We start from the raw sequence: 217,888 nt of genomic DNA, 5'->3' as shown, positions 1-217,888 counted from the left end.
CAAGAGGGCCGAACATCGTCCTGAACAAGCAATGTTCCACCTCTGGAGACCCTTATATCACAACTCCACAAGCTGTAAAGGCTTGTATTATAGGACCTTATGAGGGCGCGCCCGGCGAGTTACACCCTAATGACTTGGCCAAGAGGCCGGACTCCCTCGGAATCTGAAACCGAAGCCGGACAGGAGCAGCGAGTCATGACCAGGATCGACGTCCTTCAGCAGATCGAAAGTGCAGGCGTGGTGGCGATCATCCGGGCGTCGAGCAGCGAGCAGCTCATCGATGTGGTCGAGGCGCTCCGGGCCGGAGGGATCGCCTGCATCGAGGTGACCATGACCACACCGAACGCCCTCGAGGTCATCCGCAACGCCCGCCAGGCGTGCGGCGATTCGGCGGCGATCGGCGTCGGAACCGTGCTGGACGCGCCTACAGCCAACGCCGCTATTCTGGCGGGTGCCCAGTTCGTGGTCGCACCGATCACCGACCTCCCGACGATCGAGCTCTGCCGGCGAGAGGGAGTGCCGGTCTTCCCCGGGGCCATGACCCCAACCGAGATCGTCCGAGCTTGGCAAGCCGGAGCCGACATGGTCAAGGTCTTCCCCACCACATCGCTCGGGGCGACGTTCATCCGCGACCTGCGCGGGCCATTCCCCCAGATCAAGCTAATCCCCACTGGCGGCGTGACCCTGGAGACGGTAGCCGATTTCATCAAGGCCGGTTCGGCGGCCGTCGGCGTCGGATCCTCCCTGGTCACCAAGGCGGCGCTCAAGAACCGGGACTTCGCGGCCATCAAGGCAACGGCCGAGGAGTTCCTGAAACGCGTGCGAGCGGCCAGGGGTACGAGCTGAACGCCATGGCCGACAACCGCCATCGCGCGGCGGAGAACGGCGACTCGTGCCGCGGACGGCCTGGGACCACGGGCGTGCTTGGCGGGATGGACGTCTACGGGATGATGATTTCCTGAGAGAGACAGCGCGGGCCTTGGGTTTCGTCATCCCGCCAGAAGAGCTCGACGGTGTAGCTTCCGGGGGCCAGGTTGGCGATCGTCGAGCAGGATTCGTAGCAGCACAGGCACTTGCACGGCGCAGGAACGTACTCCGTCTCGGTCAGCCGCAGTGTTCGGCCGACCACGGTGAGCGTAGTGCGGATTTCGGTCAGACAGCAGTTGTACGCCGCGTTCTTGTGGACCACCCTCAGCGCGTTGCCTTCGATGGTGACGGCGATCTCATCATCGCCGCACAGGCTGTTGGTGGCCGCCGTACTTCTCTTGGCAGAGTTGCTCGCTAAGCACCCGCTGTTGCTGTACGCCTTGAGTACCGGCATCCGCGGAACGACCAGGTTGAGGTGGTTGCGGATGGTCAGCATGTCGAGGAGGTTAATGGTTCCATCAGCACTCACGTCGATGCGGACGTTGTTGGCCGAAGTCGGCTGATTGAGCCCGTTGCGAACGGCGAGCAGGTCGAGAATGCTGATCAGGCCGTCACCGTTCACATCGCCGACCAGTACGCCGAAGTTCAGAACGTCCTGCACGACGCGGTCGGCTTCATCCACGATGCCGGGGAAGGTGAGGCTCAAGCGGGCAGCTTCAGGGGCTTCGGCGATGTCGATGGTGAGCTCGGCGCCGTTTGCGGTCGCGGACGTGACTCGCCCATTGCTGGCCGCCGTGCCGGCCAGGCGAACCGCCCATTCCGGACTGACCGCGAGTTGAACGGCCCGGTCGAAGGTGACCACGATCTGGGTGGGACCACCGAGCCGACACTCGCCGGCCAGAATCGCTCCGGATAGCGGGTGAAGCAGGTCAATATCGGCTGTCGCGATGTAACCCTGGGACCGTCGAGACACCGCCCGGATGATGGACGGTGGTTGGTCGGCACAGATGCCCTTGGCGGCCACGCTCACGCCGGCCTGGGCGGCGCTGCAGGGGTTGGCGTAGGTTCGGCCATCGCAGCCGCAGACCGGATCGTCATCCGGGGGGCACGCCTCGGGACGGGCAACGCAGATGCCCTGGCCGCTGCAGTCACCGGTCTCATGCTGGCAGTAATCCTGGCCGGCACAGTCCTGGTCGGTCTGGCACCTGGTCGACTGCCCGCTCGTGGAAGCGACCGCCAGGGCCGTGCAGAAGACCGCGGACGCCAGTACCCCAAGCCGGGAGAACATCTTCACCCTCCTCGTCGCTCAAAGCCGAGGTCTTCAAGAATGATCGCGGGGAAATGGCCTTTACGACCCCGCGCCTGTAAATATACCTATTCAACGAACGAGAGGCAAAGAAGTTGTCTGGAGAAAGGCCGAAAAGCCGAGAGCTCAGGAGATCGAAACCAGGGAAATCGAACGTCTGGAGCAAGGCACGGGGTCATGCCTGTGAACCATGGGGATAGCGGCTCGAAGTGGTGGGTCCGGGCGGTGCTTTGGCTGAACGACCTGCACCGGCGGGTGCTCGGCGTCTGGTTCAGCATTCTCGGTCCGCGGGTGGCCTACACGGTCACGGGATTGCTGGCCCGGCTTCTGTACCGGCTGCTGACGCCGCTCCGGCAGCTGAGCGAGTCTCAGTGTGCGGCCGCCCTGGCCGGCCTGATCCCCGCAAACGCCGTAAGCCGTGTCGCCGAAAGGGCCTTCGTTCATCGGGTCTGGGATCTCACTGATCTCGTGTTGGCCGACCGGCTTCTGCACGCGGGAACGTACAAGCGGTATGGCGGCCAAGTGCCCGAGCCGCACCTGGGTCGGATGCTGGCCCTCCAGGGGCGTGGTCAGCCGGTCATCCTGCTCAGCAGCTATTATGGGCCCTTCGATCTGTTGCCCCTCTTCCTGGGCTTCAACGGCATTCGGGCTGCAGCCGTCTACCGCCGGCATGCCAATACGGCCTTCGATGCCTACCGGCGACGGATTCGGGCTCGCGGCGGGTGCGAGCTGGTTGAGGTTGAGCGTGGAGCCGATCGCCTGGCCGCTGCCCTTCAAGCAGGCGGTTCGATTGCCCTGGTAGCGGACCACTACGCCGAACGGCGGGGCATGGGGGCCACCTTCCTCGGTTTGCCCACCCGGGTCGTGAGGTCGGTTGGCCTGTTCGCTTGGCGGTACGAGGCGGACGTGGTTGTGGCCGGTATTCGTCGCCTGGGGACGTTCCAGTTCGAGGTCATCGTCGAGGACGTCATCGATCACACCGACTGGCGGGACGAGGAGGATTCGGTGGCGTACATTACCAACCGTTATCTGCGTGGCCTGGAACGTATCATTGTGCGTGATCCAACGCAGTACCTCTGGGCGCACACCCGCTGGGGACAGGAGGCGGCGCTGCAGGCCTTGCAGGCGGGCGGCCCCGTCCCCGGCGCTGCCGCGGGAAGCGCCGGCAAATGATACACCGCGGCTGGGGAGAAACGCCACTGCGGCCCGAACCCTGATAAACGGGACTCGATTCGCGCCTGTGGTTCGGCGTTGCCGCGGGCCGTGTCGCGAATGGCATCTGGAATCGGCGGGCGATCTGCGTGGGGAGTATTCGCGGGCGGATGCATGATCGGGCGGGGACGCAACCGCGCTGCGCCGCTCGGTGGTCGTATTTCGCCCCAAGCATCCGCTCCGCCGTCCTCGGCTACGGCGTCCTTCTCCGGTGTGGCAGCCTTACTCCGGAAGACATGGTCCGGCAGGGGCGACTGCAGCGCAAGACTGGAGGCGGCGGGAATCGAACCCGCGTCCCCCTGTCGAAACGCCCAATGAATCTGCAGATTTCAGGCGAGCGCGGCACAGAACGCGGCGCACTACCCACCATTCCAGCCGACCTACAGGCCCTGATCGACGGATGGGCGTCACTACCCGAGGGCACCCGAGCGGCCATCCTCGCCTTGCTCAATGCGGCAAGTCTGACGGAGGGCAGACGATGAGCAGCGAGGGTCCCAGCCCACTCGGACGCCGACAAGGGCCGGTCGGGTTCATTACCGGTCCCGGAGCGACAGGCTTCTTGCAGGAGATGTGCCGTGATGCGATGGAGGAACGGACGGCGGATCGTACTGGCCTGGGAGGATTTCCAGAGAGTTACCCTGCGGACTGGCCTGTGGCCGGAGGTCCACGACCGGATGTATGCCCTGCTTGCCGCTGGTATGCGAAGGAACACCGTCAAGCGCCGGGTGATGCGGGAGTTCCTCGCCCAGCTCATCCTGGAGCTGGCACCGGAACCGGGCATGCCGCCCTATTCTGTGCCCATGCCCCCGCTGCCTCCGCCGGCCAGACAGGCGCCGGTGTCAATGTGCCCTTCTCCCCCCGCGTCAGCTCTGCCACGGTCGACGCCGCCGAGCAGCCCGCCACCGCCTCGACCATGGCCGCCTCCGCCGCCCGCGCCGCTGCCCTCGCGATGAAAACGGGGCCCATCCAAGGGCTCGCCAGCAAGCGATCCGGACCCCCCGCCAGACGCGCTGACGGTACCAGATCCTATCTCGCCTGCCCGGCGAAGCGGTTTTGGGCTTGGGTCCCATGTAGCGCAGCCGCGGGCTGGAGGATGCCTCGCGATGTACTTGCCCGGCGTTCTTCACTTCGCACAATCCGGGTCTGCGGGCTTGCCTGTGCCGCTGTAGCAGCGCTGGAAGAGGCCGAAGTCGGATTGGTCCACGTCGCCATCCTGGTCGAGATCCTTGGCGGTGCATCCGGCCGGATGCGGTATCATCGGCCCCGACGCACAGGCTTGGAGGATCAGGAGGTCATCGGCGTCCACATCGCAATCGCGGTCGAAGTCGGCGGCGGGAGACGTCGTTAGAAAGGTCAGGACCGCAGTCGTGCTGGTTTCCGAGCCGCAAAGGTTGCTTACCAGGCAGTCGTAATTGCCCGCGTCGGCCACGCCGGCCGGATTGATCGTCAGCATGGCGGTGGTCGCACCGGAGACGTTGCCGCCATCGCTCAGCGCGGCGCCGTCCTTTCGCCACTGGTAGCTGGGCGGCGGCGTGCCCTCCGCTGTGACCGAGAAGCTGGCACTGCCGCCCGTGCAAGCCGACTGACTCGCCGGGTGCCGGATGATGCTGAGGGCGGGGAAGACCTCCAGGGCGGCCGCATTGCTGGTGGCCGATCCGCAATCGTTGCTCACCATGCAATCGTAGCTACCTGCATCGGCCGGCGCAACCGGGTTGAGGCTAAGCGTGGCCGTGGCCCCACCAGAGACGCTGCCGCCATCGCTCAGCGGCATACCATCCTTGCGCCACCGATAGTTCAGCGGCTCGGCGCCGGCGGCTACGGTGAAGGTAGTGCCGGTGCCCGTGCACACGATTTTGCCTGACGGGTGCTGCGTAATCACAGGACAGCTCAGTGCCTGGAATCTCCACACCGGGCCGGGCGTGTCGCCAGCGGCGTTCTTAGCAACCACCTTCCAGAAGTACCAGGTTTCCGGTACCAGCGTGGGAAGCGTCCAGCTGCTCGTCACCGTATTGCCGGCCGGCGCTGGCGGATCCGTGGTGCCGAAGTACACATCGTAAGTTGTGGCGCCGGAGACATCGGCCCAGTCCAGGTCGGCCTCAAGTGAGACGTTCGTCGCTTGATCGGCCGGAGCCGGCGACCACGGCGTTGCCGGAAGGGCGGCACAGATCCGAGTGACAACCTGAAGGCCGGCACGGTCGCACGCAACGTAGGCGTAGTCGCCTGAGAGGGCCACGTCATAAGCGTACACGCCGGTGGCGCCGCCGTAAGATCCAGCCCATGACGGCGCGGCCGGGTTGGAGATGTTGATGACCTGGAGGCCACCAGTACTATCTGCCACGTACGCGTAGTCACCGGAGACGGCCACACTGTAAGCGTGCCCGATCGTGTCGTACCCCCCGACCCGCGTCGGCGCGGCCGGGTCGGAAATACTGATGATCTGGAGTCCGGCACCGTAATCCGCCACATACGCGTAGTCGCCCGAGACGGCCACGCCGTAGGCGTTCCCGCTCGTGTCGTAACCCCCGATCCGGGTTGGCGCGGCCGGGTTGGAGATGTTGAGGACCTGAAGCCCCGCCGTGTCATCTGCCACGTACGCGTAACTGCCCGAGACGGCCACCCTGCGAGCGTACCCGCTCGTGTCGCAAGCCCCGACCCGGGTCAGTGAGGCCGGGTTGGAGATGTTGAGGACCAGAAGGCCTGCGTAAGCATACGCCACGTAGGCGTAGTTGCCGGAGACGGCCACATGCAAAGCGGAATCACTACCGGGCGGTTCGTAATTCGAGACCCAGCTTGGTGTGGCCGGGTTGGAGATGTTGATGACATCGACGCCTTGAGTTTCGACCGGCACATAGGCGTAGTTGCCGGAGACGGCTACGCCGACAGCGTCCCCATATAGGTTGTATACCCCTCCTACGTGCCTCGGCGCGGCCGGGTCGGAGATCTCGACGACCATAAGCTCCTCAAAGAGTGGGCCAGAGCCCGCCACGTAGGCGTAGTCGCCAGCGACGGCCACCTGTTTTGCAGAAAAGCCGTCGCAGGTCCCAACCCATTCAGGAGTCGGCCCGCATAGTGGCTTCACGGTAAAGCCGTCCGTCAATGAACCGGTCTGACCGTCGGGATTAGTCACCACCACGTCCCGCGCACCCAAGAACGCTCCGGTCAGATCGAACGTGCAGGTGATCTTCACAGGACTCACAACCGTGACGCCGGTCGCCGCGATGTCCGGCAGGCCCGCCTTGCTCAAGTTGACGCTCGCCCCGCTCAGGAAGCCCGTGCCCGCCAGGTTCGTGATACTCACGAGCCCCGTGTTTAGGCCCGAATTCGGCGTCATCTCGGCGGCGGTCGGCGGAGGCACCGTCAGCGTGATAGCGTCGCTGGCCGGAGCGGATTCACCACCGGCGTTCCGCACCTTGAGATACACGGTCTTGGTGCCGTTGCCGATGGACAGGGTAAACGAAGGCGCCGTCGAATAACTCTGCCAGCTTGCGCCGGCGAAGCTCGAAGATTCGCTAGCCATGTATTGGGTCGGGCTGTTCGCGAAGCTATTGTTCAGCGTCACCGTCCCCGAAGTGGTGGTGGCCGTGCCGTCGTTGATCGCGAAGGTGAGCACCACCGGCGGGGTCGTCAGCGTGATCGCGTTGATGCTGGGGACGGTTTCTCCAAGGGCGTTCCGTACCTTGAAGTACACGATCTTATAGCCGTCGCCGGCGTACAATTCGAACGACGGGGCGGTCGAATAGGGCAGCCATGCGGCGCCTGCGAAGTCGCTCCGCTCGCTGGCCATGTATTCGGTCGGCTCCGCGTTGGAGCAGGTGTTGTTCAGCGTCACCGTCCGCGAAGTCGTTATTTCCGCGCCGTTGTTGATGGCGAAGGTCTCCACCAACGGTATGCCCGATTCGACCAGCTTGATGCCGTCGGAAACGGCGGCGGACTCTCCCACCGCGTTCCTCACCTTGAAGAACACGGGTTTGCCGCCATTGCCAGGCGACAACGGGAACGACGGCGCGGTCGAATAAGGCAACCAGCCGGCGCTGCCTGAAAAGTCCGACCGCTCACTGGCGATGTATTCATACGGCGCGTTGGAACAGGTGTTGTTCAGCGTCACGGCGCGGGTCGTGGTTGTGGCCGCGCCGTTGTTGATCGCGAGGCCGGTCACCGCTGGCGCGCCCGGCTCGATCAGCAGGATGGTAACGCTGAGAGGATAGTCGCATTCGCCGGCGCCGTTGCGGACCTTGAAGTACACGGTCTTGGTGCCGCTGTAGGCCGACAGCAGGAACGACGGTGCGGTCGAATACGGCAACCAGGTGCCCCCTGAGAAGTCCGAGTTCTCGCCGGCCATGTATTCCGTTGGCGGCGGGCTTGACGCACAGGAGTTGTTCAACGTCACTGTCCGGGAAGCGGTCGTTTCCGACCCGTTGTTGATCGAGAAGACGTACAATATCGGCACACCCTCGGCCAGGAGTATGGTGTCGCTGAGGGAGGCCGATTCCCCGCAGGCATTACGAACCTTGAAGTAGACGGTCTTGGCGCCGTTGCCGCTCGACAGGACGAATGAAGGAGTAAGCGTCCCGTAGGGCCGCCAGACGGCGCCTGCGAAGCTGGATGACTCGCTGGCCATGTATTCCGTTGGATCATTCGAGCAGGTGTTGTACAGCTTCACCGTCCGCGAGGCGGTCTGGGCGGCGCCGTTGTTGATGGAGAACGACTTGACGACCGCACATTCGGCCAGCGTGATCGTGTCGCTGACAGGGGAGGAGCCCCCGCCGTTGTTGGCGACTTTGAAGTAAACGGTCTTGGTAGCGTTGCCGTCGGAGAGGGTAAACCAGGGCGCGTTCGAATAGGTCTGCCAGACGGCGCCTGAAAAACTGGCGTTTTCGCTGGCTATGTAATGAGTCGGCGAGTTGGAGCAGGTGTTGTTCAGGGTCACGGCGCGCGAGGCAGTCGTGTCCGCTCCGTTGTTCATGGCGAAGGTGTCCACCACCGGCGGCGGTTGCGGCTCGGCCAGCGTGATCGTATCACTGACCACGGCGGATTCTCCACAGACATCCCTGACCTTGAAGAACACGGTTTTGACCCCGTTGCCCGGAGAAAGTTCGAAATCCAAGTTTGGACCCCAGGGCTGCTGCCAGGTTGCACCCACGAAGGTTGGCGACTCGCTGGCCATGTAGTCGGTCGGCCTTCTCGGCGTGCAGTTATGGTTTAGCTTCACCGTTCGAAAGTCCGTCGTCTCCGCTCCCAGGTTAATCCTGAACTGCGTCACGACCAGGAGCGGCTCATCGAGCCTGATCGTTGCGGTGACGGGGAGTGATTCCGTAGACCCTTCCTTGACCTTGAAGTAGACGGTCTTGACGCCGCTGCAGGGCGACAGGACGAAGCTGCACACATGTTCCCAGAGTTGATCCCATTCCCAGGTGGCCCCCGCGAAATCAGGCGACTCACTGGCCATATAATGGTCTGCCCTATGCGGGCAGGTCCAGCGCAGCGTCACGGTCCGCGAGGTCGTGGTCTCGGCACCGCCATCAATCGTGAAGGTATACACCGTAGGACGCGGATCGGCATACCGCCATCCCAAGACTGAATCGCTGCAGGGCGCGTCAGCAGAGGCGTTGCGGGCCTTGACGGAGTAGTAATAGTGGACCCCGGGCTCCGCCGTGAAATCGTCCCAGGCTGTGGCGGGGGACCATACCCGGGCCAGCGGCGGCTCTGGGCAGCCAGGAGTCTGGGTCGCACTCCGGTAGATGAGGTAGTCTGCAGCCCCGTGCGAAGCATCCCAGGTCAGGCGGACTTTGTCCGTGTATTGACCGGTGCTGCCCCAGAGCCCGGTGGCGCCTGACGGCGCGCACGCGCCGCAACAGCACCAGACGTACATGGCATTTCCTACCGGCGTAAACGCGTTGATGCACACGCCGGTGTCGAAGCCGGAATAATTGCGGCTGCTGGGTGTCGAGTTCAACCCGAACCGCGTTTCGGGACCATAGAAATCACCAGCGTCAGCCCGCAAGGCTTGTTCGATCTCCTCGAGACCATCAGCCTCCATGAGCCTCATGTACTTGATTGGCGTATACGAGTTGTCATAGAGAAAGTCTGTGCCCTCGGTGTTCAGTGTGGAATTCACGTGCCAGATCAGGCAACCGTCGGCGGGCAGTCGGTCGTCATTCAGAGTGCGTGTGCGGTGCTGGATCATGAAGAATTCGTCAAACAAGGTGCTGCCGGTCGCGCCAGGCATGATCAGCACGGCCTTTGACACTGACGCGGTGGGGAGAAGACAGACCGTCTGATCTCCGGCCGAGACAACGATCGGGTCCAGCCATCCCAGCATCATCTTCGAGAAGCAGTTGTGATCACCCCAGTTGGCGTCCATCATGTCGAGGCCGCCAACACCACCCATGGGTCCCTCAATGTCTTTGTAGTCGTAAAGATCAGGCAGGCCGAGCAGGTGCCCTGTCTCATGGATATCAACATGCGGCTGATAGACTTGACCTTGTGGCCTCGAGATCCATGACCAAACGTAACGGCCGAGGACCTTGCCATCCACCCGGTAACTGGGATTGGCGTCCCAGGTTGGCTGACAGGCCCACCAGAAACTGCCCCAGCCGTTGTCCGGACCCGTCCACTTGATGAAGAAGGCGTCAATGACTCCATCGTGATCGTTGTCGTATTGGGCGAAATCGTGCGTAGCGTTGTACGCGTTGATTGCCTCCATGATGAGGGCTTCCCGGCCGGCGGTCCCATAGTGGGACCGGTTGTATTGGGCCGTGTACCAGCCCAGGACATTTCCCTGGATACTGAGATGCTGGTACGAGGACCGTCTGTAGAAAAGGGAGAGGCTTTCATAGGGATACTGACTGGTATCACCGGTGCCAAAGAACTTGCTCGACACGTCCGCCGGGGTCTGGTTGGCGGCATGGGGAAAGTCCGGGAAATCGATAAGGAGCACAAGCACGTTCGGCGTGCCGGTCGAGGGTAGACCGCCCTGCCAGTCAGCCGGGGGGGCAAGTAGGAGCGAATCGGAGTATTCAACAACCGTGTCCCCCGCGGCTTTGAGCAGCCTTTGCCGGGCATTGCGCACCAGGTGCGGCGCGGCCTTGTGGTTGCCCGTCAGCTTGGCTTTCTCGATCCGCTCCGCAAGCGTGCCGTCCTCGTTGTACTGCCGCCATTCCTCGGGTGTGGGCTTCTCCAGAGCCAGCCCCGCGCGCGGGGCGACTAAAAGGATGAGCCCCATCCCGGCAAGGTTCATCAGCCGCCTCAAAGAACGCGGACGATCGTCGGAGAATAGCCAATTCACGATGCTCTCCTTTCAATTGCGGGCCCGCTGCATCCCACCGAGACGCCGTCACGCTCGAATTGGGGCTCTCTATTCACTGACGGCGAAAACAGACACGCACGAAAGCTCATGGCCATGACGAGTGCTCCTTCCTGAAGACAGGTTCTGTGGGCACGCCCGCCGTGATGGCGAGAGCACACCACTCAATCCGCTTCCCCCGTTCGTGAAGGCGCAAACGGCCGTCGGCCGTTTCACGGGTCCCTGGACGGACGGACCAAAGTTGGTCACACCTGCACTGTCATTTGTTCCGTTGACTTGCCATCAGTACATGCGATAATGGCGCTTTCGATTGGACATCAACGCCAAGGCGCGTTCGTAAAAAGCACAAAGGCGGGATAAGTCATGCAGGATTTGACCGCCATTCTCAGAGCGGCTGCATCAGGGGACGGAGAAGCCTCATCTCAATTGCTGCCCTTGGTTTATGACGAGCTGCGCAGCTTGGCTGCGGCCAAAATGGGCAAAGAGCCGGCCGGACACACGCTTCAACCGACCGCACTGGTGCACGAGGCCTTCTTACGCTTGTGCCGAAATGGCCAGCAGAACTGGGAGAACCGAGCTCATTTTTTCTGCGCAGCCGCCGAGGCCATGAGGCGGATACTCGTCGAGCGGGCTCGGCGCTGCCATCAGCGCAAACGGGGCGGCGGGCGGGTCCGCGTACCACTCAACGAGAACTGGTGTGCCCCGAACAAGGTAGGAGCCCAGTTGGACACGCTGGATGTGGACGAAGCTCTCAGCAAGCTTGAGAGATTTGACGGCCGGCTGGCTGACATCGTCAAGTTGCGTTGCTTTGCTGCCATGAACATTGCCCAGACAGCCGAATCGCTTGGGCTTTCGGCGAGAACGGTGAGCCGGGAATGGCGGCTGGCCAAGGCGTGGCTGGCCAAAGAGCTCGAAGCCGGGCCGGGCGCGGCTCCGCGGTCGTAGCTCGGAGTGTCCTGCGCCGGCCCCTTTTCTCGCATGTACCGTCGGTCGGGCTGATGGGACTCCCACATGTTGCCGGAACGCTGGGAAAGGATCAAGGAGCTGTTCCACGCTGCCCTGGACCGGCCGGCAGAGCAGCGACAGGCTTTCCTTCTGGCCGAGTGTGGCACCGACGAGGAAGTCCGCCGCGAAGTAGAGGAATTGCTCGCCCACGACCAGGGAGTCGCCGAAGGTGAGGCCGAGGCTGCCGACGAGGACCCGGGTCACACCCAAGCCGCGGATCCGGCCGTCCAACCCGTCCCCGATGCTATCGGCCCCTATCGCATTGTCCGGCTCTTGGGCGAGGGCGGCATGGGCGTGGTCTACCTCGCCGAGCGGACCGAACCGATCCACCAGGCCGTTGCCCTCAAGGTGCTCAAGGCGGGCATGGATTCCCGCCGGATCATCGCCCGCTTCGAGGCCGAGCGAAACCTGCTCGCGATGATGGAGCACCCCAACATTGCCCGGATCTTCGATGCCGGATTAACGGACGACCATCGGCCTTTCTTCGCCATGGAATACGCCCCGGGCGAGCCGATCACCGGTTTCTGCGACCGGCGGAGTCTTTCGATCCAGCAGCGGCTGGAGCTGTTCACGCAGGTCTGTGAGGCTATCCAGCACGCTCACCACAAAGGCGTGATCCACCGAGACATTAAACCATCCAACCTCCTTGTGGTGGAGCAGGACGGCCAGCCTCAGGTGAAGGTGATTGATTTTGGCGTAGCCAAGGCTTTGGCCCATGAGCCGCTGGAGCAAACGCTGCTCACGGAGGAAGGCATCCTGGTGGGTACGCCGGAGTACATGAGCCCGGAGCAGGCGGCCGGCGCGCCAGACGCAGTGGACATCCGCTCGGACATTTACTCGCTGGGCGTGGTGCTGTATGAGTTGCTGGCCGGGGTACCACCGTTCGAGCCGGAGGAGCTTCGGCGGGCTGGGCTGGAAGCCATTCTGAGGACGATCCGCGAAGCCGATCCGCCGCACCCCAGCACGCGCTTGCGCTACCTGGGAGACAGGGCTACCGACGCAGCCCGGCACCGCGGAACGATCGTGCCCACGCTCGTTTCCACGCTGCGTTGCGAACTCGAGTGGATTCCGCTCAAAGCCCTGCGGAAGGACCCCGGCCAGCGATATCACTCGGTGGCCGAACTGGCCGGCGATATCGCGAACTACCTGGCGGGCCGCCCGTTGCTTGCCGGGCCGGAGTCGATTTGGTACCGCACGAGGAAGCTGCTCCGCCCCTACAGGGCACACCTCGCCATCACCGCAGGATTCGCCGTCATCCTGGCGATCATCGTGCCTGTCCTGGTGCACGTGGTTCGCGCCAACCGCCAACTCGCCGAGTCGGCATCCTTGCCGGAATACCTGACCTGCATCAAGGCCGCGCAAAAGGCCCTGAACAACGGCGCCTGGGACACGCTGCGCCAGCAGTTGGACAGGGCTCCGGCCCGCCACCGCAACTGGGAGTGGCATTACCTCAACTCCCAGCACGAGGACCAGAAGGCGCTCAGCGGACCCGGGAATGCCGCTTCCGACCGGGACGCGCTTGTTCTGCGGCAGCCCATGCTTCTCCGTGGGAACAGCGGGTGGACGCGGTCAGCCGTGTTCAGCCCCGACGGCGCGCGCATCCTCACGGCCTCCGGCGATCAGACCGCTCGAATCTGGGACGCGGTCACCGGCCGGAAACTGGTCGTGCTCTGGGGGCACACCAGCCTCGTCGAGCGGGCCACTTTCAGTCCGGATAATCGCCTCGTCCTCACCGGCTCTGCGGATCAGACAGCTCGACTGTGGGATGCAGCCACGGGCCGACCGATTCGGTTGCTTGCGGGCCACCAGGGAGAGGTCACCGCAGTCGCCTTCAGCCCGGACAGCCGACGGATCGTGACCGGCTCGAAGGACAACACCGCCCGGCTCTGGGATGCTGGCTCCGGAAAGGAAATCATGGTGCTCCGCGGGCACGAACGCGATGTGCGTTCGGTGAGCTTCAGTCCGGACGGCAAGCGAGTCCTGACCGGTTCTTACGACCGGACTACCCGTATCTGGGATGCGGCAACGGGCAGGCAACTTAACGTGATCCGAGGGCACCGCGATGAGGTCGTCTCCGCCGCATTCAGCCCGGACGGCACCCGCATCATAACGGGCTCCCAAGATGCTACTGTCCGACTCTGGGAGGCAGTTACGGGCGGGGAACTCAACACCCTTCACGGCCATGGCGGTCGGGTGTATTCGGTCGCATTCAGCCCGGATGGAAGCCGGATCGTCAGCGCTTCCGCAGATGGGACCATCCGGCTCTGGCATGCCCGAACGGGCGAGACTGTGCTTGTGCTGCCTGCCCCTAAGCATCCTTTTTGGGTTGCTTTCAGCCCCGACGGCAGGCGCATCGTGGCCGGATTGGCCACGTGGGACAACGCCTGCGTGTGGGACAGGCTGCCCATGCGCGTTCGGCACACCGAGCGACTGGCCGCCCTCGCCGCAAGGAGCCAGGCGGAATCCGTGGTCAGCGAGTCGTACGCCCGGCTGCGAGATTGGTCCAGAGTCGCGGCAGAAATCGAGAATCGCAGGGGCTTGTCCAACGAAGTGCGAACCCAGGCGCTTCATGGCGTCCTCCTCAAATGTGCCGCCGAAAGCTCGGAGAGCGAACAGGCGCTGTCGACGATATACGAACTCGAGTCGCTGGCTCAGTCTGTCCAAGGCGTTCAGGAAGGCGTGACGCTAGCCCTGTCCATCAGTCCCAGACCGGCAGACCTGGCGATGGCGGCGCCCCGCCAGCTCCTGTGGTACGGGGAGTTCCTCATTGTTGGCGGGCAAGCTGAAAAGGCGGCCACGGCGATCAAATCCGCAGCCGGCCAATACGGCGCTGAGGATTACTATTCAAAGTCCCTGGGCTGGGCACTATTGAGTTGCGGTCGCGAAATGGAAGCTATGGCAGCTCTCAGACAATCTCTGCGGGCTTGCTCAGATTGGTCGAACGGTCCACCGGCCAATGCCGATCCCGACCACTGGTGCTCTGCCTATTACTTGGGCTTGGTTACCGAGGAGGAATTCCTCAAACGCTGGTGCGAGGACGCAGTTGCGAAGCGAACTCTCGGCCCCGTGATCTGGTTTGCAGTGGGTCAGCTCAGAGAGGTCCGCGGCCAGCGGGAAGAGGCTATCCTCGCGTATCGCAACTCGGTTTCGCTCGGTAGCTCCGAAGGTGCTCATTGGTCGGCCAACTTCGCCGCTTACCGGCTGGGAGTCCTGACCGGCAGGATCGTTCCACCCGCCGGCACCACGGGCCCCGCCGAGTCTGCGCCCGAAGCCCTGGGAGGCATGCCCTCACCGCGGTAGCAGTGCTGGAACATAGCTGGTACTACAGTTGCGTTTTTCGTTTCCGGGTCCTGTAGTGACATCGTTGGGCCGTGGCCTGGTGTCTGCGACACCAAGCGGACCACACCATGGTCCGCTCGTCCTCGTTCAGTCGCGGCCAGATGATTCGAATCAGGAGTCATCGGACTTCCGGTTCCGTCAGCAGGACGAGGTCGCAGCGCTTTTTGAGTGCGCCCGCTTCGGCGATGCTCCGGCCGAGCGAACAACGATCAGGAACACCAAGGCAAACATCGACAGCATGATGTGGCGATGCCAACCGTCCCACGAGTGGACCTCGTGCTCATCCAGCCCCGTTTCCTGCTTCGCGGCTTCGAAGCAGACTTCAATGACCCAACGCTGCCCGGTCGCGATCACCAGGTCTTTTGCGGGGGTCCTCTTCGGGGCGGCACAGAGGTAGTACGCTCGCTCTCCGGTTCCGATGTTCCGCCGAATGAGCAGCCACCGAATAAGGCCCTCCTCCGTCGCCCGCACCGCTGCCCTCGCGATGAAAACGGGGCCCATCCAAGGGCTCGCCAGCAAGCGATCCGGACCCCCCGCCAGACGCTCACAATCACGATTGTCAAAGAGCGAGCCGTCATGAGCGGCCCTCCTCATTTTGTGTTTGCGAAGCCCGTGGGCCTGCGAGTCCACCTCGGCAACGGGTCCAAACGGGCGTCCTTCGACGAGCGAACTCCACTCGACGCGGTGAGGCGAGGATGGCCTGAAGACGATTCTCCATCGCCGTGCCCAGACCGTAGCGGTGGTGGCGGGGGAACTTCTCCGTGTGCCGGACCAGCCACAGCATGAAGTCGTAGAAATCGGCGATGAGGAGCGGCTGGTCACGATCACCGGCCAGGGCAACATGATGCGGTGGGTACGCAAGATCACGGCGGCGGCAGGGGTCGAGCTCTGGGAGAAGCTCTGGCAGACCCTCCGGTCGAGCTGCGAGCGGGAGTGGGCGATGAGCTTCCCGTAGTATGCCGTCAGCAAGTGGATCGGCCACGATATCACCGTGTCCGGCAAGCACTACACCAATGGCGTCCCCGATGAGCTCTTCGATAAGGCGGCCCGGGGCGCGGCGCAGAATGCGGCGCAGTACCCGACCGCTGGACCTCGCAGTATCCCGCAGTTCCCCGGGGTCACCCCCCAGGAAACCGCAGCAAACCGCATTCAACCGCAGGATCTCGCTAGAGGTAATTGGAGGCGGCGGGAATCGAACCCGCGTCCCGTGGCATTTCAGAAGAGGCTTCTACGTGTGTAGTCGTCTGATTTGTTCTCGGCCGCCCGGCGCCCAGCGACAGGCTCCGGCCAGCCCAGCGTCGTGGTGTTCTGACTCATGTGTCACGGCGCCTACCCTCATGAGCGAGCCTGCTGTCGTCGCCCTGCCGGATAGCAGACATCTCCGCCAGGACGGGCTGCTATTTAAGCAGCCATGCGCAACGGGTTAGCGTTGGCACTTGTGTTTGCGTCAGGAGTTTAACCAGGCCACCTGACAACCTGGACACGCCACCTCGACCTCATGCTGCCCGGTCGAGCCCAAATCGCCCCCTTAAGTCATCCAAGTATAGCATCTCCACAAGCCGGTCGCCATGTCCGGAACGGGCCATTTCCCGCCAGAGATGCACACGGCCACGGTATAGCACCTCTCTTTGTCTGCCCCCTTCACACCACGCCGGCCGTGCCGGTCGGGATCGACGCGCCAATGTAGTCGCGCGGGTCGGTTACCCGCCCAGTCAGGGCGCTGGCCGCCACGGTCAGCGGCGAAGCCAGGTAGACCCCCGCATCCCGGTGGCCCATGCGGCCAGGGAAGTTGCGGTTGGTCGTACTGATACAGGCGATCGGCTGGTTCAGGCGGCCGAAGGTGTCGGCCGGACCGCCTAGGCACGCGGCGCAGCCCGACGGACCGATCGTGCAGCCGGCATCCTTGAGGACGTCCATGACCGACTTCTCGCCGTTGGTCCTCGTCTCCCCTCGAACATTGAGTCGGAGCATGTCCGCGTGCACCTCGGTCGAGCCCGGTACGACGAAGGTCGGGATGCTCACCTGTCGCCCGCTGAGAATGGCCGCCGCAAAGATCATGTCCGTGATCTTGCCGCCGGTGCAGGAACCCAGGTACGCCCGGTCGATCCGGGTCCCCTGACAGTTGCGGGCCGTGTCGATGTTGTCCGGCGAATGCGGCTTGGCCACCAGCGGCTCGAGATTGGCCAGGTCCCACGCATGAACGGCGTCGAACTTCGCATCAGCGTCGTCGGTGAAGACCTCCCAGCGCGCCCGGTTGGAACGGGCTTTCACGTAGCGGAGGGTCTTTTCGTCCACGTCGCAGACCCCGTTCTTGCCGCCAGCCTCGATGGCCATGTTGGTCAGGGTCATGCGGTCCTCGAGTGTCAGGCTGGCGATGCCCTCGCCGGTGAAGTACATGGCCTTGTAGGTCGCCCCGCTGACCGAGATACGGCCGATCACTGCCAGAATCAGGTCCTTGGCGGTCAGATAGGGCGGGATCTGCCCGTGGAAAACGAACTTCATGGTTGGCGGGACCTTCAGCCACAGCTTGCCGGTACCCAGCACGAATCCGGCGTCGGTGTTTCCGATCCCGGTGGCGAACTGTCCGAACGCCCCGGCCGTGCAAGTGTGACTATCCGTGCCCAGCAGGATCTCGCCCGGTCGAACGTGGCCCTCCTCTGGCAGGGTTTTGTGGCAGACGCCCTTGTAGCTGGTCTGGGTCGGGTCCTTGTAGGGGCTGGGCATCCCCTCGCCCTGGATGAAGTCGGGATCGTAGTAGTACTTGATGCCCTGCTCGCGAACGAAGTCGCGGAGGATGTCTATATTGCGGTGGGCCATCCTATCGGCCGTGAAGATGTAGTGGTCGGGGATGATGATGACGCGCTCCGGATCCCAGACCCGGGCGGCCCGGCCGAAGTTCTCCTTGAACACCCCGATCGTGCCCGGTCCGCAGACGTCATGAGTCATGAGGATGTCCACGCTCACCCAGATGTTGTCGCCGGCCCGGACGGACGGTTTGCCTGCGTGCTTGGCGAGGATCTTCTCGGTCAGGGTCTGTCCCATCGATGGTCCTTTCAGGGAGCATCGTGAGTACCACGGGGCGCCGACGAGCATGCCTTGTCGGGTGCCCGCTTCGATTGCCGCTCGCCGTCCGGCGGTGGGTCCTCGAGGTCTCAGGATGCGTTCCCGCTGACTTATGGCCAAATACTGGATTGTAGCTCCGGCCGATGGGGGCCGCAAACTGAGATGCCCCTTGCAGAGAAGCCCGAGAAGGGTTAGAAAGAAGACAATCGCGAGGTCTTCCCGCCGCGAGGACCGCCGCCGCCAGGAAAGCTGGAGTCCATGGTGCGCTCGAACCGAACGCGACTGGCTCAACACCAGCCGCCGTCGTTCCCACGTCGGCGTCGCGCAGCAAGTGCATCTATTCTGCTGACGCTCATCTCGGCCGCGGCGACCCTGGCCGGCACCGACCGGTGCGCCGCGATCGACGTCACGGCTTCTGCCCCTGCCACCCGCCCCGTGCCCGTGACTTCTTCCGAGCTCGTTGCCACCGAGCTCGTGAGAGTCGCCGGGCAGAGCGACGCCAAGACCCGGCGAGAAGCGGCGACGACCATTCTTCGTACCAGGACGGCCGAGGGGGTCAAGTCGCTGGCCACCCTGCTCGCCACGGAGAACAACAGTGCCGCCAAGCTGGCGGTCTGCGAGGCGGTGGTCCTGGTCAAGCCCCAAGCTCCCGAGTTCGTGCCCGCCTTGCAGCAACTGCTCGGCAGTGAGGATGTCGATCTGCGCAAGGCGGCCGCGGCGGCCCTGGAGACCTACACGGACCCCAAGGTGATCGCCCACCTCGACGCGTATCGCCGCGAACAGCAGTGGAGTCTCACCCAAGCGCACCTCAAGAAGCTCATGGACGCCCTGTATGAAGAGACCACCGACGAGACCAAGCGCATCGCCTGGCTAGGCGAGTGGCTGAAGTCGGAGCTGGCCATCGAGCGCTTCAAAGCCCTCGACATCATTCACGAGGCCCTTCGCCGGAAGGGGACCAAGCCCACCGCCGAGGTTCTCGAGGTCATTCGGGGAATGGGCCGTGACTCGGACGAGGTCGTTCGGCAGAAGGTGGTCATGGTCCTGCGCGACCTCGGTTTGCTCGAAGATGTCCCCCTGATTCGAGCCATGCTCAGGCAGGAGGATGCCCCAGCCGTCCGCGAGGAGATCTACAAGGCCCTGGGCAAGCTGGCCGATCCGGACTCCATCGATGATTGCGTCGCCGGGCTGCACGACACATCGGAGTACGTGGCCGCGGCGGCGGCCGACGCCCTCGGCCGACTCTGCGAGAGAGGCAAAGGGAGAGCGTCGCTCAAGCTCTCCACCGTGGTCGAGGCCATTGGCGCTCGTATCCGGCAGCCAATCGCCGCTCCCCAGCTTCGCGTCGATTTGTTCGAGGCCATGTCCGATATCGCCGACCCCAAGTTCGGTTCGATTCTGGTTGACAGTCTTCAGCCCGCCGATCCGGAGGCGGCCATTCGGCAGGCGGCGGTCCGCGGCCTCGGGCGGATCGGCGATCGGGCCTATCTCCGGCTGATTATCGACACGCTGGGCACGGACACCAACGCCGGTGTTCGCGAGGTCGCAGCCGAAGCCCTGGGTGCACTCGGCGATCAGCCGAATCTCCTGGACATTCTGCGCAGCCGCATGGATCTGAAGAACGAGTCTTCGGCCGCCGTTCAGTCCCGGGCGTGGCAGGCCTATCAGCAGGTCTTCCAGCGACTCCAGCCGGCGGATCAGGAAGTGGCCCTGGCCTCCTGGTCGGGAACCGACGCCAAGGAGCTTGGCCGGAGAGTCGAACTGCTGACCAAGCTGGAGACGCAGACCGGCACCCGGGCTGCCGACGCCCGCCGTCTAGCCCAGGTGCGCGACCAGCTCGGTGATGCCCTGTTCGCCAGCAACCAGATTGAGGAGGCGGCTGCCGCCTGGACACGTGCCACGGTCGTGCTGCCGGCCGTGCAGTTGGCCGACCATTCCCGCATCGTCGCCAAGATGATCGACGGCTGCTTCAAGAACGCCGCCCCCGATCCGGTCATCACCCTGGCCGGCAAGGCCAGGATTCCCGAAATCCGCAGGCTGATCGCCGGCCGATTGCTCGAGTACCTGCAGCAACTGAGTCGCGAGGATCGCCAGGCGGCCGCTGCTCTGCTCGACAAACTCACCCAGGCGGTTCCCGATCGCTTCGGCTCGGAATGGTCCGCCCGGTTCGAGGCGCTCCGGCTTGCTCCCTCGGACGGAGCCTCTTCCGGGTCCCCGTCTGGCGGCACATCACCCCCTGCGACATCCGCCACGCCAGGAAGCCGCTGACGCCGTCGGGCCGTGCCCTGGCCTGAGGGCCTGCGGCGAGTTGATTCTCCCCGCAGGGCTGTTGGGGTGGACCTCGCCTCGACCGCCGGTCCCTCGCCGCCCGAACCGCTCTCTCCCCTGGCTTGCCAGGCGCAGGATCCGGGGGCACCGTGTGGCGATCACTGGCCGCGGGTCCGGTTGGACAAGGGATACCTCCTGCAACCCTTGGGCTTGCTTGGCCCCCCGGAGGTTCCCACATCGGGTCTTGACACCTGCGAAGGGCTCTGCTATCAGAAACCGCCTGCGATTCGGGGAAGATCCCTGCGGGCATCGGGGAACAGGCAGGGGAGCCCGAACGCCGTTGCGAACCTTGGCCGACCGGTCGACGTACCGATTCAAAACCGGCCGGCACGGACGGTTCACGCTATCGATCGGGCTTAATCACAATAAGTCTTTTGTAGGCAATGTTTTAGGTTGGCAGTTATGATCGAAGTCAAGAACCTCACCAAGTGTTACGGGTCGTTTCTGGCCGTCGACAACATCTCCTTCACCGTGCAGAAGGGTGAGATCGTCGGCTTTCTGGGGCCCAACGGCGCCGGCAAGAGCACAACTCTGCGGATCCTGACGTGCTACCAGCCTGCGACCAGCGGGACGGCCACCGTGGCGGGCTTCGATGTCTTCACCCAGTCGATCGACGTGCGACGCCGGATCGGCTACCTGCCGGAGAGCAATCCGCTGTACCCGGAGATGCGGGTCAACGAGTATCTGACCTTCCGGGGCAAGCTCCACGGCATGGACCGCAGTCAACGGGAAGCCGCCATTCACCGGGTGACCGAGCGCTGCTGGCTGGGCGACTTCGTCAACCGGCCGATTCGCCAGTTGTCCAAGGGCATGAAGCAGCGTGTCGGTCTGGCCGATGCCATGCTCCACGATCCGGAGGTGCTGGTTCTGGACGAGCCGACCATCGGTCTCGATCCCAACCAGATCCGGGAGACCCGTCGGCTGATTACCGACTTGGCCAAGCGGCACACGATCATCCTCAGCTCGCACATTTTGTCCGAGGTCGAGGTTGTCTGCGAACGGATGATTATTATCGCCGGGGGCAGGGTACGGGCCAGCGGCCAGATCAGTCAGTTGCACGATCAGATCGTGGGGGCCTCCCGTCTGATGGCCGAGATTCGCGGCCCGCTGCACGAGATCGAGAACGCAGTGCGGAAGATTGGTGGCGTTCGCAAGGTCGAGGCCACCGCTCACCAGGGCTGGAACCGGCTGCGGATCGAGAGTGGCGACGGCCAGGACGTCCGCGAGGAAATCGCCAGCTTGGCGATGCAGAACCGCTGGGGACTGCGCGAATTGCGGCTGGAGACGGGCAGTCTGGAAGAGTACTTCACCCGGATCACCGCCGAGACCGCCGGCCGCAAGGCGGCGGGTTGAGCCGGTCCGCTCCGGCGGGTCGGGTCTGGCGGCGGTTCGTCGGCCGCACGCTCTTGCGTATCAGATAACCGAGATGTCTTTCACGAAGCGGGTTTAGAGGGACGAGCAACAATGTCGGCAGAATCACAGTCACAAGGACAGGCTCCGGGCGGCGCTCCGGGCGCGGGTGTCCCGGGGCTATCGGGCGGCGGTGGCATGGCCGCGATCACCGCGATCACCCAGCGGGAGTTGGCTTCGCTGTTCTACCAGCCGATCGCCTATGTGGTGGGCGCGATATTCCTGGCCCTGGTCGGGCATTTCTTCGTGACCGAGACGTTGGTGCCCGGTCAGGAGGCGAGCCTGCGGACGCTGTTCGAGCGGATGGCCGGGGTGTTGGTGTTCGCCCTGCCTCTGTTGACCATGCGGTCGATCGCGGACGACTTTGCCAGCGGGACGATCGAAACGCTGATGACCGCACCGGTCTCGGAGACGTCGGTGGTGGTGGGCAAGTTCTTGGGTGCCCTGGCGTTCTACGTGGCCCTCTTGGCTACAACCGTGCTCCACGTCCTCCTGCTGGCCTCGCAGAAACCGGTGGGCACGGTCATCCTGGTCGGGTACCTGGGTATGATCCTGCTGGGTGGCCTGTTCATTGCCGTGGGCATCTTCGCCAGTAGCTGCACGCGACATCAACTCCTGGCGGCGATCCTTTCAGTGAGCATCCTGGCGGTCTTCACCTTTGTGGTCGACTATCTCGTGGAATACGCCCCCTGGGTCTGGCTGCGTCAAGCGTGTGCAGGAATGAACGTCCTCTGGCACTACGCCGATTTCGGCAAGGGCATCATTGACACCAAGAGCGTCCTGTTCTTCCTGTCGGGTATTGTCTTCTTCCTGTTCCTGGCGACGAAAGTGATGGAGTCTCGACGATGGCGGTAAAGAACGACAACAGAGCCGCGAGTGCGGCCGGTCGCCGGTTCCTTTTCGGCTTCAACGTGGCCCTGACGGTCGTGCTGGCCGCGGCCATCCTGGTTGGGATCAACTGGATCGCCCACCGGCACAATAAGCGGGCGGATCTGACCGGCGGCATTTCCGGCTACCGGGTTTCCGATCGCACCAAGATGATCCTGGACAAGGCCGGGGACGACCTGCGGATCACGTCGGTGTACGCGTCGAACAGTCCGGAATCCTCGCGCAAGGATTTTCTGCCCAAGCTCCAGGACTACTGTGAGGAGGTGCGGCAGTACAAGCGGTCGGTCTCGGTGGAGCACGTCATCAGCGGCGACGATCAGGCCAACCTTCGCAAGCGCGTGGAAACCAAGTTCGGTTCCGCGGCGACCGAGTATCAGGGCGTCATCACCAGCGCCCGCGAGCTGTGGGACAAGCTTGGCGGGATCCTCCGGCCTCAGCAGGCGGAGATCAAGGGCCTGCTGGAGAAGGAGGGGGCCTGGCTGACGCAGTTCTCGCCCGTGGCCAACATCGCCGCAATCCTGAGCAAGGACGTCGAGAGCGTGGTGGAGGTCCGCAAGGAAGTGGACAAGTCGGTCCAGGGCGAGGGCATGCCCCGTTACCAGGAGGCGAACGACAAGATCAAGAGCTTCAACGACACGCTCAAGAATCATCTGGATGAGATTCAGAACTGGTCCAAGGAGATGGACAAGCTGGCCAAGCTGCTGGCCAATCCCGAGGACCCGTTTGTCAAGCTGACCCGCGAGAAGCTCGCCCAGATGAACACCCAGGCCGCCGAACTGGTCAAGCTGGTCGGCAGCCCGAAGGACACGGAAGTGCCGGCCGACCCCAAGCCGGTGCTTCAGAGCTTCGCCAAGGCCGTCGGGGCCCTGGCCCAGTACATGGGCGACGAGCGGACCCGGGTTGCCGCCTTTGTTGAGCAGAACAAGGCGATCCGCTCCCACGAGAAGTGGCAAATCCAGGTGCAGCAGGGCCTCATGGTGATGGACCTGCCGGACCTCCTGGCGATTACTGCCAACCAGGCGAGCACCAGCGTCCAGCAATTCCGCCGGCTCCTGCAGCGGGAGGATGTGGCCGTGGACCAGCTCCAGGGAGCGGTTCGCAACGCCCGGAAGATCGCCGACGACATGGCCGCGAACGTGGCCTACTGGAACCAGGCGATCACCGAGATCCTCGACCAGGGAGCCAGGATTGACCAGCCCTCCAAGGATTTCCTGGCGAAGGCCGCCGGCGGCGAACTGTTCAAGGACGCCCTGACGAGGATCAACGAGCTGGCCACCAAGATCGCGGCCCTGCCCAAGCTCGAGCTCGACGAGATCGCCAAGCGGCTGCAGCAGGAGAACATCGTCGTGGTCGAGGACAAGGACTCGGTTCGGGTCGTGACCTTCGACGAGGTCTACCCGATCGCCGACCCGATGAGCGGCATGCGCCTTCGGGACAAGGACAGTCCGCCGGAGCGGGTTTTCGACGGCGACAGCGCAATCGGGAGTGCGATCTTCTCGATGCAGACCGCCAAGAAGTCGGTGGGCGAAGTGGTCCTGGTGACCTTCGAGCAGGAGGTTCCGCCGCAGATGCGGCAGTTCCAGCGGCCGATGACCGGGCCGCTGCCCCTGGAGGCAATCCGCAAGCTTCGCGAGCGACTGGAACGGATGCAGTTCAAGGTCACCGAGTGGAACCTGGCTACCGAGGGCGCGGTCGACAAGAAGCCCGAGGGCGAGAAGGATGTGCCCCAGGTCTTCGTATTCCTCCCCCCCCCGTCGGCCCCGCCACCGTTCATGCGGCAGCAACAGAACCAGCCGACCTTCGAGCCTAAGCATGCTGAGGCGGCCCGCAAGGTGCTCGCGGCCGACGGCCGGGCCATCTTCCTGGCCATGTGGATGCCCTCCCCGGCGAGCATGTTCGGGCCGGCGCCGAAGAGCGAGTACGGATGGGGTCCGATCCTGGAGAAGGACTGGGGCATCAACGTGGACACCGAGCACCGCGTGATTCGCGGCGAGGTCGATCGTCAGAAGCCCGGTTACTACGGGATTGACATCGTCCAGTGGTGGTACATGCAGTTGAGTGACTTCAACAAGGATCAGCCGATCGGCCGCCCGCTGCGGGCCCGGCGGATGCTCATGAATGATGTCTGCCCGGTCCTGGCAGCCGACAAGCTGCCGGACGGCGTCGCCGTGACGCCCATTCTAGAGGTGCCTAAGGGAACGACCAACATCTGGGCGGAGAAGGATGTCGATCGCATCGTGGCCGCCTTGCAGAGCGGATCGAGCGAGGGCGCGTTTACCCGTGGTGATGATGCCCTCGCGCCGCCATTCTCGGTCTCCGTCGCCGCCGAGAACAGCAAGACCAAGAGCAAGATCGTGGTGCTCGGCTCGGGCCTGGCGATCAGCGATCAGTACCTCGAGCGTCGGGTCGTCCGGTTCGGTGGCAAGGGAACGCGGTTGATGACCGATCCGCCGCCTACCGAGAATGTCGAGTTGCTGGCCAATGCCCTGTACTGGCTGGTGGACCGTCCGGAGCTGATCGCCGCGGGCCCCGCCGTCGTTCCTCGCGTCGAGCAGTTGTCCGATGCGAAGAGCGCGACGGTCAAGGTTGTCAGCTTCGGGTGGGCCGCCGTCGTATTGGCCGTGGGCGGGGTGGTCATGATGGTTCGGAGAAAGTGATCAGCCATGAATATCAAGACGACAGTTTTACTCCTGGTGGTATGCCTCGCGATCGGATTGTATGTCTTCCTCGTCGAGAGACCCGGGCAGGCCCCGGCGCCGGCAGCGAAGGAAACGGTCGAGAAAAGCCTCTTTGATCCCAAGCCGGAAGGCATTGATCGCGTCGAGCTGACCCGCAAGGGTGAGCCGACGATTGCCATGGTCAAAGAGGCCGCCGGCGAGGAATGGAATCTCGAGGCGCCGATCAAGGCCCCTGCCCGCAAGTATGACGTCGAAGGGGTGATCCGGGCCGTAGCCGAAATGAAGTACGTCAAAGAGTTCGGCCCCAAGGACCCGCAACGGCCCAGCGACAAGACCTCCGGCCTCAAGGAGCCCTCGACGGTGGTCAAGCTGATCAAGGCGGGAACGCCGATCGGCGAGGTGCTGGTCGGCGAGCGGCAGCCGACCGGTGTCGGCTTCTACGTCCAAATGGCCGGCTCGGACAAGATCGTGGTGTCCAAGGACGACCCGAGCTACAGCCTGAACAAGAAACTCGACGATCTGCGCGAGAAGCGCGTCCTCAACTTCCTGATGGACAAGGTCGAGCGGGTCCAGGTCGAAGGCTTGCAGAACTTTGAGCTGGTCAAGGGCGAAGGCGGCAAGTGGATGATGGAGAAACCCTACCGCGGACGGGCCGACAAGACCGCGGTGGAGAACTTCATTCGCCCGCTGTCAAGCCTTTCTGCCGACGCCTTCAAGGATGATGCTCCGACCTCCTACAAGCTATATGGACTGGAGAAGCCCCGGCTCAAGATCACCCTCGAGACCAAACGCGAGATTCCGGCCAAGGCCAAGCCCGGCGATGCCAACACCAAGCCGGCGGATACCCAGCCGTCCATCGAGGCCAAGACCTACGTGGTCATGATCGGCGGACCCACCGACACCAAGAACGAATCGTTCTTCGCTCGCCTGGATTCGGCCCCCTGGGTGTTCTCGCTGCGCAAAACGTCCATCGACACCATGGCTCCCGAGGCCGGCAACCTGCGCGACAAGACGATCGCCGTGGTGGACAGCACCAAGGTTACCCGGATCCAGTCCGAGACTCCGGGTGGCCCATTGGACCTGACCAAGGAGTCCGAGAAGTGGTTCTTCGCGGACAAGACCGAGGCCGACTTCACGCTGGTCGCAGATCTGATCAAGACCGTTCGTGATCTCAAGGCGACCTCGTTCGTCGACCCGGCTACGACCCCGATCGATGTTGACTGGGGCAAGCCACGGGCCAGGATCACGTTGACGCTGGCCGGCGAGCCCAACCCAGTGACCATGCTGGTCGGGCCGGCCAGCACCAGCGGGCGGATGGTCTACATTCGCAACGCCGCCGAGGACGGGGTGGCCGCGGTGCCCGAGGATACCATTGCCCAACTGTTGCAGGGCGGCGTGTCCTATCGCAATCGGTCGGTACTGACGTTCGACCGCGAGCGAGCTCGCAAGATCGAGCTGGCCCGAAAGGGCGGCAAGCCCATCGAGCTGACCCGCACCGACAGCGACCGAACTTGGCGGATGCGATCACCAGTCCCTGCCGAGGCCGACGCCGACGCGGTCCGGAACCTGTTGCAGGACGTCTCCAGTCTGTCTGCCAAGAAGGTGGTGGCCGTCGGCGACAAGGCCAAGTACGGACTCGACGAGCCCGCCGTCTCCCTCGCCGTGCATGTGCATCCGCTCCCGCCCGCGACCCAGGCGACGGCGCCGGCCGCTCCGCCTGCAGTTTCCACGCCACCGGCGACCAAGCCCGTCGTGGCGGCCGAAGAGGAATCCGTGGTGCTGGCTTCGGGCGGTGCCCCGGCCGCGCCGGCCGCCGCGGCAAGCAGTCGTCCGGCCAGCAATCCGGCGACGGGCGAGGACCGCGACACGAAGGTCCTGAAGGAGCTCCTCGAGTTCCAGAAGACCAATCCCCAAGAGAACCCGTTGGCCACGAAGATGCTCCAGGAAATGCTGGCCAAGAAGAGCGGGCAGGCCGCAAGCCAGCCCCAGGCAACCACCCCGCTGTCTCGGGATCAGCGTGACGCGGAGATCTACAAGCTATTGCTCGAGTATCAGAAGACAAATCCCGACGAGAACCCCGCCGTAACCCAGTTGTTGAAGGACCTGCTCGCGGCCAAGGTCGGCAGCCAACCGGCCGCCACTCAGCCTGTCGCTGGCAAGAAGTCCGACCTGGAACAGGAAATCAAGGTCATCAAGGATCTGCTCGAGTACCAGAAGACCAATCCAAAGGAGAACAAGCTTGCCACGGAGATGCTCAAGGATCTGCTGGCCGAGAAGCTGGTGGGCGAGCCCGCGGCGGCTTCTGCCCCCGCAGTCACCCTCCCTCCGCCCACATCGGCACCGATCGTGTATCGGCTGCAGTTCGCCCAGAAGGATGGCGTGACCTACGCCTGCGTGGCCGACCACGACACCGTCTACGAGCTCGAAGCCAAGGTCTTCGAGGACGTCACCGCGGAGATGCGGGACCGCCAGATCGTCAAGTTCATGGTCGATGAAGTCACCGAGCTGGCATTCAAGACCAAGGCCGCCCAGATCACGCTCCGCAAGGATGGCGAGAACTGGAAGTACGTTGAGGATCCCGTGCTGCCGATCGACAGCAAGAAGGTCACCGACGTTCTGAACGCCTTCCGCGAGATGCGGACGCACCGGTTCGTGGAATATGCGGCCGACGATCTCGGCACGTACGGCTTGGCCGCCGACGACGTCGATCGGGTGAATTTCGCGCTCAAGAGCGGCCAGAAGACCGAGCTGCTCCTCTCGGCAAACGGCCCGGCGGCTGATGCCGACAAGAGCCGCTACGCCACGCTCGGCGGCACGAAGCAGGTCTTCCTGCTGAAGGGCGATCAGGCGGTGAAGTTCGAGCAGAAGATCCGTGATTTCGAGAAGAGCGCGAACGCCCCTGTTGGCGGCGCGACGCCGCCCGGCGCTCCTGGGATGGGAAGCCCCGGCGGCTTCGGCGGCGAGGAGTAGGCCGCGGCCGACTCCGGAAGCCTGGTCAACCGACGGCAAGTCTGCCGGCAGGGCGTGGTGCCCGAGAGGATCCGCGGGGCCACGGGTTCCGGCTGCGCCACCTCGGGAGATGGCTTCATGGCTCTCGAACCGGCTCGATGCCGCAGAACCGTTCACTACTCGGGTCATGTCCAGGGCGTGGGCTTCCGGTACACGACCGAGCGGCTGGCCCGACGCTACGAGGTCGGTGGATTCGTTCGGAATTTATCGGACGGACGAGTCGAGGTCGTCGTGGAGGGTACGCCAGCCGAGGTGGGCGCCTTCTTGGCGGACCTGGATGAGACCATGGTCGAGTACATTCGCGGCCGGCAGTTGGCCGAGAGCCCGGGGACCGGGGAGTTCCGCGGTTTCGGGATCCGCCCCTGAGCTGGGCTGCCGGACTTGCTTTGCCTCCCCGGCTTGGTAGAATGTGCAGTTCTATGGATGCCCGGGCCGCTGAGGTCGGGGTCTTCCGTCGAATCCTACTCCCCGCGTGACCGCGGAGGAACTGAAGGACGTCCCAGGCGGGATCGCGGGGACGAAGTTGACCAGCAGCATAGCGAGATGATTCATGGCGAGATGTGCTCATAGACGCAAGACGCACAAGGGATTGCAGAAGAGAGTCAAGATCACCGCCAAGGGTAAGGTCAGGCGAAAGCAGTCATTCCGCGGGCATCTGCTGAGCGGTCGTTCGGCCAAGCGGTTGCGGAAGCTTCGCCAGAGCCGAGTCATGGCCCCCGGAGATGCGAAGAAGGTCATCGAGGCTCTGGGCGTTTAGGCGGCCCGGGCGAGCAGCTGACGAGTTGACGAATGCCCGGCCCGGCCGGGGAAGGACACGAGGAGAACAATATGCCACGCGGGACCTCTGGTGCTGTCAGGGCGAGAAAGGTTCGGCGGCTTCGGACCGCCACCAAGGGCTATCGCGCCGCCCACAGCAAGCTGACACGAATCATGATCTTTGCGGTGACCCGCGCGGGGATCAACTCCTATCGCGATCGCCGCCTGAAGAAGCGGGACTTCCGCTCCCTGTGGATCACCCGCATCACCGCGGCCTGCCGCGCCCGGGGAACGAGCTACTCCAGGTTCATGGCCGGCCTGCGCAAGCTGTCTGTCGGCCTGAACCGCAAGATGCTCAGCGAACTCGCGATTACCGACGCCGCAGCCTTCGACAAGCTGGTCGCCATGACCGCGAACGCGGCCAAAGCCTGATCCTCTCGACAAGGTCAGGCGACCACGACAAATGAAGACCCCAGAAACCCGGCACACGACCCTGCCGGGTTTCTTCTTGTGTGGAACGTGCGGCGCGTCACGCCGCGTCTGGGGAACCATGCGCGCCTACCGCCTTCGGGGAGCCGTATCATCGGTGGGCACGAAAGGCCGCTCGCCGGCCGGGGCCGCTTGAACACACTCCCAGCAGAGGCCGCTGATCTGGAACCGGTGACTCAAGGCATGGAAACGGAACCGCGAGGCCAGCACCGTGCGCAGCCTGACCACGTCCTCGCTGCTGAACTCGATGATCTTGTGGCAGTGTCCGCAGACCATGTGATCGTGAGCGTTCTGGCCAAAGGTGTGCTCGTAGCGGGTCAGCTTGTCGCCGAACTGGACCTGCTTGAGGATGCCGCAGTTGACCAGCAACGGCAGGGTACGGTAGATCGTGGCCTTGGCGACCCGCCGGCCGGCTTGGCGAAGATCGACCAGGAGTTGCTCGGCTTCGAAGTGGTCCGGGTTACCCAGCACCTCGCGGAGCACGGTCTTTCGCTCGTGCGTGTACTTCAAGCCCCGGTCACGCAGGTACTCGCGAAAGAGATTCTCGGCGGTCGCGATCGTCTCGTCAGTGAGCTGCTTGGCCATGTCGTCCTCGTTACGACTTATGGGCGACCACGACGATCCCCAGTTGGTCGGCGGCCTCAACCAGCCTCTCCCGATCGATGACCAGGGTATGTCCCGCCTCAAAGACCAAAGCTCGTCCGCCGTGGCGATGTAGATTGGCGACGGTGTCCGGCCCGATGGTCGGAACATCGAAACGCGGATCCTGGTCCGGCTTGGCCACCTTGATCAGCATCCATCCGCCGTGCCGGCAGAGCTGCCCGGCCCGCTCGATCATGCGATCGGTCCCCTCGATCGCCTCGACCGCGATGACTTCCTGTTCTTTCACCGCGATCGACTGCCCGATGTCGAGCCGGCCCATCTCCTTGGCGATCGTCCAACCGAACGCGATGTCCTTGTCCTGGGCGGGTGATGGCTGCCGCCTGGTCAGGACGCCCGGGGGCGGAAGGTGTTCGCGGCAGTATTGGACGGAATCGACCAAGGTCACACCCCTTCGCTGCATGCACTCCGCCGTGGCCCGAAGGATCGTGTCGTTTCGCCGGTCGGCCACCTCGAAGAACCACAGCTTGAAGCTGGTCCAATCCGGGAGAAACCGGATCAGCCGGAACCGCCCGTACATCTCCGACTTGCGAACCGAGCCCGCCATGATCGCTTCACGCACGCCGCAACGGCGGAACACCCGGATCCACCGGCCCAGTCGCACCACGCCCGACCAGTATAAGCGATCCACGGTCTGGGCCAATTGCGGATCCGCCAGACCTCGAAGACCGACGGCGATCACCGGGCGGCCCTTCCGCCGGGCACCCTCGGCCACCAGGAACGGGAAGCGGCCGGCCCCGGCAATGAGTCCGAGCGGGTTGGCGCTGGTCTGGTTCATGGCGAGTCTCAGGAGGGCGGCTCAACGTCGTTCTGGATCTGTGCGCGAAGACGGTCGACGTCCTGCCGAAGACGGCGAATCTCATTCTTGATTTCCGGCAGCCGCTGAACGATGGCTATCTGCCGGCGGCAGTCCTTGATGGGCACTGCCGGCTGGCCCAGCACGGTAACACCCGGCTCCACCGAGTTGGTTACCCCCGCCTTGGCACCGACCGTGGCGTGATCGCCAATCGTGATGTGCCCGACGATGCCTGCCTGGCCGGCCATGGTCACATGACGCCCGACCTGAACCGAGCCAGCCACGCCCACTTGGGCTACGAACATGCAGTCCTCGCCGATCCGCGTGCCGTGTCCGATCGCGACCAGATTGCTGAACTTGGTCCCGCTGCCAATGGCCGTATTGCCCAGCGTGGCCCGGTCGATGGTGCAGTTCGCCCCGATCTCCACGTCATCTCCGATGATGACACTGCCGATCTGCGGTATCTTGACCCACTTCTCGCCAACGGGTGCGTAGCCCAGCCCGTCTTCGCCGATCACCGAGCCGGCGTGAATGGTCACTCGGTCGCCCAGCACGCAGCCGTCGTAGATGACAACGTTGGGGTACAGGATCACATCGCGCCCAATCCGACATCCTTGGGCGATGTAAACTCCCGGGTAGACGGTTGCGTTGTCCCCGAGGATGACGTTCTCGGCGATGTAGACGCCAGGGCCGATGTTCGCCTCGGCCCCAACCCGGGCAGTCCTGGCAATCGCGGCTCGGTCGGAGAGACCCCACTGCGGATGCCGCCGATAACCGTGTAGACGCACAATGGCGGCCGTCACCGCCGCGTACGGGTCAGGCGTGCGAACCAGGGTCATCTTCTGCTGGGCTGCAACGTCGGGTTTGACAAAGACCGCCGCCGCCCGGGTGGTGGCCAGCTGCCCCTCGTATTTTGGGTTCGACAGGAAGCTGACCTGGCCTTCCCCCGCCTCCTCAAGCGTGGCTACGGCGCGGATGCAGACCGACGCATCGCCGTCCACCGTGCAGGGGATGCCCTGGGAAGTGATGAAGGCCGTCAGTTCCGCGAGCGTCAATGTCATCAAGACCGATGCCTGTTAAAGGACCCCCTCCTGCCTACGAGGGGGTATAATAGGGCCGCTGGCGTGGCAGTGTCAATGAAACCCCTGTGAGCGGTAAATCATGCTCAATGCGGAACTTGTCAAGCGATTCGAGCAGATAGCGGATCTCCTAGAGATCAAAGGGGAGGATCGCTTTCGGATCAACTCCTACCGCCGGGCGGCCAGGGCCATCGACGACCTAACCGAGGACATCGCGGCACTGGCCGAGCGAGATGACTTGGAGACCGTTCCAGGGATTGGCAAGAGCACCGCCGAACGCATTCGCCAGTTCCTGGCCGAGGGGCGGATCACGCTCCACGAAGAGCTGATGGCCTCGTTGCCCGCCGGGCTTCTGAAAGTGATGAGTATCCCCGGCCTCGGTCCCAAGAAGGTCGGGGCCCTTTACCACGAGTTGGGCGTTGGGAGTATCGAGGACCTGCAGGCGGCCATCGCCGCGGGCAAAGTCGAGCAGTTGTCCGGCTTCGGGACCAAGAGCATCGCCAAGATTCAGGAGGGCATCGAGTTCCTGGCCCGCTCGGCCGGGCGAACACCGCTGGGCGTCGGGTATGCGATCGCCGAATCGCTTCGGAGTCGGGTCGCCGCCTTGCCAGGCGTGAAAAGGGTCATACCGGCCGGCTCGCTGAGGCGAGGCAAGGAGACCCTGGGCGATATCGACCTGCTCTGCGAGGCGGCCGACCTCCAAGCGGTCATCGACGCGTTCACCAAGCTGCCGGAGGTGAGCGGCGTGCGCGCCTCAGGCGATACCAAGGCGTCGATCCTCGTAGCCAGTTCGGAAGGAGGAGAGATTCAGGTCGATCTGCGGGTTCTGCCGACCGAGTCCTTCGGCGCCGCCCTGCAGTACTTCACCGGCTCGAAGGAGCACAACGTCCGGCTTCGCGAGATCGCCATCAAGAAGGGCTTCAAGCTCAACGAGTATGGCCTGTTCAAGGGCGAGAAGCTGATCGCAGGCAAGGAGGAGGCGGAGATCTATGCCAAGCTCGGTCTGCCGTTCATTCCGCCCGAGCTTCGCGAAGATCGCGGCGAGCTTGACGCCGAGCTGCCCAAGCTGATCGAGCTGGCCGACATCCGCGGCGACCTGCACATGCACACCACCGCCAGCGACGGCCGGTGCAGCGTCGAGGAGATGGCCAAGGCGGCCAAGGAGCGCGGCTACAGCTACATTGCCGTCACCGAGCACTCGCGAAGCTCGGCCATCGCCGGCGGCCTGTCGATCGAGGATCTCAGGCGGCACATCAAGCGGATCCGTGCGGCCGACGGCAAGGTGGAAGGAATCACCGTTCTAGCGGGTATCGAGTGTGATATCCTCTCCGACGGCACACTGGACTACCCCGACGAGCTGCTTATCCAACTCGATTGGGTGATCGCCAGCATTCACGCTGCCCAGGGCCAGGATCGGGCCAGGGTCACCGCCCGCACCATCGCGGCCATGGAAAACCCCCACGTGAATGTGATCGGTCATCCCTCCGGCCGGCTGCTCGGTCGCCGCGATGCGATGGATCTGGAATGGGATGCAGTGTTCAAGGCCGCGGCCAAGACCGGCACGGCCCTGGAAGTCAGTGCCTCCTGGCAACGTTTGGATCTCAAGGATGTCCACATCCGTCAGGCGATCAAAGCCGGCTGCCGTGTGTGCATCGACACCGATGCCCACGATACCGATCAGCTCGACCAGCTCATGCTCGGCATTGTGACCGCCCGCCGAGGTTGGGCCACGGCCGAGGATGTGGTCAACACCTGGCCGCTGGCCAAGCTCAAGAAGTGGATTGCAGCCAAGCGTCAGTGACCGCGTCACCCCTCCGCCACCGCGGCTCTGCCCGGCAACAGAGAGGGACGACGACGCGCATGCTAAAGATCCTGCTCATGGCCGGTGACGCGGGCCATCTTGTGCGCCTGGGTTCACCGCCCTGGCCGCTCGTCATGTTCGGTGTCGTGGCCACCGCACTGGGCCTCTTCCTCTGGCACCGGCGGGAGAGTCGCGTCGGGACGGCAGGGCGCATTCCAGAAAAGAGAGAAGGGCCAGCTCCTTCCTGAAGCCGACACACCTCATTTTTGCTATCGAAAACGCGTTTTCCCAGATGATGCCCACCGGCGACATGTCGCAAAACAATGGGCATTTGTGATTGATGTTCCCTCCTCGCCGCTTTAAGATGGGGATGCTGGATCAGCGGATCAGCGTTCAATCTAGGGAGAGGGAATTCGTAGCAGGAGGGTGAAAGTGCGGTCCTCGGGCTTGGCCAGGTACTTGACAGCCGCGCGTTGGCCGGGTCTCCATGCCGCCCCGAACGATCGTCAGACCGCGATCATTCGCCCCTCCGGCGGCGTACCGGCCGCAAAACCTCAGGAAGCATGCAGGTGGGCTTGGCCTGCGCGGGACATCCTGCGTCTGAACGGGTCCCCTCCGCTAATTTTGCAGGAGAGTATCGGCTCGAGAAAGCATGATAGGGCCTTGAACCGGCTCTCCAGCGTATCGGTCTCGCCCTGCGAGAGGGCGAGTCGCGGTTCTTCTATCTGTTGAGCTCGGAGGAGTTCGGAGTCTCAAACTACTTGTTGAGGAGAAATGCAATGACTCGAAAGGAAAGCACGAATTCCCTGTTTGGCATCTTGGCAACCAGGCCGTCCGCCGCAGTCGCGGTGTTGGCCGTGCTTGCAGTGGTCATCTCACCGGCCTTGGCGGCGGTGATGATAACGCCGAATGCCTACGGGCCGTTCGACCCATCCACCACGGACGACGAAGTGTACTATGCGGCCGACGTCAGCAACAACGACCTTCTGCAACAGCCCGGTGTCATAGCCACGCACGGCCCATATATGCTAATAGACGGTTTCGGGATGCGTCCTGAGGGACTGAATGACGGCAACGCCGGCGGAGACTTCGACTTGGTCAGTTACTCTGCTCTCGACGGCACGGCGTGGCTCTGGAAGGACGGTCTCTCCTGGAGCGAGTTCGCTCTTGGCGAGGGCACGGGCCAGGGATACGACATCACCGAAATCCAGTCGATCGCCGCCTGGCAGGGTGCAGGGTTTTCCAACCAGAAGTACAACGTCCTGGTGAAGTACCTGGGCGAATCTGACTTCACCCAACTGGCAACGGTCGACTATCAGCCGTTTTCCGAGGCACAGACTGAAGGTGGTTCCACGAAGGTGAACGTGACCGATACCACCGGCGTCCTTGCCAGCGGCGTCGTGGCCATCAAGTTCGCCTTCCTGGAAACCACCGGCAACACCTGGGGGGCCGGCTCGGTGATACGTGAGGTCGATGTCTTCGGAACTCCGACTCCCGAGCCGACCACCATGGCGCTGCTGGGACTGGCGAGCCTGGTCGTCCTTCGTCGCCGGAGATGAGCGTCGTATTGCAGGCTGATCCAGGCGTGAGTCAGACACGCATTTGCGGAACTCACTCCCGGCAATGCAAGGAGTCCTTCTTGTGATGTGTTTTAGAAACATCTTCGCCTTTGGCGCGATCGTGGCGCTGTCCCTCGCCACGCCCGCCTCCGCCGCGGATCCGATCCGCATCATGCCGCTGGGCGATTCGATTACCGCGGGTTACACAGACAACCCCTCGTGGGCCAACCACCCGTTCGAGTTTGGTTATCGCAGCGGCCTGTACACGCGGCTGACGAACGCCGGCTACAACTTCAAGTTCGTCGGCGGTTCGGCGGAGCCGTGGAACAAGGCATTCGGTGACCCAACGCACGGCGGGACCTACAAGCCGTCGCTGGATCTCCGGGACTTGGGCCAGGACGGCCACCGCGGGTATGGCGGCGCCTCGGCCGGCACGTTGCAGGGCGGCATCGTCAATTGGCTGGCAGCCGACGATCCGGACATCGTCCTGCTCATGATCGGCACGAACGGCCAGGACACCACCGGGCTGAACACGCTGGTCAACACCATCGTGACCAACAAGCCCGATGCTCAACTGATCGTCGCCCAGATCATCCCCATGTACACGTACAATTCCTCGGTCATCAGCTACAACAACTACATCCGCAACACGCTGGTGCCGAGCTACCAGTCGCTGGGCAAGAACGTCACGATGGTCGATCAGTATGTCAATTTCCTGACCAACCCGGACTACCTGGGTACGATCGATCAGTCGCTGTTTTCCAACGGCATCAATCACCCCAACGAGGCCGGCTACGATCTGATGGCCCAGACGTGGTTCAATGGCATACAAACGGTGGTCCCGGAGCCGGCCTCGCTGGCGCTGCTGGGCCTGGGCGGCCTGGCGCTGCTGTGCCGTCGCCGCGGCCATCAAGCCCTGACCCCGTCAACGCTGCGCCCCCAAAACGCCCGTGGAAACACGGGCGTTTCTTCTACCTTCTGGGGTTTCAGCCCTAGCAGTCACGTGCTGGACAACCCGCGGCCCCCGATGCGGGGCGAGGCGGATGACCGGGCGCACACGGATCACTGCGGCGCGGGCAGGAGGAAGCGTCGGGTTATCGGCAGACGCAGGCTCGTTCGCATGACCGAGGGGTTAGACTGATTCACTTCATTTCGGAGGAACGATCGAATGCACTACCACAAACACCGCATGGGAGTGGCCCTGTTGGCGAGCGCGGCAATCGGGCTGGCGGCGTCGGCCGCGACGGCTCAGGATCTCGCCGCTTATCGGGCTTTGGTGACGGGCGAGCCGTCGCTCATCAGCTACTACACCTTCGATGCGGATTCGACGGTGGATGACGCGCCGGTGAATCCGCACGACGGCACGGCCCCCGGCAGCGGGGGGCATTTTGCCACCGGCGTGCACAACGAGGGGCGGGCGCTGCTCCTGGACGGGAGCAACTGGGTGACCTGCGGGCCGGTCGAGGACTTCGACTTCACCAGCGGCCAGGGCACCATCGAAGCGTGGGTCAAGATCGACCTGGGCACCTTCCCACCCTATTGGACTTATCCGACACTATTCGCCGTACGGACGAACGCTCCGTATGTCGTGGTCTACAACTTCCACCACTACGCCGAGTACAACATTCTGGCGCCTTCGCTGGTTTCCGGCTATCGGGAGGTGGGCGGATTCGACGTTGCGCAGGGCTGGACGCACCTGGCGATCGTGTTCAACGCGGGTCATGTGCTCGTGTATACGGGCGGCAATCTATTGGCCGACCTGCCGGACCTCCCCCTGCCGACGACGCCCAGCGGGCTGCCCTTCCAGATCGGCTCGACCGGTGCTGAGGGCGCGAATCTGTGGCAGGGCCAGATGGACGAAGTCGCTATGTACAGCACGGCCCTGGATGCCGCGACGATTCAGGCGCACGCGGGTTCCTTCGCTCCGCTGCCTTCGCTGTCCCCCACGAATCGGTTGTTCGTGCTGCCTGGAGACGCCGGTCCGCAGGACGTCGTGATCAGCGACTTGACGCCGGGCGCGGGCGGACAGCCCGTCAGAATCGACTACGACACGAACGTGCTGGCGGTGATGTTGGCCGACGATACGCCGGTGACGGCCGGCAGCACGATCACCGTGAACCAGCCGGATACCACGCTGACCCTCAAGGTGTCGGCGGTGGGCATGGGCGATACCGAGGGCGACTTCGTGGCGACGATCGACTATGCCGATCCCCGCCCCGATCTGCCCTTGCCGGCGACATTCAGGGTCGCGGGTGTGCCCAGCCCGGAGTTGGCGGCCTACAAGGCGGCCGCGCTGGCCGATCCTGCGCTGATCAGTTACTACAGTTTCGATGGGGCGAATGGCGCCGACAACGACCCGAACGCGCCGGTACATGACGCCACTGTGCTGGGCACCGGCACGGCTTTTTTGCCGCGCACGACGACCGGCGGCGCGGCGCTGAACGTCAGCAGCACCACCTGGATGAATTGCGGTCAGACGGAGGACTTCGCATTTACCGACGGCACCGGCACCATTGAAGCCTGGGTACGGCTGCCTGCGGTCGGCTATCCGCAGGGCACCTGGGCGACACTGTTCAACGTGCGCGATGACAGCGACGGTGCTACCGGGTTCTCGTGGGTCATGCACTGGCCGTACGCGTACGAAGTGTACTTTGGGTCGCCGGTCAGCGCCGGCTACCTGTCCGCGATCTACTTGCTGGATGATGCCTGGCATCACGTGGCGTTTGTGTTCGACGCCGGCACCTCCAGCGACGCCGGCGACGATACGGTGACCATGTACGTGGACGGCAAGCTGGCCCGGATCGGGCCGCTCAGCTTGCCGAGCGTATACAACAACGCGCCGTTGCTGGTCGGCTCGACGGCTTCGGCTTCCAGCGCCAACTACTGGCTGGGGCAGGTGGATGAACTGGCTGTCTACAGCAGTGCGTTGACGCCGGCGCAGATCGCCGCCCACTACGCGACCATGACCATGAACGTCACGCCGGTCAGGCACGAGTTCACCTGGCCGACGGCGACCGGTCCCCTGGCGGTGACGGTGGCGCTGCCCAACGGCGAACTGGCCCCGACCGGCGGCAAGGAGGTCACGCTGACGTTCGACTCTTCGTTGGCAGTCACGTTAGGCGGCAACCCGGTCACGTCGGGTACGCCGATCACCATTCTCGCCGGCGCAAACAGCGCGAGCCTGTCCGTCACGGCGGCCCGCGCGGGCGGCGGCACGCTGACGGCGGTGGCCGACGGCCTGCTGGCCGGCACGGCGTATTATCCGGTGCGTCTGTTGGATGGCACCGCGACCGTCTACGTGAACGACCATTTCAGCGACAATCCTCTGAGCGATCCCAACGATTATCTGAACGCGCTGCTGCGCAATGACGTCGGCCCCGGTTCGGGCTGGAACCTCGCGGGCGATTTCGTACAGATGCGCGAAGCCGGCCACGCCTGGACGACGCAAGGCACGATGGATTTTACCTGGGACCGCAACGAGTTGGTGGGCAGACTCACCGACGACTTCCCGGTGATGACGCCGGACGGCGTGGGCGTGGCCCTGGTGGTCTCCGACGCGCACGTCATCGTCGACAATCTGACGGCGGTCAATCGGCCGGGCGGGCAGTTTGCGGACTGCTCACAGGAACTGGGCCTGTTCTCGGCCAGTCGCGCCGGCCGTGACGCCGAGGCCAGCACCTACTTCGCCAGCAGCACGGGCGGTCTGGTGGTGAGCTTCTACTACGATCAGAACGGCGGTTCCGATCCCGACACGCTGGTCGTGACCGGCAGCATCATGGCCATGAACAAGACGAAAACCACCTACGCCTTCGGCGACGATACCGGCATCAAGGTCATCGGCACGTTCGCGTTGCCCGTGCCGGTAAACCTCTCGTCGTCCATTCCGTTGATCGCGACGCTGAAGGTCAAACAGAGCGGCTGGGAAGTGGCCGTCTTCTGCGGGACGGCGATGGCGGCGTTTACGCCCACATGGGACTTGCCGGGGCTGACGACGGCCATGCCGGGTACGCTGTCCGGCGGCTGGGACGCCAACTCGCTGGGTAATGCGGCCATCACCGACGAATTCGACGGCGGCGCGTTTGTCAACCTGTTCTACCAGGACATGGGCGATGGCCACGCGCAGGTGTCGATGGATCAGGTCAAGGTGTGCACCGGTTGCCAGTTACCGCGGCCGTGCGGGGCCATTTTCGCCGACGCGGACGGCGACGACGACGTGGACCAGGTGGACTTCGGCGCGTTTCAGGCTTGCTACGGGGTGCTAGAGTTCCTGTCCGGCCAGTGCGTGTGCTTCGATCGCGATCAAAACCAGCAGATCAACGCCACGGACTTGCAAGAGTTCGTGAATTGCTTCACCGGCCCGGCCGTGCACGTCGTGCCGGCGACTTGCAGCCCCTAAGCCGCAACGGCTCAGTTGCACAGTGAAGCACCCTCCAGTGGGCCGCAGGCGGACTCCGGACCGCCTGCGGCCCGGATAAGGGGGGGCCGGATAAGGGGTCGTAGGCCATTCTCTAAATAGTGGGAGTCGCAAGAATAGGGGGGCGGTGCCGGCGCCTCGTCCGGCCTGGCACTGATGGAGAATCAGAACCCCGACGGCAAGACAACGAATAGGATAGGTAGGATGGGCAGGATCTGGTGAGGAATCCTGTTCATCCTATCCCTCCAGTCAAACGGTCCACCGCGCGTTCTTCTTTGCTTTCTTCTGTTCACCTCGCCCAGCGCTCGCGTTCGGTTCTGCGGTATCTGAACACGGCCACCGACTTCATCAAGCTGGGCCGCCTTCGACACCGACTCATGCCTGCGGTTGAGCACGCTTGACGGCCGCCTGCGTCAGCCGGAAGATCCCTGCCCATGGGCGTGGAAGATGCATCCGAGGGTAGCGGTATCAGCAATCACAGTCGCCGGTTGCTGGTGAGCAGTCTGTTGCTTGGCTTGCCGATCGTGATTCTTGCCGGCGCGTGGCGGCTGGGTGGGGTATCCGCGATTGAAGACGACGTCCTCTTCTACCTTCCTACCAGACAGTACATTGGCGAGCAGATCCGGGCGGGTGAGTGGCCGCTATGGAATCCCTGGGTGGCCATGGGGACATCGATCGCCGCCGATCCACAGGCCGGCCTTTGGTATCCGCCGACTTGGCTGTTTGCGCTGTTGCCACCTCTCATCGCGTACCCTGCAACGTTGGTGCTGCACTTCGGTCTCGCCGGCGGCTGCATGTATCGCTTCCTCCGGGCGTGCCGGCATGACTGGCGAGCTGCTCTGCTGGCGGCGATCGCCGTCGAGTTCTCCGGCTTCAGGGTCGCGCATCGCGCCCATCTGACCATTCACCACGCGGCGGCCCGACTGCGTTTCGCGGTTCGCCCGCTCCGTGTTGCTTCGCTCTCTTCGCGGCCTTCGGTTCACTGGTCGCCGTCGTTTCCTCCGCGTCATGGCGTCTTGGCGGTTCGCTTCACATCCTCTGGCTGATAGCTGAAAGCTGACCGCCGAGAGCTAACGACGCTCATTCCTCACCCCTTCTTACTTCCAACTAACCACTAAACACTGACCGTGACTGATAGGGCTTAGAATAGGTCAAGGTAGACCTATAGGTATACGAAAGTACTGTAGTGACAAAGGCTTAAAGAGAGAAGGGCCAGCTCCTTCCTGAAGCCGGCCCTTTTGGATCAGAGAGATTCGCCAGAGACACTAGATCATTCGGGGGCAGCGACCGGAAGTCAAGAAACAACCGTCGGAAGCCCGGAACACCGGCAATCGCGTCTTCAGTAAGCCACAGAACGACTGTCGATCGCGAGTTTATGGGGCCTTGTCGGCGGAATCGCCGGGGTGTGACTCGCTCGCGCCGGTGGTCGTCGCCTCGTCGCCCTCGATCAGGTCGACACGGACCGACGTGTTCAGCTTCTGGGTCAGCGTTCCCAGCCCGGAAGCGCCGGTGATAGCCGTAGCCGGGCCCTGCTTGATCCGGGCCTCGATGGTCATCTTCTGCGTCTGGCGCAGTTGGACGAGCACGCCGGACTGATAGTCCCAATAGGCGATTCCCTCGCCCCCGCTGGTGGTCATGGTGTAGTCCATCTGCTCCATGAGGCTGCCCAGCAGGCCGGCGTTCCTGGGTTTCTTCGCCTTCTCGTTGTCGGTCACTTCCGGCTCAGTGGCTAGGCGGAGCGTTTCCTTGAGACGGATCTTGGCGCATGGGCGTCCGCGGAACGTCTCGACGCCCAACAGCTCGTACTCGCCATTCGCCTCGCACTTGGCATTGAGCGTGGGCATGTCCATGATCCATCGGTTCTGCCAGGTTTCCCCGACCTGGACCGGGCCCGGTTTCTCCGGGACCATCCGGTAATAGGACTGCATCTGGCGCCCAACGCTCTCATCGTCGAACATCGAGGCGACCTGCTCGAGGATCTGCGAAACGAAGAACCGGCCCTTCTCTTTCTCGAAGTCCTTTCTGACTTCATCGATGGCTTTCTGGATGATGTCGTGAAGACCGGACACCTTGGTGGGCTTTCCCTCCGGACTGGACTCCATGGTAAACTTCTTGCCGGCCAGGGTGGAGAAGAACCGCCCCAGGTAGCGCAGGTCCCTGTCGTGCTCCTTGGCCGGATCAAACGTTTTGGAGTTGAACTCCATGCGCCGCCCGTTGCCGGTGATACTCATGCTGACGTTGACCAACGTGACCTCGACTTCCGTCGAGCCGTCCAAGTTGACCTTCTTGGTCTCGCTCTTGAGTTCGTTGGTGGTCGATTGACCGGTCTTGATCTCGCTGGGGCCCATCCGGGCGGAACCCACCGTTTGCAGAACGATTCGCTGGCGGACGACTTCACCCGGCCTGGATTGATAGCGGAACACCACCCTCTGGGCCGAATCCCCGGCCAGCGCGACCACCGTCGAGACGAAGGCGATGATCCCGAAACCGGCAAGTCCCCACGGCTTACTCATGATGCTCTCCTTGGTTGGCGGACTTCCTGTTCGCGGCCTCCAGTAGAACGTGGTCGATGCGCTCCTGGTATCGGCGGATGAAATCCGCCTGGGCTTCGTTCAACTGGATGGGCTTCCCGTTGGCGGTGAAGCGTGGCCCACCGTCCGTCCGGTCCTGCGACCCGCGGAGGACAACCTGCCCGCCGCCGGCGGTCCTGAGCGTGCATTCATACTGCCGCCGCTGGGTGCTGGACTGCTGGATCGGCAGCTGTTCGCCGGGACCTTGCCGGCCCGAGAGATATCGCCGCAACTCGGCCCACCGTCTCTCGACCCTCTCGATCGCTCCGGTCATCTGATCATTCAAGTCGTCGAGGTCCACCAGATGGTCAGCCTGCCAGTCGGTCTTGGGGATGGGTGAATCGAGTTGGGCAGCCATCCGAAACGCGCTGGCCGCTTCGATGAGCAGGGCCTGAGCCCGCTTCTGAAGTGCCCGACCTAATTGCCACGCGGCCACGAAACGCTTCTCGCTCCGGCCTGTCGCTGCAAACCGCAGCCGGTCGAGTAGCGAGTCACCCACGTTGCCGGCCAACTCCAGTTCGATGAGCCGATCGTCCACTGCGCCGGCCAGGTCGGAGTGTGCGGCCTGCGCGGCCTCATAGGCTGCTTTGGCATCTTCCCGGCGATCCAGAACGGCCAGACAGTCGCCGATCGAGAGAGCTACGTAGCCGTCCTCGTCCAGGTCCGGGTTTGTTTCCAGGAGCTTCTTGAAAACGGCCAAAGCTTCTTTCACTTTCCCTTCGTTGAACAGGTCCGTTGCTTTCATCGACTGCTCGATGAATTGCATGGAACGCTCAACCGGATCGGTTGTGCTCTGCCCGTGTACGGACACGATGAATGACAACAGACATGCCGTCGATGCGACGACAGGCATCGTCCATCGCCGGACCGCACCGACGCGGCCAACGGCGAGGAACGCACCTGACCCGGCGAGCCGACCGCGGAACAACCGGGTAAACCCGCGTGATCGATGAATGCCAAACACCTGAGCTGTCATGTCGGGCCTCTCACGCTCATAGCCGCTGAATCGGGACGAACACTGGCAGTCGAGGTCCGTCCGTGGGCTCGGAGGACCGATCCTGGGAACGGCTGGCACCTCGCAGCCGTCGAGGCGTCTGTCGAACGGGAACGACGGCCGAGTCCTCGGCGGTCTCCAGCGAAGCAGCCGCAATGACTTCCATAGCTGCCCCCTGCATGACAAAGGCCGCCGGATTGGCCGGCCCGCTCGCCGTCAGGCTCTGGGCTAGACTGTTCAGCAGCAGAGGGCTGGCTACCACGCTCACCTGGGGAACCAGACTCGGTTTCGGGTCCTCCCGCTGCGTCGATGAGCGGCTGGTCAGTTGTGAGCCATACCAGCCGGCCATGAACAGGAGAAACGAAGCCGCGAGAGCCGGTGCCCAGGGCAGCCAGACGCGGTAGCCCCGAAGGGTGGGCCGCCCCGGGCAGACCGGCATAGCCTTCTCCCTGAGTATATGCCCCTGAATCGAGCTCAGCACTCGCTCTGTCAAATCATCCGGCATGGTGACCGGTTCCGGCGAACGGAGCAGCTGGATCACCGGGCCATACTGGCGGCGCAGTTCCGCGTTGCCACGCACCAGATTCTCAACCTCCGCAGCCTGTTCCACGGACAGTTCGCCGTCCAGGTAGGCTTCGATCAACTGCTCGGTGTCGCGATATCCCATGTCCCGTTCTCCGGCATCTGACCATGCGCCATCAGATCACGCAGTCGCCTTCGGCCCCGGTGCAGATGTGTGCGGACCGTGTTGACCGGCACGTCCAGCACCTCTGCGATCTCCGTGTAGGGCATGCCATGAAAATGAAACAACACCATGGCCGCCCGCTGAGGTTCATCAAGCTGCGCCAGCCAGTATCGCCACTGCCCGGGGTTCGGCACATCCAAGTCGACCGCCCCGCCCTCGTTACGACGGTTTTCCGCCGCCTTGAGGTGCAGGATGCGCTCCCGCTTGTGGGCTCGGAGCCTGTTCAAAGCCAGGTTCGTGGCGATCTTGAACAGCCAATTACGGAACGGTTGCTCAAGGTCGTACAAATACAACCGCTCCAACGCCCGGAGAAACGTTTCCTGGGCCACGTCCTCGGCCTCGGCCAAGTTGCCCAGGATCCGGGCCGCAACCGCGAAGACACTCCGAAGATGCCGTTCGACCAGCGTGCCATAGGCTTCTCGGTTGCCCTCGAATACGGTCCGCACCAAGTCGGCGTCGCTCGGGTTGTCCTGGCTCGCTCCCACTTGGTGTCTCGCCCACAAGTGCCATAAGGACTACAGCCCCCAACGGTTAGAGTTTCAACTCCGCCGCAACGCGACCGCCAGCAGGGCGTGCAAATCCGTCCCGAAGGGGATCCTATCCGGGCGGCGGTCGATAACCAAGCGGCGAAGGAGCCTCGCCTCGGCCGTTTCCACCGGCGTGCCCCGCCCCTTCAAGTCACACTGACCAATGGTTGGGAGTGACTTGACCCACATCCCAACAGTCCATTCGCACCGTCCGAACAGCAGGGTGCTCACCATCAGTCAGGACGGCATCAACACGTTCCTGATCCGCATCCATGGGCACCCCAAACGCCCAGTTCCACCGGCTTATCCCATCCCACCCCGGCGATGCTCTCCAGGTTTCCGCGCCGCTGCGTCGCGGTGCGGGAATAGACTGTAATGCTCGCTTTGGCAATGCTTTATGTACGTCAGATGCCGCTGCCCTGATCGTGCAAATGGAGGCCGCACTCCGTCTTGTCGAAGCTGACCCAGCGCCCGGAGCGGGGATTCTCGCCCGGGCGAACCTGGCTGGTGCAGAAGCCTTGCTCCGGGCGGCAGCCGATGCTCAGGTAACCGTGCTCGCGAAGTGGGTGGTAGGGCAGGTCGTTCTCCAGGAGGTAGTAGTGCATGTCTCGGCCGGTCCAACTCGCGATGGGGCAGAGCTTGACCAGGCCGGTGTGATCACGCTGAATGATCGGCGTTTTTCTACGACTCAGCGATTGATCTCGTCGAATACCGGTGATCCAGGCCCCGAGTTTCAGTTCACGCTTGGCACGGTCGAAAGGCTCGCGTTTGTTGAACGCGCAGCAGGCGTCGGGGTTTGATCGCCACATCCGTCCGTGCTCGATCAGGAAGTCGGTCGCGGTCAGCGCCGGCCGGTAGATGTGAAGATTGAGGTTCAGCCGTCGGGCAAGCTCATCGCGAAACAGGACCGTCTCAGGGAAAAGAAAGCCCGTGTCGACGGTGATAATCTTGACGTCGGGTTTCACGCGCGTGGCCAAGTGGAGCATAACCGCGCTGTCCGCGCCAAAGGACGAGGACACCGCCAGGCTGTCTCCGTATTGCCCCACGGCCCAGTCGATGATCTCCAGTGCCGTGCGTGTCTCCAACTGTCGGTTCAGTAAGTCTAGATCGACGGGATGATTGGGATTCATACGCGTTCGGTCCCTTCTCGGTTCCGGGGATTGTAGGGGGTGTCTGTCTGGCCAGCTTGGTCGAGGGGCATTGCACCATGGCTGATTCGCACGCAGAATGGTCCCTGTCGGACGGCGTCCCGATTCCTTCAGGGTACAAGCATGGGCGACAGCCAACACTCGAGGCCTCGCAATATCCACGGCCGGCGATGGGGGCGAGGATTCCGTCCCTATCTGATCGTGGCCAAACTCTTGTGCGTGGCCGCATACGTCGGCGGGCTCATGGCGCTTCTGGTGGTCGCCTTCCAGGCTGGCCTCCCCGGAGACGCCGAGGGTTGGCGGCAGGTCGGGAGGACAGTTCACCGGGTGTACGCCTGGCTGGTTGTTCCGGGCTTCCTTGGCGCGACCGTCGTGGGTATCTTGCTGACGGCATCCATGGTCGGGCCAATGGCCCGGATGCGCTGGTTCCGGTTGAAGCTCCTTCTTCTGGCCGTGGGTGCTCCTTCGCTCCATGTCTACTTGCGAGGCCGGTCGATCGCGTTTCAGAGCTTGTTGGCTGCGGCTCAAGATGTCTCGGCCATGGTCGCCGTGTTCAGGCAGCTCCTGGCCGGCACTTTGGTCGGTCTGCTTCTCGGTGTGGCTCTCGTGGTTCTCGGCCGGGTGAAGCCTCGTCTCGGGCAGGCTTACGGGAACAGCGGCCAGAGGACGCCAGGTCACTGAGGCTGGCTGGCTGCCCAACTCCAGACGCTTGCGGAGCCGCTCGGCCAGCTGCGTCGCCCTTAGAATGGCTTCAGCGGGCTGTGAGAATAGGCAATTCTCTGCCTCCCGAGGAGGTGATTGGCGGCCATTTTGACGACCAAGGAAGTCGTTATAGACTCACGGACCTCGTTGAAACGGTTCATTCCGGCGTGATCAACCTCGTCCTGACCTGGGTGAGGGGATTGGCCGGGTCGCCGCCGGCCGACACCGGACTCGGTTCTGCTGGGGAATCCCCCGACGGGGCCTTTTGGGGTAACGAAGTCGTCTCACTCGTTCTTGACCTAAGCCTCATCAAGGGTTAATATCGAGTGATGTGCCATCGTCTCGCGGGGCGAGGGATCCTCTTGTCATTCCGACGCTGGGAGGCCGATATTGTGACCACATGTTGTCTCGTGGGTTCGGCTATCCGTTCCCTTGAAGCCAGTCGTGTATCCCCTCGGCGGGCACAGTCGGTTCTCAGCTCGCGCCGTCCCGGAGGACGGGCCTTCACCCTGATCGAGCTCATGGTCGTGGTCGCCATCATTACGCTCTTGGTCAGCATTATCATCCCCAGCCTAGCCACCAGTCGTGAGAACGTCCGCTCCGTCCTCTGTCGGACCAATTTCACCGAGCTTTCGAAGGCCATGCTGATGTATGCCAGTGCTCACGGCGGTTTCCTGCCGTTCGAGGACCGCGTGAAAGAGAACCTCCTCCCTTCAGAGATATACAAGGAACGAAAAGACTATCTCTGCTGGTATGATGCGGTGGACAAGTACCTCAAGACCGACAAGAAAAATGTGGGAGTCAAGCTGTGCCCTACGGTTGCCCGCGATGCCCCGAACAGCTCCGAGGGCTATCGCATGAACAGCAAGCTCGCTGAGACGAACTGGTTGAGTCCCTATTACCTGAGGCCGCCGTTCCGGAAACTCGATACGCTCAAGAGTCCGTTGACCACGGTGCTGCTTTTTGACGGCGATGTAGGCGGAGATGTCCTGTCGTTCAAGGGGCGATGGAGACAGACGATGGACGATGTGGACTACCGCCACAACACCAAGACGAACATCGTTTTTGCCGGTGGCAACATTGAAAACATGCACAAGAAGGTATTGGCCAAGAAGTCCTTTGGCAATTCGCCGGTCGTCTGGCAGCCCGCCGATGTGGGACCATGGGATCCTGACCCCATCAATGAATGATGCAGACTGCACCTGTCGGCACCGCCGGGACCTTTGCCAAGCGCAGCGAGCACAAGTATTGGCTGCCACGGTCTGAACTGGGGCCCGTTATCAACGCGCTCCGCGTGCATGTCCCCATCTTCTCATATACTCCGACCGGCTGGTCCAGCGTCCGGTCCCTCTATCTCGATACGCCGGATCTCAGATGCTATCAGGACTACTTGGTCGGCCTGATGGTTCGCTGGAAAATCCGTATTCGCGAGTACGGTCACCAGGGCCGTTTTGGCGAGAACTGCTGGGTCGAAGTCAAGATGAAGAACCGGGGGATTGGCTCGAAGCGCCGGTTCGGCAGTCGCGTCAGCGACGTGGCCCGTCTGGTGGACGAGGGCGCCGACATCTGGCCCACCCTCAAGAGCAACGGTGATCCCAAGTTGCTCAACACGTATCAGCACATCACCCGCTTGATTGAGTCCAAGGCTCTACGACCGGTGGTGTGCATCCAGTATGAGCGGCTCGCGTTTCAGCGGACGGCAACCGACGAACTGCGGATTACGCTGGATCGCGACGTGCGGGCGCGAGGGCCGGCCAGCCGACCGGAGGGTCACTTCACCGGCCTGATCCTCGAGATCAAGTCCACCGGCGAACGCCCGGAGTGGTTCTACCAGTTGAGAGACAAGGTGACGATGCACCGCGCCCATCGCATGTCGAAATATGCTTGGGCGATCGGAAATGTGCTGGGTATTCGTAAACCAGGAGCTCAGGAATGGGCATGACCACAATGGATCAAGTACTGAACGCCAACCCTTGGTTGGATCGCCTCTTCGGGGAGATCAGTGGCACTGGCGACACCACTCTCGGTATCCAGAGCGTGCTCATCCGACTGGTCTCCGCCGCCTTCCTCGGCTGGATTATCGGCCAGGTCTATCGACGGACGTTCACCGGTGTACGGCTGAACGCGGCGCTGCCCGACACCCACACGCTGCTGGCGCTCGGTGGTGCGATCATCTGGCTGGTCGTCGGCGATAACCTCGCTCGGGCCTTCGGTCTGGGCGGCATGGTCGGCCTCATTCGCTATCGGACCATCGTGCCTGATCCCAAGGACACGACCCTGCTCCTGTTCAGCCTGCTGATGGGCATGGCCTGTGGACTCGGACAGCCGCTGGTGGCTTGGTGTGGGACCATTGTCCTGATCATGGTGATGGCCTTCCTGCACTACGGCCAGCGCGGCAAGCGGGTCGCCGAGGAAGAGAACCTCACCGTGCTGCAGGCGTTCGAGAGCGCCCCCCAGCCGTCCAAGGAGCCCGAGAAGAAGGAACTGCCTCCAGGCAAGTAGGCGGCTCCGTTTGAAAGGTCTCCATCCACAGGATCGCACGCACCAGTTGGTTGTCACTCCGGGTACCGGGGATTCCCTATCGGGCCCTCGTCGCTTAGCAGTGCGCTCGAGCCTAAAGTGTCGAGCACGTCGGCCATCGCCTTGGTTTTGCCGTCCACGGTGACGTATCCCCGCACCAATCGGATGCACTGGCTGTAATCAACCCAGCGGTGGGAGTGTCCCAAGAAGAGTGGTTGGATCGGTTGCCCGTCGAGTTGGTGCCAACCATAGATGGCCACCTTGCCAGGGCGGGCGGCCAGTTGAGGCGTCATGACCACGTCCTTCTTGACGCCTCCGACCAGCAAGCCCGGCGGCTGGCCGGCGCGCCGTCCCTCGACCACTAGATGGTGAAGGTAGAACGTGGCGATGTGGGTGATGTCAATGGTCCTTGGACTGATCGGGGATGGAGCCAGCTTGGCCGCCGCCTGGGCGTAGATGTCGTTGACCATCTTGCGCGTGGGCAGAACACACTCGAAGCGGTCGGCAATGGCCTGGGCGGTCTGGGGTGTCATCGGCATGCGGACGAAATCAGTGTCTGAACCGATGGCCAGGTAGTCAGGTGCAACTTCGTAGCTGATCCTGTGTGGCCGGCCGTCAATGGTCGCCGTGGCCGTCACTGGAACGAACACGCGCAGGAAGTCGGGAATGTTGCCGGAGGTGATTTCCTCGCGTATGCGAGCCTCCCGTCGATCGAGCGGAGCATCCAGAAGCTCGGCCACGAAGGCGCTCCCGGTGATGGCCCCGGCGGGTCTTGGCGGAATCAGGCCGGTGGTCAGGTGTGATCCGGTGCCATGGACGGGGCCCGGCCGCGTCTGGCCCCTCAGGCTCTTCACGAACGCATCGATATCCCGGATGTCCACATCCCGGTCCGCGTCAAGGTCGGCTGCGATGCAGTCCTGGTCGAGGATGGCCCCCCCCGCGCCGGCCAGGCATTCCTGAAACCGCCCGAAGTCGTCGTTGTCCACGGTTCCATCGGCGTCCATGTCGCCTGCGACGCAGGCGGACCGAGTTGTGAATTGCCAGACGTCGCCCCTGGCCGGTCCATCGCCGTTGACTTCATCGACTCGCCAGTAGTAGGTTCTCCCGGGTAGCAGGTGGTTCGCCCGGAAGACGGCGCCCGTCTGTATGCCGCGGTGCAGTCCCGGAGAGGTGGTGCCGAGGTACACACGATAAGGTCTCTGGCCGTCGCCGGCTTTCCATCGGAGCGTGACGTCGGCGGCGACGCCGCGAGCGCCGTTCGCCGGGGTGGGATCCGTGGCCGCGGAGGGCATACCGGCCAGGATTGCGAGCCGGGCCAGGCCGATCACTGCGGCCCAGATCTGGAGTGTCAGGCTTGCCACGGAGCCCAATATACAACGACGACCCAGCCGTGCCAGCGGTTGCGGCGCTCCGGCCCCGTCGCGGCACAGGAATTCAGTTGCCCAGGCAGTCGCGATCCGAGGGGATGCCGGCACCACTGACGCACTTGATGAACCGGGTGATGTCACTGCGGTCCACGTCACCCTCTCCCGTGAGATCGGCACCCTTGCAGGTGACGTCGGTCACTGGATGACCGGCGCCGGCCAGGCAGAGCTGTAGCCGGGCAAAGTCGTCGCCGTCCACATCGTCATCGGCGTCGAGGTCACCCGGTTTTGGCTGGGCGTCGATGAACGCGTGCTTCGTCTTCGTGCTCGATCCGCCCGGTCCGGTCACGGTGAGCGAGATGGTGTAGGTCCGCGCGGTCGAATACACGTGGCTCGGGTTTCGCAAGTTGCTGGTGGTCTGGTCGCCGAAATCCCATAGCCATGTGTCGATCATGCCGCCGGAGGAAGAATCGGTGAACTGCACACGGAGAGGAACAACTCCCGCTGCCGGACTGGCGGTGAACTCAGCCGCGGGCGGGAGCGGACCGGTATTGTCGGTGGCCGTGAAGTTGTCCACCCGCGTGCCGTGCATGTTCGAGTTAGTGGCGAAGGATTCCTGGTAGCCGATGCCGAAGCACCCGTGGGCGAAGTCGGTGTCGGCCGCGCTGGTGATCAGTTGGCCGTCCACTAGGTACCTGATGGCCGCTCCCCGACACTCGATTCGGAAGGTTCGCCATGCGGTCGAAGGCTCGTAGACGGGTGTGGCCAAGAAGTCGATGGGCGTGCCGTTGACCAGCTTTCCCGCCCGAATTCGCCCGTCGTTGGAGTCGTAGAGCAGGGCGTAGCCATTGCCGCCGCCGTAGTGGGACAGCGTGAAGGCCCCGGTTCCCGAGTCACGGGCAAACAAGCCGTAACGCTCGTAACCGTCATCAGTAACGTCCGGTCGATACTCGCAGTAGACCTCCGCCTGCACACTGTAGTCCGTGTCCCCGAAGTCACCTCGCCGGCAGGTATCCACGCCACCCTCGCTGTTCATCACCCTGAGCACGTAGCCGTCCCCGCCCGGGGCGGCCGGTGAGAAGGCCACCACGTCGGCGTATCGGAACTTGTCGTCCCAGCCGCTCAGACGCCCGGTGCTTGCGAACGGGTCGGAGAGCGGGAACCCGGTCGTGGTATCCCGATTGACCAGCAGAAGGGCGTTGGCGACCGGTCGGGGGGAGCCGTCGGAAGGGCGGTTCCTGACTTGACCGTTGACGACCAGGGTGGCCGAGCCGCCGCCGTCGAAATTGACCGCTTCGGTCGCTGCGAGCGTGCCGGTGAGGAAATCGGCCATCTCCTGGAAGGTCATACCCACGCTCCCGCCGACACCGCGGCCGTCGCAGACGACCTGGAACCAGAAGTGGTCATTCCAGGCCATGACACTGCGGGGATTGCGGCTGTACGGAGCGGCTCCCGATTCGAGGTTCTGCCAGCCAGCAGTGTACGCGGCTCCCTGGTGAATGATCCAGCCGATACCGGTGACCGCGTTGTCCGAGTTGTTGTACTCCTCGGCCTGGCTGGCGAATCGCATCTTGAGCCGGTCACCAATGCGGGCGTGGTCGAGGATGCCTTTCCTCGTCTCTTCGTTTCCCCAGGCGGACAGGACCATCCCCCCGGCCGGGATCGCCGCATTGCCTGTCGTCGGATGGTTGATCGCGGTAACGATGCCGGCCACCTCTTTGTCGCCGCGCATGGGATAGCTCACCTCACTCAAGACGACTTCGACGGCGATCGAAGGGGAGATGAAACTGCTGCGCGTCGAACTGTCAAATCCGGGGGTGAACGCGACGATTCCGTTGACCGGGTACAGCGGGCCGCCCATGGAGTAGTTGTATTGAGTCAGCGGCATGGTGTGGCCATCAGGGAGAGTCAGCGTGCCGAGGCTGTGACCGAAGTTGGTGCGGATGGTTGGCTGCCGAGCGGGTCCGACCATGAGCGTGTGGTAGGTGTAGCCGGCGTTGAAGCTGGGTGTATCCAGCATCTGGCCGTCGCTCTGACCGATGCCGATCAGCCTTGGGGCCGTGACCCCGTCGAAATAGGACGCATTGACCGCTGAGATCACGTCCTCGCCAGCTGGTTGATCATAGCGATTGGCGATGATATCGACCGTTTCTCTCGCCGTATAGTTGCGTTTTCCTTGCGACCAGCCGAGTTGCAGCTTGTATTCGGCCCGGAGCCGGTCGATCTTGACCACATAGACCGTGGTTGGCCCGGGAGCCGCGTGGACGGTGTACGTGACTCCCGGGGCTAGCTCCTCCGCCGGCAGACTCGACGCCACAAGCAACCACGAGACGAGTGCGATCCCCCCGTCGATACTCCGCATGTCCATTCCCCTCGTCAGGAACTCGTGTCCTCAGTCGAACGAGGCTTCGCCGCCTCGCCGGCCGCCGAACCAGACCTGTCCGTTCGGAATAGGCGCCGTGAGCGGGTTGGCGTCCTTGATCATCCACAGGATGGGGACAACGCGGTTGCCACTACCGGGCACGGCGTTCTGCCACAGGAGCTCCCCCTTGTAGCTGAGCACATCGAAATGCCAGCCCGCTTCTTTCTCGGCTACATAGCCGTCGCTGAATCGTTGCTTGGCGGTGGTGGCGTTGTAGCCGATCATCAGATCGATGATGGCCACGACGACCAGGACTTCGATTAGCGTGAAGCCCAGTCCCCTGAAGCCGGATGGGTGGCGGGGAGGTCGACGCATGGATCGAACGAGAGGCTCACCCATAGGGCTCTCCTTTCGGTCGTGGCTGGATCGCCTCCGCCAATCCGCGGCTGCGACGTCGCCACGCGGTTACACACGATGATGCGATGGTGTCAGAACCACTCAGGCCATCGTGAAACCGCCTGGAGAACACCGTGGAGAGCTTCCCCGCCCGTTGAGAGCACCTTCCCCCTCCATCGGCAAGGGCGTGCTCTCCATCCAGGGCAGAACCGCTCTCGGCTATTCAATTATAGTCAGTCCCTTACCCCCCACTCAATCGGTCAGGGATGCCTGTCCCCTCCTGCTATGCTGCAACGGACTTCTGGCTTAGTTTTCGGACGTCGGTTGCTGCCCCCGGTGGGGTCGGTCAGTCAAAGAACCCCTCGTCCGACCTCTGTCCGGGGTACCAAACCGGTCCCCTGGCGGGATACCCGGCCTTCGACTTGTCCATCAGCTGATCGTCGGTCATTCGCTGGACATGACCGTCCAGGAAACCAACGTTCATCTTGGTGGCGGGCTCGTACTTCATGTCCAGAGGAGGCGATGAGCCGCGTTTGGTGAAGTCCTTACCGGACATGAGCGGGTCCTTGTTCTTGCCCCCGTGGCGGAACCGGAGTGCGGCCGGCAGACTCTCCGGCGTCCCACTGACGGGAGTGGTCTTCTTCCACAGACGCTGCGGGAAGATACCCGGCTTGCCGCCTTCAACGATCAGCGCCGGGATGCCCCGGACGTTCCTGAGGCCCGAACTGGCATTGGCCGAATGGCTCATCCACATGATCGGGATGGTGCGGTTTCCGCTGCCGCCCCCGGCCATCTTCCACAGGGGTTCGCCCTTGTAGCTCATCACGTCAAAATTGTCGGCCGATTCCTTCTCGGCCACATAGCCGGCGGCGAACCTCTGCTTTGCAGTACTCACGTTGTAGCCGATAAGCAGGTCAATGTCCGTAAAGCTGAAGGCGTCGCCGCCGAACTCATCTCCCACCACCGAGTCCTGGACATCTGTCTGCCATACGCCACCGCCTGCGTTGTAGACGTGGTTGAAGATGGCATCGCCGGAAGTGATCCCGCGATCGATGGAACCCGCCCAGACGCGGGCGAGGACCGCGGCGGTCGGTCGAGGATTGGCGTCCGCCGGGCAGACAAACAGATCCGACTGCCCGCCATTCGCCCTCATCGAGTAGGTGGCCCAACCATAGTTGGTGCTCCACCGCTCCTTACGCATGTTGGTCTCGGTCAGATGCAGGATCGCTCCCTTGACCGCCTGACCCATGTTACTGCCGCACACCGCCGCCTGGGCCTGGTCCCGGGCCATCTTGAGGGACGGGAGCAGGATCGCGATCAGGAGGGCGATGATCGCGACGACCACCAGTACCTCTATAAGGGTAAATCCGAGGGGCGGAGACTTCCGAGCACGACAACGTTGCAGCAGTAACCAGATCACTGGTCGGCGGGCCATGTGATACTCCTTGTAAGGGCTTCCTCGACGGGCTAATCCTGACTACTAGACTCTAGCCGATTCCATCGCGTCTTTCAAGAGGTTACCGGTCACATTCGACGCCTTGGCATCCTCAGTCAACGAGCCAGGAAGGTCTGGCTCTCCCCTGCCCCCGGGGGAACATCACAACTATCACACTTGCCTGGCTTACCTCACTTCGCACAGTCCGCGGGCACCGGGGCTGCCGGAGCCGGTCCCGTCCAGCACTTCAAAAACCGGTCCAAGTCGGAACCGTCGATGACCCCGTCCCCCACCACGTCGAAACAGGCACATACCCCGGAATCGAACGGCGATGTGCCGTAAAGACAGGTCTGGAGGACGCCAAAGTCCCGCTGATCGACCGCCCCGTCCGGCTCGGTACCATCCGTCCCCGAACCGGCTGCGTCAAAGACCGGCGCGTGGCAGGAACTCTTGTCCAGCGACACCCCCACCACGGCGATCCGACCGCCCAAACCCCGCTCGTCCGCCTGAATCCGCAATCGGATCCGGCTCAGGGTTTTCCGGGCATCGATCTGGGCCGCGTGGTAAAGGAGAAACGCTCCGTCATGGTTGCCGCCGCTTTGGTTCGTCCCGTTGTGCCGAACCCGCTGAAAGCCGACCACGTCCGGTCCACTACTCCTTAATCGGCCACCCACGCCTACAGCCTGAGAATTATCGTCCCCGTCCGTCCCGAACCAGTTGTACAGCTTGAAAGCCCGGGAATCGACGGTCTGATCGTTGTAGATCGCCTCGACGACTAGTTCTCCGTTGTTGTCTCCGTTGCCCACAGTCAGAAGGTGAATCTGAGCGTAGGGGCCGGGCAGGAACTCGCGCGGACCATCCGGGTTGAGCACGAAGACGTTCTCGGGGCGGAAAGGACCTGCCAAGGTGTCCCCACCATCCCATTTGATGGAATTCCATCCATCATAGCGGAGCTGAAACCGGGGTGAGCCCGGGATCTGGACGGTGAATACCCCATTCGGGGGCAAGCCGGGCGTCAGCGGCGTGGGCAGGAGACTTGGGTCGAGGTGATCCTGGCATGGCCGGACGTAGCCCTCGGCCCCCAGGGTGTGATCGTCCTTGGCGATCATGCTCCGCTCGCCGTTGGCAAAACGATCGTTGTCGTCGGAGGAGGTGGTGTCCGAGCCGACGCCGAGTAGGGCATCGGCGTTGCCGACGCAGCCCAAGTCGAGCGGACCCCCGGCCGCGGGCGGACCACAGACCCCGGTCTGGATAGGGTTCATCTCCGTGATCCGCAGGGCAGAAACGCCCACCTCGCTGGCGTCATCGTACCAGGCGTGGTTGAACATGACGTACATCACCGACCCGCGTTTGAGCCAAACGAAGCCACCGTTACCGCTGGCGCCGCAGCGGGGATAGGGCAGGCCCGCATCCCAGTTGGGACACTGTGGTCCCGGGCCGGTGTCCATCCACCGCCCCTGGTTGTTCTCGTTGGTCTGGATCCACTGGCGGTTGGTGCCGTACTGGCCGTTCCACGGGACATTGGGATCCCAATACTTCCACTGGTCGTAGCCGTCCATGATGACTTCCAGCGGAGAGTAGGCCGTGGCATGGGCGGAAGGCACGAAGTACTCGATCTTGTAGATGTTTGGCTCGTCGGGGATCTCCGGCCCCAGGCAATTGTCGTTGTTGTCGAACTTCCAGTAGGCCCGGCGGACGCCATCGAACCCCTGGCCCCACCAGTAGCGGCCGTCGAACATCGGCGTGCCATCGTCATAGCCGCCGGCGGCTTCACTGTGCCAGTTGCCGTCGAATCGGTCTGGCTTCAGGTACCAGACCCGCTGGGCGCTGGCGGAATCGGCGGCTGCCAGGGTGGCAAGCAGACAGACAATCAAGTGAGATCTCATCACAAACCTCCTTCGGGCAGGGTGGCGGTCTTCCGGGGCGTCGTCACAGGCCTACGCGGGTACGGCGGGAGCAACCGACGGATTCACAAGCCTCCATGAGCCGATGGTGACACGCTCTGCGATTCCTGATCTTCATTCTAACACCACGGCGGAGACGAAGCAACGTCATCGGTTAGCAAGTGTTTATGAATACTGAAGTTGCGTTGCTCCCCATTAACACGATTAACTGCTCGAGTTGTGGCTGGAGCTGTAGTGGTATCGGGTGGTGAGGGGCGACAGAAGCCGTGGTATCACGGCGCCGGGTTGTCGCAGCCTCGGAGGGCGGGAATGGCCGGGCCGGAGTAGCAGCGGGTGAAGACCGCCAGATCGTCGGCGTCTGCGTCCCGGTCGCCGTCGGCATCGAGGCATTGGCAGGCGCTGCCGTTGAAGGGCGGGTTGGCCACGAATGCATTGGCCGGGCCGGAAAGGCAGGCCTGCAAGATGCCGAAGTCGGCGTGGTCGACGTCGCCATCGCGATCGGCATCGAACCGGGGTTCGTTTCGGCAGAAGGTCAGAGCGACCTCGTCGTACCAAAACTCCTCGAAGGTGTTGGTCAGGTACCCCTCGGTGAGCAGCCGGGGATCGCCCCCGAGACGCAGCCAAGTGACGTCGATGCCGTCGCCCTGGCCGGGCATCCGCCGGCCCTGACTGATGACCATGCCGTCGATCAGGAACTCGACATCGCCGACCGCGCCCGAGTACGGATGGACGACGATCTCCAGCCGGTGCCAGCCCTGGGTCCGCGGAACCGGCGTGAGGTGCCAGCCGTCGGCCATCGTCGCCCAGGAGTAGTACTCCCAACTGATCTTGGAGTCCACGGCAAGCACGAAGTACTCGGTGCGATTGGGTTCGGTCAGGATGAGCCAGCCGTGGTCGTCGAAATTCGGTCGGGAGGGTGGTCCCCAAGGATCGCAGTCGCACAGGATGTCGGCCGGGTCGTAGAACTGGGTCTTGGCCCGCAGATGGCCGGGTTCGAGCGGCGGATCGAATACGTGGAGGATCGCGGCCCACATGGGGTCCCAGATCGGCTGGCGGCCGGAACGTTGGCCGGAGAAGACCCGACCGCCGGTGTCCTTGTCCGGCCAGGTCTCAAACTTGTAAGGTCCCCAGGTCTGGGCATCGTTTGGGGCGGGGTTGGGCCAACCCTTGGGGAGCATCGGATCCACCGGACAAGTGGTCTTTCGATTTGCCGGCGAATCGCACGCGAGCCACTCGGTCAGGAAGCTCCAGCTCGTGCCGTCCAGCTTCACTGGCTCGAAGTTCTCGTAGAACGGAAGCTGGGTCGTGGCCGAAGGCAGCGCCGCGGCCGCGATCGTGGTCAGGAGTGTGGCACAGAGCATGGTCGCCTCCGTCGGGCATCGCGAGGCTAGGGCAGCGGCGTTCCCGCATCGCAGCTGGCGTCAGCCCCCAGGGTTGGGCCGGAGTAGCAGGACGAGAACGAGTCCAGGTCGGTCGCGCCGATGGTCCAATCGGCATCGATATCCAGGCATCCGCAGGCGGTCAGATCGTAGGGAGTGATGGGACTGGGTCCTGTGTAGCATCGCTGAAACAGACCGAAATCGACCTGGTCGACATCGGTATCTCCGTCGACGTCGGCCCGGGGCTCGTGGCAGGGCGAGGCGGTGCTCAGTTCGACATCGTCGAACCAGAAGAACTCATAGCTGTAGGGCGGGCGAACGTTGGTTGCGTCCTCCTCTTCGGGAAACCGGGAGCCGAGCTGGATGCGACGGAGCGGGACTCCGGTGCCGTCCGGGCCGGGGGCTCGACGGCCTTGGCCGACCAACTGGCCATCGATGAAGAACTCGATGTCGCCGACCTGGCCCGAGTAAGGGTGGACCACGATCTCGACGTGCCGCCAGGTCTGAGTGCCGTGGCAGACGAAGTCCACCTTGCGGGGTACGGTGGTCAGGTTCCATCCGTCGGTCTTGGTTCGCCAGCGATAGAACTTCTGGATTGGATCCTCGGGGTTGTTGGAGACCGGCATTTCCACGCCGATGAAGGCGAAATCGTCATAAGGATAGACCACGTTGGGGCCCATCGGTCCCGGCGGGAGAGCGAGGGCCTCGCCGGGCAGCGAGGTGAGACCGACCATACCCCGTACCGGCCAGGCTTCCGCGGTACACAGCGGCCGTTCGACGTCCTGCCAGATCCAGGCGCCGACTTTGAGGATGTCGAGTTGCGGCAGGACCTCGAACTCGTGATAGGCGGCATAGGGGAAAGGGTTGTTGGGGATCTCGGTAGCCGCTTGGCCGCCGTTTCCGGTATGGTCCTTGTGGCCCGAGGTGGAGCTGCCTTCCAGATACTGCATGGGGAAGACATTGATCTTGCCTTCGACTTTGGGCCACGTTGAGCGCGAGACACCCCCGTCAAAGGTGTCGCTGAAGACCGTGGTGAACGTCTGAGCTTGAGTCGACGGTGCAAGGAACGTCGCGGCGCCGAGAGTTAAGGCGATTAGTCGTCGGGTCATCGTCTCTGCTCCTCTCCGGGCTCGCCAGGGTGAACCGCCGAAAGCCCGCCAGGCCAATAGGGGATCCAGTGAACGCCTCCGCCCCTTGGCATTGGGCACCCTGAGGTGCGGGCGGGGCCGATCCGTTCATCATTGTCTGCAGCGAAGGAGGCAGAGCAGGGCCATCACATCATGCCCCGCTCTGCCGCCGATCGTCGTGAAGCTGCCGAATGCGTGGGAAGAGCGTCAGTTGGCCTTGCGTCGCAGGAACAGAACGCCCAGGGCGAGCAGCAGCAGGCTGCTGGGCTCGGGAACTACCCCATAGGCCTCGATGGTGTACAAGGCGGTGTTCGTGGGCACGTCTGCTGCGTTGAAATTCCACCAGACCCGACGTGTGCCATTGATCCCACTGCCTTCATAGGCGGTGGTGAAGCTGTAGCCGGCGCCCGGGAGGGCTGTGAAGTCGCCGTCCAGACGATCGATGGGCAGGATCCAGGAGGTGCCGGTGTCCACGCTGGTCAGGCGAATGGCGCTCCACGCCCGGGTGATATCCCAGCCAAAATCCCATTTGGCGTACAGCGTGCTTCCCTGCTTCAACCACATGTAGGTGCCGTTGGCGCCGGCATTCTGGGCCGCGCTCTCAGGGGTGTGCGGGCCGGGGCCGGTCGCCAGCCAAGCCCGTGTGTTCGCGCCGTCGCTGCCCACATACTGGTGGTTGGTGCCCCACATGCCGTCCCACGGAATCCCTGGTTCCATCGGGTAGGTTTCACCAGCATAGCCGTTGAACGAACTCTCGATCGGCTGCCAGGCCGTTCCGGGCAAGCCGATGGCCGACGCTCCCGCGATAGCCACGACTGCCGCTGCAAAGACGATGGTCCTCATCTCGCTCCTCCGTTTCATGTCGAGGTCTGTGGTCTCCATCCCCCGCCACGCGACGGGGCGGAGACCGCTGTTCGCTTATTGGTTCTTTCTGGACGGCGCGGACAAAACTGGGCGGAAGACCGCCGAACCGGTACAACCCACCTCCGACTGGGGTATTGGGTGACCGGGTGTGGCATACGCCGGAACCCTTGCCTCGCCGTTCGTCGACTGCGGTCGCCGTCATCTTCTGCGGCCAAGAAGCTGTCAGATACGTCCCAGCTACTTTGGCCCGCGTACTTAAAGCTAATCAGGCATAGGCCTTATGTCAATCCCAACCTTGACGCGAGCGGAGATAGACAGAAGTGAAATAAAAACAAATCAATTTTCAGGCCAATGACCGGCCTTGGTCACGCTCGAAGTGATTGTGTAGATAATGTATTCATAAGCTAGCATTGAACGGTCATGAACTGGCGCGATCGACCCGTAAAACGCGTTAATGGCGGAGGGCCGTCAGTCGCCGAAGCCTGATCGCCGTTGCATCCTGGATGCTGTTTTGGCGGTGGTGCTGTTCGGTACGCGGTTGCCCGACTCAGCTGCAAATTTGCCTCCGGGTGTGGGTTCGCATATGCAAGTCGCCTTCGGATGTGCGGGGTCTCCTCGTCGCTGAGAGGTACTAAGCATGATCAGACGTATTCTACTGGTTTCGGTTCTCATCGGGGTTGCCGAAGTTGAGGCTCAATGGCGGGTGGGGCCGCCGAGTGATGAGCGGGAGAGCCGGCCCGGCGATGGTAGGGGGGATCTGAAACCGATCAGGCCGGGTGACAAGCTGCCGCACCCGGACAGGTTCTGCTGGCTGTTCGCGGATCTGGGGATTCCCGAGACGATCGAGGGCCGGCCCGCTGCCGGTCAGCCGGTCGGTTTGCGGATCGCCGCGGGTGACGGGGGCGAGGTCTGGCTCGACGGCACGCTGCGGTGCCGGTTCGACAACGACCATCCTGCCCTGGTGATGGTGAGTGAGAAGGCCGTGCCCGGGCAGAGCGTCAGCCTTGCCGTGCAGGTCTACAAGAAGGTCCAAGGGGGGGACAACTTCGATGAAGCCAACTGGGCATTGATCGATCCCAAGCGGGCGACGGGACGGGTGGGACTGCGGATCGACGCTGCTCACCTGGCGGGCGTGGTCCCCGATGGCATCGTCGGACTCAGCCAGGGGGGGGGGCTCGCTGACTACGAGGACAGCACCGCCGCGCGGCTGAAGGACGGCGGGTTCAAGTGGTTCCGCATGGATAACGTGCTCACCCATGCGTTGAAGAAGGATCCTGATGGCAAGCTCGTTCATGAGTGGACGGACCTGGATCGGCGGGTGGACTTCATGGCCAAGGCCGGCACGGTCCCCATCCTGGCGGTGTCGTATATGCCCGAAGTGCTCGACGCCGTGCCCAATCCCGATCGACAGAGCGCCCCGCGAGACTATGTGTTGTGGGAGGAACTGTGCTACTTGGCGGCCAAACGATGCCTGGACCGTGGTCGGCGTGTGCCTTACTGGGAGGTGTGGAACGAGGTGAACACCGGCTGGTTGAAGCCCGGGCCGCAGGACACCGGCAGCGAGGCTTTCCAGAAGCTCTACGACGAGGCTCTGGGCACACACCAGAGCGACCGCGAGGTGGTCCGCCGGTTCGAGGCCTACTGCAAGCTCTACCAGGCCTCCGCTCGCGGCGTTCTCCGGGCCGACGCCGAGGCCAAGATCGGTGGTCCGGCCTTGGCCAGCGGGCCGATGGAGAGCAGCCCGGAGCACGGCCATTGTGTTCACGGCAAGGGTTTCGCCCGCGGCCTGATGCTCTGGTGCCGGCAGCAGAAGCTCCCCCTCGATTTCGTCAGTTGGCATGAGTACTTCCAGTCCGCCGAAGTCATGGCCAAGGAAGCCGAGGTCTTCCGCGGGTATCTCAGCGACTTTCCCGAGTTCCAGAAGAGCGTCACGCACTTCATGGTGACGGAGTGGAACGAAGCCTGGTGGGCGGATCGTCCGCAGGATCACGAAATCGGTGCGGCCTACTGCGCCGACGGGGTCATCCGGGCGTTTCTACCGCACGGCATCGATCGCCCCTGCTTCTTCTACGTCAAGCAGAACGACATGGGTTTCCGCGGCGACTACAGCATGCTGATGAAGGATAACGTGACCAAGCCGACCTATCATATGGCCCGGATCTTCAATCAACTGAGCGGGCGGTGGCTGGCCGTGGCCGGCGGCGACGAGGACATCTGCGCGGTAGCGGCCTGGGACGAGAAGAAGCCACGCCTGGCCGTGGTCATGGTCAACTTCCGGTTCCGCCATGCCCTGCGACGCACGGTTCGATTGAGCATCGACAGCTTGCCCGCTTCGATCAAGTCCTCGCGTTGGCAGGAGTGGACCGTGGACGCGACCCACAGCAACGTCTGGCACGATCGCGACCAGGCCGATCTGACCATGACCCGGAGCGGCCACGTTGACGGCTCGTTCACCTGGGACGGCATTCTCCAGGCCAACTCGATCACCCTGCTCGAGCTGGTGTCGGCTGAGGGCGGGGCCGCCGCCAGGCCGTGAGGCGGCCTACTTCGGCCAAAGAACGGCGACGTAGCCGCAGTACATTAGCAGCAGCAAGGCACCCTCCCAGCGTCTCAGGCGGAAGCCGGTCCAGAGGATCGGAAGCAGGATCGCCGAGGTCCCCAGCATCACACCCAGGTCGAAGGCGCTGATGCCGGCAGCGTCGATCGGAGCCAGGAGGCCGGAGGCGCCAAGAATGCAGAGCAGGTTGTAGATGTTCGATCCGACAATGTTGCCCAGGGCGATGTCCGCCTGTTTCTTCCAGGCGGCGACGATTGAGGTGGCGAGCTCCGGCATGCTGGTGCCCGCGGCCACGATCGTCAGGCCGATGGCAGCTTCGCTGACGCCCCAGGCCCGGGCGAGGTTGACCGAACCGGTGACGAGCAGACGCGAGCCGACGACCAGGACGAGGAGTCCGATCAGGATGAAGAACAGATCTAACGCCCAGTGTCGGCTCAGGCCCGGGATGGATGCGTCGAACGCATTCCGGATCTCGGCGGCGGCGTGCTGGCGGCCGAGGTGGATGTTCGCGATGGTGTAGACCACAATGCCCAGGAACAACACCGCGGCCTCCGGACGGCTGACGTGAGCGTCGCGGAACATGGCCAGGAACAGCACAGATGCTCCAATCATGACGGGCGTATCCACTCTGACGAGTTGGAACTGGACCCGTAGCGGGCAGATGAGGGCGGTCATCCCCAGGATGACGCCTATGTTGAGGATGTTCGAGCCGACGGCATTGCCAACGGCAATGTCTCCCTGATGGGCCAGCGCCGCCTTGCTGCTGACCACGAGCTCCGGCATGCTCGTGCCGTAGGCGACCACGGTGAGCCCTACGACCAGCGGTGTCAGGCCAAGCCGCAGGGCAAGGGAAGCCGAGCCGCGCACCAGCCCCGCGGCTCCAAGGTAGAGCAAGACCAGCGAACCGAGAACCATCAGTGCGTCGCAGGGCATGGGTACTCCCGGTTGTCGCGGCCGGGGACCGCTGGGCCTCGGTGTCCGCTCTGCCGCGCCAATTCAATCGACCTGTCACAGCGCCGCGAAGTTCTTGAGCATGAGCAGGCCCTTCTCCTGGCTCTTCTCCGGGTGGAACTGGGTGGCGAAGAGGTTGTCCCGCCAGATCATCGCGGTGAACGGCCGACCATACTCGCAGGTGCCGAACGACACCGCGCCCTCGTCGGGAAGGACGTAGTAGGAGTGGACAAAGTAGAACCAGGTGCCGCTGTCGAGGCCGGTCATCAGCGGGCAGGGTCGCTCCCAGCTGAGGCGGTTCCAGCCCATGTGAGGGATCTTGAGCTCGCGGCCGCCGGGCAGATCGGAGAAGTCAAAGCGCAACACCCGGCCCGGGATAATCCCCAGGCCCCGGTACTCGCCGTCCTCGTGGCTGACGTCGAAGAGCATTTGCAGGCCGAGGCAGATGCCCAGGAATGGCCGGCCGGATCTGGCGGCCTCGACGACGGCCTCGGTCAACCCTTGGTTGTGGAGATGGGCGATGGCGTCGCGGAACGCGCCGACGCCCGGGAGGACGACCTTGTCGGCCTTGCGGATCTGCTCCGCCGCGGTGACGATTTCGGCGTGAGCCCCCACGTGTTCGAAGGCCTTCTGGACGCTTCGCAGATTGCCCATGCCGTAGTCGATGATCGAGATCATGGCGTAGCTTTCGGCGGTCAACCTTCAGCGATCGGTGGGAGGGCCGAACCTGCCGCGGCTTTCGTGGAAGTCGGGACAGGGGGGCCGCCGTGCCGATGGCTGGGGTCCGGTTCCGTTCAATCCCCTGCTCCGACCATGGCCTTCTTGTTGAGGGCTCGATCCAGCTGGCGCATGGCCTGGCGAAGACGCTGCTCGTTCTCGACCAGGGCGATGCGGACGTAGCCTTCACCGTTCTCGCCGAACGCTCGCCCGGGTGCCAGGGCCACCTCGGCCTCCTCCAGCATCCGCATCACGAAATCGATGCTCGATTGGCTGGCGAGATGCTCGTCCTTGACCCGGGCCCAGACAAACATGCTGGCTCGAGGGACCTCGGCCTCCCAACCGAGCTTGCGGCAGCCGGACACAACCACGTCCCGGCGCTCCTGGTAGATCGCCTGCTGCCTGGCCACGTCTTCCTGGCAGTGCCGCATGGCGATGATCGAGGCGATCTGCACCGGCTGGAAGATGCCGTAGTCGTAGTAGCCCTTGATCGTGCCCAGCGCGTTGACCATGGTGGCATTGCCGGCGCAGAAGCCGATGCGCCACCCGGCCATGTTGTACGGCTTGCTCATCGTGGTGAACTCGACGCCGATCTCCTTGGCTCCCCGGGCGGCGAGAAAACTCGGGGCCTTGTAGCCGTCGAAGCAGGTCTGCCCGTAGGCGAAGTCGTGGATGACGGCTACGCCATGCTCGTTGGCCAGGCCGACGACCTTCTCGAAGAAGTCGAGGTTCACGGTCATGGCCGTCGGGTTGTGCGGGTAGTTCAGGATGATGACCTTGGGCTTGGGGAACAAATGGGCGACCACGTACCGAATCCGCTCCAGAAAGGCGTCATCGTTGCCCAGCTGGACGGAAATGACGTTGGCCCCGGCCAAAGCCACGCCGTAGACATGGATGGGAAAGGCCGGATCGCCGACAACCGCGGTGTCACCCGGTCCGAGCATGGCCAGCAGCAGGTGGCTGATGCCTTCCTTGCTGCCGATGCAGGCAATGACCTCCTGCTCGGGATCGAGCTCGACGCCGTAGTGCTCGCGATAGTGGCGGGCGACGTCGCGGCGCAGATTGAGGACCCCGCGGGACACGCTGTAGCGATGGTTCCGCGGGTCGCGCACGGCCTCGCAAAGCTTGTCCACGATGGGCTGGGGTGTCGGGTCGGTCGGATTGCCCATGCCCAGGTCGATAATGTCGATGCCGTCCTGCCGCTTGCGGTGCTTGAGGGCATTGATCCGCGCGAACAGGTAGGGCGGCAACCGCTTGATGCGTTCGGAAGTGCTGATCTTCGATTCGGACATGGGAAGGCATTATATGCTCGCTTCCGGCGGCCCGAAAGGCCGTGTGCCGGGGAGCGGACGGGCATGTCTCTCCTTCGACTCAGGAGCCCGGACGGGTCGCCACCGGCAGGTCGGCGGCGCCGGCTTGGCCTTCCTGAAGAGTCTTCTCGATTTCGTCTCGCAGGGCTTTCACGGCGGGATCGTTCCGGGCCTGGTCGCTGGCCAGGGCGTCGGTTTGCCCCAGAAGGCGGCGGAGGCTCGCCTCGCGCTCGACGTCGACGTGTCGGCGGGCCACCTGCATCAGGCGGCCGAGTGCCAGGGCGTCCTCTTTGTTGGTCCGAATCTTTGCCATCAAGGTGGAGCCGAACGAGTCGTAGCATCGGCTCAGCTGGGCCAGGAGGATGCTGTTGCCGGGGCTCTGCTCCAGAGCCTCGGCGGTGAGACGGGCGGCCAGGCTGGCAGCGCCCACGGCCTCGTCGAGATCCTTGTTCTGGTCGTCGTTCAGATTACGGGCACCCAAGATGCCGACCTTGGCCAGGAGGTACTCGTGGTTCCGCGGTTCCTTCCGCAGGGCTTCATTGATGGCATTGACCGCTTCGGTGAGGAGTCGCCTTCGTTCCACTTCCGATTTCCGGTAGTCCGGCCGGTTGGAGACAACTTCCTCGCCCGCCGCCGCGGCACCGCTCTGGTAGGCCCAGGCGAGGCAGGCATCGATCTCGGCGCTGACCGGATCGTCCTTCCGGGCGTCATTCAGGGCCTCCACCGCCAGCCGCCAGCGGTCCGTTCTGGGCGGGAGAGGGGGAGGAGCGGGAGGGGCCAGATAAAGCTGGGCGAGTTCGAGACGTGCGTGCGTGTCCACGTGGACCGGCGTGGCATTCCTGCAGTTCTTGAAATAGGCCAAGTAGTGGTCGATCGCCTGTGATCGCCGCAGCGTCCTGGCGTACAGTCTCGCCAGGTCAAGATGGACGGGCCATCGATCGGGCCCTCCGCGAAGGATTCCCAGACAGATGCTCTCGGCCATCTGGCAATCGGCCGGCGTCTTTGCGGTCCTGGAGACGACGGTTGCGACCTTGAGCCAGACCTGCTTGGCGAGCGGTGCGAAATCCTCGGAGGTCATACCGTTTTGGGCGTCGGCGGGGGCGGGAGAGAGCTCGTATGCCGTGGCCAGCAACTGCAGCCCATCCGGGTTGTCCGGATATCGGGCAACGAAGTCCAGGAGAAACTGGCGTGTCGCGGGCAGGTCGTCCTTGCGGCCTCGCCTGGCATTCTCGAGCACCTCCTTGACCTTCGCGAGTTCCTTGTCTTGGTCGGCGGGCGAGGTTGGCGGGCTGCCTGCCGGAGCGGAGGATGCGGTCGGAAACAGAGGCTGAGGCTGGGCCTGAACCAGGGTGGCCGCTGCGCCGAGGGCGACGCAGGCGAGGCAGACACCGTGTCGGAGGCATACGCGGATGGGAACCGTCTGACGGATCTTGCACGAAACGCGGAGCGTGGGCATGGACGACCTCCTCGGTTGATCGTAGGCCGGAGCATATGCCGGGGGAACGACGGGGTCGGGCCGAAGGCTAACCCTGGACGCTGAGCGAACCATAGAGCGCGCCGTCCTCGGAAGAGAAACCCTCGGGTGCCCGTGGCGGCGGCGTGTGGACCGCTTGCCCGGGAGTAGCCGCCGGGGTCTCGCCTGACCGTTCCTGCCGGAGCCTGTCGATGAGCATGACCCAGGTCTCCCGCTGGTATTCCAGCAGATGGAGAACCTCCTCGGCGATGGCAGCATCGCGCTGGACGCTGGATTCGACCAGCTTCCGGTAGATGAAATTGTACAGGCCGGCGGTCCGCTTGCACAGATCCGCGTCAATGTTGTAGTTCAGGGCCGCATTCATCTCCAGGATGATCCTTTGCGTCCGGGTGAATGCGGTGAAGGCCTTCTCCCAATCCTTGGCTCGGGTGGCCTCAATCGCCTGACGCGTGAAGCGAATCGCCCCGTCGTAGAGCATGAGGTGAAGCTGCTCCGGCGAGGCGGTCATCACGGCGTTCTGAAGGTACTCGTTGGACACGTTTTCCATGGACGCTGTTGTTATCGGTTACCCGAGGGGTCGGGTTGACCACATTCCCGTCTCGGCCTTCCGCCAGGACCCCGTGCGGCACAGGCCGGGGCTGCGATCGGCCCGGGGCCGACAGCCGCTCCCGGAAAGCCCTGAAACGGTGTCCTGTCGCCATTGTCATGATGGATCAGGAACTGGAGGATGAACGGCTGCTCGACGACGACAGGAGATTGACCATGGAAGACAAGGCCGTCTGCTGGGCTTGGAGGTCGGAGAGGGCCTTCTCCATCGCCTCGAACTGGGCGTAGAGACGGGCTTCCTTCCTGTCCAGCAGCGTCTGCATGTCCTCCGCCCGGTCGCTGTAGAGCTCCAGACGATCCTCGATGCGATTGTACTGCACCGTGGTCAGGCCGTCCGAGCTGTTGGTCATGTCGTCAAGCACCTGATTCAGTCTGGCCGCGATGCCGACGTACTCCAGCTTGTTGTTGGCGTCGGTCTTGACCAGGGTGAACAGCCTCCTTACCTCTTCCGGCTTATCCGCGAGCACTTCGCGGAACTTGTCCTCGTCGAATTGAAGTCGTGGCGCCGGATTCTCGAGGTCGTCGCTGGCCACGGTTAGGCCGACATCGGCCAGCGACCTCAGGCTCAGGCCGGCCTCGGCGAGTTGGGTGCGCAGCTCGCGATAGAGGGTGTTCTGGATCTGAAGAACTGCGGATTCGCCGAACAACACCCCTCTCGTGCTCTCGTCGGCGTCGCTCTCGTTCAGGACGAACTTGGTGTGCGCGTCGATCAGGTCTAGAGTGCTGTTGAACGACTCCACGAAGCTCTTGACATGGTCAACAATGGAGTCGGCGTCAGATGTGACCGCGACCTGAACCGCCGTCTCGCTGGTGCCGGTGAGGTTCAAGGTTAGGCCGGACACCACGTTGGCCACGGTGTTGGTGGCGCTGGAGACGACCACGGAACTGGAAGAGTCGAGGCTGCCGACGACGACCAAGGCATTCCGCCCCTCGGTCATGGTCTGCAGGCCCAAGTCGGTCAGGGTTCCTCCAAACAGCATGCGTCCGGCTTCACCGCTGGCGTTCGAGGTGAGCACCAGCCGGCAGGGCTTCTCGTTCGTGCCGTCATTGATCACGCTGGCCGTCACCCCGACTCCGGCCGCGTTGATCTTGGCGACCAGATTGTCGAGGGTGTCCGCCGCTCCCACCTTGATGGTCTGGGAGAATGAACCGGTCAGCACGCCGGACGAATCGCCGGTGCCCAGGATGCCCAGGTTGGCGGCGGTGGTGCCCGTACCCTCCTGGGCGACGGTCAGCACCTTGGTGCCCCCATTGGTGTCCACGAGTTCGATGCCGTCGCCGTTCGCGTTGATCCTGGCTTCGATGCCGAGATTGAGGGCGTTGATCCCCTTGAGCAGGTCACCCACGGTCTTGTGGGTCGCCGAGTTGACCGCCAACGTGGCGGTCCGGCCGTCAGTCGCGGTAATCCGGATCGTTCCGGCCGCCACCCCTTTGCCTGCGTTCAGTTCGGCAAGGACGGTGTTTTCCGAGATGTACTGGAGCTGCAGGTCCTCGCTCAGCAGAGTGCTGGAACCGTTGTGGGTGAGTCCCAGGTCCTCGGCCATCTCGCCGGCGGCGCTGAACGAAGCCGATCCCTCGGTGGAATCGGTGAGTTGCAGACGGGTACCTCCATCGTCGACACGGGCCGATAGCCGCCCGTCATCGTTGATGACCTTCATCACGTCGGCCAGTGTCTGGGCCTCCGAGAAGTCCAGACTGAAAGTGGAACCGTCGCGCCGGGTGAAGGCGATGACGCCGGGCGTGATGCCCCTGCCACCGTGAAGGGAGGACAGCAGGACGGTGTTAAGTCCGGCGATCAAATCTCGCGACTGGCGTGTACCCGTGCCATCGAAGTCCCCGAGGAGGCCGAGATCGCGGGCGGCCAGTGAGCCGTTCAAGGCCTCGACCCTTGCGGTCTCCAGACCGGTGGTGTGGTCGGTGAGCACCATGGCATTGCCGCTGATCGAAACGCTCAGCTTGCCGTTGTTGCCATCGGCATTCTCAATGGCCCGGATCACGGCCCCCATGGTATCCATACGGTAGATGGTGGAGCCGATGAAAGTGGAGTCCGAGGCATCCCTGGTAATGCCCAGGTCGGCAGCGGCGTGGCCGGAGATGTCCTTGATGATCAGGTTTGAGCTCGTGCTGGAAGTCGAGTCGCTGACGACCAGCTTGGCACCGGAGATGGTGACCGCGACGTCGATGTCGGCGGCGGCGATGGCGTCCTTGACGTCACCCACGGTCTGAGCGTCGGTTAGGTCAACCTCCGCCGATTCACCCCTGCGATTCGTGATCCTGATCGCGCCCAGACGCACGCCTTCGCCGTCGTTCAGGTGAGCGAGCTGTGTGTCTTCGCTGATCGAGTCGGCCAGATCGACGTCGAAGGTACTCCCGTCCGCCAAAGTGAAACGCATGTCGGACACGAGGTTTGAGCTGTAGCGGACGCCGGTGCCGTCGTTGAGCCGCGCCAGGCGCGTGGATTCCGCCAGGTTGACCACGTCTTGGCCGACGATCTGACCCGTCGATGACGAAGTGGCGATGCCCAGATCCGCCGCCGTGTGACCGTTGCTCAGGTCCGCGACGCGCAGATCGGAAGTCGTTCCCCCGCTCAGATCGGTGAGCACGAAATGATCGCCTTCCACCGTGACACGCACATTGGCGTCGCTCTGGGAATTGATCGCATCGAGCACGTCCTCGACCGTCGTGGCAGTCCTCAGGTCGACGTCCGTGGTGTGGCCCGAGCGGTCGGTGATGCGGATCTTCCCACGACTCACGCCGTCGCCGCCGTTGAGCATTGCCAGGGTTGTGTTCGGAGAGACGCGTGCGTTGCTGCTCTCGAGAATCAGGGTTCCGGCCCCGACCGCTGTTGTGTCACGATCGTGAAACCCGGTGGATACGAGCTGGTTGGTGGCCGCCAGGGCCCGCACGGTAAAGGAGTAGTTGGCCAGGGAGGTGCCGTTGGTCGCGCTGGCGGTCAGCACATCCTCGTTGCTGCTCGTCGCTTTCCGCACCGTGAACGTGGACACGCGAGACAGATTCTGAATCGGGCTCTTGGCCGCCTTGAGCGTGCTGCCGAGCGTTTGGTAGGCGGCTTGCTGCGTCTGGGCGGTGGCAATCCTCGCTTTCAGCAGCGTCAGGGGGCGAGACTCGATCGCCATCAGGCTCTCGACCAGACTCTGAATGTCAAGACCGGACACCAGTCCGGTGCTTGATGAGATGGTTCCCATAGGCAGCTACTCCTCGCTGGACCCCCGGGCGCGCAGGGTCCGCATCCCCTATTCATCGGCCCTTCGTCATATCGGGCTCCATGTATCCTCCTGCCGGCGTCACGAACGCACCTCGGTTTCGTGGTTGCATTGAGGTCGCGATATTATCGGACGCTTGCCCTGCCCCCCCCTCGGCATCGTCCCAACACGCCCTCCTGGTGATCCTGGCCAACCGGCCAAGACGAAATGACGTCGGGCTTGGATTACGCTCAGGCCAAGCCGACCGGGCTCCAGGGTCTCCCCTCGTTGTTGGATGACGTTCATCCGGCGGCAACGATGTTATAATCGTTTATATCTCGATTTGTTGATTTCCGCGGCCAAAGCGTACAATCTAGTTTGTCGCAGTGGAAGGAGGCTGAACCATGTATCGCATACTCGCGTGTGGAATCGTTGTGAGCGTCAGCGTGTCCGCGCTGGCTCAGAATCTCCTGGTCAATCCCGGGTTCGAGGATCCCCCCATCGCGGTTTGGGCCAGCATCGCGATCACCGGTGGCGTGGCCGACGGCGACACCGTCGAGATCGACACCACCGGGGCGAACCGGGTCTACGAGTTCGACACCGGCGACGGGGTCCTGCTCGGGAATGTCCAGGTGGCCGTGGCCGCCGGCGCGGGCAAGGCCGCAGCCAAGGCTGCCCTGACCAGCGCGATTAACGCCGATGTGGCCGCGCCCTGTACCGCCTCTGACGGCGGAACCGACACGATCCGTCTGATCTGGATCGGTGTCGGGGGCAACGGGGCGACCAACACCAACCTTCAAGATGCCAACGGCGTGATCTCGGTGACCGACTTCGGCAATAACTGCCATCGTGATACCCAGCCGATCACTGGTTGGTATACGCTCACCGGTGATCTGTACAGCGACCGCAACGACGATCTCTACATTCCCACCTGCCCGGGCGGCGACAACGTGGCCCACTTATCCATGCAGGGCTGGGGGGCATCCGGGAACACCGTCTACCAGACCGTCGCCGGTGTCACCCCGGGCCAGTGGTATACGTTCTCGGCCGTGTTCTGGGCCGGTCACATGGACGTGGGCGGACTGACCATCAAACTGCAACTCATCGACGGGGCCAGTCCGACCGGTTCGGTCCTGGCCGAGAAGTCGTATGTGCAGACGAATGGGGCCACCAACGCATGGCTGCCCCTGTTCGTGAACGGACTGGCGGTGAGTTCCGTCGTGACCGTGAAGGTCTCTGCCCTCAATGGTGGTACCCAAGGCTGGGCTCTGCACCTCGATGACTGCTCTCTTGCCCAGACGACCTGCGTAGATCCACCCACCATCGATGAGATCACACCGGCCTATGCGGCTCGCGGAAACGCCGCCGCCGCCGTCACCATCACCGGGACCGGATTCGCGACCGGCGCCGGCAATACGACTGTCTATCTGAGGATGGCCGACCAGCCGGACATCAAGGCGACTACCGTCGTGGTGGCCGGTGACGGCAAGAGTCTGACCTGCAAATTCAAGCTGACCACGGCGGCCATCGGCCGGTGGCACGTGGTCGCCACGATCGCGGGCGCCACCTGTCCGACGACGGTTTTGCCGTCCGGCTTCAACGTGGTTCTGCCGGCCTTCAGCAACGGCAGTTTTGAGTCGCCCACCGCCACGGGGGCCTGCCCGGTTCCGGCCGGCGGGGTGCCCGGCTTTCCCAGCGATTGGCTCGCTCACGAACAGGCCAGCTATGGCTACGGGTCCGTACTCTTCCGCGATTCCAGTCTTTTCGCCCCGACCTGCAACCCGTTACCCGAGGGCAGCCACTACGCCAGCACGGTGTCCGACGACAACGGGCTTGCCGGCGCCGAGGCCAGCATTTACCAGACATTCATCGCAACCGCCGGAGCCAGCTACACCCTGAGCGGGTACTTCGCCGGCGGCGGAAACAACACCGTCAAAATCGCCCTGCTCGACGGCGACGAGAACGCCGCGGTCTTGGGCAGTGAGACGACCATCCACTCGTCCGGTTCCCAATACGACTGGACCTTCGCGTCGACCACCGGCACGCCCACCTCCGGCCTGATGACGGTGAAATGGACAGTCGCTCTCGACGGCAATGCACCGCACGCGGCTCACGCCGACAATCTCCAGGTGTCCGTCTGCCAGAACCCTATCGCCCTGACCGGCATTACTCCGGATCGCGGCATCAATAACGGCAGCCTGAATATCACCAATCTCGCCGGCACCGGCTTCTCCGGTTCGCCGCAGGTGGTGTTCAAGCACGCCCTCAGCGGAGCCATGGTCAACGCCACTGCAGAAGCCGTCCTCAGCGACAGCCGGATCACCTGCGAAGTCGATCTGCGTGATCAGACATCGGGCTACTATGACGTGATCGTGGTTCAAGAGGGCTGCGTCGGCACTCTGGCGGGCAAGTTCCTGCTTCTGGCCGACGGCCTGATGAACGGTGAGTTTGAACTACCGGAAGCGACTCTCCAGTGCGGGCCGCCCTCGGCCCTGGCCGGCCCCCCGTCCGGATGGAACTTCAGCGACGACAAATGGCGTGATCACAACCTGTGGGCGCCGACCTGCCCGAGGAACGTACCGTTGCCGGACCCGGCCGATGAACACGGCCATTACCAGAGTATGACCACGGGGGTCGACAGGAACATGCGCGACCAGCAGGCCTGGCAGAGCCTCTTGGTCCGTCCCGGCGGACGGTACCGGTTCGCGGGTTACTTCGCTGGCGGTGGTGAGAACACCGTCCTTATCCGGCTTCTGGAAGGCGGAATCGGCGGCAGCGAGATCGCGGCCACTCCGGTTTATGCCTGCACGACCGGTTGCGGGGGGTACGATTGGACCTATGCCGAAGTGTCCGGTGTGGCCCTCGGTGATGTCATGACTGTGGTTTGGGAACTCACCGGTGCGACCAGCGACGGTTCGGCCGCCCATGCGGACGGTTTGGTCTTCCAGAGCGCCTGCAACCTCCCCTTCGCCGACGCCAACGGTGACAGCACGGTGGACATGGTTGACTTCGGCCTGTTCCAGCTCTGCATCGGGGCTGGTTTCGGAGGGGAGGCCTTGCCCGAAACATGCCTGTGCTTCGAGCGATCCGGCGACGGGCGTGTCACCGACACCGACGTGAGCGAGTTCGTCAAGTGCTACTCCGGCCCGGCGATCCCGTGGTCGATGGCGGCGACTCCCGACTGCCGGCCATGACGACCGGTGAAGTCCGCTGACCCGAGGCAAGGCGTGATGCTCGGTGGTCAACATCGCTGAGAACGGTTGGGGCGGGGTGTGCCGGGTACGCTTCCCGGCGCCAATCATCCACGCCAGTTGCTCCCCGGTCTCGCTCGGATCGCGACGTTTGTGGCACTTCCCCAGGGCTCGAAATCGAGGGTTCGACCCCGCATGTCGCAGCCCAACCTCCCCCGGGAGACCGGGATCCCTCTGCCCAAATGGCACGGGCCGAGTTGTGCCAATCGAGGGATTCCAGCTTGGGAATCGCCCCCCCGTCTTCCTTCAGGGTCGATGCACTCCATGTAACCGCCCTGGCGGGAATGGTTTACATGTCGATGAGCGGCGTGGATGCAAGTTCTCGCGGCATTGGCACACCATCTGCAGGGTGAAACCACGGATGATCCGCGGGAGGGGATCCGTCAAGGTCTCCTCTGCGCGGTCAGGAGAAGCCCATGACGGATGCAGCTTTGGATGTCGCCAGGCGTACGATGGGAAAGACGCCCAGCGCCACGGCCCCTGCGGTCTCGCCGCTGGATGCCTACCATGCCGTTCTTAAGGCGTTCTCTTTTGAGGGGGATCTCCAAGTCCGGCATCTGTGGTCACAGGGCAAGGCAAGCAGATACCGCGCGAATTGGAGCCGCCCGGTGGCGGGCGAAGTGAGGATCGTCCTGTCTCGCTTCCTTCGCATCGAGAGCACCAACGACGGCTTGATCGTTCAGGATGAGACGGCCGGCTCATGATCGGGGCGATCGGCTCCAGGATCACCCCGGTTGATGCGTGAAACCAGCCCATTGGATTCGCCAATAGTCGAGCCCCGCGTCTTCCGACGCCAAAGGCGGGAAGCGCTGTGTGTGATCATCTTGGTGCACGGATGCCATCCCCCGGGGCCTGTCCAGGCCAAGAGGTGGGGCTAGACCTTCTCGCCCTTCTTCTTGGCGGTTCGCTTGGCCGCCTTCTCGGCTTTTAGTCTCGCCCGATCTGCGGTGATCTGCTGCCAGATCTGGTTCGCCTCATTCGGCTTCCCTTGGGCAGCGGCCTTGGCCGCCTCTCTGCGCCTGCTCTTGAAGGCTTTCGTTTTTCTTGGCATCTCAACTCCTTGTGGACTCCGTGGCGGCGAGGAAACGGCCCTTCGACCACGAGTTTCTCGTCCTCGAGTCGCGCGGACGACGCGGGCTGACAAGCTCCATTCGCCCAACTCGACTGCGCTTGGCGTCAAGCCGGCAGCGCGACGACTTCCAGATCGCTTGGAATGCTCCGCAATCCGGTTCGGGGTGCCTATTGTACCGTGCTCGCGAGGTCCTGCCCACCCTCGGTGCGAGCTTTTCTGGGAAGACCGTCCAGGTCCCGCCCCCTGATGAAAGCGGGTGGTGCTCGAGTGATCCGGAGGCTCCGGCCTCGGCCGAGGGCGCGAGTCGATCCTGTCGAACGAGCCCCGTTGGCGGCTCGTCGTCGGGTCTGACCAAGTCGGCTCGGCGCTGGTGGGCAAGCTCGAAAACGGGTATCATCCCACTCTCTGTACGCCCAGGAGGGGGCTTCGGCCGGTGGGCCGAGCCTGCCCTGTTGACGAGGAGCCTCGATGGCCCACGATTCCGAGCAAGCTGTTCCGCCCAGTGATTTCCACATCACGGATCTGCCGATCGTGGAGGAACTCCAGGACTCGTACCTCACCTACGCGATGAGTGTGATCATCTCGCGTGCCCTGCCCGACGCTCGCGATGGACTCAAGCCCTCCCAGCGGCGAATCCTGGTGGCCATGAACGACCTGAATCTGGGGCCGCGATCCAAGCATCTCAAGTGTGCCAAGATCGCCGGCGACACCAGTGGCAACTATCACCCCCACGGCGAAAGCGTGATCTACCCCACCCTGGTCCGCCTGGGCCAGGAATGGAACATGCGTTACACCCTGGTCGACGGGCAGGGCAACTTCGGCTCGATGGACGGTGACCCGCCGGCAGCCATGCGCTACACCGAGGCCCGCATGACCGCGGCCGCCGCCGAGATGCTCACCGATATCAAGATGGAGACGGTCGACTTCGAGCCGAACTACGACGAACGGCTCGAGGAGCCCGTGGTCCTGCCCGCCAAGTTCCCCAACCTGCTGGTCAACGGCACTACCGGCATCGCAGTCGGCATGGCCACCAATATGCCTCCGCACAACATCCGCGAAATGGCCGAGGCGATCGTCAAGGTGATCGACAACCCCAAGGTGGCCATCGATGAACTCCTGGAGGTTCTGCCCGGACCGGATTTCCCGACCGGGGGGTATATCTGCGGCCGTCGCGGGATTGCCGACGCCTACAGGACCGGCCGCGGCTCGATTGTCCTCCGCGGGAAGACCCACACCGAGGAACTCCGCAACAAGACCCTGATTGTCATCGACGAGATTCCCTATCAGGTGCTGCGTTCGACGATCCGCGACAAGATTGTGGCCTGTATCAAGAGCGGGCAGCTCTCCGACGTGTCCGACGTCCGCGACGAGTCCGACCGGAAGCATGCGACCCGGCTGGTGGTCGAGCTGAAGCGGGACGGCAACGCCGACGTGGTCCTCAACCAGCTCTACCAGTTCACGCCGCTGCAGACCAACTACACGATCATGAACATCGCGATCGTGGGCCGCCAGCCGCGGACTTTGAACATTCGCCAGCTGATCGACATCTACATCGACCACCGCAAAGAGGTGATCCGCCGCCGGACACAATTCCTGCTGCGTAAGGCCCGCCAGCGAGCTCATATCGTCGAGGGCCTGCTGCTGGCCGTGGGCGACATCGACGAGATCATCGAGCTGATCAAGACTTCGCCGGACCCGCCTGCCGCCAAGGAGCGGCTCATGGCCCGTGGGTTGCGCCTGCCGGAGCAGGCGGCGTTCATGAAAATGCTGCCCGAGCGCTTCGTCCGGCTGGCGACAACATCCGACCAGCGACTGACCGGCGCCCAGGCGGACGCGATTCTCTCCATGCAGCTCCAACGCCTCACCGGTTTGGAGATGGAGAAGCTGGCCGAGGAGTATGTGCGGCTCTCGGAGGAGATCGAGGGCTACGAGGCCATCCTCCGCGACGAAACGCTGGTGCTGGACATCATCCGCGAGGATATCTATGAGATGCGCGACAAGTTCGGCGACAAGCGCCGCTGTGAAATCACCGGCGAGGTCACCGAGTTTCAGATGGAGGAGCTGATCCCCGACGAGCCGGTCATTGTCACCATCTCGCGCGACGGATACATCAAGCGGGTCGAGGTCGACGCCTACCGCAAGCAGGGACGCGGCGGCAAGGGTGTCAAAGGCAGCGACACCAAGGAAGGCGATTTCCTCGAGCATCTGTTCTCTGCCAGTACCCACGACTACCTGCTGGTCTTCACCAACCGCGGGCGGGTCTACTGGCTGAAAGTCTACGACATCCCCCCGGGCCAGCGAGCCAGTCGCGGGCGGGCCATCGCCAACCTGCTCCGCATGCAGGCCAACGAGACCCACAAGGCCGTTTTGGCCATCCGCACCTTCGAGGAACGGTTCGTCTTCTTCGCCACCGCCAAAGGCGTGGTCAAGAAGACGCCGCTCAGCGCGTTCAGCCATCCGCGGGCCGATGGCATCATCGCCATGGGCCTGGATCCCGACGACGAGCTCATCGGTGTGGCCGAAACCAGCGGCGCGGACGAAATCGTGCTCGGCTCCAGGGGCGGGCAGGCGGTGCGATTCACCGAGCAGGATGTGCGGGCCATGGGTCGTACGGCCCACGGTGTGCGCGGCATGAAGCTCCGCCGTGATGACCGAGTCGTCGATCTGGTGGTCACCAACGAGGCCGCCTCGTTGCTCAGCATCTGCCAGTTCGGGTTCGGCAAACGAACTCCGGTCACCGAGTATCGCAAGACCAAACGCGGCGGTCAGGGCGTCATCAATATCAAGACCACTGAACGCAACGGCAACGTTGTCGCCATGATGAGCGTGGTCGACACCGACGAGCTCATGGTCGTGACCGCCCAGGGAATCGCCCTCCGAACCGATCTGTCCGAGCTGCGCGATATCGGGCGGGCCACGCAGGGGGTCCGGCTCATCCGGATCAGTGAAGGCGACGAGGTGGTCGCCGTGGCCAAGATCGTGCCGGACGACGCCGAGAATGCCAAGGAGGCCAGCGGTTCGGGCGCTCCGCGACCGGGAGTGGCGGCCGAGGAGGAAGACGGCGAGGTGGATCTGGACGCGGAGGACGAAGCTCGGTCGGAGGAGGGGGCGACCGAGACCGAGACCGTTGATGATGACGTGGACGCCGGCGAGGAGGCTCCCGGGGATGAAGCCGGAGAGCAGGAACCCCCGCCGGCTTGACCGGTAACCTCAAGTTTCGTCTTGAGTTACACCCCGTTTCGTGCCGAAGGAAGAACCAGCGGTCCGCATCCCAGGACGCGGACCGGTCGTACAAGCAGGTGACGACTTGGTCAGACCCCGCACCGGGCTTGAGGCGGGGTCTCAAGCGGAGATACGCCCCATGACCACGAAGACGCGGAAGATCACGGCGGGTGTCGCCATGGCGGTTCTGCTGTCCGCGACCTCACTGTGCAGCTACGGCGACGACACCACGACGGGCACTGGCCCCTCCGCCCGGGTCGGCAAGGCCCAGGTGAATCACACCACCTGGCAGACCACCGCCCTGAAGCAGGGCGGCGGCATCACCCCGGCTACGGAGAAGCCCGAGACCCAAGTCATTCGCCACCAGGTCCTGATCGCGGCTTTCGAAGAGCTGTTCGCCCAGCTCACCGATCTGATGGACATGCTGAAACTGGCGATCCAGGCCTCTCGTCTGACCTCAATGACCTCTTGATCGAGGCCGCTTTCCACCGCGTCTGCCTCGGAGTGAAACCGGGCTCCGGCTTCGATCGAGATTCGACACGCAAGCGAACTTCGCCGCGGAATCGCCCCCGGCGGCCGTGATGCCGGCCGGGACAGAGCTCCGCCGCCCAGCCCCTCAATCGTTCCGGTCGGAATCGGGGTTACTCGAGTCGCCATGGATCGCGAGGATGGAACTCCAGGAGCTTGTTCGCTTCCGGATCGTCGAGAATGGTCTCCGTCTTGGCGTCCCAGCGAACCCGTCGTCCGACCCGGTAGGAGATGTTGGCCAAGTGGCCGAGAACCGCACCGAGATGGCCTGTCTCGGCGTCAGCGTTGGTGCGGCGGCGCGTCCTCATGCAGTCGAAGAAGTTCCGCTCGTGCTCGACAAGAACGGTATCGCCCTTCTCGCTGTAGTAGGGTTTGCGGGTTGCCCGGTCGCCGTCGTGGAACATCTGGAAGCCGTTCCGGTTGATCTGGAGCGTGGCCTCGGTGCCGAAGAACTCGATGCCGTGGTCCATCTGGCCGTGGGGCTGCCAGCCATTCCCGTGGCGCATCGAGTAAACCATCGTGTAGCCGGGGCATTCAAAGACCGCGCTGGCCGTGTCCGGGGTTTCGCGGGCGTCTTTGAAGACGTGCTTGCCTCCGACGGCCGCCACGCTCCTCATCTCGGGCCCCATGGTCCAGGTCACGACGTCGAACAGGTGGATGCCCCATTCGCTCATCATGCCCCCGCCGTAATCCCAGAAGAAATAATGAGATCCATGCCAGCGCAGGGGGTTGAACGGCCGCTTGGGGGCCGGGCCGAGCCACATGTCGTAATCTACGCCCGGCGGCGGATCGCTGTCCGGCGGATTGCCGAGATCGCCGAACATCTCCCGCGGATTCCACACGTTCCAGACGTGGATCATGTTGACTTTGCCGAGTTCGCCATCCTTGATCCGCTGGACAGCGTTGATCCACAGGGGCGTGGACCGCTGCTGGGTGCCGTTCTGGGTGACGCGGTTGTACTTCTTCGCCGCCCTGGCCAGCGCCCGCCCCTCGGCCACGGTGCGACCAATCGGCTTCTCGACAAAGACATCCTTGCCCGCAGCGCACGCCTGGATCGCCGGAATGACGTGCCAGTGACCGGGGGTGACGACGAAGACCGCGTCGACCTCCTTCATCTCCAGCAGCTTGCGGAAGTCCTTGAACGTCTGAGGCGAGGATCCGGCCACCTTGACGGCGTTGTTCAGACGGCCCGGGTCAACGTCGCAGACCGCACCGACGCGAATGTCCTTCATTCGCGCCAGCCCGTGCAGGTGGGCGGTGCCCTGCCCGCCGACTCCGATGTGGCCGGTGACAATACGCTCGTTGGCCCCCAGAGTGCCCAGGGCCGGGCTCAGGCTCCTGATCATAGACAGACTCGCCGCGCCGGCCGCGGCACCTTTCACGAGACGTCGCCGGGAGAAGGCTCGCCGGGCCATCGGTTTCTCCTTTCAGTGTGAAATGGATGTGAGCGGAACGATGAATCGCCCAACAGTGGCAAGTTATACCCGTTCGTCACCGCGCGATCCAGCGGAGAGCTCGCCTCGGGGAAGCAGACCTTGGCACAGACGCAGGTCCTGGTGGATTTCAGCCGCGCCGGGCAACAGAGCCGCCTCGGGTTCACCGGGCAGATATGGCCTTCATTTCAGGACGAGGTCGCGTTCCAGGGCCTCACGCAACTTGGCCAGGGCCACGTTCTGAATCTGCCGAATCCGCTCCTTGCTCAGGCCGATGGAGCGGCCGATATCGCGGTAGGTCCGGCTGGTCGGCAGATTCTGGGGAAACCGCTGGGTGATGATGCTACGTTCCAGATCGCTGAGCGACCCGAGGTTGTGGTCGAGGACTCGTTCGAGTCGTTCAACGTAGAGCTCGGTGTCGACATCCGACGGCGGTCCGGGCCGCTCGAGAGCGGCGTCGTGCTGGAATGGGAACAGGCGATGGTAGCGATTCTCGCGCCGCGACGCCCGAACCAGGGCCCGCATGATGACGTTACACGCGTACGTGCTGAAGCGGTATCCCTTCCAGGGATTGAACCGATCTACGGCTCGCGAGAGGGCGCAGAGGGCCTCGCTGAGCAGATCGTCATCGTCCACCAGGTGTTCGGCTTGGCGAACGCTGAACCGGCCGGACATGGCGTGAGCCAATCCGAGGTTTCGCTCAAGAAGATGACTGCGGATCAACTGCCACCGAGCCACCCAAACTTTGCTCCGGGCGGAGTTGCTGCCTCGCTGCTTGGCAATGGAAATGGCCCGATACGCACAGGTGTGCAAGGCGATGAACAGCTGGGTCTCCTGTTCGTGGAGTGATTGCGCGGAAAGAGGCTCCACGCCGGCGGCGACGCAGCCGGCAATCCGAGACGCCTCCCTTCGGGCAGCGACGGTCCTCAACTGCCGATGCGGGACGTACCAAACTGACCGCTGCATCTGCTATCTCCTTTCAGAGCAGAGACTTGCATATGCAATGCGCACAGCCCGCAAATGGGATGATCCCCGACCTCTCAGCCCTATAGGGCCGAGTTCCCATCTCAAAGATACACCACGAATTGAACCGGGGCGCAGCTACGTGCCGTTTTTGACACAAAAAAGCCCGGCTTCGCAGTCAGTCGACCAGACGCTGGTGGGTGCTCGGCGCGCCCCACACCCTCATCAACTTTCGTGGCGAGAGGCCACGCATCCGAGGAAGCTGGATTCGAAGGCGGTCAGACGCCGGCCGTCAGTGAACCTTCAGCACAACCAGCGTCAGGTCGTCGGTTCGGTCGGCGAGTCCGCGAAACCGCCGGATGTCCCAGAGGATGTTCTGAGCGATACGCTGGGCAGGATGGTCGGCATAGCGGCGGAGTGAATCGGTGAGCCGGTCGGTGCCGAACTGCTCGTCGGCAAAGTTGAGGGCTTCGACCGCGCCATCGGTGTAGAGGAGCAGGACGTCGTCCATCTGCAGATCGATAAGGCCGCGCTCGAAGGTCGCCTCGGTTTCGATACCAAGGACGATGCCTCCGGTCTCCAGGTATTGGATCTCACCCTGACGCAGCAGCATGGGGGGATTGTGGCCCGCATTGCAGTAGGTGAACCGCCCGCTGGCCGCGTTGATCACGCCGTAGAAGAGACTGGCGAACTCCCCGGTTGTCGTGTCCCGGCACATGTGGCGGTTGACCTCGGCTAGGATGCGGTCAATGTGGTACATGTGGTGGGCGTTCACTCTCAGGGCTGCGCGAAGCGAGGCCATCTGCAACGAGGCGGGAACACCCTTGCCGGAGACATCCGCGATGGCCACCCCCAGGTTGTTCCTGGCCAGGACGATGAAGTCGTAGAAATCACCGCCGACGTCGAACGTCGGCCTGTAAACTGCACCGATCTCGACCCGCTCGCAGCAGGGCGGGTTGGCCGGGATCATCCGCCGTTGGACCTCACCCGCATAGGCCAGCTGGCGGGAGACTCGCTCCGCCTCAAGGGTCTCGGCGAACAGCCGGGCATTGATGATGCCCGCCGCGACCTGGGAGGCGACTGCCTGAAGCAGAGACTCCTCAAACGGGGTGAACACATGGGACTCACCGGTGTAGACGCGGAGCACGCCGACCGGCTTGCCGCGGTAGATCATGCCGCAGACCAGCAGGCTGACCAGGCCTTCGTGGCGAGCTTCCTGGGGGTAGCGAATCCTCGGATCATCGGGGACGTCGAAGATTCGTATCATCTGACCCTGCAGAGCTTTGGCGTCGATCGGGTTCTCGTCGATCGTCACCGGACCTTTGTTCAGATACACGTCGGAGAGATTGTGGACGGCCATGATCGCCAGCTGGCCGGTGGCCTCGTCCAGAAGTCGGATACTGCACGCCTTGACTTTCATGACGTCGCAGACCACCGCCGCCACCTTGTGCAACACCTGCTTCAAATCCTGCGACGCGGCCATGAGGCCGGCGATGTTGTAGACCGCGTTGAGTTCCTCCACCCGGCGATCGAGCTCACTTTCCTTGGCACACAGCTCACCGAACAAATCGCCCAGAAGCTGGCCAAGACTCCGGGCGGCCGAAGCCTGGGCAGGCGTCCACGGCTGAAGCTGGCTGGCGGCCTCCTGGAGAACGCCCTCGTCCACGCCCGCTTGGGCCGCGATCGCCGATACCATCTGCCCCGGGACAGGACCATTCCCCTGGTCAGCAATGGTCAGTGACCCCGCTCGCCGATCCGCAATGGTGAGTGGGATGGCGAAGCACCCCAGGAGGCTGGCCAGACGGCCAGAGGGTGACGCTGGATCGTCAGGGCAGGTATTGTTGAGGCACGCTTTATGGGTGGCCAGGACCAGGGAGCGGCCTTGATCTGTAGTCAGCAGAGCCCGGATGAGAGAATTGCCGGGCACTGGGCCGGCGAGCACGTCGCCAACTGCGTCAAAAAGCACGAGGGTGGCGGATGTGGCCTCGGCCAGCACCTCAAGGGCGTGCTGGAACGATCGCGATGAAATCGCGTGACGCAGTCGTCGAGGGCAGAAGGTCTCATACTCCATCCCAGTTACCTGTCAGCGGCGTTCCGACCACCACCACGGCCCGAAGGAGGAGGCATTATAGCGAAGATACCGCCGGTTGCGAAAAGCCGTATAATCGCGGGCCATGCATGGCTCAACGAAAACCGTCAGATTGGGCGTGGTCAAGTTCCTGAACTCCAAGCCGCTCATCGAGGGCCTTGAGGGGCGCCCGGACGTGGAACTTCACTTCGCGGTGCCATCAGCCTTGGCGGGTATGCTGAAGGCCGGTCAAGTGGACGCGGCATTGGTGCCGGTCATTGACTGGGCCCGGGCGGGGGGAGCCTGGGAGCAGGTCTCCGACGCCGGAATTGCGTCTGACGGACAGACCCTGACCGTGCGGGTCTACTCCCGTGTTCCCCCCGAGTCGATGACTGTCCTGCACGTGGACGGGGATTCGCACACTTCCGTACGCTTGGCACGGCTCATCTGGGAGCATGTGTATCACCGGCGTCTGAAGCAGATCCCGCTTCCACCCGCCTCGTCCATCAGGGACTGTGAATCGGTGTTGCTTATCGGAGACAAAGTGGTCACCACGGCCATGGTCGGCTTCGAGTACAACATCGACCTGGGTGAGGCCTGGAAACAATGGACCGGCTTGCCGTTTGTCTTCGCGGTCTGGGTCGCCCCCGCTGGTCTGGCCATGAATCAGGAGCTGGGCACGATGCTGAACGAGGCCCGGGATCGAGGCGTCGCCAAGGCCGGTGAACTGGCCGCTCGCCATGCTCCCGATCGTGGCTGGCCGGTGGATCTGGCCGTCCGCTACCTCACTCAGTACCTCACCTATCGGATCACCCCCGCCGCCCGACAGGGGATCGAACGGTTTGTGACCATGGCGATGATGGAAGAGGAGGTCGCGGCGTACTCAACGCCCAGCGCTCTGGCTACAGGGAGAGCGAGCCCTCATGCGCATTAGTCCCGCCGAGGCTCTGGCCCTGTACTCCGAGAGCTCGATCCACGAGCTGGGTCGCCGGGGGCATGAGATCACCTCTCGTCTTCACCCGGAGTCATATCGCACCTACGTCGTCGACCGCAACATCAACTACGCCAACTGGTGTACGGCCAAGTGCACCTTCTGCAATTTCAAGGCCGCTCCCCCCGGCTCGACCCGTGGTCGCACCGGTTCGTCGGGCGGATACGTGCTCAGCTTCGAGGAAATCGGCCGCAAGATCCAGGAGCTCGTTGACATCGGCGGCACGCAGATTCTCATGCAGGGCGGCTTGGTGCCACCTGAAATCCTGCCGTTCCAGTGGTACATCGACCTGCTGAGGTTCATCAAGAAGAGCTTCCCCAGAGTTCACGTTCACTCCTTCAGCCCACCAGAGATCTTCGCGTTCCACCAGGTCTTTGGCATGCCCATCCGCGACGTTCTGCTTCGCCTGCAGGAGGCGGGCCTGGACACTATCCCCGGCGGCGGGGCCGAGATCCTGGTCGACCGGGTGCGCGACAAGATCAGCCGCGGCAAGACCCGAACCAGCGAGTACCTCGAGGTCATGCGTCAGGCTCACCTGGTCGGCATGAAGACCAGCATCACCATGATGTTTGGGCACATCGAGACGGTTGCGGAGCGGATCGAACACCTGGCCCGGGTCCGCGAGCTCCAGGACGAGACCGGCGGGTTCACCGCATTCATCTGCTGGACCTTCCAGCCGGAAAAGACGCCCCTGGGCCGGCTCCGCCAGCGCCCCGCGGACTGCACCGATCCTCCTGACGGCAAGCACCTGGTTCTGGCGGGTGCCCACGAGTACCTTAAGACGCTGGCTATCGCCCGGATCATGCTCGACAACCTACCCAATCTGCAGGCAAGCTGGGTGACGCAGGGCCCCAAGATCGGCCAGCTGGCCTTGTTCTTCGGAGCCAACGACATGGGCTCGGTGATGATGGAGGAAAACGTCGTCTCCGCGGCCGGCACAACCTATCGGCTAAACGAGAAGGAGATCCGTTACCTCATTGCCGACGCAGGCTGGCAACCGAGAAAACGGAACTGCTACTATGAACTGCTGGATGAGCCGGAGAGCGAGAACAAGGGTCACGCCTCCTGATTCCTCCTCGGGCGTCCGGTCGCATGCGGATCGTCAGAAGATCCGGGAGGAGAAGCCACAAATCGTCACATGGCTCGGAGAGAGGTGCTGAAAGCCTGTGCGGCGGTGCCGGCAAGCCTGGTCGCCGCGGGCATGATCCGGGGACCGACGGCCGGGGAGGCCGTTTCTTCCGGTGTGGCCAGGAAGACGCGCATCGCGATCATCGGTGTCGACGCGGCCGCATCTTCCTCGATGCGTTACTGCATCACTTCGTGGCTCTGAACGATTGCCGGTTTCCCCGAAGCAGGAATAGGCCGGCCATCATCATGCCCAGCTCCGTTGCCCCGAGCGTGCCGCAGGGCAGCAGGGGCAATAGACTCGTTGTTGTTTCAGCGGCACGAGTCACGGTCAGTGTGTAACTCTTCTGCGTCGTCCCATCCGGTGCGGTCACCACGATCGAGAACGAGTTCGATCCGACGGCCACGGGCAACACCGTGATCGTACCACTCACCTGGGCGGTCCCGTTGACGGTGATGGTCGCGTTGGCCTCTGCGGCGGTCGGTGTGATACCGATCACGGGGATGGCGTACTCCATCGCCACCGTGTAGGAGGTCACGTTGGTGTCGAAGGTCGGTGAGAGTTCGCCCGGCGTGACCGCGAGTGTTGCCAGGGTCGCATCGGTGGACGCCGCCCGGCTGATGGTGACCTGATAGTCGCGTCGGAAGGACCGATTCTCTGAGATCGTCTCGATGGTCAGTACGTTGGCGCCGACGGCGAGATCGAGAACAAAGGGTGCGGTGCTCTGTTGCTGGATGCCGTTGAGCTTGAGGATGCCCCTGACGTCTCGGAGGGTGGGGACGACCTGGATCGTGGACGTGTCGCTGTCCACGTCCACCAAGTAGGTGGGCGTGTCCGCGTCGAACGCCGGCACCAGGGTACCCGGCGTCAGCGTCAGGTTAGTCAGTCCCGTGATCGATGAGCCAGCGGACGGGGCCCGGTTCACGGTGATGGTGTATTCTTCGGTGGTGGTCGTGTCCTGGGCGGTCACGACGACGTGGATGACATTGGCTCCCGGGTTGAGGCTCACGCTGGTCGCTGCGCCGGGCGTCACTGTGTTCCCGTTGAGCGTGATCACCGCGTTCTGTTGAGCCGGCGCGATCGTGACCGCGATGCTTGTGGTTTGACTGGCCACGGCCACGGCGTAGGACGTCGTCAGGGCGTCAAACGCGGGCGTCAGGGTGCCAGGGCTCACCGAGAGCGAGCCGAGCGTGGCGGTTGCCCAGGGGACCAGAAGGACCACGTCATTGCCGTCGCCGCCGGTGTAGTCGATGAGGAACAACACTCCGTTCATGGTGATGCTCTGGGCCTGGGCGAACCGGCCGACGACGGCATCATTTCCGTCGTTGCTGATGATCGTGAATGTGTCTCCAGCCGACGGTGTGAACACGCCCAGATCGATCCCCAGGGTCGCGCCACTCAGGTCGACCGAACCGGTCACATTGAGCTGATCATACTGAGCACCGGCCGCGGTGCCGTTGATCTCCAGGTTCAGGGTGTTGGCCGCGCTGAGGGTCAGAGTGCCGCACGCCAGAGCCCCGGGACTGACCCCGGGGGCGAGGCTGCCGCCGGTCGCGGTGATCGTTCCGGCCGCACCCGTTCCGCCGAATGTGCCGGCCGTCAGGGTCGTCGCGCTGTTGGCGATGCTGCCGGTGACCTGGAGGACACCGGCGTTGACGGTGGTTGCCCCGGCGTAGGTATTCGCGCCGGTGAGCTGCAAGGTGCCTGGCCCGGCCTTGGTCACGCCGCCGTTGGAGGTCACCGCACCGATCTGGCAGTCCACATCGGCGCCACCGTTGGCAATGGTGAAGGTCCGCGTGGCGCCGCCCAGGTTCAGGTTGCCGCTCACCGTCGCGGTCGCGTTGGTCGTGCCGGCCACGGTGACATTGCCACCCAGGGTGAGTGTGCCCGCTCCGCTGGCGACGGTGCCGCCGTCCATGGTCAGGGTGCCGATGCTCTCGCTCTGGCCATTTAGGTCCAGCTTGCCGTCCGATGCGACGCTGACGTTGGGCAAACCCGAGATCTGATCCGCTCCCGCGAGTCGAAGGATGGCGCTGTCGGCCGCCCCGCTGCCGTCGCCGAGAACGAGATTGTCGGCGGTGACGCTCATGGTGGCGCAAGTCACCGTGCTGTTGGCAATGGTGACTGTCGGGGCTTCGAGCCAGATCCCTCCCGTCCCAAGCGTCAGGCCATTGCCCGCGATGGTGATCGACGTCATCGCGAGCAGGGAAATGTCCCCTGTGCCCCCGACGCTATTTCGGATCCACCCACTGGCGTTCATGGTGATGGTCGCGAGCGAGTTGAGCCCACCCACGTCGGTGGTTGTGAATGATCCGCCCCCCCAGGTCATCACCGTGTAATCGATGGTCAGGGTGTCGTTTCCACCCAAGGTGGTTGAGGTGTCGATGACAATCCCGGATACGTTACCCAGGTTGCTCGTGTTGAAGAGGGTTGTAGTGGCCGCATTGCCCAGCGTGATCAGGTCATCCTGGCCATTGCCCACGTAATGGAAGCCGGTGGCCCCGACGAAAGCGCCGTCGTTGATTGTGACGAGCACCGAGGTAGTGCCCGAGCCGACCACAGCTACGCCCGAAATCGCATTGACGGTGATGTTCTTGGCCGAGGTGAGGCGGACGCTCGGCCCACCGCCTGGCGTCACGATCGTCAGGGGAGTGGCTTCATCGGACTGGTTGGTCACAATCAGGGTGCCGAATGCCCCGCCGGTGTATTCGGCGTCGAGGGTCACCGCCGCGTGCGCCCCCGCACTCATGACCAGAACGCTGATACCCACCGTTACGCTCCGCATCATTTTGAAGCTCATGTTAACCTCGGTTGATAAGAGGCAGAGACTCTCTGCCGTCCACCTTTGAAAACGACACCATTCATCGTAGCAGCGACGCGGAACGTGCCGCCGGGATCGCGAATCCGCGAGTCCTGAATCCGTGAGCTCGACCGCGCCAGCCTGATGTAAGTGCCTCGTCCAAAAGAGGATATCGGCAGAAGGCACTCTTGAACCTGAAACGAAACCCATGCATCGCATGGAGGATCTTCCCTGGGCACGCGGCCAGGACGGTTGCCCGTCCGTGGCCCGAGAACGCTTGGCGAATAGACCTAGCGTTGCGGCTGGTGAGTCCGGGCCAGTTCCTCCAGCCGAGCGACCCGCCCGCGGAGGGCATTGGCCTGCGGACTGAAGGGGTACTCGGTGACGATCCGCCGGGCCAGGGCCAGGGCATCCCAGTACTGCTGCTGCTTGAGGCAGTCCTTGAACTGATTCTCGAGCTGCTGGCGGATCTGGATCTCGGCATTGGCCTCGAGCGTATCGATCTGGGTACGGAGGTTGTCGGCGTCGGGGCCGACAGGGAACCTGACCAGGAACTGGCGAGTACCCTCCGCGGCTTCTTTCCACCGCCGCTGATGAACGTACCCCTGGATCTCCTCGAGGATCCGGACTCGCTGCCGCTGTTCGTAAACCTGGCGTTCGCGGCACACGTGTTCGATGAGGGCGACAGGGTCGGGAGCGCTCGGGTACTTGTCGGTCAGCTCGCGGGCCAGCTTCTCGGCCTCGTCCCACCGGTTCAGACCCATGAAGTCCTGGATCTGGCGGCGGACACTGACGATATCCTGCTCCTCGGCGGCCTTGGCCACTCGCTCCAGCGTGCCTCGGGCCTCACGGATGCGATCATCCTCGCCGAATCGGGCGGCCAGGATATTGAGCTCCTCGCGGGCGTGGTGAAAGTCGCGTGACGCCGTGCACTGCCGGGCCCGGGCCAGACGCTGGGTGAACTCGGATTCAATGATCTGCTCGAACCGTCGCTGGCGATGCTCTTCCGGCAGAAGCAGGATGTCGCGGATCTCGGTCATGAGCCGGGGCAGCTCGGTCAGATCCAGCTGGCCGATCGCCGACTTCTCTTCCGCTTGCCGGGCGACACTCCGCTCGGCCAGAACCGAGGTACCGTGTTCGATCGAGGCCGCCTGTTCCGACAGCTGGCTCAGCTTGCGCAGCACGCAGATCCCGACAATCATGAGCCCGCAGGCACTCAGACCGAAGGCGAGCAGCACGACGACAGCCAGCAGGGGGCCTCCGCGGCCGGCGGCAGATGGCGCCCCCATGATGACGCCCGCGGTGACGATGCCAATGACCATGAGGGCGGCGATACCCGCGGTCATGGCAATCAGGGCCTGGATGAGACGCGGTTGCCGCGGCCGCGCCTGATCGATGCCCTCATCCATCACCGGAGTACTGCCCAGTGCCTCATCCAGTAGAAGCTCACTGCTCACAATCTGCCTCCCAGAGGTCACTCCCGTGTACCCGGCGGCGGCTCTTCGGGCGGCGATTCCTGACTCTCCTCCTCGGGCAAACGGTGCATCGCCCAGACATCCCCGTTCGGCGTGGCCGCCGGGGGTTTGTGCAGCAGCCACTGCCGGAATCGCCTGCTCCAACGCAGAAAGGCCAAGGTACCGACGGAAAACACGCCGAGAATGACAAGCATCAAGAAAAGAAACTGCCGGATCGCCTGGGCCCACGAAGATCGTTGCTCGGCGCTCATCGTCGTCACCGGCTTGGTGACGGTCTCCATTTCCTCCTGTTGACGAAGGCTGAGGATGAAGCCGAGAATGATCAGGCCCGCTCCGAACAGGACGAGGATCAGAGCAGTGCGTTGACGGCGGTTTTCCTCGACGCCGGCCATCCGAAGACTTCCTTTCACCAGCCCAGCCCCTGACGGGGCAAATCCTCACCCACCATGCGCAGTTGCTCATACAGCTCTCGCTGCCGCGGGGTGAGCGATTTCGGGGGAACGATCCGAACCACGGCGAACAAGTCGCCCGGCGGCTTGTCGCCCGGCGGTTTGACCCCTTGGCCTTTGAGCCGAAGCTTCGAGCCGCTCGGCGTGCCCGGGGGTACGGTCAGGACGCTCTTACCCTCCAGCGTGGGGATCTCGACCTTGGTGCCCAGCACCGCTTCGCTAATCGTGAGGGGCAATTCGAGGTAGATGTCATGGCCCATGCGTCGGAAGAACGCGTGCGGCCGGATGTGGCAGACAATGTAAAGGTCGCCAGACGGACGGCCCGGAACACTGGGCCCGCCCTTGCCGCGGACGCGAACCCGCTGGCCCTCGGCCACACCCGGGGGAATCTTCACTCGGACGGCTTCCGCCACACCCCCGCCCGCCGGGGTCAGCTGCAGATCCAGGGCCGTGCCGTGGACCGCCTGTTCGAACGTCAAGCTGACCGGGTGTTCGATGTCCTGGCCCGCGTTCTGGTAGCCCTCGGCCGCCTCTGAGGTCCGATCACGCCCCCCACGACCGCTGCGACCACCGCGTCCCCGTCTTCCGCCGAAGAACTGCTCGAAGATGCCATCGGCGGCGCCCCCGCCGCGCCCGCCGCCGCCCAATCCGCCGAAGCCGCCCTGGCCGGCAAAAACCTGGAACAGGTCCTCCAGATTCTCCACCGGGATGTCCGGGCCACCGCCGTTCCGCCAGGTATAGACGTGCTCGTGGGCCGGACCCGAACGCCAGCCTTGCGGACCTTCACCCGAACGCGGCCCGGTGTAACCGAACGTGTCGTACCGCTGACGCTGCTGCGCATCGCTGAGCACTTCGTAGGCCGCCTGAACCTCCTTGAACCTGGATTCAGCCGTCTTGTCGTCGGGATTGCGGTCGGGGTGGAATTTCTTGGCTAGTTTGCGGTAGGCGCTCTTGATCTGGTCAGGAGTTGCACTCCGTGAGACACCCAGCACTTCGTAGTAGTCGCGCTCAGCCATAATCGTGCTTCATGCCTCCAGCAGTACGAATTATAGGATTACCCAAGAGCGTTGCAAAGCGAGGGCGCGCATCCTACGATCGGGGCCGCCATGGAACCGCAACCAGGTAGGATCCGACTTGCCGCCGGCCAGATCACCGCTCGGCTGATGAACGAGGCCGGCGCCACGCTCGCGTCCATCGAGCAGGCCATGACCCAGGCGGCCGCCCGGCATGCTGAACTGCTCATCCTGCCGGAATGTGCTTACCCCGCCTATCTCCTCGGCTCGATACGCTCCTACCGTGAAGGCGACCATCTGAGCAGTGAAGCGTTCGTGGCCTGGCTGGCCCGGCGGACCGCAAAACACCGCATGACCCTGGTCTGCGGGTTCGTAGAGGACACCGGGGCGGCCCTGCACAACACGGCCGTGGTCATCGACCACCGCGGGTGTGAGGTCGGCCGGGCGCGCAAGCGGTTTCTGTGGAATGCGGACCGCGACTGGTACACTCCAGGTGACCAGATCCGGGCGTTCGACACGCCGGTCGGGCGGATCGGCGTGGCCATCTGTGCTGAAGCCCGGGTGCCGGAGATCATCGCCACCCTGGCGGCCGACGGAGCGGAGCTGATTGCCCTGCCGACCTGCTGGATCAATGCCGCCCGTAATCCGGGGGAATACGAGAATCCGCAGACCGGCTTCATGATCGAGGCTCGGGCTCGGGAGTTCGGGCTGCCGTTCATCTGCGCCGACAAGGCCGGCATGGAGATGCCGGGTACCAACTACGTGGGCATGAGCCGCATCGTCCGAGCGGACGGGTCGGTCGCCGTCGAGGCCCCGCCGGAAGGTGATGCCGTGATCGTCGCGGAGCTGCCGCGCGGGGCCTCCCGACGCGTGTGGGTAGCGGATGCGTGGCGCGAACGGCTGCTTGACGATCGGCCGCCGGTGCGGCCCGCGAGCGGCCAGGTGCGTGAGGTCACCGTGGCCGCCGTGCCTACCCAGGTGATTGAGGGCCGATTCACCGGCGGCATGGGCGAGAACCTCCTCCAACCGCTGCAGCGCCAAGGGGTCGAGGTCCTGCTCGCGAACATGACCCGGGAGGAATCGGCCGAGCGGTTGGCGATGCTGGCCAACGCCTTTGGCATTCGAGCAGCGACGTTTCCCGTGCGGACCGACTTGTTCACGTTGGGGCCAGCCCGGGTGGGGTGCGTCTCCGGGCAGGCGGTCCGATCGTTCACCGGGCCAAGATGCCTTGCCCTGGAAGGTTTGGAGATCCTGCTGGTCTTCGATGCGCCCGAGGATCTGGCCCTGCTCCGAACCCGGGCCCTCGAAAACCGCGTCTTCGTCGCCGGCGCAAACCGGCAGACCGGCGTCGTCGTCGGTCCGGACGGCGCGGTGCTGGCCCATGCCTCCGCGAACGATCCCAGAGAAGCCGTCGTTCGAATCGACCTTTCCGCGGCCGGCGACAAGAACGTGGCCCCCCGGACCGACATCTTTGATGAACGCCGCGTGGCGCTGTATCGTTTTTGAAAGGAGGAACTCGCACATGCGACAGGATACGTACCCGATCGTGTTTCCCGCGCTGATCGCCGGTGCTCTCATGCTGATCATCGGTATCTGGTTCGAGCGGGTGGGCGCGAGCGACTCCGACTTCTACAACAACTCGGTCGAGGTATTCAACTGGATTATGCGGATCGGTGGCGTGGCCATGCTGATCGTCGCCGCCCTGGCGTGGACCGGCTGGCGGGGGGCGTTCCTGGTGGACGCGGTCGCTTCGGGCCTGGTCGGACTGGCCCTGGGCATCGAGGCATTGATCTGGCTGTCGCAGGGTGATATCCCGAACGGCGTCCTGGTGCTCATCTTCGCCCTGATGTTCCTCAACTCCGCCCGGCACAGTTGGCTGGCGAGCCAAACCTCCGCCGGGGAGGACACATCGACGTCGGGCACGCCTACCGAACCGGCTCGTGAACCCGAAGACGAGGATCGCTGATCCTGGTTTGACCCGCCCGGCTGCGTGCTCTACAACATCGGCATGAGTTCTCTGAGCTACGAGCAGACCGGCGTCAACTACGGCACGCTGGACGCCTTCAAGCGGGCCTGCCAGAAGCAGGCGGCTACGACGGCCGGCGCGCTGGGTGGCCACGGACTGTCCGAGCCGACCGGCATTCGCGGGGAGAGCGCCTACCTGGTCGAGACCCCAACCGAGTACTTGGCCCATGTCGAAGAAGGTCTCGGCACCAAGAATCTCGTGGCCGACGCCATGCTCAGACTCACCGGGCGGAGTCTGTATCGCCACGTGGGCATCGATACGGTAGCCACAATCGTCAATGACCTGATTACCATCGGGGCTCTGCCAATCTCCGTGGCCATGCACGCCGCCGTCGGCGACGCCGCCTGGTTCGAGAATGCCGCCCGTGCGGAGGACCTGGCGGCCGGGTTCGCCGAGGGATGCTTGCAGGCTAACGCCGTCTGGGGCGGCGGGGAGACGCCGGCGCTCAAGGGCATCGTCCGCCCCGATACCATCGTGCTGGCGGGGTCAGCCATCGGACGAATCACCCCCAAGTCCCACCGAATCGTCGGCGACGTGCGCGACGGTGACGCCATCATCCTGCTGGCCAGTTCCGGCGTACAGACCAACGGGCTGACCCTGTGCCGTGCACTGGCGGATCGGCTGCCGGAGGGTTACCTGGCTCGCATCGACGATGGCCGGACCTACGGCGAGGCCCTGCTTGACCCGTCGGTGATCTACGTGCGATTCGTGGCCGCCTGTCAGCAAGCGGGGATCCGCCTGCACTACGCCGCCCACGTGACCGGGCACGGCTGGCGCAAGCTGATGCGCTTGGAAGAGCCGTTCGTTTATCGCATCACCGAAACCCGCGAGCCGCCCCCGGTTTTCAGATTCATCATGAAGGTCGGGCCGGTGGATGTGCGCGAAGCCTTTGCCACGTTCAATATGGGCGTCGGGTTCGCGGTCTATGTCGCCCCGGAGCAGGCCGCCCCGTGCGTCGAGATCGCCGGGCGAACCGGCTACCACGCCTGGCAAGCGGGCGAAGTGCGGCAACAGGGCTCGCGCAAGGCAGTGGAGATCGTGCCCCTCGGCCTGACCTTTGAGGGAGACACGCTCCAGGTCCGGTGAGTGCGGCGAGCCTTCCACGGAGGATCCGCCTCATGATCCGATTCACCCCAATGCTCGCCGTCGCTTTGTCGGTTTGCATACCCCTTTCAACCTCTTTCGGGCAAGATGAGTCGAAAGGACCTCAGAGCCGGCCGGAGGCGGTGAGTCTCGTCCGCAATGGCGCGTTCTCGATCGTCAAGGATAACAGGCCGGAGGGATGGCAGATCGCCGGCGACGAGCATGTCACCCAGCGGCTCGACGTGGAGACGGTGGAGGGCAATCCCTGCGCGAAGCTGACCTGTACCCGCTGCGAGGGCAAATCCGGGGCGAGCCACGCGATGCTGGCTCAAGTCGGGCTCATCAGCCTGGAGAAAGGCAAAGTCTATGAGTTCTCCTGCCGGGCTCGGGCCGAGGGACTTGCCGGCGGAAACGTGAACGTCGCCATCAACGACACGCGTTCATGGGAGTCATGTGGCTTGCAGGCCGGGCTGCCCGTCACGCCCACGTGGCAGGAATTCCGCCGCGTCTTCCGGGCCACCGCATCCGTCGGCCGGACCAGTCGGCTGCAGTTCTGGTTCAACGAGCCGGGCACATTCTATCTCGACGAGGTGAGACTCCTCGAGACGGCGGGTCAGCCGATCGAGTTCACCGACAGGATCGTCCCCGCGGGCGGCCGCAATCTGGTCCCCAATGGCTCCTTCGAGCTTGGTGCGGCCGGATGGTCCTCGCTGGGCAGGAAAGTCGGTTGGGGATCTCTGGCCGGCCTCCACGGGAATATCGAGACCTCGGGTGGCACTTCGGGACCGTCGTTTCTGCGCGTCTCCCTCGGCGGCGAACGGACACCGGTTCTCTACTTCGATTACTTCAAGCCGACCGTCCATCACGAACGGCAGCCGCTGGCCGCTCACGTCGGGTGGATTCCGGTGGAGAAGGGCGCGGCCTATACGATCTCCTGCGACATGCGGGCGAGCGCGAACGGTGTCCAGGCGATTCTCGGCGTGCGTTCGCAGAATCCCGAGGGCAGCCCGAAGGACCTGAGACAACAGGTCACGCTTTCCAATGCCTGGAAGCGATATGCCTTCACATTCCGTCCCCCACACCGATTCGTTTTCGCGACCGTCGGGCCGGACGTGACCGAGGAACGAGACGTCAGCGTCGATGTCGACGCGATCCAACTGGAGCAAGGCGAGCGGGCCACGCCCTTCCAGCCGAGAGCGGCGGTCGAGGCGGCGTTGGATCCGCCAGGCAACTCGGGCGTTTTCGAACAGGGTGAACGCATCGCACTGCGCCTGCGGGGATACAACGATTCCCCATCACCCGCCAACGTGAAGGTCAACTTCGAGGTCCGCGATTTCTTCGATCGGCCGATCACGCTTCCCGCGGAATCACTGGCCGTGCCGGCCAGATCGGCGGCCGAGCGCGAGATCCGCCTTCCGGCTGAATGGCGGGGATACTGCCGGATCCTGGCCCGGTTCGACCTGGGAAGCCGGATCGAGTCCCGGATCCTGTCGCTCGCGATGGTTCCCAGGCGAACCGCGAGCGACACCGTGCTGGGCATCAACCATGCCTTCGCCAGCGCCGATCTCATCCGGCTGGCCGGCATGGCCGGGGTCTCGTGGTATCGCGACTGGTCCCTCAAGTGGCAGGACATCGAGCCGTCTCCAGGCGACTTCCATTGGCAGGCAGCGGACGCTCAACTGAACCGCGTGCTGCGCGCGGGGGCAGAAGTCCTGCCGTTGCTTCCTCCTTTCCCTTCGACAAGCTGGTCATCAGAGGCACCGGCGGACCTGCCGGTTGAGGGATACCCCGGTGTTCGGCTGCGACAGTCCTGGGGGCCGAAGGAACCCAGGTACTTGGCCGACTTCGCCGAGAAGACCGTGGGCCGATACCGGGATCGGATCCATGTCTGGGAGTTCCTCAACGAGCCGATCTACACCGACTACGCCCTCCCCGGCCAACGCGTCCAGGGCTATCCCGGCAAGCGCTACACGCCGGTCGACTATGTCCGGCTGTTGAAGACCACCGCGGCCGCCATGCGCCGGGGTGATCCCGGCTGCAGGGTCATCGGCGGCATCGCCGGCCCGCCTGGTCTGATGACCCGTGAGGTCATCGAGGCCGGCTGCCTGAACTACGTCGACATCTTCAATCTGCATGCCTACCCGGGTCGTGGCCGCCCCGAGGGCTTCATCGCGGAAATGGACGCGCTGGCCACGCTTATGGACCAGCATGGTGGGCGCAAGCCGATCTGGATCACCGAGGTATCCTACTACGCGGTGGACGATCTTCCGTGGCGACCGTTCTTCGAGAATGGATGGTCGTGGGTCAGCCCACTGGCGAACGAACGACAATGCGCCGAGTACACCATCCGGCTGTTCACCATCATGCTCGGCCGAGGTGTCCAAAAGCTCTTTCTCCATTCAGGAGCCAACGAGGCGGTGAACGAGTGGGGATTCGAGTGCTGCCTGTTCTCCCGCGGCGGCGCTCCCCGCAAGGTGTTTCCGGCCTTGGCCGTCTTCACCGACCTGCTGGGTCCCGAACCGGTTTTCGTGGGGGAGAAGAGTTTGCCCGGGTCCGGTCACTGCTATGCCTTCGAGTCGCCAGGGCGATCGGTGCTTGTCCTCTGGCGGGAAGACGAGTCGCCGAATGGGACCATCACCATTCCGGTTGAGGCGCGGTGTTTGGACCTGATGGGTAGCCCGGCAGCGACGATATCGGTCCTGCCCACACCGTCGGTGGTCTATCTGGTGGGTTCGCCGGGCAGGGCGAAGCAGTTGCTCGATTCCCTCGCTAGGGGAAACCTGCCCGGATGACCCTGGCGCACAACCCGCCACCTGCCCTTGCAGGGTCCGACGGACAAGCCGACCCTCCAACAAGCCGCGAACAGCGCCAGGGCAATCAGGCGGCTGGAACTTCGCTGACCCCATGAATTGGCCGATATATATGCCGCCGGCGCGTGAGTCGGCGAAATTCCCCCCCGCCTTCGGAGAGGAGTGTACGGAATGAAAAGAGTATCCCTGCTGTTGTCGGCGATCTGGGTTCTCACCAGCCTGCCGGTCTCGGCCGCAACGCTGCATTGGGATGGCCTGGGCTCAGGCCTCGGCGGCGCCCACAACACCCCGCCCACCAGCGGCGTTGGCTACGGCTTGCCATACTTCTATCGCTGGTCCGCCGAGATCGTGTTCGACCAGGTGACCGGTGTTCCGGGCTACGCCGGCGATCGACTGGTGACCTTCTGCCTCGAGTACGACGAGCCGCTCTACGGCGAGAACCACTTCAATGCCGCAATCGGCAGCGGTGCGGTCAAGGGCGGATTGAGCGGCCAGACGCTGCCCAACTATGACCCGCTGAGTGAAGAGTCCGCGTGGATCTACGATCAGTATACTGCAGGCAACACGTTCGGCATCAGCGACGTCAATCAGCGCGCCGCCGCCGCTCAGGAGGCCATCTGGTCCTTCGAGGGCGAGCTGGTCAACCCCTCCCAGTACGCCGGTACCTCGAGTATCAAGGCGGCGGCCGGCGCCGCCGTCCTCGGGGGCTGGCACAACACCACCGTCAGCGTCCTGAACCTGACCTGGGCCAGCACCGGCCAGGACGGACAGGACGTCCTCATCCAGATCCCCGAGCCCATGAGTCTGACCCTCTTGGCTCTGGGCGCGGTCATCGCGTGCCGCCGTCGCAGGGCTTGATCGCTCGCCGAGAAAAACACACCCCAGACTTGGTCAAACCGGCCGGATGCCAGACGGGCTGTCCGGCCGGTTCTGCCTTGTCGGCACGGTTGCTGGTGCCCACTCGCCGTGCTGGCTACCATGATCAGCCGGCGGCGTTGTCTTGCGCGACGGGGGGCGACATGCGGAACGGCGATGGTTCGATGCGGCCGCCGGGGCGGGAGATGTGACGCCACCGCGGGTTAGCCGCAACTCCCCCGTCCGCGTCTTCACCAGCCCGGGAAACGGAGTCGGCAGCATGAGCACGTCCCCTGCAACAGCGGCCCCGAAACGCGTTGTCATGACCGGTGCGAGCGGCTTGGTCGGATCGGCCTTGTCGGCCTTCCTGGCGGCCAAGGGCCAGCAGGTTGTCCCTCTGGTTCGACGTCCGCCCCGACCCGGGTCCAGCGAAATCGAGTGGGATCCGGTCCAGGGTCGCATCGACCTCGGCGCCCTTCAAGGTGTCGATGCCATCGTCAACTTGGCGGGTGAGAGCATCGCGGCTGGCCGCTGGACCGCAGGCCGGAAGAAGACCATTCTGGAGAGCCGCCTCCAGGGCACGCGACTGCTGGCCGAGGCCATGGCTCGACTCGAGCCGCGTCCGCAAGCGTTCATCTCGGCCTCGGCCGTGGGGTACTATGGACACCGGGGCGAGGAACAGGTGAGCGAGGACAGTCCCGCTGGATGCGGTTTCCTGGCCGAGGTCTGCCGCCGGTGGGAGCAAGCGACCACGGCCGCTCGCGACGCTGGCGTACGAGTGGTTCTCCTGCGCCTCGGTGTCGTCCTGTCTGCTCGCGGGGGAGCCCTGGCCCGCATGCTGACGCCCGCCAAGCTCGGTCTGGGGGGACCGATCGGCAGCGGTTGCCAGTGGATGAGCTGGATCGGACTGACGGATCTGGTTCGCTGCGTGGAGCACCTGCTCGCCAACGATGTCTTGAGCGGCCCGGTCAACGCCGTTTCGCCCCATCCGGTCACCAACGCCGAGTTCACCGTCACCCTGGGTAAGGTGCTTGGCCGCCCCGCCATCCTGCGAATGCCGGCCATGGCGATAAACCTGCTGTTCGGTGAAATGGGCCGTGAACTGCTCCTGTCAAGCACTCGCGCCGAGCCGTCGCGACTGCTGAGCACCGGCTTCTGCTTCACACATCCCGATCTGACATCCGCACTTCGAGCCGAGTTGTCCATCTGAAGACGATCGTCCTGTTGACAAGGCCGCCACCAACATGTCAACATGAATTACCGTGGGATGAATCTGCACCCGCCTCCGGGGTGTCAGGATGGAGCCGAGGTGACGATGTTGAAACGAAGCCAACCAGTGCTCGGATGGTGGGTGGTGCAATCGGCTTTCGTCGCGGCGCTGGTCACGTCGACGGCGATGGCGGTCGACGTAAGCGAGAAGCCATTTCAGATCGGCTCGCGGTTGATGTTGTTTCTCGATCGCGAGCTCATTGCCGGGATGAAGCACGCCACGTTGAGGCTGCACAGTCCGATCCCGCGCGGGGTAGTGTTTGCATTCGATCAAACCTGGGAGGGGGGGCAGAGCGCGTATGTCACGATTCTGAAGGACGGCCGGCGGTTCCGGATGTACTACCGGGGCGGAGGTGACCTGGGTCGCGAGTGCACCTGCATGGCCGAGAGCGATGATGGTATTCGTTGGGTCCGCCCCAAGCTCGGCCTCTTTGAGCAGGGTGGCTCCAAGGACAACAACATTATCTGGATGGGCAGAGGGAAGGCCTACGACGAGTGCCACAACTTCTCGCCGTTCATAGACTCGAATCCCGCGGCCGGGCCGGAAGAGCGATACAAGGCGGTGACGCTGGCTCGGCCGGGGGAAGGTGAGCAGAAGCGGAACGTGCTGGTGGCGTTCGTGTCCGCCGACGGCATTCACTGGAGGCGTCTCCAGGACGCCCCCATCATCACCGATGGCGCGTTCGACTCGCACAACACCGCTTTCTGGGACGCGGCGAGAAGGCAGTACGTGTGCTTTCTCCGGGCCAGTCAGCAGGGCAAGAAGAGTATCGCCCGGACGACGTCGCCGGACTTCGTTCATTGGGGCAAGTCGGAGTTGCTGGACTTCGGCGACACGCCGATCGAACACTTCTACACCAACGGTATCGTGACCTACTTCCGAGCGCCGGAGGTCTATCTGGGTTTCCCCATGCGGTTCATTCACCCCAGGGACCGGGATACCATCGGCTTCAAGCCGCGAAAGACAGACGGTTTCTCGGATGCAGTCTTCATGTCCAGCCGGGACGGGCTGCATTGGGACCGGACGTTCATGGAGGCGATGATCCGGCCGGGCCTCGACCCCAAAAACTGGGGCGGGGCCCACGGCAACAGCACGCCGTCGTGGGGGATCGTGCAGACCAGCGACACCGAGCTGTCGATCTACTGGGCGGAACACTACGACAACTACCCGGCCGACGAGGTCATGCCTCGGCTACAGCGTGGGACGTTCCGACTGGACGGCTTCATCTCCGTCAACGCTCCTTACGCCGGTGGCGAAATGGTGACCAGGCCGCTCGTGTTCTCGGGCAGCAGCCTGGTCATCAACTACTCAACCAGTGCTCCCGGCAGTGTCAAGGTCGAGGTTCAGGATGCCGAGGGCCTGCCGGTGCCGGGCTTCGCGCTCGATGACTGCCTTGCGATCTGGGGTGACGAGATTGAGCGTACCGTCGCCTGGAAGAAGGGCTTTGACGTGAGTGCGCTGGCCGGCACACCGGTGCGGTTGCGGTTTGTGATGGTGGATGCGGATCTGTATTCCATCCAATTCCGGCCGTAGGTCCGCTGGTCGTTCGGAGTTCGCCCGCGCACCTACCGGTGAAGGCCCCACGGCTGCTGTGGGTCCGCTCGCTGCTGGTCGGCGACGAAGCCCTTGTGGTGCTGGTGGTCAACGACAACATGGCTTCCGATCGATTGGGCACGATCATCCGACCGGTACAGAAGGCGGTGCTGGGTATCCAGGTGCCCGGCTGGATCACGCCCGCAGACGTGTTCGACATCGCCGCCAACGGCATGCGATGTCCGGTGGAGCCAGGATAAGGGCACGGTCTCGGCCGATCTTGAGACCGTGCAAGTGACGCGGATGCTGGTCGTGGCCAAGGACACCGATCTTCGTGGGCAATTGAAGGCCCTCTACGAACGCGACTTCGCGGAACACGCCCGAAAGCTCTTGGCTCAGACGCTCCCAAAGCCCAAGGAGAAGTGAATCTCGGTCCGCCCGGGCGGAGGATGAGACGCCTTCCTGCCCCGGTTCCGTGCTCGCCGCAGCGGGTCCTCCCGACGGCGTTCTGCCCGTTCCCGGCGGCGATAAGGCGTAAAACGCCCAACGGCGAACGCTGCGGACTTGATCTCCGGGCGTTCGCCGTTGACGCAGTAGATTTTGGCTCTCGGCGCCGTCAGCTTCGCGGGCCGATGCCTAGGCCCGATGAGGGCCTCTCTTAAAAGAAACGCACTCGGCCGCCAACAAGGCGACCTGTCGTTAAGGTCCGTTCAAGGAGGCAGAAACCTCCTTCACACGAGCACATAGAACGACACTCGGCCGCTCCCTCGCAGTAACCCCCACTCCCCCCTCCGGGATATGCGGGCCTCGCGGGCCGGCCGATGCACGCTTTTCGCTCTCCGCTTCTTCTCTCCTTGCCCCCAGCCGTCATGCTCACGGAGGAGCGCGCTCTCCCTCGCCGGAGAAATCGACCAGACGCATAGTTAACGGGGATACGGATACCCCCGATTGGCTGTGCCGCAACCACGGGTGATCCTTGCTCGGGCGGTCGTCGAACTCCGGTCCGCGCCCCCGGGGGGTACGCGTGCCACCAGCCACCCCGGGTGGCCCCAGGTCCTGATCCTGGCCCATGATTTCCGGCATCTGAGGCATCGTTCAGACCCTCATCAAGCCATTAGGAATATACGTCACGTTTCGGCCCCGGGCAAAAAAGGATCGTGACTTTCGGCTCTTGGCCCTCCTGCAGCCCGGCGTGTCCCAGATCGTCATGCTGCCCGTCGTTTGGTCCGGCGGCTGATCAAGCGTAAGATGGGTAGGCCGGTAGTGGTGCCGGCGCGTCTTGTAGGGAGAACGTGGTTTGACTTCCTTGCCCGTCCTGCCGCCAGAGCATCATCCTCGGCCGCAACGCCGCTTACCGCCTTGGCTCAGGCGCCCGTTGCCCAGCGGCGGCCAGATGGCCGGTACCGGACGCATCGTCGCGGAAAGCGGTGTTGCCACGGTGTGCCAGGAAGCCCGGTGCCCCAACCTCACCGAATGCTGGTCGCATCGGACCGCCACGTTCATGATTCTCGGCAACCGCTGTACACGGCATTGCCGCTTCTGCGCGGTGACGACCGCCCGTCCCGAGCCGCCGGCAACCGACGAGCCCGATCGCTTGGCCGAGGCGGTGGCCCGGCTTGGGCTGCGGCACGTCGTCGTGACCGCCGTCGCTCGCGATGACTTGGAGGATGAGGGCGCGGGCCAATTCGCGGCCTGTATTCGCGCGATTCGAGGGCGCGTTCCGGAGGCTTCGATCGAGGTTCTTCCGGCCGATCTCCACGCCCGGCCGGAGTGCATCGCCCTCATTTGCGACGCGCGCCCGGATGTCTTCAACCACAATCTGGAAACCGTCCAACGATTGACACCGATCGTGCGCCCGCAGGCAAAGTACCACCGTTCTCTCGCCGTGCTCCGCCAAGTCCGGGAGCGATGTCCGGAGATGACCACCAAGAGCGGCTTGATGGTCGGGCTGGGTGAGAGCCAAGACGAACTCCGCCAGACGCTGGCCGATCTCCGGACTGTCGGCTGCGACCTGGTCACCATCGGGCAGTATCTGCAGCCGACGCCCAAGCACGCGCCGATCGCACGCTTCTACGAGCCCGCCGAGTTCGACGAACTCGCACGAGTCGCCGAGGCTCTCGGATTCTCCGGCGTGGCCTCGGGCCCGTTCGTGCGGAGCAGCTACAACGCAGCCGAGGTCTTTGACCGGGCGAAGCGATAGCGTACCATGCGGTCATGAATCAACCCTGTTACGACCTTGTTGTGCTCGGGGCGGGGGTCGCGGGCGCGACCTGCGCCGGCCTGGCCCAACAGCGCGGACTCCACGTGACCTTGGTCGATCCCGTTGATCCCGGCCGGCCGACGCCCGCTCGACCCGAGTGGATTACGCGGCCGGTACTCTCGATCCTCGACGAAATGGGTGTTGCCCCCGCGGCCTTTGCCGGCAAGCCGATCTCCGGCGCCGTGTTCCACAATGCGGATCTGGAACGAACGGCCGAGGCAAGCGAGACGGAACCGCCTGCGTTCCGAGTCGACTACGGTGAATTGAATCGGTCGCTGGTCGAACAGGCCGTCAGCTCAGGCGCTCGGGCGGTGTTCGGAGTGGCGCCCGGCAAGGTGCAGGTGCGCGAGCGCGCGACGCTCGTCCAGTTCGGGAATGGCGAGACGATCCAGGGGCGTTTCCTGGTCGTGGCCAGTGGTTGTGGCACGCCGCCGGACGCCGGCGATCGTTCCGAGGGCCGCTGGCTCGCCGCGCATCAGGGGCGGACCTCGAAGGACGGGGGCGATGACCGGCTTCACTGGGCTCTCGGGCGTCACGGCATCGTGTGGTGGCAGACATCGGAGCAGCTGGTGGTCACCCTGTGTGCGTCCGGCAGCCGCGAGAATGTCGCAGCCCTGTTACGGGACTTCCTCGTCGAAGGGCGTGAGGCCCGGGTGTTGCCGGCGACGGTCGGCGATGCCCAGATCATCACGCGTCCCGCACCCGCGGTTTCAGCACTGGAAATGGACTCGCTGGTCGATAAGGGTACCTTGCGGATCGGGGATGCGGGGGGGTTCGTGTGCTTCGCCAGCCTGGAGGGCATCTACCCCGCGATGTGGTCCGCGAAGCTCGCGGTGAGTGTGCTTGCGGAGGCCGTTCGCAGCGCCCAGCCTCAAGATACGCTTCAGGATTTCGACCGGCTTTGGCGGACCGCGATGGCCGAGTATCTTCGCCCCCCGGACATCGAGACGCCGTTCCTCCTTCCGCTGGTGTTCTCAAATCGGCAGATGGCTGCGCGGCTCGCCGCAGCTTTCTGGCGAGGTCAGCGAACCGAGTAACGCGTTCTCTTGGACACCGGCCCGGCCCGTGCCTAGAATCGGGTGTGGAGCTGGTGGAAGACGAACATCAGAACCACGGGGTGCACCTCTGAGCTGCCCGGCGATCGGGGACCCATCCCCTGCTCCGGTCGGGTCGAAGGCCTGATGAGGGATCTCGCTTGGGCCTGCAGGGTGGCCTTGCAGCATTTGCAGGTGATGCATGGATCAAGCCGATCACAGAAGTGCGGATTTCGTGAGTCAGCTCACGCCGCTGATCGAACAGCACGACCCGGAATCTCTCCTCGCCTGCCTGGATCGGTACTGGCCACGTGAGTCACTGCTCGACCTGCTCTCGAGCGACAACGGTGACGCGGTGAAGATCGCCCTGGTCTGCCTTGCGTTTGTCGGCAGGATGGCGGACAGTCCCCGTGTCGCCCGCCTGCTGCACAGCCCGGATCCCGCCACCATCGCCTATGCCGAGCACGCCCTGTGGTCGATCTGGTTCTGCTCCGGGAATGAGGCCCAGAACGCCGGGCTGATGCAGGCCGTGGGACTGATCGGCCATGACCGGTTCGAGGACGCCATCGAGGCACTGGACGTGCTGATCGCCAAGGCTCCGTGCTTCGCGGAGGCGTACAACCAGCGGGCCATCGCCTGTTTTCTGGCCGGCGAATACGATCGGGCGACCGAGGACTGCAAGCAAGCCCTGCGGCTCAATCCGCTCCACTTCGGGGCCATGGCCGGGCTCGGGCACTGCTATGCTACTTGCAAGAGGCTTGGGGATGCCATGGGAGCTTACCGCGCCGCCTTGGCCATCCATCCCCGCCTCGAGGGCCTTCGTCAGTCGATCCAGTGCGTCCGCGATTGCCTGAGGCGGGATGCCGACCAGGGCGATCCGCTGATCACCTCCGACAGCCTCTTCGATGCGCATACGCCGGGCGAGTCATGAGCGAGGCGAGCCGCACACCGATAACGGCGAGGCCGCAGTAGCCATGAGCGAAACGCTCCCCCCGCCAACCTCCCGCTCCACGCCTCCCCGGCTTTCTCCTTCAGCTACGGTTCGACCGGCTTCGTCGCAGGCAGCGTCCTCAGATACTCCCGGTAAGCCGCGTAACTGGCCCGGCTGTCGCCCACCGCAGTCTGCGGCAGGGCTGGGTTCCAGAACTCCCATCCCCAGCTCACGATATCCGTGCAGTATCGCGACGCCAAATCGAGCTTCAGGGCATTCCGCTTCATCTCGAACGACCAGGGATACGCTGTTCCACTGGCCCGGTGCTGCCTGAGCCGCCGACCGTATTCCCCCCAGTCCTTCGCCCGGTATTCGACCATCTCAACGTTGCCCCAGAGCTCGGCCCCGCGAGCCACAGCCGCCCTCCGCATCGCGTCGAAGAAAGCCACCCGGGTCGATGTCTCGACGCATTCGCAGTGCTCGGCCCCGGAATCCTGGAGCATGACCACGTCGATGCCCGCCTGGCGGATGGTCTCGGACCACCAGCGACCGTACTCGTCCGGGGTCGCGTACCGGAAGTCGCCGCGGACGTGGTTCTTGTCCGCCAGGAAGAACGGCGAGATGGTCAGCTTAGCTGTCGGCGTCGCCTGCCGCGTGAGCTCGCCGATGCGATTGTATAAACGTCGGATCATTCGCGACTTCTCGTCCCATTCCATGTAGATCTCGTAGTTGATGTACCAGCCGAAGAAAGACGAATAGCGCCCGTAACGCCGGGCCAGATCGGGGATGACGGCCTCTTCCGTCTTGATCAGTGCCGGGATGTCCCATCGGTGGTACCAGTCGCCAATTCCTGATGTGGCCAAGATCACGCGCCACCGGCGCCGGTCGGCCTCGGCATAGATGCGATCAAGCAAGGGGGCCGTGGGATCCATCAGCCAAGTCTGCGGCCCGAGGATCCAGAGCGTGTTCATGCCGACCCGGTCCATGGCATCGAGGATCTCGAGGAGCTTGGGGCCATGGGCCGCGGGATCCACCCACCAGAGAACGCCGTGAATCACCGGTTCACATCGCGGCGCCGGGAGCGCGGTTCCCTCCTCGCCGACAGCGGATGAGCACGGGTGGAGCCCCGCCCACAGCAGCGAACATAGGCCGGCCAAACCGAACCGCACGGTGCGTCCTCCCGCACCCGATGGTGGAAAGGCAGTCCTCATGAACACAGCGTAGGTGGGCCGCGGCCCGGCCGCAAATGCAGGAGGCCGCAGCTCGCGTTTCACGCAGGCCCCGGTCTCCTGTTCAGCACGGGTGTCCCGCAAAACCGGGTCAGCCTGGGACGACGGTGGCGTTCTTGACCTCGTAGAACGTCGGCGGCTCGTAGGTCCACCCGGACTGGAGGCGTCGTGTCTCTTGCTTGAGCTTGCGGCGGATGTAGCGGCCGACGAGGGGGGCGACCAGCCGAGCCTTGAGGCCGAACTCGCTGTATAGGCTCCGGAGCGTGGCTCTCAAACGCGCCGCAACCGCCGGTCGGTCGCGGAACCACCAGCGGGCGGCCCAGATCGCCCCGGCATAGGTCGCCGCCAGGTCGCGGGCCTCGTAGGCGAATCGAGAACGGATTCGCCGGTCGGGGTGGTTTTTGTATTTCCGGTAGCCCTGCAGCGTGGTGCGGACCACGCGGGCAATGCTCGGGCCGTTGACCTCGAAATCGCGCTCGAAAGCCCGGATCAGGAACTCGGTCTCCTGCCCGTCGCGAATGTGCGGGTGGCGATAGTTGAAGCGGAGCTGGCCGTGGATGTCGGCCCACTCGTGATCATCGAGATCCAGCAGGGTGCCCCCGGCCTCGTGCTGGGCGTGGAGCGGCGTACCCGGGATCGGCGTGTACAGCATGAACTGGTGGAACTCGGTGTCGTGGCTGGCGGCATGCTCGATCGCCGCGTCGATGTTGGCCGGGGTGTGATCTTCAAGGCCGATGATCGTCGAGCCGAGGACGCGGATACCGTTCTCCTGCAGGGTCCTGATCAGTGCCCGTGTGTCGGTCCCGCTCAGCTTGGCGTATTGCGAGTCCTTGCCTTCGATGCCCATCCAGACCCAGGAGATGCCCAGGCTCACCAGCTGCTCGATGGTGTACGAGCGGAGCACGTTGGCGGAGGTGAAGACGTAGAGCGACCAGGCCTTGTTGTGCTCGATCATCAGCGAGAGCAGGCGGAGAGCCCGCTTGCGGTGCAGCAGGAAGTTCTCATCCATGACGAAGAAGGAGCGGGTTTTGAGATCGCGCTCCAGGTCGCACATCACCTCGAAGAGCTCATCGCCGGTCTCGAAGAAGTGCACGCACTTGCCTTTGCCACCGAACATGGCCGACGTCGAGCAGAAGTTGCAGCCCATCGGACAGCCGACGGAAGGAATCAGCGTCGCGGCGACGTCCCCGGGTTTCTCCCGGACGGTGACGCCCAGGGACCGGGTGCCGATCCCGGAGACGATCCTCGGATGGCGAATCGGCCGGGACTCATCTTCGCCCAGGAAGCGGCGCATCCAGCGTACGCCTTCTCCGCGCACGACGTGGTCGGCATCGATCCGCTCGTGCAGGTCGGGCACGTTGGCGATGTGCCCGCCGACGACGATGGTGGCCTCGGGCTGATACTGGCGGATCAACTGGCACATTTTCCGGACTTTCAGGATGTTCGGAATGATGGAAGTGATGCCGATCAGGTCATAGCGGTGGGTGGTAATCTCCTCGACGAAGCGGTCGAGGCTCGGGAAGTCGAGTACCACGGACGGGGCCTGGATGTTGGCCTGAATGAGCATGATGCCCCAAGAGCGATGGAACATCCGCAGCGAAAACGGCCCCTGGACTCGGGTGACCTGGTTGTGGTACAGCTCCATCGGGTTGAGAACCCGGCTGCCGTATTCGTCGTTCTGAGCGTAAGGTCCGAAAACACTGGTCAGCAGGACCTTGGCGCGCGATCCGAGAGGATGCCGGGCTTCCACTGGACTCCCGGCAATGTCGATCGTACCCACTGTTGTCATGCGAAAAACTACTCCCTGCCAAAGAACACCGGAGGGCTGATGAGCCACCCCAACGAGAGGCGCATCGGGCCAGACTACCCCACTGCGCCCTCTGACTCATCAAAGGCGAGTTCGCGGGTAAGAGGGTGGTATTATCTGCGCCCGCCCGCAAGATAGCAAGGGCGGTGTCTTCCTCGGGTTCAGGACCGGGAGGACGATGCGCTGACCGTCAAAGCGACGGGGCTGCCGCCCGGGGTGCCGGGCAGCGCGTGGCTGGCGGCTTGGCCGTCCGGGCTTCGCATCGGAATGAGGCTGGCCGGGCTGCGCTCGCTGCGGACGATGCCGCCGCGCAGCAGACGCGCGGCCCACCCCAGCGTCCGGCGGATGGTCTGGGTCAGCCCCCACATGCCGATGACCTGCATGCCTGCGTCGGCCAGGTAGAGCCGGCTCTTGGGTCGGACCAGCCCCCATGCCATCCGCAGGGGATTGTAGAAGTACAAGTAGGCGATCATCAGATTGAGCTGCTTCCGCCAGGGATTCGGGTGCCGCGAAGCGACCACGTAGTTGCCGTCGAGCATGTGCACCTGGACCTGCCGGCCGCCCGCCGACCGGTAGACCAGCCCAGAACTATAAGATTCTTCATACGTTCTTGAACCGGTCGCGGGAGTGATCATCAGCACTTGCAGGCTGATGGCCCCGGCCTTGCGAAGCACTCGGATCTGGTTGAGCAGGCCGTACGGATGATCGCCGCGGGTGAGCAGCGGCTGGGTGTCGTGGTGCATCATCATCGGCATCGGGCAGATGCCGTGCCTGCGAAGCACGCCAAAGGCCTCGGTGGTTTTGTCAACGCTCTGGCCCTTCTTGACCAGCGTGGCGGTCATGTCCTCGACGCCGAGCCAGAGGGCCCGTATCCCGGCGCTGCGCACCAGCCGCATGTTGTCCTTCATCTTCAGGGCGTCGTGAACCGTGACCTCGGTACCCCACTGAAATCGGTATCGTTTTCCGCCGGGATTCCTGCGGGCCAGGGCCACCGTGCCGAGAATGTCCAGAGTCCGATCGCGATCGTTGAAGAAGTTGTCATCCGCGCCGAAGAAGTAGCGGAAGCCGTAGGTGTCGGCAAGCCGGACCATCTCGTCCGCGATCCGCTCGCCGCTCTTGACCCGGTGCTGACGCTGGTTGTAGGCCGGAATCGGGCAATACGGGCACGCGAACTTGCACCCGAAGGTCAGCACCAGCGAGGCCAGCCGGCTATGCCTGCGAACGGCGCCGGTCGGCAGGGCGGCGGCGCCCAGCGCGACCTTGCGACTCGGGGGCTCGAGAACCGAGTAGCCCAAGACAGGATGGGGCAGTTCATCGAGATCGCCGACCAGCCGTTGCACCCCGGTGTCAACGAGTTCCTCGGGCACACCTTCGAGATCGGTGCGGGCATAGACCAGTCCCGGGATCTCGTCGAGCATCCCGCCGTCGCGGGCCCGCATGAACGTGGATCGCAGCGGCTCGCCCCGGGCCCTGATCGAAAGCAGCACCTCCAACAGGCTGAGCAGTACATACTCCTCGCCAGTGACGGCCACGTCGGCTCCCCAGCGGTCCTGGGGATCGGCGCTGAACACGTCCCACGGCTCGTAAATGGCCTTCGCTCCGCCGGCGATGATCAGCGGGCGCAGCCCGGGATCGATTCGGCAGACATCGCGGATCAGGGCTTTGCACTCCGTGGTGTGGATCTGCATGCTCGAGACCATGAACAGATCCGGGATCCGTCCGTCGAGCCGCATCTCCGACGGGCGGAAGCTGCGGTTCCACTGCTGGAGCACGATCCGCGTCTTGTGAAAGCCGGCATCGAGCATGGCCGACGCGATGGCCCGTACCCCCGCCGGGACCATGTGCATGTCGGCGTAGATGAACGGCAGCATGCGCGTGCGATGGTCGAAGGCGCAGGCAATCACCGTCGCCAGATCATGATCGCGGGACAGGTTCCGCAGGCGGGCGCGCAACGCCAACAACTCGCCCGGCTTGAGCAACTCGTCGCCGCGCGAGCGACGCGGAAGTTCCATGCATCCATGCTCCAAAGGTCTGAGATCACCACGGACACGGGGATTGTAGCAGTGACGGGCACGGCAGAACACCCGATCTCACAGCGGAACCGATCGCGGGCGGCTCTGGCCCCCGGAGGATCGCTCCGGACCGTCGGCCCAGATGCCCGGGACGGCCGTCCCGCACTTGGGGCATCGGCCGGCGCGAACATGGTTCGCCTCGACCTGGAAACCGTAACGCTTGACCAGCAGTCCGCCACAGGCGGGGCAGCGGGTGTTCTCGCCGTCGCCGACCGATCCGGGCAGGTTGCCGGCGTAGACGAACTTGAGCCCCGCGGCCCGCCCCAGCTCCCAGGCCCGCAGCAACGTGCTCGGCGGCGTGCGCGGCGAATCGGTCATCTTGTAGTCGGGGTGAAACGCGGTTACATGCCACGGAATCTCAGGTGATACCCCGACCAGAAAACGGGCGATGGCCCCGAGTTCCTGCTCGCTGTCGTTGAAACCGGGGACGACCAGGGTGACGACTTCGACCCAGAAGCCCCGCTCTTTGAGCCGGCTGATGGTATCCAGCACCGCCTGGAGGGTCCCGCCCAGCTTGTGGTAGTTGCGGTCGTTGTAGCATTTCAGATCCACCTTGTAGAGGTCCGCCCACGGGCGAAGGAACTCGATGACCTCGGGCGTGGCATTGCCGTTGGAGACGAATCCGCATCGAATCCCGTGCGGACGGGCGAGCTTGAATACCTCGACCGCCCAGTCGGCGGTGATCAGCGGCTCGTTGTAGGTGCTGACCATGACCGGCGAACGGTGCTGAACGGCCAGTTCCACGATCCGCTCCGCCGTGACCGCTCGGGGTGCGGCCACCGCCTGGTCATCGCGCAGCGTCTGACTCGAAATCCAGTTCTGGCAGTACGAGCAGTGGAAGTCGCACCCGAGCATGCCGAACGACAAGGCCTCTTGGCCGGGGTAGACGTGATAGAACGGCTTCTTCTCGATCGGATCGACCTGGAGACCGGCCACGTAGCCGCCGGGCACGCGGAGTCGGCCGGCGCTGTTGAAACGCACCTGGCAAACACCAGCCTTGCCCTCGCCGATACGGCATCGGTGAGCACAGGCCAGACACCGAACGACGCCCTCGCCCTCGTCGCGGACGAGCTCCGGAGCCGCCGCAATGGTGTTGTCCGCCAGGAGTGTCCTCAGTGCAACCGCCATGATGGTTACCTGGACCGCCGCCCGCCAAGCCTGGAGGCCCACATGCGAGCCCGGTGCCCGCACCCTGATCGGCCACCGCCGGAGGATCGTGGTCCTGTGCCCCGGTCGGGCGGTACCGGAGTATTATAGCGTGCAACCGTTGCTCCTCGACGCCCCCATGTTCGACCGATAGAATCGAATGTCGGAATCGAGATCGCATGCAGCAAGCTCACCCCAGACTCTCGGTCGTTCTCTGCGCGGCCGCCTCGCTGGTCTTGGTGACCGCGGTGGGGGCTGGAGCGGCTTGGCAGGCCGCCCCGCCAACGAATCGGAGCCAGAGCCGGCCGGCAGAAACGCAACACGCCTCGGCCGGTCCCTACGCGGCGGTGCTGCATCCCAGCGAGGAGGCGAGCACGCTGCTGAGCCGGGCAAACGACGGCATCGAACGCCAGGATTGGAAGCTCGCCATCGACTCGCTGCAGCGGATCATTGAACTGCCCGGCGAGCATGTGCTGACGGCGGACGGGCAGCTCTATGAGTCGGCTCGGCGGCACGCCCAACGGGCTTTGGCCCAACTGCCCGAGGCGGGCCGCCAGGCCTACCGACTGGTCCATGACGGTGAGGCCGCCGCCTTGTTCGAGCAGGCCAAACGGGAGCACGATCTCGACCTGTGCCGGACGGTGGCGGATCGCTTCCTGCTGTCCGGGGTCGGCGACGAAGCGGCCGTCACCCTGGCCGACTGGCTCATGGACGAGGGGCGGTTCTCTGAAGCGGCCAGCGTGCTGCAGTGGTTGCGGACGGTCTACCCGGATTCCGATCTTCCCACCTGGGTCGTACCATCCCGCTGGGCGATCTGCCTGGCCAGGCTGGGCCAACCCGAACGTGCCGCCGAACGGCTGGCCGAGGCGGCGACCGCCCAGCCGGACGCGGCGGATCCCTCGCGGCGCGACGAGCGGGTCCGGCAGTTGCGGGTGTTGCTCGACAAGGCTCAGCCCGCGCGGGCCGCGCAGCGGGCGGCCGGTTGGCCGATCGCGATGGGCACCGCGGCTCGTTCGGGGCCCATGCCGGCGGTCGAGCCGGCGTTCCCGCCCGAGTTGCCCTGGCACATGGCCTTGCCGATCACACCCCCGCGCGAAGGGCTGGGCCGGCTCCAGCGCTTCGCCGTCCGGCAGAAGCTCCTGCCTGCGGCGCTGCCGGTCACGGACGGTCGGCTCGTGCTTTTCAAGGCCGCAGACCAGTTGCTCGCCCTGGACAGCGAGACGTTCGAGATCGTCTGGCAGAGCGAGACGCCTGCCACCGAGGTCGCCCAGGTCCCCCCGCAGCTGATCCAGCAGGGCGTTGTGCTTGGGCCGGGCGGATGGGTGGTCCAGGGAGGTAACGACCCGGATGCCGTTCTGGCGCGGCATTCGCTGGTTACCCAGGTCTATGGCGACAGTGTGGGCGGGGGAGTGGCACTGGCCTTCGGAAGTGCACTCACGATCGAGTGGCCCGTCCGGCTGCCGGATCCGATTCCGCTGTGGAATCCCAACGGGCAGCCGATGCTCCAGCGGGGCTACTATGCCCCTGCCGGGCTAGTCCCGAACCGGCTGGCGGCCTACGCCATGGCGGACGGCAAGCTCCTCTGGTCCACGGAGAACAGCCCCGATCTGGCTGGGGCCCAGTTCCTGGCCGTGCCGGTGGTCTTGGGTGATCATCTGGTGGCGCCTTGCCGGCTGGGTTCGGATCTGTACGCCATCGTGCTTGATCCTCAAACCGGGGGACTGGTCCGGCACATCTACCTCTGCGGGATCGGATCGGAACTGTTCGATCCCCTGTACGCCTTGTCCCCGTGCGTGGTCGACGGAGTGGTCTACTTCCCCACCGGGCGAGGCGTCCTGGTGGCCATGGAAGCAAGCGACTTCTCGATTCGCTGGGTGTCGCGGTACGACCAGGCCGCAGGTAAGACCATCGGCGATTCCTGGCTGCCCACGCCGGCGATGGCTGTGGCCGACGTGGTACTCCTGGCTCCCCAGGACGCCGACTTTCTCCTGTGCATCGACCGGGCGAGCGGGCGGATCCGGTGGATGGTGCCGCGGGCCAATGCTCAGTACGTCATCGCCGCAACCGATCAGCGGGTGTGGCTGGGCGGCGAGACCGTGGTGGCCGCGGATATCGAGACCGGTCGGCCGGTTTGGACGCAGCCCTGCGCCGAGGCCAGCGGGCGGGGCATTCTCGCGGGCGACCGGCTTTACCTGCCCACCGTGTCCGGTCTGGTGGCGATGGATGCGGGCAGTGGACGAGCCATCGATGTGCCTCCACAGGGCGAGCGTGAGCCTCTGGGCAACCTGTTGGCCTGGGACGGAGCCCTCTACAGCCTGGCGGCCTTCGACGTCCACAAGTATCCGGACCTGGGCCAGGGCTACCGGGACGCCTTGGCCCGGCACGGTGCCGAGCCGGCCGACGGTTCGGCGGCGATTCGCCTGGCCTGGCTGGAACTGCTTCGCGGCAAACCCGACGCCGCCCTGGTCGTTCTGGGCGCGGTGCCGCCCGCGTTCGAGGCCCACAGTCCGCAGCGTTACAGCCACCTGGTTCACCTCAAGGTGACGGCCATGCTGGACTTGGCTTCGGGGCCCGACCTGGCCCCGGCCCGGGCCCTGGAATTGCTCGAACAGGCCCGAGCCATCGCTCGCTCGCCGGGCGACGCGATCCACACCGCGGTGGCCCTGGGCGACCATTACCATCGCAACCGCCGCGTGCTCGATGCATGCCGCCAGTACCTTTCACTGGTACTGAGTGCAGCCGGCGACGAGATGCTGAACCAGGGCGAGGGGTACGAGAGCCGGGCTCGCATGCTGGCGGCCCGGCGGCTGGCCAAGGCCCTGGGGGATCTGTCCGAAGGTGATCAGAGGGTCTTTCTGGCTGAGATCCGCACCCGTTTTCGTCGGGAAAGTGAAGAGGAGGAGCAGGCTTTCCTGGGCTGGGCGATGGAGAGTGAGGAACTGGGCCAGCCGTCGTGCGAGGCTGCCGTCCTGCTGGGCGCGTGGGCGGCAAGCGAGTATCGCTTCGAGCAGGCCGAAAGGTGCTTTGCTCGAGCCATGCACCATCCCGCGTCACCGCCCGGCGTGAAGGCCGAGGCCATCGCTCGGCTGGCGGGGCTGTATCTGCAGCCCGAGGACCTGCATCAGCCCGCCGCGGCGGTCGCATTGCTGGATCGCCTGGCCGGCGAGTTCGCCTCGGTTCCGCTGCCCGCGGACCTGCTGCTCGATCCTTCCGCCGAGCGGGCGGTGGCGCCGGTCGGTGAGGATCGGAAGACGCTGCCCGCTGCGCAGCTTGCGGCCCGGCTTCGAGAGCGCGTGGCGACGGAGATGCTGACTCGGCATCAGGCGGCGCTGGCTCCGGCGGTGCTTGGGGTACCGGGTCCGCCTCAAGTGGTTTCTCCCAGTGATCGCGTCCCGATTCTGGTCAGGGGTGACCGCTCCGAACCGCTGGTTGACAAACGGCTCGTCCTGGAGGGCACGAGCCGGGTGGAGGCCCAGGCGGCTGCGGTGCTCGCCCCGCCCCTATGGGAGGCCGACCTGCGCCTGCTGCACGAACTGAGTGTCGAATCGGAACAGGAGAGCCAGCAGGAGCGCAGGATGGACTTGCTGCTGCGTTCCGGCCGGCGCAACCGTTCGCGCGTCCGAGGAGTTATCGAGGGGCAGACGCTGGTGATGAGCAGTCCGGTGGGCCTCTACGCACTGGGCACGCTGACCGGGCGGCGGCTCTGGTCGCGGCCCTTCGATCCCCCGCTCACCGCGGCTCGGGAATCGGCGTTCTCGGATGCGTGGGTGTGGTTGCACCAGGGATACGTGATCAGCGCGGACGCCCGTGGCCGGCTCGAGGTCTGCCGGGCCGATGCCGGCGACCGCGTGCTGTGGCAACGGACCAACAACCGGCAGTCCTGGTACTGGGTTCGGGCCCGGGGCGAGTATGTGGTCGCGATGGAAGCCGGCCTCGAGCACGTGGACATCTTCGCTCTCTCCGACGGGCGAACGATCGGTTCTTGCTCATTCGTTCAGGGTGACGATCGGGTCAGCATCATGCTGTTCGACGGCGTGATCTGCGGCCCGGCGCAGGCTCAGGATGTGGCCGCCTTCAACCTGGCCACGCCCGGAGTAGAGCGCTGGCGGCTGGCCGGGACGGACCGAATCGCCCAGCTCTTCAAGCCCGCGCCGGATCTGCTGGCCGTCGCCGATCAGTCCGGGCAGCTTTCGCTGGTGGATCCCTTGAGCGGCAAGGTGTGCTGGCAGACCCGGGTGGAGGCTTGTGCCGAAGGCGTTCTCGACGGCGTTGTCCAGGGCGGCATCCTGTACGTATGCGGGATGCAGAGACGGGCGACGGGCGGGGCTCGGCTCGGCATCGAGCGGCAGCGGTGGGGTGTCGCCGCCCTGCGGATGGCCGATGGTTCGGTCATCTGGCAGCAGGGTGAGCTTCCCGCCCGGACGCATCTGTCCGCCGAGGTGCTGAAGGCCTCGGCCAACGCCATCCCGATCGCCTCGATCGTGGCTGCCGAACCTTCGCCTGCCCGGGCCGGCGGCCAGGTGTCCGACCATGACCAGGACGTGGTCGCGGTGGAGTCGCGCCTCGGGGTGATGGTTCCGCGGCTGCTGCTCCTGGACAAGGCGACGGGGCGGGCCATTGGCCAGCCGGTCGTGCCGACCCAGCCCGCGGGGGTTGCGGGTCGGTCGATCCTGGACGTTCAGGTCTGGCCGGACAGGGTCGATGTTCTCCTGGAGTCGACCTGGCTTCAGTTCCCATGCCCGCGATGAGAGGCGGCTCGGGCGGGGAGTATCGACGTCGGTCGGGTCATCGCGGCCGGCCCTGAAGAACCTTTAACCACCTAGGAACTCTTGCGCTCACGGGCAGTTGATCGGCACCTTGCCGAGGTTGAGGCGCACGGTGGTCATGTCCAGCGTGTTCACTCTGCCGTCCACATTGAGGTCGGCCGTGAAGTTGGTCGTCGCGATGGTAGCCCCGGTGTTGTTGCGTACTCGGGTCATGTCGAGCACGTTGACCCTGCCATCCTGGTTCACATCGCCGATCTGGACGCAGATGCGGGCCGTGTCGGTCACTTGCGCGGTGGGAGTACCGCTGGCGGCGATGCCCGCGAAGCCGACGACGAGGGTGGCGGAATCCGCGGTCCCGGTCAGGTTGATGGTCAGGGTGGGGCCGTCGATGACCAGGGAATCGACGGTCCCGCTGGAGAGGCTAACATCGGCGTTCGTGCCGGTCACTTGGGCGATGGTCTTGTCGAAGGTGACGACCAGCTGGGTCGGTCCGCCCTTGCGGCACTCGATCGGCTTGGCATCTGTGTTGAGGATGTCGAATGTTCCGGTGGTGCCGTGGCTCTTGCGTGAGGCCATGGAGAGAACGGCCGGCGGGGTGACGGGGATGCTGCTGGGCAGGATGCCGGGGCTGCCCACGTCGTAGGTTATGTCGGTTTCGCTGGTCGCGCTGCGGTACGCTCCGTCGGTGCCGTCGACTGACAGGGCCCAGTGGGTTCCGAGGTCGTTGCCCGCGGTGGTCAGGGATCCGGCCTGGAGGTAGATGCTGGCCCTGCCGTCATTGCTGGGCCAGCCATTGGCGCTGTCGACTTCGTAGACGACGGTATCGAGGACGGCGTTGTCCGCGCCGATGAGCGTGAGGGTATCGCCGCCGGTGTTGTTCAGGGCGGGCAGGATGCTGGTGCCGCCGATGGCGAGCACCTGGTCGGCGGTCAGAGGCGACCATTCCGCGAGGAAGTCGGCGAGTGTCCGGGGGTTCGCTCCAGCGATTTCCTCCTTCACAATGATTCTGGTTTCGTGGGCCAGCAGGGTCATGCCAGCCAGGTTCCCGTCGTTCTCGTTCTTGGCGTCGTTGAGGGTCTTGAGATCGACGGGGTTGTCGGTCAGGTTGTGGACTTCGACCCACTCCCAATTGGCGTCGAGGTTGCTCGGGTTGTACATGATCTCGGTGATGATCACCTTGTCCGGGGCGGGTGGAATGATGTGGACGGTGACGGTGGCCGTTGGCGAGTCGTTTGAGCCGTCGTTGACCTTGTAGGTGAAGGTGACGTCGCCGCTCATGCCCGTGGCCGGGAAGTAGCGGACGTGGGTACCGGCCAGGGTGCTGCCGGCGCCCACGCTGGCGTCGTTGTTGTCCGGGTCGGTCATGGTACCGCTGGCCGGATCGGTGACGATCTGGAAGGTCACCTCGTTGCCGTCCGGGTCGGAGCCCGCCAGGGTGATGGCCACGCCGGCCGAGCTGTCTTGGGTGACGAAGGCCTCGAGGTTGTCGGCGGTTGGCGGGAAGCTACAGTCATTACTGGGTATGATCCCTGGGCTGCCGATGTCTCCGCCGGGCGTGGTCCAGGCGTCACAGGAGCCGGAGACGGACAGCTGCCAGTTGGTCCCGTTGTCGTTCGCGGCGGTGTCGATGGCGTCGTGTCGCAGGTAGATGCTGCTCTGGTAGTTGGCGATTGGCCAGCCGTCGCCGTTGGTGAAAGCGACCACGTCGAGCAGTCTCCCGTCGGCGTCGAACAATCGCAGGAGGTCGCCGCCGTTACCCAGCCTCGGTTCGCCCTCGAGTCCGTAGCCGAACATTTGGAGGACGGTGGTGTCGGCCAGCGGGCTCCACTCGGTGAGGAACATGGATCGGGTCCAGACTGCGCGGTCGGGCTTGGCGAGCACGAGGGTGGCGTTGGCGGGGAGGGTGAGATAGTAGAGGTTGTCCTGGGTGGTCAGGGCGCCGTCGAGGAGGGATCCCAGGTAGATGTCGGTATCGGTGCGGTTGGTGATCTCGATCCACTCCCAGTCGCTGTCGAAGTTGGCCTCGTCGGGATTGTTGTTGGCGGGTGCGTACATGATTTCGGTGATGACCGCCCGGGTGCTGTCCTGGATGAAGACGTTGACCTTGGCCTCGCCGGTGTTGGCGCCATCGTCGGCCGCCAGGGTGAAGACGAACCATCCGCTCGCGTCGGGGTTGGGTGTCAACACGACCTGGTTGCCGACCAGTGGGCCGCCGGCCGTGACGTCATTGCCGGCCGGGGTGCTTGCGGGATCGGTCAGGGTGCCGCAGAAGGGCAGGCTCAGCGAGGGTCCGGTGCCGGCGGCTCCGGTTTTGACGCTGTACTTGAGCGGGAACGGTCCGTTGTCCGGGTCGGTGGCCTGGATGGTCAGGGTAATGGGGCTGGCGCCTTGGTTAATGGCGAGGGGTGGCGGGGCGAGGACGTTAGGCGGGAAGTTGCCGTTGACCGGGATCACGTCGGACTTGCTGCGTAGCAGGAGCTGGTAGCCGGCGGCGGGGTTGCTGAAGCTATACTGGCTGAAGATGCCGACCAGGTCGACTGCGACGGTCGGGATGGGCTCGCCCACGAGGTTGAGCAGTGACGTGGACACGCGGGTCGTGGCCGCGGGTGTTGGAGCGGGGTTGTTGGCGTCCTTGACCGTGTAGTTGACGTTGTAGGCAAAGTTGCCGGTCTGGTTGAAGACGACGTTCCCGAGCTTGACCAGTTTGCTCTCCATTGCTTCGGCGGTGGGGCTATTGTCCTGGAAGTCTGCGACGGCGACTTCGGTCGGTGCCGGGACGCCGGGATGTCCGAGCTTGACCACATCGGTGAAGGGGGTGCCCAGTTCGAACAGCCCGTTGTAGATGACGACTTTGCCGGTGATGCTGATGGCGTCGCCTTCCCCGGCGATGGCGAGGATGGCCCCGATAGCCGTTGGTGAGCCGTAGATGGTGAGGCCGCCGGTTTCATCCTGGATGTACATTGAATCGCTTGAGGAGCTGTTGATCAGGTCGGTGGTGGAGGTGATGACCGCGCTGTCGATCGTCACCGTCTCACCCGCGGCGTGTGTCTTGGCGTCGGCGATTGTCCCAGCCAGGCCGGTGCCGGCGGTCACGGCCAGGGTGGCACAGGCGAGGGCGACGATACGGGGGGGACGATGGGACATCGTGATGGCCTCCTTTCAGAAGTTAGAGATGGGCATGGTACTCTGGAGAGCACTGCTGCTGCCGCGTCTCTCGATTCAGGACACTCTCGGGAAGAACGGGGGCGCCTCCGACACCCCCTGGGCGTGGCCCATTATCTCGCTTCGACCGGTGGAAACCAAGTCGAATTTGTTCAACGCCGGTGAGCCGGGCGTAAAGCCGATTCACAATTCCTGCCGGCCCGGCCTGCTGCCCGGAGAGGCCCCTGGTGAAGGGGGCGCTAAGCCGAGCACTCAAGGTACTTTAGGCTCGTCGGTCTCGGAGGGCGAGGCCGCCGGGGGGTTCTTCTGGAGCACGATGGGGAGTCCATCCGGCTCGATCAGTTCGCTGCGGCGCCCGGTCTTGCAGCGCGGGATCCACTGGTCGTTCTCAAAAACGCGGAGGATGTCGCTGGTGAAGATGCCGAAACGAACCCACGAACCGGTGGCGATGTAGTCCGCCGGGGCGTTGCAGAGGCGGAACGTCCGGACCTTATCCAGATCGAAGCCACCGCTGAGCACGAGCCGGGTGTGGCGCGAGCCGAGCTTGTCGAGCAGATCGCGGATGGCGTAGGCGGCCTCGATGGTGACTCCTGGGCCGAAGCCGTGCCGGGCGAGGGCGGCCATGGCTGCCTTGCGGTTGGCGGCGGGGACTTGCGAGAGGATGCGCATTTCCAGAGCCCGGTCGGCCTTCTCGTGTCCGCCCTGGTGGACGCGATTGGCGGGGGTGTCCAGCCGCACGCCGTACAAGCTGGATCCGAACCGTTTGACTGCCTCCGAGCAGGTGTCGCGCTCGCGTCCTTCGTAGTCCAGGAGTACGGTCAGGGGTGTGGCCGGGCAGCGGTTGTTGTATGCGGCCGCACTTTCGATGCTGCTGCCGCCGTAGACGGCGTTGAGGGCGTGGGGGATGGTTGCATGGAGTCTGAAGGATGTGGAATCGCGTGAACCGATCTGGATGCGGTCGTCGCTGATGCCGTAACGGGTGATGACGGCCGCATGGCCGAGCGGTGTGGTGGTTCCGGCCGCTCCGCCGACCGCGGCCGCCTCGGCGATCGCCACGAGCAGTTCGGGCGGGTAGTGCCGGGCGGCCATATCGATGACCTGGGCCGGATTGGCTGCCTCGACGATGGCCGCCATGTTGGTGGTCGCGGCGGAGAGGGACAGGATGCCGAGATAGGTTGTTTCCAGCGTCACCAATTGCCCGAAGGGGCCCTCGAGGGTCATCACCATCTGCATTGGCTCGAACCGATCGCCATCGGACAGGGCTCGGACGGTGACCGGCCCGGGGCAGTGGTTGTTGACCAGCTCCAGCACATCCTGCATGCCGGTGATCATTCCTGGCTCGCGGCTGAACACGCCGTAGACGACCGGAATCTGCTCATAGGGTGTGCCGGTCACGGTCTCGTACGAGCGGTTGAAGTACTCGTCGGCAGCGTCGAATCGGGGCATGGTAAGCAGCGATCAGCAGTCAGCGGTCAGTATTCAGTAGCCAGCTTGGGGCAATCGGCTCTTTGCAGGAGTCACGTGAATCCTGCCTCTGCGTTGCCCAGCTTACCGTCTCGGGTGCTGGGCGTGAAGCTTGGAGTGCCCGTCTGTCGTGGGACCCGGTTGAATAGCACGGCAGTTCTCCTTTGCTCTAGCCACTGGAAGGGGGCCGCGATCCGGGGTATGCGTATTGCAGCCTCATACGGAACAGGGGGTGTGGGTGTCGTTGGGCGGGGCGTGCGGCGTTGGAGCGAATCGATCTTGCGGCCATATTCCGAGTCAGACCCGCGGAGCGACGAGGACCTATTGGCTGCGGCCCGGGGGGGCGACTCGGCGGCCTTCGAGGCTCTTTACTACCGGTATCGTGATTGGGTGACCCGGCTGGCGCTCCGCTGGACGGGGCATCCTGACGACGCGTTGGATGTCCTTCAGGAGACATTCATTTACCTCCTGGGCAAGTTGCCCGGTTTGCGGCTGTCCGCCCGCATGACCACGTTTCTGTACCCGGTCGTGAAGCATCTCGCTCAGGCTGCTCGGCGTAAGCGAGGTCGGTTTGCCTCTGATGAGGCGGCGATGTCCTCGGCGGCGGCCGTCGCTTCCGAGGGTGGCCCGATGGCTCGTGCCGACCTGCTCGAGGTGCTGGCCGGTCTGCCGGAAGCCCAGCGGGAGACGGTACTTATGCGTTTCGTGGACGACATGGAGTTGCACGAGATCGGCGAGGCCCTGGCCGTGCCGACGGGGACGGTGAAGTCGCGGCTTCATCATGCCCTGGCCGCCTTGCGGGCGGATCCGCGGACTCGGAGGTACTTCGGTGCCTGACGCATGGTCGTGGTTCATGGATGTGCTCGTGCGGTAAGAGACCTGGCGTGGGGTGCGGGTTGGTTGAACCTTTCGGCACCTCGGCGCCCTTCAGGATAGGAGACAATGACATGGCCGACCGGAATGGTCCCAGCTTCGATCCCGGGGGCCCCGAAGCTCCGCAGGAGCTGGCAAACGATCTGCGTGCCTTGTTTGGGGCGGCGCCGAGCGTGCCGCCGCTGGTGGATGAGGATGTGCTGGTCGCGGCCCGGCGGGTGATGGCGAGGCAACGGCGGAGGCGGTTGGTGGTTCGGGCGGTGTCGATCGGGACGGCGGCGGCCTGTGTGGCCGGTATCGTGTGGATCGGGGGGCTGATCGGGCGTCCGGGGCGGGAGACCGCGTCTCCGTCGGGACCTCCGGTGACGGTTGCCCAGGCTGATCGGGAGGACGTCAATGGTGACGGGCGGGTGGACATTCTGGATGCTCTCACGTTGGCCAAGGGCATCGACAGGGGTGTTCTGGGGCAGGCGGCCTGGGACATGAACCGTGACGGTGTCCTCGACCGCCGGGATGTGGATCTGGTCGCGTACCGGGCGGTTCGTCTGACCAACTGACCACGCATACCGGGTGACAAAGTCATGAGTAACATGGACTTGGTGATACTGACGTTGGCGATACTGGGCCTCACTTTTCCTGGCGAAACGAAGCCAATGGGAGCGATCAGCGGTCAGGGGTCAGGAGCGATCAGCGCTCAGGGGTCAGCGGTCAGCGGTGGCGCGGTTCGCCATGGCGTGCCCGGGGGATGGCGGCAGGTGCTATTTGGCCAAACGAACCCAATGATGACGACTGATGCTCAGGCCATGGCTGACACAAGAACACAACCGGTGTTCCGCTTTGAGGCGGTTGATGTGTACATCGATTCACGGGGTCGGCGGTTAGCGGCCTACCAGGTAGAGCTGATGGCCGAGTCGGGGGTGGTGAAGATTGTCGGCATCGAGGGTGGTGAGCATGCGGCGTTCAGCGAGCCGCCGTATTACGATCCCGCGGCCATGATGAACCATCGGGTGATTCTGGCCGCTTTCAGCACTGGGCAGGATCTGCCCACCGGGCGGACGAGGATGGCTACGATTCACGTTCAGGTCAGTGGTGACGGCCGGCCGGGATACGAGGTCAGGCTGCAGACCGCTGGCGATCCTGAAGGCAAGTCTCTGACGCCCTTGGTGGGCGTGGAGGAGCGGAAACCGGGCTCGACGAGTACCGGCCCGGCCGGAGGGTGGTCGTTGGATTGAGATGTCGAGCTGTCGGAACACCGAGAAGGTGGGTTCAATCACGGTACGAGGAGCATGTGGATGAAAGGGACCCGAAGGATCGAATGGCTGTTCTTCTTCCTGGCGTGTGGCCCGGTCAGTCTGGTGTTGAGCGGCGGGGGGTGTTCGGAAGGGCCGCAGTTTGGGGCTGCTGTGGGATTGCCAGTTCAGGTTCCCAAGGGATCGCCAAGGAGTCACTCGGCCAAGGGGGGTGCGGGGATGCCTGAAGCCCCGCCGGGCTCGCTGCCCTCTCCCGAGGAGGAGCTGTGGGTCATTCAGCGGCCGGAGGAGCCCGACTTTCAGCCGACCGAGGGCCAACCCGGTACAGGGGCGCTCATGGCGAAGATGCCGGGTGACAAGGAGATCCCCCTGCCGCTGAAGCACACCGACGTCAAGGCGGCCATCAGCGGCTACATCGCCATGGTAGACGTGCGGCAGGAGTATCACAACCCTTACGAGGGCAAGATCGAAGCCGTCTACGTTTTCCCGCTCCCGCACAACGCCGCGGTCAAAGAGTTTGTCATGACGGTTGGTCAGCGCAAGATCCGCGGCATCATTCGTGACCGCAAGGAAGCTGAGGAGATCTACCGGGAGGCCCGCGACCAGGGCTACGTCGCATCGCTGCTCACCCAGGAGCGGCCCAACGTTTTCACTCAGAAGGTAGCCAATATCGAGGCAGGCAAAGCCATCGACATCAACATCCGTTACTTCAACACCCTGACCTATCTCGATGGGTGCTACGAGTTTGTTTTCCCGATGGTCGTCGGTCCGCGGTTCAATCCGCCCGGCAACACGGACGGTGTGGGCTCTGCTCCGCGAGATCAGCCGGGCCGTTCGGGCCAGCACACCGAGGTGACGTACCTCAAGCCCGGCGAACGCAGCGGGCACGACATCGCCCTCTCCGTCGAGATCGAGGCCGGAGTCGCCATTGAGCAGATCGAGTGCCTCAGTCACGTCGTTGCCGTTCGCAAGGGCGCCCCCGAGAAGGCGACCGTGGCGCTGAGCAACTTCGACGCGATTCCCAACAAGGACTTCGTTCTCCGCTACCGGGTGGCGGGCGGCGCGGTCAAATCCGCCATGCTGACCCACCAGGATCAGCGCGGTGGATTCTTCGCGCTAATGGTTTATCCGCCCGAGGGGCTCGCGGCACTCAAACGGAAGCCGGTGGAGATGATCTTCTTGCTGGACTGCTCCGGCAGCATGGACGGTCAGCCCATCGCCCAGGTCAAGAACGCGATCGAGCGGGCTCTGCACCGCATGGAGGCGGGTGACAGCTTCCAGATCATCCGCTTCTCGAACAATGCCTCCGCCCTCGGCCCGAAGCCGCTTGAAGCCACGCCCGCCAACGTTGCTCGCGGATTGAGGTATCTGCGAAGCTTGGAAAGTGAAGGGGGTACGATGGTCATCGAGGGCGTCAAGGCGGCCCTCGACTTTCCCCACGATCCGAGTCGTCTCCGTTTCGTCTGTCTCATGACCGACGGCTTCATTGGCAACGAGCCCGAGATCATTGCCGAGACCCACCAGCGGCTGGGCGCGTCCCGCATTTTCAGCTTTGGTGTGGGCGAAGGGCCCAACCGCTACTTCATGGAAGGCATGGCCAAGGTGGGCCGCGGAGCGGTGGCCTACCTGAGCCTCAAGGACTCGGCCAGCCGGGTGATGGATGCTTTCTTCGAGCGGATCAGTCATCCCGCGATGACCGATCTGCAGATCGACTGGGGGGGGCTGCGGGTGACCGACGTCTATCCGGAGCGGGTTCCCGATCTTCTCGTGGGCCGACCGGTCGTGGTGACGGGGCGGTTCACCGGTGCGGGCGGCCCGAACGTACGGATCACCGGCCAGGTTGGCGGCGAGCGCCGTGACATGGTTGTCCCTACGCACCTTGGTGAGGCCTCCGCCCGCCACCCGGCCCTGCCCGCGGTCTGGGCCCGGATGAAGATCGCCGACCTCTCCGACTGGGCGACGAGCGAACCTGCGAGGACGCGGATCGACCAGGTCAGATCCCTGGCCCTGGAATACGGTCTGATGTCCGCCTACACGGCCTTTGTCGCGGTTGACTCGTTCACCCGGACGGCGGGCGACCACGGCACGACCGTCCAAGTTCCCGTCCCAGTCCCGGAAGGCGTGCGATACAAGACGGCCGTCGAGGGAGCCGAACGGGGTACGGACCGGGGCGAGCCGATGGCAAGCGATCGCGACGTGCAGCGGACACCGTGACGTTGCGTTGCAGGGCTCGTGCTTGAGGCAACGGCTCGGCAGTCACGCCATCTGCTGGCGATTGGAGCGGCCAGCTGATCGGTGCGGTGATGGAAGTGTATCGCATGAAGGGTCCCGGACAACTGGAGCCGATCTGTGAGAAGTGTCTGATTCGGGAGCTGTTCCTGGGGGAGATTCCGGCCAAGCGGCAAGGTGTCGTAGCGATCGAGAAGAAGGACAGGGCGGTCATTTCCTGTGACGCGTGGTGGGCCGGGCACGAATCAGAGTGCGGGCCCTGACTGGATGAGTAGTGCTCCAGAGTGGCCAGGAAGCAGGATCCTGTCGGTGATCTGCTTCAGTGGCCACATGCCGGCCTGATTTTCATCGGCGAACACGGACCACGGGCCGGTGGGGAGCTTAAAGGTGGTGTCCATTCTGGCGCCGTTGAGAAGGACGAGGATGAGGTTTGCGAGCTCGCCGGGCAGTTCGCGGCCGTCGATCCGGCAGACGACCGATCGAACAGAAGGGCTCTCTGGGAACGAGACCCGCTTGCGGGCTTCGGCGGCGTCGGCCAGTCTCAAGGCGGGATGGTTTTTGCGGAGGGCGATGAGTCCCTTGAGATAGCCGGATACGGCGTGATGGTGAAGTTTGGCCGTCCAATCGAGCTGATTGATGCTGTCGGGCTGGTTGTAGCTGTTGGTGCATCCCTGCTTGGTCCGGCAGAACTCCTGACCAGCGTGGAGGAGGATGCGGCCCTGCGAACAGAGCAGGATCAGGGTCGCGAAGCGCATCATTCGTTCACGGGTGGCAACGGACGCGCCCGGCGTGCTGACCAGGAGCTTGTCCCAGGCGGTGAGGTTGTCGTGGCATTCGAAGTAATTGAGTGTGTCGAGGGGGCTTGCGGGCCATTGCTCGGCGACACCGGCCAGGCCGCGTCGTATTCGCGCGGCGTAGACGCCGGTCTGGATGAAGCCGGGCACGATTCCCTCCCGGTCGCCCTTGATTGCATCTCGAAATTCGTCGTTGAACGCGGCGATGCCGGTTCCGGGGATGCGGGTCTTGTCGGATCGGTTGCGTAATCGGGTGCGGGCGGCGGTCCAGGGCTCGCCGTGAATCAGGATGCCCGGATCGATCTTCCACAGCTCGTCTCGGATTGTTTGCATGGTCACGAAGTCGATGAGGCCCATCATGTCGAAGCGAAATCCGTCCACCTGGTACTCCCGCACCCAGAACTTGAGCGAGTCGAGGATGAACTTGCGGGCCATGGGGCTCTCGGTTTGGAACTCGTTGCCGCAGCCGGAGCCGTTGCCGAACCGGCCGCGGCCATCGAGGCGGTAGTAGTAGCCGGGCACGTGGGCTTCGAAAGCCGCCAGCGGGGAGGTGTGGTTGTAGACCACGTCGAGGATGACGCCGATGCCCACCTGATGCAGGGCATGGATGGCCGCCTTGAGCTCGGTGATGCATTCAGGCCCGTCTGACGAGCTTGCGAACCAAGCGTCGGGAGAGTTGAAGTGTACGGGCATGTAGCCCCAGTTATAGGTGTTGGCATCTTCGATGTTGCGTTTATCGAACGCCTGGACGGGAAGCAGCTGCACGTGGGTAACGCCCAGTTCGCGGAGATGGTCGATTCCGGTGCTGACTTCCGGATGACCGGGGAGGTGTGTACCGAGTTCGGTGAAGGCGAGGTACTGGCCAGGATGTGCCGCTCCGGAGCTGGCTGCGATGCTGAAGTCGCGGACATGTACTTCCCAGATCACCACGTTGGTGGGTGGTGATGGGCGGTGGTAGAGATGGTCGCGAAAGCCGGGTGGATCGGTCTTGACCAGATCGATGATCATCGCCCGGGTCTGGCCGGTCTGAGCGCAGACTGCGTAGAGGTCCGTCACCTCGCGACGGGGATCGAGACCGGGGCCGCTGAGCTTGTAGGCGTAGTATCGGCCGGCGAGATCGCCCGTGATTCGGGTTTCCCACAGGCCGTGGTGATCGGCGGCCATGTGGTGCTCGACGAGTTCCTGACCGGTTTGGGGTGTATGGGCGAGGACGAGTCTCACCTGTCGAGCGGTGGGGGCGAACAGTCGGAAGGTGGTGGCCGCTGACGAGTAGGCGGCGCCGAGGTCGGCGTGGGGGGTGGCGAACCGGCGTTCCCGCAGGATACGACTGTTGCGCAGTCGGATTCGGGCGAGTCGCCTGTTCTGCACGGACTTGGAAGGTCCCATGGTTGTCACGGTCTTCTCCGACAGGAGACGTCTGCCGGCCTGGGCGGATGCGCGTGCGGATCGCGCTGAAGGATCAGCGTCTGGGCGTCAGCACGCGAACCTGATGGCCGGCCATGCGCACGCTCGTGGCCGGTATTGTCTCTCCGGTCAGTTCATCCTGCCATGCTGTCGTTGCCGCCAAAGCCGGGGGCAGGGTCAGGGTACTGGTCGTTGGGGCGGGATCCAGGCTGACGAGGATGATCGCGCAGTCGCCGCCTTGTCCGCGGAGGCAGGCGAAGACGGTGTCGCCGGCGTGGACGGCGTGGTAGTCGGCCGGGCCTCGCGAGATGGCCGGCAGTCGTTTGCGGCAGGCGATGAGCTTGCCGAGATAGTCGACGATTGACTCGCCCTTGCCGCCGTAGAGTGTCGGGTTTTCCTCGCCCTGGTAGATCATGGGTACGCCGTCGATGAGGCAGCACAAGGCGAGCAGGCTTCGGGCTCTTTCGAGGCCGTAGACTTCGCGGGTGCGCTTTTTCTGGAAAGTCCAGGAGACGGTGTCGTGGTTAGCCGTCCAGCGCATCTTGACAGCGCCGGGCGGGAGGGTGAGGGCTTGGTCGTGGAGGAAGTTGCGGAGGCTCGCGACCCACTCGCGGGGCGGGGCCTTACGGGCATGGAGGTCGACGAACAGGAAGAAGAGCTGGGCATCGTAAGTCAGGTCGGCATCGCGGTAGAAGATCCGGGCCCCGGTGTACTCCTCCGGCAGGAGGAGGGCTTTGCCATGCACACGGAGGAAGCCTTCGCGGATGGCCCGGTCCATACCGAGGCCGCCGCCGAGTGTGGAGTGGCTGGGTCGGTAGCCGGTTTTGGGATCCCAGTTGGGCGGGCTGCCGGCGGCCACATCGACGCGGGCGCCGACCGCGCCGAACTCGCGGGCGTGGTGCTCGGCGGCCTTTCGCATGTACTCTTGCCAGGCGGGGTTGGCGTTGTCGAAGGCCAGTTGGCCCCAGACGTAGGTGGGTTTGCCGGCCTCGTCGAGGCAGACCCACTCGGGATGGGTCTTGGCCAGAGGGGTGTGATCGGGTGGTCCATGCGGAACGAGGTCGAACATCAGATCGATGCCTGCGGATCGGGCGGTTGCGGAGAGTTGTTTCAACTCTTGCGGCGTGCCGTAGAGTGGACTGATCTGGAAGTGATCGAAGGGCGAGTAGAGATTCCATTTCTGGCCATCGCCGTGCTCGAAGATGGGCAGGAGCCAGAGGAGATCGACGCCCATTTTCTGCAGGGTAGGGACGTAGGCCTGGAGGGCCTTGAATCCTCCGAAGCCGCGGTAGCCTTGCTCGGGCATTCCGCCGGGGTGGCCGCAGTAGAGGATGCGTTCGCGGAGTTGTTCGATACCGTGGTTGGGGGCTTGAAGATGGACGATGCGGAAGATGGCCTGCACAGAGTGAAGGACGTCGTCGCGTGAGCCGTGGGTCAGCCAGGCGTACTGAGTGCCGAGCTGGAGTTGTTCTTTTGGTGCCAATCGGGCGAGTGTGCCCGGCGAGTGGCTGACGCGTGCGCCGTTCCCGGCGGGCGCGATGGTGGCGGGAGCATACTCGTTCTCGGAACAGAACCATGTTCCCCATCCATGGGCGGCCGCGGGGCTCCACAGGTAGACCAGGCCGTCCTGGGAGGATGGGCGGATGACCTGGCCGGTGTCCAAGGTCTGGATCGGCTGATCGCCGACGGGAAGCGAGTCGGGAACGATGGCGGCGGTTCTCGGCCCGGGGCACAGGGATGGGAGATGGCAGGCGATGGCGCGCACGACTTGGGGGTTGGCCGATGTGTTCTGGATCTTGAAGCGGCGGGAGATGGCCCAGGGGCCTGGTTCGAGGGTGTAGGTAGTCTGCACCCGGAAGGGGTCGAGGCGCATAGTCAGGGTCAGTGTGGGGGGGTTGTCGGACGCCTGATGGTCGATCACCGAGGCCGCTGCGGGTGTGGGCATATCCGCCGCCGGCCCGAGGCGTACCGGTCCCGTGATTCCTCCGGAGAAGGCCCCGTTGTGGACGCGAATGGCCACCGTGTTTGGGTGTCCAGGCTGGACGAGGCTGGCCGGCACGGTGTAGTGCCGGGGTGTTTCCCAGTGGTGGGGTGTCTCCTGGCCGACGGCTCCGATCTGCATTCCGTTGAAGTAGGTGGTATCGAAGTCATCCACGGCTCCGATGACCAGGGCCAGGTCGTGGTTTTGCCATGTCGCCGGTGGTGTGACTGTGGTTCGGTACCAGAAGGTGCCCACGCGGTCCCTGAGCCGCCGGTCGCCGGTGTCATCGCGGCTGGGTACGGGTGTGGTTTCCCACGCCTGGTCGTTGAACTCGGGAGCGGCGGTTATGTCGGCGTCGGTCTTCTCCGGCTCGGGTGCGAACCGCCAAGTGCCTTCCAGCGAGATGGCGTGGCCGGCCTTGACTGCGGCATCGAGGGCGTTGGCGTCGAGTTGGGGGGTGACCAGTCCTTCCGGCGCGCTGGCGGCGGGAGCGACGACCAACTCTTGGCCGGACTGTTTGTCGACCCAGCCGATCCACGCACCGGTTGACGAATCGAACCGCAGGGCGAGCTTCTGGTTTTCGAGGATGAGAGGGCCGGCGGCGCCGGTGGTCGCGAATGCCACGAGGATAGTTGCTGTCGTGGTAGCCGAGATGGGGGTGACCATGGTTGAGTTTCCTTTGGGTCCGCAGCGTTTTAGGCAACTCGCACGGCTTCACGGGGACGTGGTACGACGGTTGTTTCCCGGGAGCCACTTCAAGTCCGTCGACCAGCCGATTTCCTGGACCGCCCACAGGCCGATCAGCACCGCTTCAGCGGCGTCATGGCGGAGGGATGTCGGTTTGGGCGTACCGGACCACTCGATGACTTGGCGGGCCAGATCGTTGGCGGATCGCTTGGCCTGAGTGCCGCTGCGCTGTCTGCTGGGTTTTAGCAGACGGGCGCGCCACTGCTCCGCGCTGACCTGTCGGATGTTGAGTCCGCGTCGCCGGGCTTCGCGATTCCAGAGGTTGTACAAGGTTCCGCCGCCTTCGAGGACCAGGTATTGCAGGTCGGGCAGCTCGTTGAGCAGGGCATGTATGGCTCTTCGCAGCCGGTCGGCCGTGCCGAAGTTGCGGCTGCGGTACCAGATCAGCCGACCCTGACCGTCGTAGAGGGCGAGGCCGGTCTTGATTCCCAGGTCGACGGCAAGCAGAGAAGGCATAGGCATCGGCCTCGAAGACCTGCTGGCGATCATAACGCCGGGAGGGGCTTGTGGGTACGGTGGCCGGGCTGGTCATGGGCTGTTGGGTTCGGGCCGGGCCTTGCCGACGGGGAGGCGGGCGGTGAACTCACATCCACGCACCGGCCGGTTGCGGACCTCGATGTCACCCCCATGCATACGGGCTACGGCCCGGGCGATAGCCAGACCCAGGCCGGTGCCGCCTGTGTCGCTGCCGGGGACTCGGAAGAAGCGGCCGAAGATCTGGTCGAGGTGTTTGGCGGGGATCCCGGGGCCCCGATCGCCCACGCAGACGTGGACCTCCGATCCACGGCGGGACACAGCGATTTCGACGATCTCTCCTGGAGGCGAATGGCGAACCGCGTTCTGCACCAGATTGAGGATCATCGAGCGGAGCAGTTCGGAGTCGCCGCAGACGGTCGGTTCCTGATCGTCCGCGCCGGGCATCGCCAGGTTTGGGACGAGGCGTATGCCGCGCTGATCGGCGTTGGGCTGGCTTCGCTGGACCACGTCGGTGACGACGTCGTGGACGGGCACTGGCGAGACGATCTCCATGGGCAGTCCGGCGTCGGCCCGGGCGAGGGTGAGAAGGCTGATTACCATCTGATTGACCCGCCGCATTTCCTCTTGGACGCTGGTGAGGAAGTTCTGGTATTCGTGGAGCGAGCGTGGCTGACTGGCCAGGACCTGGGCCTGGCCGAGAAGGACGGCGGCGGGTGTTTTGAGCTCGTGGGCCGCGTCGGCCACGAATCGTTCCTGGGCCCGGAAGGCGGCTTCCAGCCGGTCGAGCATTTGATTGATGGTGGCGATCATTTCGGCGACTTCATCTCGTCCCGGGGGCAGGGCCAGGCGGCGATCGAGATGGGCGGCGGTCAGTTCGCGGGCTTCGCGGGCGATCTGGCCGATGGGGGCCAGAGCTCGTCGGGCCAGCAGCCAGGAGGCCGCGCCGGCGATGAGGAGTCCGGTGGGGATAGCGCCCAGGAAGAGGCTTCGGAGCTGGGCGATGGACTGTCTGATGGGTGCGGTGCTGACCGCGATTTGGAGGAAGAAGGGTGGGCGATTCGTCGGGGCGTGGTAGAGGGTTAGCAGGCGCAGTTCGCCGCCGTCTCCGGTCAGTGCCTCGGCGAGGTCGCGGTGGACGGTTTCGAGCTGGGCCGCGCCGGCGGTTCGCGATGCCTGGGCTGTGGTGGTCCACGGCAGAGTCCGTTGGCCCATATTCTCCGACCGTTCGATGGTTGTGCCGTCTGCCGAGCGGAGCTGGAAGAAGTAACCTGGAAAGCGGAAGGGGATGCGTCCGCCCGCGCCGTCCACCGCGGGGAAGGTGGCGGGTGTCCGGGTCTCGGCCAGGTTGATCGCATACAGCATGCTCATGGCTCGGCCTATGAGTCGCTGGTCGAAGTCCTCGGTGATGTACTGTTCGCGCATGGTGACCAGGATGATTGACAGGCCGCCCAGGAGCACGCCGAACACGGCCAGGTAGAGGAGGGTGAGTTTGAGGCGAAGGGTAAAGAGAGGGCGGTTCATGATGTCTCGTTGATTCATGAGGAGGTTGGGGAGCGCATGCAGTAGCCGGTGCCGATGACGGTGTGAATCAACGGCCGGCTGAAGCCCTTGTCGACTTTTCGGCGCAAGTTGCTGACATAGACGTCGATGACGTTACTCTCGGGGTCGAAGTTCATGTCCCAGACGCGTTCGCTGATTTCGGTTCGGCTGAGCACCCGGTTGGCATTCCGGATGAATGTTTCGAGCATCGCGAACTCCTTGGTTGTGAGTTTGATTTTGTGGCCGGCCCGGGTGACCTGGCGAGCGAGGAGGTCCATCTCGAGGTCCTCGAACTTGAGGGTGGTGGCCTCCTGGGCCTGTCCGCGGCGGAGCAGGGCCCGCACCCGGGCGATCAGTTCCACGAACTCGAAGGGCTTGGCGAGGTAGTCGTCGGCGCCGGCCTCCAATCCGGCGACCTTGTCGGAGGTTGAGCCGAGGGCGGTGAGCATGAGGATGGGTGTTCGAACGCCGCGTCGCCGGAGGTGGCGGCAGACGGTCAAGCCGTCCTGGTCGGGCAGCATGACGTCGAGCACGACGCAATCGTAGTTACCGCTGGCGGCGCAGGCTTCGCCGTCGTGGGCGGTGGGGGCGACGTCCACGGCGTAGCCTTGTTCGGCGAAGCCCTGACGGATGAAGTCTGCCATTTTGGGGTTGTCTTCGACTACCAGCAAGCGCACGGTTCGGTCCTCAAGCCATGACGGATGTGTCCATACCGAGGATTGTAGGCTTGGTGGGCTGCTTGCTCAATGGACTGGGCGGGAGTGTGGAGGTGTCCTAACCGTGGGCTGGGGTTCCGGCGGGGCGGACGGTCTTTCTTCGGCGAAGGCGAGCGGCTTCGGGGGCCTCGACGACGCAGGTGCCGAGCACGCGCACGGCCTTGCTCAGGAGCCGGGCGGTTCCGGGTTTCAGGCGGGCCGGTTCGCTGCCCACGTCCGGCCAGCCGTTCTGGTCGGGAGTGAGATGTTCCCAGTTGTGGAAGAGGCGTCCCCAATCGCTGTGCAGGATCTGGTGCATTCGGATGCTGCCGTTGCGCGGGTACCAGTACATGTCGTGATAGATCACGCTGGCGACGTAGGCCCAGGGAGCGAGCCAGGTTTTGAGCGACCACTCCAGGGCGGTCTTGAGTCTGCCCCAGTAGATCCGATGCTGCATGCGGCTGGCGAAGGTCATCTGTTTGAAGGGGCCGTCGAAATGCCAGTTTTCTTCAGCGGCGTCGACATCTCCGACGATCTCGATGTCGCGTACATCGCCGCAGCCCAAGCCCAGGTCATGCGCCAGGCGGATGAACCTGCAGTCCTTGAGCGGGTCGAAGCCCATGAGCCTGGCGGCGATGGCGTCGATGGCGACCTGGTCAGCGGACGCAAGGAGTATGTTCTTGAGGTGGGGTATCATGCACCGTGGGCCGGGCCCGTCGCCGGCGAAGGTGCCGTCCATGACCGCGAAGAGTCCGCGGTGAATTCTCTTCTGGATCATGAGCAGGTCGACCAGGGTCTCGTGGATCACGGGGTGGGTCCAGTGTCGGCGTTCGTTGAGCAGGCCGCCGAAAGCGTTCTTCATTGCTCCCGTGGTGGTGGTGAACACGTGGGTCTTGATGGTTGGCAGGTGGATGATGTTCTCGCCGATGAAGCGTTTGGGGATCGAGAAGCCGTTGGGGTAGACCTGGTTCAGGCAGAGGAATTGGCTGGTCAGATCGCCCACTGCGTCGCGGATGTTAATCCACTCTTCGCCTTCGTAGAGATGCACGTTGCGCAGCCCGTGGGCCTGGACGGGGCAGATCTGCTTGTTCTCTCGCTCGCCGAGATGGGCGTCGATGACGACGGTGCGGTTATGGCAAGCGTGGATCAAGTTTGGGTCGTAGCCATCTCGTTTCATGGTCCGGATGACGCCCTCGAGCTGCCAGGGTGTGGTGCTGGAACCGGGGTAGAAGAAATGCCAGGAGATATTGACTTTCAGGGCGGTGTCGGCGTGGGGGTCGATGACGTTCCGATAACCGGCCAGGTTCATCAGACGGTGGTAATCGGCCAGGATGGTGGCCGGCGTGGTTCGGATGATGGCGACGGGTGATCGACTCATCCGCGTATTCTAGGTATGGGTGTGGTCGACCGCAATGAAGCACGACCGCCCGTGGACCACGCATGCGCGGGCCACGGGAAGCCGTGCGACCTGATAGACGGACACGAACGAAGCTTAACGAGGTTAGCTGTTCTGGCTGAGGGATGCTTGCAGATCCGCGACCGCCAGCGATTTAGCGGTGAACGGACCGGCAATGTCCGGCTTCACCAGGGTGGCGCTGCCCTCGGTCCAGGTGAACACGTCGCTGGCGGACTGCAGCGGCTGTTTGCCGTTGCTGTGGTACCAGCCCGTGTGGCCGTCCGGAACGCCCGGTTCAGGTTCCTCGAAGTAGGCGATGAACTGATGAAGGTTGGTTGATTCGGTTGCCGCCATGTGACCCTCCCATAACCTAAAAGCCATCTGGTCCCGTGGGTATTGACTCTACGATATGTTGGCTGTGGTGAAGCGGGGCATTCGGGTAAAAACCGCGACTGGCGTGGGTGGTGGGGCGCTCACGGTGGCCGGATCGGCGGGAGGTGATCTGGGGCGATATTCCCGGGCGGGATGGGGGTTTTCTGCCGGGAGGAGGTCCTTCGTTTCTCGGAGGTTGTTCCGCGGGTTTGCCGGGAGGGGTGCGTTGCCCCCTGGCCCGCGCCAACTGCGTTGGATTGCCTTATACTGATGGGCGAGAAGGGACGCCGCGTGGGGGGCATGGAGGATCGGGGACGTGGCGGCTTTGGGCGGGCGGCCCGGCGTAAGCGTGAAGCGTGCGGCGCCGCACCGCTGTGTTTGGTGCGTCCCGGTGTCTTGGTGCATTCGTTTCTTGACTTTGGCTTCTGGCTTCCTGTTGTGCGTGTTGACTTTGTGACGTGTGCCTATGTCTGTCCCTCGCTTCATCCAGCATCGTTTGGAGAACGGCCTGCGGCTCGTGATCGAGGTCATGCCTCACGTGCCCTCGGTGGCCTGCGGATTTCTGGTTCGCACCGGGGCTCGGGACGATCCGCCGGAGATGGCCGGGGTTTCCCACTTTCTCGAGCACATGTGCTTCAAAGGGACGGCGAAGCGGAGTTGGGAGCAGGTCAACATCGAGTTTGACGAGATGGGGGCCCAGTACAACGCTTTCACCAGCAAGGACCGCACGTTCTACTATGGTTGGGTTCGGTCCGAGGATTTCGAACGACAGCTTGGGCTACTGGCCGACATCATGCGTCCGACGTTTCCGCCGGGCGAGTTCGACATGGAGAAGAACGTGGTGCTGGAAGAGATTGCCATGTCGAACGATGATCTGACCAGCAACGCCTACGATTTTCTCTACGAGCGCGTTTGTCCGGGCAGTCCGCTGGCCTGGCCGGTGTTGGGTTACGAGCGGACCATTCGGGCCATGACCCGGGACCAGATGGTGGCCTACCATCGACGGCGGTACGCGGCCAGCAACCTGGTTCTGATCGTTGCCGGGGATATCGAGCCGGGGGCGGCGATTGCGGCGGCCGAGCGGATCTGCGGCGGTTGGGAAGCCGACGGGGTGGCCGACACCCGCCGGCCGCCGAGCGTGACCAGGGGTGTGGCCGTTCGTCCGCTGGAGCGTTTTCATCAGCAGGCGGTGCTGTTGGCATTTTCCGCGCCGTCGGCGGCCGATCCCCTGGACGAGACGGCGGAGGCGGTGGCGGCGATTCTGGGCGGCAGCAACTCGCGGTTCTACTGGAACATTGTGCAGAAGGGTCTGAGCACCCGAGCGGGCGCGTTTCGTGAGGAGTACGGCGACTTTGGGGTCATGCTGTTGTATGCCCTGTGCGAGCCGGAGAACTGTGAGCAGGTACTTGACGCCATGCGCCGGGAGGCCCGAAGCCTGGCCGACTGCGGTCCGGAGCCCAAGGAGCTGCAGCGGGTCAAGAATCTGCGGCGCACGTCGCTGGCCACGGAATCGGAGGCTCCGTTCTACCGGCTGGGCCAGATTGCCGACGACGTCGACTATCTTGGCCGGCCGCGACCTGCCGAGGAGCGTTTGGCCGCGGTTGATGCGATCACGGCCGAGACGGTGGGGCGGTATCTCGAGGTATTCTCGGTGACCGGCCAGGGTCACCTGGTGAGCGTTGGCCCGAGGGCCTGGCCTGCGTAACCATGGTATTCGTGGGGAGTTGAGGAGGCGTGGTGGCCGCCGGTGGGGATTCGTTGACCCCCTTTGGGAGGCGGGCTAGGATCGCGATGATGCCTCACTGGATCACCGTGGTGTGGGTTGGGCTGTTTCTTCTGGCGGTCCCCGGTTTTGCCTGGGCCCAAAGTGGGCCTGCGGATTCGGGGACGGCCAAGGATCCTCTGGCTGCTCGGCAGGAGATTGTTCGTGATCGGATGACGCAGCTCGAAGACCGGATGTACCGGCTTGCGGAGAAGCTCAAGGCGACGGAGCCCGAGCAGGCCAAGCGGCTGGAGGCCGCCCTGCACCGGGCTCGGGAGTTGCTGCTCCGGCGGTTGATGGATGAAAGCATCGATTTGCTGGACAAAGGGGAGCTGACTGATGCGGCCGATCGTCAGGCGGCGGTGCTAGCGGGGCTGGAGGGTCTGGTGAAGGCCCTGACCGAAGAGGAGGACGGCCGTGACGAGCGGGCCAAGGCCATCGAGCGGCTGAAGGCGATCGAGGAGCGCATCCTGCAGTTGCTCGACCAGCAGAAGCGGCTCAAGGGGGCCACGGACGGCCAGGATCGGCAGGATGCGCAGGGGGCCAAGGGGCTGGCCGACACACAGCGCCAGCTGCAGAAGAGGGCGGAGGAACTAATCGAGCGGATGAAGGGTGGGGCCTCGTCTCAGCCGAGCGATGGCGACGGGACGACGAAGCCCTCGACGGACCGGTCGAAGGGGGATTCCTCGAACCGATTTCCGAACAATGGCAAGGACGAAGGGGGTTCACAGAAGGGCAAGCCGTTGTTGGGCGACCCGAGGCCGGGTATACAGGGTGGCCCTTCCGACGCGCAGTCATTTCAAGAATCGCCTTCTTCGGACGGCCAGAGTGGCCAGAACGGGCAGAATCAGGAGCCGGCGCCGGGGGCTGACCGTGTGGAGCAAGCTCGTCAGCACATGGGTGATGCGGCGGACAAGCTGGACGCGCAGAACAGAGGTGATGCCAGTCAGGACCAGCAGAAGGCCATTGACCAACTCGAGCGGGCCAAGCGCGAGCTGGAGGAATCGCTCGATCAGCTTCGCCGCGAGCAGCAGGAGCAGATGCTGGCCGGTCTGGAGTCGCGGTTCCGGAGCATGCTGATCAAGCAGACGACCATCAAGGAGGGGGCGGTTGCCTTGCAGGCGAAAGGCCCGGTCACCTGGGCCCATGCTGATGAGCTCAAGCTGGCAGGGCTGATCCAGGACGAGACGGGTCTAGCGGGCGAGGCGGACGACGCCCTGCGAATCCTGAAGGAGGAGGGCACGACGATCGTGGTGCCCAGGCTGGTCGAGCAGCTCCGCGAGGACATGGTGGAGATCGCCCGGCGGCTGAGGGACAAGGCGACCGACGAGCCGACTCAACGGATGATGGCCGAGGTCATCGCGTCGTTGGAGGAGCTGATCGACTCGGTGAAGCAGCTTCGCCAGCAGATTGCCTCGGGTGAGTCGCCGTCGGGTGAGCAGGGTCAAGGGGCGAGCCCGCCGCTGCTGCCGGCCTCGGCGGAGCTGAAGCTGCTGCGGTCCTGCCAGATGCGGGTCAACCGGCAGACGGCGGAGCACGAGAGGCTGGCGAGCGAGGGGGCGGATCGCGACCGGCTGATGCGCCGGACTGCGGACCGGCAGCGTCAGGTGGCGGAGATGGCCCGGAAGATGAACGAGAAGGCGACGGGGCAATGAGGCACGTCGCTTCGCGACGTGGCAGTGCGAAGTGAGCGGTGAGAAAGGGGCGAGTGGAGCAGGTTGTCGAGAGATGATCACGATATGGCGTGGTAGTACTACTTGGTTTGGCGGTGCGCTTGTGGCGCTGCTGCTTTGCCAGCAGGCATTGTCGGCGGCCGCCTCTGAGCCGGTGTCTCGGGTCGTGGCTACTCGCCCGGCGGCCTCGGTGCCGGCTGGCGAGTTACGGCCTATTCTGTCACCTGAGGCGGCGCGCAAGGGGGCGGTGGAGTTGATCGATCGGTTTGTTGCCCATGTTCAGGGCTCGCCGGATGTGGAGCCGGCGGCGAGGAAGGCGGTGGTCGAGGGGTGGAAGGCGCATCGTGAGGAGAAGGAGCCGCAGGGGTTTATGACCGCAGCCCTGGCGATCGTGTCGCCGACGTTCAGGACCGCTCTTGATGCGATGGAGAAGGAGGACTACGCGCTTGCCGAGAAGGCGCTTGGGCCGCTGATGGCGGACCGGGATGCCTACATCGCGTTGCATGCGACGGCGATGCTGGCCCGGGCCCTGGTGGAGCAGGATCGCACCGACCAGGCTGAGCTGTTGCTGGCCGCACTTGTTGGGCGCGAAGCCGAACTGATGGAGAAGACGTTCCTGGAGGCGGAAGTGGATTTTCTGGCCGCGTACTGCCAAGTACTCGATCTGCGTTATGAGGAGGCGCTGGCATCGTTGCGGCAATTTGAGCTGCAGCATCCGGGTGCGCCCGACAAGTATCGTTTGCCTGCTCGTCAGATGCTTCAAGAATTGAGTGTTCGGCGGCCGGAGGGTCTGGGTGACGTTTCCGACCTGATGACGTACGCGAGCCGGCGGCTGGCGAGGGGTAGCGCGGGGCAGCCGGTTCGGGACAAGCAGCAGCGGGCAGTCGAGCTCCTTGACAAGCTGATTCAGGACGCTGAGGCGCAGGAGAAGCAGCAACAACCGCAGCGGGCCAAGGGGGGCAAGGGTGGGCAGGGTGGAAAGGCTCAGGGCAATCCGGTGGCCCCGGCGAGCGACTCGATGCTTCCGAGCGGCGAGGGGGGGAAGGGGCCGCTGCAACGCCGGGCGACGGTTCGGCCCGGAGAGCAATGGGGCCAGATGCGTCCGGAAGAGCGGCAGCGTATTCTGCAATCTCTACGGGAGAGCTTCCCGAGCCGATACCGCCAACTTGTCGAGCAGTACTACCGGCAACTGGCGAAGGAAGAGTAGCTTGAGCGTTGTTTTTGGCGACGGTCGAGAAGTGAGAAGTGAGACGGGTACATGGGGATACGCCTCACCGAGATCGAGGAGTGTCCGGCGACGATTTCTCTTGGTGGGGGCATCGCTGGTTCTGGCGTGTGCCACCGGGGCGACGTTGGCGGCCGGGCCGGTGGTTCGGGTGATTACCGTTGAAGGGAAGACGGTCAGCGGTGCTTGGTTGGGGGCTGACGGGGATGGTTCGCTGCGGCTGGCCGAGGGCACGCAGGAGTTCTCCCTGAAGGCCGATGACGTGATGTCGGTGAAATGGCCTGGGGCTGGCGGTTCGCGATTGGCGATGAGTGCTCCGGCGGGTTCTCCGTCTTCGACGATGCCGGCCGAGGGGGTCGAACTTGTCATCTACCTCAAGGACGGCAGTCAGTTGCCTGGTCGCCTACTGGCGGGAGGTCGGGAGGGGATCGAGGTGGCGGCCGCATTGGCCGACCGGATGAAGCTCTCGCTGAGTGATCTGGCCGGTGTTCGCTATCTGGGCTCATGGAGCGATGAGGCTGTGGGGGCTTTTGGCAAGGCGCTTGACCGACCGGATGCCTCGCAGGACGCGCTTTTCATTATGGGGGCCAACAACAAGATGCAGACCCTGCGCGGGACGCTGGAGTCGCTTGACGTGAAGGGTGGCTCGTTCCGCTGGCGCGACAGGAGTGTGGCGTTTGCGGCCCAGAAGGCGTGTGGTCTGGTCATGGCCGCGGGCGTGGGTCGTGGGGCTGCAGCCCCGGCCAGGTGTACTTTGGACGACGGGTCGATTCTCTGCGGGCGAATCACGGGTGGTGACGTCGAGACGATCCGGCTGATTATCGGTGGCAACAAGGCGGTGGTCGTGCCGGTTTCGCGGCTGATGGAGATTGGCTTTCGCGGTGACCGCCTGGTGTTCCTGAGCGACCTGGAGCCGGCGGGGTACTCGTTTGAGCCGTTCGGCGTCACCCGCTGGCCGTATCGCTACAACCGCTCGGTGGCCAACCGTGAGCTTCGCATGGGCGGTCGGAGCTTTCTTCGCGGCATCGGCATGCACTCGCAGGCCGTGCTCAGCTACGACTTGAAGACGGGCTATGATCAGTTGGCGGCCACGATTGGGATCGACGACGGTTCCCGGCCGCTGGGCAACGCCATCTTCAGCGTTCTGGCCGACGGCAAGGAGGTCTACCGCAGCGGACGGGTGACCGGCCGAGACAAGGCGATGGACATCCTCGTTCCCATCAAGGGGGCCAAGCGGCTGGAGCTGAAGGTGGATTTCGGCGAGGAACAGGACATCGGCGACCAGGCCGACTGGTGCGACGCGCGATTGATCAAGTGACCAGCCTGGCCTGGGGGACCGGTTTCGGGATGCGGCGTTCCTGGCGACGAACCGCACACCTGCAGGATTACGGTTCACCCGGATGCCGGGTTGTCAGCGGGCAGTTGATTCTCCGAGTTATCTGTGGCCGCCCTGGGAAGGGGCGGGCATCCGCGGCGCGGGGCGAGGTGCAAACAGGAACAGGAGCACCCATCCGTAGAGCGACTGCAGACCCAACACGAGTACGTAGAACAGCAGGGGTTGCTCCTCGAGGCCGCCGCGGGCGGGGTTGACCAGTTGGCGTATAGCCAGATAAGTCCCGACGGTACTGGCGAGGATGACGAGCGCGGCCAGGAGGTGGAGCGGTCTGGTCTGGCTCGTGGCCAGCGAGAGAATCGCGGCGAATGTCAGCAGGACGGCCACGGCCATCATGCTCCATCGCCAGATGTAAGTGGTGCCCTCCACGGATCCGCTCTGACGGGCGAGGGATTCGTGGAAGAGCGGCTTGGCTGGAGCGGGTCTGGTCTGTTTCGGTCCGGGCAGGGGAAAAGGCAGGGCGGTCTCGTTGCCCGAGTCGGGTGAGAGACTGGTTCCGAACATGACCGTGCCCATGAGGCGGGCGAGGTTGCTATGGTTGACGTGGTCGGCCGCCCCCTTGGCCGCCAGGGTCCACAAGGCGGCCACCGCCAGCGTGACCAGTGGGCAGATCCAGTCGCGGGAGCGGGCGAAACGTCGGCCGGGCGGCGGACAGGACACGGGCGAGGCGTCTGGGCCACAGAGTGGTCTTGGGGACGTTCCGTCGAGCTTGGGGCACAAATGGGGTTCGTGGGTCATCAGGCCGATTCCGTGGGTGCGGTCATGGTTGCCGGGTCGAGCAGCTTGCTCAACTGCTCGGGGGGCAAGACTGCTTTGGCCAGGGCCACCTGCCGGACCGTCTGGCCGGTAGCCGAGGCTTCCTTGGCGATGGCCGCCGCCTGGTCATAGCCGATGGCCGGGGCGAGGCTCGTGCACATCGCCAGCGACTGCTCGATCATCAGCGCGCAGCGCTGCTCGTTGGCTTGGAGTCCGGCCACGCATCGCTCGGTGAACACCTTCAATGCGTTGGTCAGCAGGCGGATGGACTCGAGCAGGTTGCGGGCGATTAGCGGCATCATCACGTTCAGCTGAAACACGCTGTCGCGGGCGCCGAGTGTAACCGCCAGGTCGTTGCCGATCACCTGGGTGCAGACCTGAATCAGCATTTCGCTCATGACCGGGTTGACCTTGCCGGGCATGATGCTTGATCCCGGTTGGGTACTGGGGATGCGGATCTCGGCCAGTCCGCACCGCGGCCCGCTGGCCAGCCAGCGGATGTCGTTGGCGATCTTGGTCAGGGCGACGGCCACCGCCCGAAGCTCGCCGCTGGCGCTGCAAATGGCGTCCTTGGCCGCTTGGGCCTCGAAATGGTTCTCCGCTTCTGAGAACGGGATGCCGGTCAGTTTGGTGAGCTTGGCGGCCATTCGCTTGCCGAACTCCGGGTGGGTATTGATGCCCGTGCCGACGGCCGTACCGCCGATGGGTAGTGCGCCTAACGCCATGGTTGCCCGCGCCATACGTTCTTGGCTCAGTTTCACCTGAGCCGCCCAGCCGCTGATTTCCTGGCCGAGCCGGATTGGTGTGGCGTCCTGCAAGTGGGTTCGCCCGATCTTGATGACGTTCCAGTAGCGGTTGGCCTTCTCGGTCAGGCGTTTGGCCAAGGCTTCCAGTGTGGGGAGCAGGTCGTTCTTGAGGCCCTCCGCCGCCGCGACATGGATGGCCGTCGGGATGACGTCGTTGCTCGACTGGCCCATGTTGACGTGATCGTTAGGGTGGACGGGCTCGCGTGAGCCGACCTTGCCGCCGGCCAGTTGGATCGCCCGGTTGCTGACGACCTCGTTGGCGTTCATGTTCGTGCTGGTTCCGGAACCGGTCTGGAAGATGTCGAGCACGAAATGGTCGTCGAGCTTGCCCTCGATGACCTCTTCGGTGGCCGCAGTGATCCACCCGGCTCGGCGTTCGTCCAGCAGGCCGAGTTCGCGATTGACGTGTGCGGCGGCCGACTTGATCAGTCCCATGGCCCGGATGAACCGCCGGTCGAACCGATACCCGCTGATCGGGAAGTTCTGGACGGCCCGCTGGGTCTGGGCTCCCCAGAGTGCCCAGTCGGGCACTTCCATCTGGCCCATGCTGTCCGATTCGATTCGTGTTCTGCCGGTCGACATGGCCGTGCACCTCATTCCAAGTCCCGAGGGCTCGGTTCTTGGGTCACATGGTCCTCCACACCCGCGTATCGCGGGCCTATTCTGGCCCAACAGCTGCAAGCGGTCCAGGCGGGGGGGGGCGGACGGGCACGAATCGAGTGGAGCGTTTGCGGGCATCTCCGCCGGCCGACAATGACTCTGGCGTGTCCAGCGGCCTTTTTGGCCAGGTGGCGGCTCGATCTGGTCGGTGATTATCAGACCGTTATGGGTGGAGGGTGCGAAGCCGGTTCGGTTTGGGTGTAGGGTCGCATGCCGGCGATTTCTGGCTGGGTGGCGTTGGGGAGGTTGGGTTGCGGGGAGGTTCTCTCAGGGAGCACGAATTGTGCTGGAGCTTGATTTCGCATGGTGGTTTGCGGTATACTAGAGGGGGTGCATACCTAGGCCGTTTTGCGGTTGCCTCTTTGGATTGTCTTCCCTTCTGAATCGAGGGTCGGTGCGCCCGGCCTGGTGGGCTGCTAGGGAGCGAGGGGCGAGGTCGCGGTTGGAGGGGTTGGAAAGGAGTGGGTCATGGGACGGAAGCTCAGCGTTTTGAGGGGGGTGGCCGTCGCGTTGGTTCTGGCGCTAGGTGTTTGCCCGGTAGTTGGCCAGACCTGTGCGGGTTGGGATAAGCCCCAGCCGGACGCCCGGGCTTCGCTGGCCATGGTTTACGACAGTGCTCGGCAAGTGACGGTCATGTTTGGGGGCCAACTGGGTTTTGCCTTCGGAGAGACGTGGGAGTGGGACGGCTCGGCGTGGTCCTTGCGGTCCACGTCCGGCCCGTCTGCCCGGAGCGGGCATGCATTGGCTTACGATTCGACTCGCGGGGTGACAGTGCTTTTTGGAGGCACTGCAGGCAGTGCGACCTCGTACAGTGACGAGACCTGGGAATGGGACGGCACGAGTTGGGTGCAGCGGAATCCTGTGCACATGCCGCCTGCTCTTACTAGCCATGCGATGGTTTACGATGTCAGCCGGGGCGTGGTGTTGCTATTTGGCGGATGGATGACCGGCAGTTACATGAGTGACACATGGACATGGGACGGCACGGATTGGGCACTGCTGGATCCGGCGGTCCGGCCGTCGCCGCGGTATGAGCATGCGATGGTGTACGACCGTGACCGGGAGGTGACGGTGCTCTTTGGGGGGTGGGGCAGCGGCGGGGCGGTTAATGACACGTGGGAGTGGGATGGGGCGGTGTGGGCCGAGCGTAGTCCGGCGGCGCGTCCATCGCCGCGTGAGAGGCACGCGATGGTGTACGACGGGGCTCGGCGGGTGATTACGCTGTACGGTGGCAAGACCAGTCCCTACACGAACGAGACCTGGGAGTGGGACGGGGTGTCGTGGGCGAAGCGTGCGCCGGTGGCGAGCCCTCCATCGCGGTGGGATCATGGCATGGTGTATGACCCTATTCAGCAGGCTGCGATGGTTTTTGGAGGGAGTCTGCAGGGTGGCAGCGCCGGCAGTGACACATGGCAGTGGAACGGTGGTGAGTGGATACAGATTGCCAGGGGTAGTCCCTCGCCGCGCAGGGCGCACGCCATGGCGTACGACAGCGACCGCGAGGTGGTTGTTCTATTTGGTGGCACCTCCGGCGGGGCCGAGACCTGGGAGTACGATGGTAATCTCTGGGTGCTCAAGGCGACGACCGGTCCTTCTCCTCGTCACGGCCATGCGATGGCGTACGATAGCGATCGCCATGTCGTTGTTCTATTTGGCGGCAACAGTGCGGGGGTGGAGACGTGGGAGTGGGACGGTGTCGCCTGGGTCAAGAAGGCTGTGGGTGGGCCCTCGTCGCGTAGCGGCCACGCGATGGTGTACGACAGCCGCCGCCATGTGGTGGTTCTTTTTGGCGGTTACACCGGAGTTTCCAACGACGAGACCTGGGAGTGGGACGGGTCGACCTGGACGCAGCGGACGGCGAGCAACAGTCCTTTGGCGCGACATCTGCATGCCATGGTCTATGACCGCGACCGCGGGGTCACCGTGTTGTTCGGCGGCTACCACTACAGCAGCTACTCGACGTATTACCGGGACACCTGGGAGTGGGATGGGGTGGACTGGACCCGGCGCAGCTCGGGGGTCAGGGGCGAGCCGGCTGCACGGCTGGACCACGCCATGGTCTATGACCGCCACGGGCGGAGGACGGTGCTTTTTGGCGGCCGCACAGCCACCTACACCTACCAGAACGACGCCTGGTGGTGGGACGGTGAGAGCTGGGCGATGATGCGGTTCGCCAAGGCGGTGCCGCGGGCTCGCGGATCGCATGCGATGGCGTATGACAGCGCGCGGGGAGCGATCGTGCTTTTGGGGGGTGACACGTACAACGGTTATTCGGTGATCACCAATGGGGAGACATGGGAGTGGAGTCTGGGGTTGACGCGGCCGGCGCCGGCTCACGTCATCGTCACCACGCCGCTGCTGCTGTTATCGCCTGGTGTACCCAGTGGGCAGCTGGAAGTTGAGATTCGCGGCCCGGCGGGCGAGCTGCTGCCGACCGGCGACTATTGCCTGGAGTACAGCGGTTTGAGTGCAAGCGTGGGCACCGTGGATGCGGCCGGGGTGGTCACGGCAGCGCCGTCGGCCATGGCGTCCGGGACCACGGGCTGGGTCGAGGTCACGGCGGACGGTGTCATTGCGGACAACCAGGCGCTGATTCGCTGCACTGATGTGGACCTGGGTGTGCAGCACGAGCCCTTTCGGGGCGATCGGATCGCGTTTTACGCGCCGGGGCTGATCCAGGGCTTTGACCTCGCGAAGCTTGCTGCTGACTACGATCAGGTTGCGGCCACGGATCTCGCCTACCGGGCGCAGCACGATCTGACCGGAACGCTGCCCTATCGTGGCGGTCTGCATTACTTCGTGTGCGACGTGACCAACAACGAGAGCACTGCGGTGTGCGGCCTTGCGGGCACGAATCCGATCCGGCTGGGATGGTTGTTCTGCAGCCCTGATCCGAAGAGTTGCTACATCGTCGCCGATCCGCGTCGTCCTGTTCCGCAGTGGGGGATTATCTTTCACGAGCTGGGGCACAATTTCATCCTTGCCTCCGGCCCGCTGTACCAGTTCATCACCGCCCCGGGTTGTATGCTCAACTTCACCTACAGTGAAGGGCTTGCGACGCTGTGCGGGATGTGGACTCGCCACTGCCTGGGGGCATGTCCCTCCGCGGTCGGATCGTTGGCCCGGGAGAGTATTGACCTTGATTTCGACAATGCCAAGGCTGCATACCAGCAGCAACTGGTGAAGTACAAGAATGCCGGCAAGAACTACCGGAGTCTGACGCCCGACCTGATGGACGGCATTTTCTATGAGGTGTACGAGGCTTACGGCCCGAAGGCGTGGTTTGACCTGTTCAGCACGTTCCAGCCGGCGCAGGAGGGGTTGCCGGTGACCATCAATGATGATGGGAAGCAGGCCACGTGGATCGTCGCGGCGTTCAGCGCCTCGGCCGGGCAGGATTTGCGCGATCATTTCTCCTCGGAATACGGCTTTCCGATTGACAACACGGTTTGGCCGTCGATGCTGGCCGCGGCGCAGGCCCGGATTGCCGCCCGCCCGTGGCGGCCGCCGTTTTCGCCGGACTTCGACTGTGATGGTGACGTGGACGGTGACGATTTCGTGGTTTTCCGGGGGTGCTGGACTGGACCGGCGATGGGTCCGCCCGTGCCTGGCGGTGAGCGAGCCGACTTGGACGGGGATTTGGACATTGACCAATCCGACTTTGGTATCTTCCAGCGCTGTTACCGCGGTGCGGGGGTGATGGTCGATCCGTCCTGCGTGACGGGCTGAACTCGACGGTTTCCTGGGATCATGGGCACGAAGGGCTGTTCAGGGTGATCGTGGGTACTGCGCAGGCCGTTCACGTTCGCTCGAGTCTCGTGACGGACGGGGCCCCCTTGGTGCGGCCCATCCAGGATAGATTCTCGAGTGTGCCGAAGGCGTCCTTGAAGATCCGGTAGTACATGAGCTCTTCCTTGCTGTTGAGCATCCAGCCGTTGTCCAGGTTCCGCTGGTGTCTGAACTCCTCATTGGAGATGTGCTGGTCGGCGTGGTTCGACAGGAGGTCGCCGACGCCGGCGCCTTGCCAGAACTTGGCCTTGGGTCTGTTGAGGACGGCCGGGGGCAGCAGGTCCTTCATCGCCTGACGCAGGATCCACTTTTCGATGCCGTTGCGGATCTTGAACTCGACGGGGATGCGCGTCGCGTAATCGACGATGGTCGGGTTGACGAAAGGGACGTGGGCCACGAGCCCGTGGGCGGCGGCCGAGCGGTCGACCCGTTGCAGGGCCGTATTGTGCAGCCGCCCGATGAGATCCACGAGTTCCTGGGCGAGGTGGCAGCTCTCCAGGGTTTTGAGATAGTCGTAGCCAGCGAACAGTTCATCGCCTCCTTCGCCGGAGAAGGTTTCGGGAGCGAGTTCGGCCATGCGTCGTGCCACGAGGTAGTTGATGATGCTGGACCGTACGAGCAGGGCGTCAAACGACTCCAGGTGGTAGATGACGGTCGGGAGGACGTGGAGCATTTCTGGGAGACTGATCACGACCTCGTGGTGGTCCGACCGAATGACGTCCGCGACCTGCCGGGCAAAACCCAGGTCGGGTGATCCTGCCACGCCGCCGGCGACGGTGTACAGCCTGCGCACGTGCGGTCGGACCAGGGCGGCGATGGCGCTGGAATCGAGTCCGCCGGACAGCCATGCGCCCATCGTGTGTTGGTGAATGCGACTTCTGACCGCCCCGTCCAGGCAGGCCCACAAGGTGGTGGCGACATCTTCGGGCTGCTCGGTGATGGTTCCCCTGACCTGCAGCTCATCGCCTCGGATCAGGTGCTGGCCGTCATACTGACAGCCGGGCGGAAGCTCGTTCACATCCCTAGTCATTTCCAGCAGGCCCTTGACCTCCGAGGCGAAGCAGAGCGAGCCGTCCGCGTGTTGGCCATAGTAGAGCGGGACGGCTCCGATGGGATCGCGTGAGAGCGTCAGGGTGCCGTCGTTCGCGCGGGCTTCCGCGAACTGTCCGTTGCCGATGGAATCGCAGGCGACGTGGTGCTCCCGGAGGATCGGGCGGCGAGCGCCGGCCGGCCAAACGGCGCCGAGCGTGGTGCCCTTCGTTTCGACCACTTTGTGTCCGGCCCGGCCACGATGGGCCATTCGGGTCAGCATTCGGCTGACGGACTCACTTTTGCCGGTGCCTACGATTCCTGCAATACCCGCCATGGATATGGTCTCCTAGGGGGTGGGTTAAGCCTGCCGTTTCAGATCATCGAGGACCATCTCCATCCGCGTGGCGGCAGGAAGCGGATTGCCCTGTGGATCGACGACCTTGACGGACCCGCGTATCAGCCGGGTTGGCCAGCGGATGGCGCGCTGGAACTCTTCCCGGCATTCCCAGAGGTAGGGAACGGCGAGGAAGCCGCCTGCGAGGATGCGATACAGCCCCTCCGGAGAGCACGATGACGGTACATGGGTCTCGATTGTCGCGAGGATGGCGCGGGCTTCCTGCAGCAGCTCGTGGGTCCGCTGGGCGACTTCCGGATTCTCGGTCATGTCGTCCACGCTGCCCTTGGCGCGCAATCGCCGGTACTCGGCCAGGGCATGGCGAGTGATCTGGATGCTCTCGTCGACCACGGGGGGATCGGCCAGGTGCGAGGCTTCGGAGTAGCTTACCACATGGATGACTGGGGGGCTGTTTGGATTCTGAGGCTCGATGTCATCCATGAGGGCGGTGACGGCCGCCAGTTGAGCCTTCGCCTTGGCCAGGTCGGGGGAGAAATAATCCAAGCCCGCGCGGGGTTGCAGGATGAGGTGGAAAGAATCGTCCTCCAGTTCGCGAACCAGCTGCAGCATGGCACGGGACTTGGCGAGATCCTGAACGCCCCAAGTGGACCTGGGGGTGTTCAGCATGTTCTGAAGTACCAGGTGGCGAATGCCGTGGTGTTTGGCCGCTCTGGCGGCAAGCACCGCCGAGACGACACAGGTGACATCATCTCCGCCGCGAAAGGCGAAGTGGTGGGGTACATTCGGCTCAAAGGGCTTACCCACGGACGCCACGTACCTGATGGTCTGGAGATGGTGTTCCAGGTTCTCACGCACCGAGTAGGGGCCTCGGCCGTCGATGCGGCAGAACCACCACAACGAGAGGGCATGCCAGGCCATGTACAGGGTCTGTTCGTACATCCTGGCCAGCTCGGGGATGTGGGTTGTGCCGGCATAGGTACGGACGAGCATTGGCCGGGCGGCCTGCCAGACTGCTGCGAACTCGGTCGGGGAGTTGATGGGTACTCCGCCCCCATTGGGTCTGCCATTCCAGTTTTCCCCGAATGCGGACTGGGTCAACTGGGAGGTTCCGATCGACAGGATGTCGAGTAAGCCGGATCTCGCCAGGCGGCCGGTCCATTCAAGGAACAGAGAGACGGCCTGGGCCCGGTCGGCCTGATAGGGTCCGATGTGGGCTCGCATCAGGGGAGGCAGTTGGTGGGTCCGGGCATGTTCCACGCGTCGGACCAGGGTGTCCCGCCGGGTGCCGAATTCTCCACAGCCGCTCCGGTCGACAGGTCGGACCTGCAGGTAGTGGCCCTTTTGGATCAGGTCTCTCCCGAACGACAGTCTCGCTTGGTCATAGCCGGCGCCTTCGGCGAGGTTTCTCGGCATAGTGTCCGGTCTGATGGCGAGCATTGCCAGGGTCTCTATGGGGGTCTCGTCGCCACGGAAGACACCGGCGACCTCGGGAACGCGCTGTTGCACCAGCTCGCACGCTTTGGGCAGGCCGGCGAAGTAGACTGCCTTGAGAAAGCCGCCCTGTTCGGCGAGCAATCTTCTGGTCTTGAGCTGGTGGATTAGTCTCTCGAAGAGGAGGGCTCCCTGGCGTGGATCCAGGCGGTAGCTGAAACCCAGGATGGTGATTCGGTTCTCGCGCAGCCATTGCTCGATGGCCGCGCAATAGCGGGGATCTTCAGGCCGGTTGAACGCCTCACAGGTCGGGGCGTCTCCCACGACGACCGTGTAGCCACAATCTCGGAGGATCTGTTCCACCGAGGTGATGCCCAGGGTGTGGGCTTCGATGGCTGGTCGGACCAGGCCGAAGCGATCCGTCGTTTCAACTGAATGCGTCCTCATGGGTATTGATCTCCGGCTTCCACAAGGCTCCTTCGAGCGAATCGCCATCCAACGGGTGCTGGCTGGGTGGTGTGTTGGGTACTGGGGTTGCCGGTTCCGCTCCCACGACCAGGAGACGGATATCCTTGACCGACATGCCGGCGATCCCTAATCGCTGCACCGTTCGTCCCTCCGCCCAGTAGTCCACGCCGTGGATGACGCACGCCAGGTGAATCACGGCGCGTATGGTCGGTGTGGGGACACCGAGCATCTGACCGATCGACGCGATGGGGACCAGACTCATGGGTACGTCTTCGGAAATGTAGCGGTGCTGCACGGTGGCGACGGACCGGATGCCGCGGTATCCGGGATTCGCCTGAATCGCATCGAGCAGCGTCTTGCCGGCCGCGTTGTACGCCAGATAGAGCCACTCGCGAGCGGTGTGGGCTCGGATACCCAGCGCGCCGGTCACGGCGATCCGCTCTCGATCGATCGCCTCCAGGACGGAAGCGATGGCTGGCGTCACGCCTCGAACGTAGTACTCGAAGTCGCCGTGGGTATCCTCGATTCGGCCGGCGTTGAGGACGGTGATAGCCGGATGGAATACCGCCCCGATATTGTCGAGGCTGGTTTTCAGGATATTGTCGCCGGGGATGAATTGGGGCAAAGCGCTGCGGATGACGGGCAGGATATCGGCGATCTGGTAGGCCGGCAGGGCGGCGACGGGGACGGAGCTCTTGATACCGAACACGTGCACCTGGCCGGGATTGGTGAGTCGCGATGCGTACAGCAATGTCTGGGCCTCGGCCACGTAGGGGCGGACCTGCGGATTCCTGGCTTGCAGTACTTGGGCCACTTCCAGCGCTCCGCCCGTCCGGCCCGGATTGAGCACCAGAATCTGCCCATCCTTGATGTGTGGGGCCACGAGATTGGCGATATTGCGGTGGGCGGTGGCCGGCACGACCACCATGACTACATCCGCGTCCCGTACGGCATCGCCGATACTTGTCGTGACGAGATTGAGGGTGGCAAAGCCGTGTACCTCACCAGTGACACGGATGCCACCAGCCGCCCGAATGGGGGCAAGTCGTTCTTCGCTGCGGGTGAAGAGGTTGACCTTGCAGCCCGTGAGGGCCAGGTGCCCGGCCATGGCCAGTCCGCCGGGCCCGGCCCCGAGAATACAGAAAGCCGGCATGCCGTCCGCGGCGACGATCTCCCCCAGTGGTTCTTCCTCCTCCGCCAAGCGTTCGATCAGTTGCTCCGGCGACTCCGCGTTGAGCAGCGACTCGACCACCTTCTCGTCCGAGCAGAGTCGGGCGATGCGACTGAGGACGCGAAGATACAGCCCACGGGTTTGGGGCGGACCGAGCAGGACGACAATCAGATGGGCTCGGTTTTCCGGATCGTCATCCCATTGCACGCCTTCACGGCAGGTGGCCATGGCGAAGAGGAGCTGTTTGCAGGCGGCCGTGGTCGCGTGAGGCACGGCCACACGATAGGGTCCCAACGGCAGGAGGATAGCCCCGGCCCGATCCCTCGCGCGGATGTCGCGGAGGGCCAGTTCGACATCGACACCGCGGGCCTCACCGAGGGTGGAGACAAGCCGATTGAGGGCGGCTTCCTTGCCCGTCGCGGAGACGCCGGTCAGGACGCAACGTGAATCCAGGAGTTGGGAGATACGCATGTGGTTCTCTGTTTCGCGGGTTCACTGGTCACCGGTTCGCGGCGACGGCTACGCCGGCGCGGCCACGGCCTTGTCGAGGTAGGGGTGTTCGAGACCTGTGCCCGCAAAGGGGTCCGAACGTCCCAGGCAGGAGTCGTAGAACCTCGCCTGTTCGAGCAAGATGGCCCGGTGGCGAGCGTCCTGAGAGACCGATTCAGCCGCGAGCCGGGCGGCGCCGGCCATGACCTCGATGAGCTCTCGCATTCTCGAACGACAGGCGACCGTACATTGTACGCTCGATCGCACAACATGAGCAAGTTCAGTCTGGGTCTTCCGGCCGCAGTTGGTACTGTCCTTGGAAAACAACAGGCCGTTCTCGAACACCCCCAGGGCCCGATTCAGGTCCGACAGAGCCTTCGCGGCCTGCCTCAGACTGCTGATCGGTTCGACGTCCGAGACTCGCGGCAGGGGCTGGTCGAGATGCTGCCGGACGCGGCTGACGGCGTCTTTCATTCGGCGCAGCGCCACCGGTACCTGAAGCCCGTGGGGGACGGCGTCATACGTCACCAAGCCGGATCCGGCGCAGAAGTCGCATCTTGCTGCGCCGAGTCCCAGGCACTGCACGCAGACCTCGCTGCCACCCGAATGCCCTCGGCCGTCGCACGAGTCGCAGGGTTCCAGGCCGTTGTGACAGCAGAAGCACGGCTGCCGAGCGTACGAAGCGATAACTCGCAGCGTCGCTTGCGGCCCGATCGTGTGTGCCAGCCATCCGAGCAGTGTCGCGTCCGACGGATTCGGGCCGGACGTCAGGCCGGCGTTGAATCGGGAGAGCGCTTCGGTCTCCCCCAGACGCTTCAGCAGGGTGGCGATGTCCTGCATGGCATTCTGCAGGCGGCCCTCCGGCGTTTTCGCTCGTGATTCGGTGAAGGACCACATCAGCGTCCTTTCCCGGGCTCAGCCCGATCAGGCACAGGCCTCTCTCGACAACATCGCCGCTGCTTCCGGTTGGAACAGGAGTCGCTCGATCCGCATTCGTCTGGTTCCGGCCGGTGCGTGAACCCGAATCGTGTCACCGACCTTGCGTCCGAGCATCGCGGCCCCGATCGGCGATACGACGGAGATTCTGCCCTCGAGGATGTCCGCGTTTTCGGGGAAGACGATCACATACTGTGTTTCCTCGCCCGAAGCCAGATCGCGGAGCAGCACCTGCGAGTGCATGGTGACGATGTCGGCGGGCATCCGCTCGGGCAGGACGACGTCCGCCCGGTCGAGTTCTTCGCGCAGGGTGTTCAGATAAGAGATGTCTTCCTGGTGCCGGGCCCGGGCGACGCGCACGTACTCCGAGAGCCGGGTCATGTCCTCCACGGTAATGTAGATGTTTCTGGCTTTCATGACATCAGCCTCCTTGACCGCTTCCGGCCGCACATTTCACGCCTCACGTCCTGCCGCGGCGGCGACCTGTAGCGACACATCCCGCCGTCCGGTCGTTTTCGCTCCGGTTGGCTGGCCGACGACCACCACGGAGTTCCATCCGCCCAGAGGTCCCCGTTCCACGCCGAAGGCCGCGAAGTCGAGGTAGCGCTCGCCGTCGGCCAGGTACTGAAACTGATAGGCTCCCGGCCTGAGGTGCAACCGGCGGGTCCACCATCCGTCGCTCCTCTTGCTCATGGCCGCTTCCGATCGGCGCCAGCCGTTGAAGTCGCCGACGAGGCAGACGCGCTGGGCGTTGGGCCGGAAGAAGCGGAACTCGACGTCTCCGTTTGGATAGTGAGTGACCATGGTCGGCCTCAATTCATACTGGCTGGCGCCGTCCTCATGCGGTGCCTGCTCCTGTAGTGCGGTTGCGACGCCAGGTCGCGCAGTCCCTCGAGCAGGCCTTCCGAGAAGATGAGCCGGTCAGTCTCATTCGGCAACCAGGGTTTGAGGTTCTCGGGATTCCCACAGAATGCCATCAAGTCCTCCACGCGATCGGTACCTGGTTGTTCCAGGATCAACTGGAGCAAGTGGCATGCGGCGTTGTGCAGAATCCGTCCCTCCCCGCATCGCCGGCGGAAGTATCGAACAATCCGATCCGTCTGGTTTACCATAGAGCACCTCCTGGAAGTCGTGTCCTAGGCTGAGGACACGGTCAGACCCTGTTGGGCCGAATCTGGTTCTCGTTCAGCTCCTGTGGCTGAACGCCCATGACGCGCCCCGCAACCGAAACTGGGCGTCGTTGCCGCGCAGGGTTGCACGTCTTCTCACTTCCCAGCGGCGGCGCAGCTCGCGAGCCACGGCCCGTCCGGCCCGATCCGCGGCCCGATCGATGGCGACCGAGTGGTCTGGGTCGCGGTCCTCGATCATGATCGTGCCGGTCGGGGACAGGTGGACGATGATCCGGCAGGAGCGATCTGCCCCGCCCCGATCGCCGCCGATGTCGCTCAGTCGGACGGCGACGGCGCGGATGCGGTTGGAGAACCGGGACAGGGCGAACTGGAGCCGCCGCTGCACCCGTTTTCTCAGGACGGTGTTGACCTCGACGCCATGTCCGCTCATCCTGATTCGCATGCCCATCTCCTTTGGGTTTCAGGGTGTTCCCCTGGTCTCCACCGGATATATACGTCCGGCATCGCTGTACGGATTCTTAGAATCTAACTCAACCATTCATCGATAAATACGAACGATCGTCTCCGGCGGGCATCCCCGCCGACAGGTTGATGCCGGGGGTGCCGACCGGGTCCGCGGCACGGGGCGCCGCGGGGGCCTGGTCCGGTGGCTGGGCGACGAGCGATGTCCGGGCCAACGACCTAGGTCCGGATGGCTTCGCCTGGGTGCTTGTGGGTGATCGAGGTCGCCGCTTCTTCGTCCATGCTCACTATACCCTTTCCTGCATACTTAGGCAAATAGAGAATGGTGAATTGACACATCGTAATAAACGAACTATCATAAGGGGATGGACTGGCTCAACTACCATCATCTTTTTTACTTCTGGACGGTCGCGAGGGCGGGTTCTATAGCTGCGGCCTCGCAGGAACTGCTGCTCGCTCCGCCGACGATCTCCGCCCAGATCCATGAGCTTGAGCGTTCGCTGGGCGAGAAGCTGTTCGATCGTGTCGGGCGAAACCTGGCGCTGACGGAAATGGGGCGGGTGGTTTTCCGATACGGGGACGAGATCTTTGCGCTTGGCCGCGAGATGGTGGACACCTTGAAGGGCCGTTCCGTCGGGGTCTCCATCCAGGTGAACGTGGGGATCAACGACGTGATCCCGAAACTGGTCGCATACCGGCTTCTGTCGCCGGTGATTCACCTGCCGGAACCGAGCCGGATCTCATGCGTGGACGGGTCGCCGGCCCAGTTGCTGCCCGCCCTTGCGGTTCACGATCTGGACCTGGTCCTGTCGGACGCGCCGGTGGGTCCGCACATCAGAGTTCGGGCTTACAGTCACCTGCTCGGCGAGTGCGGCGTCACGCTGTTTGCCTCGCCGAAGCACGCTCACCGGATGCGCAAGGGTTTTCCGCGATCGCTGCATGGCGCACCGGCGCTGCTCCCGGCGTCGGGCGGTGCCTTGCGGGCCGCGATTGACCGGTGGCTCGAGTCGGTCGACGTCACGCCCAAGGTCATCGGGGAGTTTGAGGACGTTGCCCTGTTGAGTACCTTTGGCGAGCACGGCGAAGGGTTCTTCGCGGGCTATGACGTGGTCGAGTCGGACATCATGAGGCGGTTTCGCGTGGAGCCCATCGGATCGATTGAGGACCATCGGGAACGGTTCTTCGCGATCACCGTAGAGCGCCGGATCCGGCATCCGGCCGTGGCGGCGATCACGAAGGCGGCTCGCCGCCAGCTCTTCAAGTGACGGCCGGACCCTGAACCGAGGTGCTGTGCGGAGTCCGTTTCATGGTTGGTGGCAGAGGCCGTCTGACATCGGCCGCCGACCGAAGAATCGGGCAAGCCACCGTTGGTGCGAGACGAAGCCACCGATTGATGCCCCCCTTCGGCACCCAGCGTTCATCCTTTCGCCCCTTGGCAGGCCTGGCTGGCTGGAGTAAAAGGGGATCCGGCGGGCCTCGACCGGCGAGCGATCCGGCCAGGCTAGCCCTTGGGGACAGCGTCATGGACCGGAGCCAACTCAAGATCCGTCCGATCATCGGACTGGAGATTCACGTTCAGCTTGCCACCAAGAGCAAGTTGTTCTGTTCGTGTCCGGTTGAGTTCGGGGCGGAGCCGAACAGCAATGTGTGTCCCGTCTGCCTGGGCATGCCCGGCGTGCTCCCGGTCATGAACCGCCAGGCGTTCGAGTTCTCGGTGCGTACGGCCGTTGCCTTGAACTGTGAGATTGCCCCTTTCACCAAGTGGGACCGCAAGAGCTACTATTACCCTGATCTGCCCAAGAATTACCAGATCAGTCAATACGATCTGCCGCTGAGTTTCGATGGTGCGTTTGACGTGCCCACCGGGGTCAACGCTCGGGCTCGCCGGGTGGGTATCATCCGGGCTCATCTGGAGGAGGATGCGGGCAAGAACCTGCACGAGCACCCTGGTATCACCCAGGTGGACCTGAATCGCACCGGGACCCCGCTGCTCGAGATTGTGACCGAGCCTGATCTGTCGTCAGCCGACGAGGCCTACAACTTCTGCGTGGAACTGCAGCGGCTGGTCACGTACCTTGGGGTGAGCGAAGGGAACATGCAGAAGGGCCAGATGCGTTTCGAGCCGAACGTCAACGTGGCCATCGAGTATGATGGGCAGGAGTATCGCACGCCGATCAGCGAGGTGAAGAACCTCAACAGCTTCCGAGCGGTTCGCGGAGCCATCGCTCACGAGATCGAGCGGCAGGTGAACGACTGGATGGCCGATCGCGATTACGTCATCGGCAAGCGTCCGAAGGAGAACCGCGGCTGGGACGACGTCCGAGGCGTCACTGAGTTCCAGCGCGGCAAGGAGGAGGCCCACGACTACCGCTACTTTCCCGATCCCGATCTGGTTCCGGTCGAGATCAGCGTTGAGTGGCTGGAGCGGATTCGCGCGTCGGTGGGCGAGTTGCCCCTGGAGCGGGAAGCCCGGATGCAGGCGGACTACGGGTTGAGCCAGGCCGATGCCGCGACCATTCTGCGCGACCGGGCGACGGTGGATCTGTTCGAGGAGGCGGCGGGGTTCGGCCATGCACCGACGCTTGGCAAGCAGTTCATCAGTTTCTGGTTGGCCCAGGCCAACGCCCGAGGCTGCACGATTGCCCAGTTGGGCATTGACGCCGAGCGGTTGGGCGAGCTCTCGCGAATCACCGCCGACGGGGTCATCAATGCCACAGCTGCCCAGGCGGTAGCCGAGAAGATGCTGGACTCAGGGGACTGTCCGACCGCGATCGCGGATCGCGATGGGCTGGTCCAGGTTCGGGACGAGGGAGCCATGACCGGCTGGGTGACCCAGGCGTTCGAGGCCAACGCCAAGGCGGTTCAGGACGCCGTGGCCAATCCCAAGAAGAAGGTCCAGGCGCGCGGCTTTCTGCTCGGCCAGGTGATGAAGATATCGGGTGGCCAGGCCGACCCGAAGATGGTCGGCAGGTTGATTGACGAGAAGCTCTCCGGCCTCGGCGGGCCCTGAACAGGTTAACGCCGCCACCAAGGACCCCATCGTGCCTGAGTCCCTTGTCCAACGAGGCAAGCGGTAGCGGGCCACAGGGGGTGTCACGGAGGACGGGTGGCCTGATGGGTGCGGGGTTCCGAAGGCGCCCGGCTTGACCGCCTTCCTTGCCGGGTCGCGATTCGCAGTCAGAGCCGGCCAGACGGTTCGCGTCGACGCGGGGAGTGAGGTGGCGCCGTCAGGGCTTGGCGGGGGCGTCTGGTTCGCGGCTGTTTCGCGTCGGGCCTGTTGCCGATCCGCGGTCCTGCTTGGCCTGTTTGCCGTTCGTCCTCGACAAACGGCTCGATTCGGTTCGGCTCTTTTACCCTCCTTTTTCCATCCTGGCGGCGGCCGATGGGCCATGTCTGCGCCACGACCCGCGAACACAAGCCCTTGGTGTGGCAGGAAATACGGTTTCTTGTGCCTGGAAATCCCGGAAATCACTGGCGGGCCGAGACAAGGCACCTAGAATCACCTGTTCGGGGCCGGCATCGAGCTTTCAGACCCGCGCGGCGGGCGAGGCCGGCGTGATTCGTAGGGCACTGTTTCAAAAAAGGAGAGATCAGGATGGTCTGCAAACCGGGGATGCTCTGCGCGCTCAGCGCGCTCAGCGCGCTCGTCGTGCTTGGCCCGGTCCTCGCGGCCGACGCTGACACCATCTTCAACAACTTCGGGCCCGGTGATACTTTTTCGGCGGGTGGCCGGTTGCTCCAGGGTGAGACCTTCGGCACGATCGGCAACGTTGATCAGGCGATTACCTTCACCGTCGGGCCGAGCAGCTACCTGTTGACCCAGATTGTGCTCGGTGTCGGCGTAGCCGGGCCGCCGAATACCGGTACCGGCCCCCTTGATGTCGTCATCGCCTCCGACGCGGCCGGGTTGCCGGGTGGTGTCCTTCAGACCTCGGCCCTCAACGTCAACGTCACCGGCCAGCAGGTGCTGCACGCGCCCTTCCCCGGCACGCTGCAGCTCGACGCCAACACCACGTACTGGGTGATCGCCGATGCGAAGGGCAACTTCGACGGTGGCTGGGGCTTCAACAGTACTGGTGATATCGGTCCCACGGCCGGCCGCAGCGACAATGGTCCGTGGAACTATCGCCCGACCGACGAGCGGATGGCCACCCGGGTTGAAGGAAGAGTTGTTCCCGAGCCGGCCTCGCTGGTCCTTTTGGGCATTGGCGGGCTCGGCTTGATCGGTTTACGGAATCGTCGCCGGGTGATTTGGTCTTGATCGCTGGTTTGCGCCGGCCGGGGGGCCCAGATGCCCGCGTGCGATGACCCAAGGGCAGGTTTCGGACCTGCTCTTGGGTTCCGGCGGACCGGCTGCGTGAGTGGCCGGAGGCCGGTCGTTCTGTGGTCGGTCAACCGCGAGCCCGCTATTGTTTCTGCGTTGTCCGGTTGCCAGGTTCGAGCCGGCTGATTGTCCAGGCATCCGCCGGAGGTTGTGCCGCCGGGTCACCGACTTCCGGGGAGTACGGCTCGCCGATGGTTTTCGTCTGTTGTGCACCTGCCGTGTAACCCTTCGCGTATCCGAGGTAGTATCCGGAGAATGAAAGGGCGAGGAGAAGCAGTCCGGCAATGGCCGGGTAGCCACGAAACCCTGCCATGCTCGACAGCTCGGCCGTGTCTCTACGGGCAGCCGCATCGCGGACCTGAGGTTTGACGGACACTGATCCCACGACCTCATGGCCGAGATCCGATCGATGGGTGACTCTCACGGGGGTAACCTCCAGGCTCTTGCTCATGGTGTCGATCCGAGACACGCGGGCAGAATCTCCGTATCGATGGGGACACGAATGCCGGTGACGCATCGTTTTCTTGGGAATGCGGCTCTGCCATCCATATAGGCTGAAACGGTTCGCCGCGGACGATGTCTACAGGTTCTTCCACGATGTGCGCGCAGCACACCGGTCGCCACCAGAGGTAGGCGACCGGCGCACTCTTTTTGGGAGTATCGTGGCTATCTTGCGATTCGATACGCGCGAGGCGCCGCTGGGGCATGCCCAAGCGACACCGTTGTTTCCGCAGTCACGCGAAGCGCCGCTCTTGGCCGTTTTCGCGGCGGGTCGAATCAGCGACCCATAGCATGTCAAACGCATCGCCCGAGTCGTTGTCTACAGCTTGACGGGTCTTTTGTCTGAGGAATTGGCTATCGGTCTGGCCGCGCTATCGCCTGGGTGTCCGCAGGCTTGCCGTTCGCTTCGAATTCTGGCATGATGGGAACGGAAGTCGAAGTGGAGACGGGGTGGGGGCGGAGGGAGGCATACTCGGCCCGCAAGCACGCCGCGGCTCGCGATCTGGTCGCAAACCGAGCGGAGGATTCAAGGGTCTTTCCATGAGCGGAGAGAGCGTCGTCAGGACCGAGCGGGTGGCGCGTGTGCGCCGGGGGGACACGGACGCGCTAGCCGCCGCGTTTGACGAATACCGCCCGCGCCTCCTGAAGACAGCCACGTTTCGATTGAACCCGCGCCTGCTGGGCCGCGTCGATCCCGAGGACGTTCTGCAGGAGGCCTACCTGAACGCTGCTCAGCGGTGTGCCCACGTCGAAGGTGACACTGAGCAGTCGCTGTTCATCTGGCTTCGCCTGGTGGTTGCTCAGACTCTGATCGATATTCACCGTCGCCACCTGGGGGCGGAGATGCGTGACGCGGGCCGTGAGGTCTCCCTTCGGGCCCAGTTCTCGTCCGATGAGACCACGGTCACACTGGCCCACAACCTGCTGGCCAACATCACCTCGCCGTCGCTGGCCCTGAGGCGAATCGAGCTATCGGAGCGTCTCCGGGCGGCCATCGACGGCATGGATCCGATCGATCGCGAGGTCCTGCTGCTGCGGCATTTCGAGGAGCTGACCAACCAGGAGATTTCGGCGGTGTTGGACCTTGACCGAAAGGCCGCCAGCATCCGGTACTTCCGGGCTCTTCGGCGGCTGAAGGCCATTCTGGAGGAGACCGGCGGTTTCGATTCCTTGGCGGCGATGCCCTGATGCCGCCGGATCATGGCCCGATCGTCAATGGATGAGTGGATCACCATGGCCGAAACGAACCCGGACTGCGATCCGTTCGAGATGCTCGCGGAGGAGTTCACGCGCAAGTGCCGCTCGGGCGATTCGCCGAGCGTCGAGGACTATGCGGTCCGCTACCCAGCCCTGGCGGGCGACATTCGTGAGTTGTTCCCGACCATTCAGGCGGTTGAGAACGCCAAGCATCACGGCGGCGGTTCGTCGAGCCGCCAGCTCCTGACCCATGAATCCCCGGTGGGCCGGCTGGGCGACTTTCGTATTGTCCGCGAGCTGGGCCACGGCGGGATGGGGGTGGTCTACGAAGCCGAGCAGGAGTCTCTTGGCCGGCGGGTGGCCATCAAGGTGCTTCCCCGGCGTCATACCGAGGACCCTGCCCGCCGCGAACGCTTCGACCGCGAGGCCCGAACCGCTGCCCGTCTGCACCACACCAACATTGTGCCGGTGTTCGGCGTGGGCGAGCAGGACGGCTACCACTACCTGGTCATGCAGTATATTCGGGGTGTGGGGCTGGACACGGTGTTCAAGGCTCTGGCCGGGCACGATGCGGGAGCGGAATCGGCGTCGAGCTCGACGTTGGCTTTGTCGAGCCGTTCCTCCGACCTGATCGAGGTGGCCCGTGATCTGCTTGAACAGCGTGAGGAACGCGCCGCCCCGGTCTGCCACGCTCGGACGTCGGGTGAGCCGCTCTCGGGTAACGCAGGCGGTTCGCGGCTGACACTCAATCGCCAGTACTGGCGTCACCTTGCCCGGGTGATGGCCCAGGCCGCGGATGCCGTCGCCTACGCCCACAGTCAGAGCGTCCTGCACCGTGACCTCAAGCCGAGCAATCTTCTTCTGGACTCGGACGGGACTTTGTGGGTGGCGGATTTCGGCCTTGCCAAGGAGATCGGGCACGAAGGGGCGACACAGACCGGCGACCTGGTGGGCACCCTGCGGTACATGGCTCCGGAGCAGATCGAGGGTCGCATTGAAGCCCGAAGCGACGTTTACAGTCTTGGCGTCACGCTCTACGAGTTGGCGACGCTCCGGCCGGCCTTTGCGGAGGCGAAGACCAGCAGCTTGATCCGGGCGATCATGGAGAAGCCGCTCCCGCCCGCCCGACAGGTATGTCCCGGGCTGCCGCGTGATCTCGAGACCATCATCCTGAAGGCCTCGGCCCGGGCGATCGAGCACCGGTACGGTTCTGCGGCCGAGCTGCGCGACGACCTGCTGGGTTTTGTGGAGGACCGCCCCATTCGTGCTCGTCGCATCTCGCGCGTCGAGCGGCTGCGCCGCTGGGCGATGCGCAACCCGCTGCCTGCCACGCTCGGCCTGGCGAGCCTGGCCTTACTGCTGACGGTGGCCATTGTGTCATTCACGGCTTACGTGAGCGTGCGGATCGCGAACTCGCGGGCCGAATTGGCCCTGGCAGGCGAGCGGCGTCAGCGCCAGCGTGTGGAAGCCGTGGCGGACTTGTCGCTGCAAGCCATGGAGGCGACCTTTGACCGGTTCGCGCCCGAAAGCCTGTTGTCCGCTCAGGAGCTGAGCGTGGATGGCACCGAGGAATACACCGTGTCCGTCGCGGCCCCGGCGGCGATTTCGCCCGAGACGGCCACCTTTCTCGAACAGATGCTCGTCTTCTATCGCAAGCTTGGCCAACAGGAAGGCGAATCCCTCTCGGTGCAGTTGAAGGTGGCGGCCGCTCATCACCGGGTCGGCGAGATCCACGAGCGGCTGGGCCGATACGCCGACGCCGAGGCCGCGTACGACGTCGCGATCCGTCGTTGCGAAGCGATGTGCCAGTCTGACCCGAACAACACCGCCGCCCGGACCCTTCTGGCCCGCGTCCACAACAAGCTGGCCGCGGTCCTGTTCACCCAGGAGAAGGCCGAGCCGGCGGGCCGACACCTTCAGGAATCGCGGGAGCTGTTGCGGGCCCTGAACAGCGGCCCCGAGCCCGCCCCGGAGGCGCGGTTTGAACTGGCCCGGGCCCTCTATCTCTCCGCCATGATCCCGAGCAGCCTCTCGTCGAAATCGTCTTCCGGACCAGCCGAACGACCCGCCGGCCTCCATCCGCAGGACGGCGCGAGCCCGCGCCCCGACATTGGCTCGTATCGTGACTGGCGCGATCGCTTCCGGGCCTGGAACCAGAGGCGGATCGCCTGCCTCCGCGAGGCGGTCCAGATCCTGACCGATTTGACCGGCCAGATGCCCCGCGTTTCGGAGTACCGCCATCTGCTCGCCCGATGCCTGCGTGAGCAGCGCGGCCCGGGCTTCGACGGCGACCGTGGTTCCGGTCATCCCGGCAGCCTCGATCGGGCCATCGAGATTCTCGAGAAGCTGCCGCAACTGCCCCCGTATCGCTTCGACCTGGCCGAGACTTACGCCATGCAGGACCGCGGCCCGCAAGCCAGGGCCCGGGTCCTCAAGGCCATCGCGATCATGGAGGACCTGGTTCGCGAGCAGCCTCACGTTCCCGATTACACGCTTTCGCTGGCCAACATGTACATCAAGTTGAGCGGCATCGACAAGTTTGAACGCCGCGAGGAAGAAGCCCTGAAGGATATGCGCCAGAGCGGTATGCTCTATCAGACGCTGGCCCATCGTTTTCCCGACTCCGCGAAGTACGTTCTGCCGGCCACCTTTCAGACGCTCATGCTTGCCGACACCCTGCGTGAGCGGACCGAGTTCAAGGAGGCTCGGATCATTCTGGAAGGGGCCGTCCTTCAGCTGGAGCGGCTCACGGCCGCGGGCGTTACCGGCTGGAACGTCCGCGGGGCTCTCTCCGCTCACTACGCCATGCTGGCGGACGTTTACCGCGGCCTGAAGGAGTCCGCTCTCGAAGAAGCCACCCGTTCCAAGCTCACCGCTCTCCGCCGCGGCCACTGATCCCGGGGCCTCGTTCTCCATGATTGACTCTACGACCAGTTGCCGACCGCTTCCCATCGATCAAGTTGGCGTTGCGGCGTCAGGGTTTCCGTCCCTGCCCGGGCGGCACCGAGGGGGCTTCATCGCGTCATGGGGGCGGGCTATACTCTCGCCCATGAGCGACATCTATCAGAACCCGTTGGTATCCCGTTACGCCTCTGCGGAAATGGCTCGCCTCTTCGGGGCCCGACATCGGATCCTCTGTTGGCGCAGGATCTGGCTGGCCCTGGCGGAGTCGGAAGCCGAGCTCGGCCTGCCGATCACCCGCCGGCAGCTTGACCAGCTCCGCCGGACGATGGAGCAGATCGATTTTGAGAACGCCGCCGAGCATGAGAAGCGCCTCCGTCATGACGTGATGGCCCATTTGTACGCCTGGGGTGATGTGGCTCCGGGCGCCCGTGGGATTCTGCATCTGGGGGCGACCAGCATGGACGTGGTCGACAATGCCGACCTGATGATCCTCCGGGATGCCCTGGTCCTGATTCGCGATTGGCTGGCCAATGTGATTGACGCTCTGGCCCGCTTTGCCCGCAAGCATCGTGACCTGCCGTGTCTGGGTTACACGCACTACCAGCCGGCACAACTCACGACTGTCGGGCGGCGGGCGTGCCTGTGGGCGTACGATTTTGTCCGCGATCTGGAGGCAGTCGAGCAGCGTCTGGGCGGTCTGCGATTCCGTGGCATTCGTGGGGCGACCGGCACGCAAGCGAGCTTCCTGGCCCTATTCGAGGGCGATGTGCGGAAGGTGGACCGGCTGGAGAGGCAGGTCATGGCGCGGCTGGGGTTTAAGAAAGCGGAGCCGGTGACCGGCCAGACCTACAGCCGCAAGGTTGACGCCGACGTGGCCGCCGTTCTGGCCGGCATCTCGGTCAGTGCCCACAAGATGGCCAACGATCTGCGGCTCATGGCCGGCATGAAGGAGATGGAGGAGCCTTTCGAGGCGCAGCAGGTGGGTTCGTCGGCGATGGCCTACAAACGGAACCCGATGCGCTGCGAGCGGATGACGGGTTTGGCCCGGTTTGTCATCTCGATCCTGTCCAGCCCGTTTCAGACGGCGGCCGAGCAGTGGTTCGAGCGTACGCTGGACGACTCGTCGAACAAGCGGATCGTCTTTGCGGAGAGCTTCCTGGCGACGGACGCGATTCTTCGGATTGTGACCGATGTGGCTCGGGGGATGGTGGTCTATCCGCAGGTGATTGCCTCGCGGGTGGCGGCCGAGCTGCCCTTCATGGCCACAGAGGACATTCTGATGGCCGCGACTACCACTGGCACAGCAGGGCAAGGGGGCAAGCGTGGCAAGATCGCCCGGGCAGGGGATCGCCAAGCGTTGCATGAGCGGATTCGCCGGCACTCTCAAGCTGCGGGCCGCGAGGTGAAGATGCGTGGTCGGGCCAACGACCTGATGGCTCGACTGAAGGCTGATCCGGCCTTTGCGGCGGTCGATCTCGATGGAGCCCTTGACCCGAAGCGTTTTGTGGGTTTGGCGCCGCGGCAGGTTGATGTCTTTCTGAGGGAGGTTGTTCGTCCGGTTCTGGCTCGCCATCGCAAGGTGCTACGGAAAGATGCCCTGCTGGCGGTTTGAGCGGGAAGAGGTTTAACAGCATATACATCAAAGGTTTAAGTTCAGGCCAAGTTGCGGGGCGGCGTTCTGTCGGCTCGAGCCGGATTCAGGTGGCTGGTTCAAGCCTGGCTCAAGTAGTTGGAGGGGGCTCCCATCAGGTTGCGGAGCTGCTTGAGGGCTCGATGAAAGAGCATATGGACAGCAGCTTCGCTGCGGCTGAGGCGGGTGGCGACTTCTGCGACGGGCAGGCCCTCGATCAGGCGCCAGACGATGATTTGGCGATAGTCTTCGGGGAGCTGCTGGAGCCGGACCATGAGGACGGCCAATCCCTCGCTTCGGGCGGCTCCTCGGCTCGGGGTTGAAAGTGGCGAAGTTACTGCGTCCAAAAGGTTTACGTACGATCCACTCTGGACACCCCATGCAGATACTTGTCGGCGGACATCACGTTTCTCGGCCAACAAGGCTCGTTGGATATCGATCAGCTTGTTTTCGGCGATCTGTCGCAGCCAAGCCAGGAAGGGCTGGAATCCATTGAAGTCTGCGTTGGCCAGGCTGGCCCAGCAGGCCGCGTAGGTTTCCTGGATGATGTCCTCAGGTTCGAGTTGGGCCTTGGCTAGGGCTGAGCCCATCTGTTGAGCTATAGTTGCCCGGAGGGGATCGAAGCTGGCGACGAGCAGGGCATCCATGGCGGCCGTTTTCCCGGCTTTGGCCTCGGTGAGCAATTCCCTGAATCGTGCGTCTTCCATTGCGTTCTGGTTTGCGTCTGGTGGTTGCTGACCGCATAAACGCTTTTCAAACAAAAGCTTACCACCGATATCGGCATATCGCCAGGGAGAATTGTTATGGGACATCCCGATTCCGGGGATGATGCGACGGCCGGGAGAGAAAAAAAACGCAAAAAGTCATTCCTGGTGCGTTAGTCGGGTCCGGGGATTCCGTTGAGATATCTAACGGCAACCCCATAAGATGCTCCGGTGCCCGGAAGGATCTCCCAGACCTGCTTCCCTCCTCTTGACAGGCTGGACGATTCTCCCGGGCACCTGGCTTTTTACGCGGTGCTGTTACCCGGCGAACAACCGTCTGAGGTGCGCGAGAGACCCCGTCGCTAGCCGGCTCTCCAGGGAAGGGTGTGGCGGGCGTCGTGCTGAGCCCGGTCATGCTGAGGGAGGGAGTGGTGCCGGAGGGTTATCGAGCCGGGCCGGTTGCGGCCGGTGGGGTTGCGGGCATGGTGGTCGGTGCGGGCGGATGGTCCGGGTCGGTTTGGGTTTCCCACAGCTTGATCAGCCCGTCTTGTCCACAGGTAGCGATCGTCCGGCCGTCCGGGCTGAACCTCACGCAGGTGACGGGGCCGTTGTGGGCTCGGGCGCTGAACACTTCGCTTCCGCTGGCGACGTCCCAGATTTTGAGCATCATGTCGGTGGTGCAGGAGGCCAGTCGTCGGCCGTCGGGGCTGAAATCGAGCCACTCGACGGACCGCTGGGGTCCTCTGATGGTTGCGCTTCGCAGGCCGGTGGAGATGTTCCAAAGGGAGATGGTGCCGTCGCGATGAGCGCTGGCGATCGTCGTCGCGTCGGGGCTGAACCAGGCGCCGCTCAGGCTCATGCCGGTGGTGATGGAGCGTACCTGTTCTCCGGAGGCCGGATCGCGGATGGCGACGTCTCCGTCGGACAAGCCGATCGCGAGCCAGTGGCCGTTGGGGCTGAAGACGGCGGTCATGGGCTCGCTGGCGTGGGGGATCTGCCGGAACTCCTGTCCATCGGGGAGTCGTCGGAGGGTGACGAGGTTGCCGGCGGTACTGACGAGGAGGGTGTTGTCCGGGCTGAATCCAGCGCTGCGGATGCTGCCGAGGAGGTTGGGAAGGAGCATTTGTCTCGCGCCGGTGGTGGCATTCCAGACGCGGAGGGTTCGGTCGGCGCTACCCGATGCGATGCGTTGGCCGTCTGGGCTCCAGGCGAGTCCGAGGATGGCGTCCTTGTGTTCGGTGAGGACGAAGATGGGGGAGCCGGATTGCAGGTTCCAGACGCGGACGGCGTTATCGGCGGCCTGGGCGGTCGGGCCCTGCGTGTCGCCTGGTCCGCCGGCGGAGGCGAGTTTTTTTCCGTCCGGGCTGAAGGCGAGCCGGAGCACGGAGCCGGAATGGCCGCGCAGTTCGCGATACTCAGCCGGAGCGGTGCTGGGCCAGGCCCTGAGTCGTCCGTCCATGCCGCCCGAGAAGACCCGGCTTGAATCGGGGCTCCAGGTGACGGCCTGTCCTCCGTGATCGTGGGCCGAGTAGGTGTTCAGTTCCTCTCCGGTGTCCGCGTCCCAGATTCTCAAGGTGAGATCCGATTCCATGCCGGATGCCGGTGTGCGCGGGGTTCCGGCGGAGGCGAGCCGTTTGCCGTCGGGACTATAGGCTACGGCGTTGACGAAGCCCTCGTGGCCGCGAAGCGAGAGGAGTTCCTCTCCGGTGGTGGCGTCGAGCACCTTCAATGTGCCGCGTGCGTCGCGGCCGGTTGGGGCCATACCCCCGCCGGAGGCGATGCGTTTACCGTCCGGGCTGAATGCAACGGACAGAACCGCGCCGGGATGAGCCGGGAGCTCCTTTAAGATCTTTCTAGAAGCAACCTCCCAGATTCTGATTCTGCCGCTGCCGCCGGACAGGTTCAGGTACTCGCCGGATGCCACGTGCTTCCCGTCGGGGTCGTAGGCGACGCAGGAGACTTCGTTGCCGTGAGGGGCGGAGGTGCCGAGGATTTCCCCGCGGGGCACGGTCCAGAAAGTCAACGTCTTGGCCTGTCCTCCGGCGACCAGGCCGGTTCCGTCCGGGCTGAACGCTGCGCAGTTGATGTACTGTTCTCCCTCTTGCAGGATGCGGTGGGCATAGGTTTGGGCGTCCCACAGCCGCAGGGTTCGATCGCGGCCGCCCGACGCGATCCACTTGCGGTCATGGCTGAAGGCGAGGGTGTTGATCTGGTCGGTGTGGCCGGTGAGATGAGCGATGGCCGCACCGGTGGATACGTTCCAGATCCTGATGATTCCGTCGCATCCTCCGGTGATGATCTGTTCACCGCTGCGGTCGATGGCCAGGGCGGTCACGCCTTTCGCGTCGGCGGTGATGTCGAGGGAGGTGGGCTGCCTGGAGAGCCGATACAGGTAATGCCATTCCCAACCGCGCAGGTTGGTGGGGCAGGCATCGAGCAATTGCCGGGTCTGGCCGAGGTACTTTTGCTCGTAGGCGTTTCGGGCGAGGGCGATCTGGTTGAGGTAGGTGACACGGCGAAGCTGTTCGGCCTGTTCCTGGGCGACGGTTCGTTCGCGTTCGGCGATTCCACGGGCCTGTTCGGCCTCGGCGGCCTTGGCATCGGCGCGGCTGCGTTGCCGATCCTGTTCCAGCCGGGCGAGGATGGCTCGGTCACGTTCGACCACTGCTTGCCGCCAGAGGGAGACTGATGCCAGCAGGGAGACTCCGACCAGGATGGCAAAGGCTGTGGCCACCATGACGGGTACGCGATGGCGGAGCAGCATCTTGCCCAGGACGTACAGCCCGCTGTCGCTTCGGGCGGCGACGGCCTCGCCGCGCAGGTATCGCCCGATGTCGTGTCCCAGTTCTCCGGCGGTTTGGTATCGGCGATGGGGTTCCTTTCGCAGGCACTTGAGAACGATCGCCTCGACGTCGCGGTCGATCTCCCTGCGGACGGTGCTTGGCCGGGTCAGTTCGCCGCTGACGATCCGGTTGAGTACATCGCGCACCGGTCCGACGACCTGGTAGGGGAATGTGCCGGTGAGCATCTGATAGAGGATCACGCCGAGGGCATAGACGTCGGTTCGCGTATCGACCTGATCGAGCAGTCCCTGGGCCTGTTCGGGGCTGCTCCACGGCAGACTGCCCACGAACTGGCCGGCCAGGGTCATGCCCGAGGCGATTTCCGTTTCCTTGTCGTCGCCCTCGACCTTGGCCAGGCCGAAGTCGAGGATGTGCGGTCGTCCTTCCTCATCGATGCGGATGTTACCCGGTTTGAGGTCGCGATGGATGATACCCTTGACGTGGGCGGCGTTGACTGCGTCGCAGATGACCACGAAGAGTTGGAGCAGCTGCTCGATGGATCGGGGGGCGTTGCGGATCCAAGCGTCGAGGGGTAATCCGGGGATGTAGTCCATGACCACGAACTGGCTTCCTGCCGCCGTGCCGCTGTCGTGGACGTTGACGATATTGGGGTGCCTCAGGGCGCCCAGGACCTGGATCTCGCGATCGAAGCGGGCCCGGTCGCGCCAGCCGGCGAACGGGCCCTCGTGCATGATCTTGATCGCGACCTCGCGTCGCGTCGCTCGTTGGAGGGCTCGGTAGACGACCCCTTGTCCGCCGCGGTGGATTTCGCTGAGGATCTCGTAGCCGGGCAGTGAATCGCGTGGCGGGGGGGTGTCGGGTGCCTGGCCGAGGGGCCCGCCGGAGGATACCCGGCCGACCTGGCGGAGCATGGTGAACTGCTCGCGTAGTTCGTCGGCCAAGTCGGGGTTGGCCTTGATCAGTTCCTCTTGGCAGCCGGCCTCGCCTTTCTGGGCGCGGTCCAGGAACTCGTTCAGGACGCGGCCGATCCGTTCGTCCCGGGGATCCAGCTGCTCGGCTGCCATGCGAAACCACCTCTGAACCGACCTCGTCAGGTGTGAGACGGGCGTCGTGCCGATCGGGTTGACCGGCTGGAGGCCTGCCCGACACTTGCCGCGGCGATGGGCTCCTCGATCCCGGATGCCTGCCGGGTGCTGAGTCGAAGCGAAGGATGATCGTCGCCGTGCCGCCAGCCGGGTACTACCAGGGTAAACAGACCGCCCGGCGAAGACCGAGTTCCTGGTGTGGACTGTAACGCGCCGCCACGGTTCTTTTCCAGTCTCGGTGTGGGCGTCGCCTACGACCTGTCGCCGGTCCGGCTTGGCGCGGTGATCGAGGCGACGTACTCTCCACACCGACGGGCATCCCCTTGTTGTGTGCCGATTGCCCATGCTGGAGCCGATGCATGAATGCGAGCCTTGGCTTCCTGTTGGCGGTTGTTGGTGGTGTGCTCATGGGCAGTTTTAGTCTGCCGATGAAGCAGACAGCCAAGTGGGCGTGGGAAGCGACGTGGCTGGTGTGGGCGGTTGCGGCCCTGGTGATCTTGCCCTGGGTCATCGCCCTCACCACCTGTTCCGATCTGATGACGGTCTATGCCCGATCGGGTACAGGCACGTTGGCGATGGTTTTTCTCTTCGGTGTGGGCTGGGGCTTAGGCGCGGTCACTTTTGGGCAAAGCATCTCCATTCTGGGGATGAGTCAGGCGTTCGCGATCAGCATTGGTCTGACGCTGGCCCTCGGTTCGCTGGTTCCGATGGCCTCTGAGCCCAGGGTGTTCCTGACCGCCGGCGGCGCGACGGTGACGGGGGGCATTGCGCTGATGGTTGTCGGGGTCATGATTTGCGCCGTGGCCGGGGCCCGGAAGGAGGCCCAATTCCGAGCGTCGGCGGGACAGGGGCAGACGGGCGCTGAATCGCCGGGCGGGGTATCCGCAGGGACGTTCGTCAAGGGGCTCACCCTTTGCATTCTGTCGGGGATCTTCAATCCGATGATCAACTTTGCGAACAACTACGCCGGTCCTCTCAAGGATGCGGCCAGAGCGGTGGGGGCATCGGCGGGCGGGGCTTCGGATGCCATCTGGGCGGTGGCGCTACTGGGCGGATTTGTCACCAACGCGGTCTACTGCGTTGTCCTGCTGATCCGGAACCGGACCTGGGTGGGGTACGGTCTTCCGGGCACCGCCAGCCACTGGCTGCTGTCGGTTCTCATGGGGGTGACCTGGGTGTTGTCGATCACTCTGTTCGGCCGCGCGGCGGCGGCGATGGGTGAGCTGGGCAATTCCGCGGGCTGGGCGATCACCATGGGCTGCTGCATCGCGGCCTCCAGTGCGTGGGGCATCTTGACCGGAGAATGGCGTGAAGGACGAGGCAAGCCGCTCCGGACGATGTACATCGGTCTGGCCCTGATTCTGCTGGCGATCGCGGTGATTGGCTACGGCAATTCGCTGGTCCGGTAGGGGGGGCAGAGCGGGTCTTGTGGTCGGGCTGGTTCGGGGCTCGCATATCTTTGGCCGGTATCAGGCGCGTGGCAGAGGCGATTTCACGGCGGGCTTATTCCTCCTGAACTTGGGGCTTGGCCTCGGGTTTAGCGTCGGACTTGGCTGGGGGCGGGCTCAGCGAGAAGCTGGACTCGGGCAGGGCAACGACCTTGGCGATCAGGGCGGCGTTCTTGTTTCCGGGCTCGATGATGGAGATGGCCCAGCGTATTCCGGAATGTGTCGGGGTGGGGTCATAGAGGACGATGCGGGGGGCGGCGCCGGAGTTGACGATGCCGATGGGGTTGTAGACGTAGGGTTGGCCTGAGGTTGGGCAGGTGAAATCGCGCACGTTCTCGAATCCGGGGACGTGGGCGAGTTCCTCGATCCGGGCCGGCAACTGCTGATGGGTGGCGTAGTAGAGCAGGAGTGGGCCGCAGATATCGTGCAGGCGCATGGCGCACGGGTCGGTATTGCTGTTGGGGGTTTGCCTGGCTGGCGTAGCGGACGTGGCGGGCGAGGTGGGGGCGGGGGGTGGTTTGCCGGGCGGGCTCTGGCAAGCTCCGGTCAGCGCCACGGCCAGGAGCAGGCCGTATCGCCCCCAGTGGTTCCGCGTGTGGGGGGTGCTCTGGCCGTGGAGGCCGGTGTTCGGCGGTGAAGCCGTCTTGGGAGGGAGCCTCACGGGTCATTTCTCCTTGGCGGGCGCTGCGGGCTGGGTGGCGGCGCCGCCGCCGCGTTGCAGCCCCTGCATGTGCTCGTCGAAGGCGCCCGGGTAGACCGCGCCGGGTACCAGTTTACTGCCTTCCAGTTCGTCTTGCGACATGGGCTTGAGGTAGTCCGGCTGCGCGGCCACATGGGGTGTCAGGAAGATGAGCAGCTCGGTCTTGCTCTTCTTGTTTTCTCGGCGTTTGAAGGCTTCACCCAGCAGGGGGATGTCGCCGAGCAGCGGGATCTTGTTGATTGTCTCGGTCTGGCGGTCTTCCATGAGGCCGCCGATGACCACGGTCTGGCCGCTGCGGATTCCGACGCGAGTCTGGGCGGAGCGCTTGGCGAAGACCGGGGCGGAGACGGTCTCGGAGATGGGGACGGTGGTGCCGGTGAGGGCGGAGATCTCGGGGGCGACGTCGAGGATGACCAGCCCTTCGGGATTGATGTGCGGAATGACGTCGAGCAGGATGCCGATATCGCCGTATTCGATGGTGTTGATGGTCTGGCCGGTGTCGGTGAGGCGGGTATTGGTGATGAAGGGGACCTCCTGGCCCACGGTGATACTGGCGAGCTGGTTGTCGGAAGCGAGGATGTAGGGTCGGGAGAGGACGTCGAGCTTGCCGGCGGTCTCCAAGGCGTGGATCACGGCGGTGTAGTCGGTTTCGAGGATTTTGACGACCACGCCGGTGGTTTGGCTGCCGACGCCGAAGTTGTCCGCGTAGGTCTGTCCCAGGCCGTTTGCCCGGATGTTGAGCACGGAGAATTCGGCCCCGATGTCGAGGCTGTTGTCGTGAGTGACCTCCGCAATGAGGACCTTGATGAGGACCTGGGCGACGGCCCGGTCGAGTTCGGCGAGCACCAGTTTGACCTGCTCGTAGTTCTTCGGGTTGGTGCGAACGAGGAGCGAGTTAGTATCCGGATCCGCGATGACGGAAACCTGGTCGGCCAGGCGGGCGGCGGTGCCCATGGCTGCGGAAGAGAAGCCGCCGAAGCCGCCGAAACCGCCGCCGAAGCCGCTGCCGAACCGGCTGGTGCCGCCGAAGCTCGATCCGAAGCCGCTGGAGCCAAAGCCGCCGCCCGAGCCGAAACCACCGCTGGAGCCAAAGGAGCCGGACCGGCTGCTTCCGGTGGCGCTGCGGGTACCGCCGGTTCGGGTGTTGCGGTTAGTCATACCGGTCGAGCGGGTTCCGGAGAGGGCGCTTGTGGATGCTCGGCTGCCGGTGTAGGTGCCGTTGAACAGGCTGTTGACGACCGGTTCGATGTTGATGGCCACGGCGTTCTTGAGGCGGTAGACAAAGACGGTGTCGTCGGAAGCCGGATTGGCGTCGAGTTCCTTGACCACTTGGGCGACGATCTGGAGGGTATCGGTCGGACCGGTCACGACCAAGGTATTGGTACGGTCGTCGGAAGAGGCGGAGAGGCGGGCGGTTGAGCGTGTGCCGCCCTGGGAGGATCGGCTGCCACCCCCGCGGTCGCCGCCGAATCCGCCGCGTCCGCCGAATCCGCCGAATCCGCCGGGGCCGCCGCCGAATCCGCCGGGGCCGCCGCCGAACCCGCCGAATCCACCGAACCCGCCGGAGCCGCTGCGGCTCCCGCTCTGTCCCTGGCTGCCGAAGACTTCGTTGATCAGTCGGGCGGCGTTAGCGGCGCTGGCGTACTTGAGTTGGAAGACCTTGACTTCGCTGGTTCCTGCCAGGTGGGTATCCAGGGAGCTGATGATCTCGACGAGGCGTCGGATGTTGGCGGCGGTATCGGTGACGACGATGGTGTTGCTGGACGCGTTGGCGGTCACATCGGCGTCCGCGCTGATGAGGGGCTGGAGGTCCTGGCGGAGCTGGGCGGCATCGGCGTAGCTGACCGGGATGACCTGGGTGATGAGTTCATCGGTGGGCTCGATCTGTGCGGGATCGGAGCCGGTGCGGACTGGGATATTGGCCTTTTTGGCCTTTTCGCGTTGAACGATTTTGAGGATGCGGCCCTGCTGGATGGCGGCGTAGCCGGCGTTCTTCATGACCGTGTTGAGGAGGGAGATCGCGTCGGCCGGGCGTACGGCCTGTTTGCTGACCAGGGTGACTCGGCCTTCGAGGGTTGTCTCCTTGACGACGATGAAGCCGGCGATGGAGGAAAGCTCATCGAGGACGGAGGTGATGGAGGCGTCCACGAAGTTGAGCAGGAGCCCGCCTCCCGGCTGCACGATGATGTGCGGTCCGCTGTTGTTGCGGGAGGTGGGCGGAGGGGGAGGGGCGGTCGGCTGGGTGGCAGGCCGGGTGGCTGACGCGGGCTGGGAGGCAGCGCCGGCCTGACTGGCCGGGGCCGTCTGAGGGGTGGGTGCCGACCCGCCGGGTGAGGTGAGTGGTTCAGCGGCCTGACGGTCGGCGGCCACGGGGGTTTGGGCCTGTGAGACGTACCCGGTGAGTGCCGGCACGATTCCGCAGGCCAGTGACAGGACCACGATCAGACGGCGATTGCGACGCATGTTCGGCTCCTCTTGCGTGGTTCGCAGATCCATCGGCGGCGTGCCGGGCATGGCGAAGTGCACGCAACTGGGGTGATTCCTGGTTACTTCTTGTTCAGCTCCTGCATCCGGCGGAGCTTCATCTTCTCCTCGATGCTGAGATTCGGGTCGTTCGGGTTCGGCAGCGGGGCGGATGGCTGGCTCGCACTGCTTGATTCGGTGAGCGAGCCGCCTACGGTTGTGGGGCTGACCTGTACTCCGATCAGGTTGCGGCCGACGTCGATCCACGTCAATTGCCCCGCGTGTTCGTATTCGATGGCGTCGATTTCGATCTGGGAGATCATGCCTCGAGCGATGGGATCGCCGACCCGGAGCTTGAGGATCGAGCCGCTGTCGGTGTTCTCGAAGTAGGCGCGGAACTCTTCTTCCTCGAGGACGACGCCAGTGAGGACGAACATCTGCTCGGCCTGTCGTGGGGGGGGGAACGAAGGGGGGCGGGAGTTCGGCTCGCCGCGCCCGAAGGCTCGCCGCGACCGGTCGCGAAGGAAGATGTTTCGTTCGCTGATGACGCCGTACCGCTCGGAGAAGCTCTCTCGCCGCGCGGGCTGGGAATCGGGAGGCCGCTGGGCCGCCGCGACCACCGGCAGCAGAAGGGCGGCAAGCAGGACGGTTTTCAGCGGAAGCGTCATGGGTGCACCTCCTGGGAGCTGGGGACGGGGGTCGGTCGTTCTTTCTCGGTATCCGGGGTCAGGTAGATGGTGCTGATGCCGAGCTGCAGTGAGAGATCGTCGGTTCCTTCCTTGCGGGCGGTGATCTGCAGCTCGCCGATGCGGACAGGCACATCGGCGTCCTTGAGTCGTCCGAGGAATCGGCTGATCTGGGCCATGCCGCCGGTTCCGGTTGCACGGAAGGTGATCTTCCCGAACGCCATAGGCTTTTCCGTTCGCTCTGGTTTGACGGAGGACAGGCTCATGCCGGCGTCCTGGGCCCAATCTCGGATGCGGTTCAGCACCAGGCCTTCGGCCTCGGCAGCGTCCTTGCGGCGGAGGCCGTTGCTCTGCATCTGGGCCCAGTCCTGCGATTTGCGGCGGCTGTTCTTGAACAGTCGCCGGGCCTTCTCGAGTTGCTGTTCGCAGCTGTCGATCTGGACGTTGAGTTCGTTGTTCTTCGACACCAGCGGATTCAGGACGAACCGGTCGAGGCCGAGGATTCCCACCGCGGCCACGGTGGCGATGGCGATGTAGCGTTCTCGTTTGGAAAGTACCATAGGATCTATTCCATCCCCACGAAGGTGAATGCGATGGTGAACGACTGCTCTTTTGATCTTCCGCCGGCCACATTGACCTCGGTCATCTGAAGCGTGCGGACATCCATGAACCGGGGTGTTTTCTGCAGCCGATCGCAGAGCATGAGGATTGTCTTCTGGTCGGTCGCCTTGCCGGTCAGTTGGCCCTTGCCGTTTTCGCGCAGGGTGAAGTTGGTGACCCAGATGGGCTGGTCGTCGCGGAAGGCGAGGGTGATTTCGCGTAGACAATCGAGGATCGGGGGCCGGGCCCCGAAGTAGCCGTTGGCATAGCTGACATGGGCGAGCATCTGTTCGGCGGACTTGATGTCGGGAGCCATGGTATCGAGCTGGCTTCGCAGATGCTTGAGTTCATCCTGGCGCCGGTGGACATTCCAGTAGAGCGAGGCAATCGCGGTGACACCGACGGCGGCCAGAACGATGGCCCACACGAAGCGACGGTTGAAGGATCGGCGTCGTGGCGGCGCGAGCCGGGAGTGTTTGAGGTCCAGGGGCAGTGTTCGCCGCTGGACGCCGGTCAGGGCCAGGGCGAGAGCGGGGGCGAACAGGCCGGGGCCGCCGGTTTCGCCGCTCATGGCGGTGTCCCTCTCGGCCTGCACGCCGAGGAGGCGCAGTCCTTCGTCGGCCCGGACGGGCATGTCGAGTCGGTTCGAGAGTTCGGAGATCTGGCTCTGGGACAAGCCGATCCCGTCGCACAGGAGCATCTCGTCGGTTCGTCCGCCGTCACCTGTGGGGGCCAGGGCCATCGAGCGTCGCAATTCTGAGCTCAGCGGGGCCAGGGCGGGCGTGCTGTCGCCGTTCACCGTGGTCAGGGCAAAATGGCGGAGCAGGCGGGGGGTTTCGTTGTGTTGCAGCACCAGCTCGGCGTGCTGGCGACCGAGGACGAGCAAGGGCCGGTCCCGCTCGTGTTGCATGGCGGATGCCAGGGCCAGGGAGGTTGGCGTGACTGCGACCACGGAGACGCCGGCGGCGTCCATGAGCAGATCGATTCGCTGGAGCTGCTCGCGGAGGATACCGACGAGCATCACCTTGCCACCCTGGGAGGCATCGACGCGCCCGGTGTAGTCGAAGACCATCTCCCCGCTCTCGGAGACGGAGAGCCGCTCGGCCTGAAGCCTGAGCAAGGCGGCGAGCTGCTCTCCGCCGGTGGGGGGGATCTGCCGCTCGGTGGCGATCAGCCAGCGGGCGGGCACGCCGACGACGGCCCGGGAGGCGCGGAAGCGTTGCTGCCTGAGAAAGGCGGCCAGCAGCCGTCCCATGGCGTCGGCCTTGTCGAAGGATGCGTCGAGCGGCGGGGTGAACGTGGCGGTTCGACGGACGGTTCGGCGATCGCCACTGGCCGACACTTCGGCGCAGAGGATCGACCGATCGCCGAGAGCTAGACCGAGGAAGCCCGAGCTGTGCAGTTTCATCGTAGAGAGCCTCCGAGGGCCGAACCGGAGACGCCGGACCACATACCCAGGCCTTCGCCGGCACGAAGTGAAGCGAGGATTTCCGGTTCCATCAACCAGCCGCGATCGGTGATATCGCGGCGATAGACGATCTGGGGTGTCGTGCCGCTCGCATCGATCACGACGCGGACCTGTTTGAACGCCCGCCCGTTGCCGCTCACTGCGAGGACGTAAGCGGCATACTGGTAGCCTCGTCCGGTGATGCGGTTGCCCAGGCCGACGGCCTTCTGTCCGAGGGCGTCGGCGACCCAGGCAATGGACGTGGACTGGGTGGTGGTCAGGCTGCGGCGCTGGGATACCAGCTTGTCGACGTCGGAGGTGTCGAGGCCGTCGAGGGTCAGGAGGATCTCTCGAGGGGCGGTATTGACGTTGATCCGGCCGCGGGCGGAGCCGCCCGAAGTCACGCTATCGGTGATGAGGGCCAGTTCGTCGGCGGTCAGCTGGGCCTGGAAGTAGAGGTCGAAGATGTCCCGGAGTGGGCCGCTCCCGAGGGCGTTGGCCGCCTGGTCGCCGCGCGAGGAGCCCAGCTGGGTGCGGAGCAGATCGCGGAGCTGGCTTCGCTGATTGGGGTCGGTGAGGCTGATCTTCTGGCCGCCGCTTGATGACGTGCTGGGCTCGTTGCTGTAGATAGTCAGCAGATCGTAGATGCCGCGGCGCAGCCAGACATCGTCGAGCATGGACGAGCCGGACATGGAGAAGAGGGATGCCGAGCCCATGGGCAGGGGCTGGCCTTCGCCGTAGAGCAGTTCCCACAAGGTGCCGCGAACCAGCAAGAGTTCCTCGACACTCTCAAAGGGAGCGTTCTTACAGTAGTAGGGGTCGGCCAGGGACAGGTAGTATTCGTTTTCGGCTCCGCCCTGGGTGAGGTCGCTGTCCTCGTCGCGCCAATCGATGATGGCCGTGGCGACGTCGTCGGTCATGCACGGCAGCATCATGAGCTGGTCATAGGTTGCGGTATTGAGGTTGAGCTTGGCGGATTCATCGATCATGCCGAAGACGGGCATGAAGCTGTCGCCGTAGTCGGGACGGAGAATCCAGAAGTACCCGTCGCCGACGGGGACGGCCGCGAAGTAGTCCTCGGTCAGGCCGGACAAGTCGCTGCTCTCCTCGGTAAGGACTGCCAGGAGATACTGTTCGGCTCCGTGTTCGATCGCGGATGCCTGGAGGATAGCCGCGTGGTTGGCGGAGGCGATGATTTCGACGCGCATGGAGCGGCACAGGGCCAGGGTCACGCTGGCCAGGGTGAAGACCAGGACGATGGCCACGATGAGGACGCTGCCCCGGCGCTGGGTAGGTGGCCATCGGTGCTGGGCAGGGAGAGTCGTCATTGCAGTGACCCTCCGGTGGTGGCCTCGGCCGGCTTGGCGCAGGCCAGGGGTATGATCCGCATGGCACGGTTGGGGGTGATTTCGGTTGAAGGGGTGACTCCGTCCTCGAGCTCGATCTGGACCATGATCGCGGCTGGCAGGACGTCGCCGATGGCGGTCGAATCCCATTCTTCGAGCCAATTCGCCCCGTCGAAGTAGCGAAGCGAGAGGGAGCGGACCTCGCGGCAGAGGATCTCCTCCTCGGGGTCGACCGCGGTCCGAGCGAGGAGATTGCGGGTTACGTGGCGGACCAGGACTTGGGGGGTGACGTCGGTGCGCAAGCCGAGCTCGATGTGGTGGATTCCCTCGGGCATGAGTTCGTCGTCGTCGGAGCCGAGGGAGTAGAAATCAAGGTAATCGGCGTCGCCGGTGGCGCCCATCTGCCGCACGCCGAGGAACGGGCCGGAGAGGATACCGGTGGGTGGCAGGATGGACTCGAGGTCCCGGCAGATGAGTTCCATGGCGATGGTGGCTGCCCGCACCGGCTGGACTGCGGCCATGGCGCTGCGGCGGGCTTTCATGCAGACGCCCATGCTGGCGTACATGGAGAGGGCCATCATGGCCATCATGGCCAGGGCCACGGTGACCTCCAGCAGGGTGAAGCCTTGGGATGGTTCTTGCCGCCGCATCATGGTCGTGCTCCGCCGGAACCGCCGGTGCCGCTGGTACCCGTTGAGCCACTCGTGCCGGTTTCATCGGTTATGCCGGCCAGGCTGCCGGTGTCGAAGGTCAAGGTGGCCAGATCGAGGGTTCGTTCCTGGCCTCGCTCGGTCCAGGTCACGCGGAGGACGAGCTCGTCCATGCTGAAGTCGCGGGTGAAGTTCTGGCAGGACCAGCGGTACTGTGGCCACTCCAGGCCGAAATCGCCGCTGGTCTGAGCCAGGAGCCAGTCACCGGTGGTCACCAACTCGGTCAGCTTGGCTTCGCCGAGGGACGTCGCCTGGGCGAGATAGCGGGCATGCGATGCGGCCGCCAGGGCGACCGAGATTCCGCGCATGACCACGGGGAGGACAATGCCCACCAGCATGAGGGTGGCCAGGACCTCGGCGAGGGTGAAGGCCCAGCGATTCGTTGCCGGGAGTCTGCCGCGCCGGGTGTGGTTATGGCGGACGGCTCTCATGGCACTGCCCCTCCCAGAAGGATCTCGAAGCTTTCCGCCGGGGAGGCGCATTGGATGTCCACCATTTCGCCGAGTTCGGAGGTGATCCGCACCTGGGCCGGCTGGGTGCGTCCCGTCGGGTAGAAGGGGATGAAGCTCTCGGCGGATTCAGGGGTGGTGCGCAGCTCGATGCGATAGCCCTGAGGCAGTTCGAACGGGCGACCGAAGCCGGACTCGAGGGGGATGAACTCCTCGCCTTCCTGGACCCTGAGCTGGTAGGTGGCGGTTGCCGGATCGATGAACAGGCGGTGGGGCTTGCTGGTGGTGACCGCCTGGGTCCGGGCCAGGCGGGTGACGGCGACGAACGCGTCGACCTCGTCGTGGAGTCGCGACCCTTTGCTCCAGCCGCGCAGGGATGGAGCGGCCATGGCCAGGGTGATGCATACGATCATCATCACCAGGACCAGTTCGAGAAGGGTGAAGCCACGAGGGGGTCTGCGACGCGTCATGATCGATTCCCGTGCTGCTACCAGTTGGAGATATCGTTATCGCCGCCCTCGCGCCCGTCGGGTCCGGCCGAGCAGAGGTCGTAGCTGCCCTGGTTGTGGGCGCCGGGGTACCGGTACACATAGGGATTGCCCCACGGGTCGGTGGGCATTTGGCGTTTGATGTACGGGCCGCGCCAGTTCTGAACGCCCGCGGGAGGCTCGAGCAGCACGCGGAGCCCTTCCTCCGAGGTGGGGAACCGGCCGCAGTCCACCTCGAAGGCGTCGAGCGCCGTTTCCAGGTTGGCGATGTCGGTTCTGGCGGCGGTGACGCGGGCCTGTTCGGATCGGCCGGTGAACTTCGGGACGACGACCATGGCCAGGACCGCGAGGATCACCAGCACAAGCAGCAGTTCGACCAGGGTGAATGCCCTGGCCGCGTGCCGGCCGGCCGAATGCCTTGGTCCGTTCAGGTGATACGTTGTTCTCATGTGCAGTACCCTCAGAATCCCTTTGTCTCAATGGATCAAATCCTGCAGGCTGAAGATCGGCAGCAGCATGCCGACCACCACCGTGCCGATCAGCGAAGCCATGATGAACAGCAGAGCCGGTTCGGCCAGGGCCACCAGCATGCGCAGGTTGCGGTCCAGGTCGGTTTCATAGGCGATCGAGATGCGGACCAGTTCCTTGTCCATCCGCCCGGTTTCCTCGGCGACCGCGATCATCTCGATGACCGAGGGCGGGAACAGTTGGGGGGTGTTGGCCAGGCTGCGGCTCAGAGGTGCCCCGCGCTGCACTTCCTCGGTCGCCTGGGCGATGGCGTCGGACAGTGTCCGGTTGCCCAGGGCCTCCTTGGCGACCCGCAGTGAGGCGACGAGGGGGACGCCCGCGCCGGCCAGTGTACCCAGCATGCGGCAGAACCGCACCAGTGCAAACCGGGCGGCGACCTTGCCGACGAGTGGTGTTCCCAGCTTGACGCGTTCCAGGAAGCGCTGGCCCGCCTCACTGGCGGCCAGGCGTTTCATCGCCACGACGAACAGAACCACGCCGACGGCCACGACGAGGCCGTATTTCATGATCCAACTGCTGGCTCCGACGATGATCTGGGTGAGCATAGGCAGCTTGCCGCCGAACTCGCCGAAGATGCCCGAGAAGGTGGGGATGAAGTATGTCATCAGGAAGATGAGTACGCCGGTGGCCAGGGTGCCGAGCACGCAGGGATAGACCATGGCGGCCTTGACCTTGCCCTTGAGTTCCTGCTCGTGGGTGCGGAAATCGGCGATCTGCTGGAGGACGACATGGAGGAAGCCGCCCGCCTCTCCGGCCCGGATCATGGCGATGTACACGGAGGAGAAGGCGGCCGGCCATCGGGTCAGGGCGTCGGCCAAGGAAGCTCCGCTGACCACGTCGTCGTGGATTCGCGACCACACGTTCTTGGCGGCGGGGTGTGCGGCCTCGCGGCGTACCAGGTGCAGGGCTCGCGAGAGTGGCAGTCCGCCGGCGAGCAGGTTGGCCAGTTCGCGGGTGAAGGACTCGACCGCCGACTGGGGCACGCGGGTGGAGGTGGAGCGAGTCTCGGCGCGGGCGGCGGCCGCCTCGGACCGCTGTTCATCGATGCTGACAGGAGAGAGGCCCTTGCCCAAGAGCTGGTCGAGGGCGGCGGCCCGGCTGTCGGCCGGGAGGTTCCCCGACAGTCGCTGGCCCTTCCGGTCCAGCGCGGTGTAGGCGAAGACGGCCATTAGCCATGCCTCCCGCTTTCGGCGCCGGTGGTGAAGCCCATCATGGTTGCCTCTTCGTCCTTGGTGTTGCGGAGGACTTCATCGATGGTGGTGCGGCCTTCGGCGACGATGCGCCAGCCGTCGTCGCGGAGGCTGCGCATGCCCTGGTGCGTGGCGACTTTGCGGAGTTCGTGCGAAGGAGCGCGTTGCAGGATGAGTGAGCGGATGTCGTCACTGATGGCCATCATCTCGAAGATGCCCTGGCGGCCGCGGAAGCCTGTTCCCTGGCAGCGGCGGCATCCGGCGCCCTTGTAGAGTGTGCCGGAGATCAGGGTGCCGAATTGCATTCGGGCCTGGGCGGTCTCCTCGGGTGATACGGTCTGCTTGCACTGCTGGCAGATCACGCGGACGAGGCGCTGAGCGACCACGACCTCGAGCGAGGAAGCGACCAGATAGGGTTCGAGGCCCATGTCGACCAGACGGGTGGCGGCGCCCGGGGCGTCGTTGGTGTGCAGGGTGGAGAAGACCAGGTGGCCGGTCAGTGAGGCCTGTACGGCGATCTCGGCGGTTTCGAGGTCGCGGATTTCGCCCACGAGCACGACGTCCGGGTCGTGTCGCAGGATGGCTCGCAGGCCCGCGGCGAAGGTCAGGCCGGTCTTGATGGACACCTGGATCTGGTTCACGCCCCGGAGCTGATACTCGACGGGGTCTTCGACGGTGATGATTTTACGTTCGATGTCGTTGATCTTGGAGAGTGCGGCGTACAGGGTGGTGGTCTTACCCGATCCGGTCGGGCCGGTGACCAGGACGATGCCGTGGGGCATCTCCAGGATCTGATCGAAACGATTCCGGTCGGGCAGGGCCATGCCCAGGTGTTCGGTTCCCAGCATGGCGTCGCCCCGGTCCAAGATACGGAGTACGACTGCCTCGCCGTGGATCATGGGGATGATCGACACGCGCACATCGATTTCGCGTCCGGAGATTTTGAGCTTGATCCGGCCGTCCTGGGGCAGGCGTTTCTCGGCGATGTCGAGGTGGCTGAGGATCTTGATGCGCGACACGATGGCGGCGTGGAACCGGCGGACGGACTCGGGCACGTTGGATTCCTGGAGCACGCCGTCGATCCGGTAGCGGATGCGAAGTTGTTCCTCGAAGGGCTCGATGTGGACGTCGGTAGCCCGGGCATCAACGGCCTCGGTGAGGATCTGGTTGACGAACTTGATGATTGAGGAATCGAGGGCGGCGTTGGCGAGATCCAGGTCCTCGTCTTCCTCGGTATCGATGACCTGAAGGACGCTGTCCGCATCGGCGGTGAGGCTCTGGAGGGTATCGGCCCCGACGCCGAGGGTCTTTTTCAGGCAGCGGTCGATCTCGGCGGAGGGTGCCAGAGCCAGGGCCAGATCGTGCCCGCAGGCCAGGCGGAGTTCGTCGAGGGCGGTGGTGTCGCTGAGGCGGCTGGTTGCGACGAGGGTGACCCCATCGCGCTGCTCGATCGGCAGGATGCGGTGTCCGAGGAGGAGTCTGGCGGGGAAGCCCGCGAGGAATTCCTTGGGGGGTGGCCGGCGCTCGAGCTGTTCGGAATCGATATAGGGGATATCGAAGGCGTCAGCGAGGAAGTGGAGCAAGGCCTCCTCGCTGACGCCGTCCGCGGCGAGAACCGCTTCCTCGATCGGCGTCCCCTCGGCGACCAGGGCTTGAACGCGCCCGGCGGTCACCGGGTTGAGAAGCCCCTTTTCCTGCATGCTGGCGACGAGCTTGGACACCGATCATTCTCCTTTGTCAGCCGTCGGTCCGGAGAGAACGCGACAAGGCCGCTGAGGTTACTCGAGCATTCCCGACATGACCAGCATGGCTTCCTGCCGCTGGGTGACGACATCCTTGAGGGCCTTCTGTGCGGCCTGGAGCTCGGCTCGGGCTTTGTCGCGTGCTTCCCGGTACGCGGTCAGCTTCTTGCTGATCTCGTCCGCGGAGGCATCCTTGTTCTCCAGCAGCGTGCGCAGGTCGCGCTGGGTCTGGGCGACCTTGCTGAGCTGTTGATCCGAGGCGCCGGCCCCGCCGCGATCGCCGCCGCGGCCGCCGCGATCAGGACCGCCGAAGCCGCCGAAGCCGCTGCGGGTCTCGCGCTGGGCGGCCATGACCTTTTCAATCTTGGGGGCCAGGACCTTCCACTCGTCATCGGTGGAGCCCATTCGTTCCTTCATACTGTTCATCATGCGTTCCCGGAACTGGGCGGGATCGAAATTGCGCCCCCCCCGATCCTGTCCTCCGCGGTCTTCCCGCCGCCCGCCCTGATCCTGGGCCATGGCGAACGAGAGCATCGCCAGGGCGGCCACTCCGACGGCCAATAGTGAAATACGACGTACCATGAACAAGCTCCTTTCGTGAGCTCAGCGCGACGTTGTGTTTGTTGTTACTCCGAACGGCCCGATTCAGGTCGTGACGTCGCGCGGTCATCGTCCTGTGGTCGGCCGTGTTCCCGTCCTCGTCCCCCCTTGTCTCGATCGCCACGGGGACCCCGGTCCCACTCGCCCCGGCCGGTTGGACCGGGTGGATGGCGCTTGAGAAACATCTCGTATTGCTCGCGCTGTTCGGGCGTGAGAATGCTCTTGGTTCGCTCGACCGCCTGGTCGTAGGAGTTTCGCCACTCACGATCCAGGGCTGCGGTCTGCTCGGCGTAGTCCTTGAGGATCTGCTCGTGCTTAGCGGCGTCTTCGGGGCGGATCAGGGCGACAATGGCGTTATCGCGGGCCTGGCGATACTGTCTTCGCCGTTCCTCCTGCTCCCGGCCGCCGAACCGGGCGGCCTCCAGCCAGATTTGGCGCATCTGTTCCTGCTGGGTGGAGGTCAGGTTAAGTTCGGCCGCCCACCAACCCCGAGGCGGCCGCGAAGGTTGGGTCGATGCCGGCCAGGCAGTGGAAGGTGCGGGCCGCCGCTCCATGCCGACCATCAGGCCGGCGATGAACGCCACCAGAAAACCGATGACAACGGTGAGTCGGGTCATCGCGGTTCCTCCCCCGAGGCGGGAGCAGAGAGGTCGGCCACCATCCAGCGGGCGACCTCGACTGTCTCCGTTGCGGCGTCGTCGCTTGGCTGGATGGGGGGCATGACCGCGGCCAACTCCCACGTTCCGGTTCGGCTGGCGGCTTCCACTTGCCTATTCGGGTAGCCGGCGAGGGTGATCGCCAGGACCGCGGCGGCCGCCGCCGTCATCCAGCCCGCCAGTCGTCTGACGTCACGATCCTGAGCGGAGCGCGAGGCCAACTCCAATCTGTTGACCAGGCCGGGGGGGGGTTCCTCCAGGAAGCACGCGCGGAGCATACGGGATAGTCCTTGCAGATCCGCGAGGAGGTTGCGGCATTCCGAGCACTCGTGCAGATGGGCTTCCACGGCCAGCTTCTCGTCTGACGACGCTTCGCCGTCGTGGTAGGCATGGATGTGGACGGCCTTGTGGCAGCTCATGGGTTGCTCCTGTTCATAGGTCAAAGCACCCGCCGCGTCTTCCCCTTACGACCCATAGCCCTTGAATCGTGCTCTCAGTTGTTCCCGGGCTCGATGCAGCCGCGATTCCACCGTGCCGCGTGGCACGCGAAGCTCGGCCGCGATTTGCTCGTAGCTCATCCCCTCGAGTTCGCGGAGCACGATGACTTCCCGGTGCTCTGGCGACAGTGTTTCCAGCATGTGCGACAGGTCCATTCGCGCCTCGCTGCTGGAGGTGGTGGGCGATGCCGCCGGTTCCATCGAACTCTCCCCGTCGGTTTCGGTGTCGCGTTGCCGGGCTGAGAACCACGGCAAGATCAGTCGCCATTTGGATCGCTCCCTGGATCGCCGCATGGCCGCGGCTTGCCGCACCAGGATGCGAACCAGCCAGGTACGTACGGACGCTTCGCCTCGAAAAGTTGACCGGAGGGCTCCGATCCATGTTTCCTGCACCAGGTCTTCGGCATCGGCCGGATTTCGCGTGAGACCATGGGCGATACCGTACAGATAGCGTGCATGACGGCTGAGAAGCTCGCGGAACGCCGCTTGGTCGCCCTGGCCGGCGCTGCGCAGCAACTCCTGATCATTCGGCACCTTCCGAAGGTCGTCCGAAACGCATGGTGCCGTCATATCCAGAGTACTGTTGCGGGAGAGGGCCATTTTCTTCCGTGATTCTCTTCGGCAATCCGGCGCGCTTCGCACCAACGAGGGTGTAACGCCCGCCCGGGCGGTTTATTCGTCGGCGAGGGGGGATTCCCGTCTTCGCTGGGCACGGTCGCGGGTCGCTCTCCCCTGTTGAAGAGGGCAATTCACGCTGGGTGACACTCTGGGACCTGCCGGAGCGGAGCTGTTGACGAATACTGACAAATGCATGGCGGTCACACGTCTCGAGCCGCTGGCGCGGGCAGATACCCGTGGTCGCACCGATGACTGCTGGGATGCAGGGTGAAAGGCGTTCCTTGCGGGCAAGCGTTCGTCGGCGCCCGAGCAGCTCATGCGTCATCTGGAGGAGGCTCGCGGTAGTCGGCGGGCTAACGCTGGAGGCGGTCCGGTCAGTCACCACGTCGCTGGACGGCTTTCTGTCCGTCGGGAGCCGGCGTGAACATGTCGGGGGGTTTGAGGCCCAGTTCCTTGGCGGTTGCGATGCTGTATTCCAGGAGGCCCATCTGGGGGTAGCGTCCATTGGAGCCGAAGGTGAATTTCGCACCGGCTTCCTTGGCGATCCTGAGGAATCGGAGTCTGGGCAGTCTAAAGCTCGAACTGATCTCGATTGCGACCCGGTGCTTCACCGCGGCGTCGATGACCTTGGTGACACGGGCGTCGGTCCAAAGCCTGTCATAGTCGTTGGCCAGGGGTGCGGGCAGCCAGGACACATTGGCCAGGATGTCGATCGGCTGCCGGTTGATGATCTGGACGTTCCAATCGACAAGGCGGTCCATGAAGACCTGGTGGTTGCCCATGTCCACGCGCTCCTCGGCTTGCTTCTCCCACAGCTTGACTCGTTTACCGTCCTTGCCGGGGAAGGTCATGGCGTCGGTGAGCACGTAGTCGAGCAGTGCCAGCGTTTTGCGGGAGAAGCACTGAATCCAGTCGGTCCATTCGGTCTGAACCCCTTTGTAGAGGTCCTTGCCCTCGAGCCTGTTCACGTACGCCCGCAACTCGTCGTCGTTGCTCAGTACCACGGGATAGACGTTTTCCCTGGTGCCGGCATGCTCGACGATGCCGAACTTCACCTTCCGCTCGCGCGCGAGCGGGAGCACCTGGCCGATGGTGCTGTTGTCCAGATGAACGTGGAAATCGACCAGCGGGAAGCCGAGTTCCTTCGCGGCATTCGGCCTGCTGTCGGTGGCCAGGAGTTCACGATCGAGCAGCGAGGCGGCGCATGCGCCCAGTGATCCGCGGAGGAACGCGCGACGCGATTGTGAGCGGTCCATGGCCATGGGTATCCCCTGCCGTCACGGATGGGATCGGCCACCCGGCGCACACTTCGCACCGAGAAGGCTCCGCACGGCAGGAGTCATGGTACGACGGCCGATGGATGATGCAAGCGGCGTCAATGGCCTTCCGTTGCGGCGAACCGCCGGCGCGACTGCTGTTGACGGGCTCGGCCGTCCTGTGCGGGCTCAACCGGCGGGAAGGGCGGCGCGAGGGGGCTGGTGGAGGAAGCAGGAGGGCCGGGTCTCGTCGGGTGAGCCGCTGCATGCGAAGGCGGTCAGATCGGGTCGGCGGTGGGACGTCCGGTTCTGTCGCGTACGTAGAGGGCCGCGCCGATTCGGGATACCGGCTGGGTGCTCGGTGTCGCTGTTGAGGGGACGGTGGGGTGATGCGGATGGGAGACGGTTGGTTGCGAGGTCGTTGTTCGGGGGACGAGGGCCGATCCGGTTTCATGCCCGGCGGGTTGAGCGGCGAGGGCGGGTGTCGGGGTGGATGCCGGCCGTGGTCTTGGCGGCTCGAGTGTTGGCAGGGGTAGTCCGGTTGGGACCAGAGGCACATCCGGCCGGGACGGACACATTTTCCCGCTGACGAGGATGCAGGCTACGGCCACGGCACAGACAACAACGACGGCTGGAATACGTTCCAACATGGTCGGGACCCTTTCTTGGCGGGCCAGGTGGTTTGCTCTCGCAGCATATTTCTCGTCTCATGAATATTGACACCCGTTAACAATCGGCGTTAGGGGCGAACTGCCGCCGCGGTCGTGGTTCTATATTTTCTTTTCTGACAATAGGTTATGACTATTCGTGGAGGCAATTCGGTTCGGGTGGGATGTTTGTGCCGCTGAGACAGGCTCGGAGGAGCAGGCTGTCGGCGGCATCCACGTCGTCGTCTCCGTCCATCCTGGCGTCGCTGCAGTCCGGGTCTTGGGGAATGACGGTCGGTCCCTCGAGGCATCGCTGGAGGTGGGCGAAGTCGTCCAGATCGACGTCTCCGTCGTGATCGAAGTCGGCTTGGACGAGGAGGCGAGCGCGGAACGCGTAGGCGTTCGCCTGATGGGCGGCTGGGTAGGTGAGTGAATCGGACCGTCCCCGGTAGTAGTAGGTCTGGTCGGTGGCAAGTCCGGTCAAGGTTAGGGCGTGGTTGGTGCGGGGGTTTGGATCGGTCAGTGTGGATCCATAGGAGGTCGTGGTGCCATAGTCCACCGAGGAGGGGTATGCCTGGGGGGTTTCCCAGCAGATTCGAGCGGTGGTGTTGGTGATGGCTTCGGCTCGGAGGTTAGCCATCAGCCAGTTCGTGGCGAAGATTCGGAAGACGGACTGGCCGGATGCCTCGGTTGTGGTGATGAGGCTTCCGTCGCAGTAGCCGTAGCAGATGGCCTCGCCCTGGAGAGTCTCGGGCAGAAGCTCGCTGAGCAGGCTGTAGGTTTCCGGTGTTTGCTGGAAGATGGCGTCGAAGGGTTGGCTGGGCGGCAGGACAAACTCGTAGGCGAAGGCGTAGGTACGGATGATGAGCCGCCCGCCGTCGGCATGGATGTCGCCGCCCGTGACCATCGTGGTGAAGATGCTGGACACCTTGGGTGTCAGGTCGGCCAGGTACTGGAGGACATGGTTTTTGGAGCTATTCCAGGCGATGGATGCGGCCGGCAGCTTGAAGACCAGGGCGATGTCGCGTTTGTCCGTGGTTCGCTTGGTGACGATGTAGATATCTCCGGTGGTGGGATGCACCATGAGGCATTCGGCGTCGTAGCGATCGGTGTCCGTTTCGGCGGGGAGTGAGGGGGCAGCGGAACTCGGATACTCGAAGCGCAGCGAGTCGAAGGCACAGGTCATGGTGATGGGCGAGCCGGCCGGGTCGATGGTCGGCTCGGTGAAACGGTGGATTTGCTTTTCGCTTCGTTCACAGGGTGGGTTGTCGCCGCCATCGAAGATGTAGATGGTTCCGTCGGGTCCGCTGGCGATGTCTTCCCAGTCGTGATTACTGGCTCTGGTCAGTTCGACGCGTCCGAGGTGTTTGGCGATGCGGGCGGCCTTATCTTCGGGAGCGAGGCGGAATGCCCAGACCAGGGGTTGTGCCGACCCGGCGTCGTTGTGAGTCCAGTAGACGCAGGGATTCGTGCGGCTGGCGACCACTCCACTGGATTCAGGGGCAAAGAGTGTCTCCGAGTTCGCGACGAAGGCGTGGTCGCCGTAGAGGAGGGTGGTCCATTCACCTCGGGCCGGTGTGCACCCGGGTGCGAGCACCATGGTCATGATGATGACCCACGTTCGAGTCACGTTCCACACTCCACGCCGTTGGATGGACAGCCTGCCAGGGGTCCATCGCGACTCTGTCGTTGACGTCGCCATTATACCCGGAAGGCCTCTCGGGGAGGTTCGACGGCAGGTGAAACAGCCGGGCCCGCCGGGCCGATTGTCCGATACGCTTACAGGCACTACTATACTCGACTTTGGCGACCGGCCATTGGAGTGTGCATGCGATCCGAGTTCCTCGACTTGCTGAGCCAGCGTGTGGTCTTCCTTGACGGGGCCATGGGTACGAGCGTGCATGGGTACGATCTGCCGCTGTCCGATTATCGGAACCACGAGAACTGTACCGAGATCCTCTGTCAGACCCGGCCGGACGTTGTTGGTGAGATTCACCGCCGTTTTCTGGAGGTTGGATGCGACGCCGTCGAGACGAACAGTTTCGGCAGTAACAGGATCGTGCTGGCCGAGTTTGGTCTGGCGGACCGGACCCGGGAGCTGAATCGTCTGGCAGCCGAGATTGCCCGGGACGCATGCCGGCGTTGTGGTACATCCGGTCATCCCCGTTTCGCGATCGGTTCGATGGGTCCGGGCACGAAGCTGGTTTCGCTCCGGCAGACCACGTTTGACATTCTCCAGGACAGCTACGCCGAGCAGATCCGCGGCCTGATGGAGGGTGGCGTGGACGCGTTGTTGTTCGAGACCAGCCAGGACATCCTTCAGGTCAAAGCCGGTCTGGCCGCCGCCGAGCAGGTATTCGGGGAGTGCGGGCGGCGGGTGCCGATCATGGTCCAGATCACGATCGAGACGACTGGCACCATGCTGGTGGGCACCGACATCGCCGCGGCGGTGACCACGCTCGAGGCTTATCCTCAGATCGAGGTCATCGGCCTGAACTGCGCCACGGGTCCGCAGGAGATGAGCGAGCACATACGCTATCTGAGCGAATACTGCACGCGGAAGCTGAGTGTGGTGCCCAACGCCGGTCTGCCCCAGGTGGTCGGCGGCAAGCCGGTGTATCCGCTGACCCCGGAGGAGCTGGCCCGCTGGCTTAAGGAGTTTGTCGAGGCCGATGGGGTGAACCTGGTTGGCGGTTGCTGCGGTACGACGCCCGAGCATCTGGCCGCGGTCGTGAAGGCCATCGGTCATCGGCCTCCGGTCAAGCGTGAGCCGCGTTTCGAGCCTGGTGCATCCAGCCTGTATCAATCGATTGCCTTCCGGCAAGACAACAGCTTCCTGATCGTGGGCGAGCGGACCAATGCCAACGGGTCCAAGAAGTTCCGTGAGCTTCTCGCGGCGGAGGACATCGAAGGCATGGTCCAGATGGCCCGCGACCAGGTCAGGAGCGGCTGCCACATGATCGACGTGTGCGCCGCCTACGTCGGCCGGGACGAGAACGCGGACATGAGCCGGCTGATCAGCCGTTTCGCCACCGAGGTCCAGGTTCCTCTGATGATCGACTCGACGGAGACGGCGGTGATCGAGACCGCCCTGAAGCTAGCCGGCGGCAAGTGCGTGGTGAACAGCATCAACCTCGAGGATGGTGAGCATCGCTGTGCCCAGGTTCTGCCGCTGTGCCGCAAGTATGGGGCTGCGGTGGTGGCCTTGACGATCGACGAGGAGGGCATGGCCAAGACCTGCGAGCGGAAGGTGGCCATCGCCCGCCGGCTGTATGACCTGGCGGTCAGCAAGTACGGCATGAGGCCGAGCGACATTCTCTTCGATCCGCTGACTTTCACCATCTGCACGGGCAACGACGACGACCGCCGGCTGGGCCTGGAGACGCTCGAGGCTATTCGCCGGATCAAGCGGGAGATGCCCGAGTGCCACATTCTCCTGGGGGTCAGCAACATCAGCTTCGGGGTCAAGCCTGCGGTCCGGCACGTGCTCAACAGCGTGTTTCTGCATTACGCTCGCGAGGCCGGGCTGGACGCGGCCATCGTTCACGCCGCCGGGATCGAGCCGCTCTTCAAGATCGACGAGGCGTTTCGGGAGATCGCCCGGAAGCTGATTTTTGACGAGCGCGCTCCTGGCTACGATCCGCTGGCCGATCTGATCAGCCGCCTGACCGGTGAGCGAGCGGAGGAGCAGGAAGCCGTCGCTCGCCCGACCACGGTCGAGGAGCGGCTGAAGCAGAGAGTGATTGACGGTGACCGCAAGGGGCTGGAAACCGATCTTGACGAGGCCCGGGCGACGCACCAGCCGCTCGAGATCATCAACGAGATTCTTCTGCCGGGCATGAAGGTCGTCGGCGACCTGTTTGGCTCCGGGCAGATGCAGTTGCCCTTCGTGCTCCAGTCGGCGGAAACGATGAAGGCCGCGGTCGCCCATCTCGAGCCGCACATGGACCGGACGGGCGAAACCGGCAAGGGTTCGATTGTCCTGGCCACGGTCAAGGGTGACGTTCACGACATCGGCAAGAACCTGGTGGACATTCTCCTGACCAACAACGGTTACACCGTGTACAACCTGGGCATCAAGCAGCCCATTGATGCGATCGTGCACGCCTGGCAGGAGAAGCGGGCCGACGTCATCGGCATGTCCGGTCTGCTGGTCAAGAGCACCGTGGTCATGCGAGACAACCTGCTGGTGCTCAACGAGCGCGGGGTGGCCCCGCCGGTCATCCTTGGCGGCGCCGCGTTGACTCGCAAGTACGTGGAGCAGGATCTGCGGCCGCTCTACAAGGGGCCGCTCTTCTACGCCCGGGATGCGTTCGCCGGGATGGACCTCATGGCCAAGATCTGCGGGGGCAGGCTGCCCGAGCTGATGGCCGGTGTCCGGTTGGTGGATACGGCCGAGATGTCCGAAGCCGATGTGGAGGCGGTGCACCTTCGTGCTGTGGCCGTTGGCGGGGTCACTTCGGCGTTGGAGACGTTGATCGAAGTGCCCGCCAGGAGTGGGGTTTCCGCGAGCGTACCGATTCCGAAGCCGCCGTTCTGGGGCCGGCGGGTGATCGAGAAGGTTCCGCTCAAGGCGGTCTTGGCTTACCTGAACGAGGTCATGCTCTTCCAGGTGCAGTGGGACTACCGCAGAAAGGGCCGCTCGCAGGATGAGTTTGACCGCTACATTGACGCCGAGGTTCGGCCGATCTACCGCGACCTGGTGGCCCGGTGCGAGCAGGAGGCGATTCTCGAGCCCAAGGCGATCTACGGTTACTGGCCCTGCCAGAGCGAGGGCAACGGTCTTCGGGTCTATGATCCCGAGGACCGGGAACGGCTCATTGCCCGTTTCGATTTCCCCCGCCAGAAAAGAGCGCCGTTCTGGTGCCTCTCCGACTTCTGGCGACCCAAGTCCAGCGGCGAGTTCGACGTGGTCGCTCTATCGATCGTCACCGCCGGCCGACGGGCCGGCGAGGTCGCTCGGCAGTGGTTTTCCGAGGACCGTTACCGCGATTACCTTCACCTGCACGGCCTGAGTGTCGAGACCGCCGAGGCCCTGGCCGAGTACATCCACAAGCAGGTTCGCATGGAGTTGGGCATCGCCGGGCGGGATGCTCGCGAGGTTCGCCGGATCTTCCAGCAGGGCTACCAGGGCAGCCGTTTCAGTTTTGGCTATCCCGCCTGCCCCAGCCTCGAAGACCAGGCCCATCTCTGGCCATTGCTGGGGCCGAAGGATATCGGAATCACCCTCAGCGAGGAGTTTCAGCTGGATCCGGAGCAGTCCACCTCGGCTGTTATTGCCCACCATCCGGAAGCGAGGTACTTCAAGGCCTGATCTGTTCCGGGCCCACTCGGTCGGCGTGGGCTTGGGGAGCTGCCGGGTTGGGATGCTGTGTGACTGTAAAACCCTGCGGCGCGCAGGCTGACGCATGTTCATAATCTGCTTGACTTCTTCCGCCAAGGGGGGTAAAAACAGGGGTGATTGGGTGGAGTTGTCTCGGAATCGGGTCGTGGCTTGTCGTGGAGCATCGCCCCGGCAAACGCGGGTTCGGGTCCCCTCCCGGACAGCCCCTTGGCTCGTCGCACGGTTGCGCGCTGGGCGGTAGAGAGAGGAGGAGCATTTCCCCCATGAAGCCATCCCTGATTTGTACGAAGATGATGGTGGTCGCGGTACTCGGGATGTGGGTTCCGGCCGGACCGGCACTGGCCACCAACATCACCTGGGACTTCCAAAGGGTGTCTTCGCAGGCACCCTCACCGCCGATGGTCAGCCTGGGCATGCGCACGGGAGACACCTGGCCCACGGTGTTCTACAATCGAGCGGGGTTCACGGCCGCATCGCTCACCCCGGTCGGATGGTCAGAAACCGCTCTGGGCACCAGTGCCGACAACCTCGTGAGGGCGGCGAGAGCGCGCGACGGGAGTGACGGACGTGTCGGCATCGCTTGGCTCAACGGCGGTCGCGAAGTGCTGTTCGCTCAGTCATCACGATACGGCTGGCAGGCGTCGAAGGTTGGCACCGCGGTGACTTCGAGTTCTGTGAGCGGACCGGATTTCGCGTACACGTCCGACGATCGGCCGGTGGTCACGTATACAGGCTTGTCGGGCAACAAGGCCGGGCTGGTGGTTTCGGCTTACGACGGCCTGGGCTGGAACACGGACCTGGTCGACAAGGTGACGGTGAGTCAGACGGTCCGAATCGGGGGAGATCTTCCGACCATTGCCGTCGACAGTCAGGATCGCATCGGCCTGGGCTTCCGCTCCAATTCCGAAGTGATCTTTGCCACGAAGGACCTCGCCCAGGGGTCGTGGTACGGTACGAGTCTTGGGAGCACGTTCCCGTCGTCGTCGAGCATGATGCTCTCGCTGGGTTACGGTGCCAACGACCACGTCGCGATGGCGATCAAATCGAACAATCTACTCTGGGTCAGCCACTTTGACATCCAGTCGGGGGCCTGGGTGACGGAACAACTGTCGGTGGCGGTTGCCAGCCAGGCTGTGAATCTGGCCTTTGACAGCCAGGGGCATCCGGCGGTGGCCTTCTCTGGCAGTGACGATGTGATTCACTACATGGTCAACCGTGGTGACGGCTGGACGGATGTCGTACTTCCGCTGGGGACCGATCCGACCAGTGGGCTGGTGGTGAATCCAGTCGTGGGAACCGACGCCGCCTTGGCGTTTGACCGCTTCGACAATCCGGTCATCGCGTACGTGGGGTCGGCCGGGCTCATCCTGGCCTACGACCCCGTGGTGACTCCTGAGCCTGCGTCCCTGCTGATGGGGCTTTTCGGCCTGGTCGTGCTTTGTGCTCGCCGGAGGTAATCATGTTCACCACCGGACGGCAAAAGCGAATCGCCAGGCATGTCAGCCGGTCAGGGCTCTGCTGGATTGCGGCAGGTATCCTGTTCGTTTCCCTTGCCCATCCGGGTCGCATGCGGGCCGACGACACATTCCCTGATCTGGTCATCGAGGAGAGAGTGAATCCGCAGGCGATTCCTGCTATCGGCATCGATCGCAACGGCGACCTGGTGGTTGTGTACCACGGCGAGGACACGCCGATCCTCAGGATGGTACGGTGTTCTTGCACCGGTATCGCGAAGACCGTCATCCACGATTATGGTTTCACCGCGGCCCCCTCGATCGGGGTCGACCGGTTCGGCGGGGTTTCAGTGGCCCTTCTCCGGTCTGACTATTGGCTGTACTACTACCTTAATGGAGGGCCGCTGCTGGGGGTCAGTTCCACCCCGGTTGCCCAGGCGGCTATGGGTAGTTACGCGCGATTTGCGATGGGCCCATATGGCGATCCGTTCATGGTCTACAGCACGTCTTCCAGTCTCCGGCTGGCTTCATTCCAGCCCAGGACCGGCAAGTGGACCAACGAGCCGATTCCCACCACCGTCTCGACCAATGCGATCGGCAGCCGAGTCGCGGTGACGGTTGACCGCCTGAATCGGGTGGTTGTGGCCATGCACGACGCGCAGACACGGAACATCACAGTATGGACGCGGTCTTCCGATGGCTGGACCAGTCGTAGCTACGGTGGCGGTACGCTCCCTCAAGCCACCGGTCTTTCCTTGGCCGTCGATGCCGTGGACGCACCGTTGGTGGCGTGGTCTTCGTCGACCGGTCTTGCGGTGGTTCGCTTCCACGCCTTGGGTGCCACGAACCAGGCCGTCCTCACGGGCGGTGATATTGCATTCGGCCCGAGTGCAATGGTACTGGATCAGGCTGGGCGGACCAGAATCGCCTATGTCAGGAGAAATGACTGGTCAGTAAATCTGGCCATGAACGACGCCGGCTGGTTTTCGAGCCGTCTGGCGACCAGCTTCATGAGGTTCACCCCTCCCGGTCTGGCGATCGACACGCACGGCAGGTGGGCAGTGGCCTTCATCGACGAGATGCAGCGGCTCCACGTCATCGGTCCCGCGATTCCGGTGCCCCTCGCCGGAGATACCGATTGTGATGGGATTCCCGACGAGTCCGACAACTGCCCGGCGGTCTCCAACCGCGACCAGGACGACTCAGACGGTGACGGCGCCGGCGACGCATGCGATCCATGCCCGCTGACCATTCCCGGAGCAGTGATGGATTCGACCCGCGGGTGCCCGGCGTTGATCCCTGGCGATTTCGATCGCGACGGCGACGTCGACGCGGGTGATCTGCAGCGGTTTACCGCGTGCTACACGGGGCCGGCCATCGTGCAAGAGCAGGCCACCTGTGGTTCAACCGATTTCGACACGGACCAGGACGTGGACCAGGCCGACTTCGGTTTCTTCCAAGCCTGCTGGAGTGGCAGCGACCGGCCGGCGGACCCGGGCTGTGGTTCCAGGCGAGAAGGAGTGCATCGCACATGACCAAGTTCCTTGCTTGTCGAAGGATGATCACGGGTTCGGTCCTGGTGATTCTGGCCTTGACCTTCCCGGCGCTGGCCACCCACATCACCTGGGACTTCCAGAGAGTTGCTTCCGGAGTGAGTTCTCCTCCCCTGGTGTCGTTAGGGATGCGAACCGGGGACACTTGGCCCACGGTCTTCTACGATCGAGCGGGGGGATTCAAGGCGGCGTCACTGACTCCCGCGGGATGGTCGGAAACCGCCCTGAGCTCCATATCCGGCAACGCGACCATGGCCCGGGTGCACGCCGGGCCGGACGGTCGCGTCGGCGTCACGTGGATCAGCAACGCCTACGAGGTCAGGTTTGCACAGTCCTCGCGCAATGGGTGGTCCCATTCCGGCGTCGGCACAGCCGTGTCGAATTTCTATTACAGTGGCGGGCCTGATTTCGCGTATCAGTCCAACAACCGGCCGGTCGTTGCGTACATGGGGAATGTAGGCACCACGAAGGGCCTGGTGCTGTCCGCCTATGACAGCCAGGGGTGGAATACGGATCTGGTCGACAAGGTAACGGTGGGGACCCAAATCCGTCCGACGGGGGAGAAACCGACTATCGCGGTCGACAGTCAGGATCGCATTGGGCTTGCTTTCCGCAACGGGTCAGAGATCATTGTTGCCAGCAAGGAGCCCGGCCAGGGAACGTGGTACGGAGCCAGCCTTGGCACCAACTTCCCTTCCTCGTCGAACGCGATACTCTCGCTGGGATATGGTCCCCATGACAATGTGGCCCTCGCGATCAAATCCGATAGTGCGCTCCTGGTGTGCCAGTTCGATATCCAGTTGGGGGCCTGGGTGACGGAGCAGCTCTCCAGCGCCGTGGCCAGTCAACGGGTCAATCTGGTGTTTGACCGCCAGGGGCATCCGGCGGTGGCCTATGTGGGCATGGACGGCTCGATTCACTATCGGATCAACAACGGGGAGGGCTGGGGTGATATTGTGCTTCCCAGGGGCAACGATCCGGTGAGCGGACTCATCCTGGACGCCTATCCGACCAGCGATGCCGCCTTGGCCTTTGATCGCTTTGACAATCCGGTGATCGCTTACGGGGGGCCCGCCGGCATCATGCTGGCCTACGACCCGGTCGTTCCCGAGCCTGCGTCGATCCTCACGCTGTGTGTCGGGCTGATGATTCCGCGGCCACGCCGGAAGTAACCACGAGCACAGCCGGCGGCCTATGGCGATCGGTGGCGCAGCCAATACTCCCGGAATGACCGCAAACGAGGAAGTGACTCGCGATCCTTACGCCGATTCGTCGCCGCCTTGCTGGCGATGATGTCATCCACGTGGCAGACGGGGAAGCCCTCAACCTCCACATGGCGATGCCAAGCGTCCTCGAATCGTTCGATCCCGTCCGGCGCGAACACGAGATCAAGATCGAATGGGCCGTCTTTGAGTTGAACGAAATCCTTGCCCCGCTGGATCTCGGCAACCTGCTCGTCCGTCAGCCTGAAGCCGAGATCCCGCAGTGCGGAGACGAGAGCCTGGCAGTTCTGGGCGGTCTTCTCAACGAACAAGTCCGCGTCCTGAGTGGTGTCCGGAAATCCAAGGAGGATCGCGCCGGACTTGCCGATGAACAGGTATCGGCAGCCGTGGCGGGCGAAAGCGTCTCGGATCTCCTGTGCCTGTCGATATTCAAACGCGGCCATAGCCCAGCCAATCCGGTAGGTTCTCTTCGCACCATCGCCGGTAGTCTTCCATCGTGTCGAAAGCTCGGAACGGGGCGTCGTCCAGGACCGGCTTATAGGTGTGGATGAAAGCGTACTTCATCCGCGTCTCGAGCGGGCGCCGCGCCGCGGCCTCGAACTCGGCTAGCCAGTCAGGAGGGATATCTTCGCATGGTTGGATCGGGTCGTTCATCACCCATGATTCTACCGACTCGGTCGGGTCTGTACCAGGGACCGACGGCTGAGCCGCGTACTCGTCACGGCCCGGACGCCGGGGATTCCAATGTCTGCCGGCCGCAGCCAAACTGGCACGGCGGCGATCACTGAGTCTGCAGCTTCGTCCCGTATCCCACGATGATCGTCGAGGCAATGAGCACCACGATGCCCGCGGTGATCAGGGCATGGACCCGTTTGCTGGAGCCCTTCCACTCGTGAAGAATGATGCCCCAGATGGTGCTGAAGATGATGATGCTGGCCATGTGCAGGGTCCAGCTCGAGAACTTGTACGTGCCCATCTGGGTCTCGCCCATGGTGTAGAAGAAGAACTGCATGTACCAGGTGACGCCCGCGAGGGCGGAGAAGAAGTAGTTGGGCACCAGGGGCACGGGTTCCGCCGCCGCGGTTTGTGGGTGCATCGCCGAGTTCCTGGTCGCATTGGCCGATTCGGTGATGACTTCGAACCCGCCGGAAGGAGTCTTGGGCCGGGTCATGGGGCTCAGGTACTCGTGGGCGCTCTGGTTGCGGACGTGCAGGATGATACACCAGATGCAGTTGGTGGTGAACCCGCCGGCCAGGAGAATGACGAGCACAGGCAGGCCCTGCCAGAGGGTCGTGGTCCCGTGAGCGAGGGCGGTTGTTTTGATCGGGTCGCCGGCTGCCAGGCCGTAGGAGAAGCAGGCGCTCATCACGCCGGAGAAAGTCGCGACCAGGATGCCCTTCTTGAAGTTGAACTCCTTGATGGCCGCCGTCTTCGCCTTCTCATCCATTTCCCGCTCTTTCCACATGCCGGCCAGGCCGGCGATGGCGATACCGGCCAGGCACACGGCGACGCCGACCAGGATGACCTGCCCCGGCGTCGTGCGGAGGATGTTGTCGACGAACTCGCCGCGAAAAATGGGCGGCATGAGCGTGCCGAATGCCGCGCAGTAGCCCAGGGCGACGGCCATGCCCAACGACATGCCCAGGTATCGCATGGTCAATCCGAAGGTCAGCCCACCCAGCCCCCACATCGCACCGAAGAAGTAGGTCCAGAAGCAGCTGGAGCCATGGAACTGGAGTGATTCGCCCAGCGTGCCGAGCAGGTCAGTGGTCATGACCAGTCCGATGACCCACGGGGCCACGATCCAGCTGAACACGCCGCCGACCAGCCAGTAGGTTTCCCATGACCACCGGCGGACGAACCGGAAGGGTACGTAGAAGCTGCCCGAGGCGAGACCGCCCATCCAGTGCAGGAATACGCCGAGAACAGGGTTAGCGACCAAGTCGGGGACCTCCGGTCAACGAGCCCAAGAATCGACCGCCGGGACAGGGGTGTCTGGCCGCCAGATGATACCTGCCTGCGCCCCCGGCTCGAGGATCGTCAGGGCGGCAGTATAGTGGCCTGCCGCGGGGAACGTCCAGCGTAAGGGATCGTGACGGCCGTGCGGCGGCTCAATTCGCCCTGGTGGTGGCTTCGTCGGTTTTCTCGGCCAGGAGAGCGTCGAGTCGGGCGCGTAGGATCTTCTCCCCGTTGTTCTTCTTGCCGCTCAGTTCGCCGTACCACCAGAACCGAACAAAGCCGCGCTTGTCCACCAGGTAGACGGCCGGCCGGACCTGGTTGCCCCAGGCGTCCCAGTTGGACTTGTCGTTGTCTATGGCGATGGCGAAGGTGAACTTGTTTTCAGCGGCTTTTCGGCGGACGGTCTCGACGTCACGCTCGTCTTCTGTCTCCGGGGTATGAATGCCGATGAAGGTGACGCTTTTCTTTGCATACGCGGTCTGCAGGCTTCGATAGGCGGGGTAATTGCGGGTGCAGTTGACGTCGCTGGCAGTCCAGAAGTGGATCAGGATCACCTGTCCGCGCAGGGCGGCCAGGGCAGTCGGCTTGGCGTTGAGCCAGGTGTCGACCTCGCGGAACTCCGGGGCCTTGAAGGCCAGCGGCCGGAGGCGGGCGATGTCGAAACCTGGTCCGAGGAGTCCCCGCCAGGTCAGGCGCTGCTCATCGCTCAGGACCGCGAGAATCTCGCTCAGTCCGGGCCGTCGTTCGTCCCCATCGGCATTGCTGACGACCCATTTCCCGCTTGAGTCACGGCCTCTCTGGGAGGCCAGGACGATGGTCTCGATTCGCCGGCGTTGTCCCGTGGTCAGCCGGAGTGCCTGGGCCGCCGCGGGCTGCAGAAAGCCGCTCAATCCGCGGGTTCTCAGCATGATCTGATCGAAGCGGACCCGTTGCTGGGGCTGAAGGACCTGCTCCAGTTCCTTCTCGATTCTTGCCAGGAGGGCGTCGGCCTTGGCCTTGCATTCCCTGGGTGGCAGGTTCCGGGCACGAAACAGCGGGCCGTCGTTCTCGTCGAGAAGCGCCTCGATGCGTGTTTGCTGGTCCGCGTCGAGCTTCAAGTCTTTCTGGACGAGGGGGTCGCGGATGAACAGGATGGTCATGTCGATAGGTTCGGCTTCCTCCATCTCCGCGGGCCGGCTTTGTGCGGCGGCCGGCGCCGGGCTAGGGGTTGCGACCAGGACGGAAAGCCACAGGGTGGACATCGCACATCGGTAGAGATGGCAAGGCATGGCATGATCTCCCGGCATCGCCTTTTCTCACGCAACATGCCATTTTAGATCAGACGCCGTCTTTGGGCCATGGCCGCGGTTCTTGTCGGTTCTGGCCGCACCGGGCGGATTGGCGGTCAGTCGTGACCGCTTGACGGTCGTTCACCCATGGTCATACACTCGGCTGGGCTGTGTTTCGCGGCCGCGGATGCCGCGGCGACCTGGTTCTTCGGCATGGAGAAGCAGCGACCATGAGTGCGATTTCGAGAGGGGTACTCCTTTCATTGGCGATGGTGATGATCATGAGCCTGGTGAGCGACTTCGTGAACGCGGCCGCTGATGCTCCTCTGGCCGTCCAGAGACTCCGCTGCGAATACCTGGTTAATCCGTTGGGGATCGACGTTGCCTGTCCGCGGCTGAGTTGGGTGCCGCGATCGGATCAGCGCGGCCAGCGGCAGACAGCCTACCAGGTGCTGGCGGCGAGCTCGGCCGATGAACTGGCGGCCGACAAGGGCGACCTGTGGGACACCGGCAAGGTGGTTTCGGACCAATCCGCTCAGGTTGTTTACGGGGGCAGAGTCCTGGCCAGCGGTCAGCGGGCCTGGTGGAAGGTCCGGCTGTGGGATGCAGGTGACCGCCCGTCGGCCTGGAGCGAGCCCGCGTTTTGGGAGATGGGTCTGCTCAATGTGGACGACTGGAAAGGGCAATGGCTGAGTGCCCAGTACGATCGCGATCAGGTTGCCGCCCCGTTCGTCCTGGAGGAAATGCGTTGGATCTGGCTGGCGAAAGAGGATTTCAAGCGCGCTCCCAAGGACCGGCCGCGTTTCTTCCGACGATCATTCGAATTGCCGGCGGGGCGGACGGTGCTCAAGGCGCGTCTGATTCTCGCGGTCTCCAACCGATACGAGCTGGCGGTCAACGATCAGGTGGTCAAAAAGGACAACGGGTTGTGGCAGCTGGACCTCCTCGATGTGACCCGCCATCTGACGGACGGCAGGAACGTCCTGGCTTTGACCGCCTTTTCGGAGGAGAAGCCAGCCGGGGTGATCGGCCAACTGCGCGTGGAGTTCGACGGCGGCGAGCCGCTGGTGATCAGCACCGATGGTACGTGGAAGAGCGGCGACGAGGAGAAGCCGCAGTGGCGCATGGCCGCCTTCGCCGACGGCGGCTGGGCGGCGGTGAGGGAAGTCGGCCGGCTGGGTGACGGACCGTGGGGCGAGTTGTTTGTGCACCCCGTTCCCCAGCCTGCACCGCTGATGCGAACAGTCTTCGAGTTGGACAAGCCGATCAAGCGGGCCCGGGCCTACATCTGCGGCCTGGGATACCACGAGCTGTACCTCAATGGCCGCAAGGTCGGCGATCACGTCCTTGATCCGACGTTTACCAACTACGATCGGCGGGTTCTGTACGTGACCCATGACGTGACCGATCTGCTGAAGCAGGGGAGGAACGCCGCCGGGGTGATGCTGGGCAACGGCTGGTACAACATGCACACCCGTTGTGTCTGGGACTTCGCCAAGGCCCCGTGGCGCAACCCGCCCTGTCTCAAGATGCAGTTCCAGATCGAGTACACCGACGGCACGAGCAAGGTCATCGCGACTGATGCGAACACCTGGAAGGTCACCGCCGGCCCGATTGTGTTCGACGCGGTGCGCAACGGCGAGAGTTACGACGCCCGGTTGGAGAAGGCCGGCTGGGACAGGGTCGAATGCGATGATGCGGAATGGCACAAGCCGGTGGTGGTGGCCGGGCCGAAGGGCAGGCTGGTTGCCCAGCGGGTGCCGGTCATCAGGGTCATCCGGACGCTGAAGCCGGTCAAGCTGACCGAGCCCAAGCCGGGGGTGTTCCTCTTCGACGCGGGGCAGAACCTGGCCGGTTGGACCCGCATCCGGCTCAGCGGGCAGGCGGGAAACCGAATCACGCTCAAGTATGGCGAGCGGCTGGCGAAAGACGGGACGCTCGACCAAGCCAAAATTGGCGTGTTCACTCAGCCTGGGGGGGTGCAGTTTGAGACGTACACGCTCAAAGGTGGCGGCCTCGAGACCCACGAGCCTCGGTTCGTGTACTATGGTTTCCAGTATATCGAGGTCAGCGGGTGGCCGGGCACACCAACGCTCGACGATCTTGATGTGCGGCTGGTGCACACCGCCTGCGGGGACGCCGGCAGCTTCGAGTGCTCTAGTGAGCTGTTCAACAAGATCCAGCAGTGCACGAAGTGGTCCTATGTCAGCAACTTCGTGGGGATTCCGACCGACTGCCCGCATCGCGAGAAGAACGGCTGGACCGGCGACGCCCAGATGTCCGCCCAGCAGGCGATGTACAATTTCGACAACGCGGCCGCGTACACCCACTGGATCGACAGTATGCGCGACGCGATGAAGCCTGACGGCATGTTCCCGGGGATCGTGCCGACCGGGGGATGGGGTTACGCCTGGGGTAACGGGCCGGCCTGGGACAGCGCCTACTTCATCATTCCGTGGTATCTCTATCTGTATTGCGGCGACACCGGGATTCTGGGCGAGCACTACGAGGGCTTCAAGACGTATGTGGACTACCTGACCGCCAAGGCCGACAAGGGCATCGTCTCCATCGGGCTTGGCGACTGGGTCTGTCTCGACCAGAAGACGCCGGAGGCAGTGACGTCGACCGGTTACTACTACGAGGATGCCCGGATCCTGGCCCAGATCGCCCGGCTGCTCGGCCGAAGCGCCGATGCCGACAAATACGCCAAGCTGGCCGAGTCGATCCGAAGGGCGTTCAATGAGAAGTTTGTCAATCGCGAGACGGGTCAGGTGGCGACCGGCAGCCAGACCGCCCAAGCGACCGCTCTCTACTGGGACCTGGTCGATCCGACCACCGCCGGCAAGGTCGTGGAGCAGCTGGTGGCCAACATCGCCAGGTGCAAGGACCACATCAACTCCGGCGTTCTGGGCTCGATCTACATTCCGCACGCCCTGACTCGCTACGGCCGGGCGGACGTGGCCTGGAAGATCGCCTCGCAGACCACGTACCCGAGTTGGGGCGACTGGATTACCCAGGGGGCGAACACGATGTGGGAGGACTGGGGCGGGGCCGAGTCGCTCAACCACATTTTCTTCGGGGACATCTGCGCCTGGTTCTACCAGACCCTGGCGGGCATTCAGATCGACCCCCAGCAACCGGGGTTCAAGCACGTGATCATCCGGCCGCACGTGCTGGGCGACATTACCTGGGCCAAGGGCGAGACGGACACCATTCGCGGCAAGGTGGCCAGTGCGTGGAGGCTGGACGGCGACCTGTTCAAGCTCCGGCTGACCCTGCCGGTGGGCAGCACGGCCACGGTCCATCTGCCGGCACCCGACCAGGACAAGGTGGATGTGACCGAAGGCGGTAAGCCGGTCGCCGAGGTCTTCGACGTCAAACGGGTCGGGCAGGAACAGGGCCGGATCATTCTTGAGGTCGGCTCAGGGCAATACGAGTTCGCGTCGCGGCTCAGGTGAGCGGGCGGGACGCTCTGAAGGAGGCGATCGGAGGGGGCGGTATCGAGTACAACGCCGCAGAGAGCCACGGACTCTGGCAAGCCCGGTTGAGCGGAATCTGTTCCAGGGGTCCTGTTACTGGTCGAGACATCATCTTCAGACCCGGAGGGCTCTACTCGGAGGACTTGTTGTTCCCACCCCTGCATTCTCGAAAGCTCCGCGGGAGACGCTCCGATCGTTGCTGTGTGTGCCGGAATCTGCTATCTTGATCCTCCGCGAGCCGGCTCGGGGTCAGCCGGCCCGTCCATGCGTTTCCGATGACCGTGTGCACAAGTGATCAGGCCTAATTGGAGGAATCATGCGGTGCACTCGTGACCTAGAATCCCCATCGCTGAGCAGGGCTCGCTGGGCCTCTGCTTTCACACTCATCGAGGTCCTGGTGGTTATTGGCCTCGTGGCCCTGCTGGTGGCCATCTTGATGCCTTCGCTGGCCGTTGCCCGTCAGCAGGGTCGGGCGGTGGTGTGCGCCAACATTATCCGGCAGATCGGCATGGGTTGGCACATGTACGCCCAGCAGTCACAGGATTCGGCTGTTGCGGGTCGCTTCCCGAAGATCGCCGGGTCGACCAACCTGTACTGGGTAGGAAATGGCTGGAAGTACCGCGCCCGCTGGTATGCGATGTTGGGCGCTCAGGTCCGGCTGTATGCCTTCTCCGCGCCGAGTCCGAATTCCGCCCTGGACAACACCCAGTTGGTTGATGGCGAGGTTTTCCTTGACCCCGAAGCCCGCGAGTACAACAACAGCCGCAATTACCCCTACGGCTACAACTTTCAGTTTCTGGGCAACAGCAGGAAGCGGCTTAGCGGCGGGCCGACCGACTGGATCCGCTGGCCGGTCAGGACGGGGCAGATCAAGGCGCCTGCCCGGACGGTCATGGCTGCGGATTGTCTTGGGACGGCCGCCAGCACGCCCATCGAGCAGCGGTTGCCCTACGATCCGACGGGAGCGGCCGCAACTACCGACCCAGCGCGGATTCTGAATCACGCGTGGGCCCTCGATCCGCCGCGATTGACCGCCGCCGGCGACTTCTGCGATGACAACCTGCGAGGCAAGGCTCGTTCCGCTCCCGATGAGCGGCACCGCGGCAAGGCCAACGTCGTGTTCAGTGACAACCACGTAGAGCGGCGCAGCGCGAGGCAACTGGGTTACGTCGTCAATCCCGACGGCACGGTGCCGCTGACGGACGCGGGGCACAACTCGCTATTCTCAGGCACAGGCCGCGACGACGATCCACCTTCCATCCAATAGACGCAGCCGGGAGTCAACAGCCAGCCTGCACACAACCGGCCAGCACGGCGCTCAACTGGAAGGGCTGGCCGCTTTGCAGTGGGCCGTCACCATCCGCCCCCTCGCGTAGTCGAGTTGGTACTCTCTGCGACGGCGGCATGGTCGTGTCCCGGTGGACCGAGACACGGCCATGCCGCACGTGTCATGCCGATACCCGTTACTGATCGCAGTCCGCGTTCGCCGGCACCATTGGTCCGCTCACGCACTTCGCGAACACCGCCAGATCGAAGTTGTCGATGCTGCCCTTTGGCTCGGTGACGTCCAGGCAAGCGCACTCATCCGGAATGAAGTTGGGGCCGCCCGTGTAGCAGAGCTGGAATCGACCGAAGTCCGCCTGGTCGACATCGTTGTCGCCATCCACATCGGCGAAGGGCACGGAGCATGCGGTGACCTTGCGAAGCAGGATGGAGTCGATCTGTCCCGTCGATTCGGCGCCGCCATAGTTGTGGCCGTAGACGCCGATCGAGTCATAGCTGGCCAAGGGCAGGCCGAAGTCGTCGCCGCCGGCATAGGTCCAGTCCTGTGCTCCGTGTACCCGATAGAAGAAGTCGGTGCGATACGGGTTTTCCTTCAAGACCGCTTTGACGTCGACGGGAGAGGAGATCTGAGGCGGGCGAATCGAGATGTCATGGCTGCCGGTCATGGAGAAGAGATGGAAATCCAGCGTTCCATAGCCGGTCATCATCTGGACGACGCCCAATTCTCCAACGGTGCCGGCCTGGTGCATCTCCACGTGGGCGTAGTCCCCGGATGTATTCACGGCCAGCAGCGTCGCGGTCAACTCCAGGTATTCGCGACCGGCGGTCGTGTTCGTGAAGGACTTGCTCATGCGAGGCCAGGCGGTGCCCACGGTCAGATCGAGGCTGTTGCCAGCCGAGTACCCTTCGTCGATCGAAATGGCGGTGTACTTCAGGTAGGCCGTGCCTGTCCATCCGTTGGTGCCCACCACGTAGTCGCCCAGTGTGCCGTCCTCGAATTGCTCCTGCAGCATGATGTGGGGCGGTAAGGGGCCCGCCGTGGTGAAGCTCCAGACATCACCGGTCGTCTTCCAGGTACCGCTCACCTCATCGACCCGCCAATAGTACTTCGTTCCTGAAGCAAGCGTGCCGGGTGAGAACGTGGCGTCAGTCTGGTTCCTGATGAGCGGCGGCGGATTGGTGGTGCCGAAATAGATATCGTGCGATTTCGCGGCGGTCCCCGGTGCCCACGTCAGTTCCGGTGAAACCGGCACGCCCAGAGCGCTGTCCGACGGCCAGGGGTTGGCCGCCTTGCCCAGCGCCGTGGATTCTCTCAGAACGATCGAGTCCACGCCGCTGCCCGTGGCGACCTCGGCGTTGTGGCCGATCACGGTCACGCGGCTGTAGCTGGCCAGGGGCAGACCAAGGTTATCGCCCGCGACCCAGGTCCAGTCGGTTTCGCCATGGGGCCGGTAGTAGCAGTCGGTGCGATAGGGATCTTCGACCATGGTGACCTTGACATCGATCGCGACAGACGGCTGACCGATCCGACCCGAGATGAGGGGATTGACTTCCTGGCCGAACAGGCGGAAGTCCAATGTCCCGTAGCCCATGAAGACCTGCATCACGTCCTGCTCGCCCGATGAGCCCGTCTGGCGGAGCTCCAGGTGAGCGTAATCGCCGTAGGTATTGCCGACGGCCATCGTGGCGTTCCATTCGAGCCAGGCGCCGGCGTGCAGGCTATTGGCGAATGCCTTGGTCATTGACGGCCAGGAAGAAGCACAGTTGACATCGTAAAGGAGTGCGGCCGCCAAGCCCTGGTCGGTTGCCGTGTCGTAGTACTTGGCGAAGCGAGTTCCCATCCAGCCGTTGGTACCCGCGACGTAGCCGCCTGGCGTACCGCCTTCGAAGTACTCCTCGAATAGCACGTCCGGGCTGGACCACGGTCCCTGGGTGGTAAAGCTCCAGACGTCACCGGTCGTTGTTCCGGCATTATTCGCCTCGTCGATGCGCCAGTAGTAGGTTGTGCTCGCGGCCAGGGTTGGCGGCGTGTAGGTGCTGTCGACCTGGCTGGCCACAAACGGTGGGGGATTGGTCGTGCCGAAGTACACCTTCTGCGTCGTCTGGCCGCCGCCGGGCGTCCAGCTCAGCGAGAAGTTGACCGCCACGCCGGCGGATCCGTCCTCCGGAAGGGGCGTGCTGGCCTTGCCCGGAGGGCTTGACTCCGCGACCAGGAGAATCGAATCGGTTTGTCCGTTGCCCTCGCCGCTGTCGTAGTTGTGGCCGTAGACGGTCACATTGTCGTAGCTGGCCAGAGGCAAGCCGAGGTCGACGCCGGTGACCCAGGTCCATTCTGCAGTGCCATGCTGCCGGTAGTAGCAGTCGGTCCGGTAAGGTGATTCGCTCAGGACGACCTTGACGTCCACCGGAACCAAGAGCTGCGGTACCCGTGCGTTGAGCAGTTGGGTACCGCCGAGGTCGAACATGGCGAAGTCGAGAGTCCCGTATCCGGTGTAGACTTGCATGACACCGACCGTACCGACGGTGCCCGACTGGTGGAGTTCGATGTGGGCATAGCTGCCGCCGGCGTTGTGAGACCACAGGGTGGCGCTCCACACCAGCTGCTCGCCCGGAGTCACGGTATTGGTGAACGTCTTGTTCATGGTGACCCAGGCGTCGCCGACGGAACCGTCGTACCCGCTGCCGGCCGACAGCCCCTGGTCGATGACGGTGTCCGAGTACTTGAGGTAGGCCGTGCCTGTCCACCCGTTAATTCCGACCACGTAGGCGCCGACCGGGCCGGTCTCGAAGTCCTCCTGGAATAGCGTGGAGGCTGCCATTAGGGGCGAAGTCGCCAGGAGGGCGACCATTACCGCACGAGTGCACTTGCTCATGACCTCTTCTCCTTCCGTCACAGGGCCCGGCCGCATACGTTCGTGGCCGTTCAGTTCGTCATTTCCCGCCCACGCGGGCGGGTTGTCTGCCTCTCAATGAACTTGGACTCCAAGATCAGTCGGGGGGCAACATCGGGGCGTCGGCCCAGCGACTGAGCGAGAAGCTCCGAACAGATGCGGGCAAGTTCGTCGTCCGAGCCTGGTCCCACCGACGTGATCGCCGGGTAGGACAGCTCATACGTCTGGTGCGGCGTTCCGTAGCCGACCAACTGGAGATTGTCCGGAACACGGATTCGCATCCGCGCGGCGACCTTGAGTGTGAGCATGGCGATCTCGGGCCTCATCGCGAGGATGCCCGCGGGAGCATGGCCGCGAGAAAGCAGCTGTGTGATCCGCGTTTCGCATTCGGCGAAGTCTTCCGGCACGGAAATGTAGAAATCTTGTTGGCGCGGAGAAGGGACACCCAGTTCGTTCGCCGCGCGCCGCACGCCATCGATCAGTTTCACTTCCCCCCCGACCAGTTCGCCATAGTGGAGCATGACCGCGCGGCCGCCTGGGCACAGGACCGAACCCACCGTGTAGCCGATCAGTTCCATGTCCTCACAGATCGAGGGCAAGTTGTTATCCGGGTGCACGTACCCGCTCACGACGCAAGGAAGATCCCGGGAGTGAAAAACCGCGTGATACGACTGAGGCATGCTGACCAGGACGTATCCCACTTCGTTCGGAATTGGCTCGTTCTCCTCAAACACCGGGTAGAGAGCCTGGGGGCCTTTCGAGATGTCAATATAGACATGCCGGGCTGAGCAACGGCCGAAGTAAGCAACCATGCGCTGGGCGATCGCGGTCACTCGGTACTCGTAGCTGAGTGCCTTATGAAGCGGTGAAACGAGGTTGATGATCAGCGGCGGCTCATATTGCAGATCATCCTTCGCTCGCTGGCGGGCCGCCGGTACGATTCGAAGACGTGACTTGCTGTTCCTTCGCTTGGCCCAGCCCTGTCGTTCGATGTACTTGAGGGCCTGCTGAACGGGGAATGCGGAGACTCCCGCCTGTGCCGCGATGGTCCTGACCGACGGCAGGAGGCTATTCATCTTGATCTGATCGGCGAGCACCTGACGGCGCAGTTCCCGCACCAGGCAGCGGGCTGCCGGAGAAAGTTCAAACAGACTGGTCGGCTCCATGCTCACCCAAGCTCCATCGGGTCGCCTCACTTGTCCTTCTTGGCCTGCGACTGGGCGTAGCTGCCCATCACGCTGACCAGGTCGGCCTTGGCCGGCGGCAGGCCGAGATAATCCGATTCCCAAAGCAGCAGTTCCGACGCGCCCAGCTTCTCAACGAGTTGCGTGTCGCCTGTGAACTGCTCCGGAGATGCGATCCACCCAAACACCCCGACGCGTGGCTTGCCTTGAGTCTCCTCCTGTAGCCAACGATAGGCTTTCTCTGCGTTGCCGTCGTTGCGGTAGTATCCCGCGGGAATGAACTCATCGACCAGGCGATCGGCCGCCCAGCGGCGAATGTCCAGGAGCAACCCGTTGCGGCAATCCTTGTACGGTGTCTCCGTCGGTCCGCCGCGGTAGCCCCAGGGATGATGTACCAAGGCGGTGATCGGCATCTTCGGATCAGCTTTCCGAATCATCGCCGCCGCGTCGCGCATGAAGAGTGTCTGCGGATCCGCACGGATTTGGATCCAACGCTCCTCGTTGTTCGGGACCGCAGTCGCTTCGAGCCCGTATTGCCTCTTGAATATCTCGACATTTGGCTGTTCGTACCCGTGAATCGCGATGCCGTCCGCGTCCGTCTGCGGGCCGTCCCGGACGTCGCCTGTCCGGATCCAGTCGAAGAAGATGCCGTCAGGTTTGTAGGCCAGGATCTCACGAAGCAGGGCCAGTTTGTACTCGCGCACAGCCGGGAAGGCGAAACTCAGTTGTGAGCGAAAGGGGCGCCCGTCGCGCCGCACCCAGCGGAGTTCGGGATGCGCACGTGAGAACCGGCTGGTCAGGCCCCAGCCGTGATCGTCCTCGTTGATCGAGAGCCAGGCGTGGACCTCGATGCCGATCTTGCGCCCGTAGTTGATCGCCTCCTTGAGGGTGTCAAACGATCCCCAGTCGAGCGGCTTGAGCACGTCCAGCAGCCATTCGGAATCGCGGCCGCGATGATAGTTGTCCTCGTCGAAACCGTGCAGGGGTTCCAGAAGACGGCTGGGATAGAGACCGCGGCCGCCGTCAAAGCACCGCCAGTAGACCCGGTGGAGACCGGCCTCTCGGCAGCGGTCGAGGATCTGTCGTACGCCTTCGGGGCCCCACTTCGGGGCGGGCTTGCGTACCATCCAGTCCGAGTGGGTCACCGGCGAAGACAGGATGCAACGGCCGTCCGGCGCGGGCCGCGTATCCGCCGCGTGACAGAAAGTCGCGAGCAGCAAGGACCCGATGAGACTGAACGTCGAGCGCATAGTACTCCTTTGCCCGCCTCGATCGCCGCTCAAGGAGTCGTGCCTCCGTACCATGCCGGAGGCGTCCCGAGCAGCACCATCGAGTAATCCCCGTTGAGGATATGTCCCGGCGGATCGCGCATCATCGCCGGGGCGACATGGCCGTCCACGAACAGCAGATTGCATTTGGGCTTCTTCCGGTCGTGGGTGAAGAAGCTGGCGTACCATGGTGCGGTCTTGTTGTAGGTCCAATGTTGCGGGTAGACGGACGTGATGTCTCCCGCCATGACGATCCGGGACGTGCCGCGGATCTGTTCGATTCTCTTCTGGTAGAGAACCGGGAGGCAGTTGGCTTCGAGCCCGTAGGCCGGGCCCGAGTAATACACACTGCCCAACGCCACGTTGTAGGGATAGCTGTTGCCCCAGCGCTGATAGGTATCCTTGTACTCGTGTCCGATAGCGGCCGCGTAGACCGGGTTCTGAGCATCGAGCGGGCAGTGATACACGCCGCTCTTGCCGTGGATGTACTTGTTCACCGGTCGGCGGCCCTTGTCCGGACCCGAGCCGTTGACGTAGTCGCCGTAGAGATAGAACTGGTTGTTCTGGAAGACCGAGACGGTTGAGTCAACCCGGCTCTCCCGTGTATACGAAGGAAGGACCCCCTTGTGATCGTCGATGTAGATCAGGATGCCCTGGCCGATCGAGCGGAGGTTGGCCCCGCATACCGTGGTGTTGGCCTGCTGTCGGGCCGCTGTGAGCGACGGCAGCAGGATCGCCACGAGCAACGCGATGATCGAGACGACGACGAGCACCTCGATGAGGGTGAAGGCGAAGCGAGAGAGTGGTTCAACTCGGGTGCTGTTGGGAATGCGGAAAGCGGCGATTGAGGCTGTCGGCTTCATGGCGGGCCACTTTTCTGAGCTCTTGCCGCGGCGTTGATCCGCGAGGCTCCAGGTGCCGTGTCATTCGCCCAGGTTCGCCCCGGACAGGCGGCCAAGCCTATCTGTGCAATCCTTCCAGGTCAGAACTATAATCGCATTATTACAGAGTGGTCTCCTGTTGTCAACGACCTCCCCGGCAATGCTGTCGTGAGTGATCGGTTGGCGGCCGTGGCGCCTGCCTTGAGGACTCGTCCGCACTGCCGGCTCATCGGTGTGAAGATCCTCGCGGTCGTTGTATTCGCGAGATCGTCCGCCCGGAGGAGCGCGGCAGGTTCGTCTCGAGAGTAGAATCCCATCCTGGTGTGTCGGGCGGGACCGGGATTCCGAGCCGCCCGTGCCGAGCTTGAACAACAAGGAGAACTCTCATGGATCCAATTCACTTCGAGTCCACGGTACGGCTTGCACGGTGGCGGGGCCGGCCGTTGCTGTCGGCGGCCGTCTGTTGTCTGTGGCTCAGTGTGACGGTCGTTGCCCAGGAGCCGGTTGTTCATCCGGCGGAGAACGCGGACCCGACGCCCGGGCCGGCCGGTCAGCCGCCGTACGAGATGGCCGGGCGGGTGGAGGAGCGTCCGCCGCTGGTCGCGTTCGATGATCTGGCCGGTTGGGAAGTTGAGGGTCGCAACGCCGAGGGGTGGCTGTATCGCTCCAGTGAGCAGCGGATTTACCAGCGCGAACACGTCGCCAAGCTGGTCTACGTTGCCAAGGGGGAGAAGCCGATGGTGACGGTTCGGCCGAGGAAACCGATCACCGTGCCCGATCCCTGGGACACCTTTACCTTCTGGACGTACGGAGCTTGCTGGGGCTGGGCACCGGATCCGAAGACCCCGCCGGTTGGCCTGGAAGTCCTGTTCCGCGATGCGGACGGCAAGGAGTTCTCCATCTGGCCGGGGACGATCGACCACCAGTACTGGTTCATGATGTGTGCCCGGTTGAACGCCGACCAGAAAGCCAAGTTGAAGCGGCCGTTTGCGCTGGCCGGCCTGAGGTTCCACAACGGCGCCAACACCGAAAAGCGAGCCATTTACCTCGGGCCGTGTTATGCCTACCCGGAAGAGCTCGGGCTGCTCACGTTCGAACCCTGGCCGGACAAGCTCCCTTTTCCAACCCGGCCGGAGACCATTCTGCCGACCAACAAGGTCAGTGATTTCAGGAATGCCGTTCGTCGGGAAGGCAAGACCACGATCTTCTCCTACGAAGCGAGCGACGGGCGGCTGGAGTATCGCTACACCCCGACCGATGGCACGCTGGGCGATCTCGAGCTGCGTTTCCGGGACAGGGTTATCCATCCCTGTGCGGGCGGGGGTGCGGTGTTGGCGAGCACCGGCGGGGGGGCGCCCGCGACCAGCCCGGCGGTTCAGCGGGCACTGACGGAGGAGAAGCTCGCCGATGGTCGCTTGCAGGTCAGCTGGCGCCTCGTCTGGGGGGAAGTCGTCACCGACCTGGTCTATGAGCTCTACATTCAGCAGAAATCGCTGATTGTGGAGATCCGCGGCAGCGAGCCGGTCGTGGAGCGGGTGGCGCTTGGCCGGGCGGACCCGCTGTCGGCGCCCAAGCTGTTCAAGATCCCGTACCTCACTTTTGGCTGGGGCAACACCGACCCGCGGGTGCTCTATTCCGACGGCCTTTTCCTGTTCACCCAGTTCGACTGGTACGTCTCCGACGCCTCGAAGCTGTGGGGTGCGGCTGAGGCTGGTCCGACCTGGGCCCGATTCAACGGCGGTGCCGAATATGTCCGCAAGACCGACGGCGCGAGGAACCGGGTGCGTGAGCGGCTGTTCATCAACGCTTCGCCGGACGTGCAGGAGGTCCTCCCCACGATCCCGAACCCGCAGTCCCCGTTCAAAAACGTGCAGGGCGAGCGGCTCTGGCGGGTCAAGGATGGCTCGAACCACAAGGCTGAGATCACCGAGGCGACCCTGCTCCGGAAGCTGGGCTGCGAGAAGGTGTCCATCCGCTATCACGAGAACACCTGGCGTGACGCGGGTGAGAGCTTTACTTTCCGGCTCCACGCTGCGCCTGGACAAGGTGGCGACGAAGGCTGCAGGGCATTCGTGGCCGCGATCAAGGCCCTCGGCTGGCGGGTCGGGCTCTATACGAACTACATCGATTTCGCCCCGGTCAACAGCCACTGGAACGAGGACCATGTGATCCGCCAGCCCAACGGCGACTGGCAGCGGGCCTGGATGCGCTGCTACTCGGCCAAGCCGATGTATGGCGTGCAGATGGAGGCTCTACTTGCTCCGCAGATTCACGCCAAGTTCGGCACCAATCACAGCTACTGCGACGTCCACACCGTGTTCATGCCCTGCGAGCGCGAGGATTACGACGCCCGCGTGCCCGGGGCGGCCACCTTCCGGCGGACCTACGAGTGCTACGGCCGGCTGCTGTACAACGAGAAGATGGCCCACGATGGGCCGGTGTACTCCGAGGGCCGCAACCACTGGCTCTACGCCGGGCTGACCGACGGCAACTATGCCCAGCTGGCCAGCGATTCGCCGCCGGACGAGCCCCTCTTGCCGGACTTCGACCTGCTCAAGATTCACCCGCTGGAGATGGACGCAGGCATGGGCGACCCGGGCATGTTCTTCAAGGGCAAGCCGTACAACCTCGATCAGTACATCGCCACGACGCTGGCATACGGGCACATCGGTTTTTTCGACTGGCCGACGCTCGAGGGCAGGCTGAAGATCTACTACCTGCTCCAGCCGGTGCAGGAGTTCTACGCCATGGAGCCGGTGAAGGCGATCGAGTACGAGAAGGGCGGGAGAATGGTAGCTTCCTCGGAGGCTCTGGCGAGCGGGGCGTATCTTAACAATCGGCTGCTTGTACAGTATGGCGGAGGCCGCGTGTGTGTCAATGGCTCCACGAAGTCCTGGATCATCGACCGGTCGCGTGGTCTCGAACTGCCGTCGTGGGGCTTCCTGGCTCGCGGGGACTGCGGAGCGGTGAGCGAGTCGGTGATCACCGCCGTGGCCGGTCGGGAGGAGCGTGACTCTCCGCGGAGACGGCTCGACCTCAGTTACCTTATCCCCGAGGGGCCGGACCCGGCCTCGACCGGAGGCCACTGCTACGCCGATACGCGCGGCGTCTTCTTCTTCCTGCCGATTGACGCAGCCCTGCAGGGCAGTGCGGCTTTCAAGAAGGACGGCGACACCTGGTATCTGATCCCGACCACACAATTCGTCGACGCCGCATTCGCCCCCCGGCTGGTTGACAAAGCCTCGAACGTGGCTGTCGTCGCGTTGAACCTTGATGATTCGCCGGCCGAAGCTCCGGAGATTCGTTGGAGCCGTGGACTCCTGCACGTCATACCGAAGGGCCAGTGTGCTTTTCGCTACCGGCTCGTGCCAACGGATCGCGAACCACCTCGGATGGCGGATTGCCCGACTCGTCTGGCCTGCGGTGGAGCGACCCTCCAGGCCACCTTGCCTGAGGGAATCGCCCCGAACGCCGAACAAGTGACGTGGGAGGTTGCCGGCTCTACCCGGCCCGCCGGCGCCGGGATCGACCGGGGCACGCTCACCTGCCAGGTTCCCGAGGGTTTCAAAGAAGGTGAGCACGTGTGGCTCAGGATCCCGGTTGGCGAGCAGGTACTGTGGCTGGATTTCATTGCCGTTGCTGCGAAGCGATGATAGGGTATCGAGAGGTGTGACCCAGAACGATGGATAACGACGGCGACAACGATCGCGATCCCCGCTCAGATGTTCCGCCGGACCCGGTGAGGCAGATCGATGATTCTGTTTCCTGCGTTGCTGGTGCGGGCGCGACTGGCGCGGGCGCGACTGGCGCGGGCCGGTCGGTTCCTGTGCCCATGGCCCGACCGGTTGGGCTGCCGGGGGTGATGACGGGTGGCGCGGTTCTGGCGATGGAATACGCCGTCGGGCCGCTGGCGCCGTCTCCGGAACCGCGGGCGTGGTATCCGCGGATGTCCGTGCTGAGGGCCATCGTGGAACTCCTGCTGCTGTTGCCGGCCCTGGTGGCAGGGGCGTTTGGCGGGTATCTGGTGGGGGTGATGATCCAGCCTGGTGACGCCCGGTGGCCGTTAATGGCCACCAATCTGGGCATGGGGGTGGTCGGTCTGGTCGCAGTGGTGATCATGCTTCTGGTGGCCCGGCAGGGTGGTGGCTCCATTGGCTGGACGACTCGGCGGCTGGGGCACAACGTGCTGATTGCCCTGGGTGCGCTGCTTGGCTTCTATGTGGTGTTGTATTCGGGGATCCTGGCCGCGTACATGGTGTCGCCGAGATTACTGGACGGTGCGCCTGCCGCCCAGAAGGCCATTGAGCAGGCATTGCCGCCCCTTCCGATGGCCCAGGTGGTTGTGCTGATGATTGCGACCGTCCTCTGGGAGGAGGTTGTTTTTCGTGGTTTTCTGCTCACCCGGATGCGGGCCATTTTCAGGAGCTGGTGGTTGGCGGTTCCGATCAGCTCGTTTCTGTTCGCGGCGGCCCACTACTACGAGGGCATGCTGGCCATGGTGGTGATTGGGTTTCTGGCTGTGTTGATGTCCATCCTGTTTGTCTGGCGGCGCAGCCTGGTGCCCTGTCTGGTGCTTCATTGGCTGCACAATATTGGCGCGATTCTCCTGCTCAAGTCGGTTTCCACCACCTGGCGTTGAGCCTGAAGTCCCCCTCGTTTTAGGTAAGCGCAGAGAACCTCCAATGAAGTGATTGGCGAGCACTTCGAAGGCCCTCGGTGAACGTCGTAGTGGTCCAGTCGCCGGATCGCATCTCTGCTGACAACTTCAGGGCAGAGGAGTCTGCAGCATCATAATCGGACCCGGGCACCGGCGCGTCCGATCTGGTTGGTCTGCCGGCGACGGCCGTTGGGGAAATGTCGAGCCAACGCTCACGGAGTTTTCGGGAGGAACAAGCGTCGGAATACGCTCGGTCCATGCAATTCGAATCGACGAGCATACCCATGCCGCTGTAGCAGCACTGAAAGAAGCCAGAATCAGACTGATCGACATCATCATCTGGGTCAAGCTTGGCATCCTCGCAGGGCGGATCGTCCTGGGATATGTCCGGCCCCGTCGCCTGAGCCGAGGGCAAACAGATCGCGCATTTGTTGGACTCATCCCCCTCCCCCATCCGGGCCTCCAGACGGGTTCTGGTCGAGTTCTCGTTTGTGCTATTCCGGATGAGTGTGAAAGCAACGAGCGCCGGGCGGTGCAACGCGCCCGGCGCTCGTCATGTTGTGATCGTCGTCAGTTCTCAGGGTTCACAGCCCTCAGGCACGTTGTTCCGATCGAACGGAATCGCGGGGCCTGTGAAACACATCGTGAATGCGAACATGTCCAGCTCGTCGACGTCGCTGTCGCCGTCACGGTCCAGGCACAGGCACTTGCTCGAGACAGCGACGTTCCAGCTGGTCAGACACAACTGCATCTGGCCGAAGTCAATCTGATCTACGTCCAGATCGCTATCCAGATCGGCGAAGACGTTCGGATTGCAGAGCCCGCTGGTGCTGGACGGATCCCCGAGCACGAGTGCGTTGTCGAACACACCGGTGACGTCGTCATTGGCCGCCCAACCGTAGGTCGCGAAGCCGAGGATCAGGTTGTCAGCGAACGGGAAGGGCACGTCCATGCCCTTCACGCCGTCCAGGTACACCGACACCTTGCTGCCGTCCACGACGACCCGGATCCGGTTGTTGCCCAGATCCGGGAATCCACAGCAGTCGAATGCGGCGATGTTGGCCGGCGTGCCGGTCGGGTTGCCCGTCCCGGTCGTGCTGTTGATGCCCCACCCGCCCTCCAGATACACGTCGCTGAACAGGACGTAGTTGGTCCGATCCTGCGTCGCGACCCAGACGCCGGTCCGCACTCGGTACGTGTCCGCGGGGAGGCCGCTGGCCCTGACCCGGTCGATCTCGAAGATGACCGGCTTCTCGGCCGTTGGGTTGAACTTCGGCACGGTCATCAGGGCAATGCCGGGCCAGTAGGGCGTACCCACCACGCCACCCAGCGTCATGACGCCGTCCTGCTCCAGGTACGTGAACGTGGCCACGCCGGTCTCTTCGAAGGGCGTCGGGTCGACCCGCCACACGGCGTTGTTGAGCACGCCGTCCTCGAAGTCGTCCTGGACCAGAACCGAGGGAACGTAGACCTCAATCGGATCGCCGTTGCAGGCCCCGAAGTTGTTCGTGGCGATGATTCGGGTGTTGCCGGAGCCGAAGATCTGGATGTCGACGAGCTGGGCGGTGCTCCCGCCGGCGGCAAACGTCACATTCAGCGCTCCGCCGGTGGCACCGGCCGGCGCCGCGACGCCCGGGGCACTCGACGTCAGCGTCACCACCACATCGGTGGCCGCGTTCGCGCCCGACGGGATCTGCACGAGCACCGGGATCGGCGCATCGCCCTCACTCGCCGCGATCGAGTTCGGCGTCATCAGAACGCAGGAAGCGCTGCTGCCGAGAATCTGGACGTTGTCGAACTGCCCGACGACCGTGTCGCCAACCGCCCGGGCGTAGGCGCCGACCTCGAACATGATCGGGTTGCTCAGCGGGAAGTGAACCTCCGCACCAAGCACCCCATCTAGATAAAGCCGAGCGGTTTCGCCATCGGCGATCACCATCATCTGGTGATTGCCCCCGTCGTTGAATTCGGGCGCATCGAAAGCGGTGATGTTGGTCCCTGACCCGGTCGGATTGTCGTCCGCATCGCCCACCCGCTTGTTGTACGTCCAGCCGCCTTCCATGACGTTGTCCGCGAAGAACACGAAGTTCTCGCGATTCACGTCGGTGATGAAGACGCTTGTTCGGGTCGATGTCGCCGTCAGGTTCTGGTCGCGCGAGACGCGGTTCACCTGGAAAACGAGCGGTTCAGCGGCCGACGCTTGGAAGGTAGGCAACGTCGCCTGGGCCTGGCCCGCCCAGTACGAGACGGTGGCCCCGCCGGAGATCGTCAGCAC

Annotated in this window: 154 protein-coding genes, 1 other RNA gene and 1 pseudogene; 68 read left to right on the top strand and 88 right to left on the bottom strand. The window is 64.1% G+C overall.

Annotated elements, in window-relative coordinates; all coding sequences use genetic code 11:
* Positions 1-195 precede the first annotated feature (195 nt).
* On the top strand, positions 196-846 hold the full coding sequence (gene eda / locus KA354_02650; protein ID MBP7933525.1) for a bifunctional 4-hydroxy-2-oxoglutarate aldolase/2-dehydro-3-deoxy-phosphogluconate aldolase: 651 nt from the start codon (positions 196-198) through the stop codon (positions 844-846).
* Positions 847-940: 94 nt separating this feature from the next.
* Here the strand turns inward: eda and KA354_02645 are convergent, their stop codons facing one another.
* Entirely contained in the window at positions 941-2,155 is a 1,215-nt protein-coding gene (locus KA354_02645; GenBank protein MBP7933524.1) for a hypothetical protein, read from the bottom strand.
* Between the two features lie 195 nt (positions 2,156-2,350).
* Between KA354_02645 and KA354_02640 the strand changes: the two genes are divergently transcribed.
* Complete coding sequence (locus KA354_02640) at positions 2,351-3,346, top strand: lysophospholipid acyltransferase family protein (GenBank protein MBP7933523.1); 996 nt, start codon at positions 2,351-2,353, stop codon at positions 3,344-3,346.
* 1,162 nt (positions 3,347-4,508) lie between these two features.
* Here KA354_02640 and KA354_02635 read toward each other — a convergent pair.
* Positions 4,509-10,670 (bottom strand): M6 family metalloprotease domain-containing protein, encoded by a 6,162-nt coding sequence (locus tag KA354_02635; protein MBP7933522.1) that lies wholly within the window; start codon positions 10,668-10,670, stop codon positions 4,509-4,511.
* 381 nt (positions 10,671-11,051) lie between these two features.
* On the opposite strand from KA354_02635, the gene KA354_02630 reads away from it, so the two are divergent.
* On the top strand, positions 11,052-11,633 hold the full coding sequence (locus KA354_02630) for an RNA polymerase subunit sigma (protein MBP7933521.1): 582 nt from the start codon (positions 11,052-11,054) through the stop codon (positions 11,631-11,633).
* Positions 11,634-11,699: 66 nt separating this feature from the next.
* Positions 11,700-14,993 (top strand): serine/threonine protein kinase, encoded by a 3,294-nt coding sequence (locus tag KA354_02625; GenBank protein ID MBP7933520.1) that lies wholly within the window; start codon positions 11,700-11,702, stop codon positions 14,991-14,993.
* Between the two features lie 177 nt (positions 14,994-15,170).
* Here the strand turns inward: KA354_02625 and KA354_02620 are convergent, their stop codons facing one another.
* Complete coding sequence (locus tag KA354_02620; GenBank protein MBP7933519.1) at positions 15,171-15,533, bottom strand: hypothetical protein; 363 nt, start codon at positions 15,531-15,533, stop codon at positions 15,171-15,173.
* A 262-nt stretch (positions 15,534-15,795) separates the two neighbouring features.
* Between KA354_02620 and KA354_02615 the strand changes: the two genes are divergently transcribed.
* A complete protein-coding gene (locus tag KA354_02615) occupies positions 15,796-15,987 on the top strand; it encodes a hypothetical protein (protein MBP7933518.1) in 192 nt (63 codons plus the stop codon).
* Positions 15,988-16,206: 219 nt separating this feature from the next.
* Here the strand turns inward: KA354_02615 and ssrA are convergent.
* Both ssrA and KA354_02605 read right to left on the bottom strand, forming a co-directional pair.
* Positions 16,207-16,560, bottom strand: a transfer-messenger RNA (tmRNA) gene (gene ssrA / locus KA354_02610).
* A 113-nt stretch (positions 16,561-16,673) separates the two neighbouring features.
* A complete protein-coding gene (locus tag KA354_02605; protein ID MBP7933517.1) occupies positions 16,674-18,074 on the bottom strand; it encodes a 3-isopropylmalate dehydratase large subunit in 1,401 nt (466 codons plus the stop codon).
* A 279-nt stretch (positions 18,075-18,353) separates the two neighbouring features.
* Between KA354_02605 and KA354_02600 the strand changes: the two genes are divergently transcribed.
* The 8 genes from KA354_02600 (at position 18,354) to rplT (ending at position 29,593) form a co-directional block, all read left to right on the top strand.
* Positions 18,354-20,360, top strand: a complete 2,007-nt coding sequence (locus KA354_02600; GenBank protein ID MBP7933516.1) for a HEAT repeat domain-containing protein — start codon at positions 18,354-18,356, stop codon at positions 20,358-20,360.
* A 462-nt stretch (positions 20,361-20,822) separates the two neighbouring features.
* Positions 20,823-21,773, top strand: a complete 951-nt coding sequence (locus KA354_02595; GenBank protein ID MBP7933515.1) for an ATP-binding cassette domain-containing protein — start codon at positions 20,823-20,825, stop codon at positions 21,771-21,773.
* Positions 21,774-21,884: 111 nt separating this feature from the next.
* Positions 21,885-22,685 carry an ABC transporter permease subunit gene (locus KA354_02590; protein MBP7933514.1) on the top strand — a complete coding sequence of 267 codons (801 nt, stop codon included), beginning with the start codon at positions 21,885-21,887 and terminating at the stop codon, positions 22,683-22,685.
* Positions 22,676-25,375, top strand: a complete 2,700-nt coding sequence (locus KA354_02585) for a hypothetical protein (protein MBP7933513.1) — start codon at positions 22,676-22,678, stop codon at positions 25,373-25,375. The genes KA354_02590 and KA354_02585 overlap by 10 nt, the downstream gene beginning before the upstream one ends.
* 6 nt (positions 25,376-25,381) lie before the next feature.
* The gene (locus tag KA354_02580; GenBank protein MBP7933512.1) at positions 25,382-28,366 is read left to right on the top strand and encodes a DUF4340 domain-containing protein; all 2,985 of its coding nucleotides are present in this window, start codon (positions 25,382-25,384) and stop codon (positions 28,364-28,366) included.
* A gap of 117 nt (positions 28,367-28,483) precedes the next feature.
* Complete coding sequence (locus KA354_02575; protein MBP7933511.1) at positions 28,484-28,771, top strand: acylphosphatase; 288 nt, start codon at positions 28,484-28,486, stop codon at positions 28,769-28,771.
* A 184-nt stretch (positions 28,772-28,955) separates the two neighbouring features.
* Positions 28,956-29,162: a 50S ribosomal protein L35 gene (rpmI, locus tag KA354_02570; GenBank protein MBP7933510.1), complete on the top strand. Its 207-nt coding sequence runs from the start codon at positions 28,956-28,958 to the stop codon at positions 29,160-29,162.
* 71 nt (positions 29,163-29,233) lie between these two features.
* Positions 29,234-29,593 (top strand): 50S ribosomal protein L20, encoded by a 360-nt coding sequence (rplT, locus tag KA354_02565; GenBank protein ID MBP7933509.1) that lies wholly within the window; start codon positions 29,234-29,236, stop codon positions 29,591-29,593.
* 126 nt (positions 29,594-29,719) lie between these two features.
* Here rplT and KA354_02560 read toward each other — a convergent pair whose 3' ends face one another.
* The 3 genes from KA354_02560 to lpxD are packed head-to-tail and all read right to left on the bottom strand — an operon-like array spanning position 29,720 to position 32,167.
* Positions 29,720-30,235, bottom strand: coding sequence for a transcriptional repressor (locus KA354_02560; GenBank protein ID MBP7933508.1), 516 nt, complete (start codon positions 30,233-30,235; stop codon positions 29,720-29,722).
* Positions 30,236-30,245: 10 nt separating this feature from the next.
* Positions 30,246-31,088, bottom strand: coding sequence for a UDP-2,3-diacylglucosamine diphosphatase LpxI (gene lpxI / locus KA354_02555; GenBank protein MBP7933507.1), 843 nt, complete (start codon positions 31,086-31,088; stop codon positions 30,246-30,248).
* An 8-nt stretch (positions 31,089-31,096) separates the two neighbouring features.
* Complete coding sequence (gene lpxD / locus KA354_02550; protein MBP7933506.1) at positions 31,097-32,167, bottom strand: UDP-3-O-(3-hydroxymyristoyl)glucosamine N-acyltransferase; 1,071 nt, start codon at positions 32,165-32,167, stop codon at positions 31,097-31,099.
* 100 nt (positions 32,168-32,267) lie between these two features.
* On the opposite strand from lpxD, the gene polX reads away from it, so the two are divergent.
* The 5 genes from polX (at position 32,268) to KA354_02525 (ending at position 41,005) form a co-directional block, all read left to right on the top strand.
* Positions 32,268-33,986: a DNA polymerase/3'-5' exonuclease PolX gene (gene polX, locus KA354_02545; GenBank protein MBP7933505.1), complete on the top strand. Its 1,719-nt coding sequence runs from the start codon at positions 32,268-32,270 to the stop codon at positions 33,984-33,986.
* 779 nt (positions 33,987-34,765) lie between these two features.
* Complete coding sequence (locus KA354_02540; protein ID MBP7933504.1) at positions 34,766-35,545, top strand: PEP-CTERM sorting domain-containing protein; 780 nt, start codon at positions 34,766-34,768, stop codon at positions 35,543-35,545.
* A gap of 82 nt (positions 35,546-35,627) precedes the next feature.
* Entirely contained in the window at positions 35,628-36,686 is a 1,059-nt protein-coding gene (locus tag KA354_02535; GenBank protein ID MBP7933503.1) for a PEP-CTERM sorting domain-containing protein, read from the top strand.
* Positions 36,687-36,713: 27 nt separating this feature from the next.
* The gene (locus tag KA354_02530) at positions 36,714-39,941 is read left to right on the top strand and encodes a LamG domain-containing protein (GenBank protein MBP7933502.1); all 3,228 of its coding nucleotides are present in this window, start codon (positions 36,714-36,716) and stop codon (positions 39,939-39,941) included.
* A 452-nt stretch (positions 39,942-40,393) separates the two neighbouring features.
* Positions 40,394-41,005: a hypothetical protein gene (locus KA354_02525; protein MBP7933501.1), complete on the top strand. Its 612-nt coding sequence runs from the start codon at positions 40,394-40,396 to the stop codon at positions 41,003-41,005.
* Between the two features lie 327 nt (positions 41,006-41,332).
* On the opposite strand, the gene KA354_02520 is transcribed toward KA354_02525, so the two are convergent.
* The 5 genes from KA354_02520 to KA354_02500 form a co-directional block, all read right to left on the bottom strand.
* Positions 41,333-42,472, bottom strand: a complete 1,140-nt coding sequence (locus KA354_02520) for a hypothetical protein (protein ID MBP7933500.1) — start codon at positions 42,470-42,472, stop codon at positions 41,333-41,335.
* On the bottom strand, positions 42,465-43,274 hold the full coding sequence (locus tag KA354_02515) for a hypothetical protein (protein MBP7933499.1): 810 nt from the start codon (positions 43,272-43,274) through the stop codon (positions 42,465-42,467). Before KA354_02515 ends, KA354_02520 begins: the two co-directional genes overlap by 8 nt.
* A gap of 247 nt (positions 43,275-43,521) precedes the next feature.
* Positions 43,522-44,190, bottom strand: coding sequence for a zf-HC2 domain-containing protein (locus KA354_02510; GenBank protein ID MBP7933498.1), 669 nt, complete (start codon positions 44,188-44,190; stop codon positions 43,522-43,524).
* A complete protein-coding gene (locus tag KA354_02505) occupies positions 44,163-44,753 on the bottom strand; it encodes an RNA polymerase sigma factor (protein ID MBP7933497.1) in 591 nt (196 codons plus the stop codon). The genes KA354_02510 and KA354_02505 overlap by 28 nt, the downstream gene beginning before the upstream one ends.
* Positions 44,754-45,199: 446 nt before the next feature.
* Positions 45,200-45,925 (bottom strand): phosphoadenylyl-sulfate reductase, encoded by a 726-nt coding sequence (locus KA354_02500; protein ID MBP7933496.1) that lies wholly within the window; start codon positions 45,923-45,925, stop codon positions 45,200-45,202.
* 141 nt (positions 45,926-46,066) lie between these two features.
* On the opposite strand from KA354_02500, the gene KA354_02495 reads away from it, so the two are divergent.
* From KA354_02495 to KA354_02480, 4 genes are all read left to right on the top strand, one after another.
* Positions 46,067-46,624, top strand: coding sequence for a hypothetical protein (locus tag KA354_02495; GenBank protein MBP7933495.1), 558 nt, complete (start codon positions 46,067-46,069; stop codon positions 46,622-46,624).
* A 548-nt stretch (positions 46,625-47,172) separates the two neighbouring features.
* Entirely contained in the window at positions 47,173-47,835 is a 663-nt protein-coding gene (locus KA354_02490) for a hypothetical protein (GenBank protein MBP7933494.1), read from the top strand.
* Positions 47,835-48,587, top strand: a complete 753-nt coding sequence (locus KA354_02485; GenBank protein ID MBP7933493.1) for a polyphosphate polymerase domain-containing protein — start codon at positions 47,835-47,837, stop codon at positions 48,585-48,587. Before KA354_02490 ends, KA354_02485 begins: the two co-directional genes overlap by 1 nt.
* Positions 48,584-49,147 carry a hypothetical protein gene (locus KA354_02480; GenBank protein MBP7933492.1) on the top strand — a complete coding sequence of 188 codons (564 nt, stop codon included), beginning with the start codon at positions 48,584-48,586 and terminating at the stop codon, positions 49,145-49,147. The genes KA354_02485 and KA354_02480 overlap by 4 nt, the downstream gene beginning before the upstream one ends.
* Positions 49,148-49,200: 53 nt before the next feature.
* Here the strand turns inward: KA354_02480 and KA354_02475 are convergent, their stop codons facing one another.
* The 8 genes from KA354_02475 to KA354_02440 form a co-directional block, all read right to left on the bottom strand.
* Positions 49,201-50,526, bottom strand: coding sequence for a hypothetical protein (locus KA354_02475; protein MBP7933491.1), 1,326 nt, complete (start codon positions 50,524-50,526; stop codon positions 49,201-49,203).
* Positions 50,527-50,599: 73 nt separating this feature from the next.
* Positions 50,600-52,891, bottom strand: a complete 2,292-nt coding sequence (locus KA354_02470) for a phosphodiester glycosidase family protein (GenBank protein ID MBP7933490.1) — start codon at positions 52,889-52,891, stop codon at positions 50,600-50,602.
* 30 nt (positions 52,892-52,921) lie between these two features.
* Positions 52,922-53,290, bottom strand: coding sequence for a type II secretion system protein (locus KA354_02465; GenBank protein ID MBP7933489.1), 369 nt, complete (start codon positions 53,288-53,290; stop codon positions 52,922-52,924).
* A 343-nt stretch (positions 53,291-53,633) separates the two neighbouring features.
* On the bottom strand, positions 53,634-54,722 hold the full coding sequence (locus KA354_02460) for a prepilin-type N-terminal cleavage/methylation domain-containing protein (GenBank protein MBP7933488.1): 1,089 nt from the start codon (positions 54,720-54,722) through the stop codon (positions 53,634-53,636).
* Positions 54,723-54,913: 191 nt separating this feature from the next.
* Entirely contained in the window at positions 54,914-56,608 is a 1,695-nt protein-coding gene (locus KA354_02455; GenBank protein ID MBP7933487.1) for a hypothetical protein, read from the bottom strand.
* Between the two features lie 290 nt (positions 56,609-56,898).
* The gene (locus tag KA354_02450; protein ID MBP7933486.1) at positions 56,899-57,987 is read right to left on the bottom strand and encodes a hypothetical protein; all 1,089 of its coding nucleotides are present in this window, start codon (positions 57,985-57,987) and stop codon (positions 56,899-56,901) included.
* A gap of 26 nt (positions 57,988-58,013) precedes the next feature.
* The gene (locus KA354_02445) at positions 58,014-59,114 is read right to left on the bottom strand and encodes a hypothetical protein (GenBank protein MBP7933485.1); all 1,101 of its coding nucleotides are present in this window, start codon (positions 59,112-59,114) and stop codon (positions 58,014-58,016) included.
* A 225-nt stretch (positions 59,115-59,339) separates the two neighbouring features.
* Positions 59,340-59,975, bottom strand: a complete 636-nt coding sequence (locus KA354_02440; GenBank protein MBP7933484.1) for a PEP-CTERM sorting domain-containing protein — start codon at positions 59,973-59,975, stop codon at positions 59,340-59,342.
* Positions 59,976-60,633: 658 nt separating this feature from the next.
* Here KA354_02440 and KA354_02435 point away from each other — a divergent pair.
* Positions 60,634-62,532 carry a hypothetical protein gene (locus tag KA354_02435; GenBank protein ID MBP7933483.1) on the top strand — a complete coding sequence of 633 codons (1,899 nt, stop codon included), beginning with the start codon at positions 60,634-60,636 and terminating at the stop codon, positions 62,530-62,532.
* Between the two features lie 6 nt (positions 62,533-62,538).
* Here KA354_02435 and KA354_02430 read toward each other — a convergent pair whose 3' ends face one another.
* The 6 genes from KA354_02430 to fliD form a co-directional block, all read right to left on the bottom strand.
* A complete protein-coding gene (locus tag KA354_02430; GenBank protein ID MBP7933482.1) occupies positions 62,539-63,486 on the bottom strand; it encodes a calcium/sodium antiporter in 948 nt (315 codons plus the stop codon).
* A 75-nt stretch (positions 63,487-63,561) separates the two neighbouring features.
* A complete protein-coding gene (gene hisH / locus KA354_02425) occupies positions 63,562-64,182 on the bottom strand; it encodes an imidazole glycerol phosphate synthase subunit HisH (protein ID MBP7933481.1) in 621 nt (206 codons plus the stop codon).
* A gap of 116 nt (positions 64,183-64,298) precedes the next feature.
* Positions 64,299-65,513, bottom strand: a complete 1,215-nt coding sequence (locus KA354_02420) for an aminotransferase class I/II-fold pyridoxal phosphate-dependent enzyme (GenBank protein MBP7933480.1) — start codon at positions 65,511-65,513, stop codon at positions 64,299-64,301.
* Between the two features lie 79 nt (positions 65,514-65,592).
* Entirely contained in the window at positions 65,593-66,987 is a 1,395-nt protein-coding gene (locus tag KA354_02415; GenBank protein ID MBP7933479.1) for a hypothetical protein, read from the bottom strand.
* Between the two features lie 67 nt (positions 66,988-67,054).
* Complete coding sequence (gene fliS, locus KA354_02410) at positions 67,055-67,552, bottom strand: flagellar export chaperone FliS (GenBank protein MBP7933478.1); 498 nt, start codon at positions 67,550-67,552, stop codon at positions 67,055-67,057.
* Between the two features lie 166 nt (positions 67,553-67,718).
* Entirely contained in the window at positions 67,719-70,817 is a 3,099-nt protein-coding gene (gene fliD, locus KA354_02405) for a flagellar filament capping protein FliD (GenBank protein ID MBP7933477.1), read from the bottom strand.
* 401 nt (positions 70,818-71,218) lie between these two features.
* Here fliD and KA354_02400 point away from each other — a divergent pair, with 401 nt between their 5' ends.
* Together KA354_02400 and KA354_02395 are read left to right on the top strand one after the other, a co-directional pair.
* On the top strand, positions 71,219-74,008 hold the full coding sequence (locus tag KA354_02400) for a hypothetical protein (GenBank protein ID MBP7933476.1): 2,790 nt from the start codon (positions 71,219-71,221) through the stop codon (positions 74,006-74,008).
* 473 nt (positions 74,009-74,481) lie between these two features.
* On the top strand, positions 74,482-74,769 hold the full coding sequence (locus KA354_02395) for a hypothetical protein (protein ID MBP7933475.1): 288 nt from the start codon (positions 74,482-74,484) through the stop codon (positions 74,767-74,769).
* A 170-nt stretch (positions 74,770-74,939) separates the two neighbouring features.
* Here KA354_02395 and KA354_02390 read toward each other — a convergent pair whose 3' ends face one another.
* Complete coding sequence (locus tag KA354_02390) at positions 74,940-75,116, bottom strand: hypothetical protein (protein ID MBP7933474.1); 177 nt, start codon at positions 75,114-75,116, stop codon at positions 74,940-74,942.
* A 489-nt stretch (positions 75,117-75,605) separates the two neighbouring features.
* On the opposite strand from KA354_02390, the gene gyrA reads away from it, so the two are divergent.
* Positions 75,606-78,338, top strand: a complete 2,733-nt coding sequence (gyrA, locus tag KA354_02385) for a DNA gyrase subunit A (protein ID MBP7933473.1) — start codon at positions 75,606-75,608, stop codon at positions 78,336-78,338.
* 160 nt (positions 78,339-78,498) lie between these two features.
* Positions 78,499-78,831 carry a hypothetical protein gene (locus KA354_02380; protein ID MBP7933472.1) on the top strand — a complete coding sequence of 111 codons (333 nt, stop codon included), beginning with the start codon at positions 78,499-78,501 and terminating at the stop codon, positions 78,829-78,831.
* A gap of 169 nt (positions 78,832-79,000) precedes the next feature.
* On the opposite strand, the gene KA354_02375 is transcribed toward KA354_02380, so the two are convergent.
* The 3 genes from KA354_02375 to KA354_02365 all read right to left on the bottom strand — a co-directional run bounded on the left by KA354_02375 (position 79,001) and on the right by KA354_02365 (position 83,354).
* Positions 79,001-80,302 (bottom strand): Gfo/Idh/MocA family oxidoreductase, encoded by a 1,302-nt coding sequence (locus KA354_02375; GenBank protein ID MBP7933471.1) that lies wholly within the window; start codon positions 80,300-80,302, stop codon positions 79,001-79,003.
* Positions 80,303-80,503: 201 nt separating this feature from the next.
* Positions 80,504-81,286 carry a sigma-70 family RNA polymerase sigma factor gene (locus KA354_02370; protein MBP7933470.1) on the bottom strand — a complete coding sequence of 261 codons (783 nt, stop codon included), beginning with the start codon at positions 81,284-81,286 and terminating at the stop codon, positions 80,504-80,506.
* Positions 81,287-81,575: 289 nt separating this feature from the next.
* On the bottom strand, positions 81,576-83,354 hold the full coding sequence (locus KA354_02365) for a SpoIIE family protein phosphatase (GenBank protein MBP7933469.1): 1,779 nt from the start codon (positions 83,352-83,354) through the stop codon (positions 81,576-81,578).
* Between the two features lie 103 nt (positions 83,355-83,457).
* Between KA354_02365 and KA354_02360 the strand changes: the two genes are divergently transcribed.
* The 3 genes from KA354_02360 to KA354_02350 all read left to right on the top strand — a co-directional run bounded on the left by KA354_02360 (position 83,458) and on the right by KA354_02350 (position 85,672).
* The gene (locus KA354_02360) at positions 83,458-84,285 is read left to right on the top strand and encodes a menaquinone biosynthesis protein (GenBank protein ID MBP7933468.1); all 828 of its coding nucleotides are present in this window, start codon (positions 83,458-83,460) and stop codon (positions 84,283-84,285) included.
* Positions 84,275-85,411 (top strand): dehypoxanthine futalosine cyclase, encoded by a 1,137-nt coding sequence (gene mqnC, locus KA354_02355; protein MBP7933467.1) that lies wholly within the window; start codon positions 84,275-84,277, stop codon positions 85,409-85,411. The genes KA354_02360 and mqnC overlap by 11 nt, the downstream gene beginning before the upstream one ends.
* Positions 85,412-85,480: 69 nt before the next feature.
* Positions 85,481-85,672 carry a hypothetical protein gene (locus tag KA354_02350; protein MBP7933466.1) on the top strand — a complete coding sequence of 64 codons (192 nt, stop codon included), beginning with the start codon at positions 85,481-85,483 and terminating at the stop codon, positions 85,670-85,672.
* On the opposite strand, the gene KA354_02345 is transcribed toward KA354_02350, so the two are convergent.
* The 4 genes from KA354_02345 to KA354_02330 form a co-directional block, all read right to left on the bottom strand.
* Positions 85,656-88,268 (bottom strand): cadherin-like beta sandwich domain-containing protein, encoded by a 2,613-nt coding sequence (locus KA354_02345; protein MBP7933465.1) that lies wholly within the window; start codon positions 88,266-88,268, stop codon positions 85,656-85,658. The two genes, KA354_02350 and KA354_02345, sit on opposite strands and share 17 nt — an antisense overlap.
* 290 nt (positions 88,269-88,558) lie before the next feature.
* Positions 88,559-89,725, bottom strand: a complete 1,167-nt coding sequence (locus tag KA354_02340; protein MBP7933464.1) for a hypothetical protein — start codon at positions 89,723-89,725, stop codon at positions 88,559-88,561.
* A 17-nt stretch (positions 89,726-89,742) separates the two neighbouring features.
* A complete protein-coding gene (locus KA354_02335) occupies positions 89,743-90,135 on the bottom strand; it encodes a hypothetical protein (protein MBP7933463.1) in 393 nt (130 codons plus the stop codon).
* Between the two features lie 14 nt (positions 90,136-90,149).
* Positions 90,150-91,208: a J domain-containing protein gene (locus tag KA354_02330; protein ID MBP7933462.1), complete on the bottom strand. Its 1,059-nt coding sequence runs from the start codon at positions 91,206-91,208 to the stop codon at positions 90,150-90,152.
* Between the two features lie 90 nt (positions 91,209-91,298).
* Here KA354_02330 and KA354_02325 point away from each other — a divergent pair, with 90 nt between their 5' ends.
* The 12 genes from KA354_02325 to KA354_02270 all read left to right on the top strand — a co-directional run bounded on the left by KA354_02325 (position 91,299) and on the right by KA354_02270 (position 105,007).
* A complete protein-coding gene (locus KA354_02325) occupies positions 91,299-92,711 on the top strand; it encodes a hypothetical protein (protein ID MBP7933461.1) in 1,413 nt (470 codons plus the stop codon).
* 16 nt (positions 92,712-92,727) lie between these two features.
* The gene (locus KA354_02320; protein ID MBP7933460.1) at positions 92,728-93,171 is read left to right on the top strand and encodes a hypothetical protein; all 444 of its coding nucleotides are present in this window, start codon (positions 92,728-92,730) and stop codon (positions 93,169-93,171) included.
* 42 nt (positions 93,172-93,213) lie between these two features.
* A complete protein-coding gene (locus KA354_02315) occupies positions 93,214-94,317 on the top strand; it encodes a phosphoribosylformylglycinamidine cyclo-ligase (GenBank protein ID MBP7933459.1) in 1,104 nt (367 codons plus the stop codon).
* Between the two features lie 32 nt (positions 94,318-94,349).
* Complete coding sequence (locus tag KA354_02310) at positions 94,350-97,106, top strand: hypothetical protein (protein MBP7933458.1); 2,757 nt, start codon at positions 94,350-94,352, stop codon at positions 97,104-97,106.
* Positions 97,107-97,295: 189 nt separating this feature from the next.
* Positions 97,296-97,982 carry a hypothetical protein gene (locus KA354_02305; protein ID MBP7933457.1) on the top strand — a complete coding sequence of 229 codons (687 nt, stop codon included), beginning with the start codon at positions 97,296-97,298 and terminating at the stop codon, positions 97,980-97,982.
* Positions 97,983-98,259: 277 nt separating this feature from the next.
* Positions 98,260-99,189, top strand: coding sequence for a TIGR01777 family oxidoreductase (locus tag KA354_02300; GenBank protein ID MBP7933456.1), 930 nt, complete (start codon positions 98,260-98,262; stop codon positions 99,187-99,189).
* Between the two features lie 105 nt (positions 99,190-99,294).
* On the top strand, positions 99,295-100,782 hold the full coding sequence (locus KA354_02295) for a hypothetical protein (protein MBP7933455.1): 1,488 nt from the start codon (positions 99,295-99,297) through the stop codon (positions 100,780-100,782).
* A 38-nt stretch (positions 100,783-100,820) separates the two neighbouring features.
* Positions 100,821-101,042 carry a hypothetical protein gene (locus KA354_02290; protein ID MBP7933454.1) on the top strand — a complete coding sequence of 74 codons (222 nt, stop codon included), beginning with the start codon at positions 100,821-100,823 and terminating at the stop codon, positions 101,040-101,042.
* A 28-nt stretch (positions 101,043-101,070) separates the two neighbouring features.
* Positions 101,071-101,208, top strand: a complete 138-nt coding sequence (locus KA354_02285; protein MBP7933453.1) for a hypothetical protein — start codon at positions 101,071-101,073, stop codon at positions 101,206-101,208.
* 871 nt (positions 101,209-102,079) lie between these two features.
* Positions 102,080-102,982: a lipoyl synthase gene (gene lipA, locus KA354_02280; protein ID MBP7933452.1), complete on the top strand. Its 903-nt coding sequence runs from the start codon at positions 102,080-102,082 to the stop codon at positions 102,980-102,982.
* Positions 102,983-102,996: 14 nt separating this feature from the next.
* Positions 102,997-104,079 (top strand): NAD(P)/FAD-dependent oxidoreductase, encoded by a 1,083-nt coding sequence (locus KA354_02275; GenBank protein ID MBP7933451.1) that lies wholly within the window; start codon positions 102,997-102,999, stop codon positions 104,077-104,079.
* Between the two features lie 232 nt (positions 104,080-104,311).
* Positions 104,312-105,007 carry a tetratricopeptide repeat protein gene (locus tag KA354_02270; GenBank protein MBP7933450.1) on the top strand — a complete coding sequence of 232 codons (696 nt, stop codon included), beginning with the start codon at positions 104,312-104,314 and terminating at the stop codon, positions 105,005-105,007.
* Positions 105,008-105,111: 104 nt separating this feature from the next.
* Here the strand turns inward: KA354_02270 and KA354_02265 are convergent, their stop codons facing one another.
* From KA354_02265 to amrS, 4 genes are all read right to left on the bottom strand, one after another.
* A complete protein-coding gene (locus KA354_02265) occupies positions 105,112-106,176 on the bottom strand; it encodes a DUF4434 domain-containing protein (GenBank protein ID MBP7933449.1) in 1,065 nt (354 codons plus the stop codon).
* A gap of 151 nt (positions 106,177-106,327) precedes the next feature.
* Positions 106,328-108,025 (bottom strand): cobalamin-dependent protein, encoded by a 1,698-nt coding sequence (locus tag KA354_02260; GenBank protein MBP7933448.1) that lies wholly within the window; start codon positions 108,023-108,025, stop codon positions 106,328-106,330.
* A gap of 179 nt (positions 108,026-108,204) precedes the next feature.
* Entirely contained in the window at positions 108,205-110,055 is a 1,851-nt protein-coding gene (locus KA354_02255) for a radical SAM protein (protein MBP7933447.1), read from the bottom strand.
* 78 nt (positions 110,056-110,133) lie between these two features.
* Positions 110,134-111,243: an AmmeMemoRadiSam system radical SAM enzyme gene (gene amrS, locus KA354_02250; GenBank protein MBP7933446.1), complete on the bottom strand. Its 1,110-nt coding sequence runs from the start codon at positions 111,241-111,243 to the stop codon at positions 110,134-110,136.
* Between the two features lie 197 nt (positions 111,244-111,440).
* Here amrS and KA354_02245 point away from each other — a divergent pair, with 197 nt between their 5' ends.
* On the top strand, positions 111,441-116,009 hold the full coding sequence (locus tag KA354_02245; protein MBP7933445.1) for a PQQ-binding-like beta-propeller repeat protein: 4,569 nt from the start codon (positions 111,441-111,443) through the stop codon (positions 116,007-116,009).
* 87 nt (positions 116,010-116,096) lie between these two features.
* Here KA354_02245 and KA354_02240 read toward each other — a convergent pair whose 3' ends face one another.
* Both KA354_02240 and KA354_02235 read right to left on the bottom strand, forming a co-directional pair.
* Complete coding sequence (locus tag KA354_02240; protein ID MBP7933444.1) at positions 116,097-119,171, bottom strand: lamin tail domain-containing protein; 3,075 nt, start codon at positions 119,169-119,171, stop codon at positions 116,097-116,099.
* 270 nt (positions 119,172-119,441) lie between these two features.
* Positions 119,442-120,635: a hypothetical protein gene (locus KA354_02235; protein ID MBP7933443.1), complete on the bottom strand. Its 1,194-nt coding sequence runs from the start codon at positions 120,633-120,635 to the stop codon at positions 119,442-119,444.
* A gap of 297 nt (positions 120,636-120,932) precedes the next feature.
* On the opposite strand from KA354_02235, the gene KA354_02230 reads away from it, so the two are divergent.
* From KA354_02230 to KA354_02210, 5 genes are all read left to right on the top strand, one after another.
* On the top strand, positions 120,933-121,490 hold the full coding sequence (locus KA354_02230; GenBank protein MBP7933442.1) for a sigma-70 family RNA polymerase sigma factor: 558 nt from the start codon (positions 120,933-120,935) through the stop codon (positions 121,488-121,490).
* Between the two features lie 110 nt (positions 121,491-121,600).
* Positions 121,601-122,083, top strand: a complete 483-nt coding sequence (locus KA354_02225) for a hypothetical protein (GenBank protein ID MBP7933441.1) — start codon at positions 121,601-121,603, stop codon at positions 122,081-122,083.
* A gap of 246 nt (positions 122,084-122,329) precedes the next feature.
* Entirely contained in the window at positions 122,330-122,758 is a 429-nt protein-coding gene (locus tag KA354_02220; GenBank protein ID MBP7933440.1) for a hypothetical protein, read from the top strand.
* Positions 122,759-122,818: 60 nt separating this feature from the next.
* Positions 122,819-124,990: a VWA domain-containing protein gene (locus tag KA354_02215; protein ID MBP7933439.1), complete on the top strand. Its 2,172-nt coding sequence runs from the start codon at positions 122,819-122,821 to the stop codon at positions 124,988-124,990.
* A gap of 89 nt (positions 124,991-125,079) precedes the next feature.
* Complete coding sequence (locus KA354_02210; GenBank protein ID MBP7933438.1) at positions 125,080-125,268, top strand: hypothetical protein; 189 nt, start codon at positions 125,080-125,082, stop codon at positions 125,266-125,268.
* Here the strand turns inward: KA354_02210 and pulA are convergent.
* The 7 genes from pulA to KA354_02175 all read right to left on the bottom strand — a co-directional run bounded on the left by pulA (position 125,251) and on the right by KA354_02175 (position 134,392).
* On the bottom strand, positions 125,251-127,185 hold the full coding sequence (pulA, locus tag KA354_02205) for a type I pullulanase (protein MBP7933437.1): 1,935 nt from the start codon (positions 127,183-127,185) through the stop codon (positions 125,251-125,253). The two genes, KA354_02210 and pulA, sit on opposite strands and share 18 nt — an antisense overlap.
* 73 nt (positions 127,186-127,258) lie before the next feature.
* On the bottom strand, positions 127,259-129,850 hold the full coding sequence (locus KA354_02200) for a beta galactosidase jelly roll domain-containing protein (GenBank protein MBP7933436.1): 2,592 nt from the start codon (positions 129,848-129,850) through the stop codon (positions 127,259-127,261).
* 48 nt (positions 129,851-129,898) lie between these two features.
* Positions 129,899-130,387 (bottom strand): hypothetical protein, encoded by a 489-nt coding sequence (locus tag KA354_02195; GenBank protein ID MBP7933435.1) that lies wholly within the window; start codon positions 130,385-130,387, stop codon positions 129,899-129,901.
* Positions 130,388-130,459: 72 nt separating this feature from the next.
* A complete protein-coding gene (locus tag KA354_02190) occupies positions 130,460-131,929 on the bottom strand; it encodes a HAMP domain-containing protein (GenBank protein MBP7933434.1) in 1,470 nt (489 codons plus the stop codon).
* A 14-nt stretch (positions 131,930-131,943) separates the two neighbouring features.
* A complete protein-coding gene (locus tag KA354_02185; GenBank protein MBP7933433.1) occupies positions 131,944-132,624 on the bottom strand; it encodes a response regulator transcription factor in 681 nt (226 codons plus the stop codon).
* A gap of 97 nt (positions 132,625-132,721) precedes the next feature.
* Positions 132,722-134,020 (bottom strand): DUF362 domain-containing protein, encoded by a 1,299-nt coding sequence (locus KA354_02180; protein MBP7933432.1) that lies wholly within the window; start codon positions 134,018-134,020, stop codon positions 132,722-132,724.
* A gap of 123 nt (positions 134,021-134,143) precedes the next feature.
* Positions 134,144-134,392: a hypothetical protein gene (locus KA354_02175; protein ID MBP7933431.1), complete on the bottom strand. Its 249-nt coding sequence runs from the start codon at positions 134,390-134,392 to the stop codon at positions 134,144-134,146.
* A gap of 484 nt (positions 134,393-134,876) precedes the next feature.
* On the opposite strand from KA354_02175, the gene KA354_02170 reads away from it, so the two are divergent.
* The 4 genes from KA354_02170 to KA354_02155 all read left to right on the top strand — a co-directional run bounded on the left by KA354_02170 (position 134,877) and on the right by KA354_02155 (position 140,388).
* A complete protein-coding gene (locus KA354_02170; protein ID MBP7933430.1) occupies positions 134,877-136,115 on the top strand; it encodes an insulinase family protein in 1,239 nt (412 codons plus the stop codon).
* A gap of 86 nt (positions 136,116-136,201) precedes the next feature.
* Positions 136,202-137,827: a hypothetical protein gene (locus KA354_02165; GenBank protein MBP7933429.1), complete on the top strand. Its 1,626-nt coding sequence runs from the start codon at positions 136,202-136,204 to the stop codon at positions 137,825-137,827.
* Positions 137,828-137,900: 73 nt separating this feature from the next.
* Complete coding sequence (locus tag KA354_02160) at positions 137,901-139,052, top strand: hypothetical protein (protein MBP7933428.1); 1,152 nt, start codon at positions 137,901-137,903, stop codon at positions 139,050-139,052.
* A 1-nt stretch (position 139,053) separates the two neighbouring features.
* Positions 139,054-140,388: an NPCBM/NEW2 domain-containing protein gene (locus KA354_02155; GenBank protein MBP7933427.1), complete on the top strand. Its 1,335-nt coding sequence runs from the start codon at positions 139,054-139,056 to the stop codon at positions 140,386-140,388.
* A gap of 117 nt (positions 140,389-140,505) precedes the next feature.
* On the opposite strand, the gene KA354_02150 is transcribed toward KA354_02155, so the two are convergent.
* Together KA354_02150 and KA354_02145 are read right to left on the bottom strand one after the other, a co-directional pair.
* Positions 140,506-141,201 carry a hypothetical protein gene (locus KA354_02150; protein ID MBP7933426.1) on the bottom strand — a complete coding sequence of 232 codons (696 nt, stop codon included), beginning with the start codon at positions 141,199-141,201 and terminating at the stop codon, positions 140,506-140,508.
* Positions 141,201-142,607, bottom strand: a complete 1,407-nt coding sequence (locus KA354_02145) for a class II fumarate hydratase (GenBank protein MBP7933425.1) — start codon at positions 142,605-142,607, stop codon at positions 141,201-141,203. Before KA354_02145 ends, KA354_02150 begins: the two co-directional genes overlap by 1 nt.
* 546 nt (positions 142,608-143,153) lie before the next feature.
* Between KA354_02145 and KA354_02140 the strand changes: the two genes are divergently transcribed.
* Positions 143,154-146,414 (top strand): hypothetical protein, encoded by a 3,261-nt coding sequence (locus KA354_02140; protein ID MBP7933424.1) that lies wholly within the window; start codon positions 143,154-143,156, stop codon positions 146,412-146,414.
* Between the two features lie 70 nt (positions 146,415-146,484).
* Here KA354_02140 and KA354_02135 read toward each other — a convergent pair whose 3' ends face one another.
* From KA354_02135 to KA354_02100, 8 genes are all read right to left on the bottom strand, one after another.
* Positions 146,485-147,840 (bottom strand): asparagine synthase, encoded by a 1,356-nt coding sequence (locus KA354_02135; GenBank protein ID MBP7933423.1) that lies wholly within the window; start codon positions 147,838-147,840, stop codon positions 146,485-146,487.
* 24 nt (positions 147,841-147,864) lie between these two features.
* Positions 147,865-149,739 (bottom strand): cobalamin-binding protein, encoded by a 1,875-nt coding sequence (locus tag KA354_02130; GenBank protein MBP7933422.1) that lies wholly within the window; start codon positions 149,737-149,739, stop codon positions 147,865-147,867.
* Positions 149,720-151,402, bottom strand: a complete 1,683-nt coding sequence (locus KA354_02125; GenBank protein MBP7933421.1) for an NAD/NADP octopine/nopaline dehydrogenase family protein — start codon at positions 151,400-151,402, stop codon at positions 149,720-149,722. Before KA354_02125 ends, KA354_02130 begins: the two co-directional genes overlap by 20 nt.
* 48 nt (positions 151,403-151,450) lie before the next feature.
* Positions 151,451-152,317: a hypothetical protein gene (locus KA354_02120; GenBank protein MBP7933420.1), complete on the bottom strand. Its 867-nt coding sequence runs from the start codon at positions 152,315-152,317 to the stop codon at positions 151,451-151,453.
* 27 nt (positions 152,318-152,344) lie between these two features.
* Positions 152,345-152,773, bottom strand: a complete 429-nt coding sequence (gene rnk / locus KA354_02115) for a nucleoside diphosphate kinase regulator (GenBank protein ID MBP7933419.1) — start codon at positions 152,771-152,773, stop codon at positions 152,345-152,347.
* Between the two features lie 36 nt (positions 152,774-152,809).
* Positions 152,810-153,160, bottom strand: a complete 351-nt coding sequence (locus KA354_02110) for an isoamylase early set domain-containing protein (protein ID MBP7933418.1) — start codon at positions 153,158-153,160, stop codon at positions 152,810-152,812.
* 8 nt (positions 153,161-153,168) lie between these two features.
* Entirely contained in the window at positions 153,169-153,468 is a 300-nt protein-coding gene (locus tag KA354_02105; GenBank protein ID MBP7933417.1) for a hypothetical protein, read from the bottom strand.
* Positions 153,469-153,541: 73 nt separating this feature from the next.
* Positions 153,542-153,928 carry an HPF/RaiA family ribosome-associated protein gene (locus KA354_02100; protein MBP7933416.1) on the bottom strand — a complete coding sequence of 129 codons (387 nt, stop codon included), beginning with the start codon at positions 153,926-153,928 and terminating at the stop codon, positions 153,542-153,544.
* 385 nt (positions 153,929-154,313) lie between these two features.
* Between KA354_02100 and nhaR the strand changes: the two genes are divergently transcribed.
* From nhaR to KA354_02085, 3 genes are all read left to right on the top strand, one after another.
* On the top strand, positions 154,314-155,213 hold the full coding sequence (gene nhaR / locus KA354_02095) for a transcriptional activator NhaR (protein MBP7933415.1): 900 nt from the start codon (positions 154,314-154,316) through the stop codon (positions 155,211-155,213).
* 257 nt (positions 155,214-155,470) lie between these two features.
* On the top strand, positions 155,471-156,958 hold the full coding sequence (gene gatB / locus KA354_02090) for an Asp-tRNA(Asn)/Glu-tRNA(Gln) amidotransferase subunit GatB (protein MBP7933414.1): 1,488 nt from the start codon (positions 155,471-155,473) through the stop codon (positions 156,956-156,958).
* 585 nt (positions 156,959-157,543) lie between these two features.
* A complete protein-coding gene (locus KA354_02085) occupies positions 157,544-158,209 on the top strand; it encodes a PEP-CTERM sorting domain-containing protein (protein ID MBP7933413.1) in 666 nt (221 codons plus the stop codon).
* 145 nt (positions 158,210-158,354) lie between these two features.
* Here the strand turns inward: KA354_02085 and KA354_02080 are convergent, their stop codons facing one another.
* The gene (locus KA354_02080) at positions 158,355-158,723 is read right to left on the bottom strand and encodes a hypothetical protein (protein ID MBP7933412.1); all 369 of its coding nucleotides are present in this window, start codon (positions 158,721-158,723) and stop codon (positions 158,355-158,357) included.
* Positions 158,724-159,313: 590 nt separating this feature from the next.
* On the opposite strand from KA354_02080, the gene KA354_02075 reads away from it, so the two are divergent.
* From KA354_02075 to KA354_02065, 3 genes are all read left to right on the top strand, one after another.
* Positions 159,314-159,961, top strand: a complete 648-nt coding sequence (locus KA354_02075; protein MBP7933411.1) for a sigma-70 family RNA polymerase sigma factor — start codon at positions 159,314-159,316, stop codon at positions 159,959-159,961.
* 45 nt (positions 159,962-160,006) lie between these two features.
* Entirely contained in the window at positions 160,007-162,865 is a 2,859-nt protein-coding gene (locus tag KA354_02070; protein MBP7933410.1) for a serine/threonine protein kinase, read from the top strand.
* A gap of 154 nt (positions 162,866-163,019) precedes the next feature.
* Positions 163,020-164,486, top strand: coding sequence for an adenylosuccinate lyase (locus KA354_02065; GenBank protein MBP7933409.1), 1,467 nt, complete (start codon positions 163,020-163,022; stop codon positions 164,484-164,486).
* 98 nt (positions 164,487-164,584) lie between these two features.
* Here KA354_02065 and KA354_02060 read toward each other — a convergent pair whose 3' ends face one another.
* Positions 164,585-165,211, bottom strand: coding sequence for a sigma-70 family RNA polymerase sigma factor (locus KA354_02060; GenBank protein MBP7933408.1), 627 nt, complete (start codon positions 165,209-165,211; stop codon positions 164,585-164,587).
* Positions 165,212-165,650: 439 nt separating this feature from the next.
* On the bottom strand, positions 165,651-169,076 hold the full coding sequence (locus tag KA354_02055; protein MBP7933407.1) for a protein kinase: 3,426 nt from the start codon (positions 169,074-169,076) through the stop codon (positions 165,651-165,653).
* A gap of 380 nt (positions 169,077-169,456) precedes the next feature.
* Here KA354_02055 and KA354_02050 point away from each other — a divergent pair, with 380 nt between their 5' ends.
* The gene (locus KA354_02050; GenBank protein MBP7933406.1) at positions 169,457-170,506 is read left to right on the top strand and encodes a hypothetical protein; all 1,050 of its coding nucleotides are present in this window, start codon (positions 169,457-169,459) and stop codon (positions 170,504-170,506) included.
* A 94-nt stretch (positions 170,507-170,600) separates the two neighbouring features.
* Here KA354_02050 and KA354_02045 read toward each other — a convergent pair whose 3' ends face one another.
* The 18 genes and pseudogenes from KA354_02045 to KA354_01960 all read right to left on the bottom strand — a co-directional run bounded on the left by KA354_02045 (position 170,601) and on the right by KA354_01960 (position 188,798).
* Positions 170,601-171,206 (bottom strand): hypothetical protein, encoded by a 606-nt coding sequence (locus KA354_02045; GenBank protein MBP7933405.1) that lies wholly within the window; start codon positions 171,204-171,206, stop codon positions 170,601-170,603.
* A 3-nt stretch (positions 171,207-171,209) separates the two neighbouring features.
* Entirely contained in the window at positions 171,210-173,708 is a 2,499-nt protein-coding gene (gene gspD / locus KA354_02040; protein MBP7933404.1) for a type II secretion system secretin GspD, read from the bottom strand.
* Between the two features lie 83 nt (positions 173,709-173,791).
* On the bottom strand, positions 173,792-174,376 hold the full coding sequence (locus KA354_02035; protein ID MBP7933403.1) for a hypothetical protein: 585 nt from the start codon (positions 174,374-174,376) through the stop codon (positions 173,792-173,794).
* Positions 174,373-174,954 carry a hypothetical protein gene (locus tag KA354_02030; GenBank protein ID MBP7933402.1) on the bottom strand — a complete coding sequence of 194 codons (582 nt, stop codon included), beginning with the start codon at positions 174,952-174,954 and terminating at the stop codon, positions 174,373-174,375. The genes KA354_02035 and KA354_02030 overlap by 4 nt, the downstream gene beginning before the upstream one ends.
* 5 nt (positions 174,955-174,959) lie before the next feature.
* The gene (locus KA354_02025) at positions 174,960-176,402 is read right to left on the bottom strand and encodes a hypothetical protein (protein ID MBP7933401.1); all 1,443 of its coding nucleotides are present in this window, start codon (positions 176,400-176,402) and stop codon (positions 174,960-174,962) included.
* Entirely contained in the window at positions 176,399-177,769 is a 1,371-nt protein-coding gene (locus KA354_02020) for a general secretion pathway protein GspK (GenBank protein MBP7933400.1), read from the bottom strand. The genes KA354_02025 and KA354_02020 overlap by 4 nt, the downstream gene beginning before the upstream one ends.
* A complete protein-coding gene (locus KA354_02015; GenBank protein ID MBP7933399.1) occupies positions 177,766-178,440 on the bottom strand; it encodes a prepilin-type N-terminal cleavage/methylation domain-containing protein in 675 nt (224 codons plus the stop codon). The genes KA354_02020 and KA354_02015 overlap by 4 nt, the downstream gene beginning before the upstream one ends.
* Positions 178,437-178,928 (bottom strand): hypothetical protein, encoded by a 492-nt coding sequence (locus tag KA354_02010; protein MBP7933398.1) that lies wholly within the window; start codon positions 178,926-178,928, stop codon positions 178,437-178,439. The genes KA354_02015 and KA354_02010 overlap by 4 nt, the downstream gene beginning before the upstream one ends.
* Positions 178,925-179,416 carry a prepilin-type N-terminal cleavage/methylation domain-containing protein gene (locus KA354_02005; GenBank protein MBP7933397.1) on the bottom strand — a complete coding sequence of 164 codons (492 nt, stop codon included), beginning with the start codon at positions 179,414-179,416 and terminating at the stop codon, positions 178,925-178,927. The genes KA354_02010 and KA354_02005 overlap by 4 nt, the downstream gene beginning before the upstream one ends.
* A 17-nt stretch (positions 179,417-179,433) precedes the next feature.
* On the bottom strand, positions 179,434-179,883 hold the full coding sequence (gene gspG / locus KA354_02000) for a type II secretion system major pseudopilin GspG (protein ID MBP7933396.1): 450 nt from the start codon (positions 179,881-179,883) through the stop codon (positions 179,434-179,436).
* Positions 179,884-179,910: 27 nt separating this feature from the next.
* Positions 179,911-181,131 (bottom strand): type II secretion system F family protein, encoded by a 1,221-nt coding sequence (locus KA354_01995; GenBank protein MBP7933395.1) that lies wholly within the window; start codon positions 181,129-181,131, stop codon positions 179,911-179,913.
* Entirely contained in the window at positions 181,131-182,873 is a 1,743-nt protein-coding gene (locus tag KA354_01990; GenBank protein MBP7933394.1) for a type II/IV secretion system protein, read from the bottom strand. The genes KA354_01995 and KA354_01990 overlap by 1 nt, the downstream gene beginning before the upstream one ends.
* Before the next feature lie 282 nt (positions 182,874-183,155).
* Positions 183,156-183,245: pseudogene (locus KA354_01985) on the bottom strand (RNA-binding protein).
* Between the two features lie 275 nt (positions 183,246-183,520).
* Positions 183,521-184,111: a Spy/CpxP family protein refolding chaperone gene (locus KA354_01980; protein MBP7933393.1), complete on the bottom strand. Its 591-nt coding sequence runs from the start codon at positions 184,109-184,111 to the stop codon at positions 183,521-183,523.
* On the bottom strand, positions 184,108-184,569 hold the full coding sequence (locus tag KA354_01975; GenBank protein MBP7933392.1) for a zf-HC2 domain-containing protein: 462 nt from the start codon (positions 184,567-184,569) through the stop codon (positions 184,108-184,110). The genes KA354_01980 and KA354_01975 overlap by 4 nt, the downstream gene beginning before the upstream one ends.
* 45 nt (positions 184,570-184,614) lie before the next feature.
* The gene (locus tag KA354_01970; GenBank protein MBP7933391.1) at positions 184,615-185,181 is read right to left on the bottom strand and encodes a sigma-70 family RNA polymerase sigma factor; all 567 of its coding nucleotides are present in this window, start codon (positions 185,179-185,181) and stop codon (positions 184,615-184,617) included.
* A 458-nt stretch (positions 185,182-185,639) separates the two neighbouring features.
* Positions 185,640-186,521 (bottom strand): hypothetical protein, encoded by an 882-nt coding sequence (locus tag KA354_01965; GenBank protein MBP7933390.1) that lies wholly within the window; start codon positions 186,519-186,521, stop codon positions 185,640-185,642.
* A gap of 801 nt (positions 186,522-187,322) precedes the next feature.
* Entirely contained in the window at positions 187,323-188,798 is a 1,476-nt protein-coding gene (locus tag KA354_01960; protein ID MBP7933389.1) for a hypothetical protein, read from the bottom strand.
* Between the two features lie 198 nt (positions 188,799-188,996).
* Here KA354_01960 and metH point away from each other — a divergent pair, with 198 nt between their 5' ends.
* From metH to KA354_01940, 4 genes are all read left to right on the top strand, one after another.
* The gene (metH, locus tag KA354_01955; GenBank protein ID MBP7933388.1) at positions 188,997-192,482 is read left to right on the top strand and encodes a methionine synthase; all 3,486 of its coding nucleotides are present in this window, start codon (positions 188,997-188,999) and stop codon (positions 192,480-192,482) included.
* Between the two features lie 293 nt (positions 192,483-192,775).
* On the top strand, positions 192,776-193,969 hold the full coding sequence (locus KA354_01950) for a hypothetical protein (GenBank protein ID MBP7933387.1): 1,194 nt from the start codon (positions 192,776-192,778) through the stop codon (positions 193,967-193,969).
* 2 nt (positions 193,970-193,971) lie between these two features.
* Positions 193,972-195,501: a hypothetical protein gene (locus KA354_01945; GenBank protein ID MBP7933386.1), complete on the top strand. Its 1,530-nt coding sequence runs from the start codon at positions 193,972-193,974 to the stop codon at positions 195,499-195,501.
* A complete protein-coding gene (locus KA354_01940; GenBank protein ID MBP7933385.1) occupies positions 195,498-196,691 on the top strand; it encodes a hypothetical protein in 1,194 nt (397 codons plus the stop codon). Before KA354_01945 ends, KA354_01940 begins: the two co-directional genes overlap by 4 nt.
* Positions 196,692-196,711: 20 nt before the next feature.
* Here KA354_01940 and KA354_01935 read toward each other — a convergent pair whose 3' ends face one another.
* From KA354_01935 to KA354_01920, 4 genes are all read right to left on the bottom strand, one after another.
* Positions 196,712-197,185 carry a hypothetical protein gene (locus KA354_01935; protein MBP7933384.1) on the bottom strand — a complete coding sequence of 158 codons (474 nt, stop codon included), beginning with the start codon at positions 197,183-197,185 and terminating at the stop codon, positions 196,712-196,714.
* Positions 197,172-197,396, bottom strand: coding sequence for a hypothetical protein (locus tag KA354_01930; protein ID MBP7933383.1), 225 nt, complete (start codon positions 197,394-197,396; stop codon positions 197,172-197,174). Before KA354_01930 ends, KA354_01935 begins: the two co-directional genes overlap by 14 nt.
* Positions 197,397-197,523: 127 nt before the next feature.
* Positions 197,524-198,684 carry an L-rhamnose/proton symporter RhaT gene (rhaT, locus tag KA354_01925; GenBank protein MBP7933382.1) on the bottom strand — a complete coding sequence of 387 codons (1,161 nt, stop codon included), beginning with the start codon at positions 198,682-198,684 and terminating at the stop codon, positions 197,524-197,526.
* Positions 198,685-198,853: 169 nt separating this feature from the next.
* Positions 198,854-199,969, bottom strand: coding sequence for a redoxin domain-containing protein (locus KA354_01920; protein ID MBP7933381.1), 1,116 nt, complete (start codon positions 199,967-199,969; stop codon positions 198,854-198,856).
* 230 nt (positions 199,970-200,199) lie between these two features.
* Between KA354_01920 and KA354_01915 the strand changes: the two genes are divergently transcribed.
* Complete coding sequence (locus KA354_01915) at positions 200,200-203,427, top strand: family 78 glycoside hydrolase catalytic domain (protein MBP7933380.1); 3,228 nt, start codon at positions 200,200-200,202, stop codon at positions 203,425-203,427.
* A gap of 337 nt (positions 203,428-203,764) precedes the next feature.
* Entirely contained in the window at positions 203,765-204,715 is a 951-nt protein-coding gene (locus KA354_01910; protein ID MBP7933379.1) for a prepilin-type N-terminal cleavage/methylation domain-containing protein, read from the top strand.
* A 196-nt stretch (positions 204,716-204,911) separates the two neighbouring features.
* Here KA354_01910 and KA354_01905 read toward each other — a convergent pair whose 3' ends face one another.
* Genes KA354_01905 through KA354_01890 form a run of 4 tightly spaced genes read right to left on the bottom strand, consistent with a single transcriptional unit; the run spans position 204,912 to position 210,938 of the window.
* Positions 204,912-207,605, bottom strand: a complete 2,694-nt coding sequence (locus tag KA354_01905) for a hypothetical protein (protein MBP7933378.1) — start codon at positions 207,603-207,605, stop codon at positions 204,912-204,914.
* 50 nt (positions 207,606-207,655) lie between these two features.
* Positions 207,656-208,795: a substrate-binding domain-containing protein gene (locus tag KA354_01900; GenBank protein ID MBP7933377.1), complete on the bottom strand. Its 1,140-nt coding sequence runs from the start codon at positions 208,793-208,795 to the stop codon at positions 207,656-207,658.
* Between the two features lie 20 nt (positions 208,796-208,815).
* Complete coding sequence (locus KA354_01895) at positions 208,816-210,057, bottom strand: family 10 glycosylhydrolase (GenBank protein MBP7933376.1); 1,242 nt, start codon at positions 210,055-210,057, stop codon at positions 208,816-208,818.
* A 29-nt stretch (positions 210,058-210,086) separates the two neighbouring features.
* On the bottom strand, positions 210,087-210,938 hold the full coding sequence (locus KA354_01890) for a type II secretion system protein (protein MBP7933375.1): 852 nt from the start codon (positions 210,936-210,938) through the stop codon (positions 210,087-210,089).
* 404 nt (positions 210,939-211,342) lie between these two features.
* Here KA354_01890 and KA354_01885 point away from each other — a divergent pair, with 404 nt between their 5' ends.
* Positions 211,343-214,609, top strand: coding sequence for a hypothetical protein (locus tag KA354_01885; GenBank protein MBP7933374.1), 3,267 nt, complete (start codon positions 211,343-211,345; stop codon positions 214,607-214,609).
* A 179-nt stretch (positions 214,610-214,788) separates the two neighbouring features.
* Positions 214,789-215,595, top strand: a complete 807-nt coding sequence (locus KA354_01880) for a CPBP family intramembrane metalloprotease (GenBank protein ID MBP7933373.1) — start codon at positions 214,789-214,791, stop codon at positions 215,593-215,595.
* 595 nt (positions 215,596-216,190) lie between these two features.
* On the opposite strand, the gene KA354_01875 is transcribed toward KA354_01880, so the two are convergent.
* Positions 216,191-217,888 (bottom strand): hypothetical protein (locus tag KA354_01875; protein ID MBP7933372.1); only part of this gene is annotated, 1,698 nt, incomplete at its 5' end.

Source organism: Phycisphaerae bacterium (assembly GCA_018003015.1).
Taxonomy (GTDB): domain Bacteria; phylum Planctomycetota; class Phycisphaerae; order UBA1845; family PWPN01; genus JAGNEZ01.
This window is presented reverse-complemented; position numbering and strand designations above follow the sequence as displayed.

Excerpts from the sequence above, each read along its gene's own strand:
- eda (MBP7933525.1), top strand. The coding sequence starts at position 196 with ATGACCAGGATCGACGTCCTTCAGCAGATCGAAAGTGCAGGCGTGGTG.
- KA354_02645 (MBP7933524.1), bottom strand. The coding sequence starts at position 2,155 with ATGTTCTCCCGGCTTGGGGTACTGGCGTCCGCGGTCTTCTGCACGGCC.
- KA354_02640 (MBP7933523.1), top strand. The coding sequence starts at position 2,351 with ATGCCTGTGAACCATGGGGATAGCGGCTCGAAGTGGTGGGTCCGGGCG.
- KA354_02630 (MBP7933521.1), top strand. The coding sequence starts at position 11,052 with ATGCAGGATTTGACCGCCATTCTCAGAGCGGCTGCATCAGGGGACGGA.
- KA354_02625 (MBP7933520.1), top strand. The coding sequence starts at position 11,700 with ATGTTGCCGGAACGCTGGGAAAGGATCAAGGAGCTGTTCCACGCTGCC.
- KA354_02620 (MBP7933519.1), bottom strand. The coding sequence starts at position 15,533 with ATGGGCCCCGTTTTCATCGCGAGGGCAGCGGTGCGGGCGACGGAGGAG.
- KA354_02605 (MBP7933517.1), bottom strand. The coding sequence starts at position 18,074 with ATGGGACAGACCCTGACCGAGAAGATCCTCGCCAAGCACGCAGGCAAA.
- KA354_02600 (MBP7933516.1), top strand. The coding sequence starts at position 18,354 with ATGGTGCGCTCGAACCGAACGCGACTGGCTCAACACCAGCCGCCGTCG.
- KA354_02595 (MBP7933515.1), top strand. The coding sequence starts at position 20,823 with ATGATCGAAGTCAAGAACCTCACCAAGTGTTACGGGTCGTTTCTGGCC.
- KA354_02590 (MBP7933514.1), top strand. The coding sequence starts at position 21,885 with ATGTCGGCAGAATCACAGTCACAAGGACAGGCTCCGGGCGGCGCTCCG.
- KA354_02585 (MBP7933513.1), top strand. The coding sequence starts at position 22,676 with ATGGCGGTAAAGAACGACAACAGAGCCGCGAGTGCGGCCGGTCGCCGG.
- KA354_02580 (MBP7933512.1), top strand. The coding sequence starts at position 25,382 with ATGAATATCAAGACGACAGTTTTACTCCTGGTGGTATGCCTCGCGATC.
- KA354_02575 (MBP7933511.1), top strand. The coding sequence starts at position 28,484 with ATGGCTCTCGAACCGGCTCGATGCCGCAGAACCGTTCACTACTCGGGT.
- rpmI (MBP7933510.1), top strand. The coding sequence starts at position 28,956 with ATGGCGAGATGTGCTCATAGACGCAAGACGCACAAGGGATTGCAGAAG.
- rplT (MBP7933509.1), top strand. The coding sequence starts at position 29,234 with ATGCCACGCGGGACCTCTGGTGCTGTCAGGGCGAGAAAGGTTCGGCGG.
- KA354_02560 (MBP7933508.1), bottom strand. The coding sequence starts at position 30,235 with ATGGCCAAGCAGCTCACTGACGAGACGATCGCGACCGCCGAGAATCTC.
- lpxI (MBP7933507.1), bottom strand. The coding sequence starts at position 31,088 with ATGAACCAGACCAGCGCCAACCCGCTCGGACTCATTGCCGGGGCCGGC.
- lpxD (MBP7933506.1), bottom strand. The coding sequence starts at position 32,167 with ATGACATTGACGCTCGCGGAACTGACGGCCTTCATCACTTCCCAGGGC.
- polX (MBP7933505.1), top strand. The coding sequence starts at position 32,268 with ATGCTCAATGCGGAACTTGTCAAGCGATTCGAGCAGATAGCGGATCTC.
- KA354_02540 (MBP7933504.1), top strand. The coding sequence starts at position 34,766 with ATGACTCGAAAGGAAAGCACGAATTCCCTGTTTGGCATCTTGGCAACC.
- KA354_02530 (MBP7933502.1), top strand. The coding sequence starts at position 36,714 with ATGCACTACCACAAACACCGCATGGGAGTGGCCCTGTTGGCGAGCGCG.
- KA354_02525 (MBP7933501.1), top strand. The coding sequence starts at position 40,394 with ATGGGCGTGGAAGATGCATCCGAGGGTAGCGGTATCAGCAATCACAGT.
- KA354_02520 (MBP7933500.1), bottom strand. The coding sequence starts at position 42,472 with ATGAGTAAGCCGTGGGGACTTGCCGGTTTCGGGATCATCGCCTTCGTC.
- KA354_02515 (MBP7933499.1), bottom strand. The coding sequence starts at position 43,274 with ATGAAAGCAACGGACCTGTTCAACGAAGGGAAAGTGAAAGAAGCTTTG.
- KA354_02510 (MBP7933498.1), bottom strand. The coding sequence starts at position 44,190 with ATGGGATATCGCGACACCGAGCAGTTGATCGAAGCCTACCTGGACGGC.
- KA354_02500 (MBP7933496.1), bottom strand. The coding sequence starts at position 45,925 with ATGAATCCCAATCATCCCGTCGATCTAGACTTACTGAACCGACAGTTG.
- KA354_02495 (MBP7933495.1), top strand. The coding sequence starts at position 46,067 with ATGGGCGACAGCCAACACTCGAGGCCTCGCAATATCCACGGCCGGCGA.
- KA354_02485 (MBP7933493.1), top strand. The coding sequence starts at position 47,835 with ATGCAGACTGCACCTGTCGGCACCGCCGGGACCTTTGCCAAGCGCAGC.
- KA354_02480 (MBP7933492.1), top strand. The coding sequence starts at position 48,584 with ATGACCACAATGGATCAAGTACTGAACGCCAACCCTTGGTTGGATCGC.
- KA354_02470 (MBP7933490.1), bottom strand. The coding sequence starts at position 52,891 with ATGCGGAGTATCGACGGGGGGATCGCACTCGTCTCGTGGTTGCTTGTG.
- KA354_02465 (MBP7933489.1), bottom strand. The coding sequence starts at position 53,290 with ATGGGTGAGCCTCTCGTTCGATCCATGCGTCGACCTCCCCGCCACCCA.
- KA354_02460 (MBP7933488.1), bottom strand. The coding sequence starts at position 54,722 with ATGGCCCGCCGACCAGTGATCTGGTTACTGCTGCAACGTTGTCGTGCT.
- KA354_02455 (MBP7933487.1), bottom strand. The coding sequence starts at position 56,608 with ATGAGATCTCACTTGATTGTCTGTCTGCTTGCCACCCTGGCAGCCGCC.
- KA354_02450 (MBP7933486.1), bottom strand. The coding sequence starts at position 57,987 with ATGCTCTGTGCCACACTCCTGACCACGATCGCGGCCGCGGCGCTGCCT.
- KA354_02445 (MBP7933485.1), bottom strand. The coding sequence starts at position 59,114 with ATGACCCGACGACTAATCGCCTTAACTCTCGGCGCCGCGACGTTCCTT.
- KA354_02440 (MBP7933484.1), bottom strand. The coding sequence starts at position 59,975 with ATGAGGACCATCGTCTTTGCAGCGGCAGTCGTGGCTATCGCGGGAGCG.
- KA354_02435 (MBP7933483.1), top strand. The coding sequence starts at position 60,634 with ATGATCAGACGTATTCTACTGGTTTCGGTTCTCATCGGGGTTGCCGAA.
- KA354_02430 (MBP7933482.1), bottom strand. The coding sequence starts at position 63,486 with ATGCCCTGCGACGCACTGATGGTTCTCGGTTCGCTGGTCTTGCTCTAC.
- hisH (MBP7933481.1), bottom strand. The coding sequence starts at position 64,182 with ATGATCTCGATCATCGACTACGGCATGGGCAATCTGCGAAGCGTCCAG.
- KA354_02420 (MBP7933480.1), bottom strand. The coding sequence starts at position 65,513 with ATGTCCGAATCGAAGATCAGCACTTCCGAACGCATCAAGCGGTTGCCG.
- KA354_02415 (MBP7933479.1), bottom strand. The coding sequence starts at position 66,987 with ATGCCCACGCTCCGCGTTTCGTGCAAGATCCGTCAGACGGTTCCCATC.
- fliS (MBP7933478.1), bottom strand. The coding sequence starts at position 67,552 with ATGGAAAACGTGTCCAACGAGTACCTTCAGAACGCCGTGATGACCGCC.
- fliD (MBP7933477.1), bottom strand. The coding sequence starts at position 70,817 with ATGGGAACCATCTCATCAAGCACCGGACTGGTGTCCGGTCTTGACATT.
- KA354_02400 (MBP7933476.1), top strand. The coding sequence starts at position 71,219 with ATGTATCGCATACTCGCGTGTGGAATCGTTGTGAGCGTCAGCGTGTCC.
- KA354_02395 (MBP7933475.1), top strand. The coding sequence starts at position 74,482 with ATGACGGATGCAGCTTTGGATGTCGCCAGGCGTACGATGGGAAAGACG.
- KA354_02390 (MBP7933474.1), bottom strand. The coding sequence starts at position 75,116 with ATGCCAAGAAAAACGAAAGCCTTCAAGAGCAGGCGCAGAGAGGCGGCC.
- gyrA (MBP7933473.1), top strand. The coding sequence starts at position 75,606 with ATGGCCCACGATTCCGAGCAAGCTGTTCCGCCCAGTGATTTCCACATC.
- KA354_02380 (MBP7933472.1), top strand. The coding sequence starts at position 78,499 with ATGACCACGAAGACGCGGAAGATCACGGCGGGTGTCGCCATGGCGGTT.
- KA354_02375 (MBP7933471.1), bottom strand. The coding sequence starts at position 80,302 with ATGGCCCGGCGAGCCTTCTCCCGGCGACGTCTCGTGAAAGGTGCCGCG.
- KA354_02370 (MBP7933470.1), bottom strand. The coding sequence starts at position 81,286 with ATGCAGCGGTCAGTTTGGTACGTCCCGCATCGGCAGTTGAGGACCGTC.
- KA354_02365 (MBP7933469.1), bottom strand. The coding sequence starts at position 83,354 with ATGGAGTATGAGACCTTCTGCCCTCGACGACTGCGTCACGCGATTTCA.
- KA354_02360 (MBP7933468.1), top strand. The coding sequence starts at position 83,458 with ATGCATGGCTCAACGAAAACCGTCAGATTGGGCGTGGTCAAGTTCCTG.
- mqnC (MBP7933467.1), top strand. The coding sequence starts at position 84,275 with ATGCGCATTAGTCCCGCCGAGGCTCTGGCCCTGTACTCCGAGAGCTCG.
- KA354_02350 (MBP7933466.1), top strand. The coding sequence starts at position 85,481 with ATGGCTCGGAGAGAGGTGCTGAAAGCCTGTGCGGCGGTGCCGGCAAGC.
- KA354_02345 (MBP7933465.1), bottom strand. The coding sequence starts at position 88,268 with ATGAGCTTCAAAATGATGCGGAGCGTAACGGTGGGTATCAGCGTTCTG.
- KA354_02335 (MBP7933463.1), bottom strand. The coding sequence starts at position 90,135 with ATGGCCGGCGTCGAGGAAAACCGCCGTCAACGCACTGCTCTGATCCTC.
- KA354_02330 (MBP7933462.1), bottom strand. The coding sequence starts at position 91,208 with ATGGCTGAGCGCGACTACTACGAAGTGCTGGGTGTCTCACGGAGTGCA.
- KA354_02325 (MBP7933461.1), top strand. The coding sequence starts at position 91,299 with ATGGAACCGCAACCAGGTAGGATCCGACTTGCCGCCGGCCAGATCACC.
- KA354_02320 (MBP7933460.1), top strand. The coding sequence starts at position 92,728 with ATGCGACAGGATACGTACCCGATCGTGTTTCCCGCGCTGATCGCCGGT.
- KA354_02315 (MBP7933459.1), top strand. The coding sequence starts at position 93,214 with ATGAGTTCTCTGAGCTACGAGCAGACCGGCGTCAACTACGGCACGCTG.
- KA354_02310 (MBP7933458.1), top strand. The coding sequence starts at position 94,350 with ATGATCCGATTCACCCCAATGCTCGCCGTCGCTTTGTCGGTTTGCATA.
- KA354_02305 (MBP7933457.1), top strand. The coding sequence starts at position 97,296 with ATGAAAAGAGTATCCCTGCTGTTGTCGGCGATCTGGGTTCTCACCAGC.
- KA354_02300 (MBP7933456.1), top strand. The coding sequence starts at position 98,260 with ATGAGCACGTCCCCTGCAACAGCGGCCCCGAAACGCGTTGTCATGACC.
- KA354_02295 (MBP7933455.1), top strand. The coding sequence starts at position 99,295 with ATGTTGAAACGAAGCCAACCAGTGCTCGGATGGTGGGTGGTGCAATCG.
- KA354_02275 (MBP7933451.1), top strand. The coding sequence starts at position 102,997 with ATGAATCAACCCTGTTACGACCTTGTTGTGCTCGGGGCGGGGGTCGCG.
- KA354_02260 (MBP7933448.1), bottom strand. The coding sequence starts at position 108,025 with ATGACAACAGTGGGTACGATCGACATTGCCGGGAGTCCAGTGGAAGCC.
- KA354_02255 (MBP7933447.1), bottom strand. The coding sequence starts at position 110,055 with ATGGAACTTCCGCGTCGCTCGCGCGGCGACGAGTTGCTCAAGCCGGGC.
- amrS (MBP7933446.1), bottom strand. The coding sequence starts at position 111,243 with ATGGCGGTTGCACTGAGGACACTCCTGGCGGACAACACCATTGCGGCG.
- KA354_02245 (MBP7933445.1), top strand. The coding sequence starts at position 111,441 with ATGCAGCAAGCTCACCCCAGACTCTCGGTCGTTCTCTGCGCGGCCGCC.
- KA354_02240 (MBP7933444.1), bottom strand. The coding sequence starts at position 119,171 with ATGTCCCATCGTCCCCCCCGTATCGTCGCCCTCGCCTGTGCCACCCTG.
- KA354_02235 (MBP7933443.1), bottom strand. The coding sequence starts at position 120,635 with ATGCCCCGATTCGACGCTGCCGACGAGTACTTCAACCGCTCGTACGAG.
- KA354_02225 (MBP7933441.1), top strand. The coding sequence starts at position 121,601 with ATGGCCGACCGGAATGGTCCCAGCTTCGATCCCGGGGGCCCCGAAGCT.
- KA354_02220 (MBP7933440.1), top strand. The coding sequence starts at position 122,330 with ATGGCTGACACAAGAACACAACCGGTGTTCCGCTTTGAGGCGGTTGAT.
- KA354_02215 (MBP7933439.1), top strand. The coding sequence starts at position 122,819 with ATGAAAGGGACCCGAAGGATCGAATGGCTGTTCTTCTTCCTGGCGTGT.
- KA354_02210 (MBP7933438.1), top strand. The coding sequence starts at position 125,080 with ATGGAAGTGTATCGCATGAAGGGTCCCGGACAACTGGAGCCGATCTGT.
- pulA (MBP7933437.1), bottom strand. The coding sequence starts at position 127,185 with ATGGGACCTTCCAAGTCCGTGCAGAACAGGCGACTCGCCCGAATCCGA.
- KA354_02200 (MBP7933436.1), bottom strand. The coding sequence starts at position 129,850 with ATGGTCACCCCCATCTCGGCTACCACGACAGCAACTATCCTCGTGGCA.
- KA354_02195 (MBP7933435.1), bottom strand. The coding sequence starts at position 130,387 with ATGCCTTCTCTGCTTGCCGTCGACCTGGGAATCAAGACCGGCCTCGCC.
- KA354_02190 (MBP7933434.1), bottom strand. The coding sequence starts at position 131,929 with ATGAACCGCCCTCTCTTTACCCTTCGCCTCAAACTCACCCTCCTCTAC.
- KA354_02180 (MBP7933432.1), bottom strand. The coding sequence starts at position 134,020 with ATGAGTCGATCACCCGTCGCCATCATCCGAACCACGCCGGCCACCATC.
- KA354_02175 (MBP7933431.1), bottom strand. The coding sequence starts at position 134,392 with ATGGCGGCAACCGAATCAACCAACCTTCATCAGTTCATCGCCTACTTC.
- KA354_02170 (MBP7933430.1), top strand. The coding sequence starts at position 134,877 with ATGTCTGTCCCTCGCTTCATCCAGCATCGTTTGGAGAACGGCCTGCGG.
- KA354_02165 (MBP7933429.1), top strand. The coding sequence starts at position 136,202 with ATGATGCCTCACTGGATCACCGTGGTGTGGGTTGGGCTGTTTCTTCTG.
- KA354_02160 (MBP7933428.1), top strand. The coding sequence starts at position 137,901 with ATGATCACGATATGGCGTGGTAGTACTACTTGGTTTGGCGGTGCGCTT.
- KA354_02150 (MBP7933426.1), bottom strand. The coding sequence starts at position 141,201 with ATGACCCACGAACCCCATTTGTGCCCCAAGCTCGACGGAACGTCCCCA.
- KA354_02145 (MBP7933425.1), bottom strand. The coding sequence starts at position 142,607 with ATGTCGACCGGCAGAACACGAATCGAATCGGACAGCATGGGCCAGATG.
- KA354_02140 (MBP7933424.1), top strand. The coding sequence starts at position 143,154 with ATGGGACGGAAGCTCAGCGTTTTGAGGGGGGTGGCCGTCGCGTTGGTT.
- KA354_02135 (MBP7933423.1), bottom strand. The coding sequence starts at position 147,840 with ATGGCGGGTATTGCAGGAATCGTAGGCACCGGCAAAAGTGAGTCCGTC.
- KA354_02130 (MBP7933422.1), bottom strand. The coding sequence starts at position 149,739 with ATGAGGACGCATTCAGTTGAAACGACGGATCGCTTCGGCCTGGTCCGA.
- KA354_02125 (MBP7933421.1), bottom strand. The coding sequence starts at position 151,402 with ATGCGTATCTCCCAACTCCTGGATTCACGTTGCGTCCTGACCGGCGTC.
- KA354_02120 (MBP7933420.1), bottom strand. The coding sequence starts at position 152,317 with ATGTGGTCCTTCACCGAATCACGAGCGAAAACGCCGGAGGGCCGCCTG.
- rnk (MBP7933419.1), bottom strand. The coding sequence starts at position 152,773 with ATGAAAGCCAGAAACATCTACATTACCGTGGAGGACATGACCCGGCTC.
- KA354_02110 (MBP7933418.1), bottom strand. The coding sequence starts at position 153,160 with ATGGTCACTCACTATCCAAACGGAGACGTCGAGTTCCGCTTCTTCCGG.
- KA354_02105 (MBP7933417.1), bottom strand. The coding sequence starts at position 153,468 with ATGGTAAACCAGACGGATCGGATTGTTCGATACTTCCGCCGGCGATGC.
- KA354_02100 (MBP7933416.1), bottom strand. The coding sequence starts at position 153,928 with ATGCGAATCAGGATGAGCGGACATGGCGTCGAGGTCAACACCGTCCTG.
- nhaR (MBP7933415.1), top strand. The coding sequence starts at position 154,314 with ATGGACTGGCTCAACTACCATCATCTTTTTTACTTCTGGACGGTCGCG.
- gatB (MBP7933414.1), top strand. The coding sequence starts at position 155,471 with ATGGACCGGAGCCAACTCAAGATCCGTCCGATCATCGGACTGGAGATT.
- KA354_02085 (MBP7933413.1), top strand. The coding sequence starts at position 157,544 with ATGGTCTGCAAACCGGGGATGCTCTGCGCGCTCAGCGCGCTCAGCGCG.
- KA354_02080 (MBP7933412.1), bottom strand. The coding sequence starts at position 158,723 with ATGAGCAAGAGCCTGGAGGTTACCCCCGTGAGAGTCACCCATCGATCG.
- KA354_02075 (MBP7933411.1), top strand. The coding sequence starts at position 159,314 with ATGAGCGGAGAGAGCGTCGTCAGGACCGAGCGGGTGGCGCGTGTGCGC.
- KA354_02070 (MBP7933410.1), top strand. The coding sequence starts at position 160,007 with ATGGCCGAAACGAACCCGGACTGCGATCCGTTCGAGATGCTCGCGGAG.
- KA354_02065 (MBP7933409.1), top strand. The coding sequence starts at position 163,020 with ATGAGCGACATCTATCAGAACCCGTTGGTATCCCGTTACGCCTCTGCG.
- KA354_02060 (MBP7933408.1), bottom strand. The coding sequence starts at position 165,211 with ATGGAAGACGCACGATTCAGGGAATTGCTCACCGAGGCCAAAGCCGGG.
- KA354_02055 (MBP7933407.1), bottom strand. The coding sequence starts at position 169,076 with ATGGCAGCCGAGCAGCTGGATCCCCGGGACGAACGGATCGGCCGCGTC.
- KA354_02050 (MBP7933406.1), top strand. The coding sequence starts at position 169,457 with ATGAATGCGAGCCTTGGCTTCCTGTTGGCGGTTGTTGGTGGTGTGCTC.
- gspD (MBP7933404.1), bottom strand. The coding sequence starts at position 173,708 with ATGCGTCGCAATCGCCGTCTGATCGTGGTCCTGTCACTGGCCTGCGGA.
- KA354_02035 (MBP7933403.1), bottom strand. The coding sequence starts at position 174,376 with ATGACGCTTCCGCTGAAAACCGTCCTGCTTGCCGCCCTTCTGCTGCCG.
- KA354_02030 (MBP7933402.1), bottom strand. The coding sequence starts at position 174,954 with ATGGTACTTTCCAAACGAGAACGCTACATCGCCATCGCCACCGTGGCC.
- KA354_02025 (MBP7933401.1), bottom strand. The coding sequence starts at position 176,402 with ATGAAACTGCACAGCTCGGGCTTCCTCGGTCTAGCTCTCGGCGATCGG.
- KA354_02020 (MBP7933400.1), bottom strand. The coding sequence starts at position 177,769 with ATGACGACTCTCCCTGCCCAGCACCGATGGCCACCTACCCAGCGCCGG.
- KA354_02015 (MBP7933399.1), bottom strand. The coding sequence starts at position 178,440 with ATGATGCGGCGGCAAGAACCATCCCAAGGCTTCACCCTGCTGGAGGTC.
- KA354_02010 (MBP7933398.1), bottom strand. The coding sequence starts at position 178,928 with ATGAGAGCCGTCCGCCATAACCACACCCGGCGCGGCAGACTCCCGGCA.
- KA354_02005 (MBP7933397.1), bottom strand. The coding sequence starts at position 179,416 with ATGACGCGTCGCAGACCCCCTCGTGGCTTCACCCTTCTCGAACTGGTC.
- gspG (MBP7933396.1), bottom strand. The coding sequence starts at position 179,883 with ATGAGAACAACGTATCACCTGAACGGACCAAGGCATTCGGCCGGCCGG.
- KA354_01995 (MBP7933395.1), bottom strand. The coding sequence starts at position 181,131 with ATGGCCGTCTTCGCCTACACCGCGCTGGACCGGAAGGGCCAGCGACTG.
- KA354_01980 (MBP7933393.1), bottom strand. The coding sequence starts at position 184,111 with ATGACCCGACTCACCGTTGTCATCGGTTTTCTGGTGGCGTTCATCGCC.
- KA354_01975 (MBP7933392.1), bottom strand. The coding sequence starts at position 184,569 with ATGAGCTGCCACAAGGCCGTCCACATCCATGCCTACCACGACGGCGAA.
- KA354_01965 (MBP7933390.1), bottom strand. The coding sequence starts at position 186,521 with ATGGACCGCTCACAATCGCGTCGCGCGTTCCTCCGCGGATCACTGGGC.
- metH (MBP7933388.1), top strand. The coding sequence starts at position 188,997 with ATGCGATCCGAGTTCCTCGACTTGCTGAGCCAGCGTGTGGTCTTCCTT.
- KA354_01950 (MBP7933387.1), top strand. The coding sequence starts at position 192,776 with ATGAAGCCATCCCTGATTTGTACGAAGATGATGGTGGTCGCGGTACTC.
- KA354_01945 (MBP7933386.1), top strand. The coding sequence starts at position 193,972 with ATGTTCACCACCGGACGGCAAAAGCGAATCGCCAGGCATGTCAGCCGG.
- KA354_01940 (MBP7933385.1), top strand. The coding sequence starts at position 195,498 with ATGACCAAGTTCCTTGCTTGTCGAAGGATGATCACGGGTTCGGTCCTG.
- KA354_01935 (MBP7933384.1), bottom strand. The coding sequence starts at position 197,185 with ATGGCCGCGTTTGAATATCGACAGGCACAGGAGATCCGAGACGCTTTC.
- KA354_01930 (MBP7933383.1), bottom strand. The coding sequence starts at position 197,396 with ATGAACGACCCGATCCAACCATGCGAAGATATCCCTCCTGACTGGCTA.
- KA354_01920 (MBP7933381.1), bottom strand. The coding sequence starts at position 199,969 with ATGCCTTGCCATCTCTACCGATGTGCGATGTCCACCCTGTGGCTTTCC.
- KA354_01915 (MBP7933380.1), top strand. The coding sequence starts at position 200,200 with ATGAGTGCGATTTCGAGAGGGGTACTCCTTTCATTGGCGATGGTGATG.
- KA354_01910 (MBP7933379.1), top strand. The coding sequence starts at position 203,765 with ATGCGGTGCACTCGTGACCTAGAATCCCCATCGCTGAGCAGGGCTCGC.
- KA354_01905 (MBP7933378.1), bottom strand. The coding sequence starts at position 207,605 with ATGAGCAAGTGCACTCGTGCGGTAATGGTCGCCCTCCTGGCGACTTCG.
- KA354_01895 (MBP7933376.1), bottom strand. The coding sequence starts at position 210,057 with ATGCGCTCGACGTTCAGTCTCATCGGGTCCTTGCTGCTCGCGACTTTC.
- KA354_01890 (MBP7933375.1), bottom strand. The coding sequence starts at position 210,938 with ATGAAGCCGACAGCCTCAATCGCCGCTTTCCGCATTCCCAACAGCACC.
- KA354_01885 (MBP7933374.1), top strand. The coding sequence starts at position 211,343 with ATGGATCCAATTCACTTCGAGTCCACGGTACGGCTTGCACGGTGGCGG.
- KA354_01880 (MBP7933373.1), top strand. The coding sequence starts at position 214,789 with ATGGCCCGACCGGTTGGGCTGCCGGGGGTGATGACGGGTGGCGCGGTT.